This is a genomic window from Acinetobacter sp. ANC 4173 (assembly GCF_004331255.1).
GTDB lineage: Bacteria > Pseudomonadota > Gammaproteobacteria > Pseudomonadales > Moraxellaceae > Acinetobacter.
On record NZ_SJOF01000005.1, the window covers coordinates 1 to 180,077 of the forward strand.

The window sequence follows — 180,077 nt, forward strand, 5'->3', positions numbered from 1 at the left end:
TTTCCTTTGTTGTTAGGACTGGACTTAGTTCTAAGCACGCTTGTCGAAACACTTGTTTTAAATCTTTATCACTTCACAGTACTTAAGTGATTTAACTTACATAACTTGCTTAAATGATGTCAATCTTGAATTCTGTGTCAGGAATTTGTCTACTTATACCTGTTGCTGTAGCAGGAAGAGTCCTATCTTTGCTGTGCTCTGTGATGTCTAATTCTCGAATCTTGTATGCGACATAATCAATTGTGGCATATAGGCTGCTAAGCAGATCAGTAACATCCATCTATCTTGTTATAATTTCCTTGTCAGGAATTTGTCCACTTATTTCCTTTGTTGTTAGGACTGGACTCAGTTCTAAGCACGCTTGTCGAAACACTTGTTTTAAATCTTTATCACTTCACAGTACTTAAGTGATTTAACTTACATAACTTGCTTAAATGATGTCAATCTTGAATTCTGTGTCAGGAATTTGTCTACTTATACCTGTTGCTGTATCAGGAAGAGTCCTATCTTTGCTGTGCTCTGTGATGTCTAATTCTCGAATCTTGTATGCGACATAATCAATTGTGGTCTATAGGCTGTTAAGCAGATCAGTAACATCCAGCTATCTTGTTGTAATTTCCTTGTCAGGAATTTGTCCACTTATTTCCTTTGTTGTTAGGACTGGACTCAGTTCTAAGCACGCTTGTCGAAACACTTGTTTTAAATCTTTATCACTTCACAGCACTTAAGTGATGTAACTTACTTAACTTAAGTATCTTATTAAAATGATGTCAGTTATGAATGCCGATGTTAGGAATTTGTCCACTTATATTTACTGTAAGGATAATGCGTTTATCTCGCTTAAGTTGTGTAACTTACTTAACTTTTTTAAATGATATAAATCTGGAATTCTGTGTCAGGATTTTGTCTACTTATACCTGTTGCTGAAGCAGGAAGAGTCCTATCTTTGCTGTGCTCTGTGATGTCTAATTCTCGAATCTTGTATGCGGCATAATCAATTGTGGTCTATAGGCTGTTAAGCAGATCAGTAACATCCAGCTATCTTGTTGTAATTTCCTTGTCAGGAATTTGTCCACTTATATTTACTGTAAGGGTAATACGTTCATATTACTTAAGTGATGTAACTTACTCAACTTAAGTATCTTATTAAAATGATGTCAGTCGTGAATGCTGATGTCAGGAATTTGTCCACTTATTTCCTTTGTTGCTATGACTAGACCCCGTACTCAGCTCTAAGCATGCTTGTCCTAACACTTGTTTTAAATCTTTATCACTTCACAGTACTTAAGTGATGTAACTTATATAACTTAGGTATCTTATTAAAATGATGTCGGTCGTGAATGCCGATGTAAGGAATTTGTCCACTTATATTTACTGTAAGGGTAATACGTTTATATTACTTAAGTGATGTAACTTACTAAACTTAAGTATCTTATTAAAATGATGTAAGTTATGAATACCGATGTCAGGAATTTGTCCACTTATTTCCTTTGTTGTTAGAACTGGACTCAGTTCTCAGCATGCTTGTCGTAACACCTGTTTTAAATCTTTATCACGTCATAGTACTTAAGTGATGCAACTTACTTAACTTAAGTATCTTATTAAAATGATGTCAGTCGTGAATGCTCATGTCAGGAATTTGTCCACTTATTTCCTTTGTTGCTATGACTAGACCCCGTACTCAGCTCTAAGCATGCTTGTCCTAACACTTGTTTTAAATCTTTATCACTTCACAGTACTTAAGTGATGTAACTTATATAACTTAGGTATCTTATTAAAATGATGTCGGTCGTGAATGCCGATGTAAGGAATTTGTCCACTTATATTTACTGTAAGGGTAATGCGTTTATCTCGCTTAAGTGATGTAACTTACATAACTTGCTTAAATGATGTCAATCTGGAATTCTGTGTCAGGAATTTGTCTACTTATACCTGTTGCTGAAGCAGGAAGAGTCCTATCCTTGCTGTACTCTGTGATGTCTAATTCTTGAATTTTGTATGCGGCATAATCAATTGTGGCCTATAGGCTGCTAAGCAGATCAGTAACATCCATCTTTGGGCAACGGTAAATTAAAAAGATTGGACGGAATCAGACAGTCTTCAACGTAACGTACAATTCGTGATGCTGTTGGCTCTGAAACTCCATGGTTCGTAGCAACGTGAAATAAAGTTCGGGATTCAGCCAATAGCTCAGACAAAGCAGAATCTGATCCTTCAAGCTTAACATGGGTGGTCTGCCTTTAGCAGGGACATGCATTTTAATTGCTCAACAATTCAATAGAAGGTAGACCATGCGATGCCCGTATATCGCTTAAACTATGTTTCAGAAAGCTTCTTTGAAGCCATATATGTCATCCGTAGAATATGTACGAATGCTAAAAAATGGGGGAAATATTGATTAAAAAGATGATCACTTTTTGAGTTATGGCAGAGATCTATTATTGCAAGAACATGGCGTTGAACGTCAAATGCTAATCATGAAATTATTAAAATGCTTAAGTAGGGGAGGGCGTGCAATTAAGCTTGAAGTGATTATCAAGTAAAATATCACTTCTTGTATTTAGCAACATAACCAACCTCTAACAAAGAAGAAAAATACTTTCTTACATTTTGAGTATCCAGAAGTTCACTTGCTATACGCTCATGAAAGTCTTCTTGGGTCTCTCCAACATAAGCAAACTCATTACCAAATTTTGGATTGTTGGTGATATCACATAGTTTCTTAGCAAAAAATAAACATTGTTTAGCAGTCAGTTTATAAGTTGGTTCTAAAGGAATACTACTCGTCTCTTTATCCTGTTCTTTTTCGTCAAACATGAAGTGTAATTCTGAAATATTTCTTCCCTCCTTTTTTTGTATATATGAAACAGTAATATCTGTAAATTTGTTAATTTGATTTATAGCAACTGTGAGAACTCTTTTCTTAAAGTCGCCCATCTTTTTATATTCGTCTTCTAACAATCCTAATTTTGATCTGAGATCATCAATTGAAATATATAACTTACCAGTTGATCTCCAACGTATGAGCAATTCATATAACCGAATAGCATAAACGCTCGTCAGTGGTGATATTTGCTTAAGTTCATATCTTGTGAACTTTTCTTCAAGCTTGACAAAGAGAGGGATAATGTCTGGAGCAAAAATTAGTTGTACACAGCCTTCTTCCTTAACATATCCAACTTTTGAAACCCATCTACTTTTGTATACCCCTATTTTTCCAGTTACAGGATCTATTGCCTTATAATTCAAATGTCTTTCAAAAAGATTATCACATGCTGATTGCAAAGCCTCATAGGAGGCTTGACGTCCTAAATTAAATTGCTTCATGTATTCAGAAGCATGGATCGTAAGTATTGTGTCGGAAGTAAGCTCTTTCTCAATTTCTCGAGCAGCTATGATTGCAATTAATATCAGTCTTTGCTCAGATAGATTTAGTGAATAAGATGCTTCAACCAAATTATTATCTTTGTATACGATGTTACTCATAGGGAGAAAAATTCAGAAAAGTATTATTAAGAGATATATTGACAATACTACTTAACGTCCATAAATGAAAGTATTTTAATAAAAAGAATTTGTCCATTTATACACAGAATTTGTCAACTTAGAAACAGGAATCTGTCAACTTATTGGTAGGAATCTGTCAACTTAGAAACAGGAATCAGTCAACTTATTGGTAGGAATCTGTCAACATATATCCTCTGTAATCCATACATAACAAGGCTTCTAGCTAAGATATAAATAATAAATATATATAAATATATATAAATTCAAAAAATAATATTGCTTGTGGATAACTTTAATTTTAATTTTTTTTCCTCGATAGTTGATTACTTCATGAATCGCTATTAAATTATATGCAAACAAACTTACGTAACTTACTCAAATTATGATTATCTTAGTTGGTGGTGAAAAAGGCGGAGCGGGTAAAAGCTGTTTAGCTCAAAATCTTGCTGTTTATTTACAACAAAGTAAAAGAGACGTTCTCTTATTAGATGCTGACCCTCAAGGTACAACAACTGATTGGATTAAAGAAAGAGATGAGAATGATGAATTAAACAATATTCCATCAGTACAAGCATCAGGGAATATACGCTCTATTTTAAAAGATTTGGACAAAAGATACCAAGATATCATTATTGATGCTGGTGGTCAGGATTCAGAAGCATTACGTTCAGCTATGACGATAGCCACACATATGTTATTACCATTTAGACCAAAACGCAGAGATTTGAAAACATTAGATCATATGGAACAAGTATTAAAATTAGCAAAAACAGTAAATCCTAATTTAAAGGCTAGAGCAATTATCACTCAATGTCCAACGCTTCCATCCCAAGTCCAAAGAATATTAGATGCAAAAGAAGCATGCAAATCATTTGGAATTGATGCATTGAATGCAATCACAACAAATCGAAATGTTTATGATGATGCTGATGAAAATGGACTTTCTGTTTTTGAAGTCAATAGTGATCCTAAAGCTAAAGCTGAAATTGAAAGTATTGCAATAGAATTTTTAGGAGTTTAACGATGGCTGGTCTAAATGGGTTAAATAAGAAATCACTGCCAACTGAAGATGACTTAAAGGTTGATGCATTCATATCTGGAGCCGATAAGAGAGTTAAATCTTTAGAACCTAGTAATAAAAAATTTATGCGGTGTACATTTTCTATAAATGAAGATGTGAGTAAATTGATTGATGAACTTGTAGTTAGAGGACAAAATGCGAGAATTAGTCGATCCAGTATTTTGCGAGTTGCTATAGAAAATCTAGCAACATATAGTCCAGACGAATTAAAAGAAATATTAAATAAATACGATAAATAATTTTAAAATGAATTCCCCATTTTTTAATGGGGAATTCTGATCTTAGACAAAACAATGGGATTTTCGGAGCTATGCTTGGCTGAAACGATAGCTTAATAATGTACATAAATATTTAATAGATCAATGATTTATAGCAATGCAACATGAGAAGTTACCTTTATTGATTGAGATTCGACACCTTTAATCAAAATCGGTAACTTCTTCTTTTTCAAGCTCTGTGTCAGATTAAGTCTGAACTAATACATATAATGGGCACTACAAGAAAAAGAGACCTCTGATCTTCTCTTTTGCCCTTATCATAAAGTTTATAGTGTTAATTTTAGAAATTCTAAAAACATAAATTTAGGTTTACCTTTACCCGATCAAGAACGATTAAAGTTCTATACGTCTTTACATCAATATTATCGGCAAAATGTTTTCGTACTAAGGCTTCAAAGTGAGATAAGTTATTTGAAATCATGATGATGATAAAAGAAACTCCTCCATTTACGAAATAACATTGCTGTATTTCATCTACAGATGAAAAATATTGTTTAGATCTATCCATGACAATAGACCTATCTTCACTTAATCTGACTTCAATAATAGACGTAATTTTTTCACCAAATTTTTTGGGATTTAAGATGGTGCAGTTCCGCTCAATGATTTTTTCATCTTCCATTTTTGCTATACGTCGTTGTACCGATGCTTGAGATAATCCAATAGCATCAGCAATTTCACGATGAGATGTTTTATTGTTTTGTTGTAAAACTCTTAAAATAGAATAATCAAAGTTATCTAAAGAAATATCCTTCATGATTAAATTTCTCAAATTTAATTAAATTATGATTAATTTACTCATATATGCCTATAAATTACAGCTTTTAATACGGTTGTCTGAACTAAAATCTTTTCATCACACAACAGATTAAAAAAATGATCCTTTTTAGCTCCAAACATGAAGTCGCTTTTCTCGCTGCCTTTCTATCTTTGATCTCAGTACAGATTGGTGCCGCTATCGCAAAAACAATCTTTCCTATTTTGGGACCAGAAAGCGTAGCTTTAATGAGATTGGGTTTATCAGCTGTTTTATTATGGATCATGTTCAAACCCTGGAAAGGGTTGAATAGAAATGTGTATTGGAAAGATTTAGTCTGCTATGGAGTCATCTTGAGTCTGATGAACCTTCTAATTTATAAAGCCTTTTCATATTTACCAGTAGGTATTGCCATTTCTATAGAAGTATTAGGGCCTTTAGCAGTTGCTATTTTTATGTCTAGACACAAACTAGATTTGATATGGGGAGGATTGGCACTCATAGGATTAGTTCTATTTCCTTCCGACAATATAGCGAATAATCTTAGCTATATTGGGATGTTCTATGCACTTGGTGCAGCAGTATGTTGGGGCCTGTATATTATTTATGGTGCGAATGTAGCAAAGGGAGGGGGAAATTCTGTGGCTATAGGAATGGCTATAGCTGCATTATGTGCAAGCCCATTTGGAATATGGAACATTAGCGGTATTTTTGAATCTAGTTGGATTCTTCTGCTTTGCTTTTTAGTGTCACTGCTTTCTAGCACAATTCCATTTCTACTAGATATTTTCGCAATGAAGACGTTGTCTCCAAAATTTTTTGGAATCTTATTAAGTACATCTCCTATAGTAAGTGCTTTAGCTGGATGGATAATTTTAGGTGAAAAATTAATTAACCATCAATTGATTGGTATCACCATAATTATGGTTTCATGTATGGGGTGCTTTTTCTGTTCTTATAAAAAATCTACAACCCATTTAACATAATAGCGCTTATAATAAGTACACTTGTATATTAATTTAAATATCAATAACTTAAAAATTTAACTCCAGCAAAAAAATACAAAAAATGCCGATTTTGAAACAAGTCGGCGTTTTATTATGCGAATTTGTCACTTTCAGCCAATAAAATTGATCAAAAAACGCTCATATTTTAACTTTTCCCTGATAACTCAATACGTCCAGCCCCGAAACTATCCGCAATTTCTGCGGATAAACCTTGGGATAAGTTTTGAGCAATGTTGTACGCTCAGGCTGACATCAATTAGGGAGCATTGCGTCTAGGCCACTATGGGGTTTTTTCATATGATGGGGACATAGAGAACAGGATGTTCCAACACATAAAACAATAATGATAAGTGCGACACCAGGACGTGAGGTACGACAGGAGTTATACCTAAGCAACCAATACGAAAAAGCCCGACAGGATGTCGGGCTTTTTTTTATTGCTGAATTGTGGTTAATCATGTGATTGGAATGAATTTCAAATCCTATTTTCAAAAGATTTCAGTCATAGAATGGTTTTGTGCGATTAAATCTAAAAAGAGCAAAAGATAAATAAACTCTGCATTTTTTTGATTCAGGTTGAGATGAATCACTGCACGATTCTCGTACAAAAAAAATTCCTACCAGGAAATAAAATACATCATTAAATTTTAAGTTATTGAAATAGATTGAAATAATAATTTGGCATATTTTATGCTTTTAAACATATTGCAACTTCATCAAGGAGTAGGTCAATGAGTACAACACGTTTATTCAAAGTAAAAAATATACGACTTATCGGGCAAAGTGCCTGTGAGTTATATATGGAAGATATTGAAAATTATTCAGTCAAAGGCTGGATTATTCATTGCAATGATGTGTTTGCACATCAATTTCATGAACAGCTTAATCATCTATGCCAATCAGAGAATCCATTCAATTCATTATTACAATTAAAGCAATATCATAAAGTCGAAGTGTTATGTTGATCAATTTTTTTCATGGGTGATAGTCAATTATCACCCATGATTACGCTTGTCTAAATTAATATAAGTTGTTGAAAAATAACAATAAAAAATTAAAAAAAACTAGACGATCTCAAAAATATCTTATATAAATTACTTATAGGAAAATTAATTTCTTAATAGGAAATTAAAAGTGTCTTTTTAATGATGTAAATACCTCCAAAATCATATAGAGGAAATACCATGTCTCAAGATCTTCTCGACCAGTATGTTTTAAAAATTTCTTGTCCTGCAGCTTCAGGTATTGTTGCAGCTGTTTCTGGCTATCTTGCGGGAAACAATTGCTTTATCAGTGAAATGTCACAATATGATGACGAAATTACTGGACGTTTCTTCACTCGAATCGTATTCCGTTTTAACGATGGCCATGGGGATCTTGAACAATTAAAACAGGGCTTCTCAGAAGTCACAGAAAAATTTTCATTGAATGCAAAATTCTATGAAAAGAAAAAACCAATGAAAGTGATGATTATGGTGAGTAAGTTTGATCATTGTTTATTGAACTTATTGTATCGCTACCATAAAGGTGAATTAAGTTTTGAGATCACTGCGATTGTATCGAATCATTTAGATTTGCGTGCGATTGCTGAACGTGAAGGCATTCGATTTATTTATCTGCCAGTGACCAAAGACACCAAACAGCAACAAGAAGAAGAACTGCTCAGAATCATTGATGAAACCAACACGGAATTGGTGATTTTAGCGCGCTATATGCAAATCTTGTCGAATAGCTTATGCACACAACTTGCAGGTCGTGCCATCAATATTCACCACTCATTTTTACCGGGTTTTAAAGGTGCTAAACCTTACCATCAAGCTTTTGATCGTGGTGTAAAACTGATTGGTGCGACAGCCCATTTTGTGACCAGTGATCTTGATGAAGGTCCGATTATTGAACAAGCGGTACAACGTGTAGACCATGATTTTCTTGCAGATGATTTAGTTGCCGTGGGTCGTGATACTGAAACTATCGCGCTGTCTAAAGCAGTGAAATATTTTGTTGAGCATCGTGTATTTATGAATGATAACCGTACGGTGGTGTTCAAATGAGTCTGGCCTTATTACAACAAGACGATGACAAAATTATTGATGGCAAAGCAATCGCCCAGCGTGTGCTAGAAGAAGTCAAAGAAGATGTGATCACATTGCAACAACAAGGTATTGAGCCTTGTCTGGCGGTGGTTTTAGTGGGTGATGATCCTGCCAGTCACGTGTATGTCCGCAATAAAGTCGAAAAAGCCAAATTTGTAGGCATTCGCTCTTTAGAGTTTCGCTTTGATGAGCAACTCTCTGAAGTCGATTTACTCGCCAAGATTGATGAGCTCAATGCAGATCCAAGCGTACATGGTATTTTGGTGCAATTGCCTTTACCAAAGCAAATTAATGAAACACAAGTATTGGAGCGGATTAACCCGAAAAAAGATGTCGATGGTTTTCATAGTGAAAACGTCGGTGGTCTGAGTCAGGGTCGAGATGTACTTACCCCATGCACACCAACTGGTTGTATTCGTTTGCTGAAAGACACTATGGGTCATGACTTAAGTGGTTTACATGCAGTCGTCATTGGACGTTCCAATATTGTGGGCAAGCCGATGGCAGCTTTATTACTTAAAGAAAGCTGCACAGTCACGATCGTACATTCCAAAACGAAAAATATCCAGCAGATTTGCCAGCAAGCCGACATCGTGGTTGCTGCCGTGGGGCGACCAAAAATGGTGAAAGCTTCATATCTGAAGGCAGATGCTGTGGTCATTGATGTGGGTATTAACCGCATTGTGGAAGACGGCAAGGCGCGTTTAGTCGGTGATGTCGATTTTGAAGATGCTCTGCCAATGGCAAGTGCCATCACGCCTGTCCCAGGTGGAGTCGGACCCATGACCATCGCCTATTTGATGAAAAACACTTTACAAGCAGCACGCTTACAACACCCAGATTTATAGATTGATTATAGGCGTTGCTTGACGCCTCGGAGGACACCCCATGCCATTTAGCCTACTGAAGTATGGATTAAGTAATGAATATCCAGTGGAAGTGGATTTACCTCCACCGAAGGAGCTGAAATCACACTATGATGTTGTCATTATTGGCGGCGGTGGTCATGGTTTAGCAACAGCCTATTATTTATCTAAATATCATGGGATTACCAATATTGCGGTATTGGAAAAGTCCTACCTTGGTGGTGGTAATACAGCGCGAAATACTGCTGTTATTCGCTCGAACTATTTAACTTCTGAAGGTGTGAAATTTTATGCTGAATCGGTACGTATGTTTAAAGATCTCTCGAATGAGTTTGACTTTAACATTATGTACTCTGAACGCGGGCAATTGACTTTAGCGCATACAGATTCAACGGTGCGCGCATTCCGTCAGCGCGCAGAAGTGAATAAGCATTTTGGTGGTCGGACAGAAATGATTGACCGCCAACAAATTAAAGAACTCGTTCCTTGCTTGAATTTAGACCCAGGACATTTACCCGTTCTAGCAGGCCTATGGCATATCGATGGTGCAACCGCACGACATGATGCCGTTGCTTGGGGTTATGCTAAAGAAGCAGCCAAACGTGGGGTAGAAATTCATCAGTTAACTGAAGTACAAGACTTTGTGATCGATAAGAATAAAGTCACTGCTGTGAAAACCAATCGCGGCACAGTGCAATGTGGTTGTATTGTTCAGGCGATTGCAGGAGCATCCTCTATTTTAATGAATAAGTTGAAAATTCGTGCACCGATTCATACTTATCCCTTACAAGCCATGGTCACGCAACCATTCAAGCCCTTTTTGAATCCTTTAGTTAGCTCTTCAGCATTACACTGCTATGTGCAGCAGACCAGTCGCGGTGAGATTGTTTTTGGTGGCGGTTCCGATCCTTACCCACTCTATAACACGCGTTCAACTTTAGATTTAAAAGAAAGTTTACTTGCTCATGCAATTGAAATGTTCCCCTTTATGGCCAATGCCAAACTTATGCGTCAATGGGCGGGTATCACTGATATGACACCAGACTATAGCCCGATTATGGGTAAATCGCCTTATGACAATTATTACTTGGATGCAGGTTGGGGAACTTGGGGTTTTAAGGCAACGCCAATTTGTGGAAAAACCATGGCAGAAATGGTGGCGACAGGTCGCACACCAGAAATGATTAAACCTTTTGAATTAGAACGTTTTAGTCGCTTCCAACAAGTGAATGAGATGGGTGCAACGGCTGCGAGCCATTAAGGAGAATATCAGATGAAAATTATGCATTGTCCTTTGAATGGACCTCGTAACATCAGTGAATTTACCTATGGCGGTGAAGTCAAACAGATGCCAGATCAAAATACCTGTACCGATATTGAATGGGCAGACTACGTTTTTAATAGCGATAACACCGCAGGAATTGTACGTGAATGGTGGATGCATACCCCCAGTAGTTACTGGTTTATCGCAGAACGCCATACCGTAACAGATGAAATTATCCGAACTTTTGATGCCAAAGAAATTTTTAATACGCGCGTTGAATTTGTAGCCGTAGAAAGTAAAAAAACAGCTGTCGCACAGCAACAGAAGGAGTCATTAGCATGAGCAATTTAAACTTACCCCGACTCCCTTTGCCTTACGGTACATTACTTGATCGTAGCCAAGAAATTGAATTCGAATTTGACGCTGAAAAATTTAAAGGTTTCGCAGGGGATAGCATCGCCAGTGCCTTGATTGCCAACCAGCGTTGGGTGATGTCCCGTTCGTTTAAGTACCATCGTCCACGTGCGCCACTCACGATGGCTGGTCAAGATGCCAATACTTTAATCCAATTACCACATGAAGCCAATGTGTTAGCAGATACGACAACCATTCATTCTGGATTGGTTTCTGGCGGGCAAAATTTCTCAGGTTCCCTGATGAAAGACTCGGACGCATTTTTAGGAAGATTTTCCAAATTTATGCCTGTCGGATTCTATTATCGCTCGTTTTATAAACCGAAAGGCGTGTGGAAACTTTGGGAACCAATCATTCGTAAAAAAGCAGGTTTAGGGGTATTGGACCTCAATTTTGAACCTGAATATTACGACAAGGCTTATTTATTTACCGATATCGCGATTGTGGGTGCTGGTCCAGCGGGGCTGCAAGCAGCGCTCAGTTCAGCAGATGCTGGCGCAAAGGTATTGCTAATTGAGCAAGATAAAATTCTCGGTGGTAGCCTGAACTATGCACGCTTCGATCTTAAAGGTGAAAAAGCCAATGCCTTACGCCAACAATTGCTGAGTGCAGTCGAGCAGCATGCCAATATTACTGTGATGACGGAGTCCATCTGTAATGCATGGTTTACCGATCATTATCTGCCTGTGATTCAAGGCAAGCGTTTATATAAAGTCCGCGCGAAGCAATGTATTGTAGCCAGTGGTAGCTTTGATCAACCTGTGGTATTTCGAAATAATGATTTACCGGGGGTGATTTTAACCAGTGCAGTGCAGCGTTTAATTAAACTCTATGCTGTTCAACCGGGTCAGAAGATTACGATTTTGACAGGTAATGATGATGGCTATTTGGCTGCACTGGATTTAATTGATGCCGGCTTAAATGTTGTGGCCTTGGTCGACATGCGAGAAACCGCGAAGGATCCTGCACTTTACGGAGCGCTCAAAGCCAAAAAAATTCCGTGCTACATGGGCAGTACCGTTTATGAAGCACTGCATGAAAAACATATGCATCGTGTAACGGGTGTTGATATTCGTAAGATTGTCTCTGAAGGAGAAGTCGGCACAGAGTCTAAAACAATCCCATGTGATGTACTGTGTATGTCCTCGGGTTATATGCCAGTGTATCAGTTGCTTTGTCAGGCGGGTGCCAAGCTCAGTTATGATGATCACAAAGCTGAATTTACCCTTTCTGGTTTACCAAAAGGACTGTATGTTGCAGGTTCAGTGAATGGGATACATAAGCTTGAGCATGTTCTAGATAATGCGCAACAAACTGCAAAATTGGCGGCTACACGAGCGTTGGAGCAAGCTGATGAGGGTTTATCGCTGCAACAATTCTCTGATCAAGATGTGAATTTTCCTTGGCCGATCTTTAGTCACCCTAAAGGCAAAGAATTTGTCGATTTTGATGAAGATTTACAAATTAAAGATATCGTGAATGCCACCAAGAGCGGCTATCGTGATGTGCAATTGGTTAAGCGTTTTTCAACTGTTGGTATGGGACCATCGCAAGGTCGTCATTCAGCCTTACCAACTGCACGTTTAGTGGCGAAATCGACAGATCGTAGTGTCAGTGAAACAGGTGTAACCACTGCACGTCCACCATTTACCGCAGAAAAACTCGCGCATGTTGCGGGACGTAGTTTTGATCCATACCGTCAAACTCCAATGCATACACGCCATATTGAAGCTGGCGCAAAAATGATGCCTGCGGGTAATTGGCAACGTCCTGCATTTTACGGTGATGCCAATAAACGTCTGCAAAACATCGAAAGTGAAGTGCAGAATGTGCGCCAAAATGTCGGCATGATTGATGTGTCGACTTTGGGTGGCTTAGAAATTCGTGGTTCAGACAGTGCTGAATTTTTAAATCGCCTCTATACCTTTGGATTCGCAAAATTGCCAGTAGGAAAAACCCGCTATGCGGTCATGGCGAACGAAGATGGTGTCGTCATTGATGATGGCGTTGCAGGGCGCCTCAGTGAAAATCATTTTTACGTGACAGCCACCACCAGTGGTGTAGATCGAATCTATCAACAAATGCTGAAGTGGAATGTGCAATGGCGTTTGAATGTGGATATTACCAATGTCACTACAGCACTTGCAGCGGTGAATATTGCAGGGCCAAACTCACGTGCAGTGATGCAAATGGTCTGTCAGGATGTGGACTTATCCAATGCAGCTTTTCCATATTTAGGACTTCGTGTAGGAACCATTTATGGCATACCAGTCCGTATTTTACGGGTTGGATTTGTGGGTGAATTGGGCTATGAAATCCACTTTCCCGCACGCTATGGTGAATTTATGTGGGATAAGCTCATGCAGGCAGGTCAAGCCTTTGACATGCGACCATTTGGGGTAGAAAGCCAACGTCTGTTACGTTTAGAAAAAGGCCATATCATCATTAGCCAAGATACCGATGGTATGACTCATCCTCAAGAAGTTGATTTGGGTTGGGCAGTGGCACGGAGTAAACCTTGGTTTGTGGGTAAACGATCCATTGAAATTTTAGAGGCACAAAATTTAAAACGTAAATTGGTCTCTTTTGTTTTAGATAAAACCCAAGAAAAGCCACTTGAAGGTCATATTGTATTGGATGGTAATGATATTTCTGGAAATATTACCTCATGTGAATACTCGCCTACGCTGGATCAAATTATTGGTATGGCTTATGTCGGCATCGAGCAAAGTGAAATTGGGCAGCAATTCCCGATTCGGGTAGAAAAAGGTCATGTGGTGCATGCGATGGTGGTAAAAGCCCCTTTCTATGACCCGAAAAACCAACGTCAGGAGATTTAAATATGAACGCATTATACGAAGTGGAACGCAGCCCGATTGCGAAAAGTACGACTGCGTCCTATCAAACTTTTGGCTTGGGTAAACAATTTTTAAAAGATATAGATATAGACGCAGAAAAACAGATTCAGCAGTGTGCAATCGTCGATTTGACCAATTTATCTCGAGTCGGTTTTCGTGGGCAAGATGCTGCTGACTACCTAATAAGCTATGGTTTTCAATTGCCTGAGCAGCCCAACCAAGCCTTACTCCAAGAAGATGGTTGCTGGGTCGCACGTTTATCCTTTACTGAATATTGTGTATTGGGTTCACTACATGACTTTGGTGAGCGAGTCAGTCAGCTTGAACAAGGCTGGACGATGGATGAGCGGGCAAATTATTTATTGCCGCGTCAAGACAGTCATGCATGGATTCAGTTAACAGGGCAGCATGTAGCGCTGGTCATGGCAAAGCTTTGTGGAATTGATCTACAACAACAGGCTTTTACTGTTGGACAGATAGCGCAGACTTCCGTCGCACGTATTAATGCGATTGTGATTAATGTCAGTGATGCTCAAACCCAAAAGTTTAATCTGCTGTGCGACCGTGCGGCTGCTTTATACCTCTGGGACGTCTTGATTGATGCAATGGACGAATTTGATGGGCGGGTGGCAGGTATTGAAGCCATCCTCTAAACCGATATAGCCAATCAAATACCGATTTGATCATTTTGCCCCAACCTAATGTTCAGATCGGTATTGGCTATATGCTAAAACGAAAATTCAATATTAGTCCATGAAAGAACATAATCTGTCTTCGAGTGTTCAATTGATTAAGAATATAAAATTATTCAGACAGTTAGACTGATTCAACCAAACTAATCATTACATCGGCACAACCTTCACGAGCGAGGCGAGCAGCTTTATATTCTTCGGAGTCATAGCATGCTTGTGCCGTTGCTAAGTCTGCAAACTCAATTACAACATGACGGCTAAATTCATGACCTTCTAAGCTATGTGAGTTACCCCCACGAGCCAAAAATTTAGCGCCATATTTCTGAAATGCAGCAGGGGCCAATTGCATATAGTGTTGGTATTGTTGCATGTCATGGATGGTTACATGTGCAATCCAGTAAGCAGTCATGGCGAATTCCTTTTAAGCCTGATCTAAAACATTTTTAGCAACTGCAGCGGCTTCCGCAATATGCTCAGCGACGGCTTGTTTTGCCCGATCTGGGTCTTGATGAATATAAATGGCTTCGCAGATATTTTTAATCCGTTGATAACCCGAAACTTCTCGCTTGGTTGATTTCATAGTCATGGCACGTAAACGGCTAATCCGACCATTTAAACGCTGTACCACTTCCCACGCGATGTAATGTTTAGCCGTGTTAAAGATGGTTTCATAGAGTTTGGCAGATGTTGCGATAATGTGATTAATATCATCAGCTGCAAAATCTTGCTCTAATTCAGCCAGTAGAACCTTTAAACGTTCACGGGTTGCATCATTGAGATTTTTAGTACAGTCCGCTACGGCACTTTGTTCGAGCAACAATCGAATTTCATAAATTTGCGAAGCAATGTCCCAATTCAGTAAAGAAACTATAGGGCCTTTGTTTGGCAGAATCTCAACAAGACCTTCTGCTTCAAGGTAACGTATCACTTCACGTACCACAGAACGACTGACCCCTAACTCTTCACATAATGTCCGTTCTACCAAACGTTTGCCCGATGGAAAGTAGCCCGTAATAATCGCATTGCGAACTTTCTCTAAACAAAGTTCACGCAAGGTGACTGGCGGATTTTCAATTTTAAGATTCATAAGAGTCGATCTTACCTAAATATGTGAGTCGCAATTTTGTTACATAACTTTCTTTGGAAAAGAGCATAACAAAGTATTGCATTTTTTTCATTATGTATTATGGTATACCATAAGATGTATGACAATACTAACCGACTCAACAGGGAAGAACAATGAACCTGATACGCAAAACCGTACTTCATATAGAAACCACCTATGTAGATGGCGCGAAAGAAGCCGCAACACCATTAAAAATGGTGGCAGCCGCCGCAGTCATTAAAAATCCATGGGCAGGACAGGGCTATGTTGAAAACTTAACCCCAGAAATCCGTCGTATCGCACCCATTTTAAGTGAACACTTAACCAAATTAATTATTGATGAGGTCGGTTCTGGTGCAGCCGTTGAAGCGTTTGGTAAAAGTGCCGTTGTAGGGCTAAATGGTGAACTTGAACATGCTTCAGCGCTTATTCACACCTTACATTTTGGCAACACTTATCGCAGTGCAGTAGAAGCCAAATCGTACTTGGCATTTAACAATACTCGTGGTCCAGCCAATGCAGCCATTTTAGTTCCAATGATGGACAAAAATGATGAAGGTCGCCGCTCACATTATTTAACGTTGCAATTCGCCATTCCTGATGCACCTGGACCAGATGAAATTGTGATTGTGATTGGTGCTGCGACAACTGGACGTCCACACCACCGTATTGGTGATCGTTACAAGGATTTAGAAGAGTTAGGACATGATCTCAAAAACCCAGCAGCTGTCAAATAACCGTATTGCTCACTATTTTGAGCAAGGTGAAGGAGAACCTTTGGTTCTCATTCACGGAGTCGGTATGCAAGCGGAAGCATGGTATCCGCAAATCGAATTTTTTTCGAACCAATATCGGGTTATTTCAGTGGATATGCCCGGTCATGGTCAAAGTACTCAATTACCAGTCGATGCCTCATTACAAGACTTTGTCGACTGGACCATTGAATTTATTAGTGCGTTAGGTTTAGGTCCAGTCAATTTGGCTGGACACTCCATGGGTTCACTGATTACCGCAGGTGTTAGTGTCACGCGTCCTGATTTGGTCAAACGTATGGCGGTGTTAAATGGAGTATACCGTAGAACACCTCAAGCTCGCCAAGCTGTAATGCAACGTGCTGAAGAGTTGAAGCATGGTCATATTGATGTTGAAACACCGTTACAACGTTGGTTTGGTGAAAGTGAACTAGAACAAATTGCTTCAGCAAAAGTAAAGTCTTGGTTAGAAAGTGTAAATCTGTTGGGGTATACCACCGCATATTCAGCATTTGCCAGCGGAGATGAAACTTATGCAGATGGTTGGTCGAAAATTGCCTGCCCAGCACTGGTTTTAACTGGGACAGATGACCCAAACTCAACAGCAGAAATGACCGAACAAATGGCGAATCAAGCGCCAAATGGAACAGCCGTTATTATTGAAAATGAAAGACATATGGTGAATTTAACCGCACCAGAAAAAGTTAATCAGGCAATGCAAGCTTGGCTGAATACAGCCGCTTAGGTTGCTGATCGATCACAGGAGTATCGACATGAGTGAACAGGATGTAGTTAATAAAATGCGCGAACTACGCGACGCTTTTGGGTCTTTCATGACTGGCGTTACCGTAGTCACTACCTGTAAAGAGGATGGAACGCCTCTAGGTTTTACTGCCAACTCTTTTGCTTCGGTGTCTTTGGACCCAGCTTTACTGCTTGTCAGTATTGCCAAGACATCAAGCAATTATCATAATTTTGCCGATGCTGCACATTTTGCAATTAATATTTTGGCAGAAGAGCAAAAAGATATTTCAAATACCTTTGCCCGCCCAAGTGATGACCGTTTTGCAAATCTCGCATGGACAACCAGTCCTTGCAAGAACCCATTAATTGATCAAGTAAGTGCATGGTTTGACTGCACGACGCATCAGATTGTGGATGCAGGTGATCATGCGATTTTAATTGGTAAAGTTGAAAATTTTGCATCCGCAGGTTTTGCTGGATTAGGCTATTACCGTGGCGGCTATTTCACTCCAGCAAAACTTTCTGCTGAAGTCATTACTGGTCCGAAAGTAGTGATCAGTGCCATTATTGGCCATGAAAATAAAATTCTCTTGGTAGAAACGCCTGATCATAAATGGACGATTCCACATGTCATGGTCGGCAAAGATGGTGCCGATCAAGCATTAGAAAGCATTTTTGAACAATATCAGCCCGATGCTTCTGCTAGCTTCATTTATTCGGTTTATGAAAATATTGAAAATCAACAACAATATATTTCATTCTTATGTAATACCCCAGTAGATGATGCCATTGCGGGAACCTTTGTCGATTTAAACCAATTAGAACAACTCGAATTTGTCGATAGTGCCTTAGAAAGTATGTTAATGCGTTATCGTAAAGAGAATCACCTAAAAACATATGGTGTTTATTACGGTAATCAAACCAGCGGAACGGTTCGTCAAATTGTTAAAGAGGGAGTTTAATCATGCGTTTTTCATTATTTGTGCATATGGAACGAGTTTCTGATCAACAAACACAGAAGCAACTTTATGATGAAATGGTTGAACTCTGTCAAATTGCAGACCGCGGCGGTATGCATGCGATTTGGACGGGTGAACACCATGCGATGAACTTTACCATTGCTCCTAACCCCTTTATTAATTTAGCGGATTTGGCCAATAAAACTCAAAATGTACGTCTAGGTACAGGAACAATTGTTGCCCCTTTTTGGCATCCTATTAAGCTTGCTGGCGAAGCGGCGATGACCGATATTATTACCAATGGTCGTTTAGATATCGGGATTGCCCGTGGAGCCTATTCATTTGAATATGAGCGGATGGTTCCTGGAATGGATGCATGGAGTGCAGGTCAGCGTCTACGTGAAATGATTCCCGCTGTAAAGAACTTATGGAAAGGTGATTATGAACATAAAGGTGAGTTTTGGCAGTTCCCGAAAACTACATCAGCACCGCAACCCCTTCAACAGCCTTTTCCGCCAATTTGGGTGGCAGCGCGTGATCCAAACAGCCATGAGTTTGCGGTGCAAAACGGCTGTAATGTGCAAGTGACACCTTTACATTTTGGCGATGACGAAGTTGAAAAACTAATGGGACACTTCAACACAGCTTGTGAAAAGTTTGCTGATATTCCTCGCCCTGAAATTATGTTACTCCGCCATACCTATGTAGCTGACAGTGAAGCAGACGCTCAATTGGCTGCTGATGAAATTAATACGTTCTATAACTATTTTGGTGCATGGTTTAAAAATGAGCGAGAAATTACTCAAGGCTTAATTGCACCATTAAGTGCTGAAGAAATCGCAGCACATCCATTTTATACCCCTGAAGCAATGCGTAAGAATAATGTGATTGGTCAAGCGCAAGAAGTAATTGATCGTCTGAAAGCTTATGAAGCGATGGGATATAACGAATATTCATTCTGGATTGACACTGGTATGAGTTTTGAACGCAAAAAAGCTTCGTTAGAACGTATGATCAATGAAGTAATGCCTGCATTTGCATAAGAGAGGCAAGGACGATGACCTCAGAATTTCAATTGTATATTAACGGTCAGTTTGAAGCGGGTGCTGCACGTTTTAGCAGTATTAACCCTGCAACTGGTCAAGTGTGGGCAGAAATGCCTGAGGCACGCAGCGATGAAGTCAATCGTGCTGTCGATGCTGCACAGCAAGCATTAACTGATCCTGCTTGGGCTAGCTTAACTGCATCTCAGCGAGGACAGTTGCTTTATAAACTTGCCGATTTAATTGAACAGGCTGCACCGCAGTTAGCTGAAATTGAAACTCAGGATACAGGCAAGATTATACGTGAAACGTCTAGTCAAATTGCTTATGTGGCGCAATATTACCGTTACTACGCAGGTGTTGCAGATAAAATACAGGGCAGCTTTATTCCTGTAGATAAACCAGACATGCAAGTGTGGACCGTGCGTGAACCTGTTGGGGTGATTGCTGCGATTGTGCCTTGGAACAGCCAACTGTTTTTGTCTGCTGTTAAACTTGGTCCAGCTTTGGCCGCAGGTTGCACTGTCGTGCTCAAAGCATCAGAAGAAGGGCCAGGGCCTTTACTTGAGTTTGCAAAACTTGTGCATGCCGCAGGTTTTCCAGCAGGTGTCGTGAACATTATTACAGGCTTCGGTCCCGAATGTGGTGCAGTGCTGAGTAGCCACCCTAAAGTAGCGCATGTCGCTTTTACGGGTGGGCCTGAAACAGCTAAGCATATCGTCAAAAATAGTGCTGAAAATTTAGCCAAGGTTTCTTTGGAACTGGGCGGTAAATCTCCCTTTATCGTATTTGCAGATGCTGACTTACAAAGTGCAGTCAACGCACAAGTGGCTGCAATTTTTGCAGCAACAGGTCAAAGCTGTGTGGCTGGTTCGCGTTTATTGATTGAAGCCAGTATCAAAGATCAATTTTTAGAAAAATTGGTTGAGCGAGTACAGCGCATTCGTGTTGGCTTGCCAAATGACATGGCCACTGAGTATGGTCCACTTTGTACTTTGCGCCAACGTGAAAAAATTGAGCAGGTGGTACACGCTTCTATTCAACAAGGGGCAATCTTGTTGACGGGTGGGCAGGCATTAGACAGAGATGGCTTTTATTATGCGCCAACCATTTTGGACTGTAGTACGGCACCTCAGGCTGATTGTATTACCACAGAATTGTTTGGCCCAGTGCTATCGGTAGATAGCTTCACCACTGAACAAGAAGCCATCCAAAAAGCCAATAGCACCCCCTATGGATTGGCTTCAGGTGTATTTACCACCAACTTAACTCGTGCCCATCGCATGACCAAAGCGATCTGTGCAGGCATTGTTTGGTTAAACACCTATCGTGCCGTTTCTCCTTTGGCCCCCTTTGGTGGCTATGGTTTATCGGGTCATGGTCGCGAAGGTGGCTTAGATGCGGTATTGGATTACACCACCACTAAAACGGTATGGCTAAGAACCTCAGATGACCCGATTGATGACCCTTTCGTCATGAGGTAAAGCGGGTTTATGCCATATTTTAGGATTATTTAATTATTTAGATAATTTAAATAAACGGATTGCTCGAAGAAAATGGATTTTCGATTGAGCCAACTTCGATGGAGATATCGAGTTGGCACGGCATTGCTTTATATAACATTTAAAACAATGACCTACAAAATTTTATTTTATTCAATTCCGTTTGACTTAACAAAAAGGATATCCCTAGTAGACGAAACTCAATTGCAGTATTTTTAGATTAAGTAATAAATGGTTTAAAAATTGCTTTGCATTTTGGGAATAAAAAATTCCTTGAAAGAATTCTTGGAATCGTCATCTAGGCCAATTCTCTATAAAAGTGAGATTAAGGATATGAGTCAAAATGCAACAACAGGAAAAGCTTTTGAAATAGAAAGCAACAGTATCGATTATGTTGATCCGTCGCAAAGAAACGGCAACGTAAAAGATTTATTTACTTTGTGGTTCTGTACCAATATTGCACCCTTGGCAGTGATTACGGGAGCTATGGCTGTACAGACATTTAAATTGAACATCATCAGTGCCTTTACAGCAATTTTGTTTGGTCATTTCTTTGGCGCAGCTATTTTAGCCTTAACCTCGGCGCAAGGGCCGCAGGTCGGTATTCCTCAAATGATCCAGAGTCGTGCACAATTTGGTCGCTATGGCGCATTATTGGTGGTTATTTTCACGACTTTCATTTATCTGGGCTTTTTTACCTCCAACATTATTTTGTCGGGTAAAACCTTACATACCGTTATTCCTGCAATCCCCGTACCGACAGCAACCGTAATTGGTGCCATTGTTGCGACCTTAATCGGGATTATTGGTTATCACTTTATCCATAAGTTCAACAAAATTGGCACATGGTTTATGGGTGGGGCGCTTTTAATTGGTTTTGCACTGATGATTCCGCATGTAACGGCTGAGGTTCTTGCCAAAGGGTCTTTTAACTTAAAAGGTTGGTTTGCTATGTTCTGCGTATGCGCAATCTGGCAAATTAGTTTTTCTCCTTATACTTCGGATTACTCACGTTACCTACCTAAAGAAATTGGTATTTTCAAACCGTTTATTAATACCTACTTAGGTGCAGCTCTAGGTACGATCATTGCATTTAGCTTTGGTATGCTTGCGGTCAGTATTATGACCACCAATGATGCCATGCTTGCGGTTAAAACTGTCACAGGTGGTTTTGGCTATGTACTCATGATTTTGTTCTTATGTAATATCATTGGGCATAATGCCATGAATTTATATGGCGCATCACTTTCCTTTATTACTGCGATTCAAACCTTTGCAGGGAAGTGGATCCCGAGTAAAAATACGCGCATTCTTTTGTCGATCTTCGTACTCATTCTTTCAACAGGAACTGCACTCTGGGCATCAAGCAGCTTTATCAGCTACTTCCTAAACTTCATCTTTGCGTTGTTATTTATCCTTATTCCTTGGGTCGTTATTAACCTGATGGATTTCTATTACATCAACAAAAAGCGTTATGACATTGATGCTATTTTTGATGAAAACGGTGGTAAATACGGTAAATACAATGTTAAAACCCTCGCTGCCTATTTCATTGGAATTGTGGTTCAAATTCCATTCCTGACCAACTCGTTCTTTACCGGTACGTTTGCCAACATTATTCCAGATGTCGATATTTCTTGGATTGTCGGCATGTTGGTTACCGCAGTGATCTATTACCTGTTTAATCAGTCCAAGGTCTCTGCACGTCATTACGACGTCTCAACCAAAAAATGTTAAGTCAAGGTAAAGACATTAAGTTTGTAAGGAATAAAAAATGAAACATTCATATTATCGTTTTGGCTTAGGTTTAATCAGTACGAGTCTCGCACTGCCTTGTTTTGCAGCAATTACTTTGGGTGATGCCCAAACCGACACTGGTGCACTGACCATTTCAGGTTATGTACGTGCCAATTATCAAGATAAAAATTATGGTTCCGATAATGACCATAAACTGCAATTTAATGCTGCGAAGCTGGCTTTAGACTATGCAACACCGAAATGGTTTGCACATGGTGAATACCGTTGCTACCAGTATAATACTTTATGTGATTTCTCGACTTTGGTCGATGCTTATGCAGGTTATCGTTTTAATGAACAACAAAATGTGACCGTAGGTTTACAACCGATTCCTTTTGGTGTGGCACGTTTTTGGGAAAGTTCATTATATGGTGGTATTAACAACACCATGGGCTTAGAAGATGCACATAATTTGGGCGTGAACTACCATCATGAACTGAATTCAACCAAAATAGATTTGGCTTACTTTGCCACTGATGGTGGAAACTACCATGGTGATAGTCGTGATTCAGCACGTTATACAGGCAACTTTGTAGAGTCGGATGATGCAACGCGTTCAACACTGAATGAAAAAAATATGTGGATTGGACGAATTAGCCAAGACATTAAATTAAACAGTGTGCCTGATTTGAGTTTAAACCTAGGCGGCTCCTACTGGCATTCAGACATTGAAAATAAGACCACAGACTTAGATGGCTCCCGTAAAGCGTGGGCATTGTTTGGAAGTTTGGCTTATCAAAATCTAGCATTGACACTTACCGGTGGTAAAAATTCAGTAAGCAATCAAGATTCAATTCGTCCACATGAGTCAGTGATGGGTTCTTATGATGGTGAATATGACGTTGCCAATAAGGGTGCATTTTATACAGCCGATGTTCGTTATAACTTTAAAGATGTATACAAAGGCTTAAGCATTACCCCCTATGCGGCATATACCACTTATGTCAAAGATCAGGATGGCTATAAAGATTCAACCCGAAACTTTTTAGGTGCTTCATTTGACTATAAAAAGGTGTCTTTAGTGGCTGAATATATCTTCAGTAAGAATGACCCATTTATTGGTGGAACTCAGGCTGCGTTAGCGCAAGGCGATGCTGATGACAAATGGAATAGACTATTGAACTTAACCTTCTTCTATTATTTCTAATTGGTAAAATGGGCAGACTGCTCAAAAAAATTTCCTCATTTATCTGGTATACCATATTTCAATAATATGGTATCCAATTTATTATTCAGTTAACGGAATACGCGCTACAGATATTTTGACTGAAGTTACAGTTTAAAAGGTAGGATATACAATGACTCCAATGGGACCACTTTTTCATCAGCAAGCATTGATTGCAGGGCAATGGTGTGATGCAGATAATCAACAAACAACCACGATTTATAACCCTGCTAATCAGCAAGTGATCGGTCAAGTTCCCAATATGGGCAAAGCTGAAGCAGAACGTGCGATTCAAGCAGCTTATGCCGCATGGCCAATGTGGAAAGCCAAAACTGCAAAAGAACGTTCAGTTTTATTAAAAAAATGGTATGAGCTGATTATTCAGCATAGTGATGAATTGGCAGCGATATTGACCATTGAACAGGGCAAGCCTTTATTTGAAGCCAAAGGTGAGATTGTTTATGCTGCCAGCTTTATTGAATGGTTTGCTGAAGAAGCGAAACGAATTTATGGGGATGTTATCCCTAGCCCTTATCCCGACGCGCGCATTGTTGTAAACAAACAACCGATTGGTGTCGTTGCAGCGATTACCCCTTGGAATTTTCCTGCTGCGATGATTACCCGAAAAGTGGCACCTGCACTGGCTGCGGGTTGTCCTTGTATTGTTAAACCTGCACCAGAAACACCATTTACAGCTTTAGCCTTAGCTGATTTAGCGGTACAAGCTGGAATTCCTGCAGAAATTTTGAGTGTGATTACAGGCGACGCAGTGCAAATTGGTGATGCCATTTTCTCTAGTGATGCTGTACGCAAGTTTACGTTCACTGGCTCAACACCTGTAGGGAAAATGCTTCTGCAACAATCAGCAAAGACCCTGAAAAAAGTCTCCTTGGAATTGGGTGGCAACGCACCGTTTATTGTATTTGATGATGCTGATATCGATGCCGCTGTTGAAGGTGCACTCATTGCCAAGTTCCGAAATGCAGGACAAACCTGTGTTTGTGTAAATCGCTTTTTGGTGCAAGCAGGGATTTACGAAAAATTCATTCAAGTCTTCAAAAGTAAAATTGAAGCCTTAAAAGTCGGCAATGGTTTAGAAGCAGGACATGAAATTGGCCCATTGATTAATCAAGGTGCAGTGGAAAAAGTTCAATCACACATTCAAGATGCACTTTCCAAGCAGGGTCGTTTAGTGGCTGGTGGACAAAGCCACATAGCGGGTCCGCTATTTTTTGAACCGACACTGATTGCCGATGCAAATACTGACATGTTAGTGGCAACTCAAGAAACTTTTGGTCCACTTGCGGCGGTATTTAAGTTTGAAACTGAAAATCAAGCCGTACAGATGGCAAATGACACAGAATATGGTCTTGCTGCCTATTGTTATACCCGAGACTTAGGCCGTGCATGGCGTATGAGTGAACAGCTTGAGTACGGTATGGTTGGGATCAATAAAGGTCTCATTTCAAATGAAGTTGCACCTTTTGGTGGCGTAAAACATTCTGGTTTAGGGCGTGAAGGCTCTAAATACGGCATCGAAGACTATCTTGAAATTAAATACACTTTATTTGGAGGCATTTAAGCATGAGTAATGAAAAATTTGAAAAAGGTTTAGCTATTCGTAAGCAGGTCTTGGGTGAAGAATACGTGAATAACTCACTCAACAATGCCGATGATTTTAATCTTCCCTTACAAGAGCTTGTGACCGAATATTGCTGGGGTGCAGTTTGGGGCAGAGAAGAATTATCCAAAGCCGAAAGAAGCATGATTAATTTGGCGATGATTTCTGCATTGAACCGCCCACATGAATTAAAACTACATGTCAAAGGCGCATTGCGTAATGGTGTACCCAAAGAAAAAATTCGTGAGGTATTGCTCCAAGTCGCAATTTATTGCGGTGTACCTGCGGCAGTGGATAGCTTCCGTATTGCCAAAGAAGCAATTAAAGAGTTTGAAGCTGAAAACGCATAAACCTGTGAAAAGCAAAAAAGAGGGTATTTACCCTCTTTTTTATATATTAGGATTGTCCAGTTTTAGTTATAAGCACGTTCATTATGGTCGCTAATATCCAGACCTTTATCTTCTTGTTCAGTACTCACGCGCAGACCAATAGTCAGATCAATCACTTTGAAGATTCCCCAAGTAAATGCAGCACTATAGGCAACAGTGACAACAATCCCAATCATTTGTGCGACAAATTGCGTACCAAATTCTAAGCCTTCAATATTGCCACCTAACGTAGGAGAAGCGAATACACCAGTAAGGAGACCACCGACAATACCACCGATTCCGTGCAATGCAAAAACATCGAGTGAATCATCAATGTGAAGTATGTTTTTTAAACGAGTAACAGAATAGAAACATACTATGCCAGTGACTAAACCAATTGCAGCCGCACCAAATACGCCAACATAAGCTGCGGCAGGGGTAATACCGACCAATCCTGCAATTGCACCAGATGCTAAGCCTAATGACGAAATATGTGTATCTAGGAATTTTTCCACAATCATCCAACCAACAATGCCTGCACAAGCCGCGACTTGCGTATTCATGAGGATGAGACCTGCGCTGTTGTTTGCCGCTAATGCTGAACCGACATTAAAGCCAAACCAGCCTGCCCAAAGTAAACCTGCCCCAATGAAGGTATAGACCAGATTGTGAGGAGCAATACTTTGCGTTTTCCAGTCTTTACGTTTCCCAATAATTAATGCACCCACAAGTGCGGCAATACCTGCATTAATATGAACTGCAGTACCACCTGCAAAATCAAGGACACCCCAGTTATGCATTGCAGCGCCTGGACCACCCCAAACCATATGCGCCATTGGAGCATATACCAAGGTTGTCCATAGAATGACAAATAAGACCATTGCACTGAACTTCATGCGTTCCGCATATCCACCGACCACAATAGCCGGGGTAATCATGGCAAAGGTCATGCCAAATACAGAGGTCACAAACTCTGGAATATCGCCCATAAGGGTTTGATCGGTAATCCCTTGCATAAATGCTTTGTCAAAACCGCCTACAAAACTTGCAAGATTAAAAACGCCTTCTTCCATGCCTGTGGTATCAACAACCATGCTGTAAATGAACATCACCCAGAGCAAACCGACAATGCCTGCAAAAGCAAAAAACTGGGTACAAATTGACAAGACATTCTTACTTCGTAGCATCCCGCCATAAAACAAGGCGAGCCCAGGAATAAACATGATCATGACAAAAACAATGGATGTCATGACCCATGATGTTGAAACTTGATTCAGTGTGGTGGTTTCTGCTGCCGATGCCCAAGCAGGACAAAGCAACATTGAGATAGTGAGTAGGCTAGCAACAAAACGAGAAATCATATTTGACCCTCCTGTACGGATGTACATGATGTAAGTTGTTTGTGATTAAAATTTTTAGATGATCATGAGCGAACTCGGGTACGTTCAGGGTCATAAAAGGGTAAGGCAACGACTTGAGCTTTCAGTCTTTTTTGTTGCCCATCTAATTTGCCGATCTCGATTGCAGAACCAACCGCGGCATATTGAGGAGCAATACGGCATAAAGCGATTTGTTTTTTGAGTAAAGGTGAATTGGTCGCACTGGTGATCACGCCAACAGGGAAGCGTCCTGCGTAGACAAGGTCTCCATGTGCAGCAGGTTCAGTTTGATCTAGAATCAGTCCAACTAATTTATGCCGACTGGCTGCAGCTTGATTTTGTATAGCCACTTTACCTAAAAAGTCTTCTTCTTTGGTTTTAAGTGGAACGGTGAAACCAATACCTGCTTCAAACGGATTAATTTGAGGATTGAATTCATGTTGTGCAAAAATCAGTCCAGCTTCTATACGTAACATGTCTAGTGCATCGAAGCCCATCGGTGCGATTTTATAGGTCTGACCCGCACTCCAAATGGTATCCCAAACAGTTTCGGCATCGTTCGGATGACACCACACTTCAAAGCCCAATTCACCCGTGTATCCTGTCCGAGAAACCATCACGGGGATGCCATTGACACCACCTAACCGACCTAAAGTGAAGTGAAACCAAGCCAGTTGTTGAATATCCGGCTGGTGTTCAGGCGTCCAAATCAGTTGTTGTAATAATTCCCGACTGTGTGGTCCCTGAACGGCAACATTATGAATTTGATCTGATGAGTTTCGGATACTGACCCGATAACCTTGTTCTTGTGCTTTTTGTTTGAGCCATAGCCCTGAATATTCATCCCCACAGATCCAACGGAAATTTTGTTCACCTAGTCTAAAAATGGTACCATCATCTACCATACCACCTGTTTCTAAACATGCAGCGGAATAAGCAATTTCACCAATCGCGAGTTTACGTACATTGCGCGTCAGCATGTATTGCAAAAAACTTTCTGCATCGGGACCCATAATTTCAAATTTGCGTAATGCGGTTAAATCAATCATGGCGACACGTTCACGACAAGCCAGATATTCCGCTTTTGCTCCCCAGCCCTCATATTCAGTAGCAACCCAGTAGCCATGATATTCCACCAGTTTTGAGGTCAAGGCTTGAATGCGAGAATGAAATCCAGTCTGTTTGGTCATACGAGGCATCTCCTCTGGAGTGAGTCGGTAATGTTGTGAGCGCTGAAATTGTTCTTGTTGATCATAAATACGCACATGAATATCTGTCGGAATCCAGCCATTGGATGGGTCAATATCATCTGGGCAAGCGGATGATGCGCACAGTAGATCTTTTTGTGCCCGTAATAGCACATAATCACCAGGTTGAGACCATGGTTCATCCATACTGATGGTTCCGCAAGATTCAACGTGCGTGTTATAAAAGAAGTTAATCGCTGGCCATGCACTTTTACTTTGAATACCGTGTGACTTTAAGATTTGGTTGAAATTTTCTGTGCAGGAAATATGCCCAAAATAGCCAGAGTCATTATAAAATTTTGGAGTGCAAGCAGTCAGGAACATGTCATGACGACCCACAGTATCTTGAACCACTTCCACTAAGGTTTCTAAATTAGCGGCATAAAAACGCGAGTGTAAGCCTGGGGCCGGGGTGGAGTGCCCAAGAATACTGCGGGTTGCAACTGCATCAATGCCAATTTCCTCTCCATGTTCGAGTGCTTTGGCATCGAAAGCGATAAAATCACTACATTGTTTACCTGCAACATCGATAATTTGAATCCATTGTCCTGCTTTGACCGTATAAGTTTGTGCAGACGCACGTGAGATTCGAATGTCTTGAATAGGTGTTGCAAGGGGAGTGGGTAAATATTCAACTGCTACGATGGCTTTTTTGATGATGACCTTAACTTCATCGATAGGGTCTTGTTTATCCACCTGCATATTCTTGCCTGTATTCAAGACAATAACTTCTGCTGTTGCTAGAGCTTTGAATTGAATCGAAGCTGCATATTCAAGGCAGATGACCTGTTCCAAATCGGGGTCTTGAATATTTAATCGGGTCAGTTGTTTACGTAGATGTAAGGCTGTTCGGTCCTGTTGTTGTAATTGAGCAAAGGTATTTTGTGCGCGACGAATTTTGATGGTCGTGGACGAATTCAGTATTTGAATTATGTTTGAATCTGGAAGTGCATTTCGATCACGCACGATAATTTCGATGGATTGCTCATCTGGAAGTTGAAGTTCCACTTCATCATTTGGCGCTAAATCAAATGCCTGAATCTGTTGCGGGTCTACCCGTAAATGCAGCACAGAAATGGGGCGTTGTAGATGATAAAACTCGTCTGTTGGTCCAGACAGATACATCTCAGAAAGATGTGATTTTAGATTACCCATATCCAATACCTGAATTGATCTATGTGAATGCTGCTGAGCGACTGGAAGATGCTCAAGATCTGTACATGGCATTCACTATTACTGCGAAAAAATATCAGCGCAATTACACAAAATGGATACCTATTCTGGGGTATATACAGATGTTGGCATGAATCATGCTCAAAAAAATTAACTATCAAGAATAAATAATTGTGATTGTAATGAGACTTTTCTGTGGGGATCGCAACGGAGTAATGCAGGAAGTAATCTATAAACGGCAATCATTATGGGTGGGAGTTATGAAGTCTTGGCCGCATTGGTTTACTAGATCCGAACCATCTATTCAGCATCCACTGAAACAGATTGGAGCCTTACAGCAACAACTTTTCATCTCGAAATTTGAATTGTTGTGTACACAATTGGAATTAAAACTGGCAGGTTTAGATGCCGAGTTATCAGGCTTACCAGAGCATTTAGTGGAGCTTGAGCAACAAATAGCGGTCATGCTAGATGCTCCACCAACATTACTAGGTTGTGTACTGTGTTATCCATTTAGTCAAGAATGCTTTATTTACCATTCTTACCAGCAGCAGTTGTCTCGTTCTGAATTGAAAATGATTCAACAAAATTTACTGAATTATGCAGCTTCGGGCGCAGATTTAGAGCCTGTAGTGGAATTGAATTTATCTTCTTATCAAGCAAGGTTGCTGTTTACAGGACAAGAAATTGTGGTTTGGCGTTTATATGGCATACAAACCCTAAAAGAAAAGCATCACCATTTTTACCAATTGCTTGATCAAGCATTGCAGCGTGGTTTACAGGCTTGGGTTGAACAACAGCAAAAAATACGTGGCACGTTATTACAAGAACGTCGTGAAGTTGCTGCGGAGTTACATGACAGTATTGCGCAAATTTTGGGCTTTCTTCGGTTGAAATCGGCACAGTTGAATCAACAGTGTAAACAGCAGCAACAATATGCAGAACTCAGATCAACAACAGAAGAACTTGCCAGTTATACCCATTATGCCTATCAACAAACGCGCGAATTAATCACGGCTTCGCGTTTAGCCTATCAAGAATTGGATTTTGCATCCGCTTTAAAAAAAGTCGTGCATGAGTTTGAACATTATTCGGGGGTTTCTTTTGAACTGGATAATCGGGTGCCACAACTGAAGGTGACGGCTAAACAGTCGGTGCAATTGCTTTACATTATTCGAGAAAGCTTGAGCAATGTGGTGCGACATTCACATGCATCTATCGCAAAAATTCGCGTGGAACATTTGGCTTCAGGAGCTTTACAGATGAGTGTCGAGGATAATGGTCGAGGCTTGGATCTCAGTCAGAAAAGAAACGATAGTTTTGGTTTGGAAATTATGCATGAACGTGCGGAAAGGATTGGTGCCGAGTTGTGTTTTAAAGCGAACCAACCCCAAGGCACATGTGTCATTCTAAAGTTAAGTGCTCATTAATAGGAGCTGCTCATGTTATGTAAAGTTAGTATTGTTGATGATCACGCATTATTTCGACGTGGCGTTTTAGATATTTTACGTCAGACCGAAGAATATGAAATTGTTGCAGAGTATTCTTCAGGCAAAACCTTTTTGGAAAAGATGCAGGATGAGTATCCTGAATTATTATTACTTGATGTACAAATGCCGGATGAGTCGGGTTTAAATATTTTAAAACAAATCCGCAAAACCGATCAGCAGTTAAAAGTTGTGGTACTGACTGCAAGTGAGGATGATGAAATTGTTCTGGAAGCGATTCGGTCAGGGGCGAATGGGTTTTTACCCAAAGATACTTTGCCTGAAGTGATTGTGGCAAATTTACGTGAAGTTCGTAAAGGGCAAACTATTTTACACGGTTCAGGCATTACCTTATTGGCAAATTTACTACGACGACATGGTGAAATAACAAAGCCACATCATATAACAGAGATAGAACCAACTGAACAGCATCCGCTACTAGCTGAAATGACGATGCGTGAGCAAGAAACCCTGTTGCTGATTGCTAAAGGATTGAACAATAAATTAATTGCACGTGAGTTGGGCATTAGTGATGGTACGGTTAAGGTCTATGTCAAAAGCCTATTACGTAAACTGCATCTACATTCACGTTTAGAACTTTCGGTGTGGGCACATCAGCATTTGACTGCATCGAGCCTAAAGCTTGAAATCAGTTAGGAGTTGCCATGCTTAAACGATCGACCCCGTATTTTCAAGTTCCAGAATTATTGGAGCATTACTGGACACCCCTGTTTGACCAATGGAATGAGTGTATCTTGATGGTTGATCAGTCACTCTCTATTTATAAATCAAATCAATGTTGGCAGCGATTTATGGAGTCAGAAATAGAGGGTTCTGTAAATCATTTTGATAGAAATTTAACGACTTATCTTTACCCTGAAGATGTATTTCAATTGAAGCAACTGTTGCTCAAGGGTAAGCCAATAGAACGCTATCGCATCCGTTTAATGAATCCACAACATCAACTGTTTTGGTTTGAACTTTCTGCCACAAATTTGCCAATAGAAACATCATCACAATATTGGTGTTTACAATGCTCGGATCAAACACAAAACATTCAGCAACAATATCTTCAGGCTGCACAACAACGGAGCCTTACAGACTTGTTATATCGCTTGCCGATTATGCTTTATCGTTCACGTAATGATCGAGATTGGACCATGGAATATGTAAGTCGTGGTTGTGAATCTATTACGGGTTATCCTACTAAGGCCCTGTTAAATACCCCTTTATATGGACAAATGATTCATCCTGATGATGCTGAACAGGTGTGGGCTCAGGTGCAATCTGCCATACAGAATAAAAACATGTTTTTTTTAAATTATCGAATTATTCAAGCAGATCAAGAAATTGCTCAAGTTCAAGAAATTGGGCAAGGCGTGTATTCTGATAGTGATATGGTGCTTGGCATAGAAGGGGTAATTTTTCCAAGTGTTATCAATCCATTGGTCATTGTTCATCAAAATAATTAACTCATTAGAGATACCCCCTTTGAGGAATTTCTTCAGTTTTCATTCCGCTCTATTGTCGGTTTATCAAGTTGTACCAGACTTTTTATTCACGAACATGGAGATATACCATGACACGAGTTGCAATTATCGGAGCAGGGCCAAGTGGGATGGCTCAACTAAGAGCTTTTCAATCGGCACAACAAAAAGGAATAGAAATTCCTGAAATCGTTTGTTTCGAGAAGCAAGCGGATTGGGGCGGACAGTGGAACTACACTTGGCGCACGGGCATGGATGAACATGGGGAAAATGTGCACAGTAGTATGTACCGTTATCTCTGGTCGAATGGCCCTAAAGAATGTCTAGAATTTGCAGATTATTCTTTTGATGAACACTTTGGTAAAGCGATTGGTTCCTATCCGCCACGTGCAGTACTGTGGGATTACATTAAAGGGCGGGTGGAAAAAGCCAATGTGCGCCAATATGTGCGCTTTAATAGCGCAGTTCGACATTTAACTTATGATGAGGCAACGCAATTATTTGCCGTGACCGTACAAGATCATACAAACGATAGTATTTATACCGAGCAATTTGATTATGTGGTGGTGGCTTCTGGGCATTTTTCTACCCCAAAAGTACCGCAATATGAGGGGTTTGATATTTTCGGTGGACGCATCTTACATGCCCATGATTTCAGAGATGCTTTGGAGTTTAAAGGCAAAACTATTTTAGTGGTCGGGAGTAGTTATTCTGCGGAAGATATTGGTTCGCAATGCTACAAGTATGGTGCGAAACAAATTATCAGTTGTTATCGCAGTGCAGCAATGGGCTATAAGTGGCCAGAAAACTGGTCTGAGCGCCCACAATTATTACATGTCGATCAAACCCATGCCTATTTTGCAGATGGTAGCTCTGTTCAAGTTGATGCCATCATTTTGTGTACTGGTTATATTCATAGTTTTCCTTTTATTGATGAATCCTTACGTTTAAAAACCAATAATATTCTGTATCCCTTGGGTTTATATAAGGGCGTGGCATGGGAGAAAAATCCGAAATTGTTTTATTTGGGTATGCAAGACCAATGGTATTCCTTCAATATGTTCGACGCACAGGCTTGGTATGCACGGGATATAATCTTGGGCAAGATTGCTCTACCAAGTTATGCGCAGATGCTTGCAGACACTCAGCAATGGCATGATGAAGAGAAGACCCTTGAAGATGCCGCAGCAATGTTTAAATTTCAGGGCGACTATATTATGCAGCTCATAGAGGCGACAGATTACCCGACCTTTAATATTGAAGGGGTACGACAGACCTTTTTAGAATGGAAAAAACATAAGAAAGAAAACATCATGACCTTTAGGGATCATACTTATAGATCACTGATGACGGGTACGATGGCAGAGCCACATCACACCACATGGCTAGACGCTTTAGATGATTCACTAGAAGCCTATTTGCAAGTTGAAGCATCTTCAGAATTCACTCGAAAAGTGGGTTAATGGTATTTATAACCAGATAAAAATAATAAAAAAGATGATGAAAATTAATGTTGTGGAGAATCGTGTCCCTCCACAACATTTTTTTATTTATGAGCAGGTTCGTTCATATGAAACCTATGATTACCCCTTTAGAGGTATGCTTTAAAGGGAATTGTGATGATTAACAAAATAATTTAAATATTTGATTATATTAATTTAAAAGAAAAAGGATGTTGTCATGCAAGATCCAATGATGAGTACACCCATCTATCAAAAAGTTGCAGATCTCCAGTTGAATGCAGGGACCACGTTGTACGTCATACAGCATACACAACATGCGGATGCTGAATATCTTTTGCAGAAACTAGGATTAGAAGATCAAGGCAACCTTTTTATTTTGGCAGAAATGCCAAATGCAGAAACAGATTTAACACAGTATTTGCAACGGATTCAGCAACGTCTGCAACATGTTTCTACAGGATGGCATGCGGTGGTTTTTGGTGATGAAGCCTTCATTTGGCGTGTCATGCAAACTTTGCTAGCTACTGGTTTGATGGCAGAAGAGATCAGTTTGATTTTAAGTACTGGACCACGTCAGGTGTATTGCGTGCACTGTGGTCATCAGCAATTGCATTCACAGCAGGATTATTGTGATTGTGAGCAATGTGGTGTGCATTTATTGGTGAGGAGTCATTTCTCACGACGTTTAGGCGCTTATATGGGCGTTTGTGCAGATGCCGATTATCCGCATGGAGATGCCGCATGAATAATCTAATCTCTGTAAAAGTTGCGAAAATTCAACAACTCACTCCTGTCATTCGTGAATTTAGTTTTGAAGCGGTAGATCAGTCCTTATTCCCTTTTTCTTCGGGTAGCCATATTGTTGTGCAATTGCCACTACAAGATCGTATCTTGCGCAATGCCTATTCTTTGTTGAGTGATCCATATAACACGCAACGTTACCAGATCGCGGTGCGCTTACAGGAACAGTCACGTGGTGGTTCGCGCTATTTACATGAACAGGTACAGGAGGGGGATCTTCTTAAAATTTCCGCACCTTTAAATCTCTTTTCATTACATTCGCAAGCGAAACATCATATTTTTATTGCAGGTGGGATTGGTATTACGCCATTCATGTCACATATCCATCAAATCATGCACGGCAAAGGCAGTTTCGAGCTGCATTATGCTTGCCGCGATCAGGTGAGTAATGCGTATGAATCTATGCTGCAACAATTATTTCCTTCACAACTGCATGTGTATTCGGACCGGACAGCGACACGATTAAATGTGTATGACTTATTAAAAGCACAAGATCTGCACACCCATATTTATGTGTGTGGACCCGATCGTCTAATTCAAGATGTACTGGATATAGCACAACAATTAGGCTGGTCAAAACATCGGGTGCATTGGGAAGCATTTAGTTCACCAGTAGCAGGCACTGCTTTCGAAGCATATCTCAGCAAGAGCCAAAAAAGTATTGAAGTCCCAAGTGATTACAGCTTGCTTGAAGCCCTTGAAAAAAATGCAATTGAGGTGCCCAGCCTGTGTCGAGGTGGGGTATGCGGTCAGTGTGCGGTGAAGTATCAGCACGGTGAGGTTGATCATCATGATCATTTCCTTTCAGCACAAGAACGTCAACATCTATTAATGCCTTGCGTTTCCCGCGCGAAACAAGGCTGTCGTATCGAACTTGATTTGTAATTCAGGAGAACAGAATGACGATCCAATTTAATCCTGATGAACGGATGCATGGTGACTTCAGTTACCACAATAGCGCCAAAGCGATTGCACGCTTTCCGTTTCCATTTCCTGAAGATCAATATATGTATTCAGTCAATATTGAACCGGTAATTTCTAAGTCCAGCACCGTGTTCGAGCATTGGTTTGATATTGATGAGCATTATTTAACGGAAGTGCAAGAGCGTACCTTCACACTGACAAATGATCCGAAACGTTGCATCATCTTGCCACACATGCTGCAAGCCTCATGGGACTTTTTGGAAATGGCGATGGAACATTTATCGCAGGATTATCCAGAAATATTCCAACTGGAGCGTAATGGTCAAACATGGCGCTGGGTCAACAAAGCACTACAGATTGATACGACCTTTGAATTTGGCGATATTTCGACTTTACCGATGCATCCCTTTGAATATATCTCGCGCCAAATACAAGGCGACATTGCCTTGCTAGATCAACGTGAAGGGGACTTGTTCATGGATACGGGCATGATCACAGGTCCTGCGGATTGGTCGCTGAATTTTGATGCAGGCATGAGTTTTAAGCAATGGCATGCCCCTGTGCCCAAAGTGGCACATGATTTGGGCGTCTTTGAACGAGCCCTTAAATTTCTACTCAATATTCAAGTCGGGCAACCGTACCGCCGTCTGAATTGGACCATGACCATTAACCCGCGTATGGATACTTCGTCAGAGACTTATCATTTGTGGGGCCATGAACGCAGTTTAGTGACATCAGAAAACGCAGGGGAATTGGTGCATTTACGGGTTGAATTACAAATGATGCCGCGTTTACCGCGTAGCAATGCCTTGTTATTTAGTATTCGTACTTATCTCATTAGCCTCAATGATTTGGCACAAAATCCAGCATGGGCGAAACGCCTACATCGTGTGATCCGAGATTTACCTGAATCAATTGCAGAATACAAAGGCATTAGTCGCTACCGCGAACCTTTGGTGCAATGGCTGAGTCAATTTGATCAATAACAATTTTATTCATTCATTATTTTAGATTAATAAGGGAACATTATATGGGAAATTCATGGCGTATTTCGGCGTTGGCAGAACGTCACCGTCAATTGGGTGCGAAACTTGAAGATTGGAATGGTATGGGCACTGCGTGGACTTATCACAGCGATACGGCAGATCACTATACTGCTATACGGACCAAAGCAGGCTTAATGGATGTATCTGGTTTAAAAAAGGTGCATTACGTAGGACCACATGCGGAAAGTTTATTGGAATATGCAACCTCGCGCGATATTTCAAAACTGTATCCTGGAAAATCGGCTTATGCCACCATGTTGAATGAGGAAGGTAAGTTTGTAGATGATTGTGTGATTTATCGTACAGGACCCAATTCATTTATGGTCGTGCATGGTACGGGTATCGGCTTAGAAATGCTGATTCGTTCAGCCACAGGGCGCCAAGTTGCGGTTTTGTTTGATGATGATTTACATGATCTTTCCTTACAAGGTCCTGTGGCTGTCGACTTCTTGGCTGAGCATGTACCAGGTATTCGCGACTTGCCTTATTTCCATCATATCCAAACCCGATTATTTGGTTGTCCAGTCATGATTTCACGTACAGGCTATACGGGAGAACGTGGCTATGAGATTTTCTGTAAAGCCATGGATGCACCGTTAATTTGGGATACGATTTTAGAAAAAGGTGCTGACTACGGTATCGTGGCAAGCTCATTCGTGACTTTAGATTGGTTACGTACAGAAAGTTATCTACTGTTTTTCCCCTATGACAACTCTGAATATTTCCCATTCGAAAATGATAAATCAGGCGATACCTTGTGGGAATTAGGTTTAGATTTCACGGTATCACCAACCAAAGGTGAATTCCGAGGCTGTTATGAACACCGCCGATTAAAAGGAAAAGAACGTTTCAAAATCTTTGGAATTAAACTTGACGGTGAGCAAGCGGCACAAATGGGCGATACCGTCTGGGATGGAGATCAAAAAATTGGGGTGATTACCTGTGGTATGTATTCTCCACTGACCAATACTTCCGTTGCTTTAGCGCGGGTGGATGTACCTTATGCCGTAGAAGATCGTCCTGTTCAGATTAAGGGTAGCTTAGAAGTGGATGCAATCACACATACTTTGCCTTTTGATGATCCACAAAAATTAAAACGTACTGCAAAAGGTTAATCGCATACAACTTTTCCTTATTGGTTTTATTTGGATTCATCTCTGGATGATGAAAAATTGAAACAGCCGTTAAATTGAATTCTGCTCAATTCAACGGCTTTTTTTTGATTCAATTCGCCAAATTGGGGCTGCATTATTTCTGGGTATTAATCGACACGACGACCGATAAGCCTGGGCGCAATAAATTGGCATTCGGCTGGTGCTGAACCAATTGAATGCGTAGCGGAAGACGTTGCACAATTTTGGTAAAGTTGCCAGTTGCATTACTCGAGGAGATTGGCGAAAAGAAAGCGCCAGTAGACGGTGAGAAACTATCGACTGTGCCATTTAAATCGACGTTATAAGCATCGACATGAATTTTCACTGGCTGGCCTGATTGGACATTTTTCAGTTCGACTTCACGGAAGTTGGCTTCAATGTAAATTTTATCCAAAGGCACAATGACCATTAATGGATTACCTGTACTTACATAATTCCCAATATGTACAGATTTTTGCCCAATACTGCCATCAATTGGGGCATAAATTTCAGTGTAACTCAGATTCAGTTTGGCTTTATCCAATGCAACTCGTGCTTGCTTTAAGGTCGCTTGACTGGCGAGTACCTGAATTTTGTACTGTTTGAGCTGATATTCAGCATCAATCACTTTTTCCTGATTATTGTCTAAATCTGCATGTTGTTCCGCCAAGGTGGTTTTAGATTGTTGGGTGACTAAACGCGATTCTGCACCCAGTTTCTGTAATTCTTGATAGCGTGCCGTATTATCTTGGGTTTGTTGAATACTTGCCTGCATTTTTCTGACCTGCGCTTGCGCTTCACGAATCTGCGTGGGTTGTCGCTCCACCAGCATTTCAGCAGCTTTTAGCTCGGCTTGTGCCTTGGCAAGATTCGACTCTGCTTCTGCCAAAGCAGCTTCATAATCGCGAGCATCAATCCGCGCTAACAGTTGACCCGCTTTTACTGCTTGATGATCTTCAACATAAAGCGCCGTGACTTCTCCTGAAATTTTGGGTGAGATGGTGGCATATTCCACATCAACATGTGCATCATCGGTTTCAATGGTCGAAGAGGGAATGAAGATGATCCAAACCACCCAGCCGATTGAAGCCAGAATGGTCAGGGCGGCAATAGTCATAAACCAGTGAGTTTTAAGATTTTGGATTAAAGAGCGTTTGCTTGAAGAAGAAGCCGTGACCTCTGGGTTTTCGGGATGACTCATAAAGATTTTCCTGAGTTATGACTATTCATTAATTTAATGAGTGCAATACGAGGTGGATATGTTCTGACTGGCAGCAGCAACATGATGATAAAAAGGATGACCGTTAGCCCTGCAAGAATCAGATATTGATCATGAATAATCAGTACGGATTGCTGGGTTTGAATTGCAGAATTTAATGCAGACAATCCGCCCGACACACGTTCGGCACCATTGACAGTCAAGACGGGTGGGTTGAGAGGATCTATAGCTGGACCTTGAATATTCTGAAAAACCTTATTAGCAGTATTTTCAATCAGTCGTGTGGAATGATATTCACCACGCACTCGGCTGATCCAGTCCAGTAGGCACACGCCTAGCACACCACTAATGGCACGTGGGGTATTGATCATTGGCGATGCATACGGAGCCATGCTCGGGTGGACACTATTGGTCCCGATCATAAGTAGCGACAGCACTACGCCAGTTTGACCCAAACAGGAAATGGCATGCCAAAAATAGAATTGTTCGCGGTTCCAAGTGGTATCTAGTTGACTCGCGCCCAAGCAGCCAATCATGACCAAAATCAAACCGATGCCGTGTACAAAGCGGCTATCTAGCCATACTTGATTAAGCAGTTTGACCACTATTGGGATATAGATCAGTTGCAATGCCGCAATTTGCAGTCCTATCCACATACTTTGTGTAGGTTTGTAGCCTTGCACAGCCGTTAAATAATTGACTGGTAATGTACTGGTCGACATACCGATGATGACAAAGCAAAACAAGGCAATCACTGCATAAGCAAAATTGCGGATTTCCAACATTTGCGGCTTGATCAAAGGGCTTGGATGACACCATTCATGCAGAATAAACAGCGGTAACGTAATCGCTGAAATTAAAGCCAATACACAGATGAATTTAGAGTGAAACCAATCCAAATGATTGGCATGTAACAACAATGTGCTGAGTGCAGCTAATGCAACCGTTGCCAGAAGCGCACCAATCCAATCATAGCTTTTGATTTTGGCAAAATTGTAAGGGTCTTGTGGAATTCCCAAATAGACCAAAGCAGCACTCAAAGCGCACAGCGGAATGGATTGAAAGAAAATGATTTTCCAACCCAAAATATCTAAATATAAGGCTGAAAGTGCTGCACTTAAATTTGGGAAAAACGTCGCGGTCAAGGCATAGCAGGCCAATCCCCAAAGCCGAATGTCGGGACCTAAAAATCGCAATGCGCATGCCATCAGTAACGGAATAATCAAACCGTTAGATAACCCTTGCAAACCACGTAATAGATAAAGGATTTCAATATTGGGGCTAAATGGAATCAGAACACTGGAAATACAACACAGCGCGATGGCAAATAAAATCATTCTGCGTATAGAAAAAATGCCAGCCCAGCTACTCGACAGGATCATTCCAATAATCATGGTACTGGCGTAGATACTGGCAATCCAGTGCCCAGAATCAACACTCAAGCCCATTGCGCCGCGAATATCACTCAATGTCATGCTGGTAATTCGATTATTTAACTCAACGGTCATGGCAGCAAAAATGACACCAGCCAAACCGATGAGTGGCTTTTTATTCATTGAAGACCTTAAATGTAAAAATCAGGATGGGGAGGTAGTAGCACAACTGTACCGATCGGTACTCTATACTTTAATCAAATTGAAGTCAATTTTCAGATTTGCTTTTAATTGGGTTACACTGGGCGCAATTGCAAGAAGCATTGTAGATGGGCATGACACTTACAAAATCGAATGAAAAAGATCAGAAAATTTTAGATGCAGCAACAAAGTTCTTTCTTATTCATGGGTTTAGTGGAACCACCACAGATATGATTCAAAAAGAGGCGGGCGTGTCTAAAGCCACCATGTATGCCTGCTATAAAAATAAAGAAATCATGTTTGCTGCCGTAATTGAACAGCAGTGTTCCAATATTCAAGATAAAATTATCTCTATTGAAACTAAAGCCTCAAATTTACGTCTTGCTTTAACCGAAATTGGTAAGGTGTATCTGGGATACTTACTTTCGCCTCAAGGACTCGCAGTTTTTAGAGTCTGTATTGCCGAAGCGATAAGATTTCCAGAATTGTCTGAAAAATTCTTTCAAGTGGGACCGCAACGTATGGCAAATATTATTGCCAGCTACTTAGATAAAGCGATACAAAAAGGTGAAATTACGTTAACACCCAATAAAAGTGAAATGATGGCCAATATATTTTTGGGATTATTACGTAGTGAAGCACATTTAAAATGCCTAACCCATCCAAATTACACGATTTCTGAAGCCGAAATTGCTGTATGGGTAAACTATGTGATTGAGCTATTTTTAAGGAATATCAACTACCAAGAAGTTTGAAACAGCCTCTATCCAAGATCCTTAGAATGGCTTAGTTTCAAATCAATCAACTCAGTTAAAGACTTTGATTGATACTTATATTCTAATGAGCTAAGTAAAATTAAAAAAAGAGAGCTTATAGCTCTCTTTTTTTATAAGATCCCGTATTTAATTATAAGCGCGTTCATTGTGGTTGCTAATATCCAACCCAATTTGCTCTTGTTCATTTGAAGTACGCAGTCCAATGGTCTTATCAATAATTTTAAAAATCAACCAAGTGAAAAAGCCACAATAAACAACAGTGAGCAGAATCCCAGCGATTTGTGCAATTAACTGTTGTACGACATTTACATTTTCAACATAACCGCCGAGTGCAGGCAGACAGAAAATCCCCGTTAGAATGGCACCGACCATACCACCGATTCCATGTAAGGCAAAAACATCCAATGCATCATCAAAACCGAATTTACGTTTTAAACCTGTTACAGCGAAGAAACAGCAAATACTGGTGATGAACCCAATCGCGATTGCGCCAAAAGCCCCAACATAAGCAGCAGCAGGTGTAATTCCGACTAACCCAGCAATGACACCTGAAGCCAAGCCAAGTGAAGTAACATGTTTGGAGATAATTTTTTCAATCATCATCCATCCTACAATGCCACCACAGGTTGCAATCATGGTGGTCATTAAAACCAAACCAGCGGTGGTATTGGCTGAAAGGGCAGAGCCTACATTAAAGCCAAACCATCCTGCCCATAACAGTGCAGCACCAATCATGGTATAAACCAAGTTATGTGGAGGCATTGGCGTTGTTGGCCAGCCATGACGTTTACCTAGGATCAATGCACCTACCAGAGCTGCAACACCTGAATTAATATGCACGGCAGTACCCCCAGCAAAATCAAGTACGCCCCAATTGTGCATAATCGCTCCTGGACCACCCCAGACCATATGTGCCAAAGGACCGTAAACTAAAATGAGCCACAGTGCACCGAACAGCACAACTGCACCAAACTTCATTCGTTCAGCAAACCCACCCACAGCAATACATGGGGTAATCATGGCAAAGGTTAAGCCAAAGACGCAGAGTACAAACTCAGGTACACCTGCAATTAAGGTTTGGTCTGTAATTCCCAATAGAAAGGCTTTATCAAAGCCGCCGACGAAACTGTTGAGGTTTAACACACCTTCGGACATATTGGTGGTATCAGCAACAAAGCTGTAGACGAAGCTCACCCATAAAATCCCAGCGACACCTGCAATGGCGAAGAATTGCGAAAAAATGGACAGTACGTTTTTAGCGCGGACCATCCCACCATAAAATAACGCTAGACCTGGAATAAACATAATCAACACCAGAATCGCGGACACCATAATCCATACAGTTGATGCGGCATCAAATGGGGTGTCTTCCGCAAATGCGATTGTAGATATGGGCAACAGCAATAAAGGTAATATTTTTTTAAACACATCAAAGGTCATGGTGAACGCCCCAATAGATGAATAATATGAAGTTGTGATGGATTACAGTGAATCGTGATGATTTTGTATTCCTAAAGAGAATATTAATTTCATTTTGGTTAAAGCAAATGTTGTACCATGACGATTCTTAATCATGAATATTGAAAGAACATAGATGTATTTCTAAAATAAGAATTTGATTTATATGTAAATTATTTTATTTTTTCTGTAGGCTGACGTAATGCAGATACTTGAGGTCAACCTACAGATAGAAGAATGCTGATGGTTATAGCATTGAGTGGCTTATTCTTCACTCGTGCCATAATTCATGACCGAAAGTAAGCGAATTGGTACTTTAATTAGCTTCTCTGGTCCATGTGGAATTTCTCCCTCAAAAGTAAGGCAATCACCAGGCAGCATATGAAACACCTCATCCCCATGTCGATACACCATTTCGCCTTCAACTAAATACAGCATTTCAGTACCAGGGTGTGCAAAGGTGGGGAACTCCTCGCTGGCATCATCCATATTCACTAAATACGCTTCAAAGTTTTTGCGGGGACCACGTGAGTGAGTGAGCAAACTGTAGGTATGTCCTTTTTCAGTACCACGACGCACAACTTCCATCCCTTCGCCTGATCGAACTAACATGGCGTTACTTTCTTGTTGGTCATATTGGCTAAATAAGGTCGATACCGAAATACCAAGTACTTCACAAAGACGGATTAAGGTATCCAGACTGGTCGAGACTTGTGCATTTTCAATTTTGCTCAGCATGCCCTGACTGATGCCAGCCATTTGTGCCACTTCTGAAAGTTTTAATCCCTGTTCTTGACGATGACGTTTAATTTGAATGCCAATATATTGTTCTAGCTTCAAGCTATTCTTGGTTTGTCTCATTCTGGTTCAACTCTGCACTAATATGGTCACTTTTGATTCACGATTTTACCTAATACCCAAACACATATCTAAAAAAATTAGAAAATAACGATAGGAAACTAATATTCCTGATGAGAATAAAAGCAAATTGACCTCCAAATAAAAAAATTAACGGCTAAATAAAAGTTGGCAAGAGAATTGCTTTCTTATTAGGAAAGAAAGTTTCTTATATTGAAAATTGCATAGTGTAATACCACCTGCATTTTTCGAGCCAAATACCATTATTGTCATGTTAGGAGTATGTCAATCATGTTGCAGCAGGCCGTAGAAGAGATGTTTGATCAGAATGTACTGATTAAGAAACCACTATACCGACCAGAAGTACAAAAGGTTATCGATCAACATAATTTAAAATATGTGTTAGCTCAGTTTGTCGACATTCATGGAGCTGCGAAAACAAAATCAGTCCCAATTTCGGGTTTAAAAGCAATAGAAAAAGATGGTGTTGGTTTTGCTGGTTTTGCAATTTCAGGCATGGGCATGCAACCGCATGGACCAGACTTCATGGTGAAAGGTGACTTATCTAGCCTCACACCAGTGCCATGGCAACCTGGCTACGGTCGTGTCGTCTGTGAAGGTTATGTCAATGGTGCACCGCATGTATACGATTCACGTTATGTATTACGTAAACAAGTCGAGCGTTTAAGTGCTAAAGGTTGGACGCTAAATACTGGTTTAGAACCTGAATTTAGCCTGTTCCGCCGTGGTGAAGATGGCAAACTTAAAGCCGTAGATGACTCGGATACTTTGGATAAACCTTGCTATGACTATAAGGGTTTATCACGTTCACGAGAGTTTCTGGAACGTTTAACCGAAGCCTTAATTCCAGTCGGTTTCGATATTTATCAAATTGACCATGAAGATGCCAACGGTCAGTTCGAAATTAATTATACCTACAGCGATGCGATGAATTCGGCAGATATGTTCACTTTCTTCCGTATGGCAGCAGGTGAAATTGCGAATGATTTAGGCATTATCTGTTCATTTATGCCAAAGCCAGATCCGAAACGTGCGGGCAATGGGATGCACTTCCATTTATCCATTGGTAGTTCAGAATCCAGTAACCTGTTCCATGATCCAAGCGACCCTAAAGGCATGGGGCTATCCAAGATGGCTTACCACTTTATTGCGGGTTTACTAGAGCATGGTCCAGCACTGTGTGCCTTCTGTGCGCCGACAGTCAATTCATACAAACGCTTAGTGGTGGGTCGTTCACTCTCGGGTGCAACTTGGGCACCAGCATTTATTGCGTACGGTTCAAATAACCGTTCTGCCATGGTTCGTATTCCTTATGGTCGCATCGAACTCCGCTTACCAGATGCAGGTTGTAATCCATATCTGGTTTCTGCCGCCATTATCGCGGCAGGGCTAGATGGGATTGAACGTGAATTAATGCCACCAGAAGAATGTAATGAAAATCTCTACAACCTCAGCCTTGAAGAGATTGCAGCACGAGGCATTAAAACCTTGCCGCAATCCTTAAAAGAAGCGGTGGATGCACTAAAAGCAGACCCATTGTTTGCAGAAAAAATGGGTGTAGAAATTGTGAACGAATTTATCAATCAGAAGAGCATGGAGTGGGTGGAATACAGCCGCCACGTCACTGACTGGGAAGTTCAACGTTATACCGAATTCTTCTAATTCAACTGAAATAAACATATCAAATATTTAATTTTCGGAGAAATCTTATGTGCGGAATTGTTGGCTTATATCTTAAAAACCCAGCGCTTGAATCACAATTAGGCAAGTTATTTGAACCAATGCTAGAAGCCATGACTGGACGTGGTCCAGATAGTGCGGGCTTCGCCATTTATGGTGATGAAGTACAAGATGGCTGGGTCAAATTGACCTTACAAAGCACAGATGAAAGCTTTAACTGGCAAGGTTTTACAGAAAAATTACAAGCAAAACTGGGCACAGGGTTTGACTGGTTTCAAAATGCAACTGCGGCGGTGTTAAAAGTTGAAGCAGATGAAGCAACTGTTCGTGCTGCCATTACTGAACTTGCGTCTGAACTTAGAATTATGAGCGTGGGGCAAAGCATTGAAATCTTAAAAGGCATGGGTCTTCCAGTCGAAATTTCTGAACGTTTTGGCTTAGCTAAGATGAAAGGTAGCCACATCATTGGGCATACCCGTATGGCGACTGAAAGTGCTGTAACGATGGAAGGCAGCCATCCTTTTTCTACGGGTGCCGACTTATGTTTAGTACATAACGGTTCATTATCGAATCATGCCCGTTTACGCCAAGAACTCAAACGTGAAGGCATTAGCTTTGAAACCGATAACGATACTGAAGTTGCGGCAGGTTATCTCACTTGGCGCTTACAGCAAGGGGACAATCTTGAGCAAGCGTTAAATCATGCACTGGATGACTTAGATGGCTTCTTTACTTTTGCCATTGGGACACGCGATGGTTTTGCTGTGATTCGTGATCCGATTGCTTGTAAACCCGCGGTTTTGGCTGAAACGGATGATTACGTTGCCATGGCTTCTGAATATCAAGCCTTAGCCTCATTACCGAATATTGATAAAGCCAAAGTGTGGGAGCCAGAGCCAGCGACTTTATATGTTTGGGAACGTTCTTCAACCAATAGCAGTGCAGCAGCATAAGTTAACAGGAAAATTGGAGCAAAAATATGAATAGCACAGTACTAGCAGAAAAAATGACTTCAACCACTTTTAAAGATACTTATGATCTAAGCGTGGATACGATTCGTGAGTTGAATCAGGCATTACATACTGCAGAAATTGTTGAAGAAGTCACATCTTGGAAAGTTAAAAATCCAGCGGGTCAACATAACATTGCCGTGGGGATTAAAGCGCCAGTTCAAGTCACCATTGATGGACATGCAGGTTATTACTGTGCAGGCATGAATCAAGAAGCAGACATCGTGGTGAATGGTAATGTCGGTGTAGGCGTAGCTGAAAATATGATGTCAGGTTCTGTACATATTAAAGGCAATGCATCGCAAGCGGCAGGCGCAACGGCACATGGTGGTTTGCTGGTGATTGAAGGTGATGCAGGTGCCCGCTGTGGCATTTCTATGAAAGGCGTGGATATTGTGGTGGGCGGTAGTATCGGTCACATGAGTTGCTTCATGGGTCAAGCAGGTCGCTTAGTGGTGTGCGGAGATGCAGGTGATGCACTTGGCGACTCACTCTATGAAACCCGTATTTATGTTAAAGGCACAGTGAAATCACTGGGTTCAGATTGTATTGAAAAAGAAATGCGCCCTGAACATATTGCTGAATTGACAGAATTACTGGCGAAAGCAGGCTTTAATGAAGATGCATCGGCATTTAAACGCTATGGTTCCGCACGCCAACTTTATAACTTTAAAGTAGACAACGCATCTGCTTACTAAGAATTCAACGTATTTGGAGAAATTATCATGACACAAGCGACTACTACATTTGAGCCAGTATTACGTGAATCCGCTACGTTTGATCGTTTGACGATTCAAGAAATTCAACGTGCAGCTGCAACAGGGATTTACGACATTCGTGGTGGCGGTACTAAACGCCATTTACCACACTTTGATGATTTACTGCTTTTGGGCGCGAGTATGTCGCGTTATCCATTAGAAGGTTATCGTGAAAAATGTGGCACCGATGTGGTGTTGGGTACACGTTTTGCGAAAAAACCAATTCATTTAAAAATTCCAGTCACTATTGCAGGGATGAGCTTTGGTGCTTTGTCTGCTAATGCTAAAGAATCACTCGGTCGTGGTGCCTCTATGGTGGGGACATCAACCACGACAGGTGATGGTGGTATGACACCTGAAGAACGTGGACACTCTGAAACTTTAGTGTACCAATATCTTCCTTCACGCTATGGAATGAACCCTGACGATTTACGTAAAGCGGATGCCATTGAAATTGTTCTAGGGCAAGGTGCAAAACCAGGCGGTGGCGGTATGCTACTCGGTATGAAAGTCACTGAACGTGTTGCGGGTATGCGTACACTTCCAGTGGGTGTCGATCAACGCAGTGCATGTCGCCATCCTGACTGGACTGGTCCAGATGACTTAGCAATTAAAATTGCTGAAATCCGAGAGATCACGGATTGGGAAAAACCGATTTATGTCAAAATTGGTGCGAGCCGTCCGTACTATGATGTCAAACTTGCAGTGAAAGCAGGGGCTGACGTGATTGTATTAGATGGTATGCAAGGTGGTACTGCCGCAACTCAAGAAGTATTTATTGAGCATGTCGGTATTCCAATTTTATCTGCGATTCCTCAAGCGGTTCAGGCATTGCAAGAAATGGGCATGCATCGTAAAGTTCAGCTCATTGTTTCAGGCGGTATTCGTACGGGTGCCGATGTTGCAAAAGCGATGGCACTGGGTGCAGATGCAGTGGCGATCGGTACCGCTGCACTGATTGCATTAGGTGATAACCATCCACGCTTGAATGATGAATTGAAAAAAATCGGATCTGCATCAGGTTACTATGATGACTGGCAAAATGGTCGTGACCCAGCAGGGATTACCACACAAGATCCTGAGTTATCTAAAAATCTAGATCCGATTGAAGGTGGACGTCACTTGGCTAACTATCTACGTGTGTTGGTACTTGAAGCACAAACCATGGCGCGTGCATGTGGTAAATCGCATTTGCATAATCTCGACCCTGAAGATTTAGTGGCTTTAACTGTAGAAGCAGCTGCGATGGCACGTGTTCCATTAGCAGGTACAAACTGGGTTCCAGGTCAACTCCAGTATTAATCATATTGAGTTAGTAAAAAGTAAGCCATGTGCTTACTTTTTACACTTTTAATATCAAAAAGTTAGTTTCGTTGATTGAGGATTAAATCTCTATTTCGACTCTCTTTACGTATGGTCTGAATAGCTACTACAATTTTAGACACACATAACCATCCTTCATTAGTACTAATATAGACAAGAGCATTTACCCATAATAGGTTGTGCTAAGTTGAATTAAATTGTCGATCTAAAGTGTTTACGGCAACGACAGCTGGGGCACTGGCATGATTCTAGGTTTGATAGACATGCTGTGATTAGAGCTCATCTGCTTTTGTAAGATGACGCACCCGATTAATCCCGCAACTTTCGTTAACATCTTTTAAATTACAGTGAATCTTGCGATAACGTTAGATACCACCAGATTCCAGCAGAACTGTCTAATCAGGCCTGAAAGCTGTTGCCATTTTCCTGCTTTTACTGGTCTGATTACCAGTCTATGTGACGCTATTGATTATGCCTCCTACAGAATTCGAGAATTAGACATCACAGAGAACAGTAAAGCTAGTAATGCTCCTGATCTAGCAACACTTATAAGTCGACAGAATCCTTACACAGAATTCCAAATTTACATCATTTAAGTAAGTTATATAAGTTACATAACTTAAGGATGGCAAAAGCATTACCCTTACAGCATATGCAGTTCAATAAAATACATAAGTTAAGTAAGATGAATAAGTTAAGTAAGTTTCATCACTTAAGTACCGAGATGTGATAAAGATTTAAAATAAGCGTTACGACAAGAGTGCTTGGAGCGGAATAGAAGGTCCAGCGATGAGCTTGATAGTGTAAAGGGCATACAAATGCCCTTTATTCATGAAAGAATAATTTTGTTTAAAAAATATTCTAATATCATATTGTTTGACTTAGTTTTTTTAGTGACTAAACAAATTTCAGTTGCATAAATCATTTCGGATTCAAGTAGAGGCATCATTTTATTTTCCGAAACCCATTTTTTAGCATAGTGATCGGGAAGAAATCCAAGAAAATTTCCTGTAAGAATTAAAAAGGCTATTCCTTCGCGATCTGTTGCTGAGGCTTTGGTATTGAGTCTTTGTTGTAAATGAACTGCATCAGAAGGAATGTTATAGCTTGGCATAATTGCCTGCCAATTCTGTAACTCATTTAAGGACAAAAAGTGTGTTTTAGAAAATAGTGGATGCTGATTGCCACAATATAAATATGAATTTTCTTCGTAAAGATCAAAGTATAAATATGTAAAATTAAGAATTTAAGGTGTATTTTTATGAATTGTAAAATATAATCATTATCATCAGATCTTAGTGAAATTCTCCTGTGTTTAAACGTCGCTTATTGCCTAGCCTATTGCCTCTTAGTTGTATAATGCCAGTATTTGCGAATGATCAAATTAGTGCTCTTCCTACCATCAGCTTACAAGCGACAAGTTCTTCCGAAGATGCTGAAAAATCTTATAAAGTCAGCTCAGCAAGTTCTGCCACTCGAACCAATACTTCACTAAAAGAAACTCCTCAGGCTGTTACCGTAGTTCCTGAAGCGGTGTTAAAGGACATTCAAGCTACCCGTTTATCGGAAGCACTTGATGTTGCCGGCGTTGGTCGAGCAAATAATTTTGGTGGACAAGGTTTAACGACATTTACTTCACGTGGATTTACCAGTGGTGAATATTACCGTAATGGTTTTCCAATTAACCGTGGTTATCCCAATGCTCCTGATAGCATTACCGTGGAACGAGTTGAAGTCTTAAAAGGTGCATCATCGAGTTTATATGGTCGTGGTGATCCAGGTGGAACATTTAATATTGTAAGCAAAACACCTCAAGCTGAACGTAAAACAACGCTGGGATTGAGTGTGGATCAGGAAGGTCTATACCGTAGCACTGTAGATACGACGGGGGCTATAACAGATGATGAACGTCTTACCTATCGCCTTAATTTAATGGGGGAAAATGGTGATACATACCGAGATCATGTCGATTCCAAGCGCTGGAATATTGCTCCTGTCATTCAATGGACACCTACAGATACTACCAAGCTCACATTAGAAGCTGATTTTTTGCGCAATCAGCATGCTTTAGATCGCGGTTTTACCCGTTATGATGGACAACAAAAAGACTCATTTGATTCATCTGAATATTGGTGGGAATCAGGCAAAGACCGAAATCGCTTATATAACAATAACGACATGCTGCAATTTCGTATTGAACATGCATTGAATGACGCGTGGAAATTGAATGTTGGTGCTCAATATTTAAATGGTAATCTGCATGGTTATGCTGTTGAAGCTAATGGGGTAAAAGCCGATAGCAATGGTGAAGTCATTACTCGTAACTATAATTGGCGTAACTTAGATTGGATTGATAAGAATTTCCAAGCCAATCTGGTCGGCCACTTTGATTTATTCAATCTAGAGCACACCTTGATTTCAGGGATTGAGCTTGAAGAGTATGACTATAAATCTTATATCATCCGTTCCAAAGACGCTTTTGATCTAAATATCAATCAACCCTATGACACGCAACCATTACCAGAATTGGTGAATGTAACTACAAATGACCGAGAAAAATTAAAAAGCCAAGCATTTTTTGTGCAAGATCAAATTCGTATCACAGATCGTTTAAATACTTTGATTGCGATGCGTTTTGAAAACTACCAACAAGATTACAGCAATTTTGTGAACAACACGTCTTGGTCTACAGACAATAATGCATTTGTTCCACGCGTTGGTTTAACTTATGACCTGACCGATCAATTCACAATTTACAGCAACATTAGTAAGTCATTTAAACCAAACTCTGGTGCAGATCGTAACAACCAAGGGTTTGATCCTGAAGAGGGTATTTCTTACGAAATCGGCTCAAAATATGCCTTGTTAGATAATCAGCTTTCATTTGATACGGCAATCTATTATGTGAAGAAAGAAAACGTCTTAACACTCGATCCATTAGATTCCACCAAAAGCATTGCTGCGGGTGAAGTCACCAGTAAGGGCTTGGATTTAAGCCTTGTTGGGAACATCACACCTGAATGGAAAATTATGGGTAATTACGCTTATGTTGATGCTGCTGTCAGTAAAGATAATACTTTGGAAAAAGGCACACGTTTAGCCAATATTCCTCAAGACTCATTTAATCTATTGAGTATATATGAGTTTAAATCAGGCACATTCAATGGCTTAGGTTTAGGGATTAACCAACGCTTTGTTGGTAGTCGTAAAGGGCAAACAGCCAATCAAACCTACAACATGGGGAGTTATGCGACAACGGATCTTATATCTTATTACGATTGGAACAAAGATGTACGTTTAAGCTTTGATATCAAAAATATCTTTAACGAAGAATATGATGATAGTGCCTTTAACCGTTATGTCTATCCGGGGCAACCTCGTACTGCAAAGTTTGGAATTAGTTATAGTTTCTAATCTTGAAAAAAGCCAGCATTCATGCTGGCTTTTTTACTGAATTGTAAAAGCTATTGTTAGGTGTATCGGATTTAACTTATGTTCACCTAAAGTTTAGTTCATAAATAAATTTTAAATTATATTAATAATTATCAATATTTTACTTAAATAATCTTAGTTCATGAACTTAACACGCTGATCAATTCATCTTTTAGATGAATGGACTAAATTTGTTTAAGAGAGCGGTGATGGTCCATTGTTATATTTTTATTTAAAAAAATATAAAGCATGGTTTGTATTTTTTATCATCATAGCATATTCATTTCTGGGTTTTTTATTGGCTTTGTGATCTGGGAATATGTTTTACGGTAAAACAAAAGGCTCAACAAATCACAGAGTCCAACCCAATAAAGTCCGCTTCAGTTAGATTTTGCTTTATTCAAAGCTTTATCTCCTCCCTAAATAGCAGTTAATTCAGGGATACAGATCATGACTGCATCTCTGAAATTTGTTCAATCAAGAGATCAAGTGCTTGGATGATGGCTTCATTCATTTCGAAGGAACAGTTGATACGGATGTGATTCTGCTTTTTATTCTTACGATAAAAAAGAATGCTTGGCGCAATTCCAATCTCATTCTGGATCATTTTTTCATAAATGCGGCTGCTATCTACCTCCTCAGGGAGTGTTATCCAGAGAAAATAACCTGAGGGATAATAATGCACAGTGCAATTTTCAGGTAAGTTCTTACTGAGATACTGATAATATTGATTTTTAAGGCGTTTTAAGGTTGTGCGTAGACCTTTTAAATGCTTTTCATAATGACGGTGGGAAAGATAATCCACCAATGCATTTTGAATGAATGAGTTGACGGAAATAGTGCTCATCAATTGCAAATGCTGGACATGCTCGGAAAACTTCCCAGCATAAACCCAACCGATACGAAAGCCTGCACCTAAAGTTTTGGAAAAGGAAGAGCAGTGCAGGACCAGATTTTGCTGGTCATAATATTTCATAGACAGTGGTTTTTTCTGATCATAATAAAGTTCTTCATAGACATCATCTTCAATCAGACAGATGTCATGTAGATGCAGCAGTTTTGCCAGTTCTAATTTGATTTCATCACTGACAGTAAATCCAATCGGGTTCTGGCTGTTCAACATCAACAAACAAACTTTAATGGGATAGCTGCTAATGGCTTTTTTAAAGGCGTCTAGATCTAAGCCATGTTCAGGGTGTTCTGGAATGGTAATGACTTTTAAGCCTAAATTTTCCGCTGCTTGCCAAGCACCATAAAACACGGTTTCTTGCAGCAGAATATAGTCACCTGCTTGGGTCATGGCTCTTAAAGACAAATTTAACGCATCCAGACCGCCTGAAGTAATGACAATATCCGAAGGATCGGTGGGAATGCCTTGCATGCAGTAGCGTTGCGCAATCAGTTTCCTGAGTTCGTAGTTTCCTGGTGGTAAGCTCGGCATTTGCTCATAGCCGACTCGGTATTTTGCCTGCTGCGCTAAGGTTCGCATCAGCTTTGGAGAGTAAAGCAGTTGGCTATCGGGAAAAGCACTTCCTAAAGGAATAATTTTTTCAGACTGAATCGATTTTAAATAACGGAACACCAGTGAGTTAATTTCAATTTTGTCATTCACAATGACTTTTTTAGCAAGGGCAGCTTGAATCTGATTCTCGGCAATGAAGTAACCTAATTTTTCTTTGGAATAGATCAGCCCTTGTGCTTCCAGTTCCTGATAGGCATTCATCACGGTAATTAAGCTAAAGCCTGAAGTTTCAACTTGCTGTCTTAAAGAGGGGAGTTTCTCATGTGCTTTCCACGTCCCTGTTTCAATCAGATGTTTGAGGCTTAAGGCAAGTTGTTCTGATTTATACATAAAGTGTCATGCTCATATGAGAAAGGGATAGCTGTGATTGCACCGCTATCCGAAGTTTTATCAAGACCATTTTTAATAGGCTAGGCTCAGGAGCAGTCTAAAACATCCAGCAATTAAGCCTAGGGACAAGAAACCAAAACACCATAATAATATGAACCATGATGTGGGGCTCAAACGATTTTGCATTTTTTTCATCGGGGTCACCTTGCTTAATGATAGCCTTCATCACCAATACGCACTTTGTCACGGAAGACCCAGTAAGATAAAAAGGTATAGGTCAAAATAATCGGAATGAGAATGACAGCACCAACCAACGCAAACTTCATACTTGATTCAGGTGCCGCTGCTTGCCAAATGGAAACCGTAGGTGGAATGATGTTGGGCCATAAACTAATTACAAAACCCGTAAAGGCCAGAAATACCAGTCCCAACGTTAAAACAAAGGGTTGAGCATCTTTTCGCTGTGCACATGCTTTCAAAATAAGTCCAGAACAGATTAGCACCAAAACAGGTACAGGGCTGAAATAGAACAGATTCGGTAAGCTAAACCAGCGCTGCGCAATTTCAGGATGGCTTATGGGGGTGTAGATACTGACCGCGCCAAATACAATCAATAAGGTGATAATGAGCTTAGGCATCAGCTCATACATTTTAGCTTGTAAATCTGCCTCGGTTTTCATGATGAGCCATGAACAGCCTAATGCGCTATACATGATAACCACCCCCAAGCCCACGAACAAAGAGAATGGGGTCAGCCAGTCGAGTGCGCCACCACTATAAATACCATTTTGTGTTTCAATTCCTTGAATGTACGCGCCGAGAATCACGCCTTGGAAGAAGCTGGAAAAGAATGAACCCCAAATAAAGGCCTGATCCCATAATGGCTTGCTGCGATGGGCTTTAAAGCGGAATTCGAAAGCCACGCCTCGAAAAATCAAAGCCACCACCATAAAAATGATGGGTAAATACAAGGCGGATAACACGGTGGAATAGACCAGCGGAAAGGCAGCAAATAGCCCAGCGCCACCCAAGACCATCCAAGTTTCATTACCATCCCAGACAGGGGCAACGGTATTCATCATCACGTCACGTTCTTGATGCCCTTGAATAAATGGGAACAGTATGCCAATGCCCAAATCAAAGCCATCCATAACCACGTAAATCAATACGCCCAAGCCAATGATACCGACCCAGACTAATGCAAGATCAATCATGATGTTGCTCCTTATTTGCAGTGGTTTGGCTTGCTGAGCCATCAATTGCTTCATCGACAGCACTCAATGGTCGCATAGGCGTTTTAAAGTGCCCTGGACCTGCAAACTGCGAATTTACACTTTCTATATGTACGGGACCTGACTTGATTAATTTCAGTATGTAGTAGATGCCAGTACCGAAAACCACGGTATAGACCAGTACAAAAATGATCAGACTCAGACCTACTTGATCTGCGGTGACGGTATGCGATAGACCATGTTGGGTACGAATCACGCCATAGACTACCCAAGGCTGTCTGCCGACTTCCGTGGTGACCCAACCTGCGAGTAAGGCGATATAACCTGTCGGTCCCATAACGGTGGCAAACTTATGAAACCAGCGGCTTTCATATAATCGGTCTTGTTTACGTAGCCATAAAGCAGTCAGTGACATCAACACCATGAGCATGCCGAGTCCCACCATCACGCGGAAACTCCAGAACACGATTGGAACAGGTGGACGATCTTCAGGGGCGAAGTCTTTTAAGCCTGTGACTTTGCCATCCATGGAATGGGTTAAAATTAAGCTACCTAAATTCGGGATGCCTAGCTCAAAGGCATTACGTTCATTCTCCATATCGGGTAAAGCGAATAACAGTAAAGGCATACCATGATCATGATTGGTTTCCCAGTGACCTTCAATTGCAGCCAATTTAGTCGGTTGATGCTCAAGGGTATTCAGACCATGCTGATCCCCAATCACCACTTGTAGGCATGAAGTTACGAGCACCATCCAAAGTCCCATGGAGAAGGATTTTTTGACCAACGCATCGCGACGACCTTTGAGTAAATGCCATGCTGCTGTACCTACAACCAATAAGGAAGATACAAGGAACGCTGCGGTTGCCATATGGGCAAAGCGATAGGGGAAGGATGGGTTAAACACAATTGCCCACCAGTCAGATGGGACAATGATGCCATTTTCGATAGCAAAGCCTTGCGGGGTCTGCATCCAGCTGTTGGACGATAAAATCCAGAACATGGAGATACAGGTACCAATGGCGACCATCAAGGTAGCAAAAAAATGAGCCTTAGGACCGACACGTCCCCAACCGAACAGCATGATGCCTAGAAAGCCAGCTTCAAGGAAAAAGGCGCTTAGAACCTCATAGGCCAGTAATGGACCAGTAACCGAACCAGCAATACGGGAAAATTCACTCCAGTTGGTACCGAATTGATATGACATGACAATGCCTGATACGACACCCATGGCAAAGGCGACAGCAAAAATCTTAATCCAGTATTTAAACAGATCTTTATAAATCGGGTTTTGGGTGCGCAACCATTTCCATTCCAGCAGTGCTAGAAAGCATGCTAAGCCAATCGAAGTTGCGGGAAAAATGATGTGAAATGAAACTGTAAAGGCAAATTGAATTCGTGCGAGTTCAAGTGCAGTTAAACCGAGGCTCATAGGACCTCCCATTTCAGACATGGGTTTCTGAGATTTTTTAAACTAACACTATTTATTTTAGTGTTATAGAGAATTATAGATCGTTTCATCAAAACTACCTACTTTGAAGAATTATCCAGATTTTGCAGGACACAGAATTCAAGATGTAGGTACAAAAATATGTTATATAAAATATAACAGAGAAAGTAGATAAAAAGACTCTGTTATATTCATACAGCACAATTCTGTAGCTACTGCTGATTTGAAAAAGAATCAAAATAACAAACATGAATCAATCTGGATGGTGATGAAATGTTTGTTACAGAGAGCTTGAATAGAATTCCTGAGATAGTTGAACAGGAGGCTTTTTCAGCGAAGTTGAAAAAGAAGCTGGCACAGAAATTTGTGAATCTAGAAGCAACACTGCTGCGTGCGAAAGTGTTACGCGAGCTTTCTAAGGAGAAAGCAAACTATATTGTGCAGTCGGCAATTCAGCCTGAGCAGGCAAGTTTTGCTTACCTATTCGCGCCTTTTATTCTGGGAAATTTAAATCAAACCACCATCTATCATACTCAAGCAACTGTACCAGTACTGATTTTATTGAACCGTTACTATCAGGTGGAGAAAAAGCTGCACTTGAAAGTGGATGATGTACTACAAGCTCTGAATATTTATCTCGATTTGCATGATACAGACTTGGATGAGGTGGATTTTTTCTATTATGCCTTGTTAAATGCTTTGTGCCGAGCAGATGTCGCCCAGATTTATTTAATTACTCACTTAAAGCTTGATGCCCAAAAAATAGCGGCGGTTGAACAGTTTTTTAAAATCAAGATTCATCTTATTTCAACTGATCCATCGGACAAAATCATGAACTGTGCAGAATTAAACATGCGTCAGTTATTGTTTAAAAATAAAGATCAAAGCTATATCGAATTATGTGAAAAGTTATCCAAACTTAATGCGCAATTACTCAGTGTAAATGGAAGTTATAACCAAGAACAAGCCACGCAATTGGTCGAAGACATGTTCTATGCCGAGCATATTTATGAAAAGTTATCGGTCTATGCTGAATATATGCAGACCTGCCTACAGAATACGGTCTCTAGTCATCCTGTAACTCTTTTAGTTTGATTCATTTCATTCATTCTCATCAAGAATGCATTTATTTCATATTTATCGCATAAATAGATAGGTAGCCCAGATGTTTCTATATACAGATTTTGACCAGAATTTATTGAATGAACGTGTCGCACAATTTCGTGATCAAACTCAGCGTTATTTAGAGGGAAAACTGACTGAAGAAGAATATCGGCCATTGCGTTTACAAAATGGTTTATATATTCAACGTTATGCACCGATGTTACGTTTAGCCGTGCCTTATGGCCTAATGAATTCAAAGCAATTGCGTAAGGTGGCTGAGGTTGCACAGAAGTATGATCGTGGTTATGCACATATTTCAACCCGTCAAAATATTCAACTGAATTGGCCACAGCTTGAAGATGTACCTGATATTTTGCAGGAACTGGCTACCGTACACATGCATTCCATTCAGACCAGTGGCAACTGTATTCGAAATACCACCACAGACCAGTATGCAGGGGTGGTTGAAGGGGAGTTGACTGATCCACGTCCCACCTGTGAACTGATTCGCCAGTGGAGTACCTTTCATCCTGAGTTCACTTTTCTCCCTCGTAAATTTAAAATAGCGGTCTGTGCACATCCTGAACAAGACCGAGCTGCTACGACTTTCCATGATGTGGGGGTATATATTGTTAAAAATGAAGCAGGGAAAATTGGCTATCAAATTAAAGTTGGTGGTGGACTTGGGCGTACGCCTTTAGCAGGGCATATTATTAAAAAATTCTTAGCCCGTGAAGACTTAATTGCTTACTTAGATGCCATCATGCGCGTCTATAACTTGCATGGTCGTCGCGATAATAAGTATAAAGCCCGCATCAAAATTTTAGTGAAAGCATTAACTCCTGAAGGCTTTGCTGAAAAAGTTGAAATGGAATTTGCACATACTCAGACTCAGCTAAAAGTTCAGCAAAGTGTTTTAGAGCAAATGGATGCCGTATTTCAACCATTTTTGTATGAACACTTAGAACAGCATGATTTTAAAGCTTTATTTAAGCAGTATCCGAAGTTTAAACATTGGTTCAATATTAATACCCATCCGCATAAAGTGATCGGTTATCGCATCGTTACGATCAGCTTGAAACGGGCTGGTGTAGCGCCGGGTGATATGACTTCCGATGAAATGCGTTTAATTGCAGATTTGGCTGACCAATATACCTTTGGTGAGTTACGAACCACGCATGAGCAAAATATTGCCTTAACCGACGTACGCCAAAAGGATTTGTTTGAACTGTGGAATGTACTGGATCAGGCAAACCTAGCCCGTGCACATATTGGCTTCCTGACTGACATGATTTGCTGCCCCGGTGGTGATTTTTGCTCATTGGCAAATGCTAAATCTATTCCGGTGTATGAAGCCATCGCTCGTCGTTTTGATGATCTAGACACTATATATAATCTAGGCAAAGTTGATCTGAATATTTCAGGCTGTATGAATGCGTGTGGGCATCACCATGTCGGTAATATTGGTATTTTAGGTGTCGATAAAAAAGGTGCTGAATATTATCAAATTAGCTTAGGTGGCAACTCTGACCATGATGCAGCTCTTGGCGATATTTTAGGGCCTTCCTTTCCAGCGGAAGATATTCCTGATGTGCTCGAAGAAATTCTGAATACTTATTTGGATCTGCGTTTAGCGCATGAATCTTTTTTAGAAACCTACAAACGTGTCTCGATTCAGCCATTTAAAGAACGGGCTTATGCGGATATAGGCTGATGTTAAATATCCGAACTCCGCTCAATCGGTTCAAAAGTTTAAGCTCCCCAATCATCATCATTTTAGCTGTTTGGGGTTGTGCTTATGTTTTGCAAAAGCTGCTGAGCTTACCTGTGGCATCGGGTGTATTGGGCTTCTTTCTGCTGTTGTTCTTGCTTGAAATGAAATGGTTGAAACTAGCTCATGTTGAACAGGGTGCCGATCTGTTACTGGCTGAACTGCTGCTGTTTTTCATTCCGCCCGTGGTGGGCGTGATTCAATATCAGGACTTACTGATCGTCAGTGGTTGGAAAATCTTGCTGGTGATTTTAATCAGTACCGCTTTGGTGATGATGGCTTCTGTATATACAGTGCATATGTTCTTAAAGAAGGAAGTACGTAAACAGGAAAATCTGTATGACTGAGTTCTGGGGGCTTTTTTACTTGGTCTGGACCATATTGTGTTATTTCATGGCAAAGCGGTTCTTTGTTCGAACACAAAAAATCTATTTATCTCCGATTATTGTCGTCCCTGTCTTGAGCATCATACTGATCTTTCTTTTACAGCATCAGTTTCAAGACTATTACCGCTATACCCAATATCTGGTGGCGATGCTTGGCCCAATCACCGTGGCTTTTGCTATTCCTGTATTTCGTTACCGCCGCATGATTCAGCAACATTTTAAAGTCTTACTGCTCAGTTCCAGCCTCGCCATGTTGGTGGGTATTTTTAGCAGTTGGTTTTTGGCCAGTCTGATGAACTTTGATGACATTGTTAAAAATAGTCTATTGGCGCGTTCCATTTCAATTCCCTTTGCTTTGATACTGACTGAAAAAGTCGGTGGATCCATCAGCTTAATTCCACTCTTTACCGTGATTACAGGTTTAGTTGGCATGTTGTTGGGAGATGTTCTGCTGTTATGGATGCGGTTCAAGAACAGAATTGCTTCGGGGGCTGCATTGGGTAATGCCGCACATGCCATGGGTATTGCGCGTGCAAGACAGCGACATGAATTGGAAGGGGTCATTGCCAGCCTTTCCATGATTATTTCAGGAATCATCATGGTGCTATTTGCTCCCACAGTGATTGCACTGACAAAGTACATCCTTGGCGCTATAGCGTTTTAAATCATAATAAGGAATCGCAGATGAATCCGATGTCACAGGTAACGACAACGTTAAGCTCCAAAAGCTATGTTGCGGCTTTTCTCCTTATTTTGCTCATGGTGGCGGCTGCTTATGGCTTGCAGGACCGAGAAATTATTTTACCTGAAATGGCGGCGATGGCGGTTGGGTTATGGGTTTATCAAGATAAACAGTGGCTGAATCAACCCGATAAAATTTTTATTTTGCCTAGTCTGACGGCAGTAATTGGCTTCTGCATTAATCTAATGCCAGTTTCGTACCTGTTTAAACTGGTTTTGGTTCTCTGTGGCATGTTGTTCGTCATGCGGATGTTTAACTATATATTACCACCTGCATTGGCTACGGGTTTCTTGCCGATTGTAACGCAAGCCGATGAACTATCATTTTTGATTTCGATTTTTGCCACCAGTTTTATCCTAATGTTGGGTGTTGTGCTCTTTAAACTGAACCAAGGCGTGCAGAAAAAAGTAATTTTGATCGAAGAAAAATCGGGGTGTATGCCAGTATTACTTTAATCGGTTTTGCACTTGCTGCGATATTTAAGGTTGAAGCAATGGCACTGATTCCGCCGATTACCGTGATGGTGTATGAATCACTGAATATGATGATGTATTCGTTGAAAATGTGTCTTAAGCAGGTTGCTGTATCAACCCTGTCTATCTCAATGGCTGTGTCAATGCAGTTCTTGATTCAAGATTGGATGCTGCTCACCCTAATATATATGCCCTTGATGTTTGCTTTGCTCAAGCTTTTTGTATGCCTTTCCATTTTTGGTTTTTGTCTTCCCACAAGACAGTTTGATGCATTTACCAGTTGCCTCATGTTTGATGGCGAGTTTTTCACTGGGGTGTGTATTTGTATCGAACTTATTTTCAACAGATTGCTATTGAGAAATCTTATTCATAGTTCTATGGGGCTTTGTTGCACAAATATTTAATTACTAGAGTTTCTCTAAGCGACTCAAATTTAAGAGACAACTTGGGTATGAAGTTGACCTAATTCGGTAAATTTATTCAGTACGGCTATATGTACATGAATCTCATTGACTTGGCTTTGAAAATTCCTTGCACTCAGTTTATCGCCCAATAATTTGATGCAATACGTCTTAGTTTCTACCAAGCTTCGGCGATGATACCCAGACCAATTTTTCTGCCTAAACGTTTGACTGTTTTTAATAATTCATTTATCTGCACAGACCTTAGAGTTTTATCTTTTGACGGCTGTGCATTTTTTCTTGGTGGAATGACTGCATGTGTTTGTCGATCTGAAATTACTTTTCTACAGTATTTTGTGTCATAAGCCCCGTCTGTATAGACTGAATCAATCTGCTCATCCAACGGGATTTGATCAAGTAAATCCCCAAGGACTTGCGAATCACTCACATTATTCGTTGTGAGCTGAACAGCTCGTATTTGTAGGGTTTTAGCATCTATACCAATATGAAGTTTACGCCATTGGCGACGATATTCAGGCTGATGTTTCTTACGTTTCCATTCACCTTCACCTAAAAACTTCAAGCCAGTAGAGTCAACGAGTAGGTGTAGTCCATCACTACTTTTTTGATAGCTAACTGTAATATCGATATGCTTTTGTCTTCTGCAGAGGGTGGAGTAATCTGGAGCTGTCCAATCTAATCCGAAAAGTTTAATAAGACTTTGAAAAAAGCCTGTGACCATGCGAAAGAGAGTCGAAATAGAGATTTAATAATGAGGCAACATTGAATGGCTGCATCAGAATAAATTTGAGTTCGTCCTTGTTTTCCTTTTGGCTGTGCATACCATTGGGTCGTAGGATCAAACCAAACAGAGATGTTTCCTCGATTGATTAAAGCTCGGTTATAGGAGGGCCAATTAGTCGTCCGATAGATGTTAGGTGTAGGCTTCTTCATTTGAGAATTATATTGCTGAATAAGCCTTCAAGAATAGGTTTGTGCAACAAAGCCACGCTCAGGCTGACATGAATTAGAGAGCATTGCGTCTAGGCCACTATGGGGATTTTTCATATGATCGTGACATAGAGAACAGGATGTTCCAACACATAAAACAATAATGATAAGTGCAACACCAGGACGTGAGGTACGACAGGAGTTATACCTAAACACCCAATACGAAAAAGCCCGACAGGATGTCGGGTTTTTTTATTACCATTTGGATACTGGCTAAGTTCGTCATAAAATATAGACTATAATCTATATTTTGGCTGTGATATGCGGACAATCATCTCGACCTATCTGATTAATGAATGGCTTTAGCATCAAGATGAAACAACACAAGAGAAAGCCTTAGAACCGTCGTTGTTCTGAGAGCTGTACACTTTTTTGGCAATATTAGGCTCTATTAAACAACATTAAAATCACTTATTCATTAGGTCAGTCATTTGGAATTAGTCGTCAAGCAGTATGCCATTATTTAAAAACAGGCGAGTAACTAAATTGAAGTCAACTAAATTTAGATACTCGCTTTACCTGTGATAGTGTGAATATGATTAGATGTAGTCTAAGTACATCTAAATAGTCTGAATGATATTCTTCCCTATGAAAATTAATACATTTCGTCAACGTATAAGAAAATAACCTTCTACTTCACTTGTAAACGTGCACGATGTAATACTGGCTCGGTGTAACCTGAGGGCTGTTCGGTGCCTTTAAAGATCAAGTCTGATGCAGCTTTAAAAGCGATACTGTTTGCGAAATCAGCCGACATTGGGCGATAAAGTCGGTCATTGGCATTTTGTTCATCCACAATTTTTGCCATGCGTTGCAGTACTTGTTCGACTTCGGCTTGTGTCACCACGCCATGATGCAACCAATTCGCTACATGCTGAGATGAAATCCGTAAAGTTGCACGATCTTCCATTAAGCCAACATTATGAATATCAAGTACTTTAGAGCAGCCAATACCTAAATCCACCCAACGTACCACATAGCCTAAAATACCCTGACAGTTATTTTCCAGTTCTTTGGTAATGTCTTCCTTTGACCAATCAGTATCTGTAGCCAAAGCTGGTGTTAGAAGATCATCTAAACTCAGAGCTTCGGTTTGCAATAATGCTTGCTGACGATCAGCTACATTCACTTGATGGTAATGCAGCGCATGAATCACCGCACCTGTTGGTGAAGGCACCCATGCACAGCTCGCTCCAGCTCTAGGATGTTCAGCTTTACTTTGATACATGGCACCTAATAAATCCGTTTTAGCCCACATACCTTTACCAATTTGTGCTTTGCCTTGTAAGCCTACTTGCAAACCAATCATGACATTGCGATTTTCATAAGCATCGAACCATGCTTGGTTTTTGATTTCAGCTTTTGGCACAAATGGACCTGCTTCCATCAGGGTATGAATTTCATCTCCTGTACGATCCATGAATCCTGTATTAATAAAGATCACGCGATCTTGGGCTGCTGCAATACAGTTTTTTAAATTCAATGAAGTGCGACGCTCTTCATCCATGATGCCAATTTTTAATGTTTTGCTCGGTAAACCTAAGACTTGCTCTACCCGCTCAAACAATTCAACGGTAAATGCCACTTCTTCAGGACCATGCATTTTCGGTTTTACAATATACATGGAACCTGTACGTGAGTTTGTCAAAGGATTCTCACCACGTAAGTCACTCAACGTTAGTAATGGTGTGATTAAGGCATCCATAATACCTTCATAGATTTCCTCACCATCCACCAGAATTGCAGGATTGGTCATTAGGTGTCCGACATTACGCAGTAACATTAATGAACGACCATGCAAACGCTTTTTTTCACCTTGGAGAGAGTTAAAGTGTATATCCTGATTCAGCTTACGGCTAAATGTCTGCCCATTCTTTTCAATTTCCTCAACTAAAGTTCCACGCATGAGACCCAGCCAATTACGATAAGCTTCGACTTTATCCTGTGCATCAACTGCAGAGACAGAATCTTCTAAATCCTGAATCGTGGTGACTGCTGCTTCTATCAGAATGTCTTTAATGCCAGCAGCATCTTGCTGACCAATCACATTGGTAGGGTCAAATTGTACAATTACATGTAAGCCATTATTCTTTAATATAACTTCACTTGGTTGAGTGCTTCCTCCATTAAAGCCAACACATTGACCAGCATCTTTTAATGTAGTGACAGCACCATTCTGAAGATGAATCACCAAAATCCCTTTCTCAATATGCCATTGGGTCACATTATGATAAGAGCCTTGTAGTAAAGGGAAAGTTTGATCTAAAAAGTCTTTAGCAAAGGAAATGACTTTTGCACCACGAACAGGATTATAGCCTTTGGTGTTTTCTGCCCCTTCATTTTCAGAAATCACATCCGAACCATATAAAGCATCATACAATGAACCCCAACGTGCATTGGCAGCATTTAAGCTATAACGTGCATTACGTACAGGTACTACCAATTGTGGACCTGCGAGTAGTGCAATTTCTTCATCGACATTTGCAGTACTTACCTGAAAATCTTCTACTTCAGGTAACAAATAACCGATTTCAGTTAAGAAAGTTTTATACGCTTCTAACTCAAACGCATTATTTCGATGCCATTTATCGATTTGTTGCTGTAAATCTTCACGTTTTTGCAATAGGTCTTTATTTTTTGGGGTTAAATCCAACACCACTTTTTCAAATTTTTCCCAAAAAATCTCGCTGTTTAATCCCGTTCCAACCAATGCTTCATTTTCAATAAAATCATAAAGTTCAGTGGCAATGGCTAAGTGACCAGATGTTGTAAATAATTGCATTTTTCAACCTATTTTTGAGTGCTCTTGCGGATGTCTTGAACATCCTTTCAAATATTAAGAGCGACGGTATTTGTCTCATAGGCTGAGCTGTATTTTTGGTGTATCAAAATCCTATGCCGCAATTTCAGTCAGCATAGTAAGGATTTGCAGTATAAAAACTAGACCAAATAACAGCCAGCCGATTTTTTTATCGCGTTGCTGAAATTTGGAGACAAAATTTTTCATTTTATCCCCTCACCCTGTAAACTTAAGCGGCTAAAGCACTTTGAATTTCATGGCTAATCATGACTGCCGTTGCAGCAGATAAGGTAAAGCCGAGGTGTCCATGACCTGTGTTATAGAACACACGCGCTTGTTTGCCGCGTTGTACTCTTGGCATCATGTCTGGCATCATCGGTCTGAGTCCAGCCCATGACACAACGCTATCTGTGGCGATATCAAAGTTTTTATTCACCCAATCAATTAACGGCTGAATACGATCATTACGAATATCTTTGTTATAACCATTAAACTCTGCCGTTCCAGCAACACGGAAACGGTCTGCACCCAAACGTGAGGTCACAATTTTTGCACTTTCATCGAGTAAGCTCACCCATGGCGCATTTTGTACACTACGTTCGTCTTTTAAATTCACAGTAATTGAATAACCTTTCACTGGATAAATGTTAATTTTATCCCCGAGTTGTTCACCTAAGTGATAGCTATTCACACCACCACAAATAACCACACCATCAAACACCACTTTAGATACTTCTCCAGTGTTTTGCTGATGAGGTTGATCTTGATGATACAGAATTTCTACGCGATCTAATGATGGATTGACTTTTTGTACATTTGCACCAAAACAGAATTTAACACCACGTTTTTCACAGACTGCTGCTAAACCACGGGTAAATTTATGAATGTCTCCTGTCGCATCATCTGGGGTAAAGAACCCCCCAAAATAATTCCCTGTTAATGTCGGCTCAATCGCCTTAATTTCTTCAGGGGTGACGGCATAACGCTCTAAACCACCTCTTTTCAACAAAGTATTGACATCTTTAGCCACGTCAAAGTCTTTAGCTGTATGATAAAAATGTAAAATGCCTTTCTTTTCTAAATTAAAATCAAAACCTTCTTTGTCTGCAATTGCAAACATATGTTTGCGTGAATCCAAGGCTAAACGTACTGTCTCAATCGTATTTTTCTCATAGTTCTTAATATTATTTAAAAACTCAATCAGCCAAGTATATTTATGCATGTTAAAGGATGGATTGAGTAGCAATGGTGCATCCTTCTGTGCCATCCATTTAATCCCTTTGGCAATCGTTGACTTCTGGTTCCAAACTTCAGCATTGCAGGCAGAAAGTTGCCCGCCATTAGCAAAGGATGTTTCCATGGCTGGATATAAATTTTTTTCAAAAACAGTAACGTTAAAACCTTGTTTAATTAATTCGTAGGCAGTGGTCACTCCTGTGATCCCTGCGCCGATAATAGCAATATGTGGCATAAAATTCTCACAAATTCAAGTAATGCCCCATCTGTCCTGTGACCTGAGAGTTTCGGGTGAACCCCTTCCTCCTTCGGTGTGCTGTAAAAGCACTCTCCAGATTTTTGATTGATTACAGTCCTTTTGCCTGAGAGTTTCCGGGATGTTGCACCTTCGGCGAATCATTGAAGATTTCTCTCCTGTAACAGTACTTGATTAAGCAATTCATATGCCAAAAATATATTTTTTTAATAAATTTATTTTTTAGATAAGCAAGCCATATTAATATTGATCAAAGATAAACATCCAAAAAATGCCAGATAAAAACATAATGAATGTGATGAAACGACATAAATAATTGAAATTATATAGAAAATCAATAAGTTCAAATTAATATATATACAATAAGTTAGAATGCCTGTTGATATAAAAAAAATGTGCACGTAGTTTTTATTACAGACCCATCACATCGATCTATGTTTAGAAAACACCAGCAACAACGGGATCCAAAATAGCTCTAATTCCATCACCAATAGCATGTAAAAAGCGTATAAACTGTAAAATTATGGGTAAAAAAGCATTGTAACCCTATTCATCATCACTATATTGAGTAAATAAAGCCCCCTTTAAACAATAAATTTTTTGATTTTAAAACATAAACATATTAAATATTCATTAAAAATGCAGCAAAGTGAAGTATTTTGAATAACACCCACCACGATGGATCCAAAATAGAGCCGTATGTGATATTTATGTGCAAAAAAAGTACATTTATGGCGCCAATCTAACAAATACTATTAAGTTTAATATGTACTAAATCTTTTGAGCATAGACGACGCTAAATCAAATTAAGCATCTGTTCTTTATATAAAAGTTTATTTATATTATTTTTTTTGGAATCTTGGTATGAGCTTTGCATTAGCTTAAACATTACAGGAGAGAAATCAGCATTGATTCGCCGAAGGAGCAACGACCCCGGAAACTCTCAGGCAAAAGGACTGTAATAATTCAAAAATCTGGAGAGCAATGAACGTCTCTGACAATCGTTCACCGAAGGAAGAAAATTTTTTGTGAAAAAGGATGTTTGCAAAAAGTTGAAGATCTCAGGTACCACATACAGATGGGGCATAACCATTCACTTAGTTTTATTTAGGAATGTATGCTATGCCGCATAAAATTACTTATACAAAGTCAAGCTGCACGTGTGCAGCAACTGTTCACGAGTTTACACCACTCGGTACTCACGTAAATTTCAAAAAAAATCCTATTTATTATCATATTACTAAAACGTATTGTGCAAATGATGCGCTGTATTCTCCACATCATACTGAGCATTTTAGAGCCAAATCTAAAATGCTTAAAAGTAGGAATATTGCAAATCGGCTTACTCGCACAAGTACTTTTAAAAGTCTTCATACGTTGCATTATGCAAAGCAGAGTCATTCCAGCTTTGTACTCAATTCAGTAATGATTTTTCCTGATCAAGCGATTCAGCATAGTAATGCTGCCTGAATCTGATTGGACACTTCATATGAGCAAAAACCGTTGTCACGTTCTGCATTGGTAGCCGTATTCAGTATCGCTTTTTAAAAGCTGTGAAAGGATGAGTGTCGATCATCTTTTGACCAAGCACAAGCGATTTGGGTTGCTAAGTTTTACCCGCAGACCACATATGACACGATGTAAAAGGATATAAGAATGAAATTATTACGTGTAGGTGCAGTTGGGCACGAGAAGCCAGCTATTTTAGATCCAGATTATAACATTCGTGATTTAAGTCAGGTGATTGCAGATATTAATCCAGCATTACTTGCCCAAGACTTTGCAGATTTAAGAAATATTGATATTGAGCAGTTACCCATTCTTTCACCACATGAGCGTATTGCACCTTGTGTGGCAGGCGTAGGCAAGTTTATCTGCATTGGCTTGAATTATTCAGATCATGCTAAAGAATCCAATACAGCAATTCCGAATGAACCGATTATCTTTAATAAATGGACTAGTGCTATTAGTGGTGCCAATGACCAAATTTTGTTACCACGAAACTCTGTCAAAACTGATTGGGAAGTTGAGCTTGGTATCGTGATTGGTCGTGAAGGTCGTTATATCTGCGAAAAAGAAGCCTTGGACTATGTCGCGGGTTATTGTGTTATCAATGATATATCAGAACGTGAGTATCAGTTAGAACGAGGCGGTTCATGGGATAAAGGTAAAGGCTGTGACAGCTTTGGTCCACTTGGTCCGTGGTTAGTCACTAAAGATGAAGTGCCTGATCCACAACAGCTCGAATTATGGTTAGAAGTCGATGGTCAGCGCTATCAACAAGGCAACACAAAAAATATGATTTTTAGTGTGGTACAGATCATCAGTTATTTAAGTCAATTTATGAGCTTGCAGCCTGGCGACATTATTGCAACAGGAACACCTGCCGGTGTGGGAATGGGACAGCAACCACCAAAATTTTTACAACATGGTCAAGTGGTTCGACTTGGAATTGAGGGATTAGGCGTACAGCAACAACAAGTTGTCGAATCAGCGTCCTAATTGAACGCATTCCGTTACTTAACTATAGGACGTGTTGAACATGCAAAAGATAACCCAAGATGTAAATTTTAGAAAAAAAGCGATTGCGGCTGTAATTGGCAATACCTTGGAATGGTATGACTTTATTGTTTATGGTTTTGTAGCCGCATTTATGGCAACACAATTTTTCCCTGCTGAAAATCCACATGCAGCCCTTTTAGTGGCATTAGCAACTTTCGGCGTTGGCTTCCTAATGCGCCCAGTCGGTGGTCTGTTGCTCGGTTATTATGCTGACCGTAAAGGTCGAAAGGCTGCGATGCAAATGATTATTATGATTATGTCCGTTGCCGTCGCAATCATGGCTTTTACCCCGCCTTGGAGCGCCATTGGCATTGCTGCACCATTATTAATCGTGACTGCACGATTATTGCAAGGTTTTGCCACAGGCGGTGAATATGCAACCTCAACGGCTTTTTTGGTCGAAGCAGCCCAACCTGAAAAACGTGGTTTATATGGTTCATGGCAAATGGTCGGGCAATGCTTAGCCGTGTTGATGGGCGTTCTAACTGGTGCTGCTTTAAGTCGATACCTTAGCCCACAGGAACTTGAAACTTGGGGATGGCGAATTCCCTTTATTATTGGATTGTTGATTTGCCCTGTTGGGTTGTGGATTCGACGTAATCTTGAAGAAAATGAAGAATATACAGAATCCGTGCAAGACACAAAAAATGATAAAGAACAAAAAACGGCTATTTTTAGCAATGTAAAAGCATCATTCAAACAAATTCTGCTCTACGTTGGAATAAGTGCTGGTGGAACCACTTCGTTCTATATCATTTTGGTCAATACTCCCACTTATGCGGCCAAAACTTTAGGCTTGAATTTGCATGATGTTTTTATGGTGCAATGTTTGGCGGTATTACTTTTAATCCTGATTATTCCCATTAGCGGTCATCTGTCAGATAAGTTTGGACGTAAAAAAGTTATTTTAACAGGCTTTATCTCTGTACTTGTTCTGCTCTATCCTCTGTATACCAATCTGGTTGATGCTCCATCTATTCAAAATCTCATGCTGTTACAAGTTCCCGTATGTTGTTGTCTAGCTTTGGCTTTTGCTCCAATGGTCGCATTATCTACTGAGTTATTTAAAACTTTAGGCCGTGCGACCAGCATGTCGATTGGTTACAACATTAGTGTCACCCTCTTTGGGGGATTCTCCCCCTTCTTTGTAACTTGGCTCGTAAGCTCACAAAATATTAATTATGGTCCTGCTTATTATTTAATGGCAACCGTGATGATGAGTATTGTGGCAATGCTGATCGTCCGCGAAACGGCTCCAGTATGTGAGCAACAAAAAAATCAAACATTTACTCATACATCATCAATATAAGATAAGGAAATTAAATTATGAATCAATTGACTAACCCGACACCATTTTTTGATATTCATGAACAATATGTTCCTTATGTGAAAATTCGCCATCAACTGCATCAATATCCAGAACTTGAAGGTGAGACCGTAGAGGCTGCAAATTTAGTGTCAGAGACATTATCCAGTTTAGGTTTTGAAGTGCATCGCCATATTGGTGGAAATGGTGTAGTTGGTGTATTGAAAAAAGGAAATTCGGCAAAAGCAATTGCCTTACGTGCAGATATGGATGCACTGCCGATTATTGAGGAAAATACCTTTGACCATGCCAGTAAAATTCATGGTCGTATGCATGCCTGTGGTCATGATGGACATACCGCAATCTTGTTGGCTGCAGCAGAGTTACTGGCTAAACAGGCGAATTTTTCAGGTACGGTCAATCTGATTTTTCAGCCTGCTGAAGAGCCCTTAACGGGTGCTAAAAAAATGCTGGAAGATGGCTTATTTACACGTTTTCCAAGTGATGCCGTATTTGCATTGCATAATATGCCAGGTATTCCTGCTGGGAAAATTGTGGCACAGGCAGGTCCTACAATGGCATCTTCACAAAGAATCGTCTGCCAATTAAAAGGCAAGTCGGGTCATGGTGCTATGCCTGAATTAGCCGTTGATCCGATTCCTGCTTTAAGTGCATTCATTGATGCCGTACAAACGATCAAGTCTCGTAATTTGGCTTTTTCAGAAACTGCGGTGATTAGCATTGGTTCAATTCATACGGGCTCTAGCTACAATATTATCCCAGGAGAGGTAGAAATCCAGCTCAATGTCCGTACCGATACCGAAGCTGTTCGTGAAAAAATTAATCAACGTTTGCAGCAAATTTTGCAAGGGTTGGAACTCAGTTACGGGATTCAAACAGAACTGGATATTCAGTTTTTGGTACCACCAGTCGTTAATTCAACTGATGAAACTGAACAAGTTAGTAAATGTCTAAAAGCTGCATTCGGTGAGGATACTGTACTCAGTACTGGGGCAAAACTGATGGGTTCTGAAGATTTTGCCTGGATGTTACGGGAAGTCCCTGGATGTTATCTGATATTGGGCAATGGCGAAGGACAGTTTCATGGCTGCTCAGTACATAATCCACATTATGACTTTAATGACCAAATTATCCCACTTGGTGCGCAAAGTTGGTTACATGTGGTCGAGCATTTTTTAAAACCTGAATAATACCACTTTCTCATCTGAATCTTGACTAAACACTGTGTGCACATGCACACGGTGCAGATGAGTTTTGCTTATTTAATAGAATTAGAGATGTTTTAAATGATTAAATATCAGAATCTTAAAAAAATATGCTTAACCAGCATGTTCACTTTTACAAGTTTTCAGATTTGGGCGGGTATACAAACAGGTCCGCTAAATACATCGTTAAATTATGCCGATTTAGCACTCTATAGTAAGGAAAATACCACAAAGAATTTTACCAATATGAATATGTTTATTCTGAATTCCACTTTAGATTTGGATAAGTTAAATGAACATGACCTTGGGGAAATTAAGCTGCAGTTCACGATGAAAGGTTTCGGGAATCAAGATCAAGATCCGTATTATCAAAATATGTGGATGTCAGGGACTGGAAGCTGGTCTGCTGGTTTTTTAGCAAGTAATGAGCTGGCTGACTATCAATTGGCTCAAATTTCTTGGGACAAAAGTTGGTTGAATGACAGCTTAGACACCGTCATGGGGCGTACCAATCCACGTAAATATTTTTTATATAATTACTGTCAAAACTTTGCGTTATGTATTGACCCGATCAAAGGCGCAATGGGAGCGGCGGGTTTCAACTATGGCTATTGGAGTGCGTATGCTAAATACCATATGAATGATAAATTATATTTGCATTCAGGTATATTTGAGGTGAATACAGATGATTGGCTGAATCAGAAACATGGTTTAGATTTTTCATTTCATCATGAAAAAGGTTGGCTGACGGTTTTTGGTGCGGGCTACAATATTAATGATAAAAGCAAAATAGAAGCTTTCTATTTTAATAATAGCTCGATAAATAAAAATGCGTTAACTGGCGAACGTTATAAAAATACGGACGGTTTTAATATTCGCATGAATTATGATTTTGTTGATAAACCTCTCGGTGTTTTTGCAAATTACTCGCATATCACTGAAAATAATTATCCACTGAAAGGCACATGGGAAACAGGCATACATTGTTACGATTGTGTGTTTAATCATCGTATTAGTGCTAAGTTCGGTCAAACTGAATTGCATCCTTATTACACGATACTGACACAACAAGCCAATGGGGTGAATCAGGCAAAGACCACCTATCTTTCTGTAGATACTAGTTTTAAATATAAAAAATTGTCCGTTGCACCATTTATTCAATATTTTTTTAGTTCGGATAACTTTTGGCTTTCGACAGAAAAACCAATTGATCAGAACTTAGTAGTGGGTATGGCAGTGAGTTTATCTCTTTTTTAATCAATAAAAGCTTTGTTGCACAAACCCATCATTAAAGGCTTATTCCGCAATATAATGCTCAAATGAATAAGCCTGAACCTAAAACCTATCGTACAAATAATTGGCCATCTTACAACTAGACTTTGGTGAATCGATCCATAAATAAGAACTTTGATGATTTCTCATCAAAGCGAAATGCAAAACATGTAATGCCAGTTGATGGACATTTATCAGATGAATCATGCGCTGATAACAAGGAAATTGTTTAAAAAATTGGTTTTTGTTCAGCTTTAATGATGTGAAGAATGCTTTGAAGTTATTGAAAAGAGAGTACTTGTACCACACAGCAATAAATATAATTTCAGAAATGCTGAGCTGAGCAGGGTGAAAGCTTATGTGTTTAAAGTTTTGCTTTAAGAATTTTCAATAAATTGATTCGAATTTTAGAAAAAAATCATCAATGACGCAGAATAAATGGGTACTATCTAACATAAGGACTAGAGCTGTGAGTTTGGTGTGGTAACTCAACTGATTGCTCTAGTTTTTTTCTTTTTCAAGTCAATTGTCTATCCGCGATTCGAGTTAAATATAATGATTAAACTAATAAATAGCTAACTATTAATTTTATGCACATTTTTTTGCGTTGTTGTAAAGATTAACTATAGCTGACATACCTATTGCGATACTTTCTAATCCAGATTGATTTTCCGAAAAGCTGATTTTAACTGGAATGCGTCGTACAACTTTAGTGAAATTACCACTCGCATTATCTGGTGGAAGTAATGAAAGCTCTGAACCACTAGCATTAGCAATACTATCTATATTTCCACAGAACTCTTTATTTGGAATTGCATCAATAGTGAATGAAACTGTATTTCCTGGACGAATTTTGGATATCTGAGTTTCTTTAAGGTTAGCTTCAATCCATAAGTTTTTAACAGGAGCTAGAACAATAATATTTTTCCCCGTAGTTAAATACTCTCCTTGATGCACCTTTCTTGAAACGACTTTTCCAGCTCTAGGTGCAATTAATTTTGTCGACTCAAGGTTCTCTTTTGCTTGAACTAAATTTGCTTTAGCTGCTGGTAGCATAGTTTGCAAAGAGGCTTTTTGTGCATCTAACACATTAATATTTTGTAAAGCTTCATCAATTGAAATCATTGCAATATGGACTTTACTACCTTGTGACACCTTTTCGTCGTAAGCAGCATCATATTCCTGCTTACTAATCGCGCCATCTTGAACTAATTTATCAGAACGTGTGAAGTAATTGTCAGCCCTTAATTTACTGGCTTTTGCTGCTTCTATTTCAGCTTGTTTAATTTTGACTTGTTCTTTGGCTAACTTTATTTGTTCATCAATTTGATGAATATTTGCATTTAATTGATCAAGTTTGGACTGAGCTTCCTCTACGAGAGTATTAAAATCAACTTGATTGATTTGAGCCAATACTTGACCAGCTCTAACAAACTGATTATCACTCACATAAACATGATCAACGTATCCACTAACTTTACTAGATACATACATTAAATCACCTTTGATGTAAGCATTATCTGTATTTTGAATGTCACTGCTGTTACTCCAATTATAGTAGGAGTAAATTAACATCATTAAAATACATATAATAACAATAGTTGCTAATATGAAACGAAGAAAGGATTTACTTAACTGTATTGAAAGTTTTGACATGATAATTACTCTAAATTTAGCTCTGGCTTTTACATTGAGGACAAAACCAAACTAAGGCAGCGGTGATAATAAGTAAAAGTGCACAAAATAAAAAACCATCATTTATAGCTAAAATATATGATTGTTCACGTACAACTGTTGCTACTTTGAAAGTGCTAATATTTGAAAGCACTGATAGATCATTAAATGATGGAGATAAAGTAGCCTGAATTTTGTTAATTACTTCTGCTGTAACAGATTCATTATTTTGAATATTCGGAGTTAAGATTGCTGAATGGAATTTCTCCCGCTCATTAATAAAATGGCTGAGAATACCCAGTCCACCTGATAATCCCATAATTCGTGCATAGTTGTATCCCATACCACATGTCGGACCTTCTATTGGAATTAATCCATGAAGAACCATATGTAGTGTCGCTAAACTATAGGTTCCGATTCCAATACCAGAAGCAAACATTACAATTGTAAAATTTTCATATGACCATGTGCTATCAGCTTGTACGCAGTACAATGAACAACAGGCAATAATTAACAGGGCACTTGACATCATTATTCTTTGATCGATATAAGTGCTAAAACAAAGAGCAATTAAAACTCCAATCAACGTGCCAGGGATAAGAGGCCATAAAACCAATGCTAATTGTTCAATACGGTAATCTAAAACTTTAGTAAGAAAAAATGGAATCAACCAAATAGCGAATAATGTCCCAAAACGAAATATGATTTGGTAAATCAATACCCATGAGAATGGTTTATAAAATAATGAAAGTTTAAATAATGGATTATTCGTATTTAATAAATGTAAGAATGATAGAAATGAGAAAGTCAATCCAATAATTATAAATGCAGGTATCCACCATGTTTCAGACCAAAAATAACGTTCGCCTTCGGATAAAGCAATAAGTATAAAACCCAATCCTAAACTTACCAACGTATATCCAACCCAATCAAAATTTATGACTTCATTTAAATCAATCGAATCTTCTACAAATAAAAAGTCAGCTAAAATGATATAAAAACCAATAAAAATGGCTGGAATAATAAATAGAAATTTCCAGTTATCAGGAACTAAAAAAAGACTCCCTAGCCATGCAGACATACCCAGTCCAATTGCAGTAGAAAAAGCAAAAAAAGATAATCCACGAGTTCTGATCTGACCTGGTGGGTGGGTTGAAAATAAAATAATGAACATGATGACTGGTAACATGCCAGCATAAAACCCATGCCAAAAACGGAAAAACAATACAATTGAAAAAATGGAAGAAAATGAAATAATCAGTGAGGAAATTAGAAAACCTATTCCAGCAATTAACATAGTACGCCTTCTACCGAATATCTTTGATAATAAAAAAGTGATGGGTAAACCAAAAAGTTGACCCAAATTATATAAAGTAACCATCCAGCTTATTTCATCACGTGTTACTGAAAATGCTGCTGCTATGTCTTGTTGCGAAAAAATAATAGAGAGAGGAAAAGTACTACTGATGATGGCTCCAAAAGCAGCGATACTCATCATCCAGATACGCTGAATTGGTGTAATGGAAAACATTTTTAAGCAGACTATATAGAGAAAGTGAATTTTGAAATTCTAGGGTAGTATTTGGACCTCAGAAATACGATATAATTAAAACCAATATTTCAAAAAATGGAAGTATGAATGAGCCAGCAAACAGATGACTTTGTCTTTTTTGTAACTGTGGTTGAGTCTGGATCATTGACAAATGCTTCGATTACGCTTGATATGTCTTTACCGACCGTCAGTCGAAAGTTGCAGAATTTAGAAAGTTACTACAATACAAAATTAATTCAACGAAATGCTAAGAGGTTCCGTTTAACAGAATCTGGGCAACTGTTGTTTATGCGTTCTCAAGAAATAATTTCACTCATCAATAATACAAAGCAATCTATTTCGAATAATCATAAAAGTATTGATGGCAAGATTAGAATTGGTTGTTTATCACAATTTGGAAGGCAATATCTTAATGAAATAATTAATGATTTCTCTAGAATATATTCTGATATTATTTTTGAAATTCTATTATCAGACTCTCGTATGGATTTAGTGGAAGATGAGTTGGATTTCTTATTTCAGATTGAAAAGCCGATATCAGATAACCTTTCTTCTTTAAAGTTTGTTTCAGGTCGCAGAGTTTATTGTGCTTCAGAAGAATATTTCCAAAAAAAAGGTATGCCCGATAATCCCGATCAATTAAAAGCACATGATTGTATTTGTTTAACAAGAAATCATCACTTGTATAATGAGTGGTTTTTTAATCAGTCAAAAAGTAGGGTACAAGTTATACCAAAATTGATAAGTAACAATAGTGAATTGATTCAGCAATGGTTGCTAGAAGGGAAAGGTATTGCTTCTAAGCTTAGTTGGGATGTTGAAGAAGATTTACAACATAGAAAATTAGTAGAGTGTTTAAACAAATACAGTGATATTTCTTTAAATTTATATGTAGTATTTGATGAGACTTATTTTTTACCAAGACATAAAGTTTTCTTCGATTTTTTAGTTAGTTATGCTTCTAAAGATAAGAATAGATAAACTTGTTTATTCATATATGAAACCTCTATAAATATACTTTATGGTATTTTTAAACCAGAAAATATCTGCCTAATTAAAGATATGGCTAAAATTAATATTCAATTTTAATTGAATGACTCCCTAAAAGAGTTAACCATATAATCAATAAAAACTTTGATTTTAGGCAGGGACTGGCGACTTGAGGGCCATAAAATATAGACACTGCGATAATCTTGAATGTAATCATTCAATACCGTATTCAACTTTCCATCCTGTATGGAATTCTTGACCATAAAATCAGGTAATAAAGTAATACCTAATCCTGATTCGGACATGGTTTGCAAAGGTTCAATTGCATCGGTAATGGCGGAAACTGGGATAGTAAATGATGTTTCTTGCCCATCAACAAAGCCCCAATCTACCAATTTCTTGCTGGTCGGGTATCTATAGCGCAAACATTTATGATGAATTAAATCTGATGGTTGTTGGGGAATACCATTCTCGATGAGATATGTCGGTGAAGCTACTAGTAAATGCTGATAGGTATGAAGATGGCGGACTTTAAGCCGTGAATCAATAATTTGACCCACACGCATCACAATATCAAATCCATCCTCAATAATATTGACCAATTGATCACTAAAGCTTAATTCTAATTCTATGTCGGGGTAGGTCTTTTGAAACTCAATAAATTTAGGCATTAAATGAATTGCAAATTGAGGCAATCCAACACGCAATTTGCCTTGTGGAGCAAATTTTATTTGGGCCAATTCAATTTTTGCCTCATTCAACTCAGATAAAATACGCTGAGAGCGATCCAAGAATAGTTGTCCCTCTGCAGTCAGAGTAATTGCCCGAGTAGAACGATGGAATAAACTAATACCAAGTTCATGCTCTAATTTGACAATAGCTTTTCCAATTGCAGAGGAAGTCGTTCCTAATTTTCGGCCGGCTTCGGTAAAACTCCTTGATTCAGCTGCATGTACAAAAGCTTTCAATGCACCAAAATAATCGATCGACATGACTTAATTACATCCAAACTTTCCTATATGTTTTGAATATTAGCCTATTTTTCTTATATGAATAAATATTTAAAGTATGTGCTTTACTAAATTGCTATTTCATTGATTGAAGTAGCACTAGATTTTAAATGAGATAGCAATGGCAGCAGCATATTCTTTAGCCCAATTACCTGAAGATTTAAGAGATCATCCTGGATATTCACAAGTATTTCAGCCAGGGCATTTAACATTTGGCTTTATTGCACCTCTAGAGAGTTATCCATATACGCCTGGGCCGTCATTAGTAGATCACGTCGAAATGGCACAAAAAGTCGATGCAGCAGGATTTTCAGCGATTTGGTTAAGGGATGTTCCATTTTATGATCCGAACTTTGGTGATGTCGGTCAAGGTTTAGATCCTTTGGCGTATGCAAGTTTCTTGGCTGCGATTACCCGTAGAATTACTATTGGTACAGCAGGAATTGTTTTACCCTTAAGAGATCCTTTGATTGTAGCAAAACAGGTAACAACAGTAGATCAACTGTTAGGTGGTCGCTTGATTTTAGGCTTAGCTACAGGGGACCGTCCTGTTGAATATCCTGCTTTTGGTGTCGATTTTGAGAATCGTGCTGAAAGATTTAGAGATGCATTAGCTTTAATTAGATCAGTAACTGAACAAGATTGGCCTGTACATGAATCAAAATTTTATGGCAAGTTGACCGGACAAATCGACTTGGTTCCAAAACCTGTAAAATCGCGTATTCCATCCATCGTGATTGGTTATGCAGGTCAAACTATGGAGTGGACGGCACAAAATACTGACGGCATTATGTCGTATATTTCGAACCCGATGCATATTCCAGAAATTATCGAAAGCTGGCGTGCTGCAAGTCCTAAAGATGTGTTTAAGCCATATGCTTATGGCACCTTATTTGAACTGGATCGTGATCCACATGCACCGATTCAACCCGGACGTATACTTCGAGGGGGCCGAAATGCGTTACGCGAATTGTGGCTCAGACAGCAAGATCAGGGAGTTTCACATGTTGCACTGCACTTTAAACCACAACGTCGCCATGCATCAGAAGTGATTGATGAGCTCGGTGAGCACTTATTGCCACTTTTCCCAAGCTTGACATCAAACAAAGAAACCGTATCGAAAGAAGTTGCAGCACAGGAGATGGCAGCTGATGCATAATCTTCATCATATGGACTTCATTTTTCAGACCAAATTGGGTACCTATTCGCTAGATGCCCAATGTGAAATGTTGGTGGAAACAGGCTACCAAGGCTTGACGGTTTCGGCATGGAGTCAAAAACTAGATACACTCGATCGGGTTAAGCCGCGTTGGGGTCTCGATGTAGGTGCTGTTTATCTTATTTATAGACAGGGTCTTGAGTCATTTGTCATCAATACGGTGGAATCTCTACAAGGTTGCCACAGTATAGAATTAGCGCTAGATTCAGGTAAAGGTGTGACAGATATGGATCGTAAGATTTTAGAGAAAATCCTCCCGATCGCAGAACGACGAGGCATCGAGATTGCGCTTTATCCTCATGTTAGATATGGCATGCAGACTACCTCTGAAGCCGTGCAACTGTGTGAAGCGTTTAATCATCCGAATTTAGGCATTGTCTTTAATGGCTATCATTGGTATGCGAATCAAGAACAGTTACTTGAAGAACGACTGCAAGCGGTTAGTCCATGGCTGAAACAGGTCAACATCGCGGGTTGCCGCTTATCACCATTAGGTTGGGGTGGTGTGGCAACCATCGAGCCTCTCGATGAGGGGGAGATGGACAACTTTGTCTTAATGGGTGCATTAAGCCGTCTGGGTTATCGTGGTCGTTATATAGTGTCTTGGGCTGGGAAAGTATGGGGGGAGATGTCTTTGGTAATCTTGAGCGTTCTCAGAAAGCCTTCCGTTCGATGGAACAACGTCTGATTAAACATCCTGAATGGTCTGTTCTTGACTCATTAGCGTACTAGTCGAGGAATATATGCTTTATAAAGTTCATGCACTCGACTCATTCTTCTATAACTCTATGGGGGTTTATCAATTCCAGTCACAATGTGAAATGCTGTCAGAAATTGGTTTCGATGGCATTACCGTTTCTGCATGGGGCGGAACCCCATTCACCAATCTGGACTTATTACCGACTGTTAAAGAGCAATATGGTCTAGACATCTCGGGACTGTATCTGGTTTTGCATGAAGGTCGTAATGACACCTTATTACGGGAAATTATTGAAAGTGTTGAAGGGGTCGAGTTAATCGAATTAGCAGTGCAGACGTCGGTACATGGAATGTCTGGCATATTGAAGACTATCGAATCATATTTGCCTATTATTGAGCGTCGAGGTTTACGCCTTGCACTTTATCCACATTTGAAACATGTTACTCAGACTACAAGTCAAGTGATCAAGATCTGTGAATACTTTAACCATCCTTTATTAGGCGCTTCATTCAATGGTTATCATTGGTTTGCGATACAAGAGGGAAATTTACAGGAAACGCTGAACAATATCCGTCCATGGTTAATGCAAGTGGTACTTTCAGGCAGTACCATGTCTCAATTAGGTTGGGGGGGCGTGGCGACAATGGAACCGCCAGATCGTGGTGAGTTAGATAATTTTGCTGTTGTAGCTGAGTTAAAGCAGATTGAATATACTGGAAGTATTGGTGTATTGGGTTGGGATTATGCTGGGGATATTTATCCCAAACTGGAGCGTAGTTTGAAAAAGATGAAGACCATTTTTCATCTTTTGGACAAGCATCCGAACTGGGACTATATTTAATTTAATAACGTTGCTAGTAAGTTGCATGCTAGCAACGATAAATATTGTAAAATAATACTGATTATCTCAGAACCTAATCACAGTTTTGATGTAAAGCTTATTTTTATCATATATTTTAAAACTTTTGATTTAATATTTTACTGTGAAATCCAATGTGTTGGCCAATAAAACTCGCAATAAAATAATAACTGTGATCGTAATTCTCCCTTAAATTCAGCGTGAGGTTGACATTCTTTTGCTTGGCAATTTCTGCAAACTGCTGAGGTTGTAATTGCATATCCAGGAATGAATCTGCCAGACCTTGATCAATCAAAATCGGTAAAGATGTTCCGAATTGTTGTAATAATTCTGATGCATCATAGGCTTTCCAACTCTCTTGATCTGGCCCTAGATACGCAGTAAACGCTTTTTGTCCCCAAGGCACCTGAGACGGAGTCACAATTGGAGAAAAGGCGGAAACGCTATGATAACGGGTTGGATTTTTCAGAGCGATCGTCAGAGCACCATGTCCGCCCATAGAATGTCCGAAAATACTACGCTTATCACTGGCAGGAAAATTCTGCTCAATAAGTGTTGGCAACTCGTTCACAATGTAATCATACATCTGATAATGTTTTGACCACGGCAGCTGGGTTGCATTGAGATAAAAGCCAGCACCTTGACCCAAATCATAATCTTCAACGTTTGCTACATCTTCGCCCCGAGGACTTGTATCTGGTGCAACGATAATGATCTTATGTTGAGCTGCAAATTGCTGTACACCCGCTTTGGTAATAAAATTTTGTTCAGTACACGTCAGCCCCGATAACCAATACAAAACGGGCAGTTTTTCTCCAGATTCATGCTCTGGAATATAAATAGCAAAATTCATGGCACAGTTTAAACTGCTAGAATCATGTTTATAAACATCTTGCCAGCCACCAAAACTTGCTTGGTGTTCAATACATTCCATAAACTCTCCTGATATTTAAAATTCACATTTATCGGTCAAAGCACTTTTCCTGAGCTCAGAGTGAGTTATTGGAAATTGAAGTGAGAAAGGTGTACAGCGAACTGTACACCTTCAGATATCTTTCTATTCCAGCCAAAAATTATGCGTGGAATGTACCTTTTTTCTTAGCAACATGCATCGAAATCGCATCCATAAGTGTAGGAGACAGGCAGTCATACGTATTTAAGCCAATACTTTGGAATTGACTGCGTACAGCATCCATTTGTGAAACAGGCGCGCCAGTTTCAATAATTGACGATACAAATGCTGCAAATTGTGGTTCAGACCAACCAGCTTCATTCGATAATTCAGTATGAATGAAATCTAAACCATAAAAAGGATGTTCTGTATTCTCAATACGACCAAACATATGCACGCGGCATTCTTTACATGCATGACGTTGAATTGTTGCAGACTCATCTACAATTTGTAGCTTATCTTCATTTGCAACAACCTGTACGGCATCTTTAGAGACAACAGCTACGATGGAAAATAACGCACCTTCTGGTTTCCAGCACTTTGAACAACCACATGCGTGATTATGAGCAGTTTGGCTCGAGATTTTGACCTCTATAGGATGGTCTTCGCAATGGCACTTCAAGGTACCACCAGCAAAATTCTCTTTCTCAGTTTTTGAGATACCATTATTAATTGCTGGGTGCAAATTAAATACGCTCATAAATCCTCTCCGTTTTTACATATGGATGATCAATGTTGGAAGATTAGGTCATCCATTTTTGATATTTAGTAATGGATCACTGTACGAATAGACTTACCTTCGTGCATAAGATCAAAGGCATCATTAATGTTGTCTAAAGGCATCGTATGCGTCACAAATGGTTCTAATTGAATATCACCTTTCATTGCATCTTCAACCATACCCGGTAATTGGCTACGGCCTTTCACACCGCCAAATGCTGTACCTAACCAACGACGTCCGGTTACCAATTGGAAAGGTCGTGTAGAAATTTCCTGACCCGCACCAGCAACCCCGATAATCACGGATTGGCCCCAGCCACGATGTGCACATTCAAGTGCTGCACGCATTACATTGACGTTACCGATACATTCGAAAGAGTGGTCAACACCCCAACCTGTCATTTCAACAATCACTTCTTGAATTGGTTTGTCATAATCTTTCGGATTTAAGAAGTCAGTCGCACCAAACTCTTTCGCCAATGTAAACTTATCTGGGTTCATGTCAACAACGATAATACGGCTGGCTTTCGCCTGACGAGCACCTTGGACAGCAGCCAAACCAATACCGCCTAAACCGAAGATAGCAACGGTATCACCCTCTTGTACTTTCGCTGTATTGTGTACAGCACCAATACCTGTGGTTACACCACATCCAAGCAAGCAGACATGTTCATGATTTGCTTCTGGATTGATTTTGGCTAAAGAAACTTCGGCAACAACCGTATATTCACTGAATGTTGAACACCCCATATAGTGGTAGATCGGTTGACCATTATAAGAGAAACGTGTAGTACCATCTGGCATCAAGCCTTTACCCTGTGTCGCACGCACTGCTGTACATAAGTTAGTTTTGCCAGATTTACAGAATAAACATTCTCCACATTCTGCTGTATAAAGAGGAATAACATGATCGCCAGGTTTTACACTGGTCACACCTTCACCGACTTCAACAACAATACCAGCACCTTCATGGCCAAGAATCGCAGGGAATACACCTTCTGGATCATCACCAGATAATGTAAATGCATCTGTATGACACACACCTGTATGTGTCACTCTAATTAAAACTTCGCCTTTCTTTGGTGGTTCAACATCAACTTCTACGATTTGTAGGGGTTGGCCAGGTCCAAAAGCAACGGCTGCACGTGATTTCATAAACTTTTCCTAATTAAAGCTATTTTAAATAAGACTTGAGAATTTTAGCGATATCTGCCAGCTCATCTAATCGCTGGTGTTCTGTGGTTTCACCAGAGACAAGAGTGTCTTTCAAATGAATTTCGAGCATTTCATTCATTAGGCCATTAATAGCCCCTCGAATAGAACAGATTTGCTGCAATATCGAAGTACATTCGACATTATCTTCTAGAGCATTTTCAATTGCTTGAGCCTGACCTTTAATTCGCCTGACTCGTGAGAGAATTTTCTTCTTGTCCTCAAGTTGATTCGGCATCTGATTAACTCTATTTACTATAATTTACTATAGTACCCTATAGTATATTGATGTGCAACTAACACCACAGTATTTACTATTTTTGATCAAGTTTTATTTTAAAATTTATAACTAAATGGTTTGGTATTACCTAGAGGTAGAGCTAATAAATTGAGACTGAATATTGGTGATTAAAAGTAATAATAAGGAATTATTGGATATCTAACTAAAAGGTGTCTATAAAATTGGTAACTATTCAGGATGATGGTTTTATCTGTATAGTTTGGTCGACAAAAGTAACTATCTTATTGTTTTTTTAATATAAATAATATTAAATCAGATGAAAGAAAAATTCTGATGTTGGTCTTGAATTGATTGTGGATTTATTGGTGTAAAAAATTATAGTTAATAGTGTTTTGTAATATTTTTGACTAAAGACTCACAAAAGTATGGGAGTGTTTTATTTATGGAATGCTGTGTATGGAAATAAGGTATTTGTTTCATAAAGAATAATAATTAGTATGAGCTCAACTTATACAACAGGTCTGTTGTTAAAACAGAAATCGGAGCATCAGAATGTCAATTTTTCAAAAACTTTTTGGGTCTGACCAAGTCGAGCAAGAATCGTTCATTAATCAACTTGCTAAGCGCAGAACTATTTACAATATTGGTAAAAATGTAAATGTTCAATCACAAGAGATGGATCAATTAATTCGGCAAACTGTTCGTTTAAGTCCTTCAGCATTTAATTCTCAATCATCACGTGTCGTTAACTTGTTCGGTGAATCTCATCAAAATTTCTGGAATATTGTAAAAGAAACTTTAAGTCAAATTGTCCCTGCAGAAAATTTAAAAGCTACAAATGATAAGATTGATAGTTTTGCGGCAGGATTTGGTACAGTATTGTTTTTTGAAGATCAAGACGTTGTAAAAGGTTTGCAAGAGCAGTTTGCAGCTTACGCCGATAATTTCCCAATATGGTCAGAACATTCAACTGCTATTGCTCAATTTGCAGTGTGGATCGCTTTGTCAGAACAGAATTTGGGTGCGTCATTACAACATTACAATCCAATTATTGATGAACAGGTTGCGGAAAAATTTAATATTCCTACAAATTGGAAACTCCGTGCTCAACTCGTGTTTGGTTCTATAGAAGAAAAAGCAGGTGATAAAGGTTTTATGGAAGATCATCTACGTTTCAAAACTTTTAATTAATAAATTGATATTAAAATGGGTATTCATTGTATTACCCATTTTAAACAAGTATTTTTGAAACCCTGCTCTGAAGTCTAGTTTGAAAAAATATTACATAATACTTAGAGAAGCCTTATGCCCATTAATACCGTTGAAGAGCTCGTAGCAGATATCCGTGCAGGGAAAATGGTCATCCTGATGGATGATGAAGACCGTGAAAATGAAGGTGACTTGGTCATTGCGGCGACACACGTCCGCCCAGAAGACATCAACTTCATGATTACACATGCGCGTGGGTTGGTGTGCTTAACTTTAAGCCGTGAGCGCTGTCAGCAATTGAATTTACCTTTAATGGTCGATGCCAACGGTGCGCAACATGCCACCAACTTCACCCTGTCGATTGAAGCAGCCGAAGGGATTACCACAGGTATTTCCGCAGCTGAACGTGCACACACCATTCAAGCAGCGGTTGCTGCGCATGCCAAGCCTAGCGATATTGTGCAACCTGGACATATCTTCCCACTGATGGCACAACCAGGTGGCGTACTGCACCGTGCAGGACATACTGAAGCAGGCTGTGACCTTGCTCGGATTGCAGGCTTAGAACCCGCTTCGGTAATCTGTGAAATCATTAAAGAAGACGGCACTATGGCCCGTCGCCCAGATTTAGAAATTTTCGCTGAAAAGCATGGTCTTAAAATGGGGACGATTGCTGACCTGATCCATTACCGCATGACCAATGAACAAACGGTTGAGCGCTTAGGTCAAGAAAGCATCGACACTGAATATGGTACATTTGAGTTGTTCCGTTATCGTGAAATTGGGAATCCAGATATCCATTTGGCCTTGGTCAAAGGTGAACCCAAAGACGGCGTAACCACCGTTCGCGTTCATGGTTTTAATCCGACCCGTGACTTGCTTAAACTCAATAAGCAAGACGGCGAACCTGCTTGGAACCTAGACCGTGCGTTAAAAGAAATTGCACACAGTGATCGCGGTATCTTGGTGTGGATTGGTCAACGTCACCTACAAGACCTAGGTCCTGCATTAGACAGTTTAACGGCACCGAAGAAAACCAAATCCAGTGCAGCACTGTCTCAGCAATATCAAACCATTGGTGTGGGCGCACAAATTTTACGTGATTTAGGCGTTGAAAAAATGAAGCTGCTTAGTTCGCCGCTACGTTTCAATGCATTATCAGGTTTTAATCTTGAAGTGGTGGAATATGTCACCGCTCAACAAACATTAACGAAATAATCGAGGTTGCTATGGCAGTTCGCCGTATTGAAGGTATGTTACATCTCGCGAGCGAAGGCCGTTACGCGATTTTAGTGGGTCGTTTTAATAGTTTTGTTGTCGAACATCTATTAGAAGGTGCAATTGATACATTGAAACGTCATGGTGTATCAGAGGATAATATCACTGTTGTTCATGCACCAGGTGCATGGGAACTGCCAGTGGTAGCAAAAAAACTGGCAGCGTCTGATCGCTTTGATGCCATCATCGCACTAGGCGCAGTCATTCGTGGCAGCACGCCACACTTTGACTTTGTCGCAGGTGAATGTGCTAAAGGCTTAGGCGTTGTAGGCTTAGACACTGGCTTACCAGTGATTAATGGTGTATTGACTACGGACAGCATTGAACAAGCGATTGAACGCTCTGGAACAAAAGCAGGTAATAAAGGTAGCGAAGCTGCCCTTACTGCAATTGAAATGGTTAACTTGTTAAAGGCTATTTAAAGCATGTCGCAAACACTTCAAGCCGCTTATGCTGCAAAACGTAAAGCACGTCGTTTTGCTGTACAAGGCATTTATGAATGGCAAATGAGCCGCAACCCTGTGCATGAAATTGAAGCACGTACGCGTGTTGAAAATGCTATGCATAAAGTGGACCTAAGCTATTATCATGAATTGCTGACTCAAGTGGTTGCCAATCATGACGCTTTGGATGCGCTTCTTATTCCTGTGCTAGATCGCCAAATCGAAGCACTAGACGGTGTCGAACTTGCGACACTTCGTTTAGGTGCTTACGAATTGAAAGAACATCTTGAAATCCCGTATCGCGTGGTTTTAGATGAAGCGATTGAGCTTGCCAAACACTTTGGTGGCGCAGACAGTCATAAATACATCAATGGTGTATTGGACCGTTTAGCCAACAGCCTTCGTGCAGCAGAAAAGCAACAAGCACAATAAGACGTGTAGTAAGTAGTATGGCTGAGTTTTCAATTATTGAGACCTATTTTAATCGAGCGCATAACTATTCGGTTGATTTAGGCGTCGGCGATGACTCAGCCCTACTTACCCCTCCTCCGCAGCAACAATTGGTGATCTGCACAGACACCTTAATTGCAGGACGACATTTCCCTCTCGATACTCCCGCCCATGCGATTGGCTGGAAATCGGTTGCCGTGAATCTTTCCGATATCGCTGCAATGGGTGCTAAACCGCACAGCATTTTATTGGCATTGAGCCTACCCCAAATTGATCATGACTGGCTAAAAGATTTTAGTCAGGGACTTTATGATTGCTGCGATCAATTTGGGGTGAGCTTAATTGGTGGTGATACCACCCAAAGTCCACATCTCACCATTTCGGTCACTGCATTGGGTTGGGTCGACACAGGGCAAGCGGTAAAACGCTCAGGTGCTCAAGTGGGTGACTACGTTTGCGTCAGTGGTCAGGTCGGTGATGCAGCCTATGGACTTCAACATCCAAATCATTCCTTAAAGCAACGTTTAGATTACCCAACCCCTCGCTGCCAGCTCGGGCAGCAGTTAAAAGGCGTGGCCTCTGCCATGATTGATGTCTCGGATGGACTGGCACAGGATCTTGGACATATTCTCAAAGCATCACAGGTCGGTGCTCGACTACAATTGGAACAGCTTCCTATCGATGTCGGTCTGCAACATTTAACACAAGTACAACAATGGCAATACGCACTCGCTGGTGGTGATGACTACGAGTTATGCTTTACAATAAGTCCGCAAAATTACCAACGGCTTTTACAACAACAATTAGATGTAAAAATTACGGTGATTGGAACCATTACAACATCAACAGGGCTTACATTTGAAAAAGATGGCAAAGATCATCCGCTTCAATTTCAAGGGTATCAACACTTTGCATAAACCTCCAATTCAGTTTAACCATATGTCTTGGTCGAACCGCTGTATTGTCTTTTGCGGTGTCGGTTTTGGCTCTGGTTTATTACCCAAAGCACCAGGAACATTTGGTTCGGCTTTTGCTCTGCTTTTTATTCCATTGTGGTTGAATTTAGGCTTTCTCAACTCCATATACGCCATCATCTTCATGTCGCTGATTGGCATCTACATTTGCGGTCAAACCGCCAAAGTGATGGGTGTGCATGATGATGGACGCATAGTATGGGATGAATTTGCAGGTCAATCCATTACCTTATTGCCGCTGATTTATTTCGGACAAATGAATGTCTTCTCTGCATTGATCGGTTTCTTGCTGTTTCGCCTGTTTGATGTGTGGAAGCCATGGCCGATTCGCGTCATTGACCGCCAAGTCCACGGCGGATTTGGCATTATGCTCGATGACATTATTGCGGGCCTTTGGGCAGCGCTCTGTATTTTTATATACCTCAATATTTCTCTGGCTTAAAGTCAGCTTGTAAGGTGTGTTATGACAACTTCTGTGATTATTCTTGCTGCAGGTAAAGGAACCCGAATGCGTTCCCAGCTACCCAAAGTGCTACAACCCTTAGCAGGACGCCCCTTACTTGGACATGTGATTGAAACAGCAAAGCAGCTGAATGCCGAGCATATCATCACCATCTATGGGCATGGGGGTGAACAAGTACAACAACACTTTAACCATGAACATATACAATGGGTCGAACAAGCAGAACAACTGGGGACTGGTCATGCTGTTCAAATGACCTTACCTGTACTGCCACAAGACGGCATTTCTCTGATTCTGTCTGGTGATGTACCGTGCATCACACCCGCAACATTACAAAAACTGCTTGATGCTTCACGTGGAACAGGGATTGGTCTCGTGACCTTAACCCTTGACGATGCCACAGGCTATGGACGCATTGTACGTACAGATGGACAAATTCAAGCGATCGTTGAGCACAAAGATGCCAACGAACAGCAACACCAGATTCGCGAAATCAATACAGGCATCTATTGCGTGAGTAATGCCAAGTTACATCAATGGCTACCACAGCTCACCAACAACAATGCGCAGGGCGAATACTACCTCACGGATATTGTGGCGATGGCACTGGCAGATGGTCTTGAAGTTGCTTCCGTTGAACCTGAAATGGCATTTGAAGTGGAAGGCGTGAATGACCGCATTCAACTCGCAGCATTAGAACGCCAATTTCAAAACTTTCAAGCCAGAAAATTAATGCAGCAAGGCGTGCATTTGATTGACCCGAGTCGTTTTGATTTACGCGGCAAACTTAAAGTTGGTCAAGATGTGCGGATCGATATTAATGTCATCATTGAAGGTGAATGCGAATTTGGTGATTCTGTCGAGATTGGTGCAGGTTGCGTGATTAAAAACACCAAAATTGCCGCAGGCACCAAGGTACAGCCATATAGCATTTTCGACCAAGCCATTGTTGGTGAAGATACCCAGATTGGACCTTTTGCGCGTTTACGTCCAGGTGCGAAACTCGCCAATGAAGTCCATATTGGGAATTTTGTTGAAGTGAAAAACTCAAGTATTGGTCTGGGTTCTAAAGCCAATCATTTTACTTATTTAGGCGATGCCGAAATTGGTGAAAATTCAAATATTGGGGCAGGAACCATTACCTGTAACTATGACGGCGCCAACAAATTCAAAACCATTATTGGTGATTCAGCCTTTATTGGCTCGAACAGCTCACTGGTTGCCCCTGTACGCATTGGTCATGGTGCCACTGTCGGAGCGGGTTCGGTGATTACCCGTGATGTTGAAGATCACAACTTAGCCTTTGAACGCTCAAAACAGATAGTCAAAGAAAACTATCAACGTCCACAAAAATTGAAGAAATAAGAGGATATTCCTATGTGTGGTATTGTCGGTGGCGTTGCAGAACGTAGTATTACCAATATTTTAATTGAAGGTTTAAAGCGACTGGAATATCGTGGTTATGATTCGGCAGGCTTAGCGCTGGTGAATCATGATGCTATTTTACGTGAACGTCGTGTCGGTAAAGTTGCCAACCTTGAACAAGCAGTCAATGAATCACTGGTTACAGGTTCACTTGGAATTGCGCATACCCGTTGGGCAACCCATGGTAAACCGACTGAAAATAATGCCCATCCACATGTCTCAGGTCAGGTTGCTGTCGTACATAACGGGATTATCGAAAACTATCAAGAATTGAAAGATGATCTTGAGGCCTTGGGTTACATCTTTACTTCGCAAACCGATACCGAAGTCGTAGCGCATCTGGTACATGATGCCTTGAAATCGACCTCTAGCCTGTTAGAAGCCGTACAAAGTGTGGTTCCCCAACTTAAAGGTGCGTATGCACTGGGAATTATTCACACAGATTATCCTGATGAACTAATTACGGTCCGTGAAGGCTCACCACTTGTGATTGGTGTGGGTATTGGTGAAAACTTCATTAGCTCGGATCAGTTGGCCTTATTGCCAATTACCAACCGTTTTATTTACCTCGAAGAAGGTGATATTGCCCGCTTAACACGCGACAAAATTGAAGTATTTGTGAATGGGCAATTGGTACAACGTCCTATCAAAGAACTGGATGCAACGGTCAGCAATGCCTCGAAAGGTGAATTTAAGCATTACATGCTGAAAGAAATTTACGAACAGCCTGAAGCATTGCAACAAACTATTTCTCAAGCCTTAGATGGCAATGCCTTACGTGCAGACTTCCTACAACTGGCTGAAGCTGATTTCGCCAATATTCAACAAGTGCAGATCCTTGCTTGCGGAACCAGTTACCATGCCGGCATGATTGCCAAATATTGGTTTGAACAACTGATTGATGTACCTTGTCAGGTTGAAATTGCCAGTGAGTTCCGCTATCGCACCCCTGTAATTGTGAATAACACACTTTACTTGTGCATTTCACAATCAGGTGAAACCGCAGATACTTTAGCCGCACTGCGTGATACTCAAAAGCGTGCCGCAGCGAAGAATATCAATATTGTCACTATGGCCATCTGTAATGTAGCCACTTCATCAATGATCCGTGAGACCAGCCACAGTTTATTAACTTTGGCAGGCCCTGAAATTGGCGTAGCTTCGACCAAAGCCTTCACCACGCAATTGGCTGCATTGATGTTACTAATTTTAAAAATTGGTCAAATCAAGCAAACCATTTCAGAACATCAAATTCAAAGCATCGCAGCAGAATTATGGCACTTGCCGAAGGTTGTTTTAGATACCCTGCAAAATAACGTGGCTATTTTGCGACTTTCAGAATTGTTTGTAGAAAAACAACACTGCTTATTCCTTGGTCGTGGCACGCACTTCCCAATTGCCTTGGAAGGTGCGCTCAAACTGAAAGAAATTTCTTATATTCACGCGGAAGGTTATGCTGCCGGCGAACTTAAACATGGTCCATTGGCTTTGGTTGACAATGACATGCCTGTGGTGATTCTTGCGCCACAAGATGACATGTTGGATAAACTCAAATCCAATATGGAAGAAGTTCAAGCACGTGGTGGAGAATTGTTTGTCTTTGCGGATGAGCACAGCGGCATTCAAAGCAAAGAACGCCAACACGTAGTGAGTGTACCGAGTATCAGTGCAACTTTAGCGCCAATCGTGTATAGCGTGCCGGTGCAACTACTGTCTTATCATGTTGCAGTATTACGTGGCACCGATGTAGACCAACCTCGAAACTTAGCCAAAAGTGTTACTGTAGAATAAAACCAAAGGCTCGAATATCGGGCCTTTTTTATACAATGATCAAGAGTTTAAAAATGACCACCCTCACCTGTTTTAAAGCTTATGATATTCGTGGCAAACTCGGCTCAGAATTGAATGAAGAGATTGCCTATAAAATTGGCCGTGCCTATGGGCAAATTTACCAACCTAAAACCGTGGTAATTGGTTGCGATATGCGTCTGAGCAGCGAAGGCTTAAAGCAAGCAACCATCCAAGGACTCATCGATGCTGGCATCAATGTTCTTGATTTGGGTATGACTGGAACTGAAGAAGTGTATTTCGGTGCCTTCCATCTGGATGTGCAGGGGGGTATCGAAATTACAGCCAGTCACAATCCGATGGACTATAATGGGATGAAACTGGTGCGTGAAAATGCACGCCCAATCAGTGCAGACACAGGTTTAAAAGACATTCAAGCACTGGCTGAATCAGGTGCATTTACAACTGTTGAGCACAAAGGCACAGTCCAAAGTTACAATATTCTGCCTGAATTTATCGACCACCTTCTCACCTACATTCGCCCCGAAAAAATTCGCCCACTCAAACTGGTAGTCAATGCGGGCAATGGTGCAGCAGGACATGTAATTGATGCACTGGAGCAAAAGTTCAATCAGCTACAAGTTCCCGTAGAATTTATCAAAATTCATCACGAAGCCGATGGCACATTCCCAAATGGTATTCCGAATCCGATTTTAGTTGAAAACCGTGATAGCACGCGTCATGCAGTACTAGAACATCAAGCGGATATGGGCATTGCTTGGGATGGCGATTTTGACCGCTGTTTCCTCTTTGATGAAAAAGGGCAATTTATTGAAGGCTATTATATTGTCGGCTTACTGGCACAAGCCTTCCTGTTAAAACAAGCCAATGAAAAAATTGTGCATGATCCACGTTTGGTCTGGAATACTTTAGATATTGTCGATCAATATCAAGGTATTACTGTACAGTCTAAATCAGGTCATGCCTTTATTAAAGATGTCATGCGTGAGCATAATGCCGTCTATGGCGGGGAAATGAGTGCCCATCACTATTTCCGTGATTTTGCCTATTGCGATAGCGGCATGATTCCATGGTTACTGGCCATGAGTGTGCTCTCAGAAACACAGCAATCACTCTCTAGCCTCGTTGAAGATATGATTACTAAGTTTCCATGTAGTGGCGAAATCAACTTCACTGTTGCAGATACTCAAGCCACCATTCAAAAACTATTTGACCATTTTGCAGATCAAAATCCTGAGATTGATCGTACCGATGGGGTGAGCTTAGATTTTGGCACTTGGCGTTTTAACGTGCGTGCATCCAACACCGAACCTTTACTTCGCCTCAATATTGAAAGTCGTTTGGATCAAAATCCGAAGCCGATGCAAACTTATGTGCATGAATTAACGCAATTAATTCAATCATAATTTCTTTTGAACGGAGTCAACACATGACTTCGTTCATGCTTGATTAGAAAATACATATGAAACGATATGAAACCCTTGATTGGTTAAGGGGTGTAACCGCTTGTGCCATCATGATTTATCACCTTATCAGTTGGACATTGTGGCACCCTCAAGCAGGCAGCCTCTTAGGTAATTTAGGTATTTATGGCGTTTCTATATTTTTTGTACTTTCTGGGCTAAGTATGGGGATTGTGTATAAGCATTTTTTCCATAATTATAAATCTTCCTTTATATTTTTTATCCGCCGCTTATTTAGATTACTTCCGCTCCTCTGGATCGTTATAGTCATTATTAGCATCGACCAGTATTATCTCTCTCATCATTTTGATTTAACTAAATTTTTACTCAATATCACGCTTTTATATGGATTTTTAGCACCAAGTGAATATATTAATGTGGGTGCATGGAGCATAGGCAATGAATGTGTTTACTATGCTTTCACACCTATACTGATTCTACTTTACAATAAACGAAAATTATTCGGTAATTTAGCACTCTTAGCGGCGGTTATAATCGGAATATATTTTGCATTTTTTGCCCTTGATCACCATTTAACACTCGCACAGCAGTGGAAAACTTACATCAATCCATTTAATAATTTATTTTTATATTTTAGTGGCTTAGCGTTATATTATAATTTTAACGAATTGAAGATGAAGCTGACTGCACCTCTGCTTATTTTCATATCAATCTGCCTGCTCTGGCTTTATCCTGTTAGTGGAGATCAGATTAAAATTGTCACAAATTTTAATCGTATTATTTTTTCTATTGCGGCAGTGACCTTAACACTTGGTTTTTATAAGCTAGAAGCCATTACAATGCCCTTAAGTCTTTCAAAAATTCTATCGAATATTGGGGAAGCAACCTATGGCATTTATTTAATACATCCTGTCGTTTTTCTCTATATTACTCGCTTTTTTAACTTAAATTCTTATACAACTATCTTGCTCACGATTGTTTTAACTCTATTGATTTCAAATCTTCTTTATTATTTTTATGAGAAGCCTTTTATCAAAATTGGCAAAAGGCTTACTACACGATCAATCACTTAAACTGTGGTTATTGGTCGTACCCTTGCGGATTCTGCTTTTGCCAGTTCCAACTGTCAGCCAACATATCTTCCAGACCATATTGCGGTTGCCAGTTCAATTCTGTGACTGCACGAGTGTTGTCTGCAAATGAGGTAGCAACATCACCTGCACGGCGTGGTGCAAATTCAAATGCAATCGCAATCCCATTGACTTGCTCAAAGGTATTTTTAATTTGCAAAACTGAGGCACCTTGCCCCGTACCAATATTCCATGCACGACAACCTGTCGCCGCTAAACGATTATTCAATGCGCACAAATGTGCATTGGCCAAATCGACCACATGAATATAATCACGAACGCCTGTACCATCAACCGTATCGTAATCTTGACCAAAAATAGCCAGTTTTTCACGACGTCCTACAGCGACTTGAGTTACATAAGGCATCAAATTATTGGGGATTCCTTGGGGATCTTCACCAATGTGACCACTTTTATGTGCGCCTACAGGATTAAAGTAACGTAACAAAGCAATCGACCAACGTGCATCGGCCGCACTTAGTTTTTGTAGTAACTGTTCAACAATCAGCTTGGTATAGCCATAATTATTCGATGGCATCCCCGTTGGCATCTCTTCATTCAATGGTGAAGTGTTTGCCTCATCATAGACGGTCGCCGAGGAACTAAACACCAACTTAAATACGCCAGCACGTTCCATGGCTTTGACCAAATTCAGACTGCCCGTAATATTATTATCAAAATAGGTCAACGGAATCTGCTGGCTTTCACCAACCGCTTTTAAGCCTGCGAAATGGATCACGGCATCAATTGTGTACTGTGCAAAGATTTGATCAAGCGTTTCGCCATCTCGAATATCGCCCTCAATAAAATCGAGAGATTTTCCAGACAATTGTTGCACTCGAGCCAAAGATTCTACTGAACTATTTGAGAGATTATCTAACACCACAACGTCATGACCTGCGGTTAATAACTCAATACAAGTATGCGAGCCAATATAGCCCGCTCCACCTGTGACTAAAATTTTAGCCATGTTTATTTCCTTGCGAAACTATCAATAAGTCCTAAATTAAGCTATCAAATGAACTCTTGAATGCGGATATTATATTCATCAAGCGAATCATTATAGTTTAGTTAATTATAACTTGATTCCCCCGCTTATACCCATCAACATAATGCTCAAGTTGAGTCAACAGCCAATCAATGTCTGGCTTTGCTGCATCCATTTGATTGATTCTATCAAATACTATTTGTATTTCTTGTAAAGGATAATCTTTTTCAAAAGAACGACGAATCCGTGCATGCTCTGTATACTCTGTATTCTCTTGGTCAATCAACAGTTCCTCATACAGTTTCTCTCCTGGACGTAAGCCACTGTAGAGGATTTCAATATCACCACTCAACGACCCAGTTTCTCGCACAGTAAAACCACTTAGTTTAATCATTTGTCGTGCCAAATTCTGAATGCATACAGGTTCACCCATATCTAATAAGAAGACATCTCCACCTTGCCCCAGCGCACCCGCCTGAATCACCAATTGTGAGGCTTCAGGAATTGTCATAAAGTAACGAGTCACCTCTGGATGTGTCACAGTAATGGGCCCCCCTTTGGCAATTTGCTGCTTAAATAAAGGGACTACTGAACCTGAAGACCCTAAAACATTACCAAATCGAACAATACTGATATGTGTATTTTGCTGTATTGCAGCAACAGATTGACAATATAGCTCTGCGAGTCGTTTCGAAGCCCCCATCACATTGGTAGGTCGAACCGCTTTATCTGTCGAAATTAATACAAATGTTTCCACCCCTTTTTTAACAGCTGCATTGAGACTACATGCCGTACCAATTGCATTATTTTTCAGTCCATCAAGCGGATTACATTCGACTAAAGGCACATGCTTGTACGCCGCTGCATGGTAAACCGTTTGAACACCATACCGTTCAATCTCATACTCTAATTTGGCTTGATCCCGCACAGAACCCAAAACAGGAATGATGGTCACATCAGAGCTTGAATGTAATTCTTGGTCAATGTTATACAACGCGAATTCGTTCAGTTCATAAATAACGAGAGCTTTCGGCTTATTCTTGACAATTTGACGACATAGTTCAGAGCCAATAGAGCCACCTGCCCCAGTCACCATCACAATTTTATTTTCAATATTCTTGGTCAATAAATGCTCAATCGGAGGAACAGGATCACGTCCTAACAAGTCAATAATATCGACTTCCTGAATATCTGAAATTTGAATTTCACCATGAACCAACTGGGTCAAACCTGGTAGTGCCGTAATTTTTAAACAACAAGGCTCAAGCTCATGAATAATCTCTGCTTTTCTTACACGACCCACTGAAGGAAGTGCCAATAAAATTTCGTCGATTCTATCTTTCTTCAACCGCTGTAATGCTTGATCAACTGGATAAACAGGTATACTGCCAATAATTCTTCCTTGCAAGGACGGATCATCATCAATAAAGAATACAGGTAGATACTGACCTGAACATTTAAGTGCCGCCTCAATTTGCTGACCAGCTGCACCGGCACCATAAATTGCAACTCTTTTACTGCCAATTTCAGCACAATATGAGGCTCTAACTAGAAAACGAATATAGACCCTACTCAACCAAACCCATGTAAACATCATAAATCCGAATATAAATGGGACAGACATTGGAACAAATGTTGCGGTACTTGTACGTAGTACGTATAAAGCGATCATCGTGATAGCAACAGCAAGTGCTAACTTCAAGATCAGGATTTCTTCAAAAGTATGCACAATAAAACGATAAACCCCTGTGATCATCAAACTCAAAACTGCAATAAAACTGACCAAGAGAATACCGTACGCCACACTTGAAATAATTGGAGTTTGAAAATCAAACAAACGAATCACATAGCACAACCATAAAATTATAGGGAACGCCAATAGATCCAAAAAACTGAGAAAAACTTGCTTATATAATCTTGGCTGTGCAGCAAATTGATGAATTATATTTCTCACCATGATGATCCCCTTTACAGGATTGCATCTTTATGCCCATTTTTATGTCAATAAAAATGCATGTTTAAATGGGATAGCCTTATGAGGACATCCGATTGTCCTTATATGGTTTAACTTTTTATTACATCAATCGCCTGCACAATCTTCTTAATGACATTCACGGTTTTTACCAAACTCTCTTCTCTTAACAGAGATGTACCAAGAACATTAAATTTGCTTCACTTAGATATTGAGCATTCACGAAACGCACTTTAAGTCTCTAAGCAAACCTTCCAGATTAAGCAAACGAATGACATAGCACAACTATAGAATCACCACAAATGCGAATAAATCCCCAAAAACTGGTATAATTTGATAAATTGATATTATTTTTTAATAATATTGAGACATACATCAATAAATATCATTATTTCAATAATTTAATAAAATTTTATGACAAATAATAGCTTTGAGCTCTAAACAACTTTAAAAAAATACTTTAAAAACAATCACTCAATAGCAAAATGTTTGCTCTGACGTCTCTGATTAAACAGCTGAGCGAAACAGCCTTCAATGCTGAAAGCAAAAATTATCTGGAAGTAAATCCTAAATCAATCAATTCTAGCAATGGCTTCTCTCGCGAAAAGCCAAAGTACTCTGATTCATTTAAACTGGAAGCCCGACGTGAACAGATGAGCAATTTTTAGCGATAACTCATTAAGAAAACATGAAATTATTTGAAGAAATCAGCAGTCAAGTCATTTCCCTATTTATCCCCAACCAGCGATCGGAATATTCCGATAACATATTGCCCATATGTATGGGGGTAATCCCACTAAAAATAACATTGACCCGAGAGAGTATTATCAACAGATAATCTCTCTAAATACTTAAAATATTTTGTTGAAAAGCGATCAAACTTAAGCTTCTATTTGCAAAGTTTTGTCTGATTCGATTGTAGTAAATCTCAATAGGTTCTAACTAGACTTGATTGGTTCGTTTTTAAGTAGAAAATACACTGCCGTGTAGCATATGACTTTTTGATGGATGTATGAAAGAAGCTTTCAGATACTGCAATCCCCGCAGTTTCTTCGCCTAAATATAATTTGAATTTAATTACTTGTCTGTAATCGTACTCTAAAATCACAATACAGTATCGTTAGCCTAAAAGCATAGCTTCGGAAGGTCATAAGCATAACACCTGATAGAGTTTCCTAACGGACGATTGCAGAATGAAATGCATCACATACCAATTGACAGTTTATGTGTGAGCTAGTTTTCCAACCACGAATTGACGACTAAATTGATTCAACATTACCCATTAGTACAACCAGCCTTCTTTAATTCCAATAGAGGCAATGTTTATTGTCCCAATAGTAGCGACTAAATAACTAAAAATAGGTGATCCAGTAAATTTTGCGTTATGAGCAAACGATGATTTTAATCGATTGCATGACTTAAACAGTAATACTTCCCAAGGTAGCCAGCTAATATCTCTAAAATTAACATTCCATTCTTTTTAAAAGGACTATCTATCCAATATTTTGTCTAGGATCACCTTAATTGGTTTAATTTTTTATTGCATTCATCATCTGTATAACCTGCCGAATAGCATTCACAGTTTTTGTCAGACTATCTTCTGTTAAGGTCGGATGTACCAAAAACATTAAACTGGTTTCACCTAATTGTTGAGCGTTCACTAAGCGTGTTTTTGGTCTCCAAGGAGTACCTTCAAATGCTTGTTCTAAATAAACTTCTGAACAAGAGCCAATAAAACATGGTACGCCTTGTGCAGTAATTTCATTCATAATACGGTCACGTGACCAACCTGCTGGTAATTGTTCAATATTCACCTGCACATAGCACTTATAGTTGGCATGTACATAATCTTGGTTTGGATAATTTACCGAGAAATAATGACTATTTTGAAATACAGCCAATATACGCTGCGCATTCTGTGTACGTTTTTTTGTCCATACTGGCATCTTTTTCAATTGCATGCGCCCGAGCACGGCCTGCATTTCTATCATGCGCCAATTGGTTCCAAAAGAGTCATGTACCCAATGGAAACCCGGTGGGTGTTGTTTATGGTAAATGCTGTCATAATTTTTACCATGGTCTTTATAGGACCACATTTTTTTCCATAAGTTTTCATCATTGGTGGTAACCATCCCACCTTCACCACCAGTGCTCATAATTTTGTCCTGACAGAACGACCATGCCCCAATATGACCAATCGAACCCGCTGATTTTCCTTTATATTGTGCCCCATGTGCTTGAGCACAATCTTCAATGACAAATAGACCTTTTTCTTCCGCCAATTGCATGATTGGATCCATATCACACATCCAGCCCGCTAAATGTACACAAATAATGGCTTTGGTATTCGGGGTTAATACCGCTTCAATCGTATTTCGAGAGATATTTTGAGAATCCAGCTCAACATCTGCAAAAATCGGATTAGCTCCTGCAGTAACAATACAGCTAGCAGATGCAAGAAATGTTCTGGATGTAACAATTACATCATCACCAGCGCCAATATTTAAAGCTTTTAAAGCAACATCAAGTGCTACCGTACCATTCGCTAGTGCTACGGCATATTTGGTTTGGGAAAATTGGGCAAATTCCTTCTCAAACTCACGACATTCTTGTCCAGTCCAGTAATTGACTCGATTAGATAGTAATACATGAGTTACAGCATCCGCTTCTTCTACTGTGAAGCTTGGCCATGGTTCAAATGTAGTATTTAGCATCTTTTCTACTTAAATATAATCTTGGGCATTGATATTAGGTGTGGTATCTACAGGACATACCGCATGAATAAACTCAGCTACATTAGGTAGAGCATCAAATTCATGCTTAAGAATTGCTACATCGTATACATCATGCCATTCTCCCTTACGAAAAATCGCTTCACGTTGTCGACCTTCAACCCTCCAACCACATTTTTTAACATAAACACCCATACTTGGCCCATTGAAGTCTAAAATTGGACCATATAAACGTCTGAGTCCAACATTGTAAAATGCCCACGCCATGGCTAACATAATTACTTCTGTAGCAAAGCCTTTTTTATGTTTTCCTGGTAAGATTTTTATTGGCAGATTAGCTGACTGATTATGCCAATCAATATCCCACAATCCTGTGATACCAACTGCTTCATTCGTTTCATTATCTATAATAACTAAGCGATAATTTGAATTATTTGTATTTGACTGAATCCAACTATTTTGGGCAAAAAGAGAAACAGGAAATGACCATCCAGATACATTTCCAGCCACCAAAGGATCATTCATCAATTTTTGCAATAAAATATCATCGTGTAACTCAATTGGTCTAAGAGACACATTATTAGATTTAATCATGACACTATTTCCCATTTGGCTTCCGATAAAGCGGAAAGTATTCTGTTAACTCTCCAACCCTGCCAGTTTTATTTAACAATTTCATATAAATATCAGAGTTCACGACAATACGATGCGTTTTAAATAAATGCTCATTCGAACTGAATCCTTTTTTATATTCATATAATGAATCCAAACACGCCCCTAAGCCTCCACCAAGATGCAAGAGGGAATATTGATTTTCACGACCCCAAGTTCTTGCGATGTGTGTAATCAGCTTAGCAGGTTGCAAATTTCGATAAGCATCTAGAGTGCCACCTAAATAATATTGAATAATTCCACTTTCTTTACAATAGGTATAGATTGAAGCAGCAATTGGATTTTCCATATGATAAGCTGTAATTAATAGAATTCTTCCTTTTAGATTTTTTGCCAACTCTATAAAATATAAATCATCGAAAAAATAAAATTCTGAAGCATTCAAATGCTTCATGGTTTCAGTATAAATTTTAGAAAAGATTAAAGCATTATTTTCATTGAATTCTTCAATCTTTGTATATATAGAATGCTTTAAAGCCTTTTTAATGCCTCGTTGATGTCTATTTTGAGTTTCAGCCCAATGTTCCTCTTCTGTTTTACTCAAATCTGAAGATAATGTTGGTCCATGCTCAACAATAATGCCAAATGTACTATTCCATCCAATATTTAATATTGGGTGTAATCGTATAAACCAAGAAACACAATTCTGCTCCTTCAAGAAATGAATTGATTTTTGCAATAGCTGATCAATTTCTTGGTGAGTTAATACATTATCTCCTAATGGACCACTATAACCATATGGAGAGGTTGCATCCCAAAATACATCATCTATTTTTCTGATAATTAAAGGAAAAAGTAATTCACTATTCTCTGACTGAATAATTAGCCCTTTCGCCTGACCACCATCAATGACTGCTGAAGATTTTAGCCAGCCACTTAAATGATATATATCAAAATTAAATTTCTTTACTACTACATCCCATTGATCATTTATATCAATTAAAGAGCATTTCACATTAGAATCCATTTTTATCATTTTCTGTTAACCTCAAAATTAGAAATTAACCTTTCACCCTCAGTGCCTTCTTCTATTAAGGATGAAATTTTAAAAACCTGACTTAATGATATATATCAAAATTATTTTTCTACTGTGAAATCGGATTGATTATCTATATCTATTCCAATAGTATGTCACATTAGGGGGCATTATTTTTGTCACCTTGTTTATTCCCTGTAAATAAAGGCATAGAGTGACCTGATTCATCATTTATATCTTCTTTCATCAAAACAACTTTGATCGTTTTCAGCATAATTTTAAAATCCAACCAAACGGATTGATTTTCGACATACCAAATATCGAGTTTAAATTTTTCATCCCAACTAATGGCATTACGTCCATTTACTTGTGCATAACCAGTTATGCCTGGGCGCACATGATGGCGCTTGGCTTGTTCTTCATTATAAAGTGGTAAATATTCCATCAGTAAAGGACGTGGACCTACTATACTCATATCACCTTTAATCACATTCCATAATTCAGGCAATTCATCCAAACTGGTAGATCGCAACATTCGACCAAAGGGTGTTAATCGTTTAATATCTGGTAAAGGGTTCCCTTGGGCGTCGATAGCATCATGCATACTTCTAAATTTAATCATTTCAAAAGGTTTGCCATGTAATCCTGGACGAACTTGACGGAATAACACTGGTGAACCCAAGTTTTTTTTTACCTTGTATGTAACATATAAATATACTGGCGATAATAAAATGAGCGCAAAAGAAGCAATCACAATATCTAGGAAGCGTTTTATCATTTTCAGACTCCTAAAATATTTTGTAATCGTCGATTTACTTTTTCAACATCAAATTTATCGATTGCAATTTTGTGGCTTTCATCTCCCATAAATCGAATCTGTTCAGGATTCTCAATGAAATAAATCATATATTCAGCTAAAGTTTTGGAATCCCACTTTGGAATAATGAAACCATTCCGATTTTGAATTACAGTTTCTCGGCAACCAGGAACATCTGTAGTAATAATTGCGCGACCTATTGCCATTGCTTCTTGTGTGCTCCGAGGTACACCCTCACGATAAGAGGGCAATACAAATACATGACTATTCGTGATCCAGTCTTTTACATTATTCACTTGACCTCGATACTCAACAACACACGAAGCAATCAAATCATCCAACTCTGCTTGTTGTAGTGCGCCAATATTAAAAGTATCTATTTGTCCAAGAATCGTAAACTGTGTTTTAGGATATTGTTTTTTCACCAATTTAGCGGCTTGAACAAACTCATGTATTCCTTTTTCTTTAAGTAACCGACCAATGAATAAAAATTTAATAGGAAGTGAAATATCATCAACGGGTTGATATGGATATTCTTGTAAATTTAAACCAATTCCACCGAGGATCACTACTTTTTTTACTTTTATAGAATATGTTTCCAATAAATCTTTGGGATCATCTGGATTTAAGAAAACAAGTTTATCAAGCTGTGGCAATGCTATTTTATAGAGAAAAACCTGAATGTATCGGATAAATTTAGTTTTATGGCTTAGACCCTCTGGCTGCTCTGTAAAAGTGTAACCCAGCCCCTCAAGCATACCGATTACACAAGGTACTTTTGCTAGTTTCGCAGCTAATGTGCCAAAAATGACAGGCTTAGAAAAATAGGAAAAGACCACATCAGGATTTATAGTCTTTATTTTTTTTAAAAGTTGATAAGTTGCGACAATATCTGCCAGTGGATTTAATCCACCACGGTTTAAAGTATAGGTAACTGGGATGGCACCCAGTTGTTCTATTTTATTTACGTCTTCTGCATTGTATTGAGATGTAAAAGCATATATTTGATGCCCCTGCTTTAAGAGGCTACGGATTAAATCTGCACGAAAATCATAAATGCTAGATGCTATCGTGCCAATAAACACTATCGTACTCATAATTTTTCAGCTTTTTTAATTTTTTTAAAAATTATTTTTTCTACATTTAAGAGACAAACATAAAACATTTTTCCAATAATGTGTTCCAGTTTTCTCTTTTAACTTCTCTAATTAAAATACTTTTTTTGATCTATGTCTGTTAAATACTTTCAAATAATCATCGATTTTGTTGCAAAAAGTTTAAAAAAAAATTAAAGCTTACCCAAGTAACAAAAACCAAGATATAACTTAGTCATAAAGTCTATCTAAATTTTGCAAATTTATTCAGAATGGCTATTAAGCATACATCTCATGAATCGAAAAAAATTCTAATTTAATCATTAAACTACATTGTATAAACATACCAAAAAAACTTGCGCCCCCTTCCCTAGCGTTAGGTTCGACGTACTACAAGCTTTGTAAGTCAAAGCACGTAAAATTCTAGCGAATTATTTGAGGTTGATTGTAAACTCGTCAATTACTAGCACAATAATTTTTAGGCTCAGGTTATCCATCGAAAATTATGTTGATGAATAGTTCTTGAGTAATGTCTTTATACAACCAAACTACTTTTATCAATTTATATCTGATGATTTTTATTAAAGTAGCTTATCTACAAAATGAACTTTCCAAAGCTCCTACTTTCTATTCACAACCAAGTTTAATAATTCTTGCATTGCTTTTGCATCATGATCAGATAAATTTCGATTTCTTCTCTTCGAAAGATTTTGCCCTAAACCCAAAAAACCAACTGTATAAATAAAAAAATATTTAAAATTAAAATATATAAAATTATAAATCTTATTATTAATTTTATAATAATTTGTTATTTTATGTTGATCTAAACATGTTTTCAAAATATTATCGATAGAAATGTTTCCAAATTCACGATAAAAAAGAAGTAAATCCGGAAGAATTGCAATTTTTAAATCTTTTTGATCATATGTACGACACCACAACTCAAAATCTTCTGCACGAGGGTAGTCTAAACTATATAAATTTCTTAAATACCATTCTTTTCTAGCCATCACAGTTGGATGAACAATATGAAACTTAAATGGTTTAGATATTTCAGTAGTAAGTGAATTTACACATCTAAATCCACAGACTATATTCTGATCATCTATAGATACCAAACCTGTAGAAACCAGATCAAATGCATTATTCTCTAAAAGATACTTCAACTGCATTTCCAAACGACTAGGATGCATAATATCATCTGCATCCATCCTTGCTATAAATTTACCTTTTGATTCTTTTATTAATTGATTTAGACGATAAGGTAATTTTTTATTTTCACCATCACAGAACACTCGAATCCGCTGATCTTCACAAGCAAATTCTTTAGCAATCTTCAAGGAATTATCTGTTGATCCGTCATCGACAAGAATCAATTCCCAATTTGTGTATGATTGACAAAGTACAGACTGAATAGCAAAAGCCAAGTACTTTTCAGCATTATAAAATGGAATACCTACACTAATAATAGGTGCATTTTCAGATTGATTTATCATATAAATAAAAGCCAATGTAAATTAAAATTAGCATTAAAACATAATGAATTTTTATATTTTCTTTAACAAATGGTGAATAAAATAATGGTGAAATTAGCAATGGAATAACACACCACGAGAACAACCCCCAACGATCTGAAAATGGCAATTGAAATGCCATAAACATAGTAATACTTGCAACAATATAATAACAAACAAGAATATTATATTGGGATAATAAGTGACTATCAGATAACTTATTTTTAATATGTAAAGCTACAAGCAGAAAAAAAGTATTAAAAATTACAAACTGCGGCTTAAAACCAATGATGTATTCAGTGCTATCTTCAGAAAAATAACCTGCATGTCTATCATCACCTAAAAAATCTAAAAATAATGATGAGAAGTTTAAAAAACCATAATTGAAGTAAGATAAAATTACAGAAATAAAATAAATAAGAATTAGTAAATTTAAGGTTCTATATTTATTAATGGCAACAGAAGAAATAAATATTAAAATTGGTATAATTGAAGTCAGATGAAAAGCTAATGACAAAAGGATAAAAAACAAAATTATAATATTATTTTTCTTACTAACCCATAAAGAATAAGCAAATAATAAAATAGACAAAGACACACCTTGCCGAATAACATTAATACTCATACTCAAATAAAAGAAAAAGGACATACATGCAAAGAAGGAAATAAGCACGTTTGATTCATATATATCACTATAGTTCTTAAGTGATTTGTAAGTAAATATATAAAATAAAAAAGAAATTAATAATAAAAAACAACTAAAGTTTAAATCAAAAAATCTAAGTACTGATGCAATTAAACCAAATAAAAAATCACCATTAAAATCTATCTCAAGTGTTTCATACCAAAGAATATTGAGATAGTTTCCTGTATCAGTTCCAACATCATAAGCCCTAAAACCAACAAGTAATATCAAGGATATTAAAGGAAATATAACTAAATATTGACCTAATTTGTTTTGCAATATGACATCTTTCTTGATTTCTGAAGATAGCACAGAAGCTACAACCAAGCATGCTGTAATAAAATAAATTAGATTATATAGATTCAAAAAAACAGCATTATCAATTAGCATCATTCTATATTCTATCCATATTTTTATAAAAATTTAAAAGCTGAACAGCATTTTTTTTTATATCAAAACCATACTTAGATAGTACCTCAATATTACAATCTAAATTTACTGGATTTCTATCCTTAAATTCCTCGATCCATGTCTCAATGTCATTTAATTCTTTAAAGTAAATTAGATTCACACCAAGATCAACTTCTTTTGAAATTTTAGAAGAGATTATAGACTTTAAACCAATCGCTTGGCTTTCTACCAATACGACTGGAAACCCTTCATGTAGTGATGGCATTAACATAACATCTGCTCCAGCCATTAAATTTGGGATATCCTCTCTAACACCTAATAAATATACATTTTTATCTAAATCATAATCTTGAATGATTCTTCTAATACAGTTTTCTAAAGGACCATGACCAACTATAAGAAAGGTAAAAGAAACACCTTGCTCTTTTAATTTTTTAGCAATCTCTAAGGAGAATCTATGATTCTTAACTTCACTCAACCGACCAACTTGAATAATTTTCAACCCTTGAATATTTTGATTAAAGCTTTTCCAATAGTTTTTATTTTTTTTTGCTATTTGACTATATTGTTGCAAATCAATAGAATTATTTAATAACCACACACTTTCTGTTGTGCCAAATAAATATTCTGCTGCTTCTATACCACAAGCTATTTTTTGTGTTGATAAGGTTTTATTTAAATATATTGCAACTCTTTCATATAAATTGGCCATTACTCCAAATTTACCATTACTTGTATTATGCGAATGCGAAATTCGATGCTGAATACCAGCCCTTTTTGCTGCCAGCAAATGAAAGGCATTACTTAGCAACATATGTGCATGTACAATTCGATATTCAGAGTGTTGTCTTAAAAAACTTGTTAGCTTAAACATTCGTTCAATTGGATTCTTAGCAAGAATTGGAAAAATTCTGCCTCCTAGTTCATGAATTTCATCGTCATAGTCACCCTTTTCTTGAGTAAATGTTATAAAATCAAATTGAACCAATGTACGATCAATATTACGAAATAAGTTCATTAACATGGTTTCTGCACCAGCACGATTCATCTTACCAACTATATGTAAAACTCTAATCATCAAAGATCTCCATCCATGAATTTTTGAAATTTTCGGTATTAAATCGGATTGAATTAATTAGAGCAGCTTCAGAAAGTAATTTTAGATATTCAGGGTTATTTGCAATTTTATTCATTGCTGCTGAAAAGCCCATCTCTTTATGCTCAAAATGGACAACAATTCCAGATTCATTAAGTAATTCTAAAACACCTGGTAAGTGATCAAAGACAATAGCTGGAAGTCCAAAAGCTTGACTTTCAATTAATACTAATGGCGTTACTTCTTTCCGAGAAGGTAGAAGAAATACCGTAGCATTTTGATAAAATTTTTCAATATTAGCGATACGACCAAACATTTGAATATTATTGAGTTTTTTACCATAGATAATTTGACTTAGCTTATCTATGTCACCATCACTTAAACCTACTATCTGTAAAGTCCAGTCATCGTTTTTAAAGAGTGCCCACGCTTCTAAAAGAATATCAAACCCCTTAACCGATATGTCATTTCCTATTGCAAGAAATTTCTTTTGTGAAAGATTAGAAACGATTAAATTCGAATCAATTGTTAAAGGGTTATATATTAAAAACAGTTTATTTTTAGATAACTTATTGTAATTACTCCATAAATTCATCTCATTTTGAGACAAAACAACAATTTTGAAGCATTTTAATACAGCATAATGTCTTGATATCTTGAATAAAATTTTATTAAAGTTTCCAATTAAAGAAAAATGCTCCCAAAGAATCAATTTAGTTTTTTTGGGTAAAATAAAACCATTAAATAAAATTGAATTTGAATCCAAGTTAATATAAAAATCTATTTTTTTTTCATTAAAAATTTTATAAATTTTGAGATTCTTACCAAGAATGCCACCCCATACCTCTGATAAACTTATAACATTTACTCGTTGGTCTAATTTATAAAAGGACTTCCCAGACTCATTAACTAAAATTGTAATGTTATATTTATCTACTGATAAATTACAAAGGATACACAAGATACGTTGTGTGCCGCCAGAATTAGAAAGATTATTAATTAGAAAGGCTAAGTTTCTATTATTAAAGATTGACTCATGCATATTTAACCCCTCTAATTTTATGAAATATTTTCAATAAAAAAACAATTAGTCCAATATCCACTCTAGCAATTTTATGATAAATATTATTGAAAATTAATTTATTATTATCATAAATTGAATTATATAAAATCTGTATCGATTTTTTATTCTCATAAAACTCAGTTTTGCTCTCCAAAAGTAAAGGGATAACAAATATTCTCTTTGATAACGATTTTAATTCCAAACAGTAACAATTAGTTAGATTATTTTCCTTAACATAATCTGTTAGCTCAGAAATAAACAACATAGTATCAAAAAGCACTTTAATTTGAATAGGCTTTCGACTTGTAGAGTTTGGGCTTAGCATCTGATTATAAAATACTTTATTTAAAACCAATATTTTACAAGCATGACAATATACACTATAGACAAATAACATATCTTCACCATGCTTAAGATTAGTATTAAATAAAATTTTATTTTCTTTAATTTTTTTTAAACTAAAAAAATGTAACCAAGCACTTACAGGCTTAAGTTCATTTTCCAGTAGGAATTCATGTAAATTATCATATATTTTTTTATTTTTAGGTTTTCTTTCACCTATGATTTTTAAATCTATATAGGATCTAACACCAAACTGTATGATATCTACATCAGATACCGCAGCCTCTTTTAATAAATATTCAATTGTATTTTTATCTAAATAATCATCACTATCTAAAAAATAAATCCATTCACCTTCAGCCAAATTTATTCCAATATTCCTCGCTACACTTACACCCTCGTTTATCTTATTAACTAAAGTTATTCTTTTATCTTCATCTGCAAATTTTTTACAAATTTTCAATGAATTGTCAGTGCTTCCATCATTCACTATAATAATTTTTATATTTGAAAATGTCTGATTTACTACAGATGACAAGCATTGATCTATAAAATCTTGTGTATTATATACTGGAATTACAATAGTGACTTTAGGTTGAAGCATATTAATCACCTAGAAAAAATAAAATGATTGATAATTTTCCAATAAGATGTTTAATTTTTAATAGTCAATTTTATTTATAAAATTTAAGCTAGTAGTAAAATTTACTATCATTTGTACTTATCTAATTTACATGGTAAAGAGTAAAATCAAAACCTAGTACTCATCTCTCCTTACTAAAAATTCAAAAAAATTTGTTATAAATTGTTTCAAGTATCAATATATTTCATGAATAGGTAAAAATTATTTATATAATAATCATTAAATATATTTAAATTTAATAATATACCTACAAATTCATTTCATTCATCAATATTCTATACTTTTTAAGTATATGAGATTGTATAACAATAGCTACTTAATCCCAAAATTATCTATACCATCTAATAATATATTCTATTTCCCCATAATTTAAACTAAAATTTAACCCTATGCCAATACTTTTATCATATCTAAAATAACTAAATTACGCCCACCAACATCAATAATCTAAACCATTGAAATATTTAATTTATTTTAGCTCATATAAGTTTTAATCTTCTTATCAAGACTAAAACACCCTACCTTAAATAAGCTTTTTTTTCTTTTTATCAATAGTTTTTTTCATTTAAATCAGCAATAAAATTTTTAAAATAATATCGACAACTATAAACTGATCCATCACTTATTAATCAGTTTTCACTTAAAAAATATTTATGAACTTCCAAGGAGCCACTCAATTAAATACTCACAACCCAATAAATACCATGTTAAAACAAATCATAATTCACTTATATTAAACAAACAACCCAGAAAATCCAATTGCATTTTTATAAAACTAAACACTCATAAAACTATTTTTTTAATTTTATATATTCTTTAATTAATAGTTTATGTTTTTTTTCAACACCTAAATAATATATTATAAAAATCGTAATTAATGAATCGATTGCAAAAATAACCAAAAAATCAATAAAACTATTTACATGAAAAATTCTATCTACGATCATGACAATTAAAATAATTGAACCAGTCGTCATAATCACATTAACCAAAACGGTCCGAATAAAATCAGACACATCAAATTTATCGATCAGGCCTTTCACTATCCATATATTCACAAATGCACCAAAAACACTATTAAATATAAAAATAACATAAGCATAATAATAATCAAAACCCAATTTAAACAAATAGTAAACTAAGGGAACTGATAGAAAAATAATAGTTCCTGTTAAAAAACTAATTTTTTTTACATTACCTGTAGCATGAATTAGTATAATAATTGGATTAAAAATTACATCAATCAAACTAGCTATCAACATCAAAACAATAATATTTTTTGCATACTCAGGTGGAGACTTAAGCCATAATTTCAAAATATAGTCAATATTTGATATAATTGGAGCACAAAATATCAACATTAAATAATAAGCATATTTAGCCGAATAGGATGTTAATAGGTTCATTCTTTTAGTTTCATAATCAGCATAACTCCTCATCAATTGAGGTTTTACCGCAATTAAAAGATTACTAGATAAATTCTGTAAAGCTGCATTAATCTGATTACTTACCTGTATACTCGCAACGGCTATCAATCCAAAAAAGTTATTCATTAACAGGGTTATTCCATGCGTTTTAAAAATTACACAAAAATTCCCATACAAATCCCAACCAATAAAAATTATTATCTTTCGTAAAAAATCATTATCTATATAAAATGTTATTCTTGTTTCATCAACATTTAATTCACTGTAAATTACATAAATTAACCTAATAAAAAAAACTATACAAAAAACCCCAATAGCATAATATAATAACTTATCATGAGTAAATAAAATTAATATAGCGGCTAATAACAGCTTTAAAGTCGTATCAAGTATGGAAATTAGAGCATATATTCCAAACTTTTCTTTTGCCATTAGCATTGATTCAAATGGAATAGTAACGACCAAAATAAATAGTGATATTACAGACAAGTGAAAAACTTGAAAAGCAATATTAATTTTATCTACCGGTATTTTAATATACGAGTTAATCAACCAAATACCTATAATCTCCACTAATAAGCAAAGAAACAACCCAATAAAAAAATGTAAAATAAGAGCTGTAGAAAATATTTTCTGAATATAAAAAATACTACCTTTCGCTAATTCAACATTTAAAAAACGATTCATTGCACCAGACAAAGCAGTTTGAAAGAAAGAAATTAATGCGACAACTCCAACTATTGTTCCATATAATCCAAAGTCTTCTACACCAAGATTTTCTAACAATATTCGTGTTGAGTACAAACTAAGAACAAGTGCAACCAAGAGCCTAACATATAAAGCCAGAGTATTATTTAAAATAATTTTATTTTTAGACATAATTTAAATCAACTTTTAAATATGCATATATATAAAAATTTCTTTATTTAATTTTCACCAAACTACATAGGCTGGTCTATGATTTAAAAAATTTTTATTATACTTTCCTGTAAATTACTTATATTACCAGTATTGAATTCATATTTTATAGGTCATTTAGTAATATTACACACCACTTTACCTAGTGTATTTTTAATTATATTAAAAAAATCATACAATCGACAAAGTGCTGTCACTAAATACAATACTGTAATTGTAGACCAGAAAATTTCAATCTCTTTCCATCCTATCCTGCCTGCATCATTTATACAAATACTACACCACAGTGACACCGCATCTTTACTACCAGACTGTAGTAAAGCTTGCACTATCGGAAAAAATTATAATTGCACTGTATAATTTGATGTATTAGTATATTTAATAAACAACCTCAATCGCACCCAAGGATTGAAATATATTTATAATTTACAATAGGGTACAGGGGGACAGAGTGAAATTACTACAATATATTGGCCTTTTAGGGTTCACACTCAGCACTGTCGGTTGTGCTCTAGCGCCAGGCCTTCAAACTTACAATTTACCTGAACAAGGTATCTACCAAACTGAACTTGGTAGTACAGTGCATGTCATTCAACTTAATCAAAATACTGTACGTGGTTTAAATCAAACTTCAAACAGCGATCTACAAGATTATTCTAGCTTATTTCGCTATTCCCAACTCTCATACAAGTTGAGTCCAGGCGATATTCTATCCATTTACTTGTGGGCTTATCCTGAAATTACACCTCCAACGAGTAACGTTTCCAGCGACCAATCGGCTCAAGCCAATGGTTATCAAATTGATCAAAGCGGCTATATTCAATTTCCGATGATTGGCCGCTATAAAGCTGCTGGAAAATCACTCCCTCAAGTGAATCAAGAGTTACGTAGTCAACTCTCTCGTTATTTAAAAACACCTGATGTGATTGCGCGTGTCTTGTCTTATCAAGGCCAGCGTTATTCAGTCCAAGGTAACGTAATGAGAGGTGGGCAATTCTTTCTGAGTGATCAACCCGTCAGTGTTTATACCGCTCTTAGCATGGCTGGTGGGATTAATACGCAATATGGTGATAACACCTCTATTACATTGGTACGCCAAGGTCAAACTTACAAGTTGAATAGTATTCAACTCGAAAAATCTGGTTATTCTTTACACAATTTGCTTATCCAACCCAATGATACACTTTATATAAATTCTAAAGAGGACCAGAAGATTTATGTCATGGGTGAGTCTGGCAGGAATCAATCTTTGCCCATGCGTGATCAAGGCATGACCTTAAGTGATGTTCTGGGAGAAAGCCTCGGTATTGATTCAAATACTGCAAGTGCTAAACGAATTTATGTACTACGTAGTGACCCGAGGCAGCAGCAAACTGAACTGTATCATATGAATTTAATGAGTCTCGGTGATTTCGGTTTAGCCAATCAATTTAGAATGCGTAGCAATGATATTGTTTATGTTGACTCTACAGGCTTAGCCCGTTGGCAACGTATCATTACCCAAATTTTACCGTTCTCTAATGCTTTGTATAATATTGATCGATTGGGAACTAACTAATACATATTCAAAAGATTCTTATGGGCTGTATTGGAAATATTTGTCCTTGTCCGATGGCGAAATACATTTCCAAGCAGAAATTTCTTCAATTGCATATTGGACAAGCATAGCCGTTTCTCAAAGGGAAAATATTTCGTTTGAGTTACTGATAAGGTAAAAATATTTCCAATCCTTACCAGCATGAACGAGCCGTTTTTGATGACACCTGTCAACTTATACAAATCTGTATAAATGACTGGAAACAATAAATTTAACCCATAGATAATAAAATTATGAGCCAAAATACCAATAAAGTAGAAACAAGTGATTTAAAAGAACTATTTTTTTCACTCATCGCTCAATGGAAACTGATTGCGTTATGCACCATCTTAAGCTTGGGGTGTGCACTGCTTTATTTAAGAGCTACACCTAATACTTATGCTGTGAGCGCTTTAATTCAGGTGGAAGACAGTAAAGGGGCTGGTACCGCTGCCTTACTCGGTAATTTATCTTCCATGGTAGATCAAAACTCACCAGCTCAAGCTGAAATCGAGATTCTAAAATCTCACTTAGTACTCGGGAATGTCATTCAACATCTCAACCTAGACTTACAAGTCTCTGGTACAAAACACTCATTTTTCGATCGTTTACTCTCTCCACATATTTATAAAACCCAGTACACCACTCAATCTGTCCTGTTTAAAGATAATGAAAAAGCATTCGAAATAACACAATTTAAAGTTCCAGAAAACTACGAAGATCAAAGCCTTGAACTCCGTTTCACAGATCATCAATTCAGTTTAACAGATCCCAAAACTGAGCAAGTTCTGCTTACCGCCAAGGTCAATCAACCGAATAGCATTCGTACTGCTGATGGCGTATGGAATCTTACTATTCACACTCAAGATCAACTCAATGAGACCTATCTCATTCAGAAACAATCTTTACCTGCAGCAATCGATAATATCCTCGCCAATTACTCAGTTGCAGAAAAAGGCAGGCTCACTGGTATTCTAGGACTAAACTATCAAGGCACAGATAAAGAGCATATTATCAAAGTACTGAATGCTATTTTAGTCTCGTACAGCCAACAAAACATTGAACGTCGTTCTGCAGAAACCGCACAGACGCTGAAGTTTTTAGATGAACAACTACCTGAGCTAAAACAACAACTTGATGTTGCCGAACGTGAATTTAACAAATTCCGTGAGCAATACAATACGGTTGATGTCACCAGAGAGTCTGAGCTTTATCTTACACAAAGTATTAACCTTGAAACTCAGAAAATTGCCCTACAACAAACACGTGCTGAATTGGCACAGAAGTACACCGTTGAACACCCTGAAATGAAACAAGTTAATGCTCAACTTGAAGCAATTAACAATAAAATTAATGAACTCAATACAACACTTAAGCAATTACCCGACTTGCAACGCCGCTATTTACAGTTGTACCGTGAGGTCGAAGTTAAACAACAACTCTATACCAACTTATTAAATTCTTACCAACAACTACGTATTTCCAAAGCAGGTGAGATTGGCAATGTTCGTATTGTCGATACTGCAACTAAACCAATTAGACCGATTGCACCAAAAAAATTACAGATTTTAATGTTATCAATTTTCTTAGGTGCTTTCCTCGGTACACTTTTAGCTTTTCTACGCAATATGCTACGTACAGGCATTAAAGATTCAGCTCAAATTGAAAATGTATTAAATCTGCCTGTGTATGCAACTGTTCCACATTCGCCTGTACAAGAAAGTCATCGTAAACTGCTTGAAAAGCAGAAACATATTCCAATTCTTGCAGTTGAAAATAGTGATGATATTGCGATTGAAAGCTTACGTAGCATGCGTACCGCTATTCAATTTGCGCTCAATCATGCACCTAACAATATAATTATGATTTCTAGTCCAGCACCAGAACTAGGTAAATCCTTTATTTCCACCAACCTTGCTGTAATTTTAGCGCAAACCAACAAGCGTATATTGTTGATTGATGCCAACCTACGTCGCGGACATTTACACCAATATTTCAATCAAGATAATCAAGCAGGTTTAGCAGACTTTTTAAATGGTCAGCAGCCACTGGAACAAATCATCAAACATACAGAAGTTGAAAATCTATCTTTCATTACATCTGGTAATAGCCCAGCAAACCCTTCAGAATTATTGAGCATGGATGGCTTTAAAAATCTACTCGAACAGCTCTCAGGTCAATTCGATCATATTATTATCGATACACCACCAATTTTAGCGGTGACAGACAGTATTATCATTTCACAATATGCAGGTGTGAATCTTGTGATTGCACGTTATGCGAAAACCCAAATGAAAGAGTTAGATCTTGTGATTAATCGTTTTGCACAAGCCAATACCAAAATTACGGGAATCATCATCAACGATATTCAACATACTGTAGATTCACATTATGGCTATAACTATGCTTATGGTTATAAGAGTTCGAAAAACGTTTAATTTATTTTCAAAATCTATTCATAGAAAGAACGAGCATCATACCCGTTCTTTCTTACTTATATGATCAAACCAAACACTACATAGTAGTCAAATAGTTGGATGAATCCTCCATCCTCCCCTAACATCTTCAAATGGTCACTTATGCAGAATATTTAACTATTCACAATAAACATGAGAGTTAATTAATCTACTTTACCTATGACTAGAATTTTAGCCATAGGTATTCCCTAATAAAACTTTCAGTAAACCTTGGGTCGAGGCATCAAACTGTGCAATATCTGTTTGCTGACCATTGAGCACTGGCAATAACTGATTGGCGATTTCTTTGCCTTTTTCTACGCCCCATTGATCAAAGGGATTAATATTCCAAATCACAGACTGCACAAATACTTTATGCTCATAGAGCGCAATGAGCATACCAAGAGTTTTTGGATTTAACTCGTTGACCAAAATAGTCGTGCTTGGTTGATTTCCCTCATATTTTTTATATTCAGGCAAATCTTCTACCTCATTGGCACACAATGCTTGATTACCAAAAGCCAGCAACCTTGATTGTGCCAAACAGTTAGAAAGTGCTAAATGATGTTGCTCAATTAATGCTTCGGCATTTTCTGCATAAGTAAATTGTTTTGCATTATAACGCTGTACTGGTGCAATAAAATCGCAACTCACTGCATGTGTCCCTTGATGCAATAACTGGTAAAACGCATGCTGCGCATTAGGACCTACCTCTCCCCAAACAATCGGGCACGTCGCAGATTCAACTTTTTGATGATCGCGCTGTAAAGATTTACCGTTAGACTCCATTTCAAGCTGCTGTAAATACGCAGCAAAATATTTCAACCGCCCATCATAAGGCAGAACTGCATGGGTCTGCATATTCAGATAGTTGGTATTCCATACCCCCAACAAGCCCATCAACACAGGAATATTTTGCTCGAACGGTGCATGTTGAAAATGCTGATCCACCAAATGTGCACCCGAAAGTAAGGCTTTAAATCCCTCTACCCCAATTTGTAAAGCGATCGGTAATCCTATACAGGACCACAGAGAATAACGTCCTCCTACCCAGTCCCATAATAAGAACTGGTGATCAGGATGGATTCCCCAAGCCGTCATTTTTTCAGGTTTCGTCGACACGCCAATAAAATGACTTTTTAGAACACAATCACGTTGCCCTAAACTTTTCTCCAGCCATTGGCGCACTGTTTCAGCATTCGATAGGGTATCAATCGTTCCAAAAGATTTGGAAGAAATAATAAACAAAGTTGTTTCAGGTCTTAACTGATGCAGGAGCTCTGAAAGCTGGCTGCCATCCATGGTCGAAACAAAATGTACATTTAAGGGTTTCGCTGTTTGGACTTTAAAATCAGATAAGGCATGAGAAACCATCAAGGGGCCTAAATCTGAACCACCCACCCCAATATTCACCACATCTTGAATGACTTCACCCGTCACGCCACGGTATTGTCCTGCATGAATTTTCTCGACTAAATTAAACATTCGGTCTAATTGTCTATGCACTTGTTGAGATACTTCAGGGAAAACAGAGGAATCTTGAGGCAAGCGCAAAGCCCAATGCATCGCTGCACGTTGCTCTGTGTAATTAATTGGCTCAAGGGAAAATAAGCGACTGATCCATGTTTTTAATTGTTTTGCATCTGCTAAGGAAAGCAATTCTTTGGTAACAGGTAAATTGACACGCTGCTTACTAAAATCAAAAAGCAAATCTTCACAACGCAAACTGAAGTTTTCAAAGCGTTGTACTTGTTCAGCAAAAAGTTGATTCAAATGAACCGACTGCATTTGTTGCGCTAACTGCTGTAGTTTTTGTTCAGTAGAATGAAATGCTTGCTTCGGAAAATTTTCGATATTTTCTCTCATACTCGACCAACTCCACCATAGGCAAAGCCCTGCGCTTTGACATATAGAGGATCATAGATATTACGTCCATCTAGAATAAGCGGATGACGCATCAATTGCTGTAGTTTTTTATAATCAGGACTAAAGTATTGTTTCCACGCGGTGATCACACATAAGGCATCAGCCTCTTGAACTGCATCATAAGCATCTGTACACAGAATTAAATCTTCACGATGACCATACTGTTGATATATTTCCTGCAGCGCTTGTGGATCATGAAGTTTAACCCTTACACCTTGTGCCCAGAGCGCATTAAGCATGGCATGAACTGGCGAATTATGAATACTCGAGGTATTTTCTTTGAAGGATGCTCCCCAAATTGCAACAACTTTATTTTTTAAATCCGAATGGTAATAATTCCAGAGTTTACGAAATAAAATCTCTTTTTGCTGCTCATTAATATCCAACACTTGCTGCAACAAACGGCTTTTCGCACCGCTTTTAGAGACTTCACTGGATAAAGTCAAAATATCATGCGAAAAATTTTCGCCACCAAACCCCACCCCAGGCGATAAATACGTCGAGCCAATTCGCGAATCAGCACCCATCCCTTGTGCCACATTGGCAATATCAATACCTAATTTTTCAGCCACTACAGCAAGATCATTGATATAACTAATTCGAGTCGCCAACATGCCTGAGATACTCAGTTTGGTAAACTCAGCATCAAGGATTGGCATAAACAAATATTGCTGAGTTTTATTAAATATGGGACGCAACAACTCTTCAACCATTGTTCTCGCTGGTTCTTGTTCCGCCCCAACAATAATCTGCTTTAAATGCAGAATACTATTAATGGCATTCCCTTCCTGAATCACATCGGGTAAATAGACCCAGTAATCTTGAGGTGAAATTTTACTCAGCTTGTTCGTACCATTTAATCCAAAAGTTGCAGCATTAATCATCAACCTTGGATGAAGAATCGGTTTTAAAGCCAATGTTTTAAGGAAATGAATCGCCAGCTCGATCTCTGTTGGGCTATAACAAAAGAAATAAACATCTACATCTAAAGGAAGTTCAACCGCAGAACAATACAGAAGCTGTCTAAGTTTATGTTGTCGGTTAAGACGAGAATTTACATCTTCATCTAAATATTGAACCCGCTTCCGCGGGGAATGCTCATCATTTTGATGACTGCACCAATACACTTGATTGCCATATTCGGACAACAATACAGCCATGACACCTGCATTCAGTGTCGCACCTAATATCGCAACTTTCATGATTCACCTACAAAGCTTATTGTTATTCGACATTCAATTCGGCAATCAACTGCTTAAACTCATGTCCTAATTTTGGATGAGCAATACCATAATGTAAAACAGCCTTTAAGTAGCCAAGTTTGCTTCCGCAGTCAAAAGTTTCCCCTTTCATGCGATAAGCTTCAACAACATCAGTGGTCTGCAACATGGCAATGGCATCTGTTAACTGGATTTCATTGCCTGCTCCTTTTGGGGTCTGTTCTAAGAGCTGCATAATTTTTGCAGGCAGAATATAACGTCCCACCACAGATAAATTCGATGGCGCAGTTCCAACCGCCGGTTTTTCTACAATGCCCTGCATGGCAATACTTTCACCCTCTGCAGGAGACTTAGCTACATCCACAATACCATATTGATCCACCATGTGATCAGGAACTGCTTCAACCATAATTTGTGCCGCTTGTGCCACTTCATAACGCTGAATCATGCAGGCAAGATCATTTTGATCCGATTTTTCTTTCACCAAAACATCTGGCAATAAAACCGCAAAATCATCATGACCAATAATACTTTTGGCACAGAGCACAGCATGCCCCAAACCTAACGGCTGCGGTTGGCGTACACTCACGACACTGACATGCGCAGGTAAAATTTCAGTAATTTCTTTTAGAAGATCGATTTTATTTTTTTGTGCTAAAGTTGTTTCAAGTTCAAAATTTCGGTCAAAATAGTTTTCGATCGATGCTTTAGATGTATGTGTCACTAAAATAATTTGTTCAATCCCAGCTTGAACCGCTTCACGTACTACATATTCAATTGCTGGACGATCAACGACTGTGACCATTTCTTTAGGAATAGACTTACTTGCAGGTAAAAAACGCGTGCCTAAACCAGCAACAGGTAAGATTGCTTTTTTAATCATTAAATTGAACTCGAATCATTACTAAATTTAAGACTTAACTTGATCTTCAGATTTTTTTGGTGCGTTACCTTGGAATAAGGATGGACCTACATGACCAGGGGCGTTAATCCCTTCACGCTTTGCTATCACTGCAACCGTTCTAAACATAATTTTAAAATCGACTAAGGTGTTGTGATGATCAACATACCATACATCACACTTAAATCGTTCTTCGTAATCTAACTCATTACGACCACTGACTTGTGCAAGCCCAGTCATGCCTGGTCGAACTTCTAAGCGACGTGCTTGCTCGGGTGAGTAAAGTTCTAGAAAGTCTTTCAACATTGGGCGTGGACCAACAACGCTCATGTCACCCTTTAATACATTAATGAGTTGTGGCATTTCATCTAAAGAGGTTGAACGTAATTTTTGCCCAAATGGGGTAATGCGTTTTTCATCTGATAATGGATTGCCATCTTGATCAAACGCATCCTTCATAGAACGGAACTTGATCATTTTAAAAAGTTTACCATTCTTGCCTGGACGTTCTTGGCAAAAGAAGATTGGTGACCCCAAATTTTTTCGTACTTTATAACAAACAATGAGGAAAATTGGAGACAAAACAATTAACGCTACTAAAGAGATCACAATGTCTACTAGACGCTTCATATTTTCATTCACTCTTTTTTTAATCTTTCCTAAGAAAAACATATAAATAATTAAATAGCACTTAAACTATATATTATTACCTTTCCCACAATCTAGAGAAAAGATGGTTAAATATTAGAGGACATTATTATATATCTTCCCTTGCAAATCTTGTAACTTTAATTATCCACTATAAGATAAAGAACCATGTGTTAATTAAACAATAAGCATAAACTTTTCTTATTTTAAAAATTATACACAATACGTTAAATTTTTCATACAATCCGAATGCTTGTAGAGGCATTTAGAAATTAACTTCAAACCATCAATCTATTTTAAATTATTTTTTTGCATAAAATCAGTCACTCCTTTCGCCCAATTAGACTTAAAATCCATTAAAGGCTTTGATCCATTCTTTTGCCTAGTTTCAGAACTTTCCCATAAAATAACTCAATCCGCTCCTTTCTGCTTGAAATAAAGCAGTCGATCACACATCTCTACGTCAGTTAGAGGTTCTACATAACGCATTCCTGTTCTAGGATCTTTTTCTAAAAAAAATTAACTAGCTGTTATATATCGATATATTTTCAAGTTATATTTGTTAGCATACTTAGAACTTTCTGCCATATTAATATCAATTATTTTTTTCCAAATTTTGGGATCGCGAATGTTATAGTTATAGATTACAGGACTTAGAAAATCTACTAATTCGGCAATTGGTTTATACTTTTTATTAAGTCATTGATAGTCTGGTATTCTAGCATCTGAAAGCAGTTCTCCTTCTGTACTGACAGGTAATAGAGAATAGACACCTACTTTAGCTTGTCCTCCCAAAGAGTGATAAAGTTTTGAGAACAATAGGAAGAACTGTTTCTGGTTTTCTATCATTCCCAACCTCAATATTAAAAGAAATTGGTACTTCTGGATTTTTCTTTGTATCTTCAACAATTTTCTTTATTTTTTCTAAATCTGGCTCTTTATTGGTCAGAAATTGATTTTCATATAAAACTTTTATTTGTTTCGTGCCAACTTCATAAAGAGCTTGTTGCGTCTGAGAATGGCCATCTATTTTTTCCATATTTATCAACATGATACCTAAAATAAACAATATATATATTGTAAAAGCATTAATATTTAAAGGTAATAATATAGCTAAACTCATAAATAATAACTTAATTTTCATTACTAGTAGTCACAAATTTACAATTTTAGATATTTTATACTTTCTTCGAGAACAAGAAGATATCTATTTGTAAATTTGGCTACATATAGTTAAAATTCCCCTATCTTTTTAAGAGAAAATAAAATGTTTCAGTACATAAAAAGTGATCTATATAGATATTATGGAAAGGTTTCAGTATTATTATTTCTTAAATGTTATTTCTTAAATAGGGGCTTTAATTATACTGTATGGTTAAGATTGGCGTCTTCACAAGGTATTCTTTCTAAATTTGCACGCTTAATTTTAGCTAGAAAAACATTTAAGACTGGTATTGATATTAATTATAAAACTAAGATTGGGTACGGCTTATACATTGGTCATGGTGGCCCACTAATTATTAATGGCTCTGCTACCATAGGAAATAACTGCAATTTTTCTCAATTTACAACAATTGGGAGTTTATCGAACAATGCTGCTATTATTGAAGATAATGTTTATATTGGTCCTCATGTCTGTATTCTTGAAAATATTAGAATTGGAGAAGGAGCCATGATTGGTGCGGGTAGTATTGTCACTAAAAATATAGAAAAAAACAAAGTAGCTGTAGGTAATCCAGCTAAAGCAATAAAGGTTGTAGAAATAGATGTAATAAATAACAAGTGGATGAAGTATTGAACACTTAATCCACTTTCAAAAATTAAAATTAATTGTTGTTGAAAATATCCCTTGTATAGACTTTATCCAGAACATCTAAAAGATCATCCTCTAAGCGATTAGTTATAATAATATCACATTGTTCTTTAAAATCATTAATATTATTTTCAACTAAACAATTATTAAAATTACTAATAATTAAACTAGGCTCATAAATTATAACTTTTATCTTATTTTCAATAAGCTTATCTATAATATTTTGTACAGCAGAAGAGCGAAAATTATCAGAACCATGTTTCATTATTAAGCGATATACCCCTACCACCTGCGCACCTTTTTCTATAATATTCTGTACGATAAATTTTTTCCTAGTAGCATTAGCTTTTACAATAGCTCCAATGATATCATTAGGCACATCATTATAGTTAGCTAATAGTTGTTTAGTATCTTTAGGCAAACAGTAACCACCATAACCAAAAGATGGGTTATTATAATAATTTCCAATTCTAGGATCTAAGCATATACCTTCAATAATTTGTTTAGTATTTAAATCTTTCAATTCTGCATATGTATCTAATTCATTGAAAAAAGAAACTCTCATAGCTAAATAAGTATTAGAAAATAACTTTATTGCCTCAGCTTCTGTAGAATTAGTTAATAGAATCTGCGTATCTTTCTTTATAGCACCTTGATATAATAATTCAGCGAATTCTTGAGCTCTATCCGACTGTTCACCTACAATAATACGTGAGGGATATAAATTATCATGCAAAGCCTTTCCTTCTCGGAGGAACTCGGGAGAAAATATAATATTATTTGACTTGTATTCTTCTCTTACATGATTAATAAAACCTACAGGAATTGTAGATTTAATAACTATCAATGCATTTATATTTACAGACAGAATATCTTTAATAACAGACTCTACAGATGAAGTATTAAAATAATTTTTATCTTCATCATAGTCAGTCGGCGTAGCAATAATAATAATTTCAGAGGAGCGATAAGCCTCTTCCCAATCACTAGTTGCCTCAAGATTTAATTTTTTTGTTTTAAGATAATCAATAATTTCTCGATCATGTATAGGAGATTTTTTATCATTAACAAGTTTTATACGTTCAGCATTATTGTCTATAGCACATACCTTATTATGCTGAGCCAAAAGTATAGCATTGGATAACCCGACATAACCTAAACCAACTACAGTTATTATTTTAGACATGATTATACACCTATAATATTAAATTTTAAAAAAAAGGGTTATTTTAGGAAATTTACTACGAACAATACCTCTGATAGCATAATGCAAGAAGTAATAAAAACTAGCAAATAAAGATAGTTTTTCTATATATCGATATAAATGCCAATTATATTGAGCTGCTTTAAATTTATTAGCTGAAATCGAGTCAGATCGAATAGTATAATTTGCAAGATTTTCTTGCAAACCATAGGCATAACTTACTTTTTTAAGAATTTTTAACCATAATGCAAAATCTTGGCGTTTACGAATAAGAGGAAATTCCTGTTTTCCTATTTTTTTTGTATCATATATTACTGTTAAACACCCAATCACACATGTTTTTAATAATTCAGAATAATTTATTTTATTTGGAATAGGCATTACTCCTAAAACCTTACCTTCTTCATCCACCTTGAAGTAAGAAGTATAGGTGAAGGAATAATCATTAATTAGCATAAACTCTATTTGTCGTTCCAGTTTTTCTGGTAGCCAACAATCATCACTATCTAAAAAAGCTATAAAGCGCCCTTGAGCTAATTGTATTCCTGTATTTCGGGCCACAGCAGCACCAGAATTTTCATGCAGCTGAATTAATTTAATACGTTTATCTTTCGCTTCATAAGCTTTAATAGCCTCAACAGAACTATCTATAGAACAATCATCAATGATAATCATTTCCCATTCCTTATAAGTTTGCGAAATAACAGAATCAATTGTTTTACCAATAAATTTTGCAGAATTATAAGAAGGTGTAATGATAGAAACTAAACTCATTTTTCCACCCTTAAGTAGTTAAATAAACCTTTATACATAAGAAATAAGTTCGATAAGAAATATCTTTTCTTAATAGACTTTTTATAAGAAAAATAAATATATAATAAATTTGCCATTAGAAAACCATATATTCTAAAAAATACAGCCCCTCTATCATAGAAAAAATTATCGTTTATTATTTTCCCAGAACTCTCAAAAGGATGAAAAACTAACTTTTCATTAATCGCATAAATATTTAAACCACTCTTCAAACAATCTGATAAGAAAATATTTTCTTCACCCGATTTAAAAAAACCACCAAGACCAAACCTCTCGTCAAAAGTAATATTTTTATTAATAATAGATTCCCTATTAAATACAATTTCAACAGAAGAAACTTTCATAATTGAAAATCTATTCATTTTATAAACATAATCTTTATAAGTTTTATATGGCAAACCTTCAGGGGTATAAGTTTGAAATATTAAAATATCTGCATCAGGAATAGTATTAAAAAAATTTAAAATCTTTTCTTTATAATCTAGTACATAATAAACATCATTATCAGCAATACAACAATATTTATCATTTGCCAATAAAATTGCTCTGTTTCTACTTTTAGATAATCCTTTTTCATCAAAATTATAAAAGGTGATGTTGCTAAGATCAGTAAAATACAAATCTTTGGTTTGATTAACCACTATAGTATTGCCATTATTTTTTGAAAAAAATAATGGCACTTTATTATCCATAGTAGACAATAAAACACAAACATTACTATTAAGACTCATAACCAGGCACCATTAAAGTAATACAAATATTCATTTTTTGCAAAAAAAGTCACTTTAAGAAAATAAAACAAGAAATACATCAATATCATTAGAAAAAAAATTCTCTTTGATTGCTTATAGATATAAACAAATGGAAAAATAATAAAAATTACAAAGTACAAATAAATTCGATTAGCCATACCTAAATGAAGTGACATTAAAAAAATAAAATGAGTTAAAGCCCAAATTACAACCATATAATTAAAAAAACTTTCCTCATTTTTTAAAATATTATTATTAAAAGTATTTTTTTTAAGGTAAAAAAACCAAAAAACAAATATAAATGGTAGACTTATAAATTTTAAAAACAAATCAAAGAAAGTTTTAGATTCATTAAAATCTGATTCTTGATAGTTCGCATATATATAATCTTTACTTTGAAGAAAATCAAAAATAGTACTAGACCAATCGATATAATAGAAAAATATACTAGCAAAAAAAATTAAGAAAATTAATTTTTTAGAGATTTTTTTATAAATAAAACTTAAAAATAAAATAAAACATGCGGGCAATAGTACTGAAAAATGAAACATAGTACTAATAAAAATTAAAGATAAAGACTTCAGATACTTTCTTTCAAAGCATAAACAAGCAATTATTGGCAAAAACAAAAGAGCCACATATTGCCTTATGCCATTCATTTGATTGTGATAAATGCCGGTAACTAAAAAAAATAAAACAAAATACAACCAACTAGGTATATTATATCTTTTTAAATAGAATATACCATAAAAAAATAAAAGAGTCTGTAAAAAACCAATTAATACAAATTGTAATTGTGGGATATTAAAAAATTTAGAAGCCTCAACTATATAGTAATAAATAAATTCATTTTTATTTAGATAAAAATTATGCTCATTATTATAAAAATAATCATAATATGTATAGTAATCTGTACCAACACCCTTTTGAAAAGCAATAGGTAAAAAATATATTAAAATAGCAGGTGACCATACTATTAATTGAATAAAGAAATTTTTACATTTTTTTTTCTCAACACTATATAGATATAAGAAACAAAAGAAAAATACTCCTAAATATATCATTTTAAAACCTGTTGTAATTGCTGTACAAAGTTTTCTAATTCAAAAATCGCTGCTCTCTCTTTACTCTTCAATTGATAATTAGCTAAGATATTTCGATTAAACATACAATCTATAATCCTTTCTGCAAGTTCTTTCTCATTATCTATATCGAATAAAATCCCATATTGACCATTTTTTAACAACTCACATGCACCAATAGTTTTAGAAGCAATTACAGGTTTATTTGCAACTAGTGCTTCAGCTATAGCTAAAGAAAAACTCTCACTAAATGATGTAGATATAAACATATCAGAATTATTTAAATATTCAGTTGGATTCATCAAGAAACCTGTTAAGATGATTTCCGAGCACAAACCAAATTTTTCAATATCTCTTAATAAATTTTGTCTCTCACTACCCTCTCCAATTATATAACATTTAAAACTATAACCTTGTTCTTTTACAATTTTTAATGCACGAATTAGACAATTAAAATTCTTAATTGTCTCAAGTCTACCAATTGTACATAAGGTGAATATATTTGTCTTTTCTAATACTTTATAATGATTTTTTATAACAAAATTATATATTACTTGTTTATTTACATTATTTTCGTATATCAAATTAAAACTTTCTAGAGCGGAATTTGAAACTGTAATTATTTTATCCATTCTACCATAAATATCCCTTTCATCATTTTTATGAAACAATACTTGTGTCCAATGATTAGTAACAAAATCATTATGCACCCAAGTTAAATTTAATCTACTTTTGTTCAGTAAAAAACTATGCAAAAAAACTGGAATACCCTCTACAAAAGAGATAGTACAATCATAATTTTCTTTTATAAGTTCTTTTACTCTGTTATCAAAAAATATCTTTATACCAGTATATTTATATACTTTTTTTAAAACCCACCACTTTAATTTACTATCATTTTTTTTAAAATTATAAACTTTAACTTTATCAGAAGGAATTTTTGATAAAAAAGGTCCATTTTCATCAAAAATCAATAAATCAATTTCATATTCTAAATAGTGCTCAGATCTCTCAAGAAGATCACTTAAGATTTTTTCCGCCCCACCTGCTCGCATTGAGTTTACAATAAACAAAACCTTTCTTTTCATTTAGAACAATACACTCTCATTAATAAATCATTCATAGCAACTAAATACAAGATTTTTTCTCGAAATGAAAAATCCCCATCAAATAAAGACAAAGAAAAATCTTCTATATATTTCTTTAACTCACTTTCGTAATTCCCAAAAGTTTTAAATCGATATAATCTTAATCTAGAGGCTTTCAATATAAGAAATTTTCCATAAGCTTTAAAATAAGGCTTTTTCTCTATGGATAAAATATAAGGTAAAAATTTATTATTAAAAAAATCATTTGTTTTTTGATTTGTGAATGAGTTTTCATGTTGTATGTAGTAATACAAATGTGCATTTAGATAAGAAATTTTATTTGATAACCAAATTGAATCTAGCAAAAACTCCTCATCTTCGCAATATTTCAAATTTTCGCTAAAAAACAAATTATTTTTCTGAATAAAGGATTTCCTAAATACTTTATTCCAAACAAACCCCCTAACATCTCCTTTCATGATATTTACAATTATTTCATCTTTAACTATTTCTCCTGAATTACTTACAAGCATTTCTTCATTATTATTTTTAATATAGTAATTAAAAAAAACTATATCCGAGTTATTTTTTTCTAAATGCTCATAAATTTCATTTATAGCTGATTTAGAAATAAAATCATCAGCATCCATGAATAATATATAATCACCTTTGGCATTATTTATACCTAAATTTCTTGCAGCACTTACCCCCTTATTTTCCTGTTTAATTACTCTAAATTTTTTTTCTGATGTATAAGTAGCACATACTTCATATGTATTATCTATACTACCATCATCTATGATTAAAACCTCAAAATTAGATTTAGTTTGCCCTAGCAATGAATCTAAGGTTGCACATATAGTTTTAGAAGCATTATAAGCTGGTATAATAACAGATATGAGCATTTTAAACTTTATCTCCGATAAAGAACTGTATTTTAAAAATAAGCCCTTTTTTATAAAAATAATTAAAGAAAGTTAATGATAAAAATTCCACAATAAGCATACTCCAAGCAGCACCGATCAACCCCTTATAATAAATAAGGCTAAATGACAATGGAATAGAAAAAAAAGTTACTAATACAGTTTTTTTTGACAGAAAACTATAACCACCATCTTTAATCATAAATCTTGCAACTATTATTCCTAGAGATGACAGCATTGAAGAAAAAATTATAATTAAAACAGAATCAAATGATTGTAAATATTCAGCCCCATAAAGCTTATCAATTATATTTTTACCAAAAAAATATATTAGCACAAAATAAAATAAAGAAATTAAAATTATAAAAACATTCAAATAACCCATCATTTTATATATTTTATACTTATTGTTTTCTTTATAAATTTTAGTCATATATGAAGTTATAATTGATTGATTAACAAAAGTCCATGTAACACCCAAAGTTATTGCAACCGAATACAATCCTAATTCATATGTAGATATCATTTTTCCTAATAAAAGATTATTTATCTGAGTATACAATCCAACTGAAATAGATGAAACAACCAATACACTGCCTACTTTTAGATAATAACTATTATATTTTTTCTCATTTAACAATTTATCTTTTACAACTTTTTCTTTTCGATTAAGCCATATTTTTTTAAGAACAAAAGGTATAATTCCTATTAAAGCCAGAGGCAAACAAAAAAAGTAAGGACTTAACTCATTTTCAACAACTAAATATCTAGCAATCAAAACCACAACTAGCATTAATATATTTGAATATACATTTAACTGAGATTTTAAAATAGCATTATTATAAACAATAAATATATCTTGTATAATAAAAAAAGTTGATATAGCTACCGCCACTCCAAAACAAAATGTCAAAAAATCACTAAAAATATATAACCACATTAATATTGGAAAAGTTATTAATATACACAGTATTTTCCTTATTTTTTGTGTAGCAAATAAATAATTTAATCCAGAAATTTTGTTTTGGCTGACTCTTTTAAAAAGTACTTCCTGATTTCCAAACCAAATAATAGTTTGTGCTAGAGTAAAAATAGATATAACTAAAGCAATTTTCCCGTAATCAGATGGCCCTAAGTATTTTGCTACATAAGCATTTACAAGTATTAATCCAAATAATGAAATAACTTTTTCAAACATCATCCAAAATGAATTTGAAAAAATTTTTCTATCAACTAAACCTAACATATTATAATCTTATACTCGAATAATTTTTATCTAACACATATTATAATCTTATACTCGAATAAGCTTTATCTAACACATATTTCAAATCATAGAGTACGTGTTTTTCTTTGCCTAATGCATGGAACTCTTGTGCACTCATAGATTTAAACTGGTTATGTGCTACGGCAATGACGATCGCATCATACAAGCCTTGCTGTAGTTCTTTAATTGGCGCTAAGCCATATTCGTGTTGTACTTCTGTATCATCCACCCACGGATCATAGATATCTAAATCTAGATCATACTCTTTCAGAGCTTTAATAAAATCGACAATTTTTGTATTACGAATATCTGGGCAGTTTTCCTTAAAGCTTAAGCCCATCACCAATATTTTTGAGCCCACAACCTGAATGCGTTTCTTCACCATTTCTTTAATGAGTTGTGTCGCTACATATTCACCCATTCGATCATTTAGTCGACGTGCGGCTAAAATAATTTCGGGATGTAATCCAATCGATTGTGCTTTATGGGTTAAATAATATGGATCTACGCCTATACAATGCCCCCCCACCAAACCTGGGCGGAATGGTAAAAAGTTCCATTTAGTGCCCGCAGCTTTGAGCACATCTTCAGTGTCAATTCCTAATTTATCAAAAATGAGCGCCAACTCATTAATTAACGCAATATTGACATCACGTTGGGTATTTTCAATCACCTTGGCTGCTTCAGCCACTTTAATACTTGGGGCTTTATGTGTACCTGCCTCAACAATTAAATTATAAACTTGATCGACATAGTCAGCAGTTTCAGGTGTAGAGCCTGAGGTGATTTTTAAAATATTGGTTACACGGTGCTGTTTGTCACCAGGATTAATACGCTCTGGACTATAACCTGCAAAGAAATCCTGATTAAATTGGAATCCAGAAACTCTTTCCAATACAGGAATACAAACCTCTTCTGTTGCACCAGGATAAACCGTTGATTCGTAGACAACGATATCGCCTTTTTTTAATACTTTTCCAATACTTTCAGACGCTTTAATTAATGGCGTCAAATCAGGTTGCTTAAAATCATCAATTGGCGTTGGAACCGTCACAATAAAAAAATTGCAGTCTTGTAAATCCCATAATTCTGAAGAATAGCTTAATTGCGTTGCAGCTAACAGTTCATCAGGAGTGACTTCTAACGTATGGTCTTGCAGACTTTTTAATTCATCAATTCGTTTTTGATGAATATCGAACCCCACAACAGGGACTTTTTTCCCAAACTCCACAGCTAAGGGTAAACCAACATAGCCTAATCCGATGATGGCAATTTTTAGATCAGCAAGTTGAAGCATAGTATAGCCTTGTGCTAATTAGGATAAGAAATCAGTAAATCATGCGCAATATAGCAGAAATTCATTTTTCTTTAATGACTAAATTATGTTGTTCAACTCAATATGAATCTGAACAGTTTCGATCATTCTGCATAGAATCTATAACATCGTTTCTCTGACAAATGATCATAAGCGTGTAAGCGCACTTCTTTAGTGCGGACAAATTTAGAGACTTAGGTATTTTTTTAAAACCATTTACATCATAGGCATGCGAGTTACTTATTACATAAAAAATTATTTGGCTATGTTATACAAACATTACGATTCACTAACATCCTAGGCTATATTAAAAACGCTAATTGGTATAATATTTGCCAGTTTTATATAAATTATTCGGGTTCCCGAACCCCAAATTCAACATTCAAATTACTTAATAAATAGGGTTTATTTTCGAGTGAGTTACTACCGCTATAGCGTATTGCTAGCACTAGGTTTAGGCGTAACTGGTTGTGCTTTAGCGCCTGGCCTACAAACATATGATTTACCTGAACAAGGAATCTATCAAACCGAACTTGGAAGCTCTGTAAATATTATCCAGTTAAACCAAAACACTTTGCGTCATTTACAGCAAAACCAAAATACTGACATACAAGATATTTCAAGTTTATTTCGTCATTCTCAACTGAACTACAAACTGAGTCCTGGTGACATTCTGTCTATCTATTTATGGGCTTATCCTGAAATTACACCACCTGTAAGTAATGCTAACAATGATCAATCGATTCAAGCCAACGGCTTCCAAATCGATCAAGCAGGATATATTCAATTCCCAATTATTGGACGCTACAAAGCAGCTGGGAAGTCACTTGCCCAAGTCAATCAGGAACTGCGCAGCCAACTTTATCGCTATTTAAAAACCCCTGACGTAATTGCACGTGTCCTGTCTTATCAAGGGCAGCGTTATTCTGTACAAGGGAACGTGATGAAAGGCGGACAATTCTTCCTGAGTGATCAACCTGTGAGTGTCTATACCGCACTTGGGCTAGCCGGTGGCATTAACACACAATTCGGTGATAACACCTCCATCACTTTGGTTCGTCAGGGTCGCACCTTTCAATTAAATAGTATTGATTTAGAGAAAGCAGGTTATTCACTGCACAATCTTTTAATTCAACCCAATGATACGCTTTATGTAAATTCAAAAGAAAATCAGAAAGTTTACGTGATGGGTGAATCGGGTAAAAATCAATCCTTATTGATGCGTGATCAAGGCATGACCTTAAGCGATGTCTTAGGTGAAAGCCTCGGATTAAATCCAAATACTGCCAGTGCCAGTCGGATTTATGTGTTACGTAGCGATCCGCAAACGCAACAAACTGAACTTTACCATATGAATTTACTCAGTTTGGGTGATTTCGGCTTAGCCAATCAGTTTAAAATGCACCGTAACGACATTGTTTATGTAGATTCTACTGGTCTAGCCCGTTGGCAACGTATTGTGACCCAAATTCTACCTTTCTCAAATGCTTTATATAATATCGACCGTTTGGGACAATAATGCATATTCAAAATATTCTCGTGGTCTGTATTGGAAATATTTGTCGTAGCCCGATGGCTGAATACTTTTTAAAGCAGGAATTTCCTCAACTTCATGTTGAATCAGCTGGAATCTCAGGTTTGGTTGGTCATAATGCTGATGATAAAGCCATTTTATGTATGCAAAGGCATGGCATTGATATGCAGACACATATCGCAAAAAAATTAAATGCCGACCTAATAAAAAAATCCGACTTAATTTTAGTCATGAGTCAAAATCAGCAAAAACATATTGAGCAGACATGGCCTTTTTCCAAAGGAAAAACCTTCCGATTAGGTCACTGGCAAGGTAAGAATGTCCCTGACCCTTACCAACATGAACAAGCCGTTTTTGATGATACCTGTCAGCTTATACAAAACTGTATAAATGACTGGAAGAAATATATTTAACCCATTGATAGCAAAATTATGAGCCAAAATACCAATACAGAAGACACAATTGATTTAAAAGAGCTGTTCTTTTCGTTAATTGCTCAATGGAAACTGATTGCATTATGTACCATCTTAAGTTTGGTGTGTGCGTTACTTTATTTAAGAACAACTCAAGATATCTATGCAGTTGATGCCCTCATACAGGTTGAAGATAGCAAAGGTGTAGGTACCGCAGCTTTATTGGGTGACTTATCGTCAATGGTCGACCAGAAGTCCCCTGCCCAAGCTGAAATTGAAATTCTGAGATCGCGTTTGGTTTTAGGGCAAGTTATTCAACAACTGCATTTAGATTTTAGTATTTCATCAACAGACGGTACAACCTTTCATCGTTTACTGAATCAAGACAGCTTTCAAACCGAGTATCTGCCACAGGCTGTCACTTTTCACAATAATGAACAGTCATTTCAAGTTCGAAAGTTTGATGTTCCCGCTGAATACCTAGATAAACCACTGCTTTTAAAGTTTGAAGATAAGCAATTTACCCTGACTGATCAAAAGACGAATGAAGTGGTTTTTAAAGGGACATTAAACCAGCTCAACCAAAGTCGCTCTTCAGTTGGTACTTGGAATATTGACATTTTTAGCCGTGATTCATTAAGTTCAAGTTACAATGTTCGCAAGATGTCTGTACCTGCAGCAGTAGGTAGTATTCTTCAAAACTACTCGGTCGCAGAAAAAGGCAAACTTACTGGCGTACTTGGACTTAATTATCAAGGTACAGATAAAGAGCACATTACCAAAGTTCTTAATTCTATTTTGGTTGCTTATAGCAAACAAAACATTGAACGTCGTTCTGCTGAAACAGCACAAACTTTAAAGTTTCTCGATGAACAATTACCAGAGTTAAAACAGCAACTTGATGTGGCTGAACGTGAGTTCAACAAATTCCGTGAACAGTACAACACCGTTGATGTCACGAAAGAGTCTGAACTTTATCTCACTCAAAGCATTAGCCTTGAAACTCAAAAAATTGAACTGGAACAGAAACAAGCTGAACTTTCAGAAAAATACACTGCTGAACACCCAGCCATGCAACAAATGGGTGCTCAACTGGCAACAATTAACAGTAAAATTAAAGAGCTGAATGCAACACTGAAACAATTACCCGATCTACAACGTCGTTATTTACAGTTATATCGTGAAGTTGAAGTTAAACAACAGCTCTACACTACACTGTTAAACTCTTATCAACAGTTACGTATTGCCAAAGCGGGTGAAATTGGTAATGTCCGTATTGTCGATACGGCTGTATTGCCAATTCAACCAATTAAGCCTAAAAAATTGTTGGTCCTGTTGTTATCGATTTTTGTCGGTGGGTTTATAGGTGTATTAGTCGCATTAATACGAAATATGCTGCGTACAGGGATTAAAGATTCTGGTCAAATTGAAACTGAACTGGATCTTCCTGTCTATGCGGCTGTGCCACACTCACCTGTGCAAGCAAGTCTTATTAATATTAAGAAGAAGAAAAAAAATATCCCTATTCTTGCTGTCAAAAATAGTGATGATATTGTGATTGAAAGCTTACGTAGTATGCGTACTGCAATTCATTTCGCCCTCAATAATGCGCGTAATAACATTATTATGATTTCAGGTCCCGCACCAGAACTCGGTAAATCCTTTGTTTCAACCAACCTTGCGGTTATTTTGGCACAAAACAATAAACGTGTATTGTTGATTGATGCGGACTTACGTAACGGCTATTTACATAAGTATTTCCATCAAGATAACCAAGCAGGACTTGCTGAATACCTCAATGGTCAACATCCACTCGAAAAAATTCTCAAAACGACAGAAGTTGAAAATTTATCGGTGATTACTCGCGGTAAGAGTCCCGCAAATCCATCTGAGTTACTCAGTACTGAGCGCTTTAAAAACTTATTGGAGCAATTATCTACTCAATTTGACCATATCATTGTCGATACGCCACCTATTTTGGCAGTTACCGATGGTATTATCATTTCCCAATACGCAGCCGTTAACCTTGTCATTGCACGTTATGGCAAGACACAAATTAAAGAGCTTGAGTTGGTGGCTAATCGTTTTGAACAAGCGGGCGTTAAAGTGACAGGGATTATCTTAAACGATATTCAACGTACGGCAGGTACAAGTTATGGTTATGGCTATAACTACGCCTATGCCTATAAAAATGCGAAAGATGATTAATCATTTAGCACTTATTTTTCATCTCAAAGGATCAGCATAATGCTGGTCCTTTTTATTTGTATAAAAAATGTTTTAGGGAATCAGTCTGTTATAGCTTCTTTGCCTATACAGGCATATAGTAATATCCAAATATATGGTCGGTTGAAATACCCTCTAAGCATTAAAAAATTTGCTAAAATAGCAGCAATTTTTTGATTACTACAATGAATTTTGGAAAACCCTATGAGTAAAGCCTTACCCATCGCTGTTGCTGTAATTTTAGGCGGTGCTGCACTTGTTCCAGTTTATTATGCCACCAAACACCCTGAAGCGATCACATCAAAAGCCTCTAAAAATGCTTCTGCTGTTGAAAAAATTAGTTATGCTTTAGGTTATGAAGTTGCACATCAAACACCTCCTGAACTTGACATCAATAGCTTTGTAACAGGCGTACGTGAAGGTCATGCTCGTACACAACCTGCATACACCGAACAAGAATTACAGCAAGCTTATCAGCAATTCCAACAAGAAATGCAGAAAAAACAGGCAGATCAAGCTAAAAATGCACAGAGTGCAAGCGACAGCTTCCTGACTGAAAATGCCAAAAAACCAGGGGTAAAAACGACAGCTTCTGGACTGCAATATATTATTACTCAAGAAGGCACTGGCAAACAGCCAGCGGCTAACTCGGTCGTAACGGTACACTACACGGGTAAATTGGTCGACGGGAAAGTATTTGATAGCTCAATCCAACGCGGTGAGCCAATTGAATTCCCACTGAACCAAGTGATTCCAGGTTGGACCGAAGGCTTACAATTGATGAAGGAAGGTGGTAAAGCCACTTTATTTATTCCAGCTAAATTGGGCTATGGCGAACAAGGCGTACCGGGTACGATTCCAGCCAACAGTACACTGATCTTTGATGTTGAATTGATTAAAGTAAAGTAAAAAATGAAGGAGAGCTCAGCTCTCCTTCTTTCACTGTCAATATTAAATTTTGCACAATATATAGGTTTAAATCGAACAAACAGATCGACGTAAAAGGATGTTAACGTGAGACTGATTTAAATCTAACGTGCAAAAAATAAAAAAGAACGGTCATCGATATTCCCCAAACTTTTAGATATTCCGACACGAAAAATACTTTAGGAAGGTTGAATGAAAATACAAATTCTCTTGGCATCGACGCTATTATTCAGCGCGACTACTTTTGCAAAACCCATTACCACCAGCAGTTCAAGCTCAGAACAGGTTGGGTATAGCTTTGGCTATTTAATGGGTCGCACCAATGCCGAATCAATGAAAGATTTAAATCTTGAAGCCTTCATTCAAGGACTCAGAGAAGCCGCTCAGGGCAAAGAAGCTTCATTAACCGATGAAGAAATGGCACGCATCTTAACCCAATACAAAAAACAGATAGAAGCCCAACAACTGCTTGAATTAAGAAAAAAAGCTGAAGAAAATAGTAAAATCGGGACAGCATTTTTAGCAGAGAATGCCAAAAAGGCTGGCATGCAAACCACCGCATCAGGATTACAATATCAAGTGCTTGAAGCAGGCACAGGAAAAACCCCTAAAGTCAGCTCAAAAGTTAAAGTGGATTATGAAGGTCGTCTGATTGATGGTACCGTTTTCGATAGCTCGATTGCACGTCAACACCCTGCTGAATTCCAAGTCAATCAAGTCATCCAAGGCTGGACCGAGGGCTTACAATTAATGAAAGAAGGGGCTAAATATCGCTTCTTTATTCCAGCGAATCTCGCCTATGGTCAGATCGGTTCGGGAGATATTATCGAGCCAAACAGTACCTTAATTTTTGATGTCGAACTATTACAAGTCTTGCCTTAAAAAAAGGGACTGATCACAGTCCCTTTTTTCGTTCTAAATCAATTCACCGTAGCGAGCATTGCGTCTAGATTTCAATTTAAAATCAGGCTTATGGGCGTAAATCACGCGGACGAAACCCCATCACAATTAACCCAATCAGATAAGCTACTACACCAACCACACACAAGCCAATCACTTCGGCCACGCGCAACCATTGGGATAAGCTACCATCATACCAAGTTAAGCCGTAAGCCAATGCCGCAATCATGACGATATTGGACACCCCGTATTGTAAAAACAGTTTTTTCCAATGCGGACCAAAGCGGAAAATATGGCGTTTATGCAAATAGAAGTACAACATGCCGGCATTGACTAAAGCCGAACCAGAAGATGCCATTGCCAACGCCATGTGTTCAGCATGCCAATCAATCAGTTTAAAGAAACCAATAAATACCACGTTCAAAATAGCATTGGCTGCTACCGCCATTAAACCCACGCGTACTGGAGTTTTAGTATCTTGCTGGGCATAAAACCCAGGTGCAAAGACTTTAATCAACATGAAAGCAATAACCCCAGCACTCATACACTGTAAAGCCAGTGCCGTCATTCGCGTATCTTCTACAGTGAATTCACCACGTTGGAACAAGGCTTGAATAATCGGGGTCGACAGCATAAAAAGCGCAATGCTGGCAGGCAGCCCAACCAAAACAATGACTCTCGCGGCCCAGTCCATCATCCCGCGGAATTTATGTTGATCTTGTTCTGCGTATCGTGCCGACAAAGACGGTAAAATGACCGTCCCGATGGCAACACCAATCAGGCCCAATGGTAACTCGGTCATACGCTCCGCACTATATAGCCATGACACCGAGCCATCCTGCATAAAGGATGCCCAAATGGTATTCAGCAATAAATTAATCTGCGTCACGGATACCCCAAACAATGCTGGTAGCATCAACTTCATGATGCGATCGACACCTTCATGCTTAAAGTCGACCTTCGGTGGAATCAACAAGTTTTTGCGCCAAAGTTCTGGAATCTGAATCGCAAGCTGTAACACCCCCGCCACGACAACTGACCAACCCAAGGCCATAATCGGCTCAGCCATATACGGTGTGAGCCACCATGCTCCCGCAATCATCGCCACATTCAGGAGGACTGGCGAAAATGCTGGCGAAGCAAATGAGCCATAACTGTTCAAAATACTGCTGGCAAAGGCGGTCAGTGACATGAACATTAAATATGGAATGGTGAGGCGGAACATACTCACGGCCAGATCAAATTTCTCTGGATCGGCATGGAAACCCGGCGCATAGATATACAAAATTGCGGGTGCAGCCACCATCGCAATAAAAGTCAGCAAGGTCATAATGGTCAGCAAACCACCAAACACACGGCTAATGAGAATCTGGACTTCTGCATGTGCCTTACTGGTTTTATATTCGGTCAGTACAGGAATAAAGGCTTGCGAAAATGCACCTTCCGCGAATAGACGCCGAAAGAAATTGGGGATACGGAATGCAACCACAAATGTATCGAAATCCTTCCCTGCACCAAAGACATTGAGCAAGACGATATCGCGGACCAATCCGAGTACGCGAGACAACATGGTCATTGCACTGACAATAAAGGTCGACCGCCAAAGCGCCATCGTATCTACCCAATAAAAAAATTAGTCGCTATTGTAATGAAACTTGTGAAAAAAATTCGTTGTTAAATGATTAAACTCAACGGAAATGTCTTTTTATTTTGTATTCTTAATCTGTTGTACCAAGCTTCTGAACTTCACCCAATCAAAGTAAGGACCGGGATCGGTTTTACGCCCTGGCGCAATATCGGAGTGCCCTGCCACATGCTGTTGTATCGTTGGATAAGCCTGTTGCAAACTCACCATCACTTGCGCTAAGACCTCATATTGTAGGCTTTCAAAGGCACAGTCATCACTGCCTTCTAACTCAATCCCAATCGAATAATCATTACATTCCTGCTGCCCCAAATAAGATGAACGTCCTGCATGCCAAGCCCGTTGCTGAAAATTCACAAATTGTAGTACTTCTCCAGTACGTAAAATCAGCAGATGTGCCGAAACCTTCAGCTCTTGAATGGTTTCAAAATAAGGGTGTAGCGTTGAATCCAGTTGATTCTGGAAAAATTGCTGGATATAACCTCCCCCAAACTGTGACGGCGGCAAACTGATATTATGAATCACCACCAATTCAATTTTTGCCTCTGCTGGTCGCTGATTAAAATTGGGCGATGGAATTTGCTTCGCACCGATGAGTTGACCATCGACAACCTGAAAAGATGAGCGCTGCTGCATAATCCATTCCTCACTATATTGAAGCTTTATTTATAAGTACACCATGCTAAAACTTTCATCATAAAATCTCAAATCTACGCAATAAACTGTTTAGAACAATGTTAAGATAACGCGCAATTTTCATGGGTTAAAAAGACACGGAAAGACTATGAGTATTTCTCCAACGCTGCTTGAACAATCAATTCAGATCAACATTCAACAAGCACTCCAAGAAGACATTGGTGATGGGGATATTACGGCCTTATTAACCCCTGAAGATGAGCAAGCAACGGCGACCATCATTAGTCGTGAAGACATGATTCTTGCAGGCCAACCTTGGGTGGATGCCTTAATTCAGGCTTTTGATGCTTCAGTTCAAGTCACTTGGTTAAAACAAGACGGCGATAAAGTTGCAGCCAATGAAGCATTTTTAAAACTCGCAGGCTCAGCACGCAGCTTACTTACGGTAGAACGTCCTGCCCTGAACTTTGTTCAAACCTTATCGGCTGTCGCGACCAAAACTGCTGATTATGTCAAACAGCTAGATGGTTTAAGCACCAAATTGCTCGATACCCGAAAAACCCTACCAGGCTTACGTATTGCGCAGAAATATGCCGTTGCAGTGGGTGGCGGACAAAATCATCGTTTAGGCTTATTTGACGCATTCTTAATTAAAGAAAATCACATTATGGCAGCAGGTGGCATTGCCGAAGCAATTGCCAAAGCCCATCAGATCGCGCCGGGCAAACCTGTCGAGGTTGAAGTTGAAACTTGGGATGAACTCAATCAAGCGCTTGAAGCCAAGGCGGACATTGTCATGCTGGATAATTTTAGTCAGCAACAAATGATTGATGCCGTCCAACATGTGGCAGGACGTTGCAAATTAGAAGCCTCGGGTAACATCACCATTGACAATTTACGCCAAGTGGCCACCACAGGCGTTGACTATATTTCCATGGGTGTACTGACCAAAGATGTCAAAGCCATTGATTTATCAATGCGTTTTAATGGCTAATACTTGATCCGATTTTGGTGATCACTGTTAAGGCTGATCACCAATTTTTGAATCTATATAAAGTGCATTGAAAATAATTTTGAAAGTTCTATAATCCTGAGCTGCCTTTCTCCTCCCTCAACATCTGTTATGAATATCTGGAAACAGCAAATTTTATTTTTGCTGATTGCGCTCGTGTCTGTGGCTTTTTTCTGCCTTTATCCTGCCCTTCCTCGCATCCTGAATAATCCCGAGCAATATTTTCACTTGAATGGCGCAAAAATCGTCATATCGGTGCTGATTAATTACGCCCTGATTTCCTTTATTTATTTACTCTTTAGAAAAACCTTTATTACCATTTTTGTTAGTCAGTTTATTTTTTTACTGCTGATTTTTATCAATACACAAAAAGAGAAATATTTATCCGCCAGTTTGGTGCCTAGCGATTTCTTATTGATTAAAGAAACCTTTGTTGTCGCGCCTGGGTTACTTAAGTTTTCGGTCCTCTCAGGGGTTGTTGTATGTATTGCCCTCATGGTTTTTCTCTACCGGAAAGAACAGCTTGAGAAAAAACGCCTGTTTTTCTCGAATGCATTACTGTCTCTTTTCGGTTTAGGATTTTTTGTTAGCGCAAATTTTAGCAATAACTTTGGTCAGTTATGTCAACAAAACCAGCTCGGCTGGCTATGTGAATATCGACAAGCTTTTCCCAACACCAAAGGTGATTGGATCGGTGATCATCTCACCATTCAAAAAATTGGTTTTATTCCCTTCTTTTTTTCAAAGTCGGTGGATAGCCTGAATACTCGATTGTTTAATACCGAAAATATTCCAGAAGCGACCATCCAAGCGCTATATACGCCTTTTAGCACAACCATGCCTGTGCTTAAGCCTGAGCAACAGCCCAATATTGTGATGATCATGAGCGAGGCGCATTGGGATGCACGTCAGTTGGGCAAAAGTATTCCACAGAACATCACCCCAACGCTTGATCGCTATCAAACCTCAAGTTTGCTTTCACCAAGTTTTGGCGGCGGTACTGCCAATGTGGAATTTGAAGTCCTAACCAGTTTGAATATCTATTTAAATCATAATGAATTGATGTATGTATCCAAATTGAAACGCCCTACTTACTCCTTGGCCACGTATTTAAATCGTTTGGGTTATGACACCACCGCCATGCACAACAGTGGTAAGTTTTTTTACAACCGTAACGCGGTCTATCAAAACTTAGGTTTCAATCGCTTTACTTCGCTGGAAAATATGACCAGTGCGCAAGATCGTGCCAAATATATCAATCAGGCAGGTTGGGCAAGCGATGATTTACTCTATCAATCTATTCGCAAGCAACTGAAACACACCGAACAAGCGCAATTTATTTATGCCATTACGGTCGAAAATCACTTTAACTACAATGATGATCGCTATGGTAAAGATCATTTCCAGATTGATCAGCCAGAATTGAGTGAAAGTTCCAAACGCCAACTGAACACCTATCTGACTGGCTTACAACGTGCGGACCAACATGTTGAACAATTGCTGCAAGATTTAAAACAACTGGAACGCCCAACTATTGTCATTTTCTTTGGTGATCATTTACCCAATTTAGGTCAAGTCTATGATGACTATCATTTCTTTGCCTCAGCTCAGGAAAAAGCTGAAAAGAAAGATGTGAAGTTTTTTAGCACACCGCTAGCGGTCTGGAGTAACTATCCAATAGACCGTGAACTGTTTACGCAAAGCAATATTCCCGCACACTTTCTTGCGCCTAAAGTGCTCACGGCAGCCCAATTACCACTGCCCCCTTATTATCAATTTATTCAGGAAGTCAATTCTTGCTACAGCGCCATTCATCAAACAGGGGTCGAACTCAATCCTAAATGTAAACATCCTCATCCACAATTGTTAAACCAATACAAAGATTTAAATATGGATGTATTGAATGGGAAGAATCATAGCTATCAACTGCTGACTCAAAAGGCATCCTAAGTTTTTATGAGACTGATTGATCTTTAGCGTTTTGTTGCGCTTGTTGTGCAGGATGAGGGGCTTGATCCCAAGCAGACGCCGTTTGCATTAATTCAGCAGGACGCGGGTCACACGCCATGAGTGCAAAGGTCACCGCTGCACAGAACAGGATAAAAAATTGAGCCATAGACACATGCTCCAATAAAATGAATGACATGTAGTCTAGCTAGCGATCATGACCATAAAATTGAGCGCATGTTATGGATTGATCTTGATTTGATTAGATTTTGTAATAAAAAATGCATCCTGATGGATGCATTTTTAATTTTTTACATGATTAAGCGTCTTACCAGCCCAAAGCTTCTTGCTGCTTCTGGATCAAGGCTTGAATACCTTGTTCAGCCATTTCTAACATCGCATTGGTTTGAGCACGGGTAAATGGTTTATCTTCCGCAGTACCTTGAATTTCAATAAACTCGCCTGCTTGCGTCATGACAACATTCAAGTCGGTCTGACAATTTGAATCTTCTTCATAACACAAGTCCAATAAGACCTCATCCTTGAAGATACCGACAGAAATAGCTGCGACCAAACCTTTTAATGGATCATGCTTAATTTTCTTTTGTTCAAGCAAAACATTCATGGCATCTACCAATGCCACAGCTGCACCCGTAATGGCAGCAGTACGTGTGCCACCATCGGCCTGAATCACATCACAGTCGATGGTAATGGTATTTTCACCCAGTTTTTTTAGATCAATCATGGCACGTAAGCTACGACCAATCAAACGCTGGATTTCTTGAGTACGCCCAGACTGTTTGCCACGTGCCGCTTCACGGTCACTACGGGTATGCGTTGAACGTGGCAACATCCCGTACTCTGCGGTTACCCAACCTTGTCCTTTGCCTTTTAGGAAACGGGGTACAGAATTATCAATACTGGCAGTACATAGCACTTTGGTGTGGCCAAATTCAACCAGCACAGAACCTTCAGCATAACGTGTGTAATTGCGGGTAATTTTTACATCACGTAATTGATCTAGAGTACGTTGGTCGATACGCATAATTCGCCTTTAATATTGACAGAAATTCGTTGCGCACAAGTATAGCAGATGCAATCTTGTCAAATGGGATATCCATAATCCTGTCATCAAAAAACTCAGTTGAATGACATAACACGACTTTTTACCCGCCAATTCCTGCTGTTTTTCTGGACAAAAAATTTGTAAACTCTATCAAAACCAGTCGAGAGCTATTATGTCGATTAGAGATGAACGTAAACAACAAAGCCGCCAAGCCCTACTGGATGCTGCCTTAAGTTTAAGTTCATCAGGAATTTCTTTTAGCAGCATGAGTTTGCGAGAAATTACGCGTCATGTTGGTTTGGTTCCAACGGCGTTTTATCGTCACTTCTTAGATAAAAATCAGCTCGGTTTAGAATTAATTGATCAAGTTGCCCTACAACATAAACGGGTCTTGCATGAACTCAAGTTAGCCTCCTTACTACTACAACATACCGACATAGAACCTCGCCTAGATCAGTTTTTTACCGCGGTACAACAACATCCTGAATGGTGGATTTTTATTAGTGCTGAACGTTGGGGTGGAAGTGCTTTATTACGCTATGCGATTGCTCGAGAAATTGAGTATCTGATTGAAGATTTGAGTAATGAACTGAGTGAAGTCGAACCGACTTATGCTATTCAAGACCTTCAAGTCCTGTCTAATCTTTTGATTAATTTATCTTTTAACTGGGCAATGTCTTGGATTAATTTAATGGTGAGCACCGACACCCCACAATTGATACAGCAACGCCTAAATTTTAAAAATCAAACCGTCCGACAAATAGAGTTGCTGTTTCAGGGCATCACCCATCACAAATAAGTGGTTATATAGATTGTAACCTGCTAGAAAATCTCATAAAAAAAACCTGCAAACAATGCAGGTTTTTTTAACACTTCATAAATTATTTGGCTTTACGCTCTTTCTCAACCAAGTAACTCACGACTTGCGTTACTTTGGCATCTTCACCCTGTACCACATATTTACCATTCACCACCACAGCAGGTACACCGGTTAATTGGTACTGTTTTGCCAGTTGATTGGCTTTCGCAACTTTAGAGGTAATCATGAATGAGTTAAACATGCTGTTAAATTTAGCTTCAGGTACACCATATTTGCTAAAGAATTTGGCTTGAGATTGCTGATCAAAAATCTGTTGACCATTCACATGAATCGCATGGAACAAAGGTAAATGCGTTTTTTGACGCACACCTAAGGCTTCAGAGACATAGTAACCCCGTGCACCTTGCTCCCACACAGGGTTCATTGCGGCTGGAGTACGCACAAAACGTACACCCTTTGGAATGTTCTTCAACCATGCTTGCATATGCGGTTCTAATTTAAAGCAGTGTGGGCAACCATACCAAAAGAATTCACGCACTTCGATTTTTCCTGGCACTTCAACTTTGCCTGGGTTAGCGACTACCGTATAGTCCTTACCTGCAACAAAATCCGCTGCCATAACACTACCAGAAAATGCCAATACGGCCGTTGCAAGGCTACCCAAAAGGAATTTTTTCATTGCGTTTGTTGTCCTCTAAATCATTATGATGAGCTTATGCGAAAACTATAAAACAATTTAGTCGATTTCGTTTTCCTTCTGTGAACTTTTTTACTGCTTTTATCGCTTTTTTTAGAATTAACGCTACACTAGCCGTATTGATCTTTATACCAAAACAACTTGATTGAGGTGGCACAGATGTCGCAATTAAATGTTGATCCGCAAGAAATTGCCAAATTTGAAGCCTTCGCTGCTATATGGTGGGATCAGCATTCTGAATTCCGACCGCTCCATCAAATTAACCCGCTACGCCTCAATTGGATTGATGAACATGCCAATGGTCTTGCGGGAAAAAAAGTGCTCGATGTGGGCTGTGGTGGCGGCATCTTGGCAGAAAGCATGGCACGCCGTGGTGCAAATGTGCTGGGCATTGATATGGGCGTAGCACCACTGAATGTTGCACGGATTCATGCAGAACAAGAAGGCGTACAAAATATCGAATATCGCCAAATTCCTGTCGAAGAATTAGCCAAAGAGCAAGCAGGTCAATACGATGTGGTGACCTGTATGGAAATGCTGGAACACGTGCCAGACCCTGCCTCGATTATTCAAGCGTGCCAAACGCTGGTAAAGCCGGGCGGGCATGTCTTTTTCTCGACCATTAACCGCAATCCGAAAGCCTACTTATTCGCGATTATTGGGGCAGAATATATTTTAAGAATGCTGGCCAAAGGCACACATGATTATCATAAATTCATTAAACCATCTGAATTGGCGCATGATATCCGTCAAGCAGGACTCAACCTGAAAGACATGACAGGATTACATTATAACCCGCTGACAAAACGCTACTGGCTGGCACCCAATGTCGATGTGAACTACATGGTCTACACTGTAAAAGCAGGTGCAGAATGAAAGCCGTTCTGTTCGATCTCGATGGTACCTTAATTGATACCGCTGCGGACTTTATTCGCATTATTCAAGGCATGTGTCGTGATGCAGGTCGTGAAGTGGTCGATGCGGCGCTCATTCGTACCCAAGTGTCTGAAGGCGCGCGTGCTATGGTCAAACTGGTCTATCCAGAACTTGAAGTCGATGACCCTATTTTTCTGACGCATCGCCAACGCTTTCTCGATTTATATGGCGCTGAGATTGCAGTGGATACCGACTTATTTATGGGGATGTCTCCGCTTCTGGCAGAATTAGAGCAACACAATATTCCTTGGGGCATTGTCACCAACAAACCCCGTGGGCTTAGTGAATCCTTATTGGCTGCCCTCAATCTCACGAAACGCTGCGCTGTTTTGGTTTGCCCTGAAGATGTCAGCAAAACCAAACCTGATCCTGAACCGATGTATCTTGCCGCACAGCAATTGCAACTGCCTGCAGAACAATGTATTTATGTGGGTGATCATCCGCGTGATATTGATGCGGGTCGCCATGCGAAGATGTACACCATCTTAGCGGCGTATGGTTATTTACCGTTGGCTTACAAAGATGATTTAACCGCGTGGCAAGCCAATTGTATCGTGAACACTGTGACCGAATTACAACAAGTGATTCAACAAAAACTCACGCTCAATCGTACGATAAATACATAAACTTGATGAAATAAAATAAAAAGGAGGTGACCATGAAACATTCTGAATATCAACCTCGCCCAGATCTGCTCAAAGATCGCATTATTTTAATTACTGGGGCTGGCGATGGCATTGGTCGTGCTGCAGCACTCAGCTATGCCTTACATGGTGCAACCGTGGTGTTGCATGGTCGCACCTTAAACAAACTGGAAGTCATTTATGATGAAATTGAAAGTTTGGGTGCACCACAACCTGCCATTTTGCCACTGCAATTATCCAGTGCTTCAGCGCGCGATTATGAATTGTTATACGACACTTTAGAAAAGCAATTCGGTCGTCTGGATGGCATTTTACATAATGCAGGCATTTTAGGTGAGCGCACCGAGCTTGAGCATTATCCGATTGATGTTTGGGATGATGTCATGGCCGTCAACCTTCGTGCGCCCTTCATTTTGACGCAGGAGCTGTTACCTCTGCTGCAAAAGTCAGACAATGCCTCGGTGGTTTTTGCCAGTTCTGGGGTTGGACGTCAGGTTCGGGAAAAATGGGGAGCTTATTCGGTTTCTAAAGTGGCGATTGAAGCGGTGAGTCAATTATTTGCCAAAGAAAATCAACATCCGAATGTCCGCTTTAATTGTATTAACCCTGGTGCAACACGTACCGCGATGCGTGCCAAAGCCTATCCAGATGAAGATCCAAAAACCTTAGCCACGCCAGAATCCATTATGCCTGCTTACTTATATTTGATGGGCGATGACAGTCTGCATCTTAGTGGGCAAAGTATTGATGCTCAAGATTAATTTATTTGCTGTTTAAACCCAAACTAAAAATCCTTTGTTAAAAACAAAGGATTTTTTTACAGCTCAACAATCGTTTTATTTTATTAATTCAATAAAAATATTCGGTTTTATAAATTAAAACATCTCTCCTAAACTCTATCGACCTGCTCAGCCACAGATTTAGGAGGCAATTTTCATGACTGATTTACAGCACAAAGGTGAATTGATTCGTTCAATCCAATCCCTGCAACTGCCTGAAACACTGGTACACGCCTTGGATGATGCACAACAAGCGCCGAGCGTGATCGAAGCAATAGACTATTTACAACACTGGGTCGAACAGTGGAATTAGAGAGTGAACAATCTGGCAGAAAGATACGCCTACTGAAAATTGGCTGAGACATTTACCCTGTAAATCGACTGCACGGATAAAATTGCCCACGCAGAAAGATTTCCAAAATAGATGATTTCATGGATAATATTCTTAATTTATCTATTTTTTTAAAGAATTAATCCAATTCCTTCACAGTTTCTCTGCATTTTTTTCGTACATTAAGAACTGTGAAATGAATATATCTATAACGAGGGGTCAACATGAAAAAGACGATGGCGATATTGACCATTTCTTTTAGTGCATTGCTGGCAAGCAGCCTGAGTTCTGCTGCCCCCCACTTTGATAATCGTGGGGATGACCATCCACGCGGCAATCAAGGTAAAGGGCGCGACTTTCGTGATTCTGATCAAGATGATGAACGCATGCAAGACAAACGTCGCATGCGTGAAGAGCGTGGGGTAAAACGTCTACAGCAGCATCAATGGCAAACCGGTTATGTCATGCCACAACATTATCGTGGTAACGGCTATAAAGTCGAATATAAAGAACATAACTTACCGAAACCCGCTCGTAATCAGCAATGGTACAAAATCAACAATGACTACATTTTAATCGATTCAGGCAGTAATGGTATTTTACGTATTGTGAATGATTAAGTCTTGCACTTTAACCGTTCTGTTTTCGCCAGTCTTACATCAGGTGAGACTGGCTTTTTTATGGCTGTATTTTCCTGAAGCGCTATGCTTCACTGCCTCATAAGCCTTAGACCTAAACGCTTAGATGCTGTTTACAATCTTCGTTTTTTCTTCATCAAATTCACATTTGCATAATACTGCTCTCATTGTTTCTCTGCTGTTGTTGGTTACCTTAAACCTATCGAAAGACATAAAGATAGATTGAGGTTCAACATGAAAAAGATCGTTTCTGCTCTCGTTTTTACTTTAGGCAGTGCAATTGCGGCGTCAGCCATTGCAGCACCCGCTTATGAACATCGTTACGATGAGCGCAACTATGCAGAACAACATGATCATGATTGGAAAAAACAAGATGGCCGTTGGAACGATCAGCGCTATCAACGTATTAACCCAAGCCGTGATTGGCGTGTAGGTCAAACGCTCCCTCGTGGTTATGATTCTTCACGTTATGCCATCGATTACCGTGATGCAAAACGTTTACACAAACCTGCCCGTTATCAACAATGGTACAAAATTAATGGCGATTACGTCTTGGTGAACGAACGCAACAACCGCATTATTCGTATTTTGAACTAATGCTTACAGCCTATATAAATTCCTTCCCCCTCGGCACCTTAACGAAAGTTAAGGTGTTTTTTTATCTAAGATTGTTCGCCTGTCAGTTTTTTGATTAGAATCTACTATTGATCAGTTTTTTTGAGATAGGCATGCAAGCGAATTCGAACGATGTTTCACAAAGCACAACCTTACAATATGTGCACTGGTTTCGACATTCTGCACCCTACATCAACGCACACCGTAACAAAACCTTTGTCATCATGTTTGATGGTGAAGCCGTTCTGCACGAAAACTTCCAACATATTATTCATGATATTGCTTTGCTCAATTCATTGGGCATTCGGCTGATTCTGGTACACGGCGCTCGCCAACAAATTAATCAGAATCTAAAAAGCACTGGACTCAGTACGCCATTTCATCAACATCGTCGCATTACCACCCGAGAATCTTTGGGCTGTGTGATGAATGCCGTGGGTTCAGTCCGCCTACAAATTGAAGCCTTGTTGTCTATGGGCTTGGCCAATTCACCCATGTATGGCGCGCGCATTGATGTCGTTTCAGGTAATTTTATTACTGCTAAACCGTATGGCATCCGCGATGGCATTGATTTTCAGCTGACAGGAGAAGTCCGCAGTGTCGATACCGATGCCATTCAAAAACATCTGCAACAACACAATATTGTGATGCTGGGTCCAGTAGGGTATTCCACAACGGGTGAGGTTTTTAACTTACCCGCCGAAGAAGTGGCGACCAAAACTGCGATTAGCTTAAAAGCAGATAAATTGATTTTTCTAGGCAAACAGCATGGTCTACTCAATGCCCAAGGTCAGTTGCAACGTGAAATTACCCCGCAACGCCTAGATCAGTATATTTTGCAATCTCAAGAGCATAATCCTGAACTGGCACAGCAACTCCGCAGTGCACAAAATGCCTCACTCAAAGGGGTGCATCGCGTGCATCTGATTTCCTATACCTATGATGGCGCTTTGCTCGAAGAACTGTTTACCCGTGATGGTTCAGGCACGATGGTCACGGATGCGCATTATGAAGATGTGCGCATGGCCAATATTCAAGATGTCGGTGGACTGATCAATTTACTACGCCCACTCGAGGAAGATGGCATCTTGGTCTACCGTTCACGTGAACGGCTGGAAACCGAAATCGAACAATTTGCGGTGATTGAACGAGACGGCATGATTCTGGCCTGTGCAGCCCTGTATCCAATCCCTGCGCAAGAACATGAATTACGTAGTGCTGAAATTGCCTGTGTGGCCGTGCATCCGAGTTACCGAAAATCCAATCGTGGCAGTCAAATCCTGCACTATTTGGAAGACAAAGCCCGCAGCATGGGCATACAACAGTTATTTGTTCTGACCACGCGTACTGCGCACTGGTTTTTAGAACATGGCTTTGAAACCGCCAATGTTGATGATTTACCCAATGCCCGTCAGGCACTGTATAACTATCAACGCAATTCATTGGTGTTTAAAAAGCGGATTTAAGTCGCTTATCCCCTTGCAAGGAATTTCTCATCGCCACCTCCGCGACTTTACCCAGATCACACTATACTGGGTAAAGTTCATCTGAGATTAACCTTTCGGCCTGAGCATTCATCCATTCATGTCACATCGGCTTAGCAGGATTTATGCAATGTTTATCGTACAACTTGCTAATTCAGGCTGAACGCTATATTCCACTAAGGCATAAGCTTATATCAATACGGCAATTACAAAATAAAGCTAATATTTTCAATAAATTAAATAAATACAAATTGATATTCTATTTTTCTTATAAATCAACTTTAACGCTAAGTTTTGCATTTTTTTATTTATCTTTTTTTTTCATGACCAATCCCTATTTTTTTATTTTTTTCGCAAAAGAAAGCGCTATAGCGTATCTGCTCAAGCTTATAGCCACTTAAATTACAACGGAGTACGTCGAACATGAGCAAGCCATCTTTTACTTCAACACGTCCATGGATTCTTTTGACTGTTGTGGCTGGCAGCATGCTCATGGCCGGCTGTACACCCAAAAAAATTGAGACTACCACTTTAAATATTGGTTTCCAAAAATACGGCATCTTACCAATTGTGAAAGCCCGCGGCACTTTAGAGCAAGCTTTGGCAGCACAAGGTGTCTTGGTGAAATGGGTCGAGTTTCCAGCAGGTCCACAATTACTGGAAGGACTGAATGTGGGTAGTGTAGCGTTGGGTGAGGCAGGTGAAGCACCACCCATTTTTGCCCAAGCGGCCAACTCGAATTTAGTTTACCTCGCCAATCAGCCACCCGCTCCACAAGCTGAAGCCCTGATTGTGCCGAAAACCTCGAAGCTTAAAACCATTCAAGATTTGAAAGGTAAGCGCGTGGTGCTGAACAAAGGCTCTAACGTACATTATTTATTGTTAAAAGTGCTTGAAGCCAATCAGCTCAAACTCTCTGATATTAACGTGGTGTACCTGCCACCTGCGGATGCTCGTGCTGCCTTTGAGCGCGGTGCAGTCGATGCATGGGTCATTTGGGATCCGTTCTTTGCCGCAGCCGAGCAACAGCTTGGGGCACGTGTACTCGCTACGGGTAAAAATCTAGTCAACAATCATCAATTTTATTTGGCAGATCGCAAATTTGCACAACAACATCCTGACATTTTAAAAACGGTGGTGAATGAATTAAATCAGACCACCACGTGGGTCTCACAGCATCAACAACAAGCTGCTCAACTGCTACAACAACCGACAGGCTTACCCGTTGAAGTCTTAAACCGTTCAATTTCTCGCATGGGATTTGGAGTTCAACCCATTTCTGAACAAGTAGCAAAACAACAGCAATTTGTCGCAGATGCTTTTTATCAACAAAAGCTGATTCCAAACAAAATTGACATTCAAACTGCACTCTTAAAAACGACACCATAATAATGAGGAACAGCAAAGTGAACTCACTTAAAACAATAACTTTCGTTGGCATTACTGCACTGAGCCTTGCGCTGAGTGCTTGCCAAAAATCTGAATCGAGTCAGACCCAAGCTGCAACTAAAAATAAAGCTGAATCGGTAGATACGCTTTCTATTGGCTACCAAAAATCGTCCCTAAATTTGTTGGTAGCGCGTCAGCAAAAGTTGTTTGAACAGGAATTTCCTCACGCCAAAATTGAATGGAAAGAGTTCCCTGCGGGTCCACAAATGTTAGAAGCTCTAGCCGTAGGTGCTGTTGATTTTGGTGCCGTGGGCAATACTCCCCCCATTTTTGCTCAAGCAGCAGGTAAAGACCTAAGTTATGTCGGTTATGAGCTAGTACCTGCCAACGCTCAGGCATTATTGATTCCGAAAAGCAGCGGCATTCAGTCCATTCAGGAGCTAAAAGGCAAACGCATTGCGGTACAGAAAGGGTCAAGTGCGCATGAGTTACTCGCCAAAATTTTGCAAAAAGCTGGTTTAAGTTGGCAGGACATTCAACCGATTTGGTTACCACCTGCGGATGCGCGCGCTGCTTTTGACAAACAGTCGATTGATGCTTGGGCCATTTGGGAACCCTACCTCAGTGCGGCTGAGCAAGATGCACATGCCAAAGTGCTGGTTGATGGGACTGCCTTCCCCAAAACCTACTCCTTCTATATTGGGAACCCAAAATTCATCGCAGCACATCCTCAAGCGACTGCACAGTTTTTACATGGCTTGAATCAGGCGGATCAATGGGTATTAAAAAATCAGCCGCAAGCCTTAAGCGTTTATACCCAAAGTACAGGTTTACAGACTTCGATTGCGCAACGTGTGATTGATAAGCGCCTGAAACCATCGCCAATTCATACCTTAACCCCTGAAGTGGTGCAAGCGCAGCAACAAATCGCAGACCTGTTCCAACAGGTTCAATTGATTCCGAAAAACATTCAAGTTCAAACCACCGTTTGGGCAGCACCTAAAACTCACTAATTTGTAGAAATTGTAAGGATATTAATAATGAAAATTTTCTGGTTTATTCCCACACATGGTGATAGTCGTTATTTAGGAACCAGCAAAGGTGCACGCCAAGTCGATCATGCTTATATGAAGCAAATTGCAGTTGCAGTGGACAATTTAGGCTATGAAGGTGTGCTGATCCCAACAGGACGTTCATGTGAAGATCCATGGATTACTGCTGCCAGTTTAATTGATGCGACCAAGAACTTGAAATTTTTAGTGGCGCTGCGCCCAGGGGTAACCACACCTGCATTAGCGGCGCGTATGGCAGCCACATTTGACCGCCTGTCCAATGGTCGTGTCTTGTTAAATCTGGTGACGGGTGGTGACGAACAAGAGCTTAAAGGTGATGGCATTTATGAAGACCATGCTTCACGTTATGAAACTGCCAGCGAATACACTCAAATCTGGCGTGAGATTCTGACCCGCTCCCATACAGGCGAATCTTTCAGTTTTCATGGAGAACACTTAAAGGTTGATGATGCCAAGTTACTCTATCCGCCTGTGCAACAGCCCTACCCACCTTTATGGTTTGGTGGTTCTTCAGAGGCAGCCATTGAACTGGCAACCGAACAGGTCGATACCTATTTAACGTGGGGCGAACCACCCACAGCAGTCAAAGAAAAAATTGAAAATGTCCGTGCTAAAGCAGCCGCAAAAGGGCGTCAGCTTAACTACGGTATTCGTCTGCATGTGATTGTGCGTGAGACCAACGCAGAGGCATGGAAAGCAGCCAATGAACTGATTCAGTATGTCGATGATGCGACCATTGCTGCGGCACAACAAAAGTTCAAACAAATGGACTCTGTGGGACAGCGTCGTATGGCTGAACTACATAATGGTGATCGTAGCAAGCTTGAAGTGTCACCAAACTTATGGGCAGGTGTTGGACTGGTACGTGGTGGAGCGGGTACAGCCTTGGTGGGTGATCCACAAACCGTGGCAGATCGAATTCAGGAATATGCCGATTTGGGTATCAGCACCTTTATTTTTTCTGGCTATCCGCACTTGGAAGAATCGATTCGCTTTGCCGAACTGGTGTTCCCTTTATTGCCTTTAGAAACACGAAAAAAATTGACGCAACCAAACTTGACTGGCCCCTTCGGAGAAATTGTGGCTAACAATTATGTGCCAAATCAGACCTCGGTTTCACGCCCAATTAAGGAGCCTGCCTAATGTCCAAAAGTACTGCGACTGAAACTTTCCCTAAACGGAAAGTTTCACGTGGAACAAAACTTGGGCAGCGTTTGCTGCCTTGGTTGTTCCCTTTTTTACTGATTCTGATCTGGCAAATTGCATCTAGTACAGGTTTGCTACAGAGTCGAATTTTACCTGCACCTACAGCAGTGGTCAGTGCATTCTGGCATTTACTGATCAGTGGTGAACTTTGGCATCATGTCAAAGTCAGCGCAGGACGTGCCTTATTAGGACTGGCTATCGGTGGTGGCTTAGGGTTGTTGTTGGGCTTACTCAACGGCTCTTCTAAAACAGCCTCAACCCTACTCGATACCACCTTGCAGATGATCCGCAATATCCCTGCCCTTGCGCTAATTCCATTGGTGATTCTCTGGTTTGGTATCGATGAAACCGCAAAACTGTTTTTGGTGGCGGTTGGGGTATTTTTCCCGATTTATATCAACACCTACCACGGTATTCGCTCGGTCGATCCTCAATTGATTGAAATGGGCAAAAGCTACGGACTCAGCCGCTGGGAATTATATAAGAATATTATTTTACCTGGGGCAATGCCCTCCATTTTAGTCGGTTTACGCTTTGCCCTTGGCTTGGTATGGGTCTTACTGATTGTCGCAGAAACCATTTCAGCACAAGCAGGTATTGGTTATATGACCATGAATGCACGTGAATTTTTACAAACCGATGTGGTACTGGTTGGCATATTACTCTATGCCCTATTAGGTAAACTGGCAGATGTGCTGGCTGTCAGCTTAGAAAAATACTTATTGCGCTGGCACCCGGGCTATCAAAAATAAGGAACCGAAGATGACAGATCTCAGTATAGGCCAGCATGTTGCTGAACAGATTCAACACCCGAAAACACTACACTCAGATATACAACCCAATGCCTTGCTTGGTGCGGAAATTCTAATTGAACAACTGCATAAATTTTACGGCGATGTTAAAGTCCTCGAAGATTTAGATCTCCATATTCAACCTGGAGAGTTTCTTGCGATTGTTGGACGTAGTGGTTGTGGCAAAAGTACCTTATTAAGACTGATTGCTGACTTAGAACAGCCCAGTTACGGCGAAATTAAATTTAAATCGGCACGCCATTTGCGTGAAGGCATTACCAGTGACGATATTCGGGTTATGTTTCAGGACCCACGTCTGCTGCCTTGGCGCAGTATTGAACAGAATGTACAGCTTGGTCTCCATAAAGACGCGCATGCACATGCCACTGCATTATTAGAAAAAGTCGGTTTAAAAGAAAAAGCGCCACTCTGGCCTGCGCAACTTTCAGGCGGACAGCGACAACGCACCGCACTCGCACGGGCACTGTCCCATCAACCCCGCGTGTTGTTATTAGATGAACCGCTTGGTGCACTCGATGCCTTAACTCGACTGGAAATGCAAAATCTGATTGAAAAGCTGTGGCGAGAACAAGGCTTTACTGCCGTTTTAGTTACCCATGATGTCAGTGAGGCAGTACAACTGGCCGACCGTATTATTCTACTCGACAAAGGCCATATTGCCCGTCAATTTCAGGTTGACTTACCCCGCCCGCGTGAAAAAAATCTGCATTTCACTGAACTTGAACAGCAAGTCTTGAATGCCGTTCTCGCCACTTAAATGATATTTTTACGCCAAGCTTAAACCCAAGCTTGGCGTAAAAACTCGAAGTTGATGCGATCAATGGCACTCGCCTAACTGTCATAAAACTGTCACATTTCAAATAAAAAACGACCCAAATTGATGCATTTTCCGGCTCCGCTATCCTTTTGATTTTTTTAATGGAATGAATGTGAAATCTCGCAGTGTTTTTTATCCGTAAAATACCCGATTTCATCGAATTACCTGATTTGTTGATGCACAAATCTGATGATTTGCCGTACAATTTGAGCTTCCCTGAATTTTTTAAAGCTACGAATGGAACAAAAAAAGAGTACTCAAAAGCGCCATCAATTGCTGAATGCCGCACTTGATGTTTTTTCCTTATATGGATTTAACGGGGCTAGTTTAGATGAAATTGCTCAACTGGCAGAAATGCATAAGTCGAACATTTTTTACTACTATGAAAATAAAGAAGCACTGTATGTTGAAGTGCTGACCACCGTTTTACAAAAATGGTTAGCGCCTCTGCAAATGCTCGAATCAGAGCTTGAACCGACAGAAGCCATTACCAATTACTTAATGCAAAAAATTGAGCTGTCGCGCACTCAGCCGAAAGCATCACGTTTGTTTGCCTTAGAAATTATCCAAGGTGCACCGCATATCTTAGAAATTCTCAAAGGACCGCTTAAAAAACTGGTCAAACGCAAAGCCAAAGTCATCAGCATGTGGCAAGAACAAGGCAAAATTTCAGCAGATATCGATCCTGAATTGCTCATTCTCAATATCTGGGCTGTGACGCAAAACTACGCCGACTTTGCGACTCAAATGGAAATGGTAACTGGTAAAACCTTGCGCAACCGCAGTATGCAACAACGCGTGATTCAACATACCGTCCATATGATGCTATACGGCATTCTACCGCGTGAGCAACACAACTAAGCTGTGTATTGATTTTGGCATACGACCATAGCCATCTATGGTCGCCGAGCCAATTAAGCCGAAATTGACTGATATAAGGACAATAACTTTTTCGCCCCAAGCATTAAATTGTCTTCCCAATCAAGATGCGCGCTATCATCTGCACCATCAGTAATATATTTGACTGAAATTAAACGCACACCCAGTTTTTTACAGACTTTGGCCATGGCATAGCCTTCCATATCAACCAAATTACATGGGACTTTTGGCTGACCCACTTCAAAACTATCCCCTGTACCACATACCCCCTTCGGTATATGGGAAAAATAAGGTTCTAAGTCAATTGCCGCAGGATGGTCATGATCCATCGGCGTTACTCCCACAGCAAAACCGAGCGGTGAAACATCCATATCTCGCTGTACAAAGCTGGTCACTTCAACCAAGGCATGACGGTCAAAGTGCGAACTGCCTGCACTACCAAGGTTTAATAAAGTTTTACAGCCTGTCGCCTGAATCACTTCAAAGGCTTTAAATGCTGCATTGACCTTGCCAATGCCACTGTAATGCACATCAATCTGTGCTTGTTCAAATAAACCTTTCGACTCATTCGGTAGAGCCATAATCAGCGCCAAAGAAGATTTCATTGCATCTACTCAAAATCAGAATTGTGCTATTAAAAATCAAAACCACCCTGTGTGCAAATTCTGTCATCCTCTATCTCTCAATTTTTTGTCCCCAGCTAGATGCGGTTATTTTTGTTGCAGATACAGATTTAAACAGGGTGAGAAGAAAAGCCGTCCTGCATAAAACCCAGCCATGGTTTTGCTCATGACCACTGCCCATAACAGCATCAACAACATTGCCAAGCCATAGCCTATATTCAGCAACCAGTGAAGCTGCAATTGTTGGGCAAGTTGTAACGTTGCCAAACTGAATACGCCTAAGGGAAAAGTCATGCCCCACCAGCCTAAATTAAAAACCAAATGTGAACCTGCATGTTTCAGGGTAATCATGATCGCGATTCCTAACCACCACACCCCAAAACCAAGCAGCAACAAACTGCTCAAAAACCCTGCCTGATGGAGAAACTCACCCAGTCCTGTGAAATGTGTTGCGTGTAGTAAACGTGTAGCCTGCTCACCCAAAAGTAACAACGCCAATGCCCCTGTGCCAATCGGCCCGACCGCCAACCAGCCTGTCATGGCCAATTCCTGACTGGGCAATTGATGCAAGGCCAATCTTAAAAATAAAATGCCCAAAATCAGCATGGCAGGAAAAACTGAAATACCCCACAAAATATAGCTGCCAAATAAAATACCCACGGCATGAGGACTGACTGGCAAATGCTGTAACAACACGGCACCCGAAGCTGCTGCCACTTCACAGGCAACTATCGGAAGTAACCAGACTGCGGTCATCTGTTGTAATTGATGGCGCTGACAACTGAACATACAAAATGGCACCACAAACGCCACCATCACGGCCATCAATACGTCGAGATACCACAACCATTCAACAACACCCATTACGGCGGCACCATACAGCACTACCCCATATTTCAAGGCACCATTAATCAGTGTCGCCAATGCCATTGGAATGGTGCCTAAAAATAAACTCATACTGGGATGGCTAAAAATCTGTTTGGCTTCCTGCGGGTACAGCAGCCAACGCAAAGCATATAAACTGCTAAATAAGATAAAAAGCAGCCCATTGAACACCCACAACCCCGCACCCAATTGCCCAAATATAGGATGAACGGCACTAAATTCCGCCAATACAATGGACAGAATGCCTGTCCCCATACAGACGGTAAACCAGTTCGGCGTAAACTGACGGATCACATCATGCCATTGTGGCAACTGATGAAAGGGTTTGTTCATGTGGCTTCAACCCAAATTAAGAAGTTAGGTTGATATTACAACCTATCATAAATAAGAAAAATTGATTATTATTTATTTTTAAAATCAATTTTTATGATATAAGGATAATAGATCAATAAATTTTTCTGGGTAAAAACACAACAACAAGACGAATGCGCAAGAATATGGCAATATATAAGCCTGATTATTTTTCATTTATTGATTAGCCCATGAAGCTGCTCCGCCTGAATGCTTTAGCGCCAGACTTTCAATTACCTCTAACCGCTGTGACCATTGGTAATTTTGACGGCGTCCATTTGGGACATCAAGCGATGATTCAGCAACTGAAACAGGTTGCTGCACAACAACAACTCAAATCTTTAGTCATGATTTTTGAGCCACAGCCTTTAGAATTTTTTCAAGGTTATGAGGCTCCGCCGCGCATCAGTTCACTTCGCGAAAAAGTCGAATATTTAACGGAATTGGGCGTGGACTATATTGCCGTGGCCAAGTTCGACAATACGTTCCGTAGCTTAAGCGCAGAAGCATTTGCCAGTATTTTAAAAGACCAACTGAATGCGCAAAGCCTGATCTTGGGCGATGACTTTCACTTTGGTAAAAACCGCCAAGGCAATAGTGAATTCCTGAAAAATTATGGTTTTGATGTTCATAATTTACAAACCATTGCACTTGAAGGTGAACGTGTCAGTTCAACCCGTATTCGTCAAACCCTCGCAGAAGGTAATTTAGCACTCGCGGCACAATTATTAGGACGACCTTATAGCATCACAGGTCGGGTGCAATATGGCGACCAAATTGGACGAACCCTCGATTTTCCAACGATTAATGTACGCCTTAACCGTCATAAACCCTGTTTAAACGGCATATACGGCGTCGATGTAATTTGTGAAACTACATCTTTACAAGACAAAGTTGTGCACGAGAATCCCGAACAAAAAGGAGTTCTGGGTTATCAGGCAACGGCTTTGTTTGGTGCGGGGCATGTCGGCACCCGACCTGCCATCAAACAAGCGCATCCAGAATGGCGATTAGAAGTACATTTCCCCAATGTTTCTGCTAATCTGTATGGCTTGTTAATGCGGGTCACTTTCTTGAACTACTTACATGGTGAAAAGAACTACCCTTCGCTGGAAGCACTGAAAGCGGGAATTGATGATGATGTGGAGAAACTACTTGAGTTTCGCCATAACAACCCAACTTTTCCCTTTTAAACACCGAAAAATTTTATGTAAAACGCGTCAGTCTAAACCCTGATAAAATTGGAAGATATCTTGCATGAGCGATAAGCAAACTCCTGAAAATGCAGTGGATTATAAAGCCACACTCAACCTCCCAGGTACTGAATTTGCAATGAAAGCAAATCTTGCAGTACGTGAAGCAAAATGGTTAGAAGAGTGGTATGCCGACAACATTTATCAGCAGATTCGTGCGTCGCGTATTGGCAAGAAAAAGTATGTCCTGCATGACGGCCCTCCATATGCCAATGGTCAAATCCATTTAGGTCACGCGGTGAATAAAGTCCTAAAAGACATCATTATCAAAAGCCGCATCATGGATGGTTTTGATGCGCCTTACGTACCAGGTTGGGACTGTCATGGTCTACCGATTGAACTAAAAGTGGAAGAAAAAGTCGGTAAAGTGGGCGTAAAAGTCGATGCTTCAACTTTCCGTAAAGCCTGCCGTGAATATGCCTACACCCAAGTTGAACTGCAAAAGAAAGACTTTGTGCGTATGGGTGTATTTGGGGATTGGGACAATCCTTACTTGACCATGAACTTCAAGCAGGAAGCGGACATCGTTCGTTCGCTTGGCGCAATTGCAAAAGCAGGTCATATTGAACCGGGCTTAAAACCTGTCAACTGGTGTTTGGACTGTGGTTCAGCTTTGGCTGAAGCCGAAGTGGAATACGAAGACAAAAAATCAGATGCGATTGATGTGGGTTTTACTGTCGTTGATTTGGCGGATCTTTCTGCCCGTTTAGGTGTAGACGTTGCTGATCGTACAGACATTGTGATCTGGACCACCACACCTTGGACTTTACCTGCCAACCAAGCCGTTGCTTTACATGCTGAACTTGAGTACCAATTGGTCAAAGCCCGCGGTGAAGAAAAAGCAGAGCAAAACTTTATCTTGGCGAAAAACTTAGTTGAATCTGCCACTGAACGTTATGGCTTTAACAGTGTTGAAGTGTTGGCTGAATTCACAGGCAACAAACTTGAGCATGTCCGCTTGCAACACCCACTCATCGCAGAGCGCCAAGTGCCTGTGATTTTGGGTGAACACGTGACTGCCGATAGCGGTACAGGCGCAGTCCACACTGCCCCAGGTCATGGTGTGGACGACTATAAAGTTGGCTTACAGTACAACTTAAAAGTTGACAATCCAGTTGGCGGCAACGGTGTCTACCTACCAACTTCTCCAATTTTTGCGGGCGAACATATTTATAAAGCCAACCCACAAATCATTGCCGCTTTAAGCGAAGCTGGCAAATTGTGGGCGCATAAACCAATCAAGCACAGCTACCCACACTGCTGGCGCCACAAAACGCCGATTATCTTCCGTGCCACGCCACAGTGGTTTATCAGCATGGATGCACAAGGTCTACGTCAAAATGCTTTAAATGCTATTGAAAACGAGATCAGCTTTGTGCCGGATTGGGGTAAAAACCGTATTCAAGCCATGATCGAAGGTCGTCCTGACTGGTGTATCTCACGTCAACGTACTTGGGGTGTGCCAATCCCATTCTTCGTGCATAAAGACACCAACGCGCTCCATCCGCGTACAACAGAGTTGATCGAAGAAGTTGCAAAACTGATCGAGCAAGAAGGGATTGATGCTTGGTATAACCGTGAAGCGAAAGACTTTATCGGGGATGAAGCGGAACAATACAATTGTGTGCGTGACACTTTAGACGTGTGGTTCGACTCAGGCACAACGCACTATGCCGTGCTGCGTGAACGCGAAGAACTCACCGATCCTGCCGATTTATACCTTGAAGGTTCAGACCAACACCGTGGTTGGTTCCAGTCTTCATTGCTCACCTCGATTGCCATTAATGAACGTGCACCGTACAAAGGCTTACTGACCCATGGCTTCGTGGTGGATGAAAAAGGCCGTAAGATGTCAAAATCTTTGGGCAACATCATCACCCCACAAGACATCATTAAAGACATGGGTGCAGACGGCTTACGTTTCTGGATTGCATCAGCCGATTACCGTTATGAAATGACCGCAGGTAAAGAAATCTTTAACCGTGCATCAGATGGCTATCGTCGCATCCGTAATACCTTACGTTTCTTGTTGGCAAACTTAAATGGTTTCACACCATCGACGGATGCCCTGCCTGTAGATCAATTGATCGCACTGGATCAGTACATTTTACAACGTGCAGCAGACGTACAGAAAACCATTCAACAAGCCTATGAAGATATGAACTTCCATATCGTGGCGAATGCTTTGACCAACTTCTGTATCAACGACTTGGGTGGTTTCTACCTCGACATCATCAAAGACCGTCAGTACACCACCAAAGCAGATTCGCAAGCGCGCCATTCGGCTCAAACTGCGCTGTATCATTTGGTGCAAGCCTTTGTACGTTGGATGTCACCAATCTTAAGCTTTACTGCGCAAGAAGCATGGCCACTGATTCCAGAACAAACTGAGAAATATGTGTTCACTGCGGAATGGTATGACATTCCTATGTCATCGACTGCAAACTTGTTGTCAGAAGCGGACTGGCAAACCTTGATCACGATTAAATCTGCCGTGAACAAGCATATTGAAGTTGCACGTAACGAAAAACTGGTGGGTTCGAATCTTTCTGCCAAAGTCGAACTTTGGGCAAATGAAGAGTTGAAAGCAGTACTAGATCGCCTAGGTGATGAACTTCGCTTTGTCCTGATTACTTCGCAAGTACAGGTCTATGCCTTTGATGCGACTCAGGGTCAGGAAGCCGATCTAGCGGGTTTACGCGTGAAAGTCTCTGCTGCGGAAGGTGAAAAATGTGCGCGTTGCTGGCATGTCCTACCAGATGTGAATACACATCACGAACATCCAGGGCTATGCGCACGTTGTATTATTAACCTTCCTACTGGTCAAGGCGAAGAGAGAAAATATGCCTAATCCACAACAGAAAACGGGCCTGTTTCAATTTTACCCACACAATTTGCTGTGGGTAGGATTATCTATTTTGGCGATTGTATTAGATCAATGGACCAAATGGATTGCGTCTACGCACCTGAATTATGCAGATCCGGTACCTGTACTGCCTTCTTTAAATTGGACCTTGTTACATAACTATGGCGCAGCCTTTAGTTTCTTGTCCGATGCAGGCGGTTGGCAACGTTATTTCTTTACCTCACTTGCAGCCTTGGTTTCAGTGATTTTCGTGTTTTGGCTGATGCGCATGCCAAAACACATCACGATTTTACCCATGGCAATTGCCCTGATTTTAGGCGGTGCTGTAGGCAATTTAATTGATCGCGTGACCTTGGGTTATGTGGTCGATTTTATTCATGTCTATTACAACAATAGTCATTTCCCTGCATTTAACCTTGCCGACAGTGCCATTACCTTGGGCACCATTCTGCTGCTTATAGATACATTTTTCTTAGAAAAACATCGAATTCAACGTGCGGATACGCAACACCATGAATGAAATTATTAATCCAAATGAAGAAACCCGTATTGAACACGGTTCAAAAGTCGATCTTCATTTTTCCGTTGCCATTGAAAATGGTGTAGAAATTGACAACACTCGTAGCCGCGCTGAACCGGTCAGCTTGGTGATGGGCGATGGCAGTTTACTCCCAGGTTTTGAAAAAGCCCTGTTTGGTTTACGTGCGGGTGACCGTCGTACCGTCAGTCTTCCGCCTGAAGATGCTTTTGGTCCTTGGAACCCTGAAAACGTACAAAAATTTGATACCGTCAAATTTGAACAGCGTCCTATTGAAGGACACATGATCGAGTTTGAAGATAAAGCCAAACAAAGCCTTTACGGCGTGGTCAAGACCGTCGGTGATGATATTACTGAAGTGGATTTTAACCATCCATTGGCGGGTAAAGATATTACCTTTGAAGTGGAAATCTTCAAAGTGACTCCTGCGGGTCAGCAAGGCGTGAAATTCATGTAAAGCCTCGCTTTTATAACCATAAAAAAACCCTTCAACTGTGAAGGGTTTTTTATGCTGTACAGAAAACTAAAGATATTTTAACAGCGCAATCTGCTTGTTTTGATGCTTAAACTTAGAAAACCACCGCATCAATGGATAAAGTACGATGCACAGGATAATCGTAATCCACCAAAGCGTGGATACCTGAGCCACACCAAAGTAGTTACCATGGTTATGCCCCCAAACGGCCTCAGCAAACAGATACAGCAGCTTTAAAACATATAAATGCACAATATAAAAGAACATCGGCACTGACCCAAAAGTGATTAGAGGGCGTACCCATGCCCGCTGTTGCACTCTTTCCAACGCCACAAGTAGCAACATGCCACACCCAACATTCCATAAAATAAACAATAAGGAAGGCGGATATTTGGTCAGATTAAAAAAACTCATCAAGGTTTGCAGTGGCGTCGACATCTGTAACCATGCGCTATCGCCATAAAAATTTAACATACGGAGTATCAGAAACACGGTGATACTGCCACAACCAAATACCAGTAAATCCCGACGTCTTCGCTCTGGCGTCATCTGCGCTTGAAATACATGCGCACCGATACTATACCCCAGCAAAATCACCCCAATCCAAGGCAGTACAGGATAAGACGTTCGCAGTTTGAGAAAATCACCCCATTCAATCCAACCACGCTCATGTAAAATCAGCCAGATCGGCTGTAAAACAGGCATCTGTTGCAATGAAATTTGATCCAACAGGTTATGCCCGAAAATAATGACAATAGCAGTCAGCCATAAGATTTTCTGGGGAAGCCCTATCAGCAGCGCCAAAGCAATCATGCTGATGCCAATTGCCCAAATCACTTGCAGATAAATCACCTGCGGTGGGAATTGCCCTGTCCAAGCAAAATTGATCACCAACAATTCTAATGCGACTAAAAATAAGCCGCGTTTGAGCAGAAATTCTCGCGTCATACTCAAGCTGTTGTATTTGGCTTGATATAAATATGCCGATAATCCCGTCAAAACCACAAAAACAGGAGCACACAAATGCGCCAAAATTCGGCTGAAGAACAAACTGGCTTCCGTTTCCTCAATACGCATGGGGTCGGGAACTTGATGATGTAAATAAAAGGTTTCACGTACATGATCGACCATCATAATTAAAATGACCAGACCACGAAGTGCATCAATCGCTTGAAGGCGCTGGGAAAGTGCAGACATGATGAAATAAATAGGTATGTTATAATATTACATATACTATGCGTTTTTGAACCGAAAAGAAACCTCCAAAACCCAACTCAGTGGGTCAAAGGTTTTAAGATAGACTAAATAAGAATACGGTTTATGGACGAATTTCTTTGAGTTCGCGACGAATGAAGTGTTGAATCATTTCCCGATAAATCTGCTCAATCAAATCAGGATCGGTACCTTGTTCTGTCGCCTGTTTTCGAACTTTGGCAATCACCTGTTCTACCCGTTCTGGCGATTGCACTTCATGTTCAGTCCGTTTAAAACGTACCGCTTGATCGACATAAAACTGTCGGGTGGTAATTAGCTCAATCAACTGCTGATCAATCACATCAATTTTATCTCGAACTTGCTCGAGCGACTCACATTTCTCTTTCTGCATTGGTTCTATCTTCTGGTGTTAAGCTGGAGGAATCCGCTTCGTTCTCAATTTTATATTTTTCTTCTAACACATTACTGAAAATACTTTCAATCATCCAGACTCGATATAAGCTATTAAAAGTATAACTTTGTCCATCAAGACGTAATTCAAGCACTGGAAAATCAGGTTGTGACTTCATTTCACACAATACATCATTTTCTTTCAGTTTGGCTTGAATATCCTCTTGTTTCACATCCTGCAACTCTAGCTCTAACTCACGTTGCAATTCTTGATAATGTGCCTTAAACGATAAATCTTTGCCTTGGGTCCATACCGCTTGCAAAATACGGTGCATAGTCGCAATCCGCTGCGCTTCAGGCACACTATAATACAATTGTGCCATCGCATAAGTGGCTTCTTTGGTGGGACGACAAAATGGGGTAAATGCCACTTCAGTTCGTTTAGATAAACGGGTTGCCAAACTCCAGTCAAACCAATCACGCCCATGATAACTAAGCGGGTATACGGTTAACTGAATATTATAATAATCTGCCAATTCCTCTTTAATATAGGCCAATAACAGCCATGAAATTGGGTCTTCTAGCGCAATATATAAATCTAATTCTGGATCAAGTGCTTGAATCTCATTCAGTTCTTCTGCATCACTAATTAAATGCTCTCGCCATTCAATATGATTGATGAGGAAGATCGGATTACCTGTCAGTAATTTTTGTTGTTTTAAACGGCGGGTTAAACGCAGCAAATCATCGACAGCATGATACTTACGGTCAGAAAATTCAAAATAACTGGCAAGAATAGCATCATCATTAAATATCCGTTCAGGAAAGTGCTGTTCCTGATGATGCTTGCTCGCCATGGCATATAAAGTTCGCAATTTGCCATACTGCTTCTGCCACAGCATGTGAAACACATCTTCCAGTAAATACAGAAAGTCCTGACCTTGCAACGGGGTATTTCTAAGAATCTTTTCGGCCTGTGCTAAGGCTTCTTGTGGTGGCTGTTCAGGAGTTTCGTGGAAACTGAATCGGTGTTGTTTAGAGAGAATCTGCGCATCATTCAGACAATAGTGTTGCCATTCTTGCGCCGACATATGATTCGGTGGCTCAGGTATTCGACTGGAAATAATCACTTTGAGTGGTTTGAGTTCGTCACTCAAAATTTCTTCTAATTGTGGCAACTGCTGCACAGCTAAATAACTATATACATCGTCTAAACGTAAATGAATATTGAGCCCATGCTCCGTAGGTAATACCTCTTGACGAGTTGGCTTTTGATAAAACCATCTCGATCGGATCGGATCGAACCAACGGCGTAACAGTGACATGAATTGCCTCTAATGTAGAAAGAGCGGGTAATGTTGTTTTGAACCCGCAGAAAATGACCAATACGGTGAACAGAATGTCTTAAAATACAATAAGTCTTGAGCAAAACGTAACATAATTCAAGACAAAATGTTCAATCCTTCCCGATAGCTTACAGTTCTAAATTTAAATCAGTCACTGCGCCCTTTTCGGCTCCGGTGGTCAGTTTAGCAAACTTCGCCAGTGCACCGTGGGTATAATTTGGTTTTGGCTTGACCCAACGGTTGTGCCGTGCAGCGATTTCTTGTTCAGAAACATGCCACGTCATTTCCCGCGTTTCGGCATTAATCGAGATACGATCTCCGTTTTGAACCAAACCAATTGGCCCCCCTTCATAAGCTTCTGGGGTCACATGTCCAATCACAAAGCCATGACTGCCGCCAGAGAAACGACCATCGGTGATGAGTGCCACAGATTTACCTAGTCCTTTACCAATAATCGCTGAGGTCGGTTTCAGCATTTCTGGCATACCCGGCCCACCTTTAGGTCCTTCGCCACGAATCACCACCACCTCGCCCGCTTGAACTTCGCCATCTAAAATGCCACGCATCGCGCCAATTTCACCTTCAAAAACACGCGCAGGCCCTTCAAAGTACAGGCCTTCTTTACCCGTGATTTTAGCCACAGCACCTGTTGGAGACAGATTCCCTTTAAGCACTACCAAGTGAGAGTCTTTTTTAATCGGAGCATCAAACGGTAAGATAATCTGTTGACCTTCGGGGTAGTCTTCAACCTCGGCTAAATTCTCCGCCAAAGTTTTTCCTGTCACGGTTAAGCATGAACCATCCAGCATGCCAGCATCTAACATCCGCTTCATCAGCGGTTGAATGCCCCCAATCGCAATCAGCTCTGACATCAGATATTGACCTGAAGGACGTACATCGGCCACTACGGGAATATCTTGCCCGATACGGACAAAATCATCCAAACTCAGTTCAACCCCAGCGGTATGTGCCATCGCCAGTAAGTGCAGCACCCCATTGGTTGAACCACCCAAAGCAATCAGCACTTTAATCGAGTTTTCAAATGCGGCTTTGATCATAATATCGCGCGGCTTCAGGTCTAAGCGCAGCAAATTCATCACCGCTTCACCGGCTTTTTGACAGTCGATCCGCTTCTCATCCGAAACCGCTTCTTGCGCAGAGGAGCCCGGCAAACTCATGCCCAAGGCTTCAATCGCAGAGGCCATCGAGTTTGCAGTATACATACCGCCACAAGAACCCGGCCCCGGCAGCGCCACTTCTTCAATCTGTTTAACTTGAATGGCACTGATTTCACCTTTGGCATGCTGACCCACAGCTTCAAAGACGGAAATCATATCGGTATGCCCTGCGCCCGGCTTAATGGTTCCGCCATAAACAAACAAACCCGGACGGTTTAAACGGGCTAAGCCCATAATGCAACCCGGCATATTTTTGTCACAGCCACCGATCGCAATCACCCCATCATAGGCTTGACACCCCACCACGGCTTCTATCGAATCAGCAATAATTTCACGGCTCAGCAATGAATACTTCATGCCTTCGGTGCCATTAGAAATGCCATCTGAAATGGTGATGGTATTAAAAATAATGCCTTTACCACCTGCTTGATTGACCCCTTTTTCGGCCTCACGTGCCAAACCATCGATGTGCATATTACACGGCGTGACATTGGCCCACGTAGACGCAATACCGACAAAGGGACGGGTAAAGTCGGAATCTTTAAAGCCTGTGGCACGCATCATGGAACGTGCAGGCGCATTTTCAATGCCCTCATAAACAGGGGCTGAATGTTCGCGGATATTGTCTTTACTCATTGTATTTGTCCTTGGCGGTGGCGGCGTATTGCTCTACGGTCTTGGCAATTTTTTCTGTTTTTATTGTATAGAAAGCAGGCTACACATGAAAGCGACTCGCTGGGTATTACATGAACCCATTTATTTGTTGTTCTACCCAAATCAGGTTACATGATGAAGCGACATGGATGTCGCTGTTTCACTGTATGGCAGGGACGCCATATCAGGGGAACAAAGGTATTTTGTTACTTTTGTGTCGTCAAAAGTAAAACCTCGTCGACCTAATAACAGTACAAACCATACTGTAAAATGCGACTGTGCTATTTTCATTAATCAATAAAAAAGCACCCCGAATGGAGTGCTCTTTTTAATCATTCAAAGACTAGCGATTAAATTTCACGTACCGCACCTTTAGACGCACTGGTGGTATGCATCGCATAGGCTTTTAAAGCTTTAGAGACTTTACGTGGACGCTGTTCAGCAGGTTGCCAGCCTTTAGCTTCTTGCACTTCACGGCGCGCAGCCATGGTTGCTTCATCCACGGCTAAGTGAATGCTACGGTTTGGAATATCAATTTCGATACGGTCGCCATCTTCCACCAAACCAATCGCACCACCTTCAGCTGCTTCAGGCGACACGTGACCAATAGACAGGCCTGATGAACCGCCCGAGAAACGCCCATCGGTGAGTAAAGCACAGTCTTTACCAAGGCCTTTCGATTTTAAGTAACTGGTTGGATACAACATTTCTTGCATCCCCGGACCACCACGCGGACCTTCGTAACGAATCACCACCACATCGCCAGCCGTGATTTTGCCACCTAGAATCGCTTCTACCGCCGCATCTTGGCTTTCAAAAACACGTGCGGTACCATTGAATTTCAAGATGGAATCATCTACACCTGCGGTTTTCACAATACAGCCTTCTAATGCGATGTTGCCGTACAGGACAGCCAAACCACCATCTTGAGAGAAAGCATGTGCAGCATTACGAATGACGCCATTGTCACGGTCACCATCTAAACGAGAGTAGTAACGGTCTTGTGAAAATGCCGTTTGCGTCGGTACACCACCTGGTGCTGAACGGAAGAATTGATAAACATCTTCATCTTCAGTACGGATAATGTCCCATTTGTCCAAAGCATCTTTTAAGGTTTTTTCATGCACAGTCGGTACAGACGTGTCCAATAAACCTGCACGGTCTAATTCACCCAAGATCGACATGATGCCACCTGCACGGTGTACATCTTCCATGTGCACGTCTTGTTTTGCAGGAGCAACTTTACACAAAACAGGCACTTTACGTGACAAACGGTCAATATCCGTCATGGTAAAGTCAACTTCAGCTTCATGCGCCGCTGCCAACAAGTGAAGAACGGTATTGGTTGAACCACCCATTGAAATATCCAGCGTCATGGCATTTTCAAAGGCTGCTTTGGTAGCAATTGAACGTGGCAACAAGCTGTAATCGTTTTGTTCGTAATGGCGTTTGGTAATTTCAACGATCAATTGACCTGCGCGCTCGAATAGTTTTTTACGATTCGCATGTGTCGCTAAGGTTGAACCATTGCCCGGAAGCGATAGACCCAAAGCTTCGGTTAAACAGTTCATTGAATTCGCAGTAAACATGCCTGAACATGAACCACACGTTGGACAAGCTGAACGTTCATATTCAGCCACTTCTTCATCGGTAAAGCTGTCATCTGCTGCCACAATCATGGCATCAACAAGGTCAATCGCGTGTTCATTGCCACGGATTTTGACTTTACCCGCTTCCATTGGCCCACCAGAAACGAAAACTACAGGAATATTCAGGCGCATAGACGCCATCAACATACCTGGGGTAATTTTGTCACAGTTCGAAATACACACCATGGCATCAGCACAATGCGCATTGACCATGTATTCCACTGAGTCTGCAATGAGGTCACGTGAAGGCAATGAGTACAGCATGCCATCATGCCCCATCGCAATTCCATCATCGACTGCAATGGTATTAAATTCTTTTGCTACACCGCCTGACGCTTCAATTTGACGTGCCACAAGTTGACCTAAGTCTTTAAGATGCACATGACCAGGAACAAATTGAGTAAAAGAGTTGACCACCGCAATAATCGGCTTGCCAAAATCTTCATCTTTCATACCTGTTGCACGCCATAAACCACGTGCGCCAGCCATATTTCTTCCATGTGTTGATGTTTTTGAACGATAGTCAGGCATTGTGTATTTCCAACAAAGTTTGTGCTTGATATGAATCTGCGATTCATTCTGGCTAAAGAAGACTGATCATTGAGCATGAATCAGTCGAAACATAGGCAACATCATAATACTACAGCGATGTGTTTAACAGACAACCAGCTTTTCTCTTTCCTGCATCACGACATACAGGCTATATTTCGACAAATGATCTCAAAGAAAACTTTACTGAGCTACTATAAACCGAGCACAGGAAATTAAATATAAAACTTTCATGAATATTTTTTTAATTTTTCATAACTAAAAGTTTTCAAATATCGATACCCTTGCCTTTTTTTGTATTGCATATTCAACCAATCCCATGATTGTTACAGCGCATATTGTAAATTCGGCTTGGCGTTGCTTTTGACATATAATAGACGCAAGTTTCTATGGAATTTGATGTGTGAAAATCATCTTTGCCGGTACACCTGAATTTGCTGCATGTGCTTTGGCAGCGTTACTGAAAACAGAACATGAAATTGTTGCGGTATACACCCAACCCGACCGCAAAGCGGGTCGTGGTCAAAAACTGACGGCTTCAGCGGTCAAACAGTTGGCATTGGAACATGATTTACCCGTATATCAACCTTTACACTTCAAATCTTCCACGGAGGAAGGCTTAGCAGCACAACAACAATTAAAAGATTTAAATGCCGATGTGATGGTGGTTGCCGCTTATGGTCTGATCTTGCCCCAAGTGGTACTCGATACGCCTAAATACGGCTGTCTGAATATTCATGGTTCATTGTTACCACGCTGGCGTGGTGCAGCACCGATTCAACGTGCGATTGCCACAGGAGATGCTGAAACGGGTGTCACCATTATGAAAATGGCGGCAGGCCTAGATACGGGCGACATGATGTACAAGACTTACTGTCCGATTGAAGCAACCGATACCTCAGCCTCATTGCATGACAAACTGGCGCTACAAGGGGCAAAAGCAATTGTTGCCGTGTTGCAGTCTGAACAAACCTTACAGCAATATTTAGCCGAACGTGAAATACAAGATGAAGCGTTCACAGTCTATGCACATAAACTCAGCAAAGCTGAAGCGCAAATTGATTGGTCTTTAGAGGCAGCACAAATTGACCGTAATATCCGTGCTTTTAACCCTTGGCCCGTGGCATTTATCGCACTGGATGAGCAAAATAACTTAAGAGTCTGGAATTCCGTCTTATCGCATGAAACTGCGGAAAATGCCCAAGTCGGTGAAATTATTGCCATTGATAAACATGGTGTACATGTTGCCTGTGCCAATCATACCGTCATCACGCTAACTGCTTTACAATGGCCGGGTGGTAAACCACTGAATGCCGTACAAATTTTACAAACCCAAAAACTGAATATTGGACAAATTTTATAATGAAACAATCTCCCCACGCCTCAGGTAAGACTCTAAACTTACGTGCTCAGGTTGTTAAAACGTTATTGGCTGTCCAAAATGGTCAATCACTGGCATCGGTGCTTCAGCAACACATGGCGATTGTGTCTGACAAAGACCGTGCCTTGTACCATGAGTTAGTTCTTGGCTGTTTACGCCAATGGCACGCACTGAAACAAGTGACTTTACCCTTGTTGTCTAAACCACTGGAAAACCAAGTGGTTGAAACCTGTTTATACGTGGGTTTATACCAATTGCTGTGTACCCGCGTTGCAGCGCATGCGGCAATTTCTGAAACGGTAGATGCAGCAAAACAATTGGGTATGGAAAGCTTAAGCGGTGTGGTCAACGCCATTTTGCGCCGTGCAACCCGTGAAACAGAGCAGTTCTACGATGTTTTAGAACAAGCATCGAATTTGCCAAGCTGGTTATCCAAACGTTTGAAAAAAGACTGGGGGGATCAACTGGCTGAAATCAGCTATGAACTAAAACAAGTTGCCCCCCTAACCTTGCGCGTCAATACCTTACAGGTCAGCCGTGACGAATATCTTGAAATTTTAGAAGATGAAGGCATTGAAGCACACGCCTGTGAACTTTCAAATGTCGGTATTGTACTCGATGAAAGTCTGCATATCCCAAGCCTACCGGGTTTTGAAGCGGGTGGTTTTTCAGTACAAGATGAACATGCACAACTCTGTGCAACATTATTACCCGACTTAAATGGTAAATTCGTGATTGATGCCTGTGCAGCACCTGGGGGCAAAACAGCGCATATTTTAGAGAAATATCAGCCTAGAAAACTGATCGCACTCGACCAAGATGAAAAACGCTTAAAACGTGTCGCTGAAAACTTAGAACGTTTGGCTTTAAGCGAAGAGCCAGTGGAAATTATCACTGCCGATGCGGTGAAATGGACATCGTCTGAACTTGCGGATTGTATCGTCCTCGATGCACCTTGTTCAGCCATTGGGGTAATTCGTCGCCATCCTGATATTCGTTTACTGCGTCAGTCGGGCGATATTGCCAAAACAGTACAACTCCAAAAGCAAATCCTTGAAAATATGTGGCAACAACTCAAAGTTGGCGGCACATTGCTGTACATCACCTGCTCGATTTTGAAAGCCGAAAATGAACAGCAAATGGTTGACTTCTTTGCTGGGCATACAGATGCGAAAGAAATTAAAATTGATGCCGATTGGGGAATTGAGCAAATTCATGGTCGCCAATTGTTCCCACAAATAGGGCGTGGCGATGGTTTTTATTATTGCTTAATCGAAAAAATGGCCTAAGACTTTTTAAGGAAAACAGAAACTTTGGTTTCTGTTTTTCAACCTTAACTTACATACTTAAATATCACCAGACTCAGCGCCAAACAGGCCATACCTGTGACTAAGCCATAGACGGTTTCATGCCCTTGTGCATATTTTTTGGCGGTCGGCAGTAGCTCATCGAGTGCCAAATACACCATCACCCCACCAATAATGCCAAAGACGATGCCATACACACTAAAACTTAAATACGGTGCCAAAAGAAAATAACCAATCATCGCACCCAAAGGTTCGGCCAGCCCCGACACAAAACTGGCAATTAATGCTGCACTTTTTTTCCGCGTTGCCATATAGACAGGCAAAGCAATCGCAATACCTTCAGGAATATTATGAATACCAATGGCTACTGCAAGCGGTGCCCCAAGAGCCGGGCTTTCCAACGTCGCAAAAAAAGTGGCTAAGCCTTCTGGAAAATTATGTGCCGTAATCGCGAATAAAGTCAGCAATCCCGTCCGTAATAATTGTTGTTGATTAATCCCCTGCACACTTTGGTTTTCAATAGTTTCGTGAGGATTGGGAATACAATGGTCAAGGATTAAGACTAAAATTATGCCCAGCAATAACGACAAAGTCCCGAGGGCATAGCCCGTTTTATCATCAAAAGCCAGACTAAAAGAATGAATGGATTTGTTTAAAATTTCGGTTAAAGAAACATAAATCATCGCCCCTGCGGAAAATGCCAATCCAAAAGAAAGTAAGCGATAACTCGGTTGCTTAAAGAACACCACCAAAACACCACCCAGCACTGTCGCCAGTCCTGCAAGCAAGGTCACGCCAAATGCAACCCACACTTGATGTGGTAATAAGGTGTCCATAAAGTGATGCTCTAAATAAGAAAGCCATTATCTTAAATGATAATGGCTTTCATTTGCATATACTTAGTATTTACTGAAACAAATTATTTACAACGTGTGCTGATCTTTTACTTCTTCAAGTACATCATCTAAATCTTCTGGATGTTTCATTAAATGCAGAATCGACAAAATCAATCCGCCCCAAAGAAACACCATAGAAATAATCATCATTATGATAGCTGAAGTATTCATTCTGCTTCTCCTAGCGATCTTTCATTTTGCTGAGCACAATTGCCACAACAGCACAGAAAATCACGCTGCCCCATCCAAATACGCCTTGTAAGCTCATACTATAAGTATCATAACCATTTTGAACAAGGTTAAAAATAGTCATGGTCAAAGTCGTTAACAAGATGAAAGACGTAATGACTGTTAAAGTAAAGTCCCAGCCCTTGCCCAACTGAATGGTTGAAATGCGGTTCACATGATCACGGAGCTCAATCAGCGCAGAACGCTTGAACCATGCAATACTGATAATTGATATTAAAGCACCACCGATAATCCCGATGTTGTTGATAAAGTGGTCAATGATATCTACCAACTTAATCGCATTTACGCTAGAGAATAAAAAGATCGAAACTAACGCGCTACCACCACCAATAATCGATACAGCTTTTGGACGGCTCCATTTTAATTTGTCTTGCATGGCTGCAATTGGAACTTCCAAAATACTCACCATAGAAGAAATACCTGCTACAAATAGCGAGGAGAAAAATAAAAGACCAAATAAATCTGCACCCGCACCCAAGCTCGAAATAATTTTCGGGAAGGCAATGAATGCCAGACCAATACCACCACTCACAACATCTTTAACGTCTGTACCCGCAGCATGTGCCATAAAGCCCAATGCAGCAAAAATACCAATACCCGCCAAGATTTCAGTTGAAGCATTGGCAAAGCCAACAATTAAGCCCGAGCCTGTTAAATTGGTTTTTGGTTTTAAATAAGATGAATAAGTCACCATAATCCCGAAACCCACTGAAAGTGAGAAGAAGGTATGACCGTATGCTGCTAACCACACCTTATAGTCCATCATTGCGGACCAGTTCGGGGTAAAGAATGCATTTAAACCTTGAGCTGCACCAGGTAAACGTAAAGCTTGAATCACCAAGAAAGTGAACAATACGAACAACAAAGGCATAAAGATTTTGTTCGACAGTTCAACCCCTTTCTTCACACCACCAAATAAGATAATCAGGGTAAGCGCCCAAATACCGACAATGGGCCAAAACAAATGGTTAACAAACTGTAAATCTAAACCTGTGGCCTTAGATGTTTGTAAATAGGTATTGAAGAAGAAGCTCTCTGGATCATTGCCCCAGGCTTGGCCAACCGAGAAGTAAACATAACTTCCTGCCCAAGTCAGTACGCTGGCATAGTACAAGCCAATAATGATACAGACACAAACTTGCCACCAACCCAGCGTTTCACCCCCTTTAAATAAAGCACGATACGCTTTGGGAGGGGAGTTATTGCTACGATGCCCGACAGCATAGTCTAAAAATAATAGAGGTAAACCTGCTGTAATTAATGCAAGTAAATAAGGAATAAGGAACGCACCGCCACCATTCTCATAAGCAACGTAGGGGAAACGCCAAATATTACCTAAACCAACAGCCGAACCAACGGCTGCAATAATAAAACCAGATCGTGACGTCCAGTTTTCACGAGAATCTGCCATGAAACACACCTAAATCTTGGGTAACTTTTATTGCTGCTTGTTATATGGATTAATATGGCTAGCAAAAAAGTACTATTCAAAAATCTTTTTGTTGTTTGATTTAGCTTCCACCTTTTGGGTATCTCGTTCTAAATTGCAAACAGATGAAATGCACACAAAATCTTGGTTAAAGTCTTTTGGATTATTTTCACCTCTTAATAATTGAACAATACTCACTTTTGTTTTTTTTTGCTGTAATTTCTGGATGAAAGTTCATCCTTTTGTATTCTATTTTTAATCAATTGATCAGAATATAACTCTTTTTTTGTGATATTTTTTAAAATAGATTAACAAAGCCAAAAATGCAAGATTTTTAAAATACTGGAAAATTCCCTTAATTTACTCATCATTATTCGCTTATATTTTATCCAAAAACATTCCTTTCACCACTATATCAGGATATAGCGCGTCACAATCATAGAATAAACCGCAACTTTACAACTGAATACCTGATTCTATTCAAATTTATACAGCACCGCTCATAAGCATCTAGCCCAGTCAAACCAGATCAAGATTCAAAATCAAAAAGATGCTTATAACTCACAATAATTTTTATACTTAAATCAGAAATCTACCTCCAGAAGACTCACCATCTATCAGTACTTTGATGTAAAAAAGTACTTTGACTACTGTTTCTTTTTTCGCATCGCTATATCATGCTCTAAAATACAACTGAATAACGCTTGTTTTAACCCTTTTTTAACGCAAACACACAACACAATTAGGATAAAAGCATGAGAGTAGCACAGGCAGGATTAGTGGCATTAGGCGTAGGTTTGAGTGGTTTAGCTCAAGCAGATTTAGTCGCACTCAAAGGCGATATCAGTTATTGGGCATATAACGGCCATGCCGAAATGAACAACACAGCCCCATTTTCAAAGGAAAAACTGGACAATGATGGGGCAGTCCAATTTTCTGTCGCTTTAGAGCATCCAGTTCCAATTATTCCTAATGCCAAAATTCGCTATGTCAATTTAGACTCTCAAACAGAGAGCAGCGTTGCTGGACAACCCAATTATGCAGTTAACCTTGATCATGCTGACTTCATTCTCTATTACGAAATTTTAGACAATGTAGTGGATCTTGATATTGGTGCAGGTGCGACCACTCTGAATGGGGATATCACCAATTTTGCAGGCCAACGTACCAATATTGATGAAACCTATCCAATTATTTATGGTACGGTCGGCGGTAAATTGCCATTTACAGGTTTAAGTGCGAAAGCAGAACTAACCTACAGTAACTTTAACGATGTTCAGTTGACGGATGCTTTGGCAGAAATTCAATACAACTTTATCGACAACATGCTCGTCGATGTTGGTGTAAAAGCAGGTTATCGTATTTTTACAGTTGATTTAGATGACTATAACCGTAATGACATTAAACTTGAATTCAAAGGTCCTTATATTGGTTTAGATGCACATTTCTAATTCCTGAAGTACCAATCAGAAAGCTGAATGTAACCATTCAGCTTTTTTTATTTTTAGTCCGTCCAGTTAAGACGTTGCATTAAAACTGGCATGATATTGAACCTTGCCTTGTGGAACTTCATTTTCAAATGCCAGTACTTGAAAATACTTAGCGGGGACCCCTTCCAGTACCAATTGACTCAGGACTCGAAAGCCAAACCGTGCATAATAATCAGGCTCTCCCAACACCACACACCCTTGTGCATGCTGTGCTTTTAACTGGATCAATGCGGTTTCAATTAAATCAGTGCCAACACCTTGCCGCTGAAATACTGGTAAGACTGAAACTGGGCCTAAACCATACCAACCTTCTGTACCTGATGAAATTTGTACAGGAGAAATTGCAACATGCCCAATCAATTTTCCATCAAGTTCGGCAACTAGAGAAATACTGAGTTGTCCTGACTGGCGTAATGCATGTACGATAAATTGCTCATGATGATCACTATAAACTGCCGATTTGAACGCCCTCATCGTCACGTCTTCTATACCGTCAATATCTTGAGGCTGCTCAGTTCGAATAGACCATACAGACTTTTTATTTTGCATAAGATCCCTCTTTAAAAATTCTGTTATGTAGGCTTCAACTTACAACAATCAGCGTAATTTACTCCTATATTTACCTGAGATCTCATATTAATATAAAGGCATATAGAGACAGGAAGTCTCTATAAATAAGAACAAAAATCGTAGGAAACATCGTAATTGACAGGAGTTGATTACATAAGACCTCATACAGAAAAACCTTGTCAAGATGATGGGGCTTTTCTTTTTATACAAGCAGAAGCAGTCAGAATAAACGAAATCAGGCCAACATTACATAATACTTCTATTCCTTAAAACAACTCATATTGACTCACTATATTGCACTACCTAACATCCTAAATATTTCAATCACATCAGGAATTTTATTTTGTTGCACTTACCGTCGCTGAATCCTCTACCCACATTGAAACAATCAACCCGAATTAAATTCGGCATTATTGCATTAAGTATGTTCATGATCACAGGCTGTTCAGGTTTAGGCGGTGGCTCTTTAGAAAAACGTGCAGCAAAACTGTCTACTGGCATTCAAAAGGCATATACTGTTGACTCAACCACAGCAAACCGCATTGCACCGATGATTGTGCAAAGTGCAGAACTTCATCAGGTCGACCCTGTACTGATTGCAGCCATGATTCGACAAGAGTCAAGTTATCGCAACTATGCGGTTTCACCCGCGGGTGCTATTGGCTTAACTCAAATCATGCCGATGTATTGGCAACAAACTTGCCCAGGCGATTTATTCGAAGAAGCCAATAATATCAATTGTGGCACCTATATTTTAGCCAAATATAATCAATCTACAGGGAGTTGGAAAAAAGCCCTTGCCTATTACAATGTTGGGCCTACAGGCTATGAGTCGAGCTGGAAAATGCGCCACCAAGGCAAAAAATATGCCCAGCAAGTGAAGCAGCATGAAGAAAAACTTAAAGGTTCCCTCTAAGCTTTGCTTTTGGAATTAAAAAGCCCAGCCTAAGATGGGCCTTTTATCACGTTATATTTATAAACTTTTTAAATATGCAATAATGTCTTTATTTTCAGACATTTCAGCTAATTCAAGTGCAGTATATTCTGAGCGATAATCAATTCTTGCTCCCTTACTGACCAGCAATTTGACCACATCTAAATGGTCATTTTCCGCCGCAGCTTGTAGTGCACTATAGCCCTCTTCATCTGTTTGATTCGGATCAGCTCCAGCCAATAACAACTGCTCGACTTGCTCCACATCACCTAAGGATGACCAGTAAACAAGTTCTGGAAGATGCAGTTCTTCATCATCTTCAGGAATAGGGGTAAAAGAATTGAGTTTCATCGGATATACCCTTTTTTGTTTTAACGTTCAAACTACAATTAAAGCTTAATTTTTTTAATACAGCCATATCAATTTAATAAAAATCGAACGATTGAGTTTAACAATAGCCAATAAAATAGTTTGCCATGTAATGACTTAGGACGTGTAAAACACCGCAAGCCAGATAGTAATTTGATTGGGATCAGTCCAAACTACCTTGTGTTTGACATGTGCAGGAATATTCATGTAATCGCCCGCAGATAATTCACATGTTGAACCGCTCTCAAACTCTAAAGTTGCATTTCCTTCAACAAGCATGATCCATTCACTCTCATCCTGATCATACCAACCTGTATCAGGAGAGCTATGCCCTTTAGAAATAATACACTCTATCCTTATTGTTGAAGCATGAATAATGTCCTCAAATACTTCTAGACTTAGATCTTTCGGCAGTGAATCGAATATATTGACCGAATACATACCCATAAATTCACCTCATCTCATGTATTCAATCTACATTAACAGTTATTTAATGTCTTCTAAAGTTAGCCTCAAATAACTAATAATAATTTTCGTCTATTCTTTTTAATTTCCAATAAAAAACACCCCCTAACGTTGGTTAGGGGGTGTTTGAATTAATGAGCTGGCGATGACTTACTCTCACATGGGTAACCCCACACTACCATCAGCGCTAAGAGGTTTCACTTCTGAGTTCGGGAAGGGATCAGGTGGTTCACTCTTGCTATTGTCGCCAGCACAACTGTTTATGACTATTCGTTATGGTCTTATTTACACAGGGTGTATGCCTAACTTTCATCAAATG

Annotated in this window: 156 protein-coding genes, 1 rRNA gene, 3 pseudogenes and 2 riboswitches; of the genes and pseudogenes, 90 read left to right on the forward strand and 70 right to left on the reverse strand. The window is 39.1% G+C overall.

Annotated elements, in window-relative coordinates; genetic code table 11:
* Nucleotides 1–2,547 precede the first annotated feature (2,547 nt).
* On the reverse strand, nucleotides 2,548–3,486 hold the full coding sequence (repM, locus tag E0H94_RS07645; RefSeq protein WP_131325858.1) for a replication initiation protein RepM: 939 nt from the start codon (nucleotides 3,484–3,486) through the stop codon (nucleotides 2,548–2,550).
* Nucleotides 3,487–3,889: 403 nt separating this feature from the next.
* Between repM and E0H94_RS07650 the strand changes: the two genes are divergently transcribed.
* Nucleotides 3,890–4,528 carry an AAA family ATPase gene (locus E0H94_RS07650; RefSeq protein ID WP_131325859.1) on the forward strand — a complete coding sequence of 213 codons (639 nt, stop codon included), beginning with the start codon at nucleotides 3,890–3,892 and terminating at the stop codon, nucleotides 4,526–4,528.
* A 2-nt stretch (nucleotides 4,529–4,530) separates the two neighbouring features.
* Nucleotides 4,531–4,827 (forward strand): hypothetical protein, encoded by a 297-nt coding sequence (locus E0H94_RS07655; RefSeq protein WP_131325860.1) that lies wholly within the window; start codon nucleotides 4,531–4,533, stop codon nucleotides 4,825–4,827.
* Nucleotides 4,828–5,155: 328 nt separating this feature from the next.
* Here E0H94_RS07655 and E0H94_RS07660 read toward each other — a convergent pair whose 3' ends face one another.
* Nucleotides 5,156–5,623 (reverse strand): Lrp/AsnC family transcriptional regulator, encoded by a 468-nt coding sequence (locus tag E0H94_RS07660; protein ID WP_131325861.1) that lies wholly within the window; start codon nucleotides 5,621–5,623, stop codon nucleotides 5,156–5,158.
* Between the two features lie 119 nt (nucleotides 5,624–5,742).
* Here E0H94_RS07660 and E0H94_RS07665 point away from each other — a divergent pair, with 119 nt between their 5' ends.
* From E0H94_RS07665 to E0H94_RS07705, 8 genes are all read left to right on the forward strand, one after another.
* Nucleotides 5,743–6,609: an EamA family transporter gene (locus E0H94_RS07665; protein WP_131325862.1), complete on the forward strand. Its 867-nt coding sequence runs from the start codon at nucleotides 5,743–5,745 to the stop codon at nucleotides 6,607–6,609.
* Nucleotides 6,610–7,361: 752 nt separating this feature from the next.
* Entirely contained in the window at nucleotides 7,362–7,595 is a 234-nt protein-coding gene (locus tag E0H94_RS07675; protein ID WP_131325863.1) for a hypothetical protein, read from the forward strand.
* 219 nt (nucleotides 7,596–7,814) lie between these two features.
* Nucleotides 7,815–8,681 carry a formyltetrahydrofolate deformylase gene (purU, locus tag E0H94_RS07680; protein ID WP_131325864.1) on the forward strand — a complete coding sequence of 289 codons (867 nt, stop codon included), beginning with the start codon at nucleotides 7,815–7,817 and terminating at the stop codon, nucleotides 8,679–8,681.
* Nucleotides 8,678–9,571: a bifunctional methylenetetrahydrofolate dehydrogenase/methenyltetrahydrofolate cyclohydrolase FolD gene (folD, locus tag E0H94_RS07685; RefSeq protein WP_131325865.1), complete on the forward strand. Its 894-nt coding sequence runs from the start codon at nucleotides 8,678–8,680 to the stop codon at nucleotides 9,569–9,571. Before purU ends, folD begins: the two co-directional genes overlap by 4 nt.
* A gap of 40 nt (nucleotides 9,572–9,611) precedes the next feature.
* Nucleotides 9,612–10,850, forward strand: coding sequence for an FAD-dependent oxidoreductase (locus tag E0H94_RS07690; protein WP_131325866.1), 1,239 nt, complete (start codon nucleotides 9,612–9,614; stop codon nucleotides 10,848–10,850).
* A 12-nt stretch (nucleotides 10,851–10,862) separates the two neighbouring features.
* Nucleotides 10,863–11,195, forward strand: coding sequence for a sarcosine oxidase subunit delta (locus tag E0H94_RS07695; RefSeq protein WP_119064000.1), 333 nt, complete (start codon nucleotides 10,863–10,865; stop codon nucleotides 11,193–11,195).
* Nucleotides 11,192–14,107 carry a glycine cleavage T C-terminal barrel domain-containing protein gene (locus E0H94_RS07700; RefSeq protein WP_131325867.1) on the forward strand — a complete coding sequence of 972 codons (2,916 nt, stop codon included), beginning with the start codon at nucleotides 11,192–11,194 and terminating at the stop codon, nucleotides 14,105–14,107. The genes E0H94_RS07695 and E0H94_RS07700 overlap by 4 nt, the downstream gene beginning before the upstream one ends.
* 2 nt (nucleotides 14,108–14,109) lie before the next feature.
* Nucleotides 14,110–14,778, forward strand: a complete 669-nt coding sequence (locus tag E0H94_RS07705; protein WP_131325868.1) for a sarcosine oxidase — start codon at nucleotides 14,110–14,112, stop codon at nucleotides 14,776–14,778.
* 163 nt (nucleotides 14,779–14,941) lie between these two features.
* On the opposite strand, the gene E0H94_RS07710 is transcribed toward E0H94_RS07705, so the two are convergent.
* The gene (locus E0H94_RS07710) at nucleotides 14,942–15,226 is read right to left on the reverse strand and encodes a DUF1330 domain-containing protein (protein WP_086210601.1); all 285 of its coding nucleotides are present in this window, start codon (nucleotides 15,224–15,226) and stop codon (nucleotides 14,942–14,944) included.
* Between the two features lie 12 nt (nucleotides 15,227–15,238).
* Nucleotides 15,239–15,904, reverse strand: coding sequence for a GntR family transcriptional regulator (locus E0H94_RS07715; protein ID WP_086210600.1), 666 nt, complete (start codon nucleotides 15,902–15,904; stop codon nucleotides 15,239–15,241).
* A gap of 152 nt (nucleotides 15,905–16,056) precedes the next feature.
* Between E0H94_RS07715 and E0H94_RS07720 the strand changes: the two genes are divergently transcribed.
* From E0H94_RS07720 to E0H94_RS07760, 9 genes are all read left to right on the forward strand, one after another.
* A complete protein-coding gene (locus tag E0H94_RS07720; RefSeq protein WP_086210599.1) occupies nucleotides 16,057–16,659 on the forward strand; it encodes an amino acid synthesis family protein in 603 nt (200 codons plus the stop codon).
* A complete protein-coding gene (locus tag E0H94_RS07725) occupies nucleotides 16,628–17,419 on the forward strand; it encodes an alpha/beta fold hydrolase (RefSeq protein WP_086210598.1) in 792 nt (263 codons plus the stop codon). Before E0H94_RS07720 ends, E0H94_RS07725 begins: the two co-directional genes overlap by 32 nt.
* A 28-nt stretch (nucleotides 17,420–17,447) precedes the next feature.
* The gene (gene tgnA, locus E0H94_RS07730; protein WP_131325869.1) at nucleotides 17,448–18,380 is read left to right on the forward strand and encodes a flavin-dependent trigonelline monooxygenase reductase component; all 933 of its coding nucleotides are present in this window, start codon (nucleotides 17,448–17,450) and stop codon (nucleotides 18,378–18,380) included.
* A gap of 2 nt (nucleotides 18,381–18,382) precedes the next feature.
* Nucleotides 18,383–19,420 carry a flavin-dependent trigonelline monooxygenase oxygenase component gene (gene tgnB / locus E0H94_RS07735; protein WP_086210596.1) on the forward strand — a complete coding sequence of 346 codons (1,038 nt, stop codon included), beginning with the start codon at nucleotides 18,383–18,385 and terminating at the stop codon, nucleotides 19,418–19,420.
* Between the two features lie 14 nt (nucleotides 19,421–19,434).
* The gene (tgnC, locus tag E0H94_RS07740) at nucleotides 19,435–20,904 is read left to right on the forward strand and encodes a (Z)-2-((N-methylformamido)methylene)-5-hydroxybutyrolactone dehydrogenase (RefSeq protein ID WP_131325870.1); all 1,470 of its coding nucleotides are present in this window, start codon (nucleotides 19,435–19,437) and stop codon (nucleotides 20,902–20,904) included.
* A gap of 351 nt (nucleotides 20,905–21,255) precedes the next feature.
* Entirely contained in the window at nucleotides 21,256–22,659 is a 1,404-nt protein-coding gene (locus E0H94_RS07745) for a purine-cytosine permease family protein (protein ID WP_131325871.1), read from the forward strand.
* Nucleotides 22,660–22,696: 37 nt separating this feature from the next.
* Nucleotides 22,697–23,866, forward strand: coding sequence for a porin (locus E0H94_RS07750; protein ID WP_131325872.1), 1,170 nt, complete (start codon nucleotides 22,697–22,699; stop codon nucleotides 23,864–23,866).
* A gap of 151 nt (nucleotides 23,867–24,017) precedes the next feature.
* Nucleotides 24,018–25,466, forward strand: coding sequence for an NAD-dependent succinate-semialdehyde dehydrogenase (locus E0H94_RS07755; RefSeq protein WP_131325873.1), 1,449 nt, complete (start codon nucleotides 24,018–24,020; stop codon nucleotides 25,464–25,466).
* A gap of 2 nt (nucleotides 25,467–25,468) precedes the next feature.
* A complete protein-coding gene (locus tag E0H94_RS07760) occupies nucleotides 25,469–25,855 on the forward strand; it encodes a carboxymuconolactone decarboxylase family protein (protein WP_131325874.1) in 387 nt (128 codons plus the stop codon).
* Between the two features lie 62 nt (nucleotides 25,856–25,917).
* Here E0H94_RS07760 and E0H94_RS07765 read toward each other — a convergent pair whose 3' ends face one another.
* Nucleotides 25,918–27,234, reverse strand: coding sequence for an ammonium transporter (locus E0H94_RS07765; protein ID WP_131325875.1), 1,317 nt, complete (start codon nucleotides 27,232–27,234; stop codon nucleotides 25,918–25,920).
* A gap of 62 nt (nucleotides 27,235–27,296) precedes the next feature.
* The gene (locus tag E0H94_RS07770; protein WP_264757549.1) at nucleotides 27,297–29,726 is read right to left on the reverse strand and encodes a DUF1989 domain-containing protein; all 2,430 of its coding nucleotides are present in this window, start codon (nucleotides 29,724–29,726) and stop codon (nucleotides 27,297–27,299) included.
* A gap of 206 nt (nucleotides 29,727–29,932) precedes the next feature.
* Here E0H94_RS07770 and E0H94_RS07775 point away from each other — a divergent pair, with 206 nt between their 5' ends.
* The 8 genes from E0H94_RS07775 (at nucleotide 29,933) to E0H94_RS07810 (ending at nucleotide 37,995) form a co-directional block, all read left to right on the forward strand.
* A complete protein-coding gene (locus E0H94_RS07775; RefSeq protein WP_131325876.1) occupies nucleotides 29,933–31,102 on the forward strand; it encodes a sensor histidine kinase in 1,170 nt (389 codons plus the stop codon).
* 12 nt (nucleotides 31,103–31,114) lie between these two features.
* The gene (locus E0H94_RS07780; protein ID WP_131325877.1) at nucleotides 31,115–31,816 is read left to right on the forward strand and encodes a response regulator; all 702 of its coding nucleotides are present in this window, start codon (nucleotides 31,115–31,117) and stop codon (nucleotides 31,814–31,816) included.
* Between the two features lie 8 nt (nucleotides 31,817–31,824).
* Complete coding sequence (locus E0H94_RS07785) at nucleotides 31,825–32,631, forward strand: PAS domain-containing protein (protein ID WP_131325878.1); 807 nt, start codon at nucleotides 31,825–31,827, stop codon at nucleotides 32,629–32,631.
* 107 nt (nucleotides 32,632–32,738) lie between these two features.
* A complete protein-coding gene (locus E0H94_RS07790; RefSeq protein ID WP_131325879.1) occupies nucleotides 32,739–34,109 on the forward strand; it encodes an NAD(P)-binding domain-containing protein in 1,371 nt (456 codons plus the stop codon).
* Between the two features lie 217 nt (nucleotides 34,110–34,326).
* The gene (locus E0H94_RS07795) at nucleotides 34,327–34,854 is read left to right on the forward strand and encodes a dimethylamine monooxygenase subunit DmmA family protein (protein WP_131325880.1); all 528 of its coding nucleotides are present in this window, start codon (nucleotides 34,327–34,329) and stop codon (nucleotides 34,852–34,854) included.
* Complete coding sequence (locus E0H94_RS07800) at nucleotides 34,851–35,795, forward strand: PDR/VanB family oxidoreductase (RefSeq protein ID WP_131325881.1); 945 nt, start codon at nucleotides 34,851–34,853, stop codon at nucleotides 35,793–35,795. Before E0H94_RS07795 ends, E0H94_RS07800 begins: the two co-directional genes overlap by 4 nt.
* Nucleotides 35,796–35,809: 14 nt before the next feature.
* On the forward strand, nucleotides 35,810–36,820 hold the full coding sequence (locus E0H94_RS07805) for a heme-dependent oxidative N-demethylase family protein (protein ID WP_131325882.1): 1,011 nt from the start codon (nucleotides 35,810–35,812) through the stop codon (nucleotides 36,818–36,820).
* Nucleotides 36,821–36,864: 44 nt separating this feature from the next.
* Nucleotides 36,865–37,995, forward strand: coding sequence for an aminomethyltransferase family protein (locus E0H94_RS07810; protein WP_131325883.1), 1,131 nt, complete (start codon nucleotides 36,865–36,867; stop codon nucleotides 37,993–37,995).
* A 133-nt stretch (nucleotides 37,996–38,128) separates the two neighbouring features.
* On the opposite strand, the gene E0H94_RS07815 is transcribed toward E0H94_RS07810, so the two are convergent.
* Both E0H94_RS07815 and E0H94_RS07820 read right to left on the reverse strand, forming a co-directional pair.
* The gene (locus E0H94_RS07815; protein ID WP_131325884.1) at nucleotides 38,129–39,214 is read right to left on the reverse strand and encodes an HlyD family secretion protein; all 1,086 of its coding nucleotides are present in this window, start codon (nucleotides 39,212–39,214) and stop codon (nucleotides 38,129–38,131) included.
* Complete coding sequence (locus E0H94_RS07820) at nucleotides 39,211–40,788, reverse strand: MFS transporter (protein WP_131325885.1); 1,578 nt, start codon at nucleotides 40,786–40,788, stop codon at nucleotides 39,211–39,213. The genes E0H94_RS07815 and E0H94_RS07820 overlap by 4 nt, the downstream gene beginning before the upstream one ends.
* Before the next feature lie 152 nt (nucleotides 40,789–40,940).
* On the opposite strand from E0H94_RS07820, the gene E0H94_RS07825 reads away from it, so the two are divergent.
* Nucleotides 40,941–41,561: a TetR/AcrR family transcriptional regulator gene (locus tag E0H94_RS07825; protein WP_131325886.1), complete on the forward strand. Its 621-nt coding sequence runs from the start codon at nucleotides 40,941–40,943 to the stop codon at nucleotides 41,559–41,561.
* Nucleotides 41,562–41,708: 147 nt separating this feature from the next.
* On the opposite strand, the gene E0H94_RS07830 is transcribed toward E0H94_RS07825, so the two are convergent.
* Together E0H94_RS07830 and E0H94_RS07835 are read right to left on the reverse strand one after the other, a co-directional pair.
* Nucleotides 41,709–43,022 (reverse strand): ammonium transporter, encoded by a 1,314-nt coding sequence (locus E0H94_RS07830; protein WP_131325887.1) that lies wholly within the window; start codon nucleotides 43,020–43,022, stop codon nucleotides 41,709–41,711.
* Nucleotides 43,023–43,304: 282 nt separating this feature from the next.
* On the reverse strand, nucleotides 43,305–43,901 hold the full coding sequence (locus tag E0H94_RS07835) for a helix-turn-helix domain-containing protein (protein WP_077165810.1): 597 nt from the start codon (nucleotides 43,899–43,901) through the stop codon (nucleotides 43,305–43,307).
* Between the two features lie 288 nt (nucleotides 43,902–44,189).
* Between E0H94_RS07835 and glnT the strand changes: the two genes are divergently transcribed.
* The 4 genes from glnT to E0H94_RS07855 are packed head-to-tail and all read left to right on the forward strand — an operon-like array spanning nucleotide 44,190 to nucleotide 48,669.
* Nucleotides 44,190–45,581 (forward strand): type III glutamate--ammonia ligase, encoded by a 1,392-nt coding sequence (gene glnT / locus E0H94_RS07840; RefSeq protein WP_264757550.1) that lies wholly within the window; start codon nucleotides 44,190–44,192, stop codon nucleotides 45,579–45,581.
* 47 nt (nucleotides 45,582–45,628) lie between these two features.
* Nucleotides 45,629–46,552, forward strand: coding sequence for a class II glutamine amidotransferase (locus E0H94_RS07845; RefSeq protein WP_131325888.1), 924 nt, complete (start codon nucleotides 45,629–45,631; stop codon nucleotides 46,550–46,552).
* Between the two features lie 26 nt (nucleotides 46,553–46,578).
* A complete protein-coding gene (locus tag E0H94_RS07850; protein ID WP_131325889.1) occupies nucleotides 46,579–47,307 on the forward strand; it encodes a protein glxC in 729 nt (242 codons plus the stop codon).
* A 27-nt stretch (nucleotides 47,308–47,334) separates the two neighbouring features.
* On the forward strand, nucleotides 47,335–48,669 hold the full coding sequence (locus tag E0H94_RS07855; protein ID WP_077165807.1) for an FMN-binding glutamate synthase family protein: 1,335 nt from the start codon (nucleotides 47,335–47,337) through the stop codon (nucleotides 48,667–48,669).
* An 850-nt stretch (nucleotides 48,670–49,519) separates the two neighbouring features.
* Here the strand turns inward: E0H94_RS07855 and E0H94_RS07865 are convergent.
* Nucleotides 49,520–49,936: a LysR substrate-binding domain-containing protein gene (locus tag E0H94_RS07865; RefSeq protein WP_131325890.1), complete on the reverse strand. Its 417-nt coding sequence runs from the start codon at nucleotides 49,934–49,936 to the stop codon at nucleotides 49,520–49,522.
* A 113-nt stretch (nucleotides 49,937–50,049) separates the two neighbouring features.
* Here E0H94_RS07865 and E0H94_RS07870 point away from each other — a divergent pair, with 113 nt between their 5' ends.
* Nucleotides 50,050–52,104, forward strand: a complete 2,055-nt coding sequence (locus E0H94_RS07870) for a TonB-dependent siderophore receptor (RefSeq protein ID WP_171462057.1) — start codon at nucleotides 50,050–50,052, stop codon at nucleotides 52,102–52,104.
* 466 nt (nucleotides 52,105–52,570) lie between these two features.
* Here the strand turns inward: E0H94_RS07870 and E0H94_RS07875 are convergent, their stop codons facing one another.
* The 3 genes from E0H94_RS07875 to E0H94_RS07890 all read right to left on the reverse strand — a co-directional run bounded on the left by E0H94_RS07875 (nucleotide 52,571) and on the right by E0H94_RS07890 (nucleotide 56,638).
* Nucleotides 52,571–53,974: a PLP-dependent aminotransferase family protein gene (locus E0H94_RS07875; protein ID WP_131325892.1), complete on the reverse strand. Its 1,404-nt coding sequence runs from the start codon at nucleotides 53,972–53,974 to the stop codon at nucleotides 52,571–52,573.
* A gap of 209 nt (nucleotides 53,975–54,183) precedes the next feature.
* Nucleotides 54,184–55,188, reverse strand: a complete 1,005-nt coding sequence (gene cydB, locus E0H94_RS07885) for a cytochrome d ubiquinol oxidase subunit II (protein ID WP_131325894.1) — start codon at nucleotides 55,186–55,188, stop codon at nucleotides 54,184–54,186.
* Nucleotides 55,181–56,638 (reverse strand): cytochrome ubiquinol oxidase subunit I, encoded by a 1,458-nt coding sequence (locus E0H94_RS07890; RefSeq protein WP_131325895.1) that lies wholly within the window; start codon nucleotides 56,636–56,638, stop codon nucleotides 55,181–55,183. Before E0H94_RS07890 ends, cydB begins: the two co-directional genes overlap by 8 nt.
* 291 nt (nucleotides 56,639–56,929) lie before the next feature.
* Here E0H94_RS07890 and E0H94_RS07895 point away from each other — a divergent pair, with 291 nt between their 5' ends.
* The 6 genes from E0H94_RS07895 (at nucleotide 56,930) to E0H94_RS18660 (ending at nucleotide 61,536) form a co-directional block, all read left to right on the forward strand.
* Nucleotides 56,930–57,751 (forward strand): hypothetical protein, encoded by an 822-nt coding sequence (locus E0H94_RS07895; protein WP_131325896.1) that lies wholly within the window; start codon nucleotides 56,930–56,932, stop codon nucleotides 57,749–57,751.
* 70 nt (nucleotides 57,752–57,821) lie between these two features.
* Nucleotides 57,822–59,474, forward strand: a complete 1,653-nt coding sequence (locus E0H94_RS07900; RefSeq protein ID WP_131325897.1) for a nitrite/sulfite reductase — start codon at nucleotides 57,822–57,824, stop codon at nucleotides 59,472–59,474.
* Nucleotides 59,474–59,878 (forward strand): CidA/LrgA family protein, encoded by a 405-nt coding sequence (locus E0H94_RS07905; protein ID WP_131325898.1) that lies wholly within the window; start codon nucleotides 59,474–59,476, stop codon nucleotides 59,876–59,878. Before E0H94_RS07900 ends, E0H94_RS07905 begins: the two co-directional genes overlap by 1 nt.
* On the forward strand, nucleotides 59,871–60,581 hold the full coding sequence (locus tag E0H94_RS07910; protein ID WP_131325899.1) for an LrgB family protein: 711 nt from the start codon (nucleotides 59,871–59,873) through the stop codon (nucleotides 60,579–60,581). Before E0H94_RS07905 ends, E0H94_RS07910 begins: the two co-directional genes overlap by 8 nt.
* Before the next feature lie 20 nt (nucleotides 60,582–60,601).
* Entirely contained in the window at nucleotides 60,602–61,114 is a 513-nt protein-coding gene (locus E0H94_RS18655; RefSeq protein WP_227548566.1) for an HPP family protein, read from the forward strand.
* On the forward strand, nucleotides 61,093–61,536 hold the full coding sequence (locus E0H94_RS18660) for a hypothetical protein (RefSeq protein ID WP_227548567.1): 444 nt from the start codon (nucleotides 61,093–61,095) through the stop codon (nucleotides 61,534–61,536). Before E0H94_RS18655 ends, E0H94_RS18660 begins: the two co-directional genes overlap by 22 nt.
* 175 nt (nucleotides 61,537–61,711) lie before the next feature.
* On the opposite strand, the pseudogene E0H94_RS07920 reads toward E0H94_RS18660, so the two are convergent.
* The 3 genes and pseudogenes from E0H94_RS07920 to E0H94_RS07935 all read right to left on the reverse strand — a co-directional run bounded on the left by E0H94_RS07920 (nucleotide 61,712) and on the right by E0H94_RS07935 (nucleotide 66,815).
* Nucleotides 61,712–62,487: pseudogene (locus E0H94_RS07920) on the reverse strand (IS5 family transposase).
* 688 nt (nucleotides 62,488–63,175) lie between these two features.
* Nucleotides 63,176–65,326, reverse strand: coding sequence for a malate synthase G (locus E0H94_RS07925; RefSeq protein WP_131325900.1), 2,151 nt, complete (start codon nucleotides 65,324–65,326; stop codon nucleotides 63,176–63,178).
* A gap of 247 nt (nucleotides 65,327–65,573) precedes the next feature.
* Entirely contained in the window at nucleotides 65,574–66,815 is a 1,242-nt protein-coding gene (locus E0H94_RS07935) for a D-amino acid dehydrogenase (protein WP_131325901.1), read from the reverse strand.
* A gap of 105 nt (nucleotides 66,816–66,920) precedes the next feature.
* Nucleotides 66,921–67,007, reverse strand: a riboswitch (glycine riboswitch).
* A gap of 710 nt (nucleotides 67,008–67,717) precedes the next feature.
* A riboswitch (glycine riboswitch) is annotated at nucleotides 67,718–67,805 on the forward strand.
* Between the two features lie 687 nt (nucleotides 67,806–68,492).
* Between E0H94_RS07935 and E0H94_RS07940 the strand changes: the two genes are divergently transcribed.
* The 4 genes from E0H94_RS07940 (at nucleotide 68,493) to E0H94_RS07955 (ending at nucleotide 73,187) form a co-directional block, all read left to right on the forward strand.
* The gene (locus E0H94_RS07940; protein ID WP_131325902.1) at nucleotides 68,493–69,338 is read left to right on the forward strand and encodes a fumarylacetoacetate hydrolase family protein; all 846 of its coding nucleotides are present in this window, start codon (nucleotides 68,493–68,495) and stop codon (nucleotides 69,336–69,338) included.
* 40 nt (nucleotides 69,339–69,378) lie between these two features.
* Nucleotides 69,379–70,707: an MFS transporter gene (locus E0H94_RS07945; RefSeq protein ID WP_131325903.1), complete on the forward strand. Its 1,329-nt coding sequence runs from the start codon at nucleotides 69,379–69,381 to the stop codon at nucleotides 70,705–70,707.
* A 17-nt stretch (nucleotides 70,708–70,724) separates the two neighbouring features.
* A complete protein-coding gene (locus E0H94_RS07950) occupies nucleotides 70,725–71,915 on the forward strand; it encodes an amidohydrolase (RefSeq protein WP_131325904.1) in 1,191 nt (396 codons plus the stop codon).
* A gap of 138 nt (nucleotides 71,916–72,053) precedes the next feature.
* Nucleotides 72,054–73,187 (forward strand): carbohydrate porin, encoded by a 1,134-nt coding sequence (locus E0H94_RS07955; RefSeq protein WP_165495596.1) that lies wholly within the window; start codon nucleotides 72,054–72,056, stop codon nucleotides 73,185–73,187.
* A 126-nt stretch (nucleotides 73,188–73,313) separates the two neighbouring features.
* Here E0H94_RS07955 and E0H94_RS18665 read toward each other — a convergent pair.
* The 3 genes and pseudogenes from E0H94_RS18665 to E0H94_RS07970 form a co-directional block, all read right to left on the reverse strand.
* Nucleotides 73,314–73,658 (reverse strand): annotated as a pseudogene (locus E0H94_RS18665) (IS982 family transposase); the annotation flags it as partial.
* A 132-nt stretch (nucleotides 73,659–73,790) separates the two neighbouring features.
* A complete protein-coding gene (locus tag E0H94_RS07965; protein ID WP_131325906.1) occupies nucleotides 73,791–74,858 on the reverse strand; it encodes an HlyD family secretion protein in 1,068 nt (355 codons plus the stop codon).
* A 16-nt stretch (nucleotides 74,859–74,874) separates the two neighbouring features.
* Nucleotides 74,875–76,407 (reverse strand): MFS transporter, encoded by a 1,533-nt coding sequence (locus E0H94_RS07970; RefSeq protein WP_131325907.1) that lies wholly within the window; start codon nucleotides 76,405–76,407, stop codon nucleotides 74,875–74,877.
* 108 nt (nucleotides 76,408–76,515) lie between these two features.
* On the opposite strand from E0H94_RS07970, the gene E0H94_RS07975 reads away from it, so the two are divergent.
* On the forward strand, nucleotides 76,516–77,409 hold the full coding sequence (locus tag E0H94_RS07975) for a LysR substrate-binding domain-containing protein (RefSeq protein WP_131325908.1): 894 nt from the start codon (nucleotides 76,516–76,518) through the stop codon (nucleotides 77,407–77,409).
* A gap of 104 nt (nucleotides 77,410–77,513) precedes the next feature.
* Here E0H94_RS07975 and E0H94_RS07980 read toward each other — a convergent pair whose 3' ends face one another.
* Nucleotides 77,514–78,410 (reverse strand): LysR family transcriptional regulator, encoded by an 897-nt coding sequence (locus tag E0H94_RS07980; protein ID WP_264757551.1) that lies wholly within the window; start codon nucleotides 78,408–78,410, stop codon nucleotides 77,514–77,516.
* Between the two features lie 139 nt (nucleotides 78,411–78,549).
* Between E0H94_RS07980 and E0H94_RS07985 the strand changes: the two genes are divergently transcribed.
* The 3 genes from E0H94_RS07985 to E0H94_RS07995 are packed head-to-tail and all read left to right on the forward strand — an operon-like array spanning nucleotide 78,550 to nucleotide 81,188.
* Entirely contained in the window at nucleotides 78,550–79,587 is a 1,038-nt protein-coding gene (locus tag E0H94_RS07985; RefSeq protein ID WP_131325909.1) for a TIGR03571 family LLM class oxidoreductase, read from the forward strand.
* A complete protein-coding gene (locus E0H94_RS07990; protein WP_264757552.1) occupies nucleotides 79,580–80,335 on the forward strand; it encodes a sugar phosphate isomerase/epimerase family protein in 756 nt (251 codons plus the stop codon). Before E0H94_RS07985 ends, E0H94_RS07990 begins: the two co-directional genes overlap by 8 nt.
* Nucleotides 80,336–80,390: 55 nt before the next feature.
* The gene (locus tag E0H94_RS07995) at nucleotides 80,391–81,188 is read left to right on the forward strand and encodes a sugar phosphate isomerase/epimerase family protein (RefSeq protein ID WP_131325910.1); all 798 of its coding nucleotides are present in this window, start codon (nucleotides 80,391–80,393) and stop codon (nucleotides 81,186–81,188) included.
* Between the two features lie 115 nt (nucleotides 81,189–81,303).
* Here E0H94_RS07995 and fghA read toward each other — a convergent pair whose 3' ends face one another.
* The 4 genes from fghA to E0H94_RS08015 all read right to left on the reverse strand — a co-directional run bounded on the left by fghA (nucleotide 81,304) and on the right by E0H94_RS08015 (nucleotide 84,328).
* Nucleotides 81,304–82,140, reverse strand: a complete 837-nt coding sequence (gene fghA / locus E0H94_RS08000; protein WP_131325911.1) for an S-formylglutathione hydrolase — start codon at nucleotides 82,138–82,140, stop codon at nucleotides 81,304–81,306.
* A 139-nt stretch (nucleotides 82,141–82,279) separates the two neighbouring features.
* Nucleotides 82,280–82,858, reverse strand: coding sequence for an S-(hydroxymethyl)glutathione synthase (gene gfa, locus E0H94_RS08005; protein ID WP_131325912.1), 579 nt, complete (start codon nucleotides 82,856–82,858; stop codon nucleotides 82,280–82,282).
* 65 nt (nucleotides 82,859–82,923) lie between these two features.
* Nucleotides 82,924–84,033: an S-(hydroxymethyl)glutathione dehydrogenase/class III alcohol dehydrogenase gene (locus E0H94_RS08010; RefSeq protein WP_131325913.1), complete on the reverse strand. Its 1,110-nt coding sequence runs from the start codon at nucleotides 84,031–84,033 to the stop codon at nucleotides 82,924–82,926.
* Between the two features lie 19 nt (nucleotides 84,034–84,052).
* On the reverse strand, nucleotides 84,053–84,328 hold the full coding sequence (locus tag E0H94_RS08015; RefSeq protein ID WP_131325914.1) for a metal/formaldehyde-sensitive transcriptional repressor: 276 nt from the start codon (nucleotides 84,326–84,328) through the stop codon (nucleotides 84,053–84,055).
* Nucleotides 84,329–84,883: 555 nt separating this feature from the next.
* On the opposite strand from E0H94_RS08015, the gene E0H94_RS08020 reads away from it, so the two are divergent.
* From E0H94_RS08020 to E0H94_RS08065, 10 genes are all read left to right on the forward strand, one after another.
* Nucleotides 84,884–85,522 (forward strand): nitroreductase family protein, encoded by a 639-nt coding sequence (locus E0H94_RS08020; protein ID WP_131325915.1) that lies wholly within the window; start codon nucleotides 84,884–84,886, stop codon nucleotides 85,520–85,522.
* 114 nt (nucleotides 85,523–85,636) lie between these two features.
* A complete protein-coding gene (gene ribBA, locus E0H94_RS08025) occupies nucleotides 85,637–86,758 on the forward strand; it encodes a bifunctional 3,4-dihydroxy-2-butanone-4-phosphate synthase/GTP cyclohydrolase II (protein WP_131325916.1) in 1,122 nt (373 codons plus the stop codon).
* Nucleotides 86,759–86,769: 11 nt separating this feature from the next.
* On the forward strand, nucleotides 86,770–87,240 hold the full coding sequence (gene ribE, locus E0H94_RS08030; protein ID WP_005181338.1) for a 6,7-dimethyl-8-ribityllumazine synthase: 471 nt from the start codon (nucleotides 86,770–86,772) through the stop codon (nucleotides 87,238–87,240).
* Between the two features lie 3 nt (nucleotides 87,241–87,243).
* A complete protein-coding gene (gene nusB / locus E0H94_RS08035; RefSeq protein ID WP_116762674.1) occupies nucleotides 87,244–87,693 on the forward strand; it encodes a transcription antitermination factor NusB in 450 nt (149 codons plus the stop codon).
* A 17-nt stretch (nucleotides 87,694–87,710) separates the two neighbouring features.
* Nucleotides 87,711–88,628: a thiamine-phosphate kinase gene (gene thiL, locus E0H94_RS08040; protein ID WP_131325917.1), complete on the forward strand. Its 918-nt coding sequence runs from the start codon at nucleotides 87,711–87,713 to the stop codon at nucleotides 88,626–88,628.
* Nucleotides 88,579–89,127, forward strand: a complete 549-nt coding sequence (locus E0H94_RS08045; RefSeq protein ID WP_131325918.1) for a phosphatidylglycerophosphatase A — start codon at nucleotides 88,579–88,581, stop codon at nucleotides 89,125–89,127. The genes thiL and E0H94_RS08045 overlap by 50 nt, the downstream gene beginning before the upstream one ends.
* A gap of 21 nt (nucleotides 89,128–89,148) precedes the next feature.
* Nucleotides 89,149–90,513 carry a bifunctional UDP-N-acetylglucosamine diphosphorylase/glucosamine-1-phosphate N-acetyltransferase GlmU gene (glmU, locus tag E0H94_RS08050; RefSeq protein WP_131325919.1) on the forward strand — a complete coding sequence of 455 codons (1,365 nt, stop codon included), beginning with the start codon at nucleotides 89,149–89,151 and terminating at the stop codon, nucleotides 90,511–90,513.
* A gap of 12 nt (nucleotides 90,514–90,525) precedes the next feature.
* Nucleotides 90,526–92,364 carry a glutamine--fructose-6-phosphate transaminase (isomerizing) gene (gene glmS / locus E0H94_RS08055; protein ID WP_131325920.1) on the forward strand — a complete coding sequence of 613 codons (1,839 nt, stop codon included), beginning with the start codon at nucleotides 90,526–90,528 and terminating at the stop codon, nucleotides 92,362–92,364.
* A gap of 53 nt (nucleotides 92,365–92,417) precedes the next feature.
* Nucleotides 92,418–93,788: a phosphomannomutase CpsG gene (locus E0H94_RS08060; RefSeq protein ID WP_131325921.1), complete on the forward strand. Its 1,371-nt coding sequence runs from the start codon at nucleotides 92,418–92,420 to the stop codon at nucleotides 93,786–93,788.
* A gap of 56 nt (nucleotides 93,789–93,844) precedes the next feature.
* A complete protein-coding gene (locus E0H94_RS08065; protein ID WP_131325922.1) occupies nucleotides 93,845–94,879 on the forward strand; it encodes an acyltransferase family protein in 1,035 nt (344 codons plus the stop codon).
* 7 nt (nucleotides 94,880–94,886) lie between these two features.
* Here E0H94_RS08065 and galE read toward each other — a convergent pair whose 3' ends face one another.
* The 13 genes from galE to E0H94_RS08130 form a co-directional block, all read right to left on the reverse strand.
* On the reverse strand, nucleotides 94,887–95,906 hold the full coding sequence (gene galE / locus E0H94_RS08070) for a UDP-glucose 4-epimerase GalE (RefSeq protein WP_131325923.1): 1,020 nt from the start codon (nucleotides 95,904–95,906) through the stop codon (nucleotides 94,887–94,889).
* Nucleotides 95,907–96,003: 97 nt separating this feature from the next.
* Nucleotides 96,004–97,878, reverse strand: a complete 1,875-nt coding sequence (locus E0H94_RS08075; RefSeq protein ID WP_131325992.1) for a polysaccharide biosynthesis protein — start codon at nucleotides 97,876–97,878, stop codon at nucleotides 96,004–96,006.
* Nucleotides 97,879–99,425: 1,547 nt separating this feature from the next.
* On the reverse strand, nucleotides 99,426–100,610 hold the full coding sequence (locus E0H94_RS08080) for a DegT/DnrJ/EryC1/StrS family aminotransferase (RefSeq protein ID WP_131325924.1): 1,185 nt from the start codon (nucleotides 100,608–100,610) through the stop codon (nucleotides 99,426–99,428).
* Between the two features lie 9 nt (nucleotides 100,611–100,619).
* Nucleotides 100,620–101,222, reverse strand: coding sequence for a GNAT family N-acetyltransferase (locus E0H94_RS08085; RefSeq protein WP_131325925.1), 603 nt, complete (start codon nucleotides 101,220–101,222; stop codon nucleotides 100,620–100,622).
* A 4-nt stretch (nucleotides 101,223–101,226) separates the two neighbouring features.
* Nucleotides 101,227–102,276 carry a GNAT family N-acetyltransferase gene (locus E0H94_RS08090; protein ID WP_205679294.1) on the reverse strand — a complete coding sequence of 350 codons (1,050 nt, stop codon included), beginning with the start codon at nucleotides 102,274–102,276 and terminating at the stop codon, nucleotides 101,227–101,229.
* A 160-nt stretch (nucleotides 102,277–102,436) separates the two neighbouring features.
* Nucleotides 102,437–103,054, reverse strand: a complete 618-nt coding sequence (locus tag E0H94_RS08095; RefSeq protein WP_131325926.1) for a sugar transferase — start codon at nucleotides 103,052–103,054, stop codon at nucleotides 102,437–102,439.
* Between the two features lie 2 nt (nucleotides 103,055–103,056).
* Nucleotides 103,057–104,190 (reverse strand): glycosyltransferase family 4 protein, encoded by a 1,134-nt coding sequence (locus E0H94_RS08100; RefSeq protein ID WP_131325927.1) that lies wholly within the window; start codon nucleotides 104,188–104,190, stop codon nucleotides 103,057–103,059.
* Between the two features lie 617 nt (nucleotides 104,191–104,807).
* The gene (locus E0H94_RS08105) at nucleotides 104,808–105,683 is read right to left on the reverse strand and encodes a glycosyltransferase family 2 protein (RefSeq protein ID WP_131325928.1); all 876 of its coding nucleotides are present in this window, start codon (nucleotides 105,681–105,683) and stop codon (nucleotides 104,808–104,810) included.
* Nucleotides 105,667–106,779, reverse strand: a complete 1,113-nt coding sequence (locus E0H94_RS08110) for an EpsG family protein (protein ID WP_131325929.1) — start codon at nucleotides 106,777–106,779, stop codon at nucleotides 105,667–105,669. The genes E0H94_RS08105 and E0H94_RS08110 overlap by 17 nt, the downstream gene beginning before the upstream one ends.
* A 1-nt stretch (nucleotide 106,780) precedes the next feature.
* Nucleotides 106,781–107,875, reverse strand: coding sequence for a glycosyltransferase (locus E0H94_RS08115; RefSeq protein ID WP_165495597.1), 1,095 nt, complete (start codon nucleotides 107,873–107,875; stop codon nucleotides 106,781–106,783).
* Complete coding sequence (locus tag E0H94_RS08120; RefSeq protein WP_131325930.1) at nucleotides 107,868–108,935, reverse strand: glycosyltransferase; 1,068 nt, start codon at nucleotides 108,933–108,935, stop codon at nucleotides 107,868–107,870. The genes E0H94_RS08115 and E0H94_RS08120 overlap by 8 nt, the downstream gene beginning before the upstream one ends.
* Nucleotides 108,928–109,902, reverse strand: a complete 975-nt coding sequence (locus E0H94_RS08125; protein ID WP_131325931.1) for a glycosyltransferase family 2 protein — start codon at nucleotides 109,900–109,902, stop codon at nucleotides 108,928–108,930. Before E0H94_RS08125 ends, E0H94_RS08120 begins: the two co-directional genes overlap by 8 nt.
* Nucleotides 109,903–110,732: 830 nt before the next feature.
* On the reverse strand, nucleotides 110,733–112,247 hold the full coding sequence (locus E0H94_RS08130) for a lipopolysaccharide biosynthesis protein (protein WP_131325932.1): 1,515 nt from the start codon (nucleotides 112,245–112,247) through the stop codon (nucleotides 110,733–110,735).
* A gap of 490 nt (nucleotides 112,248–112,737) precedes the next feature.
* Here E0H94_RS08130 and E0H94_RS08135 point away from each other — a divergent pair, with 490 nt between their 5' ends.
* The 3 genes and pseudogenes from E0H94_RS08135 (at nucleotide 112,738) to E0H94_RS08145 (ending at nucleotide 116,300) form a co-directional block, all read left to right on the forward strand.
* Complete coding sequence (locus tag E0H94_RS08135) at nucleotides 112,738–113,844, forward strand: polysaccharide biosynthesis/export family protein (RefSeq protein ID WP_131325933.1); 1,107 nt, start codon at nucleotides 112,738–112,740, stop codon at nucleotides 113,842–113,844.
* A pseudogene (locus E0H94_RS18670) lies at nucleotides 113,844–114,092 on the forward strand (hypothetical protein). Before E0H94_RS08135 ends, E0H94_RS18670 begins: the two are co-directional and overlap by 1 nt.
* A gap of 24 nt (nucleotides 114,093–114,116) precedes the next feature.
* Entirely contained in the window at nucleotides 114,117–116,300 is a 2,184-nt protein-coding gene (locus tag E0H94_RS08145; protein WP_131325934.1) for a polysaccharide biosynthesis tyrosine autokinase, read from the forward strand.
* A gap of 210 nt (nucleotides 116,301–116,510) precedes the next feature.
* Here the strand turns inward: E0H94_RS08145 and pgi are convergent, their stop codons facing one another.
* The 5 genes from pgi to E0H94_RS18675 form a co-directional block, all read right to left on the reverse strand.
* The gene (pgi, locus tag E0H94_RS08150) at nucleotides 116,511–118,184 is read right to left on the reverse strand and encodes a glucose-6-phosphate isomerase (protein ID WP_131325935.1); all 1,674 of its coding nucleotides are present in this window, start codon (nucleotides 118,182–118,184) and stop codon (nucleotides 116,511–116,513) included.
* Nucleotides 118,181–119,446, reverse strand: a complete 1,266-nt coding sequence (locus E0H94_RS08155) for a nucleotide sugar dehydrogenase (protein WP_131325936.1) — start codon at nucleotides 119,444–119,446, stop codon at nucleotides 118,181–118,183. Before E0H94_RS08155 ends, pgi begins: the two co-directional genes overlap by 4 nt.
* Before the next feature lie 22 nt (nucleotides 119,447–119,468).
* Nucleotides 119,469–120,347, reverse strand: a complete 879-nt coding sequence (gene galU / locus E0H94_RS08160) for a UTP--glucose-1-phosphate uridylyltransferase GalU (protein WP_131325937.1) — start codon at nucleotides 120,345–120,347, stop codon at nucleotides 119,469–119,471.
* 27 nt (nucleotides 120,348–120,374) lie between these two features.
* Nucleotides 120,375–120,995, reverse strand: coding sequence for a sugar transferase (locus tag E0H94_RS08165; RefSeq protein ID WP_131325938.1), 621 nt, complete (start codon nucleotides 120,993–120,995; stop codon nucleotides 120,375–120,377).
* Between the two features lie 796 nt (nucleotides 120,996–121,791).
* On the reverse strand, nucleotides 121,792–122,157 hold the full coding sequence (locus tag E0H94_RS18675; protein ID WP_227548568.1) for a hypothetical protein: 366 nt from the start codon (nucleotides 122,155–122,157) through the stop codon (nucleotides 121,792–121,794).
* Nucleotides 122,158–122,280: 123 nt separating this feature from the next.
* On the opposite strand from E0H94_RS18675, the gene E0H94_RS08175 reads away from it, so the two are divergent.
* Complete coding sequence (locus tag E0H94_RS08175) at nucleotides 122,281–122,811, forward strand: serine O-acetyltransferase (protein ID WP_131325939.1); 531 nt, start codon at nucleotides 122,281–122,283, stop codon at nucleotides 122,809–122,811.
* Between the two features lie 28 nt (nucleotides 122,812–122,839).
* Here the strand turns inward: E0H94_RS08175 and E0H94_RS08180 are convergent, their stop codons facing one another.
* The 8 genes from E0H94_RS08180 to tviB are packed head-to-tail and all read right to left on the reverse strand — an operon-like array spanning nucleotide 122,840 to nucleotide 131,252.
* Nucleotides 122,840–124,012, reverse strand: coding sequence for a nucleotide sugar dehydrogenase (locus E0H94_RS08180; RefSeq protein WP_131325940.1), 1,173 nt, complete (start codon nucleotides 124,010–124,012; stop codon nucleotides 122,840–122,842).
* A gap of 18 nt (nucleotides 124,013–124,030) precedes the next feature.
* Nucleotides 124,031–124,804: a glycosyltransferase family 2 protein gene (locus E0H94_RS08185; RefSeq protein WP_131325941.1), complete on the reverse strand. Its 774-nt coding sequence runs from the start codon at nucleotides 124,802–124,804 to the stop codon at nucleotides 124,031–124,033.
* Entirely contained in the window at nucleotides 124,801–125,574 is a 774-nt protein-coding gene (locus E0H94_RS08190; protein ID WP_131325942.1) for a glycosyltransferase family A protein, read from the reverse strand. The genes E0H94_RS08185 and E0H94_RS08190 overlap by 4 nt, the downstream gene beginning before the upstream one ends.
* Nucleotides 125,571–126,659, reverse strand: a complete 1,089-nt coding sequence (locus E0H94_RS08195; protein ID WP_131325943.1) for an EpsG family protein — start codon at nucleotides 126,657–126,659, stop codon at nucleotides 125,571–125,573. Before E0H94_RS08195 ends, E0H94_RS08190 begins: the two co-directional genes overlap by 4 nt.
* Nucleotides 126,656–127,765: a glycosyltransferase gene (locus tag E0H94_RS08200; protein WP_131325944.1), complete on the reverse strand. Its 1,110-nt coding sequence runs from the start codon at nucleotides 127,763–127,765 to the stop codon at nucleotides 126,656–126,658. The genes E0H94_RS08195 and E0H94_RS08200 overlap by 4 nt, the downstream gene beginning before the upstream one ends.
* The gene (locus E0H94_RS08205) at nucleotides 127,762–128,670 is read right to left on the reverse strand and encodes a glycosyltransferase family 2 protein (protein ID WP_131325945.1); all 909 of its coding nucleotides are present in this window, start codon (nucleotides 128,668–128,670) and stop codon (nucleotides 127,762–127,764) included. The genes E0H94_RS08200 and E0H94_RS08205 overlap by 4 nt, the downstream gene beginning before the upstream one ends.
* A gap of 1 nt (nucleotide 128,671) precedes the next feature.
* Nucleotides 128,672–129,934, reverse strand: a complete 1,263-nt coding sequence (locus E0H94_RS08210) for an oligosaccharide flippase family protein (protein WP_131325946.1) — start codon at nucleotides 129,932–129,934, stop codon at nucleotides 128,672–128,674.
* Between the two features lie 40 nt (nucleotides 129,935–129,974).
* Entirely contained in the window at nucleotides 129,975–131,252 is a 1,278-nt protein-coding gene (tviB, locus tag E0H94_RS08215; RefSeq protein ID WP_131325947.1) for a Vi polysaccharide biosynthesis UDP-N-acetylglucosamine C-6 dehydrogenase TviB, read from the reverse strand.
* Between the two features lie 433 nt (nucleotides 131,253–131,685).
* Between tviB and E0H94_RS08220 the strand changes: the two genes are divergently transcribed.
* From E0H94_RS08220 to E0H94_RS08240, 5 genes are all read left to right on the forward strand, one after another.
* Nucleotides 131,686–132,789, forward strand: a complete 1,104-nt coding sequence (locus E0H94_RS08220; protein ID WP_131325948.1) for a polysaccharide biosynthesis/export family protein — start codon at nucleotides 131,686–131,688, stop codon at nucleotides 132,787–132,789.
* Nucleotides 132,789–133,217, forward strand: coding sequence for a low molecular weight protein-tyrosine-phosphatase (locus tag E0H94_RS08225; protein ID WP_131325949.1), 429 nt, complete (start codon nucleotides 132,789–132,791; stop codon nucleotides 133,215–133,217). The genes E0H94_RS08220 and E0H94_RS08225 overlap by 1 nt, the downstream gene beginning before the upstream one ends.
* 18 nt (nucleotides 133,218–133,235) lie before the next feature.
* Nucleotides 133,236–135,425, forward strand: a complete 2,190-nt coding sequence (locus E0H94_RS08230; RefSeq protein ID WP_131325950.1) for a polysaccharide biosynthesis tyrosine autokinase — start codon at nucleotides 133,236–133,238, stop codon at nucleotides 135,423–135,425.
* Nucleotides 135,426–135,647: 222 nt separating this feature from the next.
* Nucleotides 135,648–136,352 (forward strand): FKBP-type peptidyl-prolyl cis-trans isomerase, encoded by a 705-nt coding sequence (locus E0H94_RS08235; protein WP_131325951.1) that lies wholly within the window; start codon nucleotides 135,648–135,650, stop codon nucleotides 136,350–136,352.
* A gap of 210 nt (nucleotides 136,353–136,562) precedes the next feature.
* Nucleotides 136,563–137,252, forward strand: coding sequence for an FKBP-type peptidyl-prolyl cis-trans isomerase (locus E0H94_RS08240; RefSeq protein WP_131325952.1), 690 nt, complete (start codon nucleotides 136,563–136,565; stop codon nucleotides 137,250–137,252).
* Between the two features lie 88 nt (nucleotides 137,253–137,340).
* Here E0H94_RS08240 and murJ read toward each other — a convergent pair whose 3' ends face one another.
* Together murJ and ampD are read right to left on the reverse strand one after the other, a co-directional pair.
* Complete coding sequence (gene murJ, locus E0H94_RS08245; protein WP_131325953.1) at nucleotides 137,341–138,882, reverse strand: murein biosynthesis integral membrane protein MurJ; 1,542 nt, start codon at nucleotides 138,880–138,882, stop codon at nucleotides 137,341–137,343.
* 93 nt (nucleotides 138,883–138,975) lie between these two features.
* Nucleotides 138,976–139,551 (reverse strand): 1,6-anhydro-N-acetylmuramyl-L-alanine amidase AmpD, encoded by a 576-nt coding sequence (gene ampD, locus E0H94_RS08250; RefSeq protein WP_131325954.1) that lies wholly within the window; start codon nucleotides 139,549–139,551, stop codon nucleotides 138,976–138,978.
* A gap of 148 nt (nucleotides 139,552–139,699) precedes the next feature.
* Here ampD and nadC point away from each other — a divergent pair, with 148 nt between their 5' ends.
* Complete coding sequence (nadC, locus tag E0H94_RS08255) at nucleotides 139,700–140,545, forward strand: carboxylating nicotinate-nucleotide diphosphorylase (RefSeq protein ID WP_131325955.1); 846 nt, start codon at nucleotides 139,700–139,702, stop codon at nucleotides 140,543–140,545.
* A 129-nt stretch (nucleotides 140,546–140,674) separates the two neighbouring features.
* A complete protein-coding gene (locus tag E0H94_RS08260) occupies nucleotides 140,675–142,513 on the forward strand; it encodes an LTA synthase family protein (protein ID WP_131325956.1) in 1,839 nt (612 codons plus the stop codon).
* Between the two features lie 4 nt (nucleotides 142,514–142,517).
* Here the strand turns inward: E0H94_RS08260 and E0H94_RS18470 are convergent, their stop codons facing one another.
* Together E0H94_RS18470 and rph are read right to left on the reverse strand one after the other, a co-directional pair.
* A complete protein-coding gene (locus tag E0H94_RS18470; RefSeq protein ID WP_165495598.1) occupies nucleotides 142,518–142,679 on the reverse strand; it encodes a hypothetical protein in 162 nt (53 codons plus the stop codon).
* A gap of 159 nt (nucleotides 142,680–142,838) precedes the next feature.
* The gene (gene rph / locus E0H94_RS08265; protein ID WP_131325957.1) at nucleotides 142,839–143,555 is read right to left on the reverse strand and encodes a ribonuclease PH; all 717 of its coding nucleotides are present in this window, start codon (nucleotides 143,553–143,555) and stop codon (nucleotides 142,839–142,841) included.
* Nucleotides 143,556–143,748: 193 nt separating this feature from the next.
* Here rph and E0H94_RS08270 point away from each other — a divergent pair, with 193 nt between their 5' ends.
* On the forward strand, nucleotides 143,749–144,375 hold the full coding sequence (locus tag E0H94_RS08270) for a TetR family transcriptional regulator (RefSeq protein WP_131325958.1): 627 nt from the start codon (nucleotides 143,749–143,751) through the stop codon (nucleotides 144,373–144,375).
* Between the two features lie 82 nt (nucleotides 144,376–144,457).
* Here E0H94_RS08270 and E0H94_RS08275 read toward each other — a convergent pair whose 3' ends face one another.
* A complete protein-coding gene (locus E0H94_RS08275) occupies nucleotides 144,458–145,075 on the reverse strand; it encodes a thiol:disulfide interchange protein DsbA/DsbL (protein ID WP_131325959.1) in 618 nt (205 codons plus the stop codon).
* 177 nt (nucleotides 145,076–145,252) lie between these two features.
* On the opposite strand from E0H94_RS08275, the gene ubiG reads away from it, so the two are divergent.
* From ubiG to E0H94_RS08335, 13 genes are all read left to right on the forward strand, one after another.
* Nucleotides 145,253–145,969: a bifunctional 2-polyprenyl-6-hydroxyphenol methylase/3-demethylubiquinol 3-O-methyltransferase UbiG gene (gene ubiG / locus E0H94_RS08280; RefSeq protein ID WP_016165695.1), complete on the forward strand. Its 717-nt coding sequence runs from the start codon at nucleotides 145,253–145,255 to the stop codon at nucleotides 145,967–145,969.
* Nucleotides 145,966–146,655 (forward strand): HAD family hydrolase, encoded by a 690-nt coding sequence (locus E0H94_RS08285; protein ID WP_131325960.1) that lies wholly within the window; start codon nucleotides 145,966–145,968, stop codon nucleotides 146,653–146,655. The genes ubiG and E0H94_RS08285 overlap by 4 nt, the downstream gene beginning before the upstream one ends.
* 32 nt (nucleotides 146,656–146,687) lie before the next feature.
* A complete protein-coding gene (locus E0H94_RS08290; protein ID WP_131325961.1) occupies nucleotides 146,688–147,434 on the forward strand; it encodes a YciK family oxidoreductase in 747 nt (248 codons plus the stop codon).
* 175 nt (nucleotides 147,435–147,609) lie between these two features.
* Nucleotides 147,610–147,765, forward strand: a complete 156-nt coding sequence (locus E0H94_RS18475; protein ID WP_165492971.1) for a hypothetical protein — start codon at nucleotides 147,610–147,612, stop codon at nucleotides 147,763–147,765.
* Between the two features lie 242 nt (nucleotides 147,766–148,007).
* Entirely contained in the window at nucleotides 148,008–148,403 is a 396-nt protein-coding gene (locus tag E0H94_RS08295) for an RcnB family protein (protein WP_131325962.1), read from the forward strand.
* 252 nt (nucleotides 148,404–148,655) lie between these two features.
* Nucleotides 148,656–149,018 carry an RcnB family protein gene (locus E0H94_RS08300; RefSeq protein ID WP_131325963.1) on the forward strand — a complete coding sequence of 121 codons (363 nt, stop codon included), beginning with the start codon at nucleotides 148,656–148,658 and terminating at the stop codon, nucleotides 149,016–149,018.
* Nucleotides 149,019–149,149: 131 nt separating this feature from the next.
* A complete protein-coding gene (argA, locus tag E0H94_RS08305; RefSeq protein WP_131325964.1) occupies nucleotides 149,150–150,502 on the forward strand; it encodes an amino-acid N-acetyltransferase in 1,353 nt (450 codons plus the stop codon).
* A gap of 441 nt (nucleotides 150,503–150,943) precedes the next feature.
* On the forward strand, nucleotides 150,944–151,909 hold the full coding sequence (locus tag E0H94_RS08310) for a sulfonate ABC transporter substrate-binding protein (RefSeq protein WP_131325965.1): 966 nt from the start codon (nucleotides 150,944–150,946) through the stop codon (nucleotides 151,907–151,909).
* Between the two features lie 17 nt (nucleotides 151,910–151,926).
* Complete coding sequence (locus E0H94_RS08315) at nucleotides 151,927–152,922, forward strand: aliphatic sulfonate ABC transporter substrate-binding protein (RefSeq protein ID WP_131325966.1); 996 nt, start codon at nucleotides 151,927–151,929, stop codon at nucleotides 152,920–152,922.
* A 27-nt stretch (nucleotides 152,923–152,949) separates the two neighbouring features.
* Nucleotides 152,950–154,125 carry an FMNH2-dependent alkanesulfonate monooxygenase gene (gene ssuD / locus E0H94_RS08320; protein ID WP_131325967.1) on the forward strand — a complete coding sequence of 392 codons (1,176 nt, stop codon included), beginning with the start codon at nucleotides 152,950–152,952 and terminating at the stop codon, nucleotides 154,123–154,125.
* The gene (gene ssuC / locus E0H94_RS08325; protein WP_131325968.1) at nucleotides 154,125–154,940 is read left to right on the forward strand and encodes an aliphatic sulfonate ABC transporter permease SsuC; all 816 of its coding nucleotides are present in this window, start codon (nucleotides 154,125–154,127) and stop codon (nucleotides 154,938–154,940) included. Before ssuD ends, ssuC begins: the two co-directional genes overlap by 1 nt.
* 10 nt (nucleotides 154,941–154,950) lie before the next feature.
* Nucleotides 154,951–155,757 (forward strand): ABC transporter ATP-binding protein, encoded by an 807-nt coding sequence (locus E0H94_RS08330; protein WP_131325969.1) that lies wholly within the window; start codon nucleotides 154,951–154,953, stop codon nucleotides 155,755–155,757.
* A 297-nt stretch (nucleotides 155,758–156,054) separates the two neighbouring features.
* Nucleotides 156,055–156,678, forward strand: coding sequence for a TetR/AcrR family transcriptional regulator (locus E0H94_RS08335; RefSeq protein WP_116763198.1), 624 nt, complete (start codon nucleotides 156,055–156,057; stop codon nucleotides 156,676–156,678).
* A 53-nt stretch (nucleotides 156,679–156,731) separates the two neighbouring features.
* On the opposite strand, the gene E0H94_RS08340 is transcribed toward E0H94_RS08335, so the two are convergent.
* Nucleotides 156,732–157,301 (reverse strand): 5'-nucleosidase, encoded by a 570-nt coding sequence (locus E0H94_RS08340; RefSeq protein ID WP_131325970.1) that lies wholly within the window; start codon nucleotides 157,299–157,301, stop codon nucleotides 156,732–156,734.
* A gap of 105 nt (nucleotides 157,302–157,406) precedes the next feature.
* Entirely contained in the window at nucleotides 157,407–158,537 is a 1,131-nt protein-coding gene (locus E0H94_RS08345; RefSeq protein WP_131325971.1) for a TDT family transporter, read from the reverse strand.
* A gap of 209 nt (nucleotides 158,538–158,746) precedes the next feature.
* On the opposite strand from E0H94_RS08345, the gene ribF reads away from it, so the two are divergent.
* The 4 genes from ribF (at nucleotide 158,747) to E0H94_RS08365 (ending at nucleotide 163,669) form a co-directional block, all read left to right on the forward strand.
* Complete coding sequence (gene ribF / locus E0H94_RS08350) at nucleotides 158,747–159,748, forward strand: riboflavin biosynthesis protein RibF (RefSeq protein WP_131325972.1); 1,002 nt, start codon at nucleotides 158,747–158,749, stop codon at nucleotides 159,746–159,748.
* A gap of 64 nt (nucleotides 159,749–159,812) precedes the next feature.
* Nucleotides 159,813–162,659, forward strand: coding sequence for an isoleucine--tRNA ligase (ileS, locus tag E0H94_RS08355; RefSeq protein ID WP_131325973.1), 2,847 nt, complete (start codon nucleotides 159,813–159,815; stop codon nucleotides 162,657–162,659).
* Nucleotides 162,652–163,194: a signal peptidase II gene (lspA, locus tag E0H94_RS08360; protein ID WP_131325974.1), complete on the forward strand. Its 543-nt coding sequence runs from the start codon at nucleotides 162,652–162,654 to the stop codon at nucleotides 163,192–163,194. Before ileS ends, lspA begins: the two co-directional genes overlap by 8 nt.
* On the forward strand, nucleotides 163,187–163,669 hold the full coding sequence (locus E0H94_RS08365) for an FKBP-type peptidyl-prolyl cis-trans isomerase (protein WP_131325975.1): 483 nt from the start codon (nucleotides 163,187–163,189) through the stop codon (nucleotides 163,667–163,669). Before lspA ends, E0H94_RS08365 begins: the two co-directional genes overlap by 8 nt.
* A gap of 66 nt (nucleotides 163,670–163,735) precedes the next feature.
* Here E0H94_RS08365 and E0H94_RS08370 read toward each other — a convergent pair whose 3' ends face one another.
* The 5 genes from E0H94_RS08370 to ilvD (E0H94_RS08390) all read right to left on the reverse strand — a co-directional run bounded on the left by E0H94_RS08370 (nucleotide 163,736) and on the right by ilvD (E0H94_RS08390) (nucleotide 170,650).
* Complete coding sequence (locus E0H94_RS08370; RefSeq protein ID WP_131325976.1) at nucleotides 163,736–164,884, reverse strand: DUF1624 domain-containing protein; 1,149 nt, start codon at nucleotides 164,882–164,884, stop codon at nucleotides 163,736–163,738.
* A 121-nt stretch (nucleotides 164,885–165,005) separates the two neighbouring features.
* Nucleotides 165,006–165,293 carry a chorismate mutase gene (locus E0H94_RS08375; protein WP_131325977.1) on the reverse strand — a complete coding sequence of 96 codons (288 nt, stop codon included), beginning with the start codon at nucleotides 165,291–165,293 and terminating at the stop codon, nucleotides 165,006–165,008.
* Nucleotides 165,274–166,617, reverse strand: coding sequence for a hypothetical protein (locus E0H94_RS08380; RefSeq protein ID WP_131325978.1), 1,344 nt, complete (start codon nucleotides 166,615–166,617; stop codon nucleotides 165,274–165,276). Before E0H94_RS08380 ends, E0H94_RS08375 begins: the two co-directional genes overlap by 20 nt.
* Before the next feature lie 149 nt (nucleotides 166,618–166,766).
* Nucleotides 166,767–168,452, reverse strand: coding sequence for a dihydroxy-acid dehydratase (ilvD, locus tag E0H94_RS08385; RefSeq protein WP_131325979.1), 1,686 nt, complete (start codon nucleotides 168,450–168,452; stop codon nucleotides 166,767–166,769).
* Nucleotides 168,453–168,820: 368 nt separating this feature from the next.
* On the reverse strand, nucleotides 168,821–170,650 hold the full coding sequence (gene ilvD / locus E0H94_RS08390; RefSeq protein WP_131325980.1) for a dihydroxy-acid dehydratase: 1,830 nt from the start codon (nucleotides 170,648–170,650) through the stop codon (nucleotides 168,821–168,823).
* A gap of 421 nt (nucleotides 170,651–171,071) precedes the next feature.
* Between ilvD (E0H94_RS08390) and fmt the strand changes: the two genes are divergently transcribed.
* Nucleotides 171,072–172,031 (forward strand): methionyl-tRNA formyltransferase, encoded by a 960-nt coding sequence (gene fmt / locus E0H94_RS08395; RefSeq protein ID WP_131325981.1) that lies wholly within the window; start codon nucleotides 171,072–171,074, stop codon nucleotides 172,029–172,031.
* On the forward strand, nucleotides 172,031–173,338 hold the full coding sequence (gene rsmB / locus E0H94_RS08400) for a 16S rRNA (cytosine(967)-C(5))-methyltransferase RsmB (protein WP_131325982.1): 1,308 nt from the start codon (nucleotides 172,031–172,033) through the stop codon (nucleotides 173,336–173,338). The genes fmt and rsmB overlap by 1 nt, the downstream gene beginning before the upstream one ends.
* A gap of 44 nt (nucleotides 173,339–173,382) precedes the next feature.
* On the opposite strand, the gene zupT is transcribed toward rsmB, so the two are convergent.
* The 3 genes from zupT to E0H94_RS08415 all read right to left on the reverse strand — a co-directional run bounded on the left by zupT (nucleotide 173,383) and on the right by E0H94_RS08415 (nucleotide 175,912).
* Entirely contained in the window at nucleotides 173,383–174,192 is an 810-nt protein-coding gene (zupT, locus tag E0H94_RS08405) for a zinc transporter ZupT (RefSeq protein ID WP_131325983.1), read from the reverse strand.
* An 87-nt stretch (nucleotides 174,193–174,279) separates the two neighbouring features.
* Entirely contained in the window at nucleotides 174,280–174,423 is a 144-nt protein-coding gene (locus E0H94_RS08410; protein ID WP_131325984.1) for a methionine/alanine import family NSS transporter small subunit, read from the reverse strand.
* A 10-nt stretch (nucleotides 174,424–174,433) separates the two neighbouring features.
* On the reverse strand, nucleotides 174,434–175,912 hold the full coding sequence (locus E0H94_RS08415) for a sodium-dependent transporter (protein WP_131325985.1): 1,479 nt from the start codon (nucleotides 175,910–175,912) through the stop codon (nucleotides 174,434–174,436).
* A 773-nt stretch (nucleotides 175,913–176,685) separates the two neighbouring features.
* Between E0H94_RS08415 and E0H94_RS08420 the strand changes: the two genes are divergently transcribed.
* Entirely contained in the window at nucleotides 176,686–177,381 is a 696-nt protein-coding gene (locus E0H94_RS08420) for a TIGR04219 family outer membrane beta-barrel protein (protein WP_131325986.1), read from the forward strand.
* Between the two features lie 66 nt (nucleotides 177,382–177,447).
* Here the strand turns inward: E0H94_RS08420 and E0H94_RS08425 are convergent, their stop codons facing one another.
* Nucleotides 177,448–177,969 carry a GNAT family N-acetyltransferase gene (locus E0H94_RS08425; RefSeq protein ID WP_131325987.1) on the reverse strand — a complete coding sequence of 174 codons (522 nt, stop codon included), beginning with the start codon at nucleotides 177,967–177,969 and terminating at the stop codon, nucleotides 177,448–177,450.
* Nucleotides 177,970–178,414: 445 nt separating this feature from the next.
* Here E0H94_RS08425 and E0H94_RS08430 point away from each other — a divergent pair, with 445 nt between their 5' ends.
* Nucleotides 178,415–178,906 carry a lytic transglycosylase domain-containing protein gene (locus tag E0H94_RS08430; protein ID WP_131325995.1) on the forward strand — a complete coding sequence of 164 codons (492 nt, stop codon included), beginning with the start codon at nucleotides 178,415–178,417 and terminating at the stop codon, nucleotides 178,904–178,906.
* A gap of 57 nt (nucleotides 178,907–178,963) precedes the next feature.
* Here E0H94_RS08430 and E0H94_RS08435 read toward each other — a convergent pair whose 3' ends face one another.
* From E0H94_RS08435 to rrf, 3 genes are all read right to left on the reverse strand, one after another.
* Complete coding sequence (locus E0H94_RS08435) at nucleotides 178,964–179,275, reverse strand: ankyrin repeat domain-containing protein (protein WP_131325988.1); 312 nt, start codon at nucleotides 179,273–179,275, stop codon at nucleotides 178,964–178,966.
* Nucleotides 179,276–179,410: 135 nt separating this feature from the next.
* Entirely contained in the window at nucleotides 179,411–179,740 is a 330-nt protein-coding gene (locus tag E0H94_RS08440; RefSeq protein ID WP_264757553.1) for a cupin domain-containing protein, read from the reverse strand.
* Between the two features lie 155 nt (nucleotides 179,741–179,895).
* A 5S ribosomal RNA gene (rrf, locus tag E0H94_RS08445) occupies nucleotides 179,896–180,010 on the reverse strand.
* Between the last annotated feature and the right edge of the window lie 67 nt (nucleotides 180,011–180,077).

Coding starts and splice junctions, on each gene's coding strand:
- E0H94_RS08345 (WP_131325971.1), bottom strand. CDS start 158,537: ATGAACAAACCCTTTCATCAGTTGCCACAATGGCATGATGTGATCCGT.
- pgi (WP_131325935.1), bottom strand. CDS start 118,184: ATGAGAGAAAATATCGAAAATTTTCCGAAGCAAGCATTTCATTCTACT.
- E0H94_RS08410 (WP_131325984.1), bottom strand. CDS start 174,423: ATGAATACTTCAGCTATCATAATGATGATTATTTCTATGGTGTTTCTT.
- E0H94_RS08365 (WP_131325975.1), top strand. CDS start 163,187: ATGAATGAAATTATTAATCCAAATGAAGAAACCCGTATTGAACACGGT.
- tgnB (WP_086210596.1), top strand. CDS start 18,383: ATGCGTTTTTCATTATTTGTGCATATGGAACGAGTTTCTGATCAACAA.
- E0H94_RS07765 (WP_131325875.1), bottom strand. CDS start 27,234: ATGATTTCTCGTTTTGTTGCTAGCCTACTCACTATCTCAATGTTGCTT.
- rsmB (WP_131325982.1), top strand. CDS start 172,031: ATGAAACAATCTCCCCACGCCTCAGGTAAGACTCTAAACTTACGTGCT.
- E0H94_RS18470 (WP_165495598.1), bottom strand. CDS start 142,679: ATGGCTCAATTTTTTATCCTGTTCTGTGCAGCGGTGACCTTTGCACTC.
- E0H94_RS07675 (WP_131325863.1), top strand. CDS start 7,362: ATGAGTACAACACGTTTATTCAAAGTAAAAAATATACGACTTATCGGG.
- E0H94_RS07835 (WP_077165810.1), bottom strand. CDS start 43,901: ATGAGACAAACCAAGAATAGCTTGAAGCTAGAACAATATATTGGCATT.
- E0H94_RS08415 (WP_131325985.1), bottom strand. CDS start 175,912: ATGGCAGATTCTCGTGAAAACTGGACGTCACGATCTGGTTTTATTATT.
- E0H94_RS08185 (WP_131325941.1), bottom strand. CDS start 124,804: ATGAGTTTAGTTTCTATCATTACACCTTCTTATAATTCTGCAAAATTT.
- folD (WP_131325865.1), top strand. CDS start 8,678: ATGAGTCTGGCCTTATTACAACAAGACGATGACAAAATTATTGATGGC.
- E0H94_RS08260 (WP_131325956.1), top strand. CDS start 140,675: ATGAATATCTGGAAACAGCAAATTTTATTTTTGCTGATTGCGCTCGTG.
- E0H94_RS08105 (WP_131325928.1), bottom strand. CDS start 105,683: ATGATAAATCAATCTGAAAATGCACCTATTATTAGTGTAGGTATTCCA.
- repM (WP_131325858.1), bottom strand. CDS start 3,486: ATGAGTAACATCGTATACAAAGATAATAATTTGGTTGAAGCATCTTAT.
- E0H94_RS07890 (WP_131325895.1), bottom strand. CDS start 56,638: ATGAGCCTCGGTTTAACTGCACTTGAACTCGCACGAATTCAATTTGCC.
- E0H94_RS08010 (WP_131325913.1), bottom strand. CDS start 84,033: ATGAAATCACGTGCAGCCGTTGCTTTTGGACCTGGCCAACCCCTACAA.
- tgnA (WP_131325869.1), top strand. CDS start 17,448: ATGAGTGAACAGGATGTAGTTAATAAAATGCGCGAACTACGCGACGCT.
- E0H94_RS07855 (WP_077165807.1), top strand. CDS start 47,335: ATGACACAAGCGACTACTACATTTGAGCCAGTATTACGTGAATCCGCT.
- E0H94_RS07710 (WP_086210601.1), bottom strand. CDS start 15,226: ATGACTGCTTACTGGATTGCACATGTAACCATCCATGACATGCAACAA.
- ilvD (WP_131325980.1), bottom strand. CDS start 170,650: ATGCCTGACTATCGTTCAAAAACATCAACACATGGAAGAAATATGGCT.
- E0H94_RS08230 (WP_131325950.1), top strand. CDS start 133,236: ATGAGCCAAAATACCAATACAGAAGACACAATTGATTTAAAAGAGCTG.
- E0H94_RS08295 (WP_131325962.1), top strand. CDS start 148,008: ATGAAAAAGACGATGGCGATATTGACCATTTCTTTTAGTGCATTGCTG.
- E0H94_RS07760 (WP_131325874.1), top strand. CDS start 25,469: ATGAGTAATGAAAAATTTGAAAAAGGTTTAGCTATTCGTAAGCAGGTC.
- thiL (WP_131325917.1), top strand. CDS start 87,711: ATGGCTGAGTTTTCAATTATTGAGACCTATTTTAATCGAGCGCATAAC.
- E0H94_RS08190 (WP_131325942.1), bottom strand. CDS start 125,574: ATGAGTCTTAATAGTAATGTTTGTGTTTTATTGTCTACTATGGATAAT.
- E0H94_RS08015 (WP_131325914.1), bottom strand. CDS start 84,328: ATGCCGAATCAACTTGAGGACAAGAAGAAAATTCTCTCACGAGTCAGG.
- E0H94_RS07945 (WP_131325903.1), top strand. CDS start 69,379: ATGCAAAAGATAACCCAAGATGTAAATTTTAGAAAAAAAGCGATTGCG.
- E0H94_RS08115 (WP_165495597.1), bottom strand. CDS start 107,875: ATGATTAGAGTTTTACATATAGTTGGTAAGATGAATCGTGCTGGTGCA.
- E0H94_RS08340 (WP_131325970.1), bottom strand. CDS start 157,301: ATGAAATCTTCTTTGGCGCTGATTATGGCTCTACCGAATGAGTCGAAA.
- E0H94_RS07870 (WP_171462057.1), top strand. CDS start 50,050: ATGCCAGTATTTGCGAATGATCAAATTAGTGCTCTTCCTACCATCAGC.
- E0H94_RS07850 (WP_131325889.1), top strand. CDS start 46,579: ATGAATAGCACAGTACTAGCAGAAAAAATGACTTCAACCACTTTTAAA.
- tgnC (WP_131325870.1), top strand. CDS start 19,435: ATGACCTCAGAATTTCAATTGTATATTAACGGTCAGTTTGAAGCGGGT.
- E0H94_RS08330 (WP_131325969.1), top strand. CDS start 154,951: ATGACAGATCTCAGTATAGGCCAGCATGTTGCTGAACAGATTCAACAC.
- E0H94_RS07780 (WP_131325877.1), top strand. CDS start 31,115: ATGTTATGTAAAGTTAGTATTGTTGATGATCACGCATTATTTCGACGT.
- ribF (WP_131325972.1), top strand. CDS start 158,747: ATGAAGCTGCTCCGCCTGAATGCTTTAGCGCCAGACTTTCAATTACCT.
- murJ (WP_131325953.1), bottom strand. CDS start 138,882: ATGGCGCTTTGGCGGTCGACCTTTATTGTCAGTGCAATGACCATGTTG.
- tviB (WP_131325947.1), bottom strand. CDS start 131,252: ATGCTTCAACTTGCTGATCTAAAAATTGCCATCATCGGATTAGGCTAT.
- E0H94_RS08240 (WP_131325952.1), top strand. CDS start 136,563: ATGAAAATACAAATTCTCTTGGCATCGACGCTATTATTCAGCGCGACT.
- E0H94_RS08375 (WP_131325977.1), bottom strand. CDS start 165,293: ATGCAGAAAGAGAAATGTGAGTCGCTCGAGCAAGTTCGAGATAAAATT.
- nadC (WP_131325955.1), top strand. CDS start 139,700: ATGAGTATTTCTCCAACGCTGCTTGAACAATCAATTCAGATCAACATT.
- E0H94_RS07700 (WP_131325867.1), top strand. CDS start 11,192: ATGAGCAATTTAAACTTACCCCGACTCCCTTTGCCTTACGGTACATTA.
- E0H94_RS07875 (WP_131325892.1), bottom strand. CDS start 53,974: ATGTATAAATCAGAACAACTTGCCTTAAGCCTCAAACATCTGATTGAA.
- E0H94_RS07715 (WP_086210600.1), bottom strand. CDS start 15,904: ATGAATCTTAAAATTGAAAATCCGCCAGTCACCTTGCGTGAACTTTGT.
- E0H94_RS08130 (WP_131325932.1), bottom strand. CDS start 112,247: ATGTCTAAAAATAAAATTATTTTAAATAATACTCTGGCTTTATATGTT.
- E0H94_RS07695 (WP_119064000.1), top strand. CDS start 10,863: ATGAAAATTATGCATTGTCCTTTGAATGGACCTCGTAACATCAGTGAA.
- E0H94_RS08440 (WP_264757553.1), bottom strand. CDS start 179,740: ATGGGTATGTATTCGGTCAATATATTCGATTCACTGCCGAAAGATCTA.
- E0H94_RS08370 (WP_131325976.1), bottom strand. CDS start 164,884: ATGTCTGCACTTTCCCAGCGCCTTCAAGCGATTGATGCACTTCGTGGT.
- ribBA (WP_131325916.1), top strand. CDS start 85,637: ATGCCCATTAATACCGTTGAAGAGCTCGTAGCAGATATCCGTGCAGGG.
- E0H94_RS08300 (WP_131325963.1), top strand. CDS start 148,656: ATGAAAAAGATCGTTTCTGCTCTCGTTTTTACTTTAGGCAGTGCAATT.
- E0H94_RS08175 (WP_131325939.1), top strand. CDS start 122,281: ATGTTTCAGTACATAAAAAGTGATCTATATAGATATTATGGAAAGGTT.
- E0H94_RS08110 (WP_131325929.1), bottom strand. CDS start 106,779: ATGATGCTAATTGATAATGCTGTTTTTTTGAATCTATATAATCTAATT.
- E0H94_RS07755 (WP_131325873.1), top strand. CDS start 24,018: ATGACTCCAATGGGACCACTTTTTCATCAGCAAGCATTGATTGCAGGG.
- E0H94_RS08225 (WP_131325949.1), top strand. CDS start 132,789: ATGCATATTCAAAATATTCTCGTGGTCTGTATTGGAAATATTTGTCGT.
- fghA (WP_131325911.1), bottom strand. CDS start 82,140: ATGGAATGTATTGAACACCAAGCAAGTTTTGGTGGCTGGCAAGATGTT.
- E0H94_RS18475 (WP_165492971.1), top strand. CDS start 147,610: ATGACTGATTTACAGCACAAAGGTGAATTGATTCGTTCAATCCAATCC.
- E0H94_RS07785 (WP_131325878.1), top strand. CDS start 31,825: ATGCTTAAACGATCGACCCCGTATTTTCAAGTTCCAGAATTATTGGAG.
- E0H94_RS07770 (WP_264757549.1), bottom strand. CDS start 29,726: ATGCCATGTACAGATCTTGAGCATCTTCCAGTCGCTCAGCAGCATTCA.
- ssuC (WP_131325968.1), top strand. CDS start 154,125: ATGTCCAAAAGTACTGCGACTGAAACTTTCCCTAAACGGAAAGTTTCA.
- E0H94_RS07895 (WP_131325896.1), top strand. CDS start 56,930: ATGTTTGTTACAGAGAGCTTGAATAGAATTCCTGAGATAGTTGAACAG.
- E0H94_RS07720 (WP_086210599.1), top strand. CDS start 16,057: ATGAACCTGATACGCAAAACCGTACTTCATATAGAAACCACCTATGTA.
- lspA (WP_131325974.1), top strand. CDS start 162,652: ATGCCTAATCCACAACAGAAAACGGGCCTGTTTCAATTTTACCCACAC.
- gfa (WP_131325912.1), bottom strand. CDS start 82,858: ATGAGCGTATTTAATTTGCACCCAGCAATTAATAATGGTATCTCAAAA.
- E0H94_RS07940 (WP_131325902.1), top strand. CDS start 68,493: ATGAAATTATTACGTGTAGGTGCAGTTGGGCACGAGAAGCCAGCTATT.
- E0H94_RS08420 (WP_131325986.1), top strand. CDS start 176,686: ATGAGAGTAGCACAGGCAGGATTAGTGGCATTAGGCGTAGGTTTGAGT.
- E0H94_RS08095 (WP_131325926.1), bottom strand. CDS start 103,054: ATGATAAAACGCTTCCTAGATATTGTGATTGCTTCTTTTGCGCTCATT.
- zupT (WP_131325983.1), bottom strand. CDS start 174,192: ATGGACACCTTATTACCACATCAAGTGTGGGTTGCATTTGGCGTGACC.
- argA (WP_131325964.1), top strand. CDS start 149,150: ATGCAAGCGAATTCGAACGATGTTTCACAAAGCACAACCTTACAATAT.
- E0H94_RS07725 (WP_086210598.1), top strand. CDS start 16,628: ATGATCTCAAAAACCCAGCAGCTGTCAAATAACCGTATTGCTCACTAT.
- E0H94_RS07990 (WP_264757552.1), top strand. CDS start 79,580: ATGCATAATCTTCATCATATGGACTTCATTTTTCAGACCAAATTGGGT.
- E0H94_RS08435 (WP_131325988.1), bottom strand. CDS start 179,275: ATGAAACTCAATTCTTTTACCCCTATTCCTGAAGATGATGAAGAACTG.
- E0H94_RS07970 (WP_131325907.1), bottom strand. CDS start 76,407: ATGTTTTCCATTACACCAATTCAGCGTATCTGGATGATGAGTATCGCT.
- E0H94_RS08430 (WP_131325995.1), top strand. CDS start 178,415: ATGTTCATGATCACAGGCTGTTCAGGTTTAGGCGGTGGCTCTTTAGAA.
- E0H94_RS08425 (WP_131325987.1), bottom strand. CDS start 177,969: ATGCAAAATAAAAAGTCTGTATGGTCTATTCGAACTGAGCAGCCTCAA.
- E0H94_RS07845 (WP_131325888.1), top strand. CDS start 45,629: ATGTGCGGAATTGTTGGCTTATATCTTAAAAACCCAGCGCTTGAATCA.
- glmU (WP_131325919.1), top strand. CDS start 89,149: ATGACAACTTCTGTGATTATTCTTGCTGCAGGTAAAGGAACCCGAATG.
- E0H94_RS07750 (WP_131325872.1), top strand. CDS start 22,697: ATGAAACATTCATATTATCGTTTTGGCTTAGGTTTAATCAGTACGAGT.
- ribE (WP_005181338.1), top strand. CDS start 86,770: ATGGCAGTTCGCCGTATTGAAGGTATGTTACATCTCGCGAGCGAAGGC.
- E0H94_RS07775 (WP_131325876.1), top strand. CDS start 29,933: ATGAAGTCTTGGCCGCATTGGTTTACTAGATCCGAACCATCTATTCAG.
- ilvD (WP_131325979.1), bottom strand. CDS start 168,452: ATGAGTAAAGACAATATCCGCGAACATTCAGCCCCTGTTTATGAGGGC.
- E0H94_RS08080 (WP_131325924.1), bottom strand. CDS start 100,610: ATGCTAAATACTACATTTGAACCATGGCCAAGCTTCACAGTAGAAGAA.
- E0H94_RS07925 (WP_131325900.1), bottom strand. CDS start 65,326: ATGCAATTATTTACAACATCTGGTCACTTAGCCATTGCCACTGAACTT.
- E0H94_RS07985 (WP_131325909.1), top strand. CDS start 78,550: ATGGCAGCAGCATATTCTTTAGCCCAATTACCTGAAGATTTAAGAGAT.
- E0H94_RS07745 (WP_131325871.1), top strand. CDS start 21,256: ATGAGTCAAAATGCAACAACAGGAAAAGCTTTTGAAATAGAAAGCAAC.
- galU (WP_131325937.1), bottom strand. CDS start 120,347: ATGATTAAAAAAGCAATCTTACCTGTTGCTGGTTTAGGCACGCGTTTT.
- ubiG (WP_016165695.1), top strand. CDS start 145,253: ATGTCGCAATTAAATGTTGATCCGCAAGAAATTGCCAAATTTGAAGCC.
- E0H94_RS07830 (WP_131325887.1), bottom strand. CDS start 43,022: ATGACCTTTGATGTGTTTAAAAAAATATTACCTTTATTGCTGTTGCCC.
- galE (WP_131325923.1), bottom strand. CDS start 95,906: ATGGCTAAAATTTTAGTCACAGGTGGAGCGGGCTATATTGGCTCGCAT.
- glmS (WP_131325920.1), top strand. CDS start 90,526: ATGTGTGGTATTGTCGGTGGCGTTGCAGAACGTAGTATTACCAATATT.
- E0H94_RS08380 (WP_131325978.1), bottom strand. CDS start 166,617: ATGTCACTGTTACGCCGTTGGTTCGATCCGATCCGATCGAGATGGTTT.
- E0H94_RS08020 (WP_131325915.1), top strand. CDS start 84,884: ATGTCAATTTTTCAAAAACTTTTTGGGTCTGACCAAGTCGAGCAAGAA.
- E0H94_RS07815 (WP_131325884.1), bottom strand. CDS start 39,214: ATGAGTCATCCCGAAAACCCAGAGGTCACGGCTTCTTCTTCAAGCAAA.
- E0H94_RS07790 (WP_131325879.1), top strand. CDS start 32,739: ATGACACGAGTTGCAATTATCGGAGCAGGGCCAAGTGGGATGGCTCAA.
- E0H94_RS07935 (WP_131325901.1), bottom strand. CDS start 66,815: ATGCCACATATTGCTATTATCGGCGCAGGGATCACAGGAGTGACCACT.
- E0H94_RS08065 (WP_131325922.1), top strand. CDS start 93,845: ATGAAACGATATGAAACCCTTGATTGGTTAAGGGGTGTAACCGCTTGT.
- E0H94_RS08100 (WP_131325927.1), bottom strand. CDS start 104,190: ATGAGTACGATAGTGTTTATTGGCACGATAGCATCTAGCATTTATGAT.
- E0H94_RS07910 (WP_131325899.1), top strand. CDS start 59,871: ATGACTGAGTTCTGGGGGCTTTTTTACTTGGTCTGGACCATATTGTGT.
- glnT (WP_264757550.1), top strand. CDS start 44,190: ATGTTGCAGCAGGCCGTAGAAGAGATGTTTGATCAGAATGTACTGATT.
- E0H94_RS07975 (WP_131325908.1), top strand. CDS start 76,516: ATGAGCCAGCAAACAGATGACTTTGTCTTTTTTGTAACTGTGGTTGAG.
- E0H94_RS08045 (WP_131325918.1), top strand. CDS start 88,579: ATGGCAAAGATCATCCGCTTCAATTTCAAGGGTATCAACACTTTGCAT.
- E0H94_RS07805 (WP_131325882.1), top strand. CDS start 35,810: ATGACGATCCAATTTAATCCTGATGAACGGATGCATGGTGACTTCAGT.
- E0H94_RS07690 (WP_131325866.1), top strand. CDS start 9,612: ATGCCATTTAGCCTACTGAAGTATGGATTAAGTAATGAATATCCAGTG.
- E0H94_RS07660 (WP_131325861.1), bottom strand. CDS start 5,623: ATGAAGGATATTTCTTTAGATAACTTTGATTATTCTATTTTAAGAGTT.
- E0H94_RS08210 (WP_131325946.1), bottom strand. CDS start 129,934: ATGTTAGGTTTAGTTGATAGAAAAATTTTTTCAAATTCATTTTGGATG.
- E0H94_RS18675 (WP_227548568.1), bottom strand. CDS start 122,157: ATGAAAATTAAGTTATTATTTATGAGTTTAGCTATATTATTACCTTTA.
- E0H94_RS08195 (WP_131325943.1), bottom strand. CDS start 126,659: ATGATATATTTAGGAGTATTTTTCTTTTGTTTCTTATATCTATATAGT.
- ileS (WP_131325973.1), top strand. CDS start 159,813: ATGAGCGATAAGCAAACTCCTGAAAATGCAGTGGATTATAAAGCCACA.
- E0H94_RS07655 (WP_131325860.1), top strand. CDS start 4,531: ATGGCTGGTCTAAATGGGTTAAATAAGAAATCACTGCCAACTGAAGAT.
- E0H94_RS08090 (WP_205679294.1), bottom strand. CDS start 102,276: ATGATAAAAATGGATTCTAATGTGAAATGCTCTTTAATTGATATAAAT.
- E0H94_RS08125 (WP_131325931.1), bottom strand. CDS start 109,902: ATGCTTCAACCTAAAGTCACTATTGTAATTCCAGTATATAATACACAA.
- nusB (WP_116762674.1), top strand. CDS start 87,244: ATGTCGCAAACACTTCAAGCCGCTTATGCTGCAAAACGTAAAGCACGT.
- E0H94_RS07825 (WP_131325886.1), top strand. CDS start 40,941: ATGACACTTACAAAATCGAATGAAAAAGATCAGAAAATTTTAGATGCA.
- rph (WP_131325957.1), bottom strand. CDS start 143,555: ATGCGTATCGACCAACGTACTCTAGATCAATTACGTGATGTAAAAATT.
- E0H94_RS07995 (WP_131325910.1), top strand. CDS start 80,391: ATGCTTTATAAAGTTCATGCACTCGACTCATTCTTCTATAACTCTATG.
- E0H94_RS18655 (WP_227548566.1), top strand. CDS start 60,602: ATGAATCCGATGTCACAGGTAACGACAACGTTAAGCTCCAAAAGCTAT.
- purU (WP_131325864.1), top strand. CDS start 7,815: ATGTCTCAAGATCTTCTCGACCAGTATGTTTTAAAAATTTCTTGTCCT.
- E0H94_RS07705 (WP_131325868.1), top strand. CDS start 14,110: ATGAACGCATTATACGAAGTGGAACGCAGCCCGATTGCGAAAAGTACG.
- E0H94_RS08205 (WP_131325945.1), bottom strand. CDS start 128,670: ATGCTCATATCTGTTATTATACCAGCTTATAATGCTTCTAAAACTATA.
- E0H94_RS07810 (WP_131325883.1), top strand. CDS start 36,865: ATGGGAAATTCATGGCGTATTTCGGCGTTGGCAGAACGTCACCGTCAA.
- E0H94_RS08290 (WP_131325961.1), top strand. CDS start 146,688: ATGAAACATTCTGAATATCAACCTCGCCCAGATCTGCTCAAAGATCGC.
- E0H94_RS08200 (WP_131325944.1), bottom strand. CDS start 127,765: ATGAAAAGAAAGGTTTTGTTTATTGTAAACTCAATGCGAGCAGGTGGG.
- cydB (WP_131325894.1), bottom strand. CDS start 55,188: ATGATTGATCTTGCATTAGTCTGGGTCGGTATCATTGGCTTGGGCGTA.
- E0H94_RS07900 (WP_131325897.1), top strand. CDS start 57,822: ATGTTTCTATATACAGATTTTGACCAGAATTTATTGAATGAACGTGTC.
- E0H94_RS08310 (WP_131325965.1), top strand. CDS start 150,944: ATGAGCAAGCCATCTTTTACTTCAACACGTCCATGGATTCTTTTGACT.
- E0H94_RS08165 (WP_131325938.1), bottom strand. CDS start 120,995: ATGAAGCGTCTAGTAGACATTGTGATCTCTTTAGTAGCGTTAATTGTT.
- E0H94_RS07965 (WP_131325906.1), bottom strand. CDS start 74,858: ATGTCAAAACTTTCAATACAGTTAAGTAAATCCTTTCTTCGTTTCATA.
- E0H94_RS07980 (WP_264757551.1), bottom strand. CDS start 78,410: ATGTCGATCGATTATTTTGGTGCATTGAAAGCTTTTGTACATGCAGCT.
- ssuD (WP_131325967.1), top strand. CDS start 152,950: ATGAAAATTTTCTGGTTTATTCCCACACATGGTGATAGTCGTTATTTA.
- E0H94_RS07650 (WP_131325859.1), top strand. CDS start 3,890: ATGATTATCTTAGTTGGTGGTGAAAAAGGCGGAGCGGGTAAAAGCTGT.
- E0H94_RS07955 (WP_165495596.1), top strand. CDS start 72,054: ATGTTCACTTTTACAAGTTTTCAGATTTGGGCGGGTATACAAACAGGT.
- E0H94_RS08180 (WP_131325940.1), bottom strand. CDS start 124,012: ATGTCTAAAATAATAACTGTAGTTGGTTTAGGTTATGTCGGGTTATCC.
- ampD (WP_131325954.1), bottom strand. CDS start 139,551: ATGCAGCAGCGCTCATCTTTTCAGGTTGTCGATGGTCAACTCATCGGT.
- E0H94_RS08270 (WP_131325958.1), top strand. CDS start 143,749: ATGTCGATTAGAGATGAACGTAAACAACAAAGCCGCCAAGCCCTACTG.
- E0H94_RS07800 (WP_131325881.1), top strand. CDS start 34,851: ATGAATAATCTAATCTCTGTAAAAGTTGCGAAAATTCAACAACTCACT.
- E0H94_RS08145 (WP_131325934.1), top strand. CDS start 114,117: ATGAGCCAAAATACCAATAAAGTAGAAACAAGTGATTTAAAAGAACTA.
- E0H94_RS08085 (WP_131325925.1), bottom strand. CDS start 101,222: ATGATTAAATCTAATAATGTGTCTCTTAGACCAATTGAGTTACACGAT.
- E0H94_RS08235 (WP_131325951.1), top strand. CDS start 135,648: ATGAGTAAAGCCTTACCCATCGCTGTTGCTGTAATTTTAGGCGGTGCT.
- E0H94_RS07820 (WP_131325885.1), bottom strand. CDS start 40,788: ATGAATAAAAAGCCACTCATCGGTTTGGCTGGTGTCATTTTTGCTGCC.
- E0H94_RS07795 (WP_131325880.1), top strand. CDS start 34,327: ATGCAAGATCCAATGATGAGTACACCCATCTATCAAAAAGTTGCAGAT.
- E0H94_RS08335 (WP_116763198.1), top strand. CDS start 156,055: ATGGAACAAAAAAAGAGTACTCAAAAGCGCCATCAATTGCTGAATGCC.
- E0H94_RS07950 (WP_131325904.1), top strand. CDS start 70,725: ATGAATCAATTGACTAACCCGACACCATTTTTTGATATTCATGAACAA.
- E0H94_RS07905 (WP_131325898.1), top strand. CDS start 59,474: ATGTTAAATATCCGAACTCCGCTCAATCGGTTCAAAAGTTTAAGCTCC.
- E0H94_RS08285 (WP_131325960.1), top strand. CDS start 145,966: ATGAAAGCCGTTCTGTTCGATCTCGATGGTACCTTAATTGATACCGCT.
- E0H94_RS08060 (WP_131325921.1), top strand. CDS start 92,418: ATGACCACCCTCACCTGTTTTAAAGCTTATGATATTCGTGGCAAACTC.
- E0H94_RS08120 (WP_131325930.1), bottom strand. CDS start 108,935: ATGCATGAGTCAATCTTTAATAATAGAAACTTAGCCTTTCTAATTAAT.
- E0H94_RS08275 (WP_131325959.1), bottom strand. CDS start 145,075: ATGAAAAAATTCCTTTTGGGTAGCCTTGCAACGGCCGTATTGGCATTT.
- E0H94_RS08155 (WP_131325936.1), bottom strand. CDS start 119,446: ATGAAAGTTGCGATATTAGGTGCGACACTGAATGCAGGTGTCATGGCT.
- E0H94_RS07665 (WP_131325862.1), top strand. CDS start 5,743: ATGATCCTTTTTAGCTCCAAACATGAAGTCGCTTTTCTCGCTGCCTTT.